General features: G+C 63.7%; 212 protein-coding genes, 3 tRNA genes and 1 other RNA gene (2 of these 216 only partly in view). 102 read left to right on the top strand and 114 right to left on the bottom strand.

All coding sequences use genetic code 11. The features are described 5' to 3' along the window. Positions 1-260 carry the start of a hypothetical protein gene (locus IRL76_RS02195; RefSeq protein ID WP_200982753.1) on the bottom strand. The gene continues 847 nt to the left of window position 1, outside the view, so only the first 260 of its 1,107 coding nucleotides appear in the window; it begins with the start codon at positions 258-260; its stop codon lies beyond the left edge, outside the window. 107 nt (positions 261-367) lie between these two features. Here IRL76_RS02195 and queF point away from each other — a divergent pair, with 107 nt between their 5' ends. Beyond that, positions 368-835: a preQ(1) synthase gene (queF, locus tag IRL76_RS02190; RefSeq protein WP_425504505.1), complete on the top strand. Its 468-nt coding sequence runs from the start codon at positions 368-370 to the stop codon at positions 833-835. Positions 836-857: 22 nt separating this feature from the next. Then, a complete protein-coding gene (locus tag IRL76_RS02185) occupies positions 858-1,652 on the top strand; it encodes a DUF1499 domain-containing protein (RefSeq protein WP_200982750.1) in 795 nt (264 codons plus the stop codon). A gap of 16 nt (positions 1,653-1,668) precedes the next feature. On the opposite strand, the gene IRL76_RS02180 is transcribed toward IRL76_RS02185, so the two are convergent. From IRL76_RS02180 to IRL76_RS02060, 25 genes are all read right to left on the bottom strand, one after another. Next, positions 1,669-1,744 (bottom strand) — tRNA-Ala (locus IRL76_RS02180). A 105-nt stretch (positions 1,745-1,849) separates the two neighbouring features. Further along, positions 1,850-2,752: a hypothetical protein gene (locus IRL76_RS02175; protein WP_200982748.1), complete on the bottom strand. Its 903-nt coding sequence runs from the start codon at positions 2,750-2,752 to the stop codon at positions 1,850-1,852. A gap of 171 nt (positions 2,753-2,923) precedes the next feature. Next, the gene (locus IRL76_RS02170) at positions 2,924-3,667 is read right to left on the bottom strand and encodes a Bax inhibitor-1/YccA family protein (protein ID WP_200982746.1); all 744 of its coding nucleotides are present in this window, start codon (positions 3,665-3,667) and stop codon (positions 2,924-2,926) included. 137 nt (positions 3,668-3,804) lie between these two features. Next, a complete protein-coding gene (locus IRL76_RS02165; RefSeq protein WP_200982744.1) occupies positions 3,805-4,308 on the bottom strand; it encodes a type III secretion system chaperone family protein in 504 nt (167 codons plus the stop codon). Positions 4,309-4,443: 135 nt separating this feature from the next. Continuing rightward, entirely contained in the window at positions 4,444-6,192 is a 1,749-nt protein-coding gene (locus IRL76_RS02160; protein ID WP_200982742.1) for an SPOR domain-containing protein, read from the bottom strand. Positions 6,193-6,252: 60 nt separating this feature from the next. Continuing rightward, entirely contained in the window at positions 6,253-7,941 is a 1,689-nt protein-coding gene (gene ftsZ, locus IRL76_RS02155; protein WP_200982740.1) for a cell division protein FtsZ, read from the bottom strand. A 134-nt stretch (positions 7,942-8,075) separates the two neighbouring features. Next, the gene (gene ftsA, locus IRL76_RS02150; protein WP_200982738.1) at positions 8,076-9,365 is read right to left on the bottom strand and encodes a cell division protein FtsA; all 1,290 of its coding nucleotides are present in this window, start codon (positions 9,363-9,365) and stop codon (positions 8,076-8,078) included. Beyond that, positions 9,365-10,273, bottom strand: coding sequence for a cell division protein FtsQ/DivIB (locus IRL76_RS02145; RefSeq protein WP_200982736.1), 909 nt, complete (start codon positions 10,271-10,273; stop codon positions 9,365-9,367). The genes ftsA and IRL76_RS02145 overlap by 1 nt, the downstream gene beginning before the upstream one ends. Beyond that, on the bottom strand, positions 10,266-11,243 hold the full coding sequence (locus IRL76_RS02140; RefSeq protein WP_200982734.1) for a D-alanine--D-alanine ligase: 978 nt from the start codon (positions 11,241-11,243) through the stop codon (positions 10,266-10,268). The genes IRL76_RS02145 and IRL76_RS02140 overlap by 8 nt, the downstream gene beginning before the upstream one ends. A gap of 12 nt (positions 11,244-11,255) precedes the next feature. Then, positions 11,256-12,182: a UDP-N-acetylmuramate dehydrogenase gene (gene murB, locus IRL76_RS02135; protein ID WP_246450061.1), complete on the bottom strand. Its 927-nt coding sequence runs from the start codon at positions 12,180-12,182 to the stop codon at positions 11,256-11,258. A gap of 41 nt (positions 12,183-12,223) precedes the next feature. Beyond that, a complete protein-coding gene (murC, locus tag IRL76_RS02130) occupies positions 12,224-13,648 on the bottom strand; it encodes a UDP-N-acetylmuramate--L-alanine ligase (RefSeq protein ID WP_200982730.1) in 1,425 nt (474 codons plus the stop codon). Continuing rightward, complete coding sequence (gene murG / locus IRL76_RS02125; RefSeq protein ID WP_200982728.1) at positions 13,645-14,841, bottom strand: undecaprenyldiphospho-muramoylpentapeptide beta-N-acetylglucosaminyltransferase; 1,197 nt, start codon at positions 14,839-14,841, stop codon at positions 13,645-13,647. Before murG ends, murC begins: the two co-directional genes overlap by 4 nt. Next, positions 14,838-16,055, bottom strand: a complete 1,218-nt coding sequence (locus IRL76_RS02120) for an FtsW/RodA/SpoVE family cell cycle protein (RefSeq protein WP_246450060.1) — start codon at positions 16,053-16,055, stop codon at positions 14,838-14,840. The genes murG and IRL76_RS02120 overlap by 4 nt, the downstream gene beginning before the upstream one ends. A 44-nt stretch (positions 16,056-16,099) precedes the next feature. Continuing rightward, positions 16,100-17,395, bottom strand: coding sequence for a UDP-N-acetylmuramoyl-L-alanine--D-glutamate ligase (gene murD / locus IRL76_RS02115; protein WP_200982724.1), 1,296 nt, complete (start codon positions 17,393-17,395; stop codon positions 16,100-16,102). Beyond that, a complete protein-coding gene (gene mraY, locus IRL76_RS02110; RefSeq protein ID WP_200982722.1) occupies positions 17,392-18,462 on the bottom strand; it encodes a phospho-N-acetylmuramoyl-pentapeptide-transferase in 1,071 nt (356 codons plus the stop codon). Before mraY ends, murD begins: the two co-directional genes overlap by 4 nt. Positions 18,463-18,477: 15 nt before the next feature. Beyond that, on the bottom strand, positions 18,478-19,944 hold the full coding sequence (locus tag IRL76_RS02105; RefSeq protein WP_200982720.1) for a UDP-N-acetylmuramoyl-tripeptide--D-alanyl-D-alanine ligase: 1,467 nt from the start codon (positions 19,942-19,944) through the stop codon (positions 18,478-18,480). Continuing rightward, positions 19,941-21,434: a UDP-N-acetylmuramoyl-L-alanyl-D-glutamate--2,6-diaminopimelate ligase gene (locus IRL76_RS02100; RefSeq protein WP_200982718.1), complete on the bottom strand. Its 1,494-nt coding sequence runs from the start codon at positions 21,432-21,434 to the stop codon at positions 19,941-19,943. The genes IRL76_RS02105 and IRL76_RS02100 overlap by 4 nt, the downstream gene beginning before the upstream one ends. Continuing rightward, positions 21,431-23,134 carry a peptidoglycan D,D-transpeptidase FtsI family protein gene (locus IRL76_RS02095; RefSeq protein ID WP_200982716.1) on the bottom strand — a complete coding sequence of 568 codons (1,704 nt, stop codon included), beginning with the start codon at positions 23,132-23,134 and terminating at the stop codon, positions 21,431-21,433. The genes IRL76_RS02100 and IRL76_RS02095 overlap by 4 nt, the downstream gene beginning before the upstream one ends. 62 nt (positions 23,135-23,196) lie before the next feature. Beyond that, positions 23,197-23,715 carry a hypothetical protein gene (locus IRL76_RS02090; RefSeq protein ID WP_200982714.1) on the bottom strand — a complete coding sequence of 173 codons (519 nt, stop codon included), beginning with the start codon at positions 23,713-23,715 and terminating at the stop codon, positions 23,197-23,199. Further along, the gene (gene rsmH / locus IRL76_RS02085; protein ID WP_200982712.1) at positions 23,712-24,650 is read right to left on the bottom strand and encodes a 16S rRNA (cytosine(1402)-N(4))-methyltransferase RsmH; all 939 of its coding nucleotides are present in this window, start codon (positions 24,648-24,650) and stop codon (positions 23,712-23,714) included. Before rsmH ends, IRL76_RS02090 begins: the two co-directional genes overlap by 4 nt. Continuing rightward, positions 24,647-25,144 carry a division/cell wall cluster transcriptional repressor MraZ gene (locus IRL76_RS02080; RefSeq protein ID WP_200982710.1) on the bottom strand — a complete coding sequence of 166 codons (498 nt, stop codon included), beginning with the start codon at positions 25,142-25,144 and terminating at the stop codon, positions 24,647-24,649. The genes rsmH and IRL76_RS02080 overlap by 4 nt, the downstream gene beginning before the upstream one ends. 349 nt (positions 25,145-25,493) lie before the next feature. Continuing rightward, a complete protein-coding gene (locus tag IRL76_RS02075) occupies positions 25,494-26,216 on the bottom strand; it encodes a Gldg family protein (RefSeq protein WP_200982708.1) in 723 nt (240 codons plus the stop codon). A gap of 1 nt (position 26,217) precedes the next feature. Then, the gene (locus IRL76_RS02070) at positions 26,218-26,565 is read right to left on the bottom strand and encodes a hypothetical protein (RefSeq protein WP_200982706.1); all 348 of its coding nucleotides are present in this window, start codon (positions 26,563-26,565) and stop codon (positions 26,218-26,220) included. 33 nt (positions 26,566-26,598) lie between these two features. Then, positions 26,599-27,615: a cysteine synthase A gene (locus IRL76_RS02065; protein WP_200982705.1), complete on the bottom strand. Its 1,017-nt coding sequence runs from the start codon at positions 27,613-27,615 to the stop codon at positions 26,599-26,601. A 42-nt stretch (positions 27,616-27,657) separates the two neighbouring features. Then, on the bottom strand, positions 27,658-27,975 hold the full coding sequence (locus tag IRL76_RS02060; protein WP_200982704.1) for a 2Fe-2S iron-sulfur cluster-binding protein: 318 nt from the start codon (positions 27,973-27,975) through the stop codon (positions 27,658-27,660). A gap of 90 nt (positions 27,976-28,065) precedes the next feature. On the opposite strand from IRL76_RS02060, the gene IRL76_RS02055 reads away from it, so the two are divergent. After that, on the top strand, positions 28,066-28,683 hold the full coding sequence (locus tag IRL76_RS02055; protein ID WP_200982703.1) for a DNA-3-methyladenine glycosylase family protein: 618 nt from the start codon (positions 28,066-28,068) through the stop codon (positions 28,681-28,683). Positions 28,684-28,709: 26 nt separating this feature from the next. After that, positions 28,710-29,516: an SDR family oxidoreductase gene (locus tag IRL76_RS02050; RefSeq protein WP_200982702.1), complete on the top strand. Its 807-nt coding sequence runs from the start codon at positions 28,710-28,712 to the stop codon at positions 29,514-29,516. Here IRL76_RS02050 and IRL76_RS02045 read toward each other — a convergent pair. Next, positions 29,513-29,806, bottom strand: coding sequence for a 4a-hydroxytetrahydrobiopterin dehydratase (locus IRL76_RS02045; RefSeq protein WP_200982701.1), 294 nt, complete (start codon positions 29,804-29,806; stop codon positions 29,513-29,515). The genes IRL76_RS02050 and IRL76_RS02045 overlap by 4 nt on opposite strands. Positions 29,807-29,808: 2 nt before the next feature. Continuing rightward, positions 29,809-31,131 (bottom strand): APC family permease, encoded by a 1,323-nt coding sequence (locus IRL76_RS02040; RefSeq protein ID WP_200982700.1) that lies wholly within the window; start codon positions 31,129-31,131, stop codon positions 29,809-29,811. 125 nt (positions 31,132-31,256) lie between these two features. Here IRL76_RS02040 and ccmA point away from each other — a divergent pair, with 125 nt between their 5' ends. The 3 genes from ccmA to IRL76_RS02025 all read left to right on the top strand — a co-directional run bounded on the left by ccmA (position 31,257) and on the right by IRL76_RS02025 (position 33,242). Continuing rightward, a complete protein-coding gene (gene ccmA / locus IRL76_RS02035; RefSeq protein ID WP_200982699.1) occupies positions 31,257-31,829 on the top strand; it encodes a heme ABC exporter ATP-binding protein CcmA in 573 nt (190 codons plus the stop codon). Next, entirely contained in the window at positions 31,826-32,488 is a 663-nt protein-coding gene (locus IRL76_RS02030; RefSeq protein ID WP_200982698.1) for a heme exporter protein CcmB, read from the top strand. The genes ccmA and IRL76_RS02030 overlap by 4 nt, the downstream gene beginning before the upstream one ends. A gap of 142 nt (positions 32,489-32,630) precedes the next feature. Beyond that, positions 32,631-33,242 (top strand): DnaJ domain-containing protein, encoded by a 612-nt coding sequence (locus tag IRL76_RS02025; RefSeq protein ID WP_200982696.1) that lies wholly within the window; start codon positions 32,631-32,633, stop codon positions 33,240-33,242. On the opposite strand, the gene map is transcribed toward IRL76_RS02025, so the two are convergent. After that, entirely contained in the window at positions 33,236-34,063 is an 828-nt protein-coding gene (map, locus tag IRL76_RS02020; RefSeq protein ID WP_200982694.1) for a type I methionyl aminopeptidase, read from the bottom strand. The two genes, IRL76_RS02025 and map, sit on opposite strands and share 7 nt — an antisense overlap. Before the next feature lie 40 nt (positions 34,064-34,103). Further along, the gene (locus IRL76_RS02015) at positions 34,104-34,916 is read right to left on the bottom strand and encodes a DUF3298 and DUF4163 domain-containing protein (RefSeq protein ID WP_200982692.1); all 813 of its coding nucleotides are present in this window, start codon (positions 34,914-34,916) and stop codon (positions 34,104-34,106) included. A 45-nt stretch (positions 34,917-34,961) separates the two neighbouring features. Between IRL76_RS02015 and IRL76_RS02010 the strand changes: the two genes are divergently transcribed. Next, complete coding sequence (locus IRL76_RS02010) at positions 34,962-36,344, top strand: leucyl aminopeptidase family protein (protein ID WP_200982690.1); 1,383 nt, start codon at positions 34,962-34,964, stop codon at positions 36,342-36,344. Here IRL76_RS02010 and IRL76_RS02005 read toward each other — a convergent pair. Next, positions 36,341-36,691 (bottom strand): diacylglycerol kinase, encoded by a 351-nt coding sequence (locus IRL76_RS02005; protein WP_200982688.1) that lies wholly within the window; start codon positions 36,689-36,691, stop codon positions 36,341-36,343. The genes IRL76_RS02010 and IRL76_RS02005 overlap by 4 nt on opposite strands. After that, positions 36,688-37,653 carry a fatty acid desaturase gene (locus IRL76_RS02000; protein WP_200982687.1) on the bottom strand — a complete coding sequence of 322 codons (966 nt, stop codon included), beginning with the start codon at positions 37,651-37,653 and terminating at the stop codon, positions 36,688-36,690. The genes IRL76_RS02005 and IRL76_RS02000 overlap by 4 nt, the downstream gene beginning before the upstream one ends. 190 nt (positions 37,654-37,843) lie before the next feature. On the opposite strand from IRL76_RS02000, the gene IRL76_RS01995 reads away from it, so the two are divergent. The 5 genes from IRL76_RS01995 to IRL76_RS01975 all read left to right on the top strand — a co-directional run bounded on the left by IRL76_RS01995 (position 37,844) and on the right by IRL76_RS01975 (position 42,529). Further along, complete coding sequence (locus IRL76_RS01995; protein WP_200982685.1) at positions 37,844-38,197, top strand: hypothetical protein; 354 nt, start codon at positions 37,844-37,846, stop codon at positions 38,195-38,197. Continuing rightward, complete coding sequence (gene argC / locus IRL76_RS01990; protein WP_200982683.1) at positions 38,187-39,116, top strand: N-acetyl-gamma-glutamyl-phosphate reductase; 930 nt, start codon at positions 38,187-38,189, stop codon at positions 39,114-39,116. Before IRL76_RS01995 ends, argC begins: the two co-directional genes overlap by 11 nt. 223 nt (positions 39,117-39,339) lie before the next feature. Continuing rightward, positions 39,340-39,678, top strand: a complete 339-nt coding sequence (locus tag IRL76_RS01985) for a P-II family nitrogen regulator (protein WP_200982681.1) — start codon at positions 39,340-39,342, stop codon at positions 39,676-39,678. Positions 39,679-39,732: 54 nt separating this feature from the next. Further along, positions 39,733-41,142 (top strand): type I glutamate--ammonia ligase, encoded by a 1,410-nt coding sequence (gene glnA / locus IRL76_RS01980; RefSeq protein ID WP_200982679.1) that lies wholly within the window; start codon positions 39,733-39,735, stop codon positions 41,140-41,142. Positions 41,143-41,290: 148 nt separating this feature from the next. Further along, positions 41,291-42,529: an aminotransferase class V-fold PLP-dependent enzyme gene (locus IRL76_RS01975; RefSeq protein ID WP_200982677.1), complete on the top strand. Its 1,239-nt coding sequence runs from the start codon at positions 41,291-41,293 to the stop codon at positions 42,527-42,529. Positions 42,530-42,556: 27 nt separating this feature from the next. Here the strand turns inward: IRL76_RS01975 and IRL76_RS01970 are convergent, their stop codons facing one another. Further along, positions 42,557-43,777, bottom strand: a complete 1,221-nt coding sequence (locus IRL76_RS01970) for a hypothetical protein (RefSeq protein WP_200982675.1) — start codon at positions 43,775-43,777, stop codon at positions 42,557-42,559. A gap of 197 nt (positions 43,778-43,974) precedes the next feature. Between IRL76_RS01970 and IRL76_RS01965 the strand changes: the two genes are divergently transcribed. From IRL76_RS01965 to IRL76_RS01955, 3 genes are all read left to right on the top strand, one after another. Next, positions 43,975-44,574, top strand: a complete 600-nt coding sequence (locus IRL76_RS01965; protein WP_200982673.1) for a lysozyme — start codon at positions 43,975-43,977, stop codon at positions 44,572-44,574. An 86-nt stretch (positions 44,575-44,660) separates the two neighbouring features. Further along, on the top strand, positions 44,661-45,683 hold the full coding sequence (locus IRL76_RS01960) for a hypothetical protein (protein WP_200982671.1): 1,023 nt from the start codon (positions 44,661-44,663) through the stop codon (positions 45,681-45,683). Positions 45,684-45,697: 14 nt separating this feature from the next. Continuing rightward, positions 45,698-46,267, top strand: coding sequence for a fasciclin domain-containing protein (locus IRL76_RS01955; RefSeq protein ID WP_200982669.1), 570 nt, complete (start codon positions 45,698-45,700; stop codon positions 46,265-46,267). A 6-nt stretch (positions 46,268-46,273) separates the two neighbouring features. On the opposite strand, the gene IRL76_RS01950 is transcribed toward IRL76_RS01955, so the two are convergent. From IRL76_RS01950 to IRL76_RS01935, 4 genes are all read right to left on the bottom strand, one after another. Beyond that, positions 46,274-50,482, bottom strand: a complete 4,209-nt coding sequence (locus tag IRL76_RS01950; protein WP_200982668.1) for a translocation/assembly module TamB domain-containing protein — start codon at positions 50,480-50,482, stop codon at positions 46,274-46,276. Further along, positions 50,482-52,656 (bottom strand): autotransporter assembly complex protein TamA, encoded by a 2,175-nt coding sequence (locus tag IRL76_RS01945; RefSeq protein WP_246449921.1) that lies wholly within the window; start codon positions 52,654-52,656, stop codon positions 50,482-50,484. Before IRL76_RS01945 ends, IRL76_RS01950 begins: the two co-directional genes overlap by 1 nt. Next, positions 52,622-53,464, bottom strand: a complete 843-nt coding sequence (locus IRL76_RS01940) for an arginyltransferase (RefSeq protein ID WP_200982665.1) — start codon at positions 53,462-53,464, stop codon at positions 52,622-52,624. Before IRL76_RS01940 ends, IRL76_RS01945 begins: the two co-directional genes overlap by 35 nt. Before the next feature lie 158 nt (positions 53,465-53,622). Next, positions 53,623-54,876: a threonine ammonia-lyase gene (locus tag IRL76_RS01935; protein WP_200982663.1), complete on the bottom strand. Its 1,254-nt coding sequence runs from the start codon at positions 54,874-54,876 to the stop codon at positions 53,623-53,625. Positions 54,877-54,987: 111 nt separating this feature from the next. On the opposite strand from IRL76_RS01935, the gene IRL76_RS01930 reads away from it, so the two are divergent. Then, a complete protein-coding gene (locus tag IRL76_RS01930) occupies positions 54,988-56,637 on the top strand; it encodes an amidohydrolase (protein WP_200982661.1) in 1,650 nt (549 codons plus the stop codon). Here IRL76_RS01930 and tatC read toward each other — a convergent pair. The 9 genes from tatC to IRL76_RS01890 all read right to left on the bottom strand — a co-directional run bounded on the left by tatC (position 56,622) and on the right by IRL76_RS01890 (position 63,842). After that, on the bottom strand, positions 56,622-57,419 hold the full coding sequence (gene tatC / locus IRL76_RS01925) for a twin-arginine translocase subunit TatC (RefSeq protein ID WP_200982659.1): 798 nt from the start codon (positions 57,417-57,419) through the stop codon (positions 56,622-56,624). The two genes, IRL76_RS01930 and tatC, sit on opposite strands and share 16 nt — an antisense overlap. 1 nt (position 57,420) lies before the next feature. Then, positions 57,421-57,843 carry a Sec-independent protein translocase protein TatB gene (gene tatB / locus IRL76_RS01920; protein WP_200982657.1) on the bottom strand — a complete coding sequence of 141 codons (423 nt, stop codon included), beginning with the start codon at positions 57,841-57,843 and terminating at the stop codon, positions 57,421-57,423. Between the two features lie 23 nt (positions 57,844-57,866). Beyond that, positions 57,867-58,109, bottom strand: a complete 243-nt coding sequence (locus tag IRL76_RS01915; RefSeq protein WP_200982655.1) for a twin-arginine translocase TatA/TatE family subunit — start codon at positions 58,107-58,109, stop codon at positions 57,867-57,869. A gap of 92 nt (positions 58,110-58,201) precedes the next feature. Beyond that, positions 58,202-58,747: an SMC-Scp complex subunit ScpB gene (gene scpB, locus IRL76_RS01910; RefSeq protein ID WP_246450058.1), complete on the bottom strand. Its 546-nt coding sequence runs from the start codon at positions 58,745-58,747 to the stop codon at positions 58,202-58,204. A 46-nt stretch (positions 58,748-58,793) separates the two neighbouring features. Beyond that, positions 58,794-59,606, bottom strand: a complete 813-nt coding sequence (locus tag IRL76_RS14510) for a segregation and condensation protein A (protein WP_246449920.1) — start codon at positions 59,604-59,606, stop codon at positions 58,794-58,796. After that, entirely contained in the window at positions 59,603-60,622 is a 1,020-nt protein-coding gene (nagZ, locus tag IRL76_RS01905; RefSeq protein ID WP_200982651.1) for a beta-N-acetylhexosaminidase, read from the bottom strand. Before nagZ ends, IRL76_RS14510 begins: the two co-directional genes overlap by 4 nt. 80 nt (positions 60,623-60,702) lie before the next feature. Next, a complete protein-coding gene (locus IRL76_RS01900; RefSeq protein ID WP_200982650.1) occupies positions 60,703-61,398 on the bottom strand; it encodes an SPOR domain-containing protein in 696 nt (231 codons plus the stop codon). Between the two features lie 2 nt (positions 61,399-61,400). Then, positions 61,401-63,140, bottom strand: a complete 1,740-nt coding sequence (argS, locus tag IRL76_RS01895) for an arginine--tRNA ligase (RefSeq protein ID WP_200982649.1) — start codon at positions 63,138-63,140, stop codon at positions 61,401-61,403. Positions 63,141-63,191: 51 nt separating this feature from the next. After that, complete coding sequence (locus IRL76_RS01890; RefSeq protein WP_200982648.1) at positions 63,192-63,842, bottom strand: hypothetical protein; 651 nt, start codon at positions 63,840-63,842, stop codon at positions 63,192-63,194. Positions 63,843-63,938: 96 nt separating this feature from the next. Between IRL76_RS01890 and ispH the strand changes: the two genes are divergently transcribed. From ispH to rnhA, 3 genes are read left to right on the top strand one after another with little or no spacing between them, the layout of a single operon-like run. Continuing rightward, entirely contained in the window at positions 63,939-64,922 is a 984-nt protein-coding gene (gene ispH, locus IRL76_RS01885) for a 4-hydroxy-3-methylbut-2-enyl diphosphate reductase (protein WP_200982647.1), read from the top strand. Beyond that, positions 64,923-65,879, top strand: a complete 957-nt coding sequence (thrB, locus tag IRL76_RS01880) for a homoserine kinase (protein ID WP_200982646.1) — start codon at positions 64,923-64,925, stop codon at positions 65,877-65,879. 29 nt (positions 65,880-65,908) lie between these two features. After that, positions 65,909-66,355, top strand: coding sequence for a ribonuclease HI (rnhA, locus tag IRL76_RS01875; RefSeq protein ID WP_200982645.1), 447 nt, complete (start codon positions 65,909-65,911; stop codon positions 66,353-66,355). Positions 66,356-66,361: 6 nt separating this feature from the next. Here rnhA and IRL76_RS01870 read toward each other — a convergent pair whose 3' ends face one another. The 3 genes from IRL76_RS01870 to IRL76_RS01860 form a co-directional block, all read right to left on the bottom strand. Beyond that, a complete protein-coding gene (locus IRL76_RS01870; protein ID WP_200982644.1) occupies positions 66,362-66,538 on the bottom strand; it encodes a YegP family protein in 177 nt (58 codons plus the stop codon). A 68-nt stretch (positions 66,539-66,606) separates the two neighbouring features. Beyond that, a complete protein-coding gene (locus tag IRL76_RS01865) occupies positions 66,607-67,704 on the bottom strand; it encodes an NAD(P)/FAD-dependent oxidoreductase (protein WP_200982642.1) in 1,098 nt (365 codons plus the stop codon). After that, positions 67,701-68,663 carry an alpha/beta hydrolase gene (locus IRL76_RS01860; protein ID WP_246449917.1) on the bottom strand — a complete coding sequence of 321 codons (963 nt, stop codon included), beginning with the start codon at positions 68,661-68,663 and terminating at the stop codon, positions 67,701-67,703. Before IRL76_RS01860 ends, IRL76_RS01865 begins: the two co-directional genes overlap by 4 nt. Positions 68,664-68,745: 82 nt before the next feature. On the opposite strand from IRL76_RS01860, the gene IRL76_RS01855 reads away from it, so the two are divergent. The 7 genes from IRL76_RS01855 (at position 68,746) to IRL76_RS01825 (ending at position 76,165) form a co-directional block, all read left to right on the top strand. Beyond that, positions 68,746-69,237 carry an A24 family peptidase gene (locus tag IRL76_RS01855; protein ID WP_200982640.1) on the top strand — a complete coding sequence of 164 codons (492 nt, stop codon included), beginning with the start codon at positions 68,746-68,748 and terminating at the stop codon, positions 69,235-69,237. A gap of 94 nt (positions 69,238-69,331) precedes the next feature. Then, positions 69,332-70,486, top strand: coding sequence for a Flp pilus assembly protein CpaB (cpaB, locus tag IRL76_RS01850; RefSeq protein WP_200982638.1), 1,155 nt, complete (start codon positions 69,332-69,334; stop codon positions 70,484-70,486). 41 nt (positions 70,487-70,527) lie between these two features. Then, positions 70,528-72,141 (top strand): type II and III secretion system protein family protein, encoded by a 1,614-nt coding sequence (locus tag IRL76_RS01845; RefSeq protein WP_200982636.1) that lies wholly within the window; start codon positions 70,528-70,530, stop codon positions 72,139-72,141. 17 nt (positions 72,142-72,158) lie between these two features. Then, positions 72,159-72,806, top strand: a complete 648-nt coding sequence (locus tag IRL76_RS01840) for a CpaD family pilus assembly protein (RefSeq protein ID WP_200982634.1) — start codon at positions 72,159-72,161, stop codon at positions 72,804-72,806. Between the two features lie 4 nt (positions 72,807-72,810). Continuing rightward, a complete protein-coding gene (locus IRL76_RS01835) occupies positions 72,811-74,103 on the top strand; it encodes a CpaE/TadZ family protein (RefSeq protein WP_200982632.1) in 1,293 nt (430 codons plus the stop codon). Between the two features lie 72 nt (positions 74,104-74,175). Then, on the top strand, positions 74,176-75,147 hold the full coding sequence (locus IRL76_RS01830) for a type II secretion system F family protein (protein ID WP_200982630.1): 972 nt from the start codon (positions 74,176-74,178) through the stop codon (positions 75,145-75,147). Positions 75,148-75,166: 19 nt separating this feature from the next. Next, positions 75,167-76,165, top strand: a complete 999-nt coding sequence (locus tag IRL76_RS01825; protein ID WP_200982628.1) for a type II secretion system F family protein — start codon at positions 75,167-75,169, stop codon at positions 76,163-76,165. A 47-nt stretch (positions 76,166-76,212) separates the two neighbouring features. Here the strand turns inward: IRL76_RS01825 and IRL76_RS01820 are convergent, their stop codons facing one another. The 4 genes from IRL76_RS01820 to IRL76_RS01805 all read right to left on the bottom strand — a co-directional run bounded on the left by IRL76_RS01820 (position 76,213) and on the right by IRL76_RS01805 (position 79,684). Continuing rightward, on the bottom strand, positions 76,213-76,683 hold the full coding sequence (locus IRL76_RS01820; RefSeq protein ID WP_200982626.1) for a MarR family winged helix-turn-helix transcriptional regulator: 471 nt from the start codon (positions 76,681-76,683) through the stop codon (positions 76,213-76,215). Positions 76,684-76,764: 81 nt separating this feature from the next. Beyond that, positions 76,765-77,637 carry a crotonase/enoyl-CoA hydratase family protein gene (locus IRL76_RS01815; RefSeq protein WP_200982624.1) on the bottom strand — a complete coding sequence of 291 codons (873 nt, stop codon included), beginning with the start codon at positions 77,635-77,637 and terminating at the stop codon, positions 76,765-76,767. A 59-nt stretch (positions 77,638-77,696) separates the two neighbouring features. Then, a complete protein-coding gene (locus IRL76_RS01810; protein WP_200982622.1) occupies positions 77,697-78,482 on the bottom strand; it encodes an SDR family NAD(P)-dependent oxidoreductase in 786 nt (261 codons plus the stop codon). 29 nt (positions 78,483-78,511) lie between these two features. After that, positions 78,512-79,684 (bottom strand): acetyl-CoA C-acetyltransferase, encoded by a 1,173-nt coding sequence (locus tag IRL76_RS01805; protein WP_200982619.1) that lies wholly within the window; start codon positions 79,682-79,684, stop codon positions 78,512-78,514. 382 nt (positions 79,685-80,066) lie between these two features. On the opposite strand from IRL76_RS01805, the gene IRL76_RS01800 reads away from it, so the two are divergent. The 3 genes from IRL76_RS01800 (at position 80,067) to IRL76_RS01790 (ending at position 86,703) form a co-directional block, all read left to right on the top strand. Then, entirely contained in the window at positions 80,067-83,180 is a 3,114-nt protein-coding gene (locus tag IRL76_RS01800; protein ID WP_200982617.1) for a TonB-dependent receptor domain-containing protein, read from the top strand. Between the two features lie 96 nt (positions 83,181-83,276). Next, on the top strand, positions 83,277-84,800 hold the full coding sequence (locus IRL76_RS01795) for a putative 2OG-Fe(II) oxygenase (RefSeq protein WP_200982615.1): 1,524 nt from the start codon (positions 83,277-83,279) through the stop codon (positions 84,798-84,800). Positions 84,801-84,816: 16 nt separating this feature from the next. Next, positions 84,817-86,703, top strand: coding sequence for a tetratricopeptide repeat-containing sulfotransferase family protein (locus IRL76_RS01790; RefSeq protein ID WP_200982613.1), 1,887 nt, complete (start codon positions 84,817-84,819; stop codon positions 86,701-86,703). A 12-nt stretch (positions 86,704-86,715) separates the two neighbouring features. Here IRL76_RS01790 and IRL76_RS01785 read toward each other — a convergent pair whose 3' ends face one another. Together IRL76_RS01785 and IRL76_RS01780 are read right to left on the bottom strand one after the other, a co-directional pair. Next, complete coding sequence (locus tag IRL76_RS01785) at positions 86,716-87,024, bottom strand: hypothetical protein (protein WP_200982611.1); 309 nt, start codon at positions 87,022-87,024, stop codon at positions 86,716-86,718. 65 nt (positions 87,025-87,089) lie between these two features. After that, a complete protein-coding gene (locus tag IRL76_RS01780; protein WP_200982609.1) occupies positions 87,090-87,347 on the bottom strand; it encodes a hypothetical protein in 258 nt (85 codons plus the stop codon). Positions 87,348-87,533: 186 nt separating this feature from the next. Here IRL76_RS01780 and IRL76_RS01775 point away from each other — a divergent pair, with 186 nt between their 5' ends. Beyond that, on the top strand, positions 87,534-88,091 hold the full coding sequence (locus IRL76_RS01775) for a hypothetical protein (protein ID WP_200982607.1): 558 nt from the start codon (positions 87,534-87,536) through the stop codon (positions 88,089-88,091). Between the two features lie 99 nt (positions 88,092-88,190). On the opposite strand, the gene IRL76_RS01770 is transcribed toward IRL76_RS01775, so the two are convergent. From IRL76_RS01770 to clpB, 3 genes are all read right to left on the bottom strand, one after another. Beyond that, on the bottom strand, positions 88,191-90,188 hold the full coding sequence (locus IRL76_RS01770; protein WP_200982605.1) for an alpha/beta hydrolase family protein: 1,998 nt from the start codon (positions 90,186-90,188) through the stop codon (positions 88,191-88,193). A 104-nt stretch (positions 90,189-90,292) separates the two neighbouring features. Then, positions 90,293-93,778 (bottom strand): TonB-dependent receptor domain-containing protein, encoded by a 3,486-nt coding sequence (locus IRL76_RS01765; RefSeq protein ID WP_200982603.1) that lies wholly within the window; start codon positions 93,776-93,778, stop codon positions 90,293-90,295. A gap of 234 nt (positions 93,779-94,012) precedes the next feature. After that, complete coding sequence (gene clpB, locus IRL76_RS01760) at positions 94,013-96,592, bottom strand: ATP-dependent chaperone ClpB (RefSeq protein ID WP_200982601.1); 2,580 nt, start codon at positions 96,590-96,592, stop codon at positions 94,013-94,015. 183 nt (positions 96,593-96,775) lie between these two features. Between clpB and IRL76_RS01755 the strand changes: the two genes are divergently transcribed. Beyond that, the gene (locus IRL76_RS01755; protein WP_200982599.1) at positions 96,776-97,951 is read left to right on the top strand and encodes an acyl-CoA dehydrogenase family protein; all 1,176 of its coding nucleotides are present in this window, start codon (positions 96,776-96,778) and stop codon (positions 97,949-97,951) included. Here IRL76_RS01755 and IRL76_RS01750 read toward each other — a convergent pair. Beyond that, positions 97,931-99,382 carry an ATP-binding protein gene (locus tag IRL76_RS01750; protein ID WP_200982597.1) on the bottom strand — a complete coding sequence of 484 codons (1,452 nt, stop codon included), beginning with the start codon at positions 99,380-99,382 and terminating at the stop codon, positions 97,931-97,933. The two genes, IRL76_RS01755 and IRL76_RS01750, sit on opposite strands and share 21 nt — an antisense overlap. Positions 99,383-99,510: 128 nt before the next feature. Between IRL76_RS01750 and IRL76_RS01745 the strand changes: the two genes are divergently transcribed. The 7 genes from IRL76_RS01745 (at position 99,511) to IRL76_RS01715 (ending at position 107,648) form a co-directional block, all read left to right on the top strand. Then, complete coding sequence (locus IRL76_RS01745) at positions 99,511-101,685, top strand: acylase (protein WP_200982595.1); 2,175 nt, start codon at positions 99,511-99,513, stop codon at positions 101,683-101,685. A gap of 9 nt (positions 101,686-101,694) precedes the next feature. Further along, positions 101,695-104,565: a M16 family metallopeptidase gene (locus tag IRL76_RS01740; RefSeq protein ID WP_200982593.1), complete on the top strand. Its 2,871-nt coding sequence runs from the start codon at positions 101,695-101,697 to the stop codon at positions 104,563-104,565. A 39-nt stretch (positions 104,566-104,604) separates the two neighbouring features. Continuing rightward, complete coding sequence (locus IRL76_RS01735; protein ID WP_200982590.1) at positions 104,605-104,910, top strand: hypothetical protein; 306 nt, start codon at positions 104,605-104,607, stop codon at positions 104,908-104,910. 192 nt (positions 104,911-105,102) lie between these two features. After that, positions 105,103-105,894 carry a hypothetical protein gene (locus tag IRL76_RS01730; protein ID WP_200982588.1) on the top strand — a complete coding sequence of 264 codons (792 nt, stop codon included), beginning with the start codon at positions 105,103-105,105 and terminating at the stop codon, positions 105,892-105,894. A gap of 19 nt (positions 105,895-105,913) precedes the next feature. Next, positions 105,914-106,531 carry a hypothetical protein gene (locus IRL76_RS01725; protein WP_200982586.1) on the top strand — a complete coding sequence of 206 codons (618 nt, stop codon included), beginning with the start codon at positions 105,914-105,916 and terminating at the stop codon, positions 106,529-106,531. 68 nt (positions 106,532-106,599) lie between these two features. Then, positions 106,600-107,094 (top strand): hypothetical protein, encoded by a 495-nt coding sequence (locus IRL76_RS01720; protein WP_200982584.1) that lies wholly within the window; start codon positions 106,600-106,602, stop codon positions 107,092-107,094. Further along, positions 107,091-107,648 carry a hypothetical protein gene (locus tag IRL76_RS01715; RefSeq protein ID WP_200982582.1) on the top strand — a complete coding sequence of 186 codons (558 nt, stop codon included), beginning with the start codon at positions 107,091-107,093 and terminating at the stop codon, positions 107,646-107,648. Before IRL76_RS01720 ends, IRL76_RS01715 begins: the two co-directional genes overlap by 4 nt. A 4-nt stretch (positions 107,649-107,652) precedes the next feature. On the opposite strand, the gene IRL76_RS01710 is transcribed toward IRL76_RS01715, so the two are convergent. The 10 genes from IRL76_RS01710 to rpsU form a co-directional block, all read right to left on the bottom strand. After that, a complete protein-coding gene (locus IRL76_RS01710; RefSeq protein ID WP_200982580.1) occupies positions 107,653-107,889 on the bottom strand; it encodes a hypothetical protein in 237 nt (78 codons plus the stop codon). Between the two features lie 53 nt (positions 107,890-107,942). Beyond that, complete coding sequence (locus IRL76_RS01705) at positions 107,943-108,398, bottom strand: tRNA (cytidine(34)-2'-O)-methyltransferase (RefSeq protein ID WP_200982578.1); 456 nt, start codon at positions 108,396-108,398, stop codon at positions 107,943-107,945. Between the two features lie 27 nt (positions 108,399-108,425). Continuing rightward, positions 108,426-109,304, bottom strand: a complete 879-nt coding sequence (locus IRL76_RS01700) for an AraC family transcriptional regulator (RefSeq protein WP_200982576.1) — start codon at positions 109,302-109,304, stop codon at positions 108,426-108,428. A 65-nt stretch (positions 109,305-109,369) separates the two neighbouring features. Next, positions 109,370-110,872 (bottom strand): Asp-tRNA(Asn)/Glu-tRNA(Gln) amidotransferase subunit GatB, encoded by a 1,503-nt coding sequence (gene gatB, locus IRL76_RS01695; RefSeq protein ID WP_200982574.1) that lies wholly within the window; start codon positions 110,870-110,872, stop codon positions 109,370-109,372. Positions 110,873-110,911: 39 nt separating this feature from the next. Continuing rightward, positions 110,912-112,045: an acyltransferase family protein gene (locus IRL76_RS01690; RefSeq protein WP_216629302.1), complete on the bottom strand. Its 1,134-nt coding sequence runs from the start codon at positions 112,043-112,045 to the stop codon at positions 110,912-110,914. Beyond that, positions 112,039-113,520 (bottom strand): Asp-tRNA(Asn)/Glu-tRNA(Gln) amidotransferase subunit GatA, encoded by a 1,482-nt coding sequence (gene gatA / locus IRL76_RS01685; protein ID WP_200982570.1) that lies wholly within the window; start codon positions 113,518-113,520, stop codon positions 112,039-112,041. The genes IRL76_RS01690 and gatA overlap by 7 nt, the downstream gene beginning before the upstream one ends. Then, a complete protein-coding gene (gene gatC / locus IRL76_RS01680; RefSeq protein ID WP_200982568.1) occupies positions 113,520-113,822 on the bottom strand; it encodes an Asp-tRNA(Asn)/Glu-tRNA(Gln) amidotransferase subunit GatC in 303 nt (100 codons plus the stop codon). The genes gatA and gatC overlap by 1 nt, the downstream gene beginning before the upstream one ends. 57 nt (positions 113,823-113,879) lie before the next feature. Further along, complete coding sequence (locus tag IRL76_RS01675) at positions 113,880-115,580, bottom strand: DUF4153 domain-containing protein (RefSeq protein ID WP_200982566.1); 1,701 nt, start codon at positions 115,578-115,580, stop codon at positions 113,880-113,882. A 28-nt stretch (positions 115,581-115,608) separates the two neighbouring features. Next, positions 115,609-116,178, bottom strand: coding sequence for an FKBP-type peptidyl-prolyl cis-trans isomerase (locus IRL76_RS01670; protein WP_200982564.1), 570 nt, complete (start codon positions 116,176-116,178; stop codon positions 115,609-115,611). 78 nt (positions 116,179-116,256) lie between these two features. Continuing rightward, positions 116,257-116,463 (bottom strand): 30S ribosomal protein S21, encoded by a 207-nt coding sequence (gene rpsU / locus IRL76_RS01665; protein WP_200982562.1) that lies wholly within the window; start codon positions 116,461-116,463, stop codon positions 116,257-116,259. 203 nt (positions 116,464-116,666) lie between these two features. Here rpsU and crcB point away from each other — a divergent pair, with 203 nt between their 5' ends. From crcB to IRL76_RS01635, 6 genes are read left to right on the top strand one after another with little or no spacing between them, the layout of a single operon-like run. Next, positions 116,667-117,077: a fluoride efflux transporter CrcB gene (gene crcB, locus IRL76_RS01660; protein ID WP_200982560.1), complete on the top strand. Its 411-nt coding sequence runs from the start codon at positions 116,667-116,669 to the stop codon at positions 117,075-117,077. Then, the gene (locus IRL76_RS01655; RefSeq protein WP_200982558.1) at positions 117,074-118,219 is read left to right on the top strand and encodes an RluA family pseudouridine synthase; all 1,146 of its coding nucleotides are present in this window, start codon (positions 117,074-117,076) and stop codon (positions 118,217-118,219) included. The genes crcB and IRL76_RS01655 overlap by 4 nt, the downstream gene beginning before the upstream one ends. Then, a complete protein-coding gene (locus IRL76_RS01650; RefSeq protein WP_200982556.1) occupies positions 118,219-118,818 on the top strand; it encodes an FMN-binding negative transcriptional regulator in 600 nt (199 codons plus the stop codon). Before IRL76_RS01655 ends, IRL76_RS01650 begins: the two co-directional genes overlap by 1 nt. Beyond that, positions 118,815-119,474 (top strand): HAD-IA family hydrolase, encoded by a 660-nt coding sequence (locus IRL76_RS01645; RefSeq protein WP_200982554.1) that lies wholly within the window; start codon positions 118,815-118,817, stop codon positions 119,472-119,474. The genes IRL76_RS01650 and IRL76_RS01645 overlap by 4 nt, the downstream gene beginning before the upstream one ends. Next, on the top strand, positions 119,461-119,670 hold the full coding sequence (locus IRL76_RS01640; RefSeq protein WP_200982552.1) for a hypothetical protein: 210 nt from the start codon (positions 119,461-119,463) through the stop codon (positions 119,668-119,670). Before IRL76_RS01645 ends, IRL76_RS01640 begins: the two co-directional genes overlap by 14 nt. Next, positions 119,667-120,371, top strand: a complete 705-nt coding sequence (locus tag IRL76_RS01635; RefSeq protein ID WP_200982550.1) for an ATP12 family chaperone protein — start codon at positions 119,667-119,669, stop codon at positions 120,369-120,371. The genes IRL76_RS01640 and IRL76_RS01635 overlap by 4 nt, the downstream gene beginning before the upstream one ends. Here IRL76_RS01635 and IRL76_RS01630 read toward each other — a convergent pair. Genes IRL76_RS01630 through IRL76_RS01610 form a run of 5 tightly spaced genes read right to left on the bottom strand, consistent with a single transcriptional unit; the run spans position 120,368 to position 124,366 of the window. Continuing rightward, positions 120,368-120,811 (bottom strand): NUDIX domain-containing protein, encoded by a 444-nt coding sequence (locus tag IRL76_RS01630; protein WP_200982548.1) that lies wholly within the window; start codon positions 120,809-120,811, stop codon positions 120,368-120,370. The genes IRL76_RS01635 and IRL76_RS01630 overlap by 4 nt on opposite strands. Then, a complete protein-coding gene (locus IRL76_RS01625) occupies positions 120,799-121,383 on the bottom strand; it encodes an ABC-type transport auxiliary lipoprotein family protein (protein ID WP_200982546.1) in 585 nt (194 codons plus the stop codon). The genes IRL76_RS01630 and IRL76_RS01625 overlap by 13 nt, the downstream gene beginning before the upstream one ends. Positions 121,384-121,394: 11 nt before the next feature. Further along, positions 121,395-122,342, bottom strand: a complete 948-nt coding sequence (locus IRL76_RS01620) for an MlaD family protein (RefSeq protein ID WP_200982544.1) — start codon at positions 122,340-122,342, stop codon at positions 121,395-121,397. A 9-nt stretch (positions 122,343-122,351) separates the two neighbouring features. Further along, on the bottom strand, positions 122,352-123,254 hold the full coding sequence (locus IRL76_RS01615; RefSeq protein ID WP_200982542.1) for an ABC transporter ATP-binding protein: 903 nt from the start codon (positions 123,252-123,254) through the stop codon (positions 122,352-122,354). Next, positions 123,254-124,366 (bottom strand): ABC transporter permease, encoded by a 1,113-nt coding sequence (locus IRL76_RS01610; RefSeq protein ID WP_200982540.1) that lies wholly within the window; start codon positions 124,364-124,366, stop codon positions 123,254-123,256. Before IRL76_RS01610 ends, IRL76_RS01615 begins: the two co-directional genes overlap by 1 nt. 104 nt (positions 124,367-124,470) lie before the next feature. Here IRL76_RS01610 and IRL76_RS01605 point away from each other — a divergent pair, with 104 nt between their 5' ends. Further along, positions 124,471-127,161, top strand: a complete 2,691-nt coding sequence (locus IRL76_RS01605; protein WP_200982538.1) for a valine--tRNA ligase — start codon at positions 124,471-124,473, stop codon at positions 127,159-127,161. Between the two features lies 1 nt (position 127,162). Further along, on the top strand, positions 127,163-127,897 hold the full coding sequence (locus tag IRL76_RS01600; RefSeq protein ID WP_200984134.1) for a 7-carboxy-7-deazaguanine synthase QueE: 735 nt from the start codon (positions 127,163-127,165) through the stop codon (positions 127,895-127,897). Positions 127,898-128,002: 105 nt separating this feature from the next. Here the strand turns inward: IRL76_RS01600 and IRL76_RS01595 are convergent, their stop codons facing one another. From IRL76_RS01595 to IRL76_RS01575, 5 genes are all read right to left on the bottom strand, one after another. Then, positions 128,003-129,946 carry an ATP-binding protein gene (locus tag IRL76_RS01595; RefSeq protein WP_246449914.1) on the bottom strand — a complete coding sequence of 648 codons (1,944 nt, stop codon included), beginning with the start codon at positions 129,944-129,946 and terminating at the stop codon, positions 128,003-128,005. A gap of 101 nt (positions 129,947-130,047) precedes the next feature. Beyond that, on the bottom strand, positions 130,048-130,800 hold the full coding sequence (locus IRL76_RS01590; RefSeq protein ID WP_200982536.1) for a TIGR02186 family protein: 753 nt from the start codon (positions 130,798-130,800) through the stop codon (positions 130,048-130,050). Next, positions 130,797-131,702, bottom strand: a complete 906-nt coding sequence (locus IRL76_RS01585) for a sulfite exporter TauE/SafE family protein (RefSeq protein ID WP_200982534.1) — start codon at positions 131,700-131,702, stop codon at positions 130,797-130,799. Before IRL76_RS01585 ends, IRL76_RS01590 begins: the two co-directional genes overlap by 4 nt. A gap of 47 nt (positions 131,703-131,749) precedes the next feature. Continuing rightward, entirely contained in the window at positions 131,750-132,865 is a 1,116-nt protein-coding gene (locus tag IRL76_RS01580; RefSeq protein ID WP_200982532.1) for a hypothetical protein, read from the bottom strand. Next, positions 132,862-134,256, bottom strand: coding sequence for a glycosyl transferase family protein (locus IRL76_RS01575; RefSeq protein WP_200982530.1), 1,395 nt, complete (start codon positions 134,254-134,256; stop codon positions 132,862-132,864). Before IRL76_RS01575 ends, IRL76_RS01580 begins: the two co-directional genes overlap by 4 nt. A 104-nt stretch (positions 134,257-134,360) precedes the next feature. Here IRL76_RS01575 and nhaA point away from each other — a divergent pair, with 104 nt between their 5' ends. Continuing rightward, complete coding sequence (gene nhaA / locus IRL76_RS01570) at positions 134,361-135,578, top strand: Na+/H+ antiporter NhaA (protein WP_200982528.1); 1,218 nt, start codon at positions 134,361-134,363, stop codon at positions 135,576-135,578. Between the two features lie 3 nt (positions 135,579-135,581). On the opposite strand, the gene IRL76_RS01565 is transcribed toward nhaA, so the two are convergent. Next, the gene (locus IRL76_RS01565) at positions 135,582-136,019 is read right to left on the bottom strand and encodes a VOC family protein (protein WP_200984132.1); all 438 of its coding nucleotides are present in this window, start codon (positions 136,017-136,019) and stop codon (positions 135,582-135,584) included. 212 nt (positions 136,020-136,231) lie between these two features. Further along, complete coding sequence (locus IRL76_RS01560; RefSeq protein WP_200982526.1) at positions 136,232-136,987, bottom strand: TorF family putative porin; 756 nt, start codon at positions 136,985-136,987, stop codon at positions 136,232-136,234. A 260-nt stretch (positions 136,988-137,247) separates the two neighbouring features. On the opposite strand from IRL76_RS01560, the gene IRL76_RS01555 reads away from it, so the two are divergent. Next, positions 137,248-138,051, top strand: a complete 804-nt coding sequence (locus IRL76_RS01555; protein WP_200982524.1) for a metallophosphoesterase family protein — start codon at positions 137,248-137,250, stop codon at positions 138,049-138,051. A 19-nt stretch (positions 138,052-138,070) separates the two neighbouring features. On the opposite strand, the gene rnpB is transcribed toward IRL76_RS01555, so the two are convergent. From rnpB to IRL76_RS01525, 6 genes are all read right to left on the bottom strand, one after another. Beyond that, an RNA gene (gene rnpB / locus IRL76_RS01550) (RNase P RNA component class A) lies at positions 138,071-138,464 on the bottom strand. A gap of 56 nt (positions 138,465-138,520) precedes the next feature. Further along, a complete protein-coding gene (gene aqpZ / locus IRL76_RS01545; protein ID WP_200982522.1) occupies positions 138,521-139,240 on the bottom strand; it encodes an aquaporin Z in 720 nt (239 codons plus the stop codon). A 176-nt stretch (positions 139,241-139,416) separates the two neighbouring features. Continuing rightward, the gene (locus IRL76_RS01540) at positions 139,417-140,304 is read right to left on the bottom strand and encodes an OmpA family protein (RefSeq protein WP_200982520.1); all 888 of its coding nucleotides are present in this window, start codon (positions 140,302-140,304) and stop codon (positions 139,417-139,419) included. A gap of 313 nt (positions 140,305-140,617) precedes the next feature. Continuing rightward, the gene (locus IRL76_RS01535) at positions 140,618-141,253 is read right to left on the bottom strand and encodes an N-acetylmuramoyl-L-alanine amidase (RefSeq protein ID WP_200984131.1); all 636 of its coding nucleotides are present in this window, start codon (positions 141,251-141,253) and stop codon (positions 140,618-140,620) included. Positions 141,254-141,321: 68 nt separating this feature from the next. Continuing rightward, complete coding sequence (locus tag IRL76_RS01530) at positions 141,322-141,981, bottom strand: histidine phosphotransferase family protein (RefSeq protein ID WP_200982518.1); 660 nt, start codon at positions 141,979-141,981, stop codon at positions 141,322-141,324. A gap of 35 nt (positions 141,982-142,016) precedes the next feature. Beyond that, complete coding sequence (locus IRL76_RS01525; RefSeq protein ID WP_200982516.1) at positions 142,017-142,412, bottom strand: M67 family metallopeptidase; 396 nt, start codon at positions 142,410-142,412, stop codon at positions 142,017-142,019. A gap of 16 nt (positions 142,413-142,428) precedes the next feature. On the opposite strand from IRL76_RS01525, the gene IRL76_RS01520 reads away from it, so the two are divergent. From IRL76_RS01520 to IRL76_RS01490, 7 genes are all read left to right on the top strand, one after another. Beyond that, a complete protein-coding gene (locus IRL76_RS01520; RefSeq protein ID WP_200982514.1) occupies positions 142,429-143,373 on the top strand; it encodes an RluA family pseudouridine synthase in 945 nt (314 codons plus the stop codon). Between the two features lie 141 nt (positions 143,374-143,514). Continuing rightward, positions 143,515-144,402 (top strand): RNA polymerase sigma factor RpoH, encoded by an 888-nt coding sequence (gene rpoH, locus IRL76_RS01515; protein WP_200982512.1) that lies wholly within the window; start codon positions 143,515-143,517, stop codon positions 144,400-144,402. Between the two features lie 83 nt (positions 144,403-144,485). After that, positions 144,486-145,997, top strand: coding sequence for a M28 family peptidase (locus IRL76_RS01510; RefSeq protein ID WP_200982510.1), 1,512 nt, complete (start codon positions 144,486-144,488; stop codon positions 145,995-145,997). Between the two features lie 71 nt (positions 145,998-146,068). After that, complete coding sequence (gene mtgA / locus IRL76_RS01505; protein ID WP_200982508.1) at positions 146,069-146,752, top strand: monofunctional biosynthetic peptidoglycan transglycosylase; 684 nt, start codon at positions 146,069-146,071, stop codon at positions 146,750-146,752. Then, on the top strand, positions 146,745-147,629 hold the full coding sequence (locus tag IRL76_RS01500; protein ID WP_200982506.1) for a phosphotransferase: 885 nt from the start codon (positions 146,745-146,747) through the stop codon (positions 147,627-147,629). The genes mtgA and IRL76_RS01500 overlap by 8 nt, the downstream gene beginning before the upstream one ends. 224 nt (positions 147,630-147,853) lie before the next feature. Beyond that, positions 147,854-148,771, top strand: coding sequence for a cation diffusion facilitator family transporter (locus IRL76_RS01495; RefSeq protein ID WP_200982504.1), 918 nt, complete (start codon positions 147,854-147,856; stop codon positions 148,769-148,771). A 10-nt stretch (positions 148,772-148,781) separates the two neighbouring features. Beyond that, positions 148,782-149,267, top strand: a complete 486-nt coding sequence (locus IRL76_RS01490) for a GFA family protein (RefSeq protein WP_246449911.1) — start codon at positions 148,782-148,784, stop codon at positions 149,265-149,267. 8 nt (positions 149,268-149,275) lie between these two features. Here the strand turns inward: IRL76_RS01490 and clpX are convergent, their stop codons facing one another. Together clpX and IRL76_RS01480 are read right to left on the bottom strand one after the other, a co-directional pair. Next, positions 149,276-150,544, bottom strand: coding sequence for an ATP-dependent Clp protease ATP-binding subunit ClpX (clpX, locus tag IRL76_RS01485; RefSeq protein WP_200982502.1), 1,269 nt, complete (start codon positions 150,542-150,544; stop codon positions 149,276-149,278). Positions 150,545-150,723: 179 nt separating this feature from the next. Next, a complete protein-coding gene (locus tag IRL76_RS01480) occupies positions 150,724-151,419 on the bottom strand; it encodes an ATP-dependent Clp protease proteolytic subunit (protein WP_200982500.1) in 696 nt (231 codons plus the stop codon). A gap of 131 nt (positions 151,420-151,550) precedes the next feature. On the opposite strand from IRL76_RS01480, the gene IRL76_RS01475 reads away from it, so the two are divergent. The 3 genes from IRL76_RS01475 (at position 151,551) to IRL76_RS01465 (ending at position 155,988) form a co-directional block, all read left to right on the top strand. Further along, entirely contained in the window at positions 151,551-152,174 is a 624-nt protein-coding gene (locus tag IRL76_RS01475; protein ID WP_200982499.1) for an ATP-dependent Clp protease proteolytic subunit, read from the top strand. 183 nt (positions 152,175-152,357) lie between these two features. Continuing rightward, positions 152,358-154,448 carry a TonB-dependent receptor plug domain-containing protein gene (locus tag IRL76_RS01470; protein ID WP_246449909.1) on the top strand — a complete coding sequence of 697 codons (2,091 nt, stop codon included), beginning with the start codon at positions 152,358-152,360 and terminating at the stop codon, positions 154,446-154,448. Positions 154,449-154,488: 40 nt separating this feature from the next. Next, complete coding sequence (locus IRL76_RS01465; RefSeq protein WP_200982496.1) at positions 154,489-155,988, top strand: amidase; 1,500 nt, start codon at positions 154,489-154,491, stop codon at positions 155,986-155,988. A 72-nt stretch (positions 155,989-156,060) separates the two neighbouring features. On the opposite strand, the gene tig is transcribed toward IRL76_RS01465, so the two are convergent. Together tig and IRL76_RS01455 are read right to left on the bottom strand one after the other, a co-directional pair. Next, positions 156,061-157,602, bottom strand: coding sequence for a trigger factor (gene tig / locus IRL76_RS01460; RefSeq protein ID WP_200982495.1), 1,542 nt, complete (start codon positions 157,600-157,602; stop codon positions 156,061-156,063). Positions 157,603-157,661: 59 nt separating this feature from the next. Then, positions 157,662-157,746 (bottom strand) — tRNA-Leu (locus IRL76_RS01455). Between the two features lie 150 nt (positions 157,747-157,896). Between IRL76_RS01455 and IRL76_RS01450 the strand changes: the two genes are divergently transcribed. From IRL76_RS01450 to IRL76_RS01435, 4 genes are all read left to right on the top strand, one after another. Continuing rightward, positions 157,897-158,181, top strand: a complete 285-nt coding sequence (locus IRL76_RS01450; RefSeq protein ID WP_200982493.1) for a DUF3297 family protein — start codon at positions 157,897-157,899, stop codon at positions 158,179-158,181. A gap of 100 nt (positions 158,182-158,281) precedes the next feature. Continuing rightward, a complete protein-coding gene (gene der / locus IRL76_RS01445; protein ID WP_200982491.1) occupies positions 158,282-159,688 on the top strand; it encodes a ribosome biogenesis GTPase Der in 1,407 nt (468 codons plus the stop codon). Positions 159,689-159,692: 4 nt separating this feature from the next. Continuing rightward, positions 159,693-160,184 carry a DUF2721 domain-containing protein gene (locus IRL76_RS01440; RefSeq protein ID WP_200982489.1) on the top strand — a complete coding sequence of 164 codons (492 nt, stop codon included), beginning with the start codon at positions 159,693-159,695 and terminating at the stop codon, positions 160,182-160,184. Positions 160,185-160,303: 119 nt separating this feature from the next. Continuing rightward, positions 160,304-160,507: a hypothetical protein gene (locus IRL76_RS01435; protein ID WP_200982487.1), complete on the top strand. Its 204-nt coding sequence runs from the start codon at positions 160,304-160,306 to the stop codon at positions 160,505-160,507. 4 nt (positions 160,508-160,511) lie between these two features. On the opposite strand, the gene IRL76_RS01430 is transcribed toward IRL76_RS01435, so the two are convergent. Continuing rightward, entirely contained in the window at positions 160,512-161,807 is a 1,296-nt protein-coding gene (locus IRL76_RS01430; RefSeq protein ID WP_246449906.1) for a DUF418 domain-containing protein, read from the bottom strand. 100 nt (positions 161,808-161,907) lie between these two features. Next, positions 161,908-162,972 (bottom strand): SPOR domain-containing protein, encoded by a 1,065-nt coding sequence (locus IRL76_RS01425; RefSeq protein WP_246449903.1) that lies wholly within the window; start codon positions 162,970-162,972, stop codon positions 161,908-161,910. Between the two features lie 222 nt (positions 162,973-163,194). Between IRL76_RS01425 and IRL76_RS01420 the strand changes: the two genes are divergently transcribed. From IRL76_RS01420 to IRL76_RS01410, 3 genes are read left to right on the top strand one after another with little or no spacing between them, the layout of a single operon-like run. Continuing rightward, complete coding sequence (locus IRL76_RS01420; RefSeq protein WP_200982485.1) at positions 163,195-163,911, top strand: ParA family protein; 717 nt, start codon at positions 163,195-163,197, stop codon at positions 163,909-163,911. Between the two features lie 24 nt (positions 163,912-163,935). Next, entirely contained in the window at positions 163,936-164,436 is a 501-nt protein-coding gene (locus IRL76_RS01415; protein ID WP_200982483.1) for a hypothetical protein, read from the top strand. A 39-nt stretch (positions 164,437-164,475) separates the two neighbouring features. Continuing rightward, positions 164,476-165,810: an SPOR domain-containing protein gene (locus tag IRL76_RS01410; RefSeq protein ID WP_200982481.1), complete on the top strand. Its 1,335-nt coding sequence runs from the start codon at positions 164,476-164,478 to the stop codon at positions 165,808-165,810. 75 nt (positions 165,811-165,885) lie between these two features. Here IRL76_RS01410 and IRL76_RS01405 read toward each other — a convergent pair whose 3' ends face one another. Together IRL76_RS01405 and IRL76_RS01400 are read right to left on the bottom strand one after the other, a co-directional pair. Further along, positions 165,886-167,118, bottom strand: a complete 1,233-nt coding sequence (locus IRL76_RS01405) for a dihydroorotase (RefSeq protein WP_200982479.1) — start codon at positions 167,116-167,118, stop codon at positions 165,886-165,888. Next, a complete protein-coding gene (locus IRL76_RS01400) occupies positions 167,115-168,140 on the bottom strand; it encodes an aspartate carbamoyltransferase catalytic subunit (protein WP_200982477.1) in 1,026 nt (341 codons plus the stop codon). The genes IRL76_RS01405 and IRL76_RS01400 overlap by 4 nt, the downstream gene beginning before the upstream one ends. A 102-nt stretch (positions 168,141-168,242) precedes the next feature. Here IRL76_RS01400 and sppA point away from each other — a divergent pair, with 102 nt between their 5' ends. Together sppA and IRL76_RS01390 are read left to right on the top strand one after the other, a co-directional pair. Beyond that, complete coding sequence (gene sppA / locus IRL76_RS01395; protein WP_200982475.1) at positions 168,243-170,120, top strand: signal peptide peptidase SppA; 1,878 nt, start codon at positions 168,243-168,245, stop codon at positions 170,118-170,120. Positions 170,121-170,202: 82 nt separating this feature from the next. Beyond that, positions 170,203-170,277 (top strand) — tRNA-Val (locus tag IRL76_RS01390). Between the two features lie 45 nt (positions 170,278-170,322). On the opposite strand, the gene IRL76_RS01385 is transcribed toward IRL76_RS01390, so the two are convergent. Together IRL76_RS01385 and IRL76_RS01380 are read right to left on the bottom strand one after the other, a co-directional pair. After that, positions 170,323-170,580 carry a hypothetical protein gene (locus IRL76_RS01385; protein WP_200982473.1) on the bottom strand — a complete coding sequence of 86 codons (258 nt, stop codon included), beginning with the start codon at positions 170,578-170,580 and terminating at the stop codon, positions 170,323-170,325. 57 nt (positions 170,581-170,637) lie between these two features. After that, positions 170,638-171,255, bottom strand: coding sequence for a TetR/AcrR family transcriptional regulator (locus tag IRL76_RS01380; protein WP_425504502.1), 618 nt, complete (start codon positions 171,253-171,255; stop codon positions 170,638-170,640). A 127-nt stretch (positions 171,256-171,382) separates the two neighbouring features. Between IRL76_RS01380 and IRL76_RS01375 the strand changes: the two genes are divergently transcribed. From IRL76_RS01375 to IRL76_RS01360, 4 genes are all read left to right on the top strand, one after another. Then, complete coding sequence (locus tag IRL76_RS01375; RefSeq protein WP_200982469.1) at positions 171,383-173,710, top strand: TonB-dependent receptor; 2,328 nt, start codon at positions 171,383-171,385, stop codon at positions 173,708-173,710. Positions 173,711-173,814: 104 nt separating this feature from the next. Beyond that, positions 173,815-175,230: a serine--tRNA ligase gene (serS, locus tag IRL76_RS01370; protein ID WP_200982467.1), complete on the top strand. Its 1,416-nt coding sequence runs from the start codon at positions 173,815-173,817 to the stop codon at positions 175,228-175,230. Next, a complete protein-coding gene (surE, locus tag IRL76_RS01365) occupies positions 175,230-175,994 on the top strand; it encodes a 5'/3'-nucleotidase SurE (protein WP_200982465.1) in 765 nt (254 codons plus the stop codon). Before serS ends, surE begins: the two co-directional genes overlap by 1 nt. Positions 175,995-176,050: 56 nt before the next feature. Next, positions 176,051-177,172 carry a potassium channel family protein gene (locus IRL76_RS01360; RefSeq protein WP_200982463.1) on the top strand — a complete coding sequence of 374 codons (1,122 nt, stop codon included), beginning with the start codon at positions 176,051-176,053 and terminating at the stop codon, positions 177,170-177,172. Between the two features lie 3 nt (positions 177,173-177,175). On the opposite strand, the gene IRL76_RS01355 is transcribed toward IRL76_RS01360, so the two are convergent. The 3 genes from IRL76_RS01355 to IRL76_RS01345 are packed head-to-tail and all read right to left on the bottom strand — an operon-like array spanning position 177,176 to position 178,520. Then, a complete protein-coding gene (locus IRL76_RS01355; protein WP_246449901.1) occupies positions 177,176-177,562 on the bottom strand; it encodes a DUF1761 domain-containing protein in 387 nt (128 codons plus the stop codon). A gap of 18 nt (positions 177,563-177,580) precedes the next feature. After that, positions 177,581-177,985, bottom strand: coding sequence for a DUF1761 domain-containing protein (locus IRL76_RS01350; protein WP_200982461.1), 405 nt, complete (start codon positions 177,983-177,985; stop codon positions 177,581-177,583). Position 177,986: 1 nt separating this feature from the next. Beyond that, on the bottom strand, positions 177,987-178,520 hold the full coding sequence (locus tag IRL76_RS01345) for a hypothetical protein (RefSeq protein ID WP_216629301.1): 534 nt from the start codon (positions 178,518-178,520) through the stop codon (positions 177,987-177,989). A gap of 45 nt (positions 178,521-178,565) precedes the next feature. On the opposite strand from IRL76_RS01345, the gene rimO reads away from it, so the two are divergent. From rimO to IRL76_RS01305, 8 genes are all read left to right on the top strand, one after another. Beyond that, positions 178,566-179,939 (top strand): 30S ribosomal protein S12 methylthiotransferase RimO, encoded by a 1,374-nt coding sequence (gene rimO / locus IRL76_RS01340; RefSeq protein ID WP_200982457.1) that lies wholly within the window; start codon positions 178,566-178,568, stop codon positions 179,937-179,939. 256 nt (positions 179,940-180,195) lie between these two features. After that, positions 180,196-182,559 carry an EAL domain-containing protein gene (locus IRL76_RS01335; RefSeq protein ID WP_200982455.1) on the top strand — a complete coding sequence of 788 codons (2,364 nt, stop codon included), beginning with the start codon at positions 180,196-180,198 and terminating at the stop codon, positions 182,557-182,559. A 240-nt stretch (positions 182,560-182,799) separates the two neighbouring features. Further along, positions 182,800-183,597 (top strand): transglutaminase-like domain-containing protein, encoded by a 798-nt coding sequence (locus tag IRL76_RS01330; RefSeq protein WP_200982453.1) that lies wholly within the window; start codon positions 182,800-182,802, stop codon positions 183,595-183,597. An 87-nt stretch (positions 183,598-183,684) separates the two neighbouring features. Further along, positions 183,685-185,127: a glucose-6-phosphate dehydrogenase gene (zwf, locus tag IRL76_RS01325; protein ID WP_200982451.1), complete on the top strand. Its 1,443-nt coding sequence runs from the start codon at positions 183,685-183,687 to the stop codon at positions 185,125-185,127. Beyond that, complete coding sequence (gene edd, locus IRL76_RS01320; RefSeq protein WP_200982449.1) at positions 185,120-186,931, top strand: phosphogluconate dehydratase; 1,812 nt, start codon at positions 185,120-185,122, stop codon at positions 186,929-186,931. The genes zwf and edd overlap by 8 nt, the downstream gene beginning before the upstream one ends. 2 nt (positions 186,932-186,933) lie before the next feature. Next, positions 186,934-187,917, top strand: coding sequence for a glucokinase (gene glk / locus IRL76_RS01315; RefSeq protein ID WP_200982448.1), 984 nt, complete (start codon positions 186,934-186,936; stop codon positions 187,915-187,917). Positions 187,918-187,934: 17 nt separating this feature from the next. Further along, positions 187,935-188,528 (top strand): bifunctional 4-hydroxy-2-oxoglutarate aldolase/2-dehydro-3-deoxy-phosphogluconate aldolase, encoded by a 594-nt coding sequence (eda, locus tag IRL76_RS01310; protein ID WP_246450054.1) that lies wholly within the window; start codon positions 187,935-187,937, stop codon positions 188,526-188,528. A 68-nt stretch (positions 188,529-188,596) separates the two neighbouring features. Beyond that, complete coding sequence (locus IRL76_RS01305) at positions 188,597-189,238, top strand: L,D-transpeptidase family protein (protein ID WP_200982446.1); 642 nt, start codon at positions 188,597-188,599, stop codon at positions 189,236-189,238. A gap of 6 nt (positions 189,239-189,244) precedes the next feature. On the opposite strand, the gene tilS is transcribed toward IRL76_RS01305, so the two are convergent. From tilS to IRL76_RS01280, 5 genes are all read right to left on the bottom strand, one after another. Continuing rightward, on the bottom strand, positions 189,245-190,231 hold the full coding sequence (tilS, locus tag IRL76_RS01300; RefSeq protein ID WP_246449898.1) for a tRNA lysidine(34) synthetase TilS: 987 nt from the start codon (positions 190,229-190,231) through the stop codon (positions 189,245-189,247). A gap of 1 nt (position 190,232) precedes the next feature. Continuing rightward, positions 190,233-191,180, bottom strand: a complete 948-nt coding sequence (locus IRL76_RS01295; RefSeq protein WP_200982445.1) for a tetratricopeptide repeat protein — start codon at positions 191,178-191,180, stop codon at positions 190,233-190,235. 95 nt (positions 191,181-191,275) lie between these two features. Further along, complete coding sequence (locus IRL76_RS01290) at positions 191,276-192,124, bottom strand: helix-turn-helix domain-containing protein (RefSeq protein WP_200982444.1); 849 nt, start codon at positions 192,122-192,124, stop codon at positions 191,276-191,278. A 137-nt stretch (positions 192,125-192,261) separates the two neighbouring features. Next, a complete protein-coding gene (ptsP, locus tag IRL76_RS01285) occupies positions 192,262-194,532 on the bottom strand; it encodes a phosphoenolpyruvate--protein phosphotransferase (protein ID WP_200982443.1) in 2,271 nt (756 codons plus the stop codon). Between the two features lie 83 nt (positions 194,533-194,615). Beyond that, positions 194,616-194,771, bottom strand: a complete 156-nt coding sequence (locus tag IRL76_RS01280) for a YdcH family protein (protein WP_200982442.1) — start codon at positions 194,769-194,771, stop codon at positions 194,616-194,618. A 152-nt stretch (positions 194,772-194,923) separates the two neighbouring features. Between IRL76_RS01280 and IRL76_RS01275 the strand changes: the two genes are divergently transcribed. Next, positions 194,924-195,133 (top strand): YdcH family protein, encoded by a 210-nt coding sequence (locus tag IRL76_RS01275; RefSeq protein WP_200982440.1) that lies wholly within the window; start codon positions 194,924-194,926, stop codon positions 195,131-195,133. Between the two features lie 102 nt (positions 195,134-195,235). Beyond that, positions 195,236-195,697: a DUF1465 family protein gene (locus IRL76_RS01270; RefSeq protein ID WP_200982438.1), complete on the top strand. Its 462-nt coding sequence runs from the start codon at positions 195,236-195,238 to the stop codon at positions 195,695-195,697. On the opposite strand, the gene IRL76_RS01265 is transcribed toward IRL76_RS01270, so the two are convergent. Then, positions 195,698-197,161 carry a glycerol kinase gene (locus IRL76_RS01265; protein WP_200982436.1) on the bottom strand — a complete coding sequence of 488 codons (1,464 nt, stop codon included), beginning with the start codon at positions 197,159-197,161 and terminating at the stop codon, positions 195,698-195,700. A 72-nt stretch (positions 197,162-197,233) separates the two neighbouring features. Between IRL76_RS01265 and IRL76_RS01260 the strand changes: the two genes are divergently transcribed. The 6 genes from IRL76_RS01260 (at position 197,234) to IRL76_RS01235 (ending at position 204,240) form a co-directional block, all read left to right on the top strand. Continuing rightward, a complete protein-coding gene (locus tag IRL76_RS01260) occupies positions 197,234-198,106 on the top strand; it encodes an MBL fold metallo-hydrolase (protein WP_200982434.1) in 873 nt (290 codons plus the stop codon). Continuing rightward, the gene (locus IRL76_RS01255; RefSeq protein ID WP_200982432.1) at positions 198,091-198,780 is read left to right on the top strand and encodes a DUF4230 domain-containing protein; all 690 of its coding nucleotides are present in this window, start codon (positions 198,091-198,093) and stop codon (positions 198,778-198,780) included. The genes IRL76_RS01260 and IRL76_RS01255 overlap by 16 nt, the downstream gene beginning before the upstream one ends. An 85-nt stretch (positions 198,781-198,865) precedes the next feature. Then, on the top strand, positions 198,866-199,639 hold the full coding sequence (locus IRL76_RS01250; protein WP_200982430.1) for a hypothetical protein: 774 nt from the start codon (positions 198,866-198,868) through the stop codon (positions 199,637-199,639). A gap of 90 nt (positions 199,640-199,729) precedes the next feature. Then, on the top strand, positions 199,730-200,719 hold the full coding sequence (gene nadA / locus IRL76_RS01245; RefSeq protein WP_200982428.1) for a quinolinate synthase NadA: 990 nt from the start codon (positions 199,730-199,732) through the stop codon (positions 200,717-200,719). Positions 200,720-200,744: 25 nt separating this feature from the next. Continuing rightward, positions 200,745-202,865: a prolyl oligopeptidase family serine peptidase gene (locus IRL76_RS01240; protein ID WP_200982426.1), complete on the top strand. Its 2,121-nt coding sequence runs from the start codon at positions 200,745-200,747 to the stop codon at positions 202,863-202,865. A gap of 61 nt (positions 202,866-202,926) precedes the next feature. After that, entirely contained in the window at positions 202,927-204,240 is a 1,314-nt protein-coding gene (locus IRL76_RS01235) for a DUF2254 domain-containing protein (protein WP_200982424.1), read from the top strand. On the opposite strand, the gene IRL76_RS01230 is transcribed toward IRL76_RS01235, so the two are convergent. Continuing rightward, positions 204,224-205,141, bottom strand: coding sequence for a DMT family transporter (locus IRL76_RS01230; RefSeq protein WP_200982422.1), 918 nt, complete (start codon positions 205,139-205,141; stop codon positions 204,224-204,226). The genes IRL76_RS01235 and IRL76_RS01230 overlap by 17 nt on opposite strands. A 54-nt stretch (positions 205,142-205,195) precedes the next feature. Between IRL76_RS01230 and IRL76_RS01225 the strand changes: the two genes are divergently transcribed. Together IRL76_RS01225 and IRL76_RS01220 are read left to right on the top strand one after the other, a co-directional pair. After that, positions 205,196-206,287 carry an alkene reductase gene (locus tag IRL76_RS01225; RefSeq protein ID WP_200982420.1) on the top strand — a complete coding sequence of 364 codons (1,092 nt, stop codon included), beginning with the start codon at positions 205,196-205,198 and terminating at the stop codon, positions 206,285-206,287. Between the two features lie 52 nt (positions 206,288-206,339). After that, positions 206,340-207,215, top strand: a complete 876-nt coding sequence (locus IRL76_RS01220) for an HpcH/HpaI aldolase/citrate lyase family protein (RefSeq protein WP_200982418.1) — start codon at positions 206,340-206,342, stop codon at positions 207,213-207,215. On the opposite strand, the gene IRL76_RS01215 is transcribed toward IRL76_RS01220, so the two are convergent. Both IRL76_RS01215 and lipB read right to left on the bottom strand, forming a co-directional pair. Further along, positions 207,212-207,520 carry a hypothetical protein gene (locus IRL76_RS01215; protein WP_200982417.1) on the bottom strand — a complete coding sequence of 103 codons (309 nt, stop codon included), beginning with the start codon at positions 207,518-207,520 and terminating at the stop codon, positions 207,212-207,214. The genes IRL76_RS01220 and IRL76_RS01215 overlap by 4 nt on opposite strands. After that, a complete protein-coding gene (gene lipB, locus IRL76_RS01210; protein WP_200982415.1) occupies positions 207,517-208,188 on the bottom strand; it encodes a lipoyl(octanoyl) transferase LipB in 672 nt (223 codons plus the stop codon). The genes IRL76_RS01215 and lipB overlap by 4 nt, the downstream gene beginning before the upstream one ends. Before the next feature lie 57 nt (positions 208,189-208,245). On the opposite strand from lipB, the gene IRL76_RS01205 reads away from it, so the two are divergent. After that, a complete protein-coding gene (locus tag IRL76_RS01205; RefSeq protein ID WP_200982413.1) occupies positions 208,246-209,070 on the top strand; it encodes a glycerophosphoryl diester phosphodiesterase membrane domain-containing protein in 825 nt (274 codons plus the stop codon). On the opposite strand, the gene IRL76_RS01200 is transcribed toward IRL76_RS01205, so the two are convergent. Next, entirely contained in the window at positions 209,071-209,760 is a 690-nt protein-coding gene (locus IRL76_RS01200) for a class I SAM-dependent methyltransferase (RefSeq protein WP_200982411.1), read from the bottom strand. Positions 209,761-209,795: 35 nt separating this feature from the next. Here IRL76_RS01200 and IRL76_RS01195 point away from each other — a divergent pair, with 35 nt between their 5' ends. Then, positions 209,796-211,163: an MFS transporter gene (locus tag IRL76_RS01195; RefSeq protein ID WP_200982409.1), complete on the top strand. Its 1,368-nt coding sequence runs from the start codon at positions 209,796-209,798 to the stop codon at positions 211,161-211,163. Here the strand turns inward: IRL76_RS01195 and IRL76_RS01190 are convergent. Beyond that, entirely contained in the window at positions 211,160-211,504 is a 345-nt protein-coding gene (locus IRL76_RS01190) for an arsenate reductase family protein (RefSeq protein WP_200982407.1), read from the bottom strand. The two genes, IRL76_RS01195 and IRL76_RS01190, sit on opposite strands and share 4 nt — an antisense overlap. A gap of 172 nt (positions 211,505-211,676) precedes the next feature. Here IRL76_RS01190 and IRL76_RS01185 point away from each other — a divergent pair, with 172 nt between their 5' ends. Further along, entirely contained in the window at positions 211,677-213,770 is a 2,094-nt protein-coding gene (locus IRL76_RS01185) for a TonB-dependent receptor (RefSeq protein WP_200982405.1), read from the top strand. Here the strand turns inward: IRL76_RS01185 and IRL76_RS01180 are convergent. Both IRL76_RS01180 and IRL76_RS01175 read right to left on the bottom strand, forming a co-directional pair. Further along, a complete protein-coding gene (locus IRL76_RS01180) occupies positions 213,767-214,321 on the bottom strand; it encodes a (2Fe-2S)-binding protein (protein ID WP_200982403.1) in 555 nt (184 codons plus the stop codon). The genes IRL76_RS01185 and IRL76_RS01180 overlap by 4 nt on opposite strands. A gap of 23 nt (positions 214,322-214,344) precedes the next feature. Beyond that, on the bottom strand, positions 214,345-215,112 hold the full coding sequence (locus IRL76_RS01175) for a class II aldolase/adducin family protein (protein WP_200982400.1): 768 nt from the start codon (positions 215,110-215,112) through the stop codon (positions 214,345-214,347). Between the two features lie 122 nt (positions 215,113-215,234). On the opposite strand from IRL76_RS01175, the gene IRL76_RS01170 reads away from it, so the two are divergent. From IRL76_RS01170 to IRL76_RS01130, 9 genes are all read left to right on the top strand, one after another. Next, complete coding sequence (locus tag IRL76_RS01170; protein ID WP_200982398.1) at positions 215,235-216,602, top strand: MATE family efflux transporter; 1,368 nt, start codon at positions 215,235-215,237, stop codon at positions 216,600-216,602. Between the two features lie 46 nt (positions 216,603-216,648). Further along, positions 216,649-219,075 (top strand): chemotaxis protein CheA, encoded by a 2,427-nt coding sequence (locus IRL76_RS01165; RefSeq protein ID WP_200982396.1) that lies wholly within the window; start codon positions 216,649-216,651, stop codon positions 219,073-219,075. Further along, complete coding sequence (locus IRL76_RS01160) at positions 219,072-219,506, top strand: chemotaxis protein CheW (protein ID WP_200982394.1); 435 nt, start codon at positions 219,072-219,074, stop codon at positions 219,504-219,506. Before IRL76_RS01165 ends, IRL76_RS01160 begins: the two co-directional genes overlap by 4 nt. A 55-nt stretch (positions 219,507-219,561) precedes the next feature. Beyond that, entirely contained in the window at positions 219,562-219,927 is a 366-nt protein-coding gene (locus tag IRL76_RS01155) for a response regulator (protein WP_200982392.1), read from the top strand. A 50-nt stretch (positions 219,928-219,977) separates the two neighbouring features. Beyond that, a complete protein-coding gene (gene cheB / locus IRL76_RS01150) occupies positions 219,978-221,030 on the top strand; it encodes a chemotaxis-specific protein-glutamate methyltransferase CheB (protein ID WP_246449894.1) in 1,053 nt (350 codons plus the stop codon). Next, on the top strand, positions 221,021-221,884 hold the full coding sequence (locus IRL76_RS01145) for a CheR family methyltransferase (RefSeq protein ID WP_200982390.1): 864 nt from the start codon (positions 221,021-221,023) through the stop codon (positions 221,882-221,884). The genes cheB and IRL76_RS01145 overlap by 10 nt, the downstream gene beginning before the upstream one ends. 110 nt (positions 221,885-221,994) lie before the next feature. Then, complete coding sequence (locus IRL76_RS01140) at positions 221,995-223,527, top strand: putative bifunctional diguanylate cyclase/phosphodiesterase (protein ID WP_246449891.1); 1,533 nt, start codon at positions 221,995-221,997, stop codon at positions 223,525-223,527. Beyond that, the gene (locus tag IRL76_RS14505; protein ID WP_246449890.1) at positions 223,524-225,335 is read left to right on the top strand and encodes a methyl-accepting chemotaxis protein; all 1,812 of its coding nucleotides are present in this window, start codon (positions 223,524-223,526) and stop codon (positions 225,333-225,335) included. Before IRL76_RS01140 ends, IRL76_RS14505 begins: the two co-directional genes overlap by 4 nt. A 59-nt stretch (positions 225,336-225,394) precedes the next feature. Then, complete coding sequence (locus tag IRL76_RS01130; protein WP_200982388.1) at positions 225,395-226,738, top strand: methyl-accepting chemotaxis protein; 1,344 nt, start codon at positions 225,395-225,397, stop codon at positions 226,736-226,738. Between the two features lie 9 nt (positions 226,739-226,747). Here IRL76_RS01130 and IRL76_RS01125 read toward each other — a convergent pair whose 3' ends face one another. Then, a protein-coding gene (locus tag IRL76_RS01125) for an amidohydrolase family protein (RefSeq protein WP_200982386.1) crosses the window boundary here: on the bottom strand, positions 226,748-227,115 show its end. The gene runs 2,956 nt beyond the window's last position; only the last 368 of its 3,324 coding nucleotides appear in the window; its start codon lies beyond the right edge, outside the window — the gene reads right to left on this strand; it ends in the stop codon at positions 226,748-226,750.

The raw sequence follows: 227,115 nt of genomic DNA, 5'->3' as shown, positions 1-227,115 counted from the left end.
ACGGGACGTTCAACCCTGCCCTCCTGCGGTGTCGCGGCAGCAGGGGTGGGAGTCGGCGTGGGCGCCGGAGCCGCGGTGCTGATCACCCGTGGGCGAACCGGCAACGCTCCGCTCTCCGTGTCCACCGGTCCTTGCGCACGCTGCGTCGCACTCGGCGCGGGCGCGGGCGGAAGCGAGAAATCCTCGGCCTGCTGCGCCATAACGGGCGCCGAAAGGGTCACGGCAAGGGCGGTCAGGGGAAGGCGGAAACGCGTTTTCATCGGCAGCAATCTGGTGGGAGGCGCGCATATGCGCTGCGGCGGGCTGAATAGGTACTGAAGCGCCCGCTTCCAAGCCTTGCCTTGCGTGGAAGCGACAATCGCGGCAGATGCGCGGCATGAGCGACACACCCAGCCCCAGGTTCCTTGGCGCCAACAGCCCGCTGCCGACCTCACCCGAGGAGGCCGAGCTCGACTACGTGCCCAACCCGCGCAAGGGCGAACTCTACATGGTCCGCTTCGCCGCGCCCGAGTTCACCTCGCTGTGCCCGGTCACCGGACAGCCCGATTTTGCGCATCTCGTCATCGACTATGCGCCCGGCGAAACCATCGTCGAATCGAAGAGCCTCAAGCTCTTCCTCGGATCGTTCCGCAACCATTGCGGCTTCCACGAGGATGTGACGGTCGGCATCGGCAAGCGCCTGTTCGATGAAATGGCACCCCGCTGGTTGCGTATCGGCGGCTATTGGTACCCGCGCGGCGGGATTCCGATCGACGTTTTCTGGCAGAGCGGTGCGCCGCCGGAAGGACTATGGCTTCCCGATCAGGGCGTGGCGTCCTATCGTGGACGCGGATGACATAACGGGAAGGGGAACGGGGATGATTGCAAAGCTGCCCAGGATTTCACTCTGGCTGGCGGTTGCGCTGGTCCTCTGGTTCCTCGTCGCGGTGTTCGGTCCGAAGTTCGGCCTGATCGACTGGAAGATCGGCTTCCTCACGATGGTCGTGGCCATCGGCCCGATCCTAATGGGTATCGTCGGGTTGGTCGCAATCATCGCGCTTGTCATGGCCTTCGTGAAAGGTCCGCGTAGCGAATGGTGGAAGGCAGCCGCAGCGCTTGCGATCCCCGTCACCCTGTTCGCAGGCCTGATGTCGGTCCGCGCGCAGGGCGATAGCGTGCCGCCGATCCACGACGTGGCCACCGACACGGCCAACCCGCCGCAGTTCTCGCCCGAAACCATGGCCATGCGCGAGAAGTTTGGTGCCAACCCGGTCGACGACTACACCACGCCTATCGGCCAGACCGCCCTGTGGGCCGACCGGGTGAAGGGGCAGCCTATCGCGGCGAAAAGCCACGCCGACATCATCGCCGAAAGCTACGCCGATCTCGTTCCCGTGCCCTACGAAGGCAGCGATGCCGAGGCCATGGCCGCGGTCGCCGGGGCGATGGAGGACATCGGCCTCGCCGACGTTCGCCGCGACGATGCGGCCGGGACGGTCGAAGGTACGGCGGAAACCTTTGCCTTCGGTTTCAAGGACGACGTCGTCGCCCGCGTCACCGAGGGCCGGATCGACCTGCGTTCGGTCAGCCGTGTCGGCGTATCCGACCTCGGCTACAACGCGGCGCGCGTGCGCAAGCTCGCAAAGGCGATCGAGGCGCGTCTGGCAAAATAGGCTGGAGCCGGGATCCTGGTGGAGCCGAGGGGGATCGAACCCCTGACCTCGTCATTGCGAACGACGCGCTCTCCCATCTGAGCTACGGCCCCGTTCCAGGTCTGATTGCCGCCGTATGGCAGGGCAAAAGCAGGCGCGACCGTTAGCAACGGGTCAAGCGCCTGCAAAGGGGGTAATTCCCCCGTCCTGCCCTTCCCTTACTTGGGCTTGGACGCGTCGTCGGTCTTCTGGACAATCTCGCCCGAGCGGAAGATCGGGCCGCTGGTCGGCAGGCTCCCGCTGGCGGCCGCCGCTGGCGGCAGGTCGACGGGCGCCTGGCTCTGGCCCGCGACGACGACCGGCTGCGTTGCGGGCATTGTGCCCACGGGCGATGTGCCCGGCGCGACCGGCGTGTTGGGATCGAGCGGGTTGGTATAACCCTGCACCGTCGTGGTCACCGTCGGCGGACCGTACTGCGCGTTCCATGCGGTCAAGTTCACGCGATACTGCTCGTAGGCGCGGAAGAAGTTCTCGAACACACCCTCGATCCGCGGCAGCGCGGTCGACGCGTAGAGGTCGATATCCTCCTTCGAGGTCTTCGGCAGTTCCGTCGCCACGGCCAGCGACGCGGCGCAGAAATCGTCAAGCGCAGGCGGCAGGGCGAAGTAGTTGTAGACCTGCGTCATGTAGGCATCCTGCACGTCACGGTAGGTCGGTCCGTACTTCTGGCGGAATTCGCTCTGCAGTGCCCGATTGGTGGCGGAGAGCTTGCGCGCGTGCGTTTCGAGGAAGCCCTTGTAGGCTGGCAGGATGCCCGCATACTGCGGCTTGAGGCAGTTAAGCGCCGCCACGTTCAGGGCTGAACGCAGGTTCCATGTCGTCTGCGAGGGCGTGAGATTGGCATTGACCGTCTGGCGAATGCCGTTGGCTCCCATGAGCGGGATGGTCATGCTTGCAGTTGCGCCGCCCGGCGGCAGCGGCTTCGGCGGAATGACGACCGCAGGCGGCGGCGGCGGCGGAGGGGGAGGTGGCGGCGGAGCAGGCGGCGTACACGCGGCGATGGCAGCAAGCCCGGCGGCAGTAGCCGCAAGGCGGACGGATTGCGTTGAAACGCGGCTCATGGCGCGCGGACCCTCCTGATATTTGACCCTTGTCCATCCTGACCCGCCGTCCATTGACGGGGGATGAAGCAACAGGGGGTAGACCGCCTAATCGACAAAGAAAATGCCCGGGGTGCGGATAACACCCCGGGCACGATGAGGCGATTCACGCCTGCGACGAATGGAGCGCGATCAGTCGCGGCTGCCCATGAAGCGCAGGAGGAACAGGAACATATTGATGAAGTCGAGGTACAGGCTGAGCGCACCCATGATGATGGCCTTGCCCGCGAACTCGGTACCGCGCAGATACTGGTATTCCTGCTTCAGGCGCTGCGTATCCCAGGCGGTGAGGCCCGCGAAGATCAGCACGCCGATGAAGCTGACGGCCAGCGCCAGAGTGCTCGACTGCAGCCACAGGTTGATCAGCATTGCGATGAACAGTCCGATCACGCCCATGGTGAGGAAGGTGCCGAAGCCCGACAGGTCCTTCTTGGTGGTGTAGCCGAACAGACTGAGGCCAGCGAAGGCGCCCGCCGTTGCGAAGAACGTCGCAGCAATGCTTTCACCCGTGTAGACAAGGAAGATCGTCGAAAGCGACAGACCCATCACCGTGGCGAAGGCCCAGAACATGATGTTGAGCGTCGCTTTGCTGAACTTGTTGATGCCGAAGCTCATCGCGAAGACGAACGCGAGCGGCGAAAGCATGATGATCCAGGTCAGCGGGCCGCCGCCCATGAAGGTCATCGCAAGGCCGCTACGCGCGGTCAGCAGCGCGACGATGCCGGTCAGCAGCACGCCTGAAGCCATGTAGTTGTAGATCGACAGCATGTGCTTGCGCAGGCCCGCGTCGAAAGTGTCCTGCCTGGCAACGGCGTCGCCAGCGCGCGGCACGGTGCCGAAGCCCTGCCTCTGGTCGGTGTCGTTCCAATTGGCCATTATTCCAAACTCCTCGTTGCGGAGAGGGTACGAGCCTCCGCTCCTCAGGGATGGAATATCGGGTGGAATGGCCCGATTTTCAAGCGAAACCGGACCGAAACGAGTTAACCGGAGCTAACCGGAAAAGTTCAGCAAGATCAGGCTTCGCCTGCCGCGTCGACCATGGCGGCATCGAGTGCCTCGACCGGCGTCTTGTCGCCCCACAGGACGAACTGGAAGGCAGGGTAGAAGCGGTCGCATTCGTCGACTGCGATCTCCACCAGTGCCTGCGCTTGGCTGAGGCTGAGGAGACCGTCGTCGCCCAGCATCGTGCCGTTGCGATAGAGCACGACGCCGCCGTTCGACCAGATGTCGAAATGGCCGAGCCACATCTGCTCGTTGACGCGGGCCACCAGCTCCTGCGCCTGCTTGCGCTTGGCATCGGGGACGCGGATCTCGGGCAGGCAGAGGATCTGCAGCACCATGTCGTCCGGACGCCAGATGCCCTTGACCTGGTAGGTGGTCCAGCTTCCCTGGATTTCCCCGCTCATCTCGCCATGGGCACTTTCGCACGGCCAGCCGCGCGCTTCGAACAGCGCCACGAGCATTTCGAGAGGCGCCGCGTCCTCTTCGGCTTCGTAGTTTTCGCCGACTGCTCTCATCGACCCTTTTCCGTGCGCGTCATGCGAATGGGGATGCAGAACGGGGGGGTGATTTGGCAATCCGTGATGCGCGCGGCGCTGGGGAGAACCGATTTCGGCTGTGCAAAGCCTGTGCACAAACCAATCGCACGAACCCTATTTCAGAGGGTCGACCTTCTCGCCCTCGGCACTGGTGAAGGTAAAGCTGTCGATGCCCATCTTCTTGAGATCGTTCATGAAGTTGCGGGCTTCGGTGGCATTGCGGAACGGCCCTGCGAGCAGCCGGTTGGCCTCCACCCACTTGGTTGTGAAGGGCCCCTTCCCATCGAGTTTTCCCTCGGCCTTCTTGGCGATCCGACGCCAGTCGAAGGCGAGTGCCTTGAGGTCCTTGCCCGTCGCCACCTGCACCCAGTTGCGCGAAGGTATGGGCGGCGGAGGGGGAGGTGGCGGAGGCGGCGGCGGTGCGGGCTTCTCGCGCTTGATCTCGATCCGAGTGATGTCGACCGCTCCCGGGGCACGCACGACCTGCGGGGCCGGTTCGAGCGTGAATGCCGCGAAGGCTTCCTCGATGGTCGGCTCGGGCTCGGGTTCCGGAGCGGACTGCTGGACCGGCGCAGGCACCGGCTGGGCAATGATCGTAACCGGCGGCGCGCTCGGCGGCGGCGGCGGAGGAGAATACGCAGGGGTCTGCGATGCGGCTTCGCGCTCCTCCTTGGTCAGCAAATCGATCGGCGGTCCCTGTTGCGCGATCACGACCGGCGGCTGCTCGCGCGGCGGGAGTTCGCGCGGGGGCAGTTCGACGCCGACTGACGGCACGGGCGCGGTGGACACAGCCGGAGGTGGCGGCGGAGGAGGCGGCGGCGGTGCTTGCTTTACCGGCTGCGCGGACGGCTGCGTCGGCTTGGCAGCCGACTGCTGGACAGCGGGAGCGAAGGGATCGCGCCACTGCGTGCTGCCGGTGCGGTCAGGGCGGCGACGTTGTTCGCGGTTGCGCGGATCGGATGCGGCCGGCTTCGGCGCGGGATCCGCCTGCGCCACGCGAACCGCCGGAGCGCTCGGGGTCGGTGCGGGGGACGAAGGAGCCGCCACCGGGGGCAGTTCGGCGGGCGCGCCCGCATATGCAGCGATCTTCGCATCGTCGGTGCCGATCGTCGAGGCGCGCGGGAAGATGCCAAGCGTGCCTGCGGCGGCCTGCTGCGCTTCGGTCAGGCGCGGCATGAATTCGAGATAGGGCTCCATCTTGCGCGCCATGGCAGGCGGCAACATGGCATTGGCGATCTTCACCGCCTCCTTCGTGTCACCGAGGATCGCAAGTCCGAAAGCCCGGGTACGGAAGGATGCAAGGTCCTGTTCGTTGAGGAGCGGGAGAAGCGTCGCCTCGAACTGCTTGCGGTCGCCGGAAATAGCATAGCTCAACGCCAGGCGACGGCTCGTCTCCGCATCCGGCCTTTTCGACAGCGAAAGGCGGTACAGTGCCTGCGCGCTCCGGCTGTCTCCGACAAGGTCGAAGGCCAGCGCACGATCTTCGGCCATGCGCTCCGGCGCCACGCCCGCCTTCTCCGCCTCGGCAAAGAGCCGAAGCGCTTCCACGGGACGGCGCGAGCGCGAATAGGCCGATGCGAGGCCCAGCATCACGCGGCTGTCCGACGGCGAGAGCTCCTTGGCGCGGCCGAAGAAGCCGATCGCCGCGTCGATATCGCCCAATGTCATGGCCGCCTCGCCGGCGTCGACCAGTGCCGACACGTCCTGCGAATTGCGGGCAAGCCGCGTCAGCGCGTCGTTGAGCTTGGCCGAACCTTCCGGCGGGAGCGGCTGGACAATCTCACGCTGGGCAAAAGCCGGCCCGTGCCCCAGGCCGATGGCAAGGAACGCTGCGGCGCCCGCAAATCGGATATTTCGTCGCATGATCCTGTCCCTGCCCGCGCGCGCTTTAACCTGCGCTGACGCGGGCCACCGGGTTACGAGTTACTGGTTGTTCTGGCGCCCGAGGAAACGGGGAATGTTAAGCGAACCGCTGCCGCCTTCATCGTCATCCTCGTCGTCATCTTCGTCATCGGCGGGCTTGTTGGCCCCGCGCGAAAGGTTGGCCATGCGCTCGAACAGCGTGCTGCCACCGGAAGCGCCTTCGTCGCCGCCGCCCGAACCATAGTCGCCGCCGCCACCCAGGATGGGGCGCTTGCGCATCGGCTTGCTGGCGAGCGGGCTTTCGCCGTCGGCATACTGGTCCGAACCGAGCTGGAGTTCATCCTGCCCGCCTTCTTCCATGGTCTCCGACAGGTCGAGCATCGATCCGTCGCCCTCGTCTTCGTTCCAACCGTCGCCCGCACCGTAGTTGCCGGCATCTGCCGGAGGCGGAACGGCGCCGTGACCACCGTCGTACTCGTCGGTTTCCTCGTTGCGCAGCCCGGCGAGGGGGTCGACGATTTCGTCGACGTCGTCGAAATCCTCGTCATCCTCTTCCGAATAACCGAGATCGTCCGAGAGGACGGAATCGTCAGCCGCTCCTGCTTCGGTTGCGAGGCCGTATGCGCCGTCTTCCTCGACCTCGGGCTCGGCGGAAAGGCCTTCATTGAGTTCGAACGGCTCTTCCTCGACCATATCGTCGCTGGGCAGGTCGAGCACGGGCCGCTTGGGCGCGCGGCTCTCGCTCATCGAAAAGCTGCGCGGCGCCGAATTCATTACCGAACCGCTTCCGTCGATACCCGTGGCGACGACCGAAACGCGGATCTTGCCTTCGAGGTCGGGATTGAAGGCCGAACCCCAAATGATGTTCGCGTCCTCGTCCACCAGCTCGCGGATGTGGTTGGCGGCTTCGTCGACTTCGAGGAGCTTCATGTCCTCGCCGCCGATGATCGAGATGATGACGCCCTTGGCACCGGCCATCGACACGCCGTCGAGCAGCGGGTTGGCGATGGCGCGTTCGGCGGCGTCGAGCGCGCGGTTGTCGCCCTCGCCCTCGCCCGTGCCCATCATCGCCTTGCCCATCTCGCTCATCACCGAACGCACGTCGGCGAAGTCGAGGTTGATGAGGCCAGGCATGACCATGAGGTCAGTGATCGAGCGGACGCCCTGCTGCAGCACCTCGTCGGCGAGCATGAAGGCCTCCTTGAAGGTAGTTTCCGCCTTGGCGACCAGGAACAGGTTCTGGTTGGGAATGACAATCAGCGTATCGACGTGCTTCTGCAGTTCCTCGATGCCCGCTTCGGCAGCGCGCATGCGGCGCGTCCCTTCGAACAGGAACGGCTTGGTCACGACGCCGACGGTCAGGACGCCCTTCTTGCGCGCGGCTTCGGCGATGACCGGGGCAGCGCCGGTGCCGGTCCCCCCGCCCATGCCGGCTGCGATGAAGACCATGTTGCAGCCGTCGAGCGCGTCCTCGATTTCGTCGACCGTCTCTTCGGCTGCAGCCTTGCCCACTTCGGGACGGGCGCCAGCGCCGAGGCCACCGGTGATATCAGGACCCAGCTGGATGCGCTTGGCGGCAGGCGAAGTGCTGAGCGCCTGCGCATCGGTGTTGCTGACGATGAAGTCCACGCCTTCGATGCCGGCCTCCATCATGTTGGCGATGGCGTTGCCGCCTGCACCGCCCACGCCGATGACCATGATCTTGGGACGCAGGTCGTCGCTGGAAGCCGGACCGATATTGATGCTCATTGGGTATCCCCCGGGAAGTCGAAATTCGTTCGGATCACTATGTCACACATCTAGCGCAAAGCGAATCGCGAGAGGCACATAGAAACATCCTTATCCACAAGGGCTAATGACCGGTTAGCCCGTGCAAACAAGCGTCAAAAATAGTCACGCACCGCCTGTACGACACGGTTCACCAGACCAAGGCCCGAATAACGGCGTGTCGGCTGGTAACTAGAGCCAACGGAGCGGATGTCGACAGGGTCGTCGGCCGCATAGAGGCAGAGACCTGCCAGCGTCGCGAAACCGGGCGTGGCATGGGCTTCGGGCAGTCCCTGCAGTGCCGGCGGCTTGCCGATGCGGACCGGCTGGCCGAGCGCACCCTGCATGAATTCGGCGATTCCGTGGAGTTCCGCTCCTCCGCCGGTCAGCACGACCTGCCCGCCCTGCGCCCCGCCGAAGCCGAGCGTCTTCAGCGCCTTGCCGATCTCCGCGCTCATGACGCCAAGCCGGTCGGTGACGATCGAGACAAGTTCGGCACGCGGGATGCGGTTCTGTTCGTCTGCCCCGCGCGCAAGGCGCCCTCCCGGTTCTTCACCGGGCGCGTTGACGGCAACCATCTCTCGGTGATCGGTGGGTGTGGCGATGGCAGAGCCGGAAACGCATTTCAGTCGCTCCGCCTGGCTGCGGCGAATGCCGAGCGAGGACGCGATGGCGTCGGTGATGTCGTTCGATCCAACCGGAATGGAACGCAGGCCCAGCAACATGCCCGCCGCGTGGACGGAGACATTGGTGACCTGCGCACCGATCTCGACCAGCGCGACGCCAAGGTCGCGCTCTTCCGCCGACAGGCAGGCATAGGCAGCGGCGAGCGGGCTGGCGACGACACCTTCGACATCGAGATGCGCGCTCTGCACCGCCTCGATCAGGTTACGTACCGGTGCACCTTCGGCGAGGGTGACGTGGACATCGACGCCCAGCGCCTCGGCATGAAGGCCCTTGGGATTGGCGACCCCATGCGCCCCGTCGAGCGTGTAGTGCGCCGGCTGGGCATGCAGCACCATGCGGCCGTCGGGCGCGATATGGTCGCGCGCGGCATAGAGCAGGTGTTCGATATCGTCTTCCTCGATCCGCCGTCCGCCAATCGCGATCTCGACGCTCGAAATCTTGCTCGAAAGCCCGGCACCTGCACATCCGATCCACACGCTGGAGACCGAGGTGTTGGCGTTTGCCTCCGCCTTTTCGACCGCGGTGCGGATGGCATGGCTGGCGGCGCGCATATCGGTGACGTAGCCGCGCTTGATGCCGTCGCTGGCACGGTGGCTCGAACCCAGCACGATCATCTCGCCATTCTCCGCCCGACCCATGATCATGGCCGAAATACGGAACGAACCGATGTTCACTGCCGCATAGACGCTGGTGATGCGGGGTGTGGTGGGTGCGGCCATCAGTTGGCACTTCCGTTGGCCGCAAGGCCGTGCGGGCAAGGGCCATCCTTGCAGCGCAGGTAGGCGCGGTCGGGCACGCGCATGTCGATGGCGATGGGCCTGCCGCCGATCAGGCGGTGCATGCCGTCAAGTCGGGCAAACTTGACCAGCGCGGGCGCTCCCAATTCGCCCTCCGGCAAGGCCAGCAGCTGGCCGGTCTTGAAGGTCAGGTTCCAGCGGCGGTTGCCGACCCATTCGGCCTCGGCGATCTGGGGTTTCAAAGCTGGCGCGGCATCGAGCAGCTTGCCGAGTTCGACTACCTGCTTCTGCGCGCCCGGCCCTCCGATCAGCAGCTTGCCCTTGGCGGCAGCAGCGCTAATCGGTTCGAGTTCATTGCCTTCCGGATCGATGAGGACCAGCCGCCCCGGCTTGCGCAGGACGGCATGTGGAATTCGCTCGACGATATCGACCTTCAACGTGTCGGGAAGCTGGCGCGAGACGCGCGCGTCGGCGACCCATGGCAGCGCAAGGAGGCGCTGGCGCACCTCGCCAAGTTCGACCAGCGGCATGGGCCGGTCCTGCTCCGCCAGCACGCGTTCGTAGACGAGTTCCTCGTTCATCCGGTCGACGCCGGAAACCCGGACCTTGCTGACCTCGAACCCGGCGCGCGAGGCGGACTTGGCCAGCTCCTCGCGGGCAAGCTCGGGAACGCCGGCATAATTCGCGATTGTGGCGACGACTCCCAGCCCCGCCAGCACGATCACGGTCAGGAAGAACTTGTGCCACTGCTCGTCGGTGAACGGCAGCGCCGCCATGGTCCGGTCGAGCAGGCCGCCGGTATGCTTGCGCGCAGCACGCACCTTCTGGTTGCGGCTGCGGGCGGCGGCAGAGCGACGGACACCCTGCGGCTTGCGGCTGACCTTAGCCATCGCCGCCCCCGCCCGATTTCGCGGCGTGATCGCGCAGCGCGGCGGCGACGATCATCTCGCACAGCTCGCCATATTCATAGCCCGCATAGCGCGCCTGTTCGGGGACCAGGCTAAGCGCGGTCATCCCCGGTTGGGTATTGGTTTCGAGCACGAAGAGCCCGTCCTCGCCCTGTTCCTCGTCCCAGCGGAAGTCGGTCCGGCTGGTGCCCTTGCAACCCAACACCTTGTGCGCCTTCAATGCATATTCGAGGCACAGGTCGCGGATGTTGTCGGGAAGGTCGGCGGGGCAGACATGGTCGGTCATGCCGTCGGTGTACTTGGCATCGAAATCGTAGAAGCCGCTCTTGGGCTTCAGTTCGGTAACGGCCAGCGCGCGCGGTCCCTCGGGGAAATCCACGACGGCAGAGGTCATCTCGCGGCCCTTGATATAGGGCTCGGCCAGCAGTTCCCTGAACTCCTGCCACGGGCCCTTGGCATCGCGCGCGATCGGGTTGCCGTAATTGCCTTCGTCGGTGACGATGGCGACGCCGACCGAACTGCCCTCGTTGACCGGCTTCAGCACATAAGGGCGCGGCATCGGGTCGCGGTCGTGCAGGTCTGCACTCTTGACGATGCGGCCGCCGGGCATGGGAATGCCTGCGGGCACCAGCGCCTGCTTGGTCAGCTGCTTGTCGATCGCGATGACCGAGGTGACGAGCCCCGAGTGCGTATAGGGCACCCCCATCAGGTCGAGCATGCCCTGCACCGTCCCGTCCTCGCCCGGAACGCCGTGGAGCGCGTTGAAAACGACGTCGGGAGCGACCTCGGCAATCCGCGCCGCGACCTGCCGGTCCATGTCGATCCGCGTCACGCTATGGCCGCGCTCTTCCAGCGCCTTGGCAACGCCCTCGCCCGACATCAGGCTGACAGGCCGCTCGTTCGCCCAGCCGCCCATGAGGACGGCGATGTGGAGTTTGGGGAGATCGGTCATTTCACTTGCTTCCTACGGTCGCCCCACGCGTTGAATTTCCCATTCCAGCTCGACGCCCGAATTGGCGTAGACCCGTCGTTTCACTTCCTCGCCCAGCCCTTCGATATCGGCGCTGGTCGCGTGCCCCATGTTGATGAGGAAGTTGGTGTGCTTCTCGCTTACCTGCGCGCCGCCCATCTGGAGTCCGCGACATCCGGCGGCATCGACGAGCTCCCACGCCTTCTTTCCCGGCGGGTTCTTGAAGGTCGATCCGCCGGTCTTGGTGCGCAGCGGCTGGCTCGCCTCGCGCGCTTCGGCGATGCGGTCCATCTCCGCGCCGATCACCGCTGGATCGCCCGGCACGCCCTTGAAGCGGGCGCCGACGACCACGGCACCTTCGGGCAGGACCGAGTGGCGATAGGTGTATTGCAGGTCGACGGCGGGCAACGTCACCAGCGATCCGTCGGGCAGGATGACGTCGCAATCGACCAGCACATCGCTGACCTCGCGGCCATAGGCGCCCCCGTTCATGCGGACGAAGCCGCCGACGGTCCCGGGAATGCCGCGCATGAATTCCATGCCCGCTATCCCTGCGTCGCGCGCGGTCGAGGCGACGAGAATGCCATGCGCGCCCGCACCGCAGACGAGAACATTGTCCTCCAGCACCTCGATCTTGGCGAAGGCCTTGCCGAGCTTGATGACCACGCCCGGAACCCCGCCGTCGCGCACGATCAGGTTCGACCCGAGGCCGAGCGCCATGACCGGCAGCGAACCGTCGAGTCGTTCGAGGAACAACACGAGGTCGTCGAGGTCGGCAGGCTCGAACAGCCAGTCGGCATTGCCGCCGCTCTTGAACCAGACGAGCTTCGCCAGTGGCGCATCATGCGTAAGCTTGCCGCGGATCCCGACGGTCGAGATGGGCGCCGCCACAGCGCCATCGACTTCGCAGTCGGGCGCCATGCCGTTGTCCAGGTTCCAGACGTCGTCGGGCTGCTCCATGGTCATGCAGACCGCTCCCGCTCGATACGTCCGGCGAGTTCGGCGGCCCAGCGGGTGATGTCGCCCGCGCCGAGGCAGACGATGAGGTCACCCGCCACGATATCTTCTGCGAGGGCCTTTGCCAGTTCGTCCTCGTTTGCGACGGTCGCGGCCGAGCGATGTCCGCGCGACTTGAGGCCGGCCGCCAGCGCCTCGGCATCGACACCTTCGATGGGCTCCTCGCCCGCGGCATAGACCGGGGTGACGAAAACCTTGTCGGCATCGTTGAAGCACGACTGGAAGTCATCCATCAGGTCGCGCAGGCGGGTATAGCGGTGCGGCTGGACCACGGCGATGACGCGGCCAGCGCCTGCGCTCTCACGCGCGGCGGCGAGCACGGCTTTGATCTCCACCGGGTGGTGGCCATAGTCGTCGATGATCGTTGCGGAGCCGGTCCGCGTCTTGACCTCGCCCACGCGGGTGAAGCGGCGACGCACGCCGCCGAAGCTGGAAAAGCCGTTGACGATGACTTCGTCCGCACAGCCCATCTCGATCGCCACGGCAATCGCGGCGAGCGCGTTCTGGACGTTGTGACGGCCCGGCATAGGGAGGCGAACGCCCTCGATCCGGCGATCCTCCTCGCCCCGTTGGCGGACAATCACGTCGAACTTGTTGCCGCCTGCATCGGGCTGGACGTTGACCCCGCAGATGTCGGCCTGGAGCGAGAAGCCGTAGGTCACCACGCGGCGGTCGCGGACCTTGCCGATCACCGCCTGGACTTCGGGATGGTCGATGCACAGCACCGCCGCGCCGTAGAAGGGGACATTGTGGATGAACTCGACGAAGGCGTCCTTGACGCCCTCGAAATCGCCGTAATGGTCGAGATGTTCGGGATCGATGTTGGTGACGACCGCAATCGTCCCGTCGAGGCGCAGGAAGCTGCCGTCGCTCTCGTCGGCCTCGACCACCATCCAGTCGCTGTCGCCGAGGCGGGCGTTCGAACCATACTGCTCGATGATCCCGCCATTGATGACCGTCGGATCGACATTGCCCGCATCAAGCAGCGCGGCGATCATGCTGGTCGTCGTCGTCTTGCCGTGCGTCCCCGCGACGGCGATGGTCGACTTGAGGCGCATCAGTTCGGCCAGCATTTCCGCCCGACGCACCACGGGAATGCGGTTCTCGAGCGCGTGGGCGACTTCGGGATTGGTGCGCTTCACGGCAGTGGAGGTGACGACGACAGCGGCGCCCTCGACGTTTTCCTTCTCGTGCCCGATCTTCACGGCGATACCCTGCTTGCGCAGCCGCTCGACCGTGGCGCTTTCCTTCATGTCGGAGCCCTGCACGGTATAGCCGAGGTTGTTCATCACCTCGGCAATGCCCGACATGCCGATGCCGCCGATGCCGACGAAATGCACGACGCCGATATCTGTCGGAACGCCTCTCACTTGGCCATCTCCCGCGCTGCGCCCTGTCCTGCCGGCACGCCCTGCGAGGCGCCGCGGGCGTTGTTTCCGCCGACGCGGATGACATCCATCATCTCTGCCCCGCCGAAGCTCTCGACAAGGTCGGCGAGATCCTCGACCGCCTTGGGGCGACCGCAGTTCCACGCCGCGTGCGCTGCGGCAGCCAGACCCTTGGGATTGTCGGCCAGCGCCATGATCTGCTTGGCGAGTTCCTTGCCGTTGAACTTGTCCTGCCGGATCATCCGTGCACCGCCGGCCTTCGCCAGTTCGCGCGCATTGGCGGCCTGGTGATCGTCGGTCGCGATGGGCAGCGGCACGAGAATCGCGGGCCGGCCGACCGCCGTAAGTTCGGCAATGGTTGATGCGCCCGCGCGGCCGATGAACAGGTGTGCGTCGGCCAGCCGTGCGGCCATGTCCTCGAAATAGGTGCCAAGTTCGGCCGGGATGCCGTGGGTGCGATAGCGCTCGCGAACCTTGTCGAGGTCTTCGGCGCGGCACTGCTGGGTAACCTGCAGGCGCTGGCGAACTGCGGGCGGCAGCATCGCAAGGCCGTCGGGCACGACTTCGGACAGGACGCGCGCACCCTGGCTACCGCCGGTCACGAGGACGCGCAGCAGACCGTCCTCGCCATAGGCGGGATATGGGTCGTCGCGCAGGCTGAGAACCCCAGAGCGCACGGGATTGCCGACGAGGTGGGTCTTCTCGAGAAACTTGGGAGCCAGCCGCTCGACCTCGGGATAGGCGGTGGCGATGGCATCGACGCGGCTCGCCAGCAGGCGATTGACCCGGCCCAGCACGGCGTTCTGTTCGTGAACCAGCGTCGGGATGCCGGCCGAAGTCGAGGCGAGGATCGAGGGCAGCGAGGGATAGCCGCCGAAACCGACCACCGCGCTCGGCTCGAAACTGTCGAACAGGCGCAGCGCCATGCGGCGCCCCTCCATCACCGCGGAGACGCCCTTGAACCAGTTGAGCGGGTTCTTGCCGAACCGGCCCGCGGGCAGGACGTGCGCGGGCATGAAGTCGGGCTTGCCGGGAATTTCGGCTCCGCGCGCGTCGGTGATCAGGGCGACATGGTGGCCACGCCGGTCGAGCTCGGTCGCAAGCGCGAAGGCAGGCAGCAGGTGCCCGCCGGTGCCGCCCGCCGCGAGGACATAATGTCGCGTCGCACCGGTCATGGATGGATCTCGCGCTTGGGCCGCGAAGTGGTCTCGTTCATCGGGCCGCCCTGCCCTAATCCGAGCAGATCGCCAAGCCCGCGGGTCCGGCTTTTCAGGAAGGGATTGCGCCGAGTCACCGCGATCAGCAGGCCGACGCCAAGGCATACGGCGATGGTCGATGAACCGCCATAGCTGACCAGCGGCAACGTCATGCCCTTGGACGGGAACAGCTGAAGGTTGACCAGCATGTTGATGAAGGCCTGTCCGCCGAGCAGCGCGGTAAGGCCCGCGCCTGCCAGCAGGGCGAAGAGATCCTCCTCGTCCACCAGCCGCATGAGTACGCGGGTGACGATGGCAAGGTAGAGCAGCACGATCACTGCACAGGCGAGAAGGCCGAACTCCTCGCCGATGACGCTGAAGATATAGTCGGTGTGCGCTTCGGGCAGGCTCATCTTGCGGATGCCGAGGCCATAGCCCGCGCCGGTCCAGCCACCCGCAAGCAGCGTGCGGCTGGCAAGATCGACCTGGTCGAATGCGGTGCCGCCACCAAGGAAGCTGTCGATACGGTGGCGCGCATTGTCGTAGAGGAAGTACGTTGCGGTCAGGCCGACGATGCCCCCGCCGATGACCCCACCGAGCCGCTTCACGTCGATGCCCGACAGGATGATCAGGACAAACCACACGCCTGCGAACAGCAGCGTGTCGCCGAAGTTCGGCTGCATCATCAGCAGGGCGGCGATGAGGCCCATCAGGCCGGTCGCGATGCCCTGGACCGGCAGGTTGGGATCGCGGATGCGCCACGAGAGGATCCATGCCAGCGCGATCGCGAAGGCCGGCTTGAGGAACTCTGACGGCTGGAACTGCATGCCCACGTTGATCCAGCGCCGGGCGCCGTTGATCTCCGGCCCGATGACCGGGACGAGGAACAGCAGGCCCAGCATCGCGCCGGAAATCAGTATGCCAAGCCGCCGCGCGTTCTCGCGACTGAGCATGGACACGCCAATCATGGTGCCGAGGCCGAGCACCTGCCAGGCGATGTGGCGGTAGAAAAAGTAGAGCGGATCGAGCTTCTCGCTCACGGTCGAGAGGCGTGCGGCGCTGGCCGGGCTGGCCGCAGCGACGGCGATGGTACCCAGGCTCATCAGCAGCAGCACAAGCAGCAGCAGGACGCGGTCGATCTCGCGCCACCATATCTTCAGCTCGGTCCAGCGCGAGATCTTGCCCTTGGGGATGTGGGCGGGCTGGCGCTTGCCGGGGACGTAGGGCCGGACGGTGTTCACTTGAGCGCCTCCACCAGCTCGCGGAAGTGGTCCCCGCGCTGTTCGAAGTCGCGATACTGGTCGAAGCTGGCGCAGGCAGGCGAGAGGAGGACAGTGTCTCCCGACGCAGCCTTCGCTGCAGCCGAAGTGACGGCTCGGTCGAGCGTTTCGCACTGCTCCACCGGCACTCGGCCCTCGAGCAGCGCGGCGAAGTCCGGCCCGGCCCTGCCGATGGTGTAGGCGGCCTTCACGTGGCCCAGTTCGGCCTCGCACTCGCCCAGACCCGGCTCCTTGGCCAGCCCGCCGAGGATCCAGTGGATGTTGTCGAACGCCGCCAGCGCAGGGGCTGAGGCAGCGGTGTTGGTGCCCTTGCTGTCGTTGACATAGGCAACGCCGCGCAGTTCGCGAACCCGCTCCATGCGATGCGGCAGTCCACGATAGCTCGCCAGTGCCGCGTTGACGGTGGGGCGGTCCAGTCCGAGGTCGAAAGCGACCGCCCAGGCGGCATAGGCGTTCTGGGCATTGTGCGGTCCCTGCAGCGAAGGCGCAGCGGCGAGGTCGAGAAAACCGCTGTCCTTTGCGTCGGGATTGAGCGTGGTCATCTCGCCCGGCCCATCGACACCCTCCAATGCTTCGCGGATCGCCGGGTCACAGCTGGCATCAACACCGGTGTGGCCAGCGGATTGCATCGCGAAGAGGCGCAGCTTGGAGGCACGATAAGCCTCGAAGCTCTCGTATCGGTCGAGATGGTCGGGCGTCACGTTGAGCAACACCGCCACATCGCAGTCGAGCGAATATGTCAGGTCGATCTGGTAGCTCGACAGTTCCAGCACATAGACCCCGCCCTTGGGCAGCGGGTCCTGCTCGAGGATCGGCAGGCCGATATTGCCGCCCATGGTGGTCGGCACGCCCGCGGTCTTAAGGATGTGGTGGACCAGCGCAGTAGTCGTGGACTTGCCATTGGTGCCGGTGATGCCGACGACCTTGTGCTTCGGCAGACCGCCGCGCGCCTGCGCGAAGAGCTCGATATCGCCGATCACGGGCACGCCGAACTTGTCGGCATGCGGCTTGATCGGGTGTGTATTGAGCGGGACGCCGGGGCTGACCACCACGCCGGCGAAACCGGTCAGGTTCGCTTCGACCGGATCGGCCAGCTCGACCCGCCCGGCAAACTCGGCGCGAGCTTCCTCGCGGCTGTCCCATGCGAGCACTTGAGCCCCGCTCGCCAGCAACGCCTCGACCGTCGCCCGGCCGGAGCGCGCCAGCCCGAGGGCGGCGTATTTCTTTCCAGACCAGGCGGACGAGGTGATCATCGCAGCTTGAGCGTCGCCAGCCCCATGAGTGCGAGGATGATGGCCACGATCCAGAACCGGATCACGACCTTGCTTTCCGACCAGCCGAGTTGTTCGAAATGGTGGTGTATCGGGGCCATGCGGAACACGCGCTTGCCGGTACGCTTGAACCAGAACACCTGGATGATGACCGAAAGCGCCTCGAACACGAACAGCCCGCCGACGATGGCGAGGACGACTTCGTGGTGCGTCGCCACGGCGATGGCGCCGAGAGCGCCGCCAAGCGCGAGAGAGCCCGTGTCACCCATGAACACCGCCGCCGGAGGGGCATTGAACCACAGGAAGGCAAGGCCTGCACCCATGATGGCGGCGCAGAAGATGGCCAGTTCGCCCGCGCCCTCGACATAGGGAATGCCGAGATAGCCCGAATAGTCCACACGACCGACGAGGTAGGCGATGATTGCGAAAGTACCCGCCGCGATGATCACCGGCATCGTCGCAAGGCCATCGAGCCCGTCGGTCAGGTTCACCGCATTGCCTGCACCGACAATGACCACGGCGGCGAAGACGAAATAGAGGAAACCTAGCTCGATCCCGAAGTCGTTGACGAAGGGCACGTAAAGGAAGGTATTGATCTGGCTGACCGTGATGTAGCTGGCAATGCCAGCCACGGTGAATTCCAGCAGCAGGCGGATGCGCGCCGACACGCCCTTGTGGCTGGCCTTGGTGACCTTGTCGTAATCGTCGAGGAAGCCGATGATCCCGAAGCCCAGCGTCACCGCAAGGCAGGCCCAGATGAACGGGTTCCTGAGGTCCATCCAGATGAGGACCGAAACCGTCAGGCTGATGAGGATCATCAGGCCGCCCATGGTCGGCGTGCCGCGCTTGGCGAGGTGGGTCTGCGGTCCGTCTTCACGGATCGGCTGGCCCTTGCCCTGGCGTACGCGCAGCATGTCGATGAAGCGCGGTCCGATAAGCAGGCCGATGATCAGCGCCGTCATCAGCGTCGCCCCGGCGCGGAATGTCTGATAGCGCACGAGGTTGAATATCCCTTCGAAATTCAACCATTCGGCGAGGAGGTAAAGCAATCGAGCCTCTTTGCGTCAGCGGACGCGAGTGAAGTGTTCCACGAGCCGTCCGAGGCCCACCGAATTCGAGCCCTTAACCAGCACGGCATCGCCAGCGACGATGCCGAAATCCTCGAGCAATTCGATCGCCTCGTCTGTGTTACGGCAATGCGCCCAGGCAATGGGCTTGCCAAGCACGCTGCTCTGGGCTTTCCCCAGTTCGCGCGCGAGGGCGCCCATCTCGTCGCCGACAAGCAGAGCATAGTCCACATCGGCTGCGACGACCGGTTCGGCCAGTGCGGCGTGGAACTGCGGACCGAAGTCGCCCAGTTCCTTCATGGCGCCGAGAACGGCAATACGGCGGCCCGATGGCGTCGCACCCAGTTGCGCGAGCGTGGCACGCATGCTGGCGGGATTGGCGTTGTAACTCTCGTCGATCAGCAGCGCCTTGCCGCCCGGAACGTCGATGCCATGGCGCGCGCCGCGACCCTTGAGCCCGCCCATTTCGGCCAGCGCCAGCCCGGCCGCGGCCATGTCGCCACCGGCAGCGCGCACCGCAGCCATGACGGCGAGTGAATTCATCACCCAGTGTTCGCCCGGCTCGGCAACGGTGTAGCACAACCGTCCGCCGGGGAATTCGCAAGTCACCAGGCTACCGCCATTGGCGCTGGGAATGGCATCGAGCAGGCGCATGTCGGCATGGCGGGCCTTGCCGAAGCTGACGATCCTGACACCGAGCTTGCGGGCCGAGGCCTCAAGGCGCTCGAAATAAGGGCTGTCAGCCGGGATGATCGCCACGCCGCCGGGCTCGAGGCCGAGGAAAATCTCGGCCTTGGCGTCGGCGATTGCCTCCATCGAACCAAGGTTCTCGATATGCGCGGGCGCGATGGTGGTGATGACTGCGACATGCGGGCGGACCTGCGTGGTCAGTCTCTCGATCTCGCCGGCATTGTTCATGCCCATTTCGAAAACGCCGAAGCGGCTCCGCGCAGGCATCCGCGCAAGGCTCAAGGGCACGCCGACATGGTTGTTGTAGCTGCGGATAGAGCGGTGTGCGGCCCCGCGGCTGGCACGCTCGAGGCTGGCGAAGATGGCTTCCTTCACGCCCGTCTTGCCGACCGATCCGGTCACACCGATGATCTTTGCCGCAGTCCGTTCGCGTGCTGCGGCAGCGAGCGCCTTCAATGCGGCGGTGGTGTCCTCGACGAGGATGTGCGGCCAGTCCACCGGCCGGTCGACAAGCGCTCCGGCAGCGCCATTGGCAAAGGCCTTGTCGAGAAAGCGGTGGCCGTCCATCGCCTCGCCCTTGAGCGCGACGAAGAGGTCCCCGTTGACGACATCGCGGCTGTCCATCTCGACACCGGCGACCTGGAAATCATGGCTGGCGGTGCCGCCCACAGCTTCGGCGATGTCCTTTGCCGACCACAGGGTCAGCGGCAGGCGGTCGCGTGGGTCCGCAGGCCAGGTTACATAGGCCGGGTGGCGCAGGATCGCAGCGCTCATGCATCACCTCTGGCAATGGCCGCCGCGCATTCGCGTGCGACCTCGACGTCGTCGAAGGGCAGTACCCGCATGGTTTCTCCCGACCCGATTATCTGACCCGTTTCGTGTCCCTTGCCGGCGACGAGGACGATGTCGTCCTCGCGCGCTTCGGCGATGGCTGAACAGATGGCTTCGCGACGGTCGCCCACTTCGCGAACAACTTCCTGTCCCCTACCCGCCCTTGCCCCTGCAAGCACGGCCTTGCGGATTTCCGCAGGATCCTCGCCGCGCGGATTGTCATCCGTCACAATCACGATATCGCTGGCCTTCGCCGCCGCTTCGCCCATCGGTGCGCGCTTGCCATGATCGCGGTCACCGCCTGCACCGAGAACCGTGATGAGCCGCCCGGTGACGTGGGGACGCAGCGCCGCAATGGCTGCCTCGACAGCGTCGGGCGTGTGGGCATAATCGACGTAAACCGGCGCACCCGAGGGCGCGATGACGGCGCGTTCGAGCCGCCCACGGACCGGCTGGAGCCGAGCGACGGCATCCCAGACCAGTCCGGTATCGGTCCCGCTCGCCAGGGCCAGCCCTGCGGCGCAGAGCGCGTTCGAAACCTGGTAGGCACCGATGAGAGGCAGGGTGATCTTGCGCGTCTGTCCGGCGTGATCGACGGTGAGGACCTGGCCAAGCTGGGTTGGCTCGCGGCTGGTCAGGCGAATGTCTTCGCCCGCCTCGCCCACGGTCATGACCTTCAATCCGCGGCGTTTCGCATGGTTGAGGACGCGAAGGTTCCACTCGCTGCCGTCCGCACCCAGCCACACGACCGCCGTTGCGTCATCGGCCACGACCTCGTCGAAGAGTCGCATCTTGGCGGAGAAATAGTCCTCCATGTCGGTGTGGTAGTCGAGGTGGTCGCGGCTGAAATTGGTAAAGGCGGCAGCTTCGACCTTGAGGCCTTCGTTCCGGTATTGGGAAAGGCCGTGGCTCGATGCCTCGTAGGCGACGTGGGTCACACCCTCGCGCGCGAGGCCGCTCATGTTGGAGAGGAATGTCACGATGTCGGGCGTCGTCAGCCCGGTCGAAACGCTGCCGTCCGGCGTGGTCACGCCCAGCGTACCGATGCTGGCCGCCCGCTCGCCCGCCATGCGCCAGATCTGGCGCGTCATCTCGGCGGTCGAGGTCTTGCCGTTGGTGCCGGTCACCGCGACGATATGCTCCGGCACCGGGGTGAAGAAGCGCGCGGCGAGCTGGGCAAAGGTCTGGCGCGGATTGTCGCTGGCAATGTGGACAGCGCCCGTCACCTGCACCCCATGACAGGCGACCACGGCAATGGCCCCGGCATCCACTGCGGCGGGAATGAAGTCCTCGCCATTGACCTGCGTGCCCTGGAACGCGCCGAACACGGTGCCGGGCGCGACTTTGCGGTTGTCGATGGCGAAACCGGTCACCTCGGCATCGCTGTCGATGCCGGCAATCCCTGCCGCTGCGGTCAACCTGGAGAGTTTCATTCCGAAGCCGCCTCCGGAATGAGCGGCTTGATGTCCGAGATATCGACGTCGCGGGTATCGTCGGGGCGCACGCCGATCAGCGGCCCTATGCGCGGGACGAGGCGACCGACGATGGGCGCCGCATTCCACGCCGCAGTGCGCTGGAAGCTGGAAGCGACGGTGCCCTTGGGCTCGTCCAGCATGGCGATGATGACATAGCGCGGCTTGTCCATCGGGAATGCCGCGGCAAAGGTCGAGACGATGGCGGACTTCTTGTACCCGCCCGCTCCCGGTTTCTCGGCCGAACCAGTCTTGCCGCCAACACGATAGCCGGGGGCGTTGGCATTGCGTCCGGTGCCGTAGACCGCAATCGTGCGGAGCAGCTGGCGCATCCGGCTGGAGGTCGACTGCTTGAACACGCGGCGGCCCTTGGGTGCTTCACCGGGCCCAAGCTTGTGGAGCGTCGCCGGACGCCAGATGCCGCCGTTCACCAGCGCCGCATAGGCCGATGCCAGGTGCAGTGGGGTCACCGCGATACTGTGGCCGAAACCGACCGTCATGTTGGTCAGGCGCGGCCAATTCTTGCCCGGCCAGAGGGGAAAGCCGCGTGCCGGAATTTCGATATAGGGCCGCTCGTTCATGCCCAGGTCCATCATCGTACGGCGCATGCGTTCCGGGCCGAGCTGGTCGGCGATGCGCGCGCTGACGGTGTTCGACGAATGGATCAGCGTCTCGATGGGATTGAGCGAGGAACCAAGATTGTGGCTGTCGCTGATGGTGAAGCGACCGACCTTGACCGGCGAGGCGTCGTAGCGCTTGCCGAGATCGCGGATAACCCCTGCATCGAGGGCAGCTGCCACCGTGATCGGCTTGAAGGTCGAACCCAGTTCGTAGACCTGGTTGGTGACGCGGTTGAACATCAGGCTTTGCCCGCGAGCATCGATCTTGTTCGGGTCGAATTCGGGCAGCGAAGCGAGCGCGAGGATTTCGCCCGTATCGACGTCGAGGACGATACCGGCGGCACCCTGCGCCTGGTTGAGCTTCATGCCGCGGGCCAGTTCGTCTTCCAGCGCTCCCTGGACGCGCACATCGATCGACAACGGCACCGGCGTTCCCCGCGTGGCGGGGTTGGAGAGCTTGTCGTCGAGCACCTGCTCCATACCGACGCGACCCTTGCCGTCGGCGGCGACGTAGCCGAGCACGTGCGCTGCCATCGATCCCTGCGGATAATGGCGGTCGTTTTCCATCGGCATTTCGAGCGCCAGCTCGCCGATTTCCTGCACCCGGTTTGCCTCTTCGGGCAGCACGCGACGGCGAATGTATCCCTGCTTGCCGGCCGCGAACTGCGCGGCGAGCTTCCTTTCATCGAGATCGGGGAAGATGGCCTTCAGCTTATTTGCGACTTCTTCAGGGCTCCTGACCAGCGGGTCGCCATCTTCCCCCAAAGCCTTGGGGTTGAACCAGAGTGCATATGCAGGAAACGCGCGCGCCAGCGGCACGCCGTTGCGATCGACGATCTCTCCGCGCGGCGGCAGCAGGGCATCGGCGAATGAAGTGGCGCGCAGCCCTTGGTCGGACGCGCCCAGGTAGAGGATGCGCACGATCGCGAGGAGAGCGATGAAGGCGAACGCCATGGCGATCCACAGCACGCGCCAGCGCGCCATGGTAAGCGTGCGCTGGCGAACGGTGACAAGCTGGACCCGTCCCGAAGCGACCGCCATGCTGACTGCACCGTGCCCGCTCCGACCCGCGGCAATGGCGGGACCGAAGCCGGAAAAGGCATTCACTGCGACACCTCGGCGACCTTGGCGATGGGACCTACGGGGTTGGAAAGCCGTTCGGCAAGGCCAGTTGCCGCCAGCTCACGCTGCGCCGGATGACCGGCCGAAGGCAGGGTCGGCTGCGATGCAGCAATCCAGCCCGACAGCAGGCCTTCATCCTCGGCGCCCTCGCGTTCCGGACGGTTCAGGGCCACGCGAACCGGCGACGGCGCGCCAATGCCGCGCGGACTGCCAAGCGCGGCCAGCTGGGTCTCGCTCTCGAGATACTGGTCGGCGCGCGGCGCGCCATATCCGAATTCGACCGCGTTCCAGTCGGACAGCTGGTGCTGGCTGGCGCGGGTCTGGAATTCGGTTTCCAGCATCAGTCGTTCCTGTTGCGCCGCGATGATTGCACGTTCGGTCAAGCGCACATCACTCTTGACCGCATTGACCTTGAAGGTGAGCGCCAGGAGCATGGCGAAACACGTGCCGAGAACGACAGCCCAGCCGATCTGGCGAATGCGTGAACCCGTGACCATCATGCCGCCTCCCTTGCCGGAGTTGCCGTGCGTGTCGCGTAACGGAGGACCGAAGAGCGGGCGCGCGGATTGCGGGCGATCTCTGCCTCGGTGGGCTTGATCGCCTTGCTGACTCGAAAAAAGACCGGATCGTCCTGCGCCGCCATTGGGACGTGACGCGAGGCGCTCGGGGTTGAGGATGCCTCGCGCAGGAAGCGCTTGACGATCCGGTCTTCGAGGCTGTGGAAGCTGACCACCGCAAGGCGGCCCCCTTCCTTCAGCAGGTGTTCGGCAGCCGACAGTGCTTGGGACAGTTCGTCGAGCTCGCCGTTCACATGGATGCGGATGGCCTGGAAAGTACGGGTGGCCGGGTCTTTCTTGTCGTGCGGCTTGAAGCCGAGCGCCTTGCGAACCACACGCGCCAGTTCGCCGGTGGTCGACAGCGGACGGGCCGCCACAATGGCGCGCGCGACGCGGCGCGACTGGCGCTCCTCGCCGTAGTTGTAGAGGACGTCGGCAATCGCCTTTTCATCGGCGGAATTGAGGAAATCGGCCGCGCTCTCGCCATCCTGGCTCATTCGCATGTCGAGCGGGCCGTCCGCAGAGAAAGCAAAACCGCGATGAGCCTGGTCAAGCTGCATCGACGACACACCGATATCCATTACCACACCGTCGACTCGAGAGACGCCCGCCGACGTCATGACGTCGAGCATTTCCGAGAAACGGTGCGGATGGAGAATAAGGCGCGGCGGGTTTTCCCCCGTCTCGCGCCAATTGCGACCCGACGAAATGGCATCGGGGTCCCTATCGAAGGCATGCACCGTCGCGCCGCGCTCCAAGAGCGCGCGGGTATAGCCGCCGGCACCGAAGGTTGCGTCGATGAGAACGTCGCCCGGCTGCGGGTCGAGCGCCTCGATTACTTCTTCGAGAAGAACGGGGATGTGTGGGGCGTCAGTCATTTGCCCGCACCCTTCGACTTGCCCTTCGCTTCGGCGAGGAAGCTTTCGCAGGCCGCCTTCGCGCCAGCCCAGTCTTCGCCCATCTTGGCGAGTTCTTCGGGGTTCCACAGGGTGAAGAAACGACCGCCGCCCTGGAAGTAGAGCCCTTCGTCGATGTTGGCGAGCGTACGCAGGTGATCGGGCATCACGAAGCGACCGCTGTCATCGAACGGCATTTCCTGGAAACCGAAGAGCTGCATCGCGCGGGTGTCGCGGTCGAATTCATTGCCGAGCCGGGCTGCCAGCTCTTCTTCACGATCGAGCTGGGCGTCGAGTTCCTGCTTGCGGCTGAGGCCGAAGCCAACGAGGCAATTCCACTTGGGGTGCTTCATCAGGCACAGGACGCGACCGTCGCTGCTATCCTTCACGGCCTTGCGGAAGAGGGGCGGAAGCACAAAGCGGCCCTTGTCGCCCGCGGGCGAATAGGCCTGACCGCTGTACCCTCCGAATGACACTTGCCCCAAGTCCCGAATACGAGTTCGAAATAGCTCCCCAACGGACAAGACTTCCCCCCTGCCGCCCGCGCAAACGGGCAAGCTGCGACGCCATTCGACTGTGCGCATCTAGTCGGCTTTGTCCGATGTCCCCTTGATTTATCGCGGGAAGGCCGGGGAAGAAAGGGAAAATTGCGGGATTTCACGGGATAAGCCCGTATATCACTGATTTATATTACTATTTTTTCTCACTACAAGCTCGAACTGCTTACCAAAATCTTACCGAGATATCTGGAAATGCACGGAATTCTGCGGAGTCGCAGGCGCGACTCCGGACGCGATTCCGGCCTGTCCCGTGTTTTCCCGTGGATCAGTAGTCGAGCGAGGCCGCGACCAGCGAGTCGAGCGCGCCGGTGCGCTTGGCCGGAACCTCGCCCTCTCCTTCCCAGTCGAGGACGGCCGCATCGGCGAGCAAGGTCACCCGACCTTTGCCGACCTGGCACTGAGCGAGGAGGCCGGTCTCCGAGACGATACACTCGCCCTCCTCGCCAGCTGATCGCAGGCGGAACTGGCCGGACAGGTTCACCGGGAACTCGCCATCATATGCCTTCACCCAGCGTTCGCCTTCTGCCTGCTCGTCGTCGAAGAAGAGTTCGAGGCCCCAGCGCGTAAGGATCGGGGAGAGCACGACCACGTCTTGCTGGCGGCGCTTGTCCCCGATGGCGAAATTGCTGTGCCGCGTCAGCATGGGGTCGGCGAAGACCAGCAGGCGCCCGCCATCGCGAACCCACTGGTCGAGCGCGAGGTTTTCGGACGGAGCAAGCGGGCGCGGCTGCGCCATGATAAGGCGCTTCGTCCCCGCAAGCGTGTCCGGCTCAAGCGCATCAAGCGGTTGCATGGCGAAGCGACGTTCGATTAGTTTGCGTACCCAGTCGGGCTTACCGCTGCCATCGATGATCGCGCTTATATTGTCGCTCTCGCCCCAGTAGATCGGCAGGCTGGTAAAGAGCCCGACCTCTGGCCGGTCCGCCACGCGCTGGTCCGCCTGTCCCGCGCCGCACGCGGACAGGAACAGCGCGGCAAGGAAAATCAAACTAGTTCGCAACCTGTCCTGCTTTGCCCTGCCCCGACGGCCCTGCGGGGGTCGTCGCTTGCGGTGCTGGAAGGTCCGGTACGACGCCCGCTTCGACGAGCGGGTCGTTCTGCTGTTGCGTGGAAGTCGGTTCGGTGGTCGGCGCCGCTTCTGGAACAGCCGTCGCGTCGATCTGCGAGGCGCTGTTCTCGACCAGGCTGGCAAGGCCGACGAGCACGATCATCAGCACCACCCCCGTTACTCCGATCTGGAGCCGCTGAACGGTTCGCGCACGCTGCGCGCCGCCGGGAGAAATCTCGGGGAGCTCGCCCACCGGGGGCTTGCGGCTCATGTCGAAAAACTGCGCCATTCGCACGAGATTAGGCTCCTGCAGCCCGAAAGGTCAATCTTGCGGCTGCAACCAGTCGAAGACGGGCAGGCCTTTCGACTGCAGCCACTCGGCATTGTAGAGGGTAGACAGGTAGCGGAACCCGGTGTCGCAGAGGATAGTCGCGACCTGCGGATTCTCGCGCCCCTCGGCGACCAGCTGCCTACCCAGCGCAATGGCACCGGCGACATTTATCCCGCTCGACAGGCCGAGGCACAGGCCTTCCTCGCGCAGCAGGCGGGCGACCCAGTTGAGGCCTTCCTCGTCCGAGATGCGGAACTGCGTGTCGATCGGCGCACCTTCGAGATTGCCGGTGATGCGGCCCTGCCCGATGCCCTCGGCAACCGAGGAGCCTTCGGCCTTCAGCTCGCCATTGGCGTAGTAATTGTAAAGCGCCGCGCCGTGCGGGTCGGTAAGCGCGATGACGACGTTCTCGTCGAATTCCTTGAGGCCCATGCCGACGCCGGCAATCGTGCCGCCGGTACCCGCCGCGCAGGTGAAACCGTCGATCCGACCACCCATCTGCTCCCAAATTTCCTTCGCCGTGCCTTCGATATGGGCCTTGCGATTGGCGGTGTTGTCGAACTGCCCGGCCCAGATCGCCCCCTCAATCTCCCCCGCCATGCGGCGCGAGACGTGCTGGAAGTGGTTGCAGTCGGCGTATTTCGTCGGCGGGACAGTGACCAGTTCGGCACCCAGCGCGCGCAGGGTCGCCATCTTCTCCCGGCTCTGGTTGTCCGGCATGACGATGATCGTGCGATAGCCCAGCGCGTTGGCGACCAGCGCTATGCCGATGCCGGTGTTGCCTGCGGTCCCTTCGACCACCGTGCCGCCCGGCTTCAGCTCGCCGCGCGCCTCTGCATCACGGATGATGTAGAGCGCGGCGCGATCCTTGACGGAGGCCCCGGGGTTGGCGAATTCGCACTTGCCGTAGATGTCGCATCCGGCTTCCGCGCTGGGTCCGGCAAGGCGGACGAGCGGCGTATTGCCGATGAGGTCGAGCGTCTGCCCGGTCACTTTGCTTGCAATCATGCCGTGCCAGTTAGGCGTGCCAACCTTAACCGGCAAACAACATCAATCTTCAGGCGCGATAGTAACCTTCATGCCGTCGAGATCGGCGGTGAACGGGATCTGGCACGACAGGCGCGAATTCTCGGTCCGGTGGTCGGTGGATTCGAGCAGGTCGTCCTCGTCCTCGCTCATCGTCGGGAGCTTGTCCTTGAACTCGGGATCGACGTGTACGTGACAGGTCGCACAGGAACAGCAGCCACCGCATAGCGCCAGCAGCTCGTCGAAGCCGTTGTCGCGGATCGCTTCCATCACGGTCAGGCCGTCGGCGACGTCGATTTCCGAAGTCTCGCCTTCGCGGGTGGTGACGATCAGTTTGGGCATTGCATCTTTCCTCGGTTGCAAAGGGCCACTGGCCGACCCTATGCGAGCGGCTGCTATTCAATCACGGGCGGGAAGGCAAGCGCGAGCGGCATGGGACTGACAAACACGCAATTGCGCGACCATCTCGACGCCGTCGCCGCGAACGACAAGGTCGTCGCCGCCGCCATCGAGCGCTGCGGTTATCCCGAGGAGCGCATCCGCCCGACCGGCTACAAGACCCTGTTGCGCACCATCGTCGGCCAGCAGGTCAGTGTCGCTGCCGCAGCATCGGTGTGGAACAAGCTCGAGGCCGAACTGGGCGAGGACATGCACGCCCACGAATTGCTCGCGCGCGACTTCGACACGTTGCGTGCCTGCGGCCTGTCGCGCCAGAAGCAGGGCTATGCCCGGTCCCTGTGCGAACTGGTCGCCAGCGGCGAGCTCGCATTCGACAGCCTGCCCGAGGATGACGAGGAAGCCATCGCCGAGCTCACCCGCATCAAGGGGATCGGACGCTGGTCGGCGGAAATCTACCTGCTCTTCGCCGAGGGGCGGCAGGATATCTGGCCCGCCGGCGACCTCGCCGTGCAAGAGGCGGTGGGCCGGTTGCTCGAACTGCCGGCCAGGCCGAGCGAGAAGGAAACCCGCGCGCTGGGCGACAAATGGCGGCCCTACCGCGGGGCCATGGCCATCTTCACCTGGCACACATATAACAACGCCGCGCTCTGAAGCGGCGCAGGGGTAGGGAGAGAGACATGAGCACGCGCAAGGCAATCTTCATCACCGGCGGCGGTTCGGGCATCGGCCGCGCCATCGCCCGCAAGTTTGCGTCCGAAGGCTGGTTCGTCGGCGTCGGCGATATCGACGAGGCGGGCATGCGCGAGACGCTCTCGCTGATCGGCAACGGCTTCACCTTCATGCACAGGCTCGACGTGCGCGACCGCGGGCAATGGGACGAGGCGCTCGACGGCTTTGCGACGGCCGCGGGCGGCCGCATCGACGTTGTCGTCAACAACGCCGGCATTCCGGTTGGCGGCCCCCTGGCCGACATGTCGATCGAGGATATCGAGAACTGCCTCGACATCAATCTGAAGGGAGTTCTCTTCGGCGCGCAGGCGGCGCATCCCTACCTTGCTAAAACCGCGCCGGGGTCATGCCTGCTCAACATTGCGAGCGCGGCGGGTGTCCACGGCGTCGGCGGCGTGAGCGTTTATTGCGCGTCGAAGGCAGGCGTGCGCAGCATAACCGAAAGCCTCGATGCCGAATGGGCCGAGGAAGGGATCAAGGTCACCGACCTCTGCCCGATTTTCGTCGACACGCCGCTGCTCGACAAGGCCCCCAACCGCGGGTCGAACGAGCTGATCCGGCAGACCGTGGTCGAACAGAAATCCGAAGTCCTGCCGGTTGCCGATGTGGCGCAGGCCGCATGGGATGCGGTGCATTCCGACCGGCTCCACCACCTCATCGGCAAATCGACCCGCCAGCTCGGCTTTGCGCTGCGCTGGATGCCGGGCCGCGTCCGCAAGCAGATGCGCGCCGGCGTCAGCCCGTTGGGCCGCTAGGCCACCAGCGCGTCGATCTTGCGCGCCATCTTTACGTCGCGGAGCGACAATCCGCCCGCGTCGTGCGTGGTCAGCGTGATCTCGACCCGGTTGTAGACGTTGAACCACTCGGGGTGATGGTCGCGCGTTTCGGCGATCATCGCCACGCGGGTCATGAAGGCGAACGCTTCGGAGAAGTCGGCGAACTCGAACTTGCGTTCGATTGCAGCGCCAGCGCGGGACAGCGACCATTGCGGCAGTGCGCTGAGCCAGGTGGCGCGTTCTTCTTCGGTCAGTTGTTCGACGGTCATTGCTATTCCTGAATCGGCTTGCTGCCGGCCATTCGACGGACGAGCCAGTAGCCAGCGGCGAGCGCCGCGACCAGAGCAAATCCGAGCAGCGAATTGGCCGGATCCTGCCATATGAAGACGACCAGCAGGGCGGCGTCGAACAGGATCACAAGCGCCATCACGGGCCTGAAGAAAGGCACGCGGAACGGGCGCGGCAGGTCGGGTTCACGACGATACAGCTGCCATGAGCACAAGGCGAAAAGCAGGATCATGACCTGTGACAAGGCCGTGCTGGTCGACGCCAGCGTCAGGTAACTGCCCGACCAGAGGAATGCGGCTGCGCCCAGCACCACCAAGATCATCGCATTGATCGGCGTGCCGTTCGCGGCGACGCGTTCCAAGGCAGGAGGGAGCAGTCCCACACGCGCCGAGGCATAGGCGATGCGGCTGACGGTCATGGTCATGAGGCTGCAGATGGCCGCGATCGAAACCACGCCGAAGATCGTGAAGACAGTGTCGCCCGCTTGCCCGAAAATCCCGGCGGCGGCGTCTCCTGCAGCGAAGTCGGAAGCTGCCATCTGCTGCGGGGTGAGGACATGGAGTATCGCCATGTTCACGGCGGTGTAGAGCACCGTGATGGCAATGATCCCGCCGAACAGCGCCCGCGGCAGGGCGCGCGCCGGATCCTCGATCTCCTCGCCATAAAAGACGACGTCGCCCCAGCCGTTGTAGGCGCCGATGATGACCAGCATGGCGGTCGCGTAGCCGAGCAGGCCCTGTGGCGCGATACTCGCTTCGCCCGGAACGGGAGGTGCACCGGGCTGCGCAAAGAGGATGACCACGAAGATCGCCAGCACCGCGCCCTTGAAGGCGGAAAACGCGATCTGTGCCCCACCGCTGATGCGCGTGCCCATGGCATTGATGGCGAAGAACACCGCAAGCGTTGCCGTCGCGATCGCTCCCGGTCCGATCTCACCTCCGCCGACGCCCAGCCGGACCAGCAGTTCGCCCGCCACGAAGGCCACATTTGCGAGCGCGGAAATGAGCATGAGCAACATGGAATAGGATGCCAGCACGCTTGCCCCCTTGCCGAAAGCGCGCTCGGTAAAGGTGACGATCCCGCCGGCACTCGGCAGCGCGGCGCCCAGTTCTGCATAAGGTAGTGCGGCGAGAAGAGAGAGTGCTCCACCCAGGAACCAGAGCCCGATCAGGACGGTCCCGCTTTCGCTTGCCTGTGCGGCGATGCCGGGCGCTCGCAAGATGCCTTGGCCGACAACGCTGCCGACCACGGCGGCGAGTCCGAAGACCACCCCCAACACGCGCAAGAGGTGACCCTTGTCGGACATTCCCGTTCCCCTTCCCCCAAGCGGCCGAACCTGGCCATGCCGGCCTTGTCGGTCCGCTTGTCCCGGTTGACAAGCCCAAGCGGATACTTGGCCACCGGCGAACGAGCCCCTAGAGCCTGTTACCCATGACACCCCGCCTATCCGCGACCGATCTCGCCTGCCGCCGCGGCGAGCGCTTGCTGTTCCGAGGCGTCTCGCTGGAGTTGCGGCCGCGCGAGGTCGTCCACGTCACCGGCGCGAACGGGATCGGCAAGTCGAGCCTGCTGCGCATCCTTGCAGGCCTGCTCCGCCCTTTCGCGGGCACGGTCCAGCGCGAAGGCCAGGTCGGGCTGCTCGACGAGCGCTCCGCCCTCGACACCATGCTGCCGCTCGGCAAGTCGCTGGGCTTCTGGCGTGCGCTCGATGCAACCCCGCCCACCAACGTCCCTTCCTACCTAGAGGAATTGCTCGACGTTCCGGTTCGCTATCTCTCGACCGGCCAACGCAAACGCGCCGCGCTCGCCCGGCTGAGCGCGCAAGGTGCCGACATCTGGCTGCTGGACGAACCGCTCAACGGTCTCGACGAGAGAGGCGTGTCGATGGTCGGTGCCATGGTAGAAGGCCATTGCCGCGCCGACGGGATCTGCGTCCTGGCATCGCACCAGCCCTTCCCTCTCGACGGAATGCGTGTCCTCGACCTTTCGGAATATTCCGTATGACGCGCACTTTCGTTGCCCTCGTTCAGCGCGACTTGCGCAACCTCCTGCCCGGGGGTTCGGGTGGCGGGAGCATCCTGCCTTTGCTGTTCTTCCTCGCCGTCGCCATGCTCTACCCCTTCGCCGTCGGTCCCGAACCGCAGATGCTTGCCCGCACCGGCGGCGGCGTGATCTGGGTCGCGGCACTGCTTGCGGCGATCCTCCCTCTCGAGCAGCTGGTCGCGAGCGACCTCGAAGCCGGAGTGTTCGACCAGTTGCACCTGCGCGGCGTTTCGGAAGAGCTGGCGATGTTCGTCCGGCTCCTCGCCCACTGGCTCGCCTTTGCGCCCCTGCTGCTGTTGGCAACCCTGCCCGCAGCCGCCCTGCTGGGCCTTTCGGGAGAGACCACGCGCACGGTCTTGTGGGGCCTGCTGGCAGGCACGCCCGGACTTGCAGCAGTGGGCCTTGCCGTCGCTGCGCTCACCGCCACACTTCGCGGCGGTGCCGCGTTGGCAGGACTGATGGTCATCCCGCTTGCCGTGCCGATCCTGATCTTTGGTGCAGGAGCGCTGGCGCGTCCTGACGACAGTGCCATCATCCTTACTGCAGCAATCAGCCTCGGCCTGTGCGCTCTTGCTCCTTTTGCAGCGGGGGCAGCGATCAGGTCGGCACGGGAGAGCTAATTCCGCCATTTCCTTTGACAATTGCCGCGTTGCCACGAAAACAAAGGCCAATAACAAGGCAAAGGTACTCTCGCCCGATGGCGTCGCAACCGAAAGTGGAAGCATGAACCGGTCGTCCAGCCGGTCACACGGCGAGGCCTTGATGAACGACGAAAGTCACAGCTTTACCGATTTCTATGCGCTGCTGCAGGTGTCGCCGACCTGCGATGCGAAGATGCTCGAAAAGGCCTATCGCTACTTCGCGCAGATGTATCACCCGGACCACACGCAGACTGCGGACGTGGACAAGTTCCAGGAGATCATCGAGGCCTATCGCGTACTACGCGATCCGGACTCCCGCGCCGAATACGACCGCGAATACCGCACACACCACAAGGATGCGGTGTTCGAGGAGGTCGAGGAAGGCGACCTGCGCATCGACGAGCGGACGGCCTCCGAAGACGCTTCCGCGCACGAGAAGATCCTGCAGTTCCTCTACAAGCGGCGGCGCGAGAAGCCGCGCGATCCGGGCGTGATCGGCTTCTATATCCAGGAGCTGATCGACTGTTCGGACGACACGTTCGACTTCCACGCCTGGTATCTGAAGTCGAAGGGCCTCATCCGCGCAACCGAGCACGGGACTTTCGAAATTACCATCGAAGGCGTGGACCACGTCATCGCCATGAGCCGCGAGGCGGAGCGCGGTCGCTTCATCAGCGACCAGTCGTGGGACGACCGGACGATGACGCCCGGGGAACCCGCACCCGATCAGTAAGGCGGCTGGTGCAGCCCCTTGGGGCTCTCGGTGAAGATCTCGACGCCGTTCTCGGTAATGCCGATCGAGTGCTCGAACTGGGCGGAAAGCGACTTGTCGCGCGTCACCGCGGTCCAGCCGTCGCCGAGGATCTTGGCATGCGGACGACCGAGATTGATCATCGGCTCGATGGTGAAGAACATGCCGGGCTTCAATTCCGGACCCGTTCCCGCGCGGGCGGCATGGATGACTTCGGGGGCATCGTGGAACAGGCGACCGAGGCCGTGGCCGCAGAACTCCTGCACCACGCCATAGCGATGCTGGCGGGCATGCGCTTCGATCACGGCGCCAATGTCGCCCAGCCGCGCACCCGGCTTCGATGCCGCTTCGATACCGAGCATGAGGCATTCGTAGGTCACGTCGACCAGCTTGCGCGCCTTGAGCGATACATCGCCGACGAAATACATCCGGCTGGTATCGCCGTGCCAGCCGTCGAGCAGCGGGGTCACGTCGATATTGACGATGTCGCCGTCCTTCAGAGCCTTGTCCGAGGGGATGCCGTGACAGATCACATGGTTGATCGAGGTGCAGCAGCTGTGCGCATAGCCGCGATAGCCCATCGTCGCCGGGACCGCGCCCGCATCGAGCGTCATCGTCCGCACCAGATCGTCGATCTGGCCGGTGGTCACCCCCGGCTGCACGAAAGTGGTCAGCTCGTCGAGGATTTCGGCGGCAAGGCGGCCGGCCTTGCGCATCCCGTCGAAGCCTTCCGGCCCGTGGAGCTTGATGGTGCCGTCGCGGTAGACGGCCGTTTCGTTGTCGATCACCTGGTATTCGGTCATGCGCGCCACATAGCGATTGCAGCGTCGAATTGCGAGGCCGTCAGCGCTTGATGCTGAAACCGCTCGCATATTCGGGCTTCACCGCATCCAGAACCGCGGCGGTCACCGGGAAATCGAGCTCGAAATCGCCTTCCGCATAGGGACCGGCGACATAGGGTCCGAAGTAGATCGTCAGCCGGTCGAGCGTCTTGCCGGTCGAGGAGCCCACCAGCACCGTCGCCTCGTCGAGACCCGGGCAATTGTCGAACGAGTCACCGCTGTTCGGGTCGACCTTGATGCCCCTGCGCTTCTCGCGCTCCTTGTTGAGCTTGGCGCAAAGCTCCGCCCCGAGAGCGGTTTCGAGCCTGATTGGTGACTGGAACAGGACCTTGGCATCCATCCCGTCGTCCGCCTTCTTGTCCCACACGAGCGATTCCACGCCGTACATCCCGTGCGCGCCGCCCGAGTAGGTGGCGAGATGGCCTGAAAGCGACAGGAAGCGCGGCGTGTCGGTGACGACTTTCCATTCCAGCGATGCACTGTGCTGGCGCGGGGTCCAGTCCTGTCCTTCGGCACCCTTCCAGTCCTCTGCCGCTTCCTTGGCCAGTTCTCCCTGCATGTGATCGGCGTCCTCCTGGAGAAATGCGGCCAGCTTGTCGTGTCGCCCGGCTTCTTCAGGCCAGGCGTAGGCGAACTGATACTGCTCCGTTTCCTTGGAGATGGCATTCGCACCGCCAGCGGCGGCCTTCGCCTGGGCTGTCTCCGGAGTCGATACGGCCTCCTTCTTGACCCCTGCGTCTTCGGCAAACTCGGTAGCATCGCTGCAGGCGGCACTCGACAGAGCCAGCGAAATCAGGAACAGGGACGCTCGCATGCCGGTTTCCTCCATGGAAATCGTTGAAAGAGGGACTTCGCCGATATGGCCGACAAGACGCCGCTAATCCAGCCCGACAAGGGCCAGGAAGCGACAGCCATCCACCTCGTTAATCGCGACGGCTTTGCCGATTGGGTCAAGAAACTATCGGCGGGCCAGCGCGCGGCCCTGGCGGCGCAAAAGTTCGATGGCGGTGGCTACCAGGTCGGCATCGTGCCCGATGGCGACGGGTTCTTTGCCGTGGGCGGCGTGGCGAACCCGGAGAGCCTGTCAAGCTGGTGCCTCGCCAAGCTGGCCGAAGTCCTGCCGGAGGGAACCTACCGCCGCGTCGATGGCGAACCCGGTCCGGCCCTCCACGGCTGGCAGACGGCTCAATACGTTTTCGACCGCTACAAGAAGCCCGAGCGTCCGGTCGGACCGCGCGTCCTCCTGACCAAGGAGGCTGGCAGGATCGATGCCGCGATTGCCGAGGCAAAGGCCGTCAGCCTTGTCCGCGACCTCGTCAATACGCCGGCCGAGGATATGGGGCCCGAGGCGCTCGAGGCGCAGTGCGAGAAGCTCGCCAAGGCGCATTCGGCCAAGCTCAGCGTGACGAAGGGCGATGCGCTCGAACGCGAATACCCCATGGTCCACGCAGTCGGGCGTGCCGCGGCCCGCACCCATGCACCGCGGATCATGCACCTGACCTGGGGCAAGGAGGTCGATCCGGTTCTGGCCATCGTCGGCAAGGGCGTCGCATTCGATTCCGGCGGTCTCGACATCAAGCCTGCGAGCGGCATGCTGCTGATGAAAAAGGACATGGGTGGAGCTGCCCACGCCATCGCGCTAGCAGGCCTCGTCATGGGGGCAAAGCTGAAGGTTCGCTTGCACCTGCTCGTCCCGGCGGTCGAGAATGCGATCAGTGGCAATGCCTTCCGCCCTGGCGACGTGCTCAAGACGCGCAAGGGACTGACTGTCGAAATCGGCAATACCGATGCCGAAGGTCGCCTGATCCTCGGCGACGCGCTGCAACGTGCGAGCGAGGAGAAGCCCGAACTGATCATCGACTTCGCCACACTGACCGGCGCGGCGCGCGTGGCACTTGGTCCCGATTATCCGGCGCTGATGACGCGGCGCGACGAAACTGCCGAGGAACTCATCGCGGCGGGCAAGGCGAGCGACGACCAGCCGTGGCGCCTGCCCCTGCCCGAAGCCTATCGGGAATGGCTGTCCTCCGACATCGCCGACCTCAACAATTCGCACACCAACGGCTTTGCCGGGGCAAGCGTGGCGGGCCTGTTCCTCGACAAGTTCGTCGGCGAAGGCATCGACTGGGCGCACTTCGACACCTTTGCGTGGCGTCCGGTAGCCAAGCCCGGCAGGCCCAAGGGCGGCGATGCCTATGGCCTGCGCGCCGCATGGCACATGCTGCAAACGCGCTACGGCTAGAGGCGTTCGGAAAACATCGCCAAGGCCAACAGGCCGGTGGTCACATTGACAACGAAAGCCGCGCCCGAGGCTAGGTCCTTGACTGCGCCAATATCGGGGTGACGATCCGGATGCAGCCGATCGCACAGGCGTTCGACCGCGGCATTCATGAGTTCGAACCCCCAACCGACAGCCACCGCCAGAAGCATTACGGCCCACCACGATCGTCCTACTTCAAGCGCCGCCATCGCGCCGAACAACGAAAGTGAGAGGACGACATGACTGCGCAGGCTTCGTTCCTGCATCAGCGCGATCTGGAGGCCCGCAAGGCTGTAGCCTGCACGCCTTAGGATGCCCGCGTTCTTCATGCGATCTTCTCCCGCTGACGAACCACACGGCTCTCAAGGGTAATCTCCGGGTCGAAAAGAAAACGCACGAGAAGCCCGGACCAGGAACGGTGAGAATGCAGCCCGGCGTAGAGCTCGGGCGCCATGGCGGCCACCTGCGGCAGGCGATTCCATGGGACCCCTATCAAATCGTGGTGCTCGACGTGAAAACCAGCATTGAAGACGAACATGTTGGTCGGGCCGTAGTAGGAATAGGTCTCCTGCCCGTCAGCGAAAGTGAAGTGCTCCTGTATCGTGCGCGCTCCAAGTGGATGGAGTCCAAGCGAGAAACAATTGGCTAGCAAGAGGTATGCAATCGCTCCTCCACCGAGAACCGACGCGACCGCAGCTATGAAAACTGCCTGTAGAATGCAGTTCGCCACGAAGTCCCGGTCGAAAAGGCTGACACCCTTCATCCGCATCGGCCTTACCGCCTGCAGCACTGGACCTAGCGCAAGCCAGAAGGCCTTCGCGACGGGATTGCTACCGACCAACCGACACTCCCACCTGCTGGCAACATCGGCATCTCTTGCCGGATCTCCCTGATGGCGGTGGTGCAGCCGGTGGTACTTTCGAAATGGTGCAGCGACCGGCAGCACCAACGGAGTCGCCGCTGCCAGACCCAGCATCCGGTTGTGCAATCTCCGCCTGAACACGAGGTCGTGAGTGCATTCGTGGAGCAAGGCCCACAGGGCCAGGGCAACGAAGGCACCGAGGAAATAGGCCAGCGGAAGTATGACCCACCACGGCATCGTCGCAGCCGTCGCCGCCAAGCCCATCTGTATCGTCCAGGTCAGCGCAATCCACGCCGCAGTACCTGGATTTCGCCCGATGAGGGTGCGTATTTGGGGGTGACGGGCAAGAATCGCCTTTCCGCGGTCCATGTGCGGATTCGGTGAAATCCCTCCTCCACGATCAACGTCCGTTGCTTCTCTGGTCAGCATGACATGGCTCCCTGTTGAGGGAGAAACACCTGCCGCAGTGCCCGTCTCGCGCGCAGATGCATCGTGCCGCACATCGCAATGCACCCTGATGCATACGTCCTCAGTCGGGACTAACCTTCGGCGCCGTCTTGCGGGAATGCGCCCGTGGGGTTAAGCGCCCGCAACCGCAATTTCAGGGCATCCACAAAGAGTGAGCGAACAGGCCAGCTACCAACTTCCCGAAGGGATCGTCGGACTGAAGGGTCCGGTCGAAAAGCCTGCACCGGGAACGCTGCCGCTTCGCGGGGACCTGGCGCACATTGCGCTCGCCGGGCGCTACCTCGCCGCGCACTACGTGATCCCGCACCTCCGCAAGGTTGCCGCTGGCGGCGCGGTTCTCAAGCTCGCCATGCGCGATGACGCGGGCGACGGGGCATCACTTTCGGGCGGAACGGCGGTCGAACTGCTCGACGTCGCAGGCGACTGGGCCTGGATCGCGTGCGGCCCCGAGGGCCCCAGCGGCTATGTGCACCTCGGTGCACTCGAAGCCGACAGTGACGAATAAGGTCTTCATCGACGGCGCGGCGGGCACGACCGGGCTGGAAATCGCGGAACGGCTCGCGGGCCGCAGCGAGTTCAGCCTCATCACGCTCGACGATGCGCAGAGGAAGGATACCGCCGCCCGGCGCGAGGCGCTGAACGAAGCGGATGTCGCCATTCTCTGCCTGCCCGATGAAGCTGCGATCGAGGCGGTCGCTCTTATCGACCCGGTATCCGGCACCCGCGTGATCGATGCTTCGAGCGCGCACCGCACGACCGAGGGCTGGTGCTATGGCTTCCCCGAGCTGGTCGGCAGCGAGCGGGTAGCAACGGCGCGCCGGGTGAGCAATCCCGGATGTTACCCAACCGGCTTCCTCGCCCTTGTCGCACCGCTGGTGCGCGCAGGCCTGCTGCCTGCCGACTGGCCCTACACCGTCAATGCGGTCAGTGGATATTCGGGCGGCGGCAAGGCGCTGATCGAGCGGTTCGAGGCACCTGGCGCCCCCGCATTCCGCGCCTATGGCTACGACCTCAAGCACAAGCACCTGCCCGAGATGAAGGCCCATGCGGGCCTCGAACATCCGGTCATTTTCGCGCCATCGGTCGTTCCCGCCTACCGCGGCATGATCGTCGAGGTTCCGCTCCACCTGGACGCCATGGCGAATGACCCGCAGGCAGATGCCTTGCGGGATGCCCTTGGCGAATTCTACGCCGGTTCCGCGGTCGTCACGGTCCACGACAAGCAACCCGTCGGCGAATTGCTGCTGGGTCCCGACGATACGCCTTTCGACGGCCTCGAACTTTTTGTGTTCAGCAATGACGGTGGCTGGAACGCACGCCTCGTCGCCCGCCTCGACAACCTCGGGAAGGGTGCGAGCGGGGCCGCGGTGCAGAACCTCAACCTGCTTTGCGGCCTGCCCGAAACTGCGGGCCTGCGGCTCTAGCCTGCCCAAAAATTAGGCACGGCGCGACCAGTCGCTAGGCACCGGTCTGGCATCTCGATCGGGCTGTTGCGCAAGAGCAGCCGGATTCGGCCAAAAAATTGCGCAACACCCCTTCCGAAGGCCCCGATTCTTCGTCTACGGCCCGACGCGACGCTTGGCACGATTCTTGGATTGAATCGCGCGAGGATCGAAATCGCAGCAGCATCCCGAGGACGGAAACCAAGTGAAAAAGATCGAAGCGATCATCAAGCCGTTCAAGCTCGACGAGGTGAAGGAAGCCCTTCACGAAATCGGCGTGTCCGGCATCACCGTGACCGAGGCCAAGGGCTTCGGGCGCCAGAAGGGTCACACCGAGCTCTATCGCGGCGCCGAATACGTCGTCGATTTCCTGCCCAAGGTGAAGCTCGAGGTGGTCGTTGCAGATGACATCGCCGAACGCACCGTGGAGGCCATCGCCGCCGCCGCCCAGACGGGCCGGATCGGTGACGGCAAGATCTTCATCTCGAATATCGAAGGCGCGCTGCGCATCCGAACCGGCGAACGCGACAACGACGCCATCTGATCAATTCCGGGCGCAGAGCCCCAAACCCAACGAGTTCAAACGGAGGCAATACCAATGTCCAGTGCAAAGAAGGTCCTGAAGCAGATCGCCGACGACGGCGTCGAATGGGTCGACCTGCGTTTCACCGACCCCAAGGGCAAGTGGCAGCACCTGACCATGGTCGCCAAGACGCTCGACGAAGACCAGCTCGAAGACGGCCTGATGTTCGACGGTTCGTCGATCGCCGGCTGGAAGGTCATCAATGAATCCGACATGATCCTGAAGCCCGACCTCGAACACGTCTACATGGACCCGTTCAGCGCCGAGCCGATGATGATCCTGTTCTGCGACATCGTCGAACCCTCGACCGGTGAATGGTATTCGCGCGACCCGCGTACCACCGCCAAGCGCGCCGAGGCATTCCTCAAGTCGACCGGTATCGGCGACACCGTCTACGTCGGCCCCGAAGCCGAGTTCTTCATGTTCGACGATGTCCGCTTCGAAGACGGCTATGCCGGCTCGGGCTACGCCATCGACGACATCGAACTGCCGACCAACACCGGAAAGGAATACGAGAGCGGCAACATGGCGCACCGTCCGCGCGCCAAGGGCGGCTACTTCCCCGTCGCCCCGGTCGACAGCGCCGTCGATATCCGTGGCGAGATGGTTTCGACCATGATCGAAATGGGCCTGCCCTGCGACAAGCATCACCACGAAGTCGCAGCGGCACAACACGAGCTTGGCCTGACCTTCGGCACGCTCGTCACGACCGCTGACCGTATGCAGATTTACAAGTACGTCGTGCACCAGGTCGCCCACGCCTATGGCAAGACCGCGACTTTCATGCCCAAGCCGATCAAGGACGATAACGGGTCGGGCATGCACACCCATATTTCCATCTGGGATGGCGGCAAGCCGACCTTCGCGGGCAACCAGTATGGCGGCCTTTCGGAAACCTGCCTCTATTTCATCGGTGGCGTCATCAAGCACGCCAAAGCGCTGAACGCCTTCACCAACCCGACCACCAACAGCTACAAGCGCCTGGTGCCGGGCTTCGAGGCTCCCGTGCTGCTTGCCTATTCGGCACGCAACCGTTCGGCTTCCTGCCGCATCCCCTATGGTTCCGGCGACAAGGCCAAGCGCGTGGAATTCCGCTTCCCCGACGCGATGGCCAACCCCTACCTCGCCTATGCAGCACTGCTGATGGCAGGTCTCGACGGGATCCAGAACAAGATCCACCCGGGCGAAGCCATGGACAAGAACCTCTACGATCTGCCGCCGGCCGAACTCGCCGACGTGCCGACCGTGTGCGGCAGCCTGCGCGAAGCCCTGGAAAGCCTCGAAGCCGACCACGAGTTCCTGCTCAAGGGCGACGTCTTCACCAAGGACCAGATCGACGCCTATGCCGAGCTGAAGTGGGAAGAAGTCATGCGCGTCGAAACTACGCCGTGCCCGGCCGAATTCGACATGTACTATTCCGCTTAACCTTTTGGCGGCATAGCCCCGCAATCACCGAGGAGGGCGTCCGGGAAACCGGGCGCCCTTTTCGTTTGCGGCGGTGTCGAACAAGTGATGCGCTATCGACACGGCAAGCCCCTCTGATAGGCTCGCGACACAACTTCGAGGGGCTGTCATGGAATTCGACCGCAGGACCTTGTTCGGGGCAGCCGCCCTCCCGCTGCTGCCCGCGACGCTGGGCAAGGCTTCGCTCTCCGGGAACTGGGACGAGATCGCCGGCCAGTACGATGTCACGCGCGAAATCATCCAGCTCGAGCATGGCAATTGGGGCATGATGGCCCGCCCGGTACAGCAGGCCTACCTCGCCAATGTCGAACGGGTGAACCGGGATACGAGCTATTACGCCCGCCGGACCATGAACGACGATCTGCAGGAAGTGACGGAGAAGGTAGCGGATTTCTTCGGCGTGGCCTTCGAGGAAATCACCCTCACCCGCAATGCGACCGAGGCGCTGAAGGCCCTGATCCTTCAGTACAATCGCCTGAAGCCTGGCGATGCCGTGCTCTATTCCGACCTCGACTACGACAGTGCGCAGGCGTGCATGGACTCCCTAGGGGAACGCCGGGGCGTGCGCGTCGCGAAGATCGCCCTGCCCGAACCTGCCACGCACGACAATCTGGTCGCAGCCTATGCGGAGGCCTTTGCCGCCAATCCCGATGTCCGGATGGCGCTCCTGACGCATGTAAGCCACCGCACCGGGCTTGTCCTGCCCGTTGCGGAGATCGCGGAACTTGCGCGCGCACGGGGGATCGACTGCATTGTCGACGCAGCGCACAGCGTCGGACAGCTCGATTTCGCCCTGCCCGATCTCAAGGTCGATTTCATCGCCATGAACCTCCACAAGTGGATCGGCGCGCCGCTTGGCGTGGGAGCGCTCTACATCCGCAAGGAGAGGATTGCGGCAATCGATCCGGATCCGGCAGAGCCGCCGGACAGCACCGGAATCTATTCGCGCGCCCATACCGGTACGCCGGACTATGCTGCTCAGCTGACCGTCCCGACCGCGCTTGCCTTCCAGTCGGCGATCGGATCGACCCGGCGTGAAGGCAGGCTCAAGTCACTGCGCGACCGCTGGGTGACGCCTTTGCACGAACTCCCGCAGGTCCAGATACTGACGCCCGACGATCCGCGCTGCTATGGCGCGATCACCTCGTTCCGGTTGCGTGGGCAGGTCACGCGCGAACAGAACTTGGCGCTGGCTGCGAAGCTGCTCGAACGCCACCGCATCTTCACCGTCCACCGCACGGGCCTTGCCTCGGGCGCATGTATCCGCGTGACTCCGGCGCTGGCGACGCGGGAGCGCGAGGTCGACAGGCTGGCCGAGGCCATTCGCGAGATTGCTTCGACGACCTAGCTCAACGCCTCTACGGGCGCGCCCGGTTCATTCGCACAGACCGGCAGCTCTCATCGCAATCCCCTTCAGCCCTTTGCACTTGGGCTTGGAGGCGGGCTTGGGAGCCGCTTCGGAGGCTTCGGAATCGCTCATCTGACCCATGTCGGGCATTTCCATGCCGAGAACGGACATGTTGGTCGAACGATACCGGACCCGCGCGATCCAGTCGGGTTTCCAGCCAGCCGCAGCCTTCGGCGGCCTGGGCGGAAAAGAGAAATTGCGTTCAGGCCCGAAGGCCGAGAGGTTGGCCATCATCATCTCGCCGCCCGCCTTCTGCACTTCGGCCGGAACCGTGCAACTGGTCTGCGACGGCGCCATGACGGTCTTCGCGGCGACCAGCTTGGCGGCTGCCGCAGGCGAGAGCCAGTCCCACATCGGGCCGCCGAAGGCACGGTTTGGGCTCGAGGTCCACCACACCATCTCCGACGCCTCGCGACCCGGCCCCTCCTTTGCTGACATCACCCAGGCATAGTATCCGGTCGCGCCGCCCACCCCCTGCCAGCGCATGTCCCATGCGCCGCTTGGCATCTGGCTGCTCTTAACCTCGACCGGGGCCATGAAGTCCTGGTCGAGGGAGAAGGAGATTTCGGGCGCATAGGTGCTTGCGATCCGATGCGCCCCGATCAGCGAGGACTTCGGCGGGACGGCCTTCGTCTCGAGGCCATTGGGCCATTCGCCGTAGGTGCGGCTGTTGGAGGGCATGATCCGCCACTCTTCGGGAATGTTGACCGCAGCGGCATAGAGGTCGGGCGGAACCTGGCCCTTGGCCAGTTTTGAGAAATCGATGACTACCGGCTGGCCCGGCGGGGCATGTTCGCCGCACCCCCAGAACAGCAAGAGCTTTCCCTTCGGCGTCGCGGTCCCCGCTGGCCCGATCTCCCCCTTGCCCGGAGTATAGGTCAGCGGCACGGACGCCCCGAGACCGGCGCCGCTGGGCATGAAGTGGTCGGCCTTGGCAGTGCCCGTCGGAGCCTGCCCAGAGCCGAGCTTGAGGTGCAGTTCATGCGCCGCGCCGCCGCCCTTGCCCTGCATCATCGCCATGGCGGCCGCCATCCCACCGCCACCGCCCATTGCTGCCATGCCGGACATGGTCCCGGCGTCCATCGTGTAGCGGGCGGGCGAGGCGGCGGACTGGGTCATCGCCGGGATCGCCCATCCGGTCGTCAGCGCGGCGAGCGCAACGCCCGCGACAAAAACGGATCGCTTCATGCATCATCCTCCCAAGAATGCAGACGGCGACCCGGTCGTCCGGACTCGTTATCATTTGGCTGGCATCAATACGCCCGTACCCATTGCCCGGATAGGACAAATGCGCTCACTGCACCGAAGAGTAGTTCATCGACTTTCCTACACCGGGCGATGCCGCCTAATCGCCCTGCCTCCAGCAATTCCAGAGAGGCATTATCATGGATCGCAAGCCGCTATTTGACCTCGTCCGCCGCCTGCTCGGGCGCGGATTTCGCCGTTCCGAGATCGAGGCCCTCGATCGCGCCCTGGACGGGATGGAAGACTTGCCTCAGGACCGTGTTCCATGTGTTCCAGATCGTGGGATCGGGATTGCGGGGCTCCAACTCATCAAGCGCTATGAAGGCTGTGCGCGATTGCGGCGGGACGGACTTGTCGAAGCCTACCCGGATCCCGGCACGGGCGGGGCGCCGTGGACCATAGGCTGGGGCGCGACCGGACCCGATATCGACCACGACACGGTCTGGACCCGCGAGCAATGCGACGACCGGCTCGCGAAGGACATTGCGCGACATGCCAGGGACGTGGCCCGCGCAATCGGCGATGCCCCCACCTCACAAGCGCAGTTCGATGCCCTCGTCAGCTTCCACTACAATACTGGCGCCATCGCCCGGGCGACCCTGACCAAGCTCCATCGGGCCGGGGATTTCGCAGCTGCCGCGAACGAGTTTGGCCGCTGGAACATGGCCGGTGGGCGGGTCCTCAAGGGGCTGGTCCGCCGTCGTCGCGACGAGGCAACGCTTTACCGCTCTGGTAGCTGAACCTCCGATAAACGGCGGAAATAAGGGCTTTTGCGCAGGAACCAAGACCGTGGCGCCCCCGTTGAGCCGGCAAAAGGAGACTTATCATGCGTTACATTCTGGCAGGCGTGGCGGCAGCCGCGCTGGCAGCTGGTGGCGCCTATGCCGAGCCCGGCAAGGGTAACGGAAACGGCAAGGGCAAGCCTGAAGCTGCGACAATGAAGCAGGACCGTGGCGGCGGAAAGGACCGTGGGCCGCAGGCTGTCGAACATCGTTCCGAAAACCGCGGCAATGACCGCAGCCAAGTCAAGGCGGTCGAGCGTCGTGTGGAAAATCGCGGCAAATCCGTCGAACGTCGCGTTGACCGCGCAGTCGAGAACCGTATCGAGCGGCGCGACGAACGCGCCTTCGTCAACCGTGGCCGCGATGACGACCGCGATAACCGCGACCGTGGCTACGACGAACGCCGCGATGGAGACCGTCGCTTCGTCGATCGTGTCGATTACCGTCGCGACCGCGAACTCCTGCTGCGCGACGGGTCGCGTGGCCTGATCAACGGGTGCCCCCCGGGCCTTGCCAAGAAGCACAACGGCTGCCTGCCTCCGGGCCAGGCCAAGGACCGATACGAGCGCAGCCTGTTCGGCTATTCCTATCGTCCCAGCCTGTTCGGCCTGAGCAATTACGGCGACGGTCGTTATTACTACAATGACGGCTATCTGCTGCGCCTGGGCAATGGCGGTGGCATCAGCGGCTACATCCCGCTGCTCGGCGGCGCTCTGGCGATCGGCAACCCGTGGCCAACCTCGTACAACTACTATCCGGTGCCCGACTATTACGTCGACTATTACGATCTCGGCGGAAGCGGTCGCTACCGCTATGCCGATAACGTGATCTACCGGGTCGATCCGGAAGACGCCGCAATCATGTCGGTTGCGGCTCTCCTGACCGGCGACGACATTCGCGTCGGCCAGCCGATGCCGATGGGCTACGACGTCTACAACGTCCCCTACGCCTATCGCGATCGCTACTACGACACGCCCGATGCCTATTACCGTTATTCGGATGGGTACGTGTACCGCGTCGACCCCGAAACGCAGCTTGTCGCCGCTGTAATCGACCTGCTGGTTTGAGGGAGTACAAGACCATGAAAATGATCAAGAACGGTATCGCCGCCATTGCTCTCGCTTCGCTTCCGCTTCTCGGAGCCTGCTCGGAGGCGAAAGACGACGCAACGGCGACCGCCTCGACCAAGGACGACGGCACGTTGACGCTTGCTGCTGCCATCACTGGCGAAGAGGGCATGTCCAAGCTTCGCGACGCCCTGACCAAGAGCGAGCTTTCGGGCCTGCTGGAAGGCCCGGGCAGCTACACCGTCCTCGCCCCGACCGACACCGCCTTTGATGCGCTCGGCGAAGATGGAGAAGCTTTGTTCGCGGATGACCAGAAGCCCATGCTGATCGCGTTGCTGCGCGATCACATGGTACCCGGGCATCTTACGCCCGAAGCCATCGACAAGGCGATCGTCGACAAGGGCGGCCCTGTCACGATGACGACCCTGGGCGAAGGTCAGGTGACCTTTGCCAAGGAAGGTGACGCAATCACCGTGTCGATGCCAGGCGGAGCCAAGGCCAAGTTCGCCGGCACTGCGGTTGCTGCCAATAACGGCGTCATCATCCCGCTCGACGCTGTTCTTCTTCCGAAAAAAGAAGGCTGACCCGGTCTAATAATCGCGGCTGATCTCGGCGACGACGCTCTCGCGTCCGATCGTCGAGACGGCCGCCAGGACCGAGAGCCAGCTGGTCACGCGGAACTCTACCTCGGTCGCGCTGTAGCCGCGTCCGTCGGTGATGATCTCCGCGTAGAACCGGCGGCCGAAATTCTTGCCCAGAGCGACGCCGGTCCCGCGCCCGAGCGCGGGGTCGGCGCTTACCACGCGCAAGCGGTCGAGCCCGATCGCGCTGCGCAACTGATTGATCGGGTCCATGCCGCCACCCCCGCGCAGGCTTGCTACCGCAGCGCCGAGTTGCAGCGCATCGGTCGCGGACAAGGTCGTGATCGAACCACCGAACAACAGTCGCGCCATGATCTCTTCCTCCGGCAACGAGGGATCGGAGGTGAAGGCGATTTCCGGCTGGGTCGCGCTGCCCTTGACTGTGACGACGACGGTCAGGCTGTCGCGCTTGGTCTCGGCACGAATGTCGAGGCGCGGATCGATCGGAACGGTTTCGTCGAACGCGATTTCGCCACGAGTTAGTTCAAACCGCGTCCCTGCAAACGTGTAGTCGCCGCGCACCACGCGGGCACGTCCGCCGATACGCGGATTCTCGGTTGTGCCACGCAGGATGACATCGGCTCCCCATTCGCTGTCGAGACCCATTCCGTCGACGTCGATGCGACTGCTTGCCTTGGCATCGATAAGGTAGCGCCAGGGCCTCGCGGGTGCGACGCGTGGAGCACGGCTCGCGGGGGAATTGATCTCGCGCGTCGGGATCTGCGGGAGCCGCAGGTCGTCCGCGGCCACGCCAAGTTTCCAGCTTGCACGATTAACCTTGACCCGCCCGGCGATCGTGCCGCCAAGCCCGTCCGAGATGATGCGCAGCGGTCCAGTGATCGTTGCATTGAGACCCTTGGCGTTGAGCAGCCTCGCATTCTCCGCCGAAGCACGCAGGTCGATGATCGGGCCGCGGATTTCGAGCACCCGGCCTTCGACCGGCTCGCCGAGGGTGCGCAGGTCGACGATGCCGCTGCCCTTCACCGTCCCGCCATTATCGGTGGTCCCGGCAAACCGCATGAGCTGGAGCCGCGACCCGGTGAACTTGCCGCGCACGGAAACCTTTCGGATGTCGGTGCCTGAAAGTGAGCTCAGCACGCGCAAGTCGTCGCTTGTGACAGAGCCGCGAACGGTCGGGTCGGCAAGCGATCCGGTGGCATCGGCTGCGATCGATACGGGGCCTGTAAGGTCGAATGCCTCGATGGCGGCAAGACGCCAGAGGCTTTCCGCCGCGCCCTGGTAGCGCAGCTGCGCCACCAGGCGTCCCGCACGCAGGCGATCGAGCAGCAGGCCCGCTTGCGGCAGGCCACTTATCCGAGCCTGGACGCGTCCGCGCCTGATGTCCTCGTTGCGCAGCAGGGCGCGGACCTGGAGTTCGCTTTCGGTAAGGCGCGCGACCAGCGACAGGTCTACCGGCCGTGAAGTAAGGACGAGGCCCGAGCGGTTAAGGCCGTCAACCTTGACCTTCGCTTCTCCGACCGGAATTCCGTTCGCGCCGTTGCGGAAATTGACAGTCCCCGAAATCGTCCCGCCAAGCCCGGTGTCCGAGCGCGCGATGTCGATGAGCGACAGGGGCATCCCGGCCAGCTTGAAGTCGAAGGCGAGATTGTCGCCGCCGAACCGGCCGGAGGCTACCATTCCCGCGTCGCCATAGCTGACCTGTGTCGGCGCCAGTTCCCAGCCGCCACCCTCGAGGCTGGTCAGGATGGCGCGGCGCGGCATGGTGATGGCCCGCCCGGCGAATTCACCCTTCGCCGCCACGGCAATCCGCCCCGGCGTGAAACGACCGTTGAGGTCCAGCTCGAAGCGGGCATTCCGGCGACCCGAAATCGAAGCATCGACTGTGCCGCTGCCGTTCTCGATCTTGCCCTGGGCTGCCGCGCGGGCGATGAATAGCGTCCCGTAGGACAGACCCGCTGCCGTGCCCGAGCCGGTGAAGCTCGACTTGCCGTCGCGGATCAGCCCGCTCGCCTTCAGGTCGGCACGCGCGATCCGCATTCTCGGCTCTCCACCAAAGCTCGCATTGCGTGCCTTGAGGTCGATATCGAGACCCTGACCGCCGCCGCGCGGAGCAAGGTCCACCGTTCCGTCGAGGCCGCCGCCGGCAAAGGCCAGCTGGCCTTGTGCACCGCCGTCGACCAGCGTCAGGCCGCCCGTGACGCTTGTTTCGGACACAGTCAGCGTGTCGATATCGATCCGCGTCGGGCCGCCTTTCGGAGCGAACAGCCCGAGTTTGCCTGTGAATGGGCCAAGGACCGATCCGCCGTCAGCGTCGATCGCGAAACCTTCCTTGGTCGGCGCGATGGCAAGGCGGACATTCTCCACACCAGTCGCCGGCTTGGCGAAGACGAGCACCGCGCGGGGGCCCTCCTGGGTCAGCGAGGCCTCGACGGTGAAGTCGCCGTAATCGACGTGGTGTCCCTTGCCCGCGACCCGTGTGGTGCCCTGGCGAATGTCACCGTTGAGCGACGCCGTCAGCTTGCTGGCATTGATCCGTACACCATCGAAGCGAAGCGGGGCATCGCCTCCCACGGCAATTCCCCCGCGTACACGGATCGGCGTTCCCGCGAGATTGGCCAGCGTGGCATTGGTCACCGGCGCGATGCGCGCATCGAGATCGGCCTTGAGCCTCCATGGTGCACCCGGCGAGAGAGTCAGGTCGATGGCCGCCGTGCCTCCTGCCGAGCCCACGTTCTCGAGCGCAAGGCGATCGGCGCGAACCGGCCCGCGAACCTCGTAGCGTCCCTTGGCAACGTCACCTCGCAAGGCAAGGTTCGCGGTCATGCCCTTGAAAACCAGTCTCAGGTCGTCCGATGCGAGCTTGCTGCCTGTGAGGACCAGCCTGCCGCGTGCAGTGCCATTCACGAGGCGTGGGTCGATCCACGTATTTCCGCTCGTTACCCGGTCGACGCCGAGGTCGAGCGGGACGGTCCAACGCGAACCGTCGTAACGGGCAGTTCCGCGCTGGCGGACGCGCGCAAGCTTGGTGCCGCTGACATCGAGTTCCGCCAATTGCAGATCGTGAAGGATCGTCAGGTCCTTGAACGCGCCGTTGATTGTCGCGTTCATCCGGCCGCCGCGCACCGCAATCCCGTTGCCGAAAAGCGATGGGTCACGCACTTGCGCAATCACATCGAGCCCGTCGACGCGGTTTTCCGCGAGGTCGAGCTTGCCATCCGCATCGAGCGAAAGGCCTCGTCCGACGAGGATCGTCCGGCCATCGAATACCCGGTTGTCGATCCTGATGTCCGATCTGATCGCGACATCGCTTCCCATCGCCCTCAGCGGGAGGCCGGAGAGGAAATCGGACGGGTCGACCTTCCCGAGGAGACCGAAGCGACCGGAGCGGTTCGTCACGCGCAGCGCCGCGACCCGCTTGTCTTCGCTCATGACCAGCAGGCCACCCTTCCACGCAGTCCAGGTGCCATCGCCGCGCAATTTCGCAGTGTACGGCTTCTCGACCCCCGCCAGCGCCGCCAGCGGCCCGTTCGCCTGCGCGTCGAGATCCAGGGAAGCATCGAAGTCATCCCCGTCCGGTTCCGCGTCGAGCCTGAAGGCGAGCCTGTCACGCGACCCCAGCGTGCCCTTCGCATCGACCAGCAGGCGGCGATCCTCGACCTGCAGTTCCGCATCGAGATCGATCCTCTGCGCCTTGTCGCCCGCAATTCCGGGGGCGATCGTCAGATTGTCGATTTCCAGATGGTCGATTGAGATGTCGAAGCCAGGAAGGATGGGATTATCGTCTTCGCTGGGCAGGAATTCGGGGATCCGCGACAATGTCGCGCGCCGGGCCACGAAGCTGTCGATGTCCAGCCGGTTGGACAGCCATGCCCCGGGATTCCAGTCGACCTCGGCGCGCGGGATCGTCAGGAACACGCCCTTGGGATCGGAGAGGCGGACGTCATGCAGGATCGCCGCGCCATAGAGGTTGCCCTCGATCCGTCCGATCGAGATGTTGAGGCCATTGGGAAAGGTTCGCTCGGCAATCTTGCTGGCGAGAAAGCGCTCACCCAAAGGCGTATTGAGCAGAACAACTGCGGCGACCACCGCCAGTACGAGCGCACCGAGGATGCCCAGCAGCCATTTGGTTGCCCGCCCAAGGCGGGATCTCCGTCGCGGGGGCGCTACCTCGTCGACGATGGCCACGTCATCGACCATCAGAAGGCCTGACCCAGCGAAACGTAGACGGCGACCGAGGAATCCTCAGGGTCCGGGTTGAGCGGGACGCCCACATCGATGCGGATAGGACCAAAGCCGGTAGCATACCGCAAGCCTAGGCCGGCGCCGTATTTCACATAGCGGAAATCCGGCGTGCGATTGATGGAAACCGCACCAAGATCGAAGAACGGCACGACCGATACCGCCCCGTCGAAGAAACCCGTGCCGATACGGGCCTCGACCGATGCCTCCACCAGGCTGAGCCCACCGGTCACCTCGCCGAGGTCGTTCTTGGGTCCGATGGACTGGTAACCGTAACCGCGCACGGACCCGCCGCCCCCGGCATAGAGCCTGCGAGAGGGAGCTAGCGCATAAAGGGGCGCGCCCTGGATGCTGGCAAACCTCAGCCGTCCTGCAAGCACCGTCTTGTCGGTGATCGACTGGTAGTATGCCGCGTCGACCTGGTTGCGCAGATAGAAGAATTGGTCGCCGGCCGTACGCGACGTCTCGGGTGCGAGGAAACCTGTCAGGCGAAAGCCCCGGGTCGGGTCGAGGAGGGAATCGCTCGTATCGATGGTCGCCCGACCGAAAACCGACGCTATGAAATAGGTCTGTCGTGGACGCGGGATGCCGCCAATTACGCGGTTACGCTCGTCTGAAGCGAGAATTTCAGCACCTACGCCCCAGCTCAGCGGCTTCTGGAACAGCAGGGTCGAGGTGCGCTCATAGCTGCCGGTTAACGCCACCGTGTTGGCATCATAGGCGTCGCTGTCAATGGTCGAGGCATAGGCGTCGAGCGTCAGGACCTTGTCGCGCCCGTGGAAGTTGTTCTTGCGGAAAGTCACGCCGGCAAGCTGCTCGCGCGTGCCCACAATGCCGCGGAGGCGCAGCGACCCTTCCGGCGGGAAGAGGTTGCGGTGTTCCCAGCTCGCCTGGACCCGAATGCCTTCTTCCGAACCGTAACCGATGGCACCGGCGACAGTACGCAGCTTCGCGCGCTCGATACCGACATCCATCTCTACCACGCCAGGCTGGTCGCCCTGCGGTGCGACCACCTCGCGCGGGGTCACGGAGACGGTTGAAACGAGTCCGGTCGCGGTGATGGCGCGCCGCAAGTCCATTTCAAGGCTGCGCTTGTAGACATCGCCCGCATCGAAGCGCGCTATTTCCGCGAGGTGCTTGCTCGAAAGGAAGCGCGGATCGCTGCTGATGACATCGCCGAAGACATACTTGCCCATGGGCCGGACCGGCACGGTCAGGTCACCCTCGACCCTCTCGTGGTCGATCAGGAGTTCCGGCTCGTCGATCTCGGCAAAGGCATAACCGGTCTCGCCCAGCTTGCGGTCGAGATTAAAGCGCTGCTGGACGATGGTGTCGGACTGCAGGTAGTCGCCCGGCTGGATGCCGAAGGATGCGCGCAATTCCTCCGCATCGAGCGCGCTCGCCAGATCGCCGAGATCGATGGCTCCGTATTTGTAGCGGGGTCCGGGAATGATGTCGAAGCGAACTCGGGGAGCGGCCTCTCCACCGTCCTCACCAACCTCGCGCGCGCCGATGGTACGGATGATTTCGCCATCGTAGTAACCGTAGACGCGAAGGAGATTGCCAAGCAATTCCTCATCCTCGCGCGCCCGGGCAGCAAGCTGCGCGACGGTCTCGTCATCCCCGTCCAGTTCCTCGATCGTCGACAGCGCCTGAAAGCGCGAGACGAAATCGCCCCGTTCGCTGAAGGGCGGTTCCTTCTGCGGAAAGCCGAGGACGAGTGAGGCGGAAAGCGCTTCGGTCTCGGCGTCCTCGAGTGCGACCTGCTGGCGATCATCGAGCAATTGGACGAATTCGATGCCTTCCTCGGGCTCGAGCTGCTGCAACGGTTCGAGTTCGATGTCCTCGGGCCATGCGAGATCCATTCCAGGCAGATCGGTTAGCGGCGTATCCGCCTCGACTTCTACCTCAGCATCGATGTCGGTGGCGACGGGCGCATCGGTTCCCTGCTGAGCCCAGCTATCTGGGTCCTCCACTGCGCTGTCGGGAATCAGATCCTCGAGCGAAGGAGGTGCGTCCATGTCCTGGGCGGCCAGATCCAGCGGCGCGAACGCGACCGCGGCGGCAGCACAAAGGATCAGCGAATGGCGGATGTGCTCAGTCAGCGAGCTTGTATTCGGCCTGCGTGCCATCCTTGGCAGGCAGGGCCTCGTCACGGCGGCGAGCACGCGGGGCGGTAGCCGTGGCGATGAGCCGACGCTGTTCGTCGTCGGCCATGCGTTCCCATCCGCCGCGGCCGAGCTTTTCAAGCGGCCGGTAGCGGACCTTGTATTGCATGCGGTCTGCCCCTTCGACCCAGTAACCGAGGTAAACGTAAGGCAATCCGCGTTCCGCCGCGCGGCGGATATGGTCGAGGATGATGTAGTTACCAAGCCCGGCGCGATCCTCATGCTCAGGGTCGTAGAAGCTGTAGATCATCGACAGCCCGTCACCCTGGTAGTCCGTCAGGCAGGCACCCACCAGCCGCCCAGGTTCGGCGCCGATACCCGGCTCCCGATATTCAATTACATAGCTGGATACTGGAGTGTGTTCCACCATATCCGCAAAGTCGTTTTCCTCCATCTGCGTCATGCCGCCACCGGGGTGGCGCACTGCGAGATATTTCTGGAGGAGTTCGAACTGCTCGCCGGTCGCCCAGGGACGACACTCGGTTGCGACGAGATCCTCGTTCGCCTTAAGCGCGCGCTTCTGCGTGGAAGACGGCTTGAATTCGTTGGCCACGACGCGGACCGAGATACAGGCCTGGCAGTCGAGGCAGGAGGGGCGATAGGCAACCGTCTGGCTGCGGCGGAAACCGATCCGGCCGAGCGCTTCATTGAGCTCGTCCGCGCTGGTCCCGCGCAGTTCCGTGAAAACCTTGCGCTCGCTCTTGCCCGGCAGGTACGGACACGGCGCAGGGCTGGTCACGAAGAACCGGGGAAAGCGGATCGGGGCCGTCACTGCGCTTGGCATCCTTTCGTCGAGAGACAGTTAACGTCTCATTGACTCTTTTATGCCGCAGAGGGTCCCGCGTTAAAAGTCCCTTAACCACGAATTCGACGTTTCGTCCGACTAACCACACGGAATGGATGGTTAATCCGCGCGCTGGCGAGTCTTGCTCAGGCCAGTTCGGCCAGCTCCACCGAATATCCCTTCGCCACCAGCGAAGACACAAGGGCGTCTATTTGGTCCGAATCGCGTGCCTCGCACTCGATCTCCGCCGTCAGCCCCTTTGCCGGGAGGGTGGTGAAAATGCGCTGGTGATAGATCTCGATGATGTTGACGTTGTGCGCGTTGAATTCGCGCATCACCTTGAACAGAGCGCCGGGACGGTCCTGCAGCACGATCCGCAGGCGCGCGAGGCGCCCCGACCTCGCAAGGTCGCGCAACAGCACGTTGGCGAGCAGTCGGGTGTCGATGTTGCCGCCGCACAGGACCAGGCCGACTGTCTTGCCGGCGAACTTCTCGGGATAGGAAAGCACGGCCGCAAGCCCGGCAGCACCGGCACCCTCGACGACCGTCTTTTCGATCTGGAGCAGCAGCGAAACCGAGTGTTCGAGTTTGGGCTCGTCCACCAGGAGGATTTCGTCGACCAGCTCGCGAATGACTTCGCGGGTGAATTCGCCCGGCGCCTTCACCGCGATGCCTTCTGCCAGCGTGTCGCCGCCGCAGGGCAGGTCGTTGCCAGTCACTTCCGAATACATCGAGGGGAACAGCTTTGCCTGCACCCCGATCATCTCGATCCCGGGCTTGAGCGCCTTGGCTGCCGTCGCCATGCCGCTCATCAGGCCGCCGCCGCCGATGGGGACGACAAGACAATCGAAGTCGTCCTTGTCCTCGAGCATCTCGAGCGCGACCGTGCCCTGTCCCGCCGCGACCAGCGGGTCGTCGAAGGGATGCACGAAGGTCAGGCCACGTTCCTGCTCGAGCTGGCGGGCGTGGGCGTAAGCCTCATCGAAGGTCTCGCCGAACTGTTCCACCATGCCGCCCACGCTCTCGGTCTGCATAACCTTCACGCTGGGCGTGGTCTGCGGCATCACGATGGTGACCGGTACGCCGAGGCGACGGCCATGATAGCTCAGCCCCTGCGAGTGGTTGCCCGCAGAGGCAGCAATGACACCCCGCGCACGCTGTTCTTCAGTGAGGTGCAGCAGGGCATTGAGCGCACCGCGTTCCTTGTAGGCGGCAGTGAACTGCTGATTCTCGAACTTCAGCCATACATCGGCCCCGGTAATCTCCGACAGGGTCTGCGAACGCATCATCGGCGTGCGCACCACGGCACCCTCGATACGCGCGGCAGCGGCGCGCACGTCGTCGAGCGTCAGGAGATCGGTCGCCTTTTCGGCGGCGCGGGCGGAGGTTGCCTGTGTCATATGCACTCGCCCCTACGGCCCGCCGGGGTCGTGCGCAATCGCGGAAAGGGTTTGCCTGCGCCAAGCTATGCCTTATCGCCGCGCCTCATGCATTTACGGGACCGCACCAAGATGAAGCTCAAGTTGATTGCCGCCCTCCTCGCCGCAACGATGGCCACACCGGCCCTCGCAGACGTGCTGATCGACAATGTCGAAGGTTTGACAATTGACGAAAACGGCAAGGTTTTACGCTTCACGGGCATCGTTGTGGACGACCAGGGCAAGGTCGCCAAGGTCCTGCAGCGCGGCGACAAAAAGCCGCAGACCGACTATCGCGAGGATGGCAAGGGCCGGGTGATGATCCCGGGCCTGATCGACGCACACGCCCATGTCATGGGCGTCGGTATCGCCGCCCTGACGCTCGACCTGTCCGACACCAATTCGCTTGCCGAAGCGCTCGAGAAGATCCGCAAGTTCGCAGCAGATAACGAAGCGCGTCCATGGATTCTCGGCCGCGGCTGGAACCAGGAGAAGTGGGGCCTGGGCCGCTTCCCGACCGCCGCCGAACTGGACAGTGCGGTAGCCGATCGCCCCGTCTATCTCGAACGGGTCGATGGCCATGCAGGCTGGGCGAACTCCATGGCGTTGAAGGCCGCGGGGATCACCACGGCGACGAAAAATCCGGATGGCGGACGCGTCGAGCGCCTGGCCGGATCGCAGGTGCCTTCGGGAGTTTTCGTCGACAACGCCACGCGGCTTATGGAAACCGCCATCCCCGCCCCGCGCCCGAACGAGCGCGACCTCGCCTTCGCCGAGGCGCAGAAGGTCCTCCATCGCCTGGGCATCACTGCCGCAGCAGACATGGGCACTTCAATCGAGGACTGGCAGGCCTATCGCCGCGCGGGCGACAATGGATCGCTGACGCTGCGCATAATGGCCTATGCCGGCGGCCCGCAGAACATGGAGTTGATCGCGGGGTCACGGCCCACTCCCTGGCTCTACGACGACAAGCTGCGGATGAATGGCATCAAGCTCTACTTGGACGGCGCGCTCGGCAGCCGGGGTGCCTGGCTCAAGCAGCCCTATTCCGACGATCCCAAGAACACCGGCCTGCCGCTGACGGCCCCGGCTCAGCTTCGCAACATCCTCGTCCGCGCGGCGCAGGGGAATTTCCAGCCCGCCATCCACGCCATCGGCGACGCCGCAAATGCCGAAGCCCTGAACGCAATTGGCGAGATCGCGGAAAGCTTCCCCGGCGATCGTCGCTGGCGCATCGAGCATGCGCAAATCGTCGACCCTGCCGACCTGCCGAAATTCGCCAAGGACGGCATCATCGCTTCGATGCAGCCTGTCCACCAGACCAGCGACCGCCTGATGGCCGAGGCCCGTCTCGGGCCCAACCGGCTTGATGGCGCCTATGCCTGGAACACGATCCTGCAACTGGGTGGTAAGCTCGCATTCGGCTCGGACGCGCCGGTTGAATCCGCCGACCCCTTCGCCGGCATGGCTGCCGCCAGCACCCGCATGGATGCCGATGGGCAGCCGTTCGGCGGCTGGCGACCGCAGGACCGCGTGACGCGCGAACAGGCATTGGCGGGCTTCACCAGCGATGCTGCCTATGCCGGCTTTGCAGAGGGACGCTTCGGGCGGCTGCTACCTGGAGAACGCGCCGACTTCGTGCTCGTCGATCATGACCCGCTGCTGGCAACCCCGGCAGACCTTCGTGCGACCAAGGTCCTCGAAACCTGGGTCGGCGGGCGCAAGGTCTACGACGCGGACTGAGGTTCTTCGGCTTCGGCGTTGTCGCTGGCAGCTTCGGCGAGACGGCGCTTCTCGGTGAAGCGCATGACCAGCAAGGCGCCCTCGAACAGCAGCAGCAGAGGTATCGCGAGCATCAGCTGGCTGATCACGTCGGGCGGCGTGGCAATCGCCGCGATCACGAACACCAGAACGATCACGTAACGGCGCGCGGCGACAAGCTGCGCCCGGCTCACGATCCCCGCCGTGTTGAGCAAGAGGAGCAGCAAGGGGAGGAGGAAGCTCAGGCCGAATGCGAGAATGAACTGCATCACCAGCCCGAGGTAGTCCTCCGAATTGGGCAGCGCCTCGATCTTGACCCCGCCCGGCGTGCCCTGGAAGCCGAGGAACCAGTGGAACGCGGTGGGCATCACGACGTAATAGGCCAGCGCTCCGCCCGCGGTGAACAGGATCGGCGTGGCCAGCAGGAACGGCAGGAACGCCTTCTTTTCCTTGGCATAGAGCCCCGGCGCGATGAACTGCCACAGCTGGTTTGCGATCACCGGAAAGGCGATGAAGAACGCGGCAAACAGCGCAACCTTCAGCTCGACGAAGAACTGCCCGTAAAGCTTGGTGTAGATAAGCGTCGATTGGCCCGCATCGAGCAGCGGCTGGACGAGGAACGCGAGAATGTCCTTCGCGAAATAGAGGCAAACTGCGAAGGCCACGCCCAAGGCCATGAAGGCCCGCACCAGCCGTGCACGGAGCTCGATCAGGTGATCGAGCAGCGGCGCCTGCGTCTCGTCGATGTCCTTGATCACCGGCATGTCAGGCGTCCTTCGGTCCGGACGGGGGCGCAAGCGGCAGCGGCGGCTCGCTCTCATGCTCGGGCGCCTTGGCCGGCGCAGCACGCGCTATTGCGGCTTCGGCTCGCGCGTCGGCCTCCGCCGAATCGAGCGGTTCCATCTGCGGCGGGAGCAAATCGTCGGGAGCGCCGCCGGCGGGTTCATCGCCGGTCGGGTATTTGGCCATGATTTGCTTGTTCCGCTCGGCCCACTTGGCTTCCATGTCCTCGATCTCGGCCTGGCGGATCATCTCGTCGACCCCGGCGCGAAAGTGGTTCGACATGCGCCGCACCTTGCCGATCCAGCGCCCGGCGCTGCGCAGCGCACGGGGCATGTCCTTCGGGCCAATCACCACGATCGCCACGATGACGATCATGAGCAGCTCACTTGCACCGATGTCGAACATCGCCAGCTATCCGAGGGTGGGGATCAACCCTGACTGTCGCTGCGCGGCGCAGGCTGCGGCTCGGCAGGAGCCGGCTCGGCGGGCTTGGTATCGTGAACCGGACCTTCGATCCGCGGGGCCGCCTTATCGGTTTCGTCCATACCCTGCTTGAAGCTTCTGATGCCCTTGCCGAATTCGCCCATGATGTCGGAAACGCGCCCACGTCCGAACAGCACCAGGACGATTACGAGGACGACCAGCCAGTGCCAGATCGAAAAGGAACCCATGGAAATCTCCGTGCCGCACATCTGCGGCGATTAATTGACTAAGCGCGCTTACCTGTAGGCGCTGCAGCGGATGAATGCCAGTGCGACTACGGTCAATCGCCCGGTTCGGCCTCGACCGGGTCTGCGACCTCGACATCCTCGCCCACTAGCGCATCATAGGCGTCGTCGATCGGATCGAGCAGGCCTGTTGCCTTGAGTTCGGCAAGGCCGGGCAGGTCGCGACGACTTGAAAGGCCGAAATGGTCGAGGAATTCGGGAGTCGTCGCATAGATCGTCGGGCGTCCGGGCACCTCACGCCGACCGGCGATCTTCACCCAGCCCGCCTCCATCAGCACATCAAGCGTGCCACCAGAGGTCTGAACGCCGCGGATCGATTCGATTTCCGCGCGACTGACCGGCTCGTGATAGGCGATGATGGCGAGCACTTCGGTCGCGGCACGGCTGAGGCGGCGGACCTGTTCCTTCTCGCGCCGCAGCAGGTGGGCAAGATCGGGTGCGGTTTCGAAATGCCAGCGCTTGCCCCGCTCGACCAGCTGCACACCGCGGTCGCGGTAATGCGCAGCCACGCTGTCGAGCGCGTCACGAACATCACCGACAGCGGCATCACCCAGGAAATGCGCAAGTTCTTCCGCCGTCATCGGCTCCTCGGCGGCGAACAACGCTGCCTCGACTGCGCGGGTCAGCTCATCCACGGGCGCCCGCCTTCCTGAGATGAAGCGGCCCAAAGGTCTCGTCCTGTTGCAGTTCGGCCCGGCCAAGCCGCGCCAGTTCCAGCGCAGCGACGAAACTTGATGCCAGCGCCGAACGGCGCAGGCGCGGTTCGGCATAGGGCGGAAGGAAATCCTTCAGCTCCATCCAGTCGAGCGACACGCCGAGCATGTGCGACACGCGGTCGAGCGCCGATTCGAGCGTCATCACGGGGCGTTCGCGAACCATGTGGATCGCAGGTGCCGTGCGCGCCTTCACGCGGCCATAGGCCTCGATCAGCGCGAACTGGTCGCATTGCCACAGGTTCTTGCGGGCAATTTCCAGCCCCTCGGGCGCGCCACGCAGGAAAACGTCGCGCCCGATGCGGTTGCCGCCCATGAGCCGCGCCGCCGCGTCGCGCATCGCACCCAGGCGCTGCAGGCGCAGTTGCAGCTTGAGGGCGAGTTCTTCGGGGCTCGGGTCTTCCTGCTCGTCCTTGGGCAGGAGCATGGCCGACTTGAGGTAGGCCAGCCACGCCGCCATCACGAGGTAGTCGGCAGCCAGTTCCAGCCGCAGCGCCTCGGCCCGCTCGATGTAATCGAGGTACTGGTCGACCAGCGCGAGGATCGAAATCGAGCGCAGATCGACCTTCTGCCGCCGCGCGAGGTCGAGCAGCAGGTCCAGCGGCCCTTCCCACCCGTCGAGCTCCAGGTAGAGCGCGTTCTCGTCCACCTTCGCTTCGTTGGCGATGCCGTCCCAATCGTCCTCGACCACGGCGGTTTCGGGAAAAAGCAGGCCCTCGTCGATCATGCCGCAGCCTCCACCAGCGCCAGCAGCGAGTCGCGTTTGGCCAGCAGTTCGGTGGTCTCGATTGCATCGGCAGGCTCGCCCATGGCGGCATGGACGCGGTCGAGGCGAGCCGTGGTCGCTGCGCTCATGGCACCGCACCTTTCGACGATACCGGCCATGTCATCGAGTTTGGCCCAGCAATTGAGGATGATGTCGCAGCCCGCGGCCAGGGCGCGCTCGGCGCGTTCGGGAATGGTCCCGTCGAGCGCCTGCATGTCGATGTCGTCGGTCAGCAGCAACCCGTCGAAGCCGATCTGGCCGCGGATGATTTCGCACACGACCTTGGGCGAAAGCGTGGCGGGATTGTCCGCATCCCAGGCCGTAAAGACGATATGCGCGCTCATGCCCAGCGGATGCGAAGACAGCGTGCGGAAGGGCGCGATGTCTACTTCCAGCTCCTCGACACTCGCTTCGACCCGGGGAAGTTCCTTGTGGCTGTCCACCGTCGCACGGCCATGGCCCGGCATGTGCTTGAGGCAACCGACGACGCCTGCGCGGCCAAGTCCGTCGAGGACTGCGCGACCCAGCGCCGCCACCTGCATCGGGTCGCTGCCCAGCGCGCGGTCGCCGATCACGTTGTCGGTTTCCGGACGGCGCACGTCGAACGGTGCGTGATAGTCGACACTGATGCCGACCAGCGCGAGTTCGCGCCCCATCGCCTCGGCATTGGCGCGCGCCGCCTCGATGGCGGAGGCGGGTGCGATCTCGAACAGCCTGGCGAAGGCTTCACCCGCGGGATAGCGCGGCCACTCGGGCGGCTTCATCCGCACGACACGTCCACCTTCTTGGTCGATCGAGACGACCAGCCGATCGCGCCCATGGATGGAACGCAGGTCATCGGTCAGACGGCGGAGCTGCTCGCGGTTCTCGCAATTGCGGGCGAACAGGATGTAGCCCGCCGGATCGGCGTCGCGGAAGAAGTCGCGCTCCTCGGCCGTCAGTTCGAGGCCGGCAATGCCGAAAATGGCGGGCGTCATGGAGAGGAAACTGCGACTTTCGCCCTGTGCTCGCAAGCGCGCCGCCTGCGGCAAGTGTGGAAATTAAGCCAGTCTGCGCGCTATTTCACGAAACAGGCCAGCCCGTCGGCCTTCAGCGCGTCGCACAGGCGGTTCGCGCCGGCCCGGTCGCCCGCCAGTGCCTGCAAGCGATAGACGCGTCCGATGTCGACGCGCGCCTCGACGACGCGGTGACTGACACCAGACAGGACTTCAGTCTGGCGAATGAGGCGGCCCCATGCTGCCTCCGCCTCTTCCCTGCTCGGGAATGCGCCGACCTGCACCGCGCCGCCCGAAACGGGTTGCGGCTTGGTCTGGCGCGGCTCTTCGCCCACGGTCGAGGCGATCGAAGGCTTGGCAGCAGCCGTCTTGGTATCGATCGGTGAGGTATCGGCCAGCTTGCCCTCACGGCTCTGCCCCTCGCCAACTGCGAAGCTCGTGTCGCCGGTACCGGCAAAAACCTTGCCGCCCTGGTCCTTGGGCCGAGTCTTGTAGGGTTCCGTCGGGGCAGCGATCAGGCTCCCGTCGGGTTCAGGCTCGCCCGAGGTGCTCTTGCCGAGATACCAGATACCTCCGACCACGACTGCCAGCGCCAGGAAGGCAAGCACGCCGAGCAGCACAAGGCGCGAGGTATCGAACCCGCCCGCACCTTCGTCCTCCTCGCCCGACTCCAGCCACGGGAGACGCTCGTTCTCCGCAAGGTCGAGTTGGTCGTTACCGTCCCAGTCGTCGTCGCTGTCGAAAGGCCTCGACCCCATGATCACATCTCCTCGACCGCCTGGACCCCGAGAATGCCGAGGCCGTTGCGGATGACCTGCCCCACCGCGTCGGCGAGGTAGAGCCGGGCCGCGGTCAATTCGGGATCACCTTCCTGAATGATCCGCTTCGAAGGATCGTCATTACCCGCATTCCAGAAGCTGTGGAAGGCAGCGGCCAGATCGCCGAGGAAAAACGCGATGCGGTGCGGCTCGCGCGCTTTGGCTGCGGCCTCGACGACGCGCGGGAACTGCGCGGCCTCGCGAACCAGTGCCAGCTCGTCGGCACCAAGGCGGTCGAGGTGGTCGCCCGAAGGCTCGACCCCCGCCTTGCGCAGCGTCGAACGGATGCGCGCGTGGGCATACTGGAGGTAGAAGACGGGATTGTCCTTCGACGCCTCGACCACCTTGTCGAAGTCGAAGTCCATCTGCGCGTCGGGCTTGCGGGTCAGCATGGTGAAACGCACGACGTCCTTGCCGACCATCTCGACCACATCCGCCAGCGTGACGAAGTTGCCGGCGCGTTTGGACATCTTGAACGGCTGGCCACCCTTCATCAGCTGGACCATCTGGACCAGCTTGACGTCGAAGGGGATCGCCTTGCCCTGCCCTTCGCTGAGTGCTGCGACGGCAGACTTGATGCGCTTGACCGTACCCGCGTGGTCGGCGCCCCAGATGTCGATCAGTTCATCGGCATTCTGCGCCTTCTGCAGGTGATAGGCGAGGTCGGCACCGAAATAGGTCCATGCCCCGTTCGATTTCTTGATCGGGCGATCCTGGTCGTCGCCGAACTGGGTCGAGCGGAAGAGAGGCAGTTGCACCGGCTCCCAGTCCTCGGGCGGGGCCTTGCCCTTGGGCGCTTCGAGCACGCCGTCATAGACATAGCCGTGTTCGCGCAGCCACGCCTCGGCGGCTTCGGGCTTCTTGGCTGCCTGCAATTCGGCTTCGGAAGAAAACAGGTCGTGATGGATGCCGAGCTGGCCGAGGTCGCTGCGGATCATGTCCATCATCGCGGCAACGGCACGCCCGCGGAACAGAACCAGCCACTCGCTCTCGGGCGCGTCCTTGTAGGCCGGGCCGAATTCCTGCGCGAGCTTCTCGCCCACCGGGACGAGATAGTCGCCCGGGTAGAGACCTTCCGGAATCTCGCCGATGTCCTCGCCCAGCGCCTCGCGGTACCGCATGTGCGCGGAGCGGGCGAGCACGTCGACCTGCCCGCCGGCATCGTTGACGTAGTATTCGCGGATGACCTCGTGACCGGCGAACTCGAGGAGGCCAGCCAGCGCATCGCCGACGACCGCACCGCGACAATGGCCCATGTGCATCGGGCCGGTCGGGTTGGCCGAGACGTATTCGACGTTGACCTTGCGCCCTTCGCCCATGGTCGAGCGGCCGTAGTCGCCACCCAGAGCGACGATAGCGGCAAGCTCGCGCCGCCAAGCATCGTCCGACAGTCGCAGGTTGATAAAGCCGGGCCCGGCAATCTCGGTGCCGACGATGTCCGGATCGCGGTCGAGGTGGGCGACGATCTTTTCCGCCAGCGCGCGCGGATTGGTCTGCGCGGGCTTGGCGAGAACCATGGCGGCATTGGTGGCGAGGTCGCCGTGCGAAGGATCGCGCGGCGGTTCGACCGTCACGTTCGCACGCGAGATACCGGAGGGCAGCACGCCTTCCAGTTCCAGTGCATTCAATACCGCGTCGATGCGGGCCGCGAAGGCCGCGTGGAGTGTCTGCATTTCAGCCATGGCGCGCGCCTAGCCCATTGGGCCAGAATCGCAAGAGAGCAGCGCGCCTGCTCAGCGCGTCGCGTTGTAGCGCAGCTGTGCTTCGCTCAGCTGGAAGCCGACCAGCAGCTCGAAGGTTGCGCGCTGGACGGCAGCCTTCACCGCAGGATCGGCCAGCGGGTCGAGCGCGGCATCCGGATCGCCGGCCTTGCGCTTGCGGGTAATTTGTTCGCGAATGTCGGCGGGAAGCGATGCCTCGGCACGGTTGACGAAGGCACCTGCCTTGCCGCTGGCCGAGGCGCGTTCCTGGCCATCGGCGAACTGCAGCGTAACCTGGCCGACGCGCTTGGTCACGACCTGGGTACCGCCGCGCAGAACGGTCGAGAAGAATGGAACGGTGACGGTGCGTGCGCCGCGCGTATCGGCACGGCGAGCAAGGACGTCGAAAGTCGCCTCGGTATAGACGCGCTCGGCGCCTTCGTCGCAGGTCGAACGCAGGTTGGTCATGGTCGCAACCAGATCGAGGTCGGCGAGAGTGGTCGAGCCGGGCGCACGGAAGGTGGTGACGTCGCCGGTATAGTCGGGAATGCCGACAGCCGGACAGGCGGTACGGATCGCGGAGATGCCGACGCCCTGGTCGATAACCAGATCGCCCGTCCTGGCGCAGCCTGCAAGGGCGAGCCCCAGGGCAAGGACGGGGAGAAGGCGGTGGCGACTGGTCATGCGGAGTTCGTCCCTTGTCGAAATTCGAATTCATCCCGCCCGGCGGGCGCGGACACGCCCTAGCTTGGGTCGGGGGAAAGCGCTAGAGGGCGGCACATGAACGCGCCCTTTCCATCCACTGCCGCGGGCCGGAACCCCGATCCGCGCCTTCCCCTCAAGCTCCTCATCGCTGCACCGCGCGGCTTTTGCGCAGGTGTCGACCGGGCAATCGAGATCGTCGAACGGGCGCTGCAGAAGTACGGTGCACCGGTCTATGTGCGGCATGAGATCGTCCACAACCGCTACGTCGTGGACAGCCTCAAGGAGCGTGGGGCAATCTTCGTCGAGGAATTGGACGAGGTCCCGGACGATGCACCGGTAGTGTTCAGCGCACATGGTGTGCCGAAGTCCGTTCCAGCGGAGGCCCAGCGCCGCAACCTGCTCTACGTCGATGCGACTTGCCCCCTGGTCAGCAAGGTACACCGTCAGGCGGAGCGCCAGATCGAGAAGGGGCAACACATCCTCTTCATCGGCCATGCCGGCCATCCCGAGGTGATCGGGACCATGGGCCAGGTTCCGGAGGGCATGATAACCCTGGTCGAGACCGTTGAAGACGTCGCCAACCTGCCGTTTACGCAGGATGACGACTTGTCCTTCCTTACGCAAACGACCCTTTCGGTCGATGACACGCGAGAGATGGTGGAGGCGTTGCAGGCGCGTTACCCGCAAATCGTCGCGCCCAAAGCTGAAGACATCTGCTACGCCACCAGCAATCGCCAGGCTGCTGTCAAGAGCATCGCGCCAAGCTGCGACCTGGTTCTGGTCATCGGCGCTCCCAATTCCTCGAACTCGCTTCGCCTCGTCGAGGTCGCCCAGCGTCTCGGAACCGACGCTCGGTTGATCCAGCGCGCGTCCGAAATCGACCCGAGCTGGCTCGAAGGCGTCGGCACCCTCGGCCTAACGGCAGGCGCGTCGGCGCCGGAGAAACTGGTCCGCGAGGTGGTGGACCGTCTGTCCGACTGGCGTGTGGTCGAAGAAACGCCCGTCGTCACGACCGAGGAAAACATGGTCTTCAAGCTGCCCCGGCAGCTCACCGAGTAGGTGGCGGTCTATACCCATCTCGGCGCAGAGGACCTCGCGCAGCTGATCGCATGCTACGACGTCGGCGATCTCGTCTCGGCGAAGGGGATCGCCGAGGGCGTCTCCAACTCGAACTGGCTGGTGGAGACGACGCGCGGGCGCTTCATCCTGACGATGTACGAACGGCGGATCGATACGGCGGAACTACCATTCTTCCTGGGTCTGCTGGATCACCTTTCGGACCACGCCTGCGCCGTGCCGCGTACCATCCATGACCGCGAAGGATCTGCTTATCGCGAGGTCGCGGGCAAGGCGGTGGCGCTGATCGAATACCTGCCCGGAGTGTCGCCGACCCGTCCCACACCCGCACAGGCGCGGGCCGTAGGCGCGGCTCTTGCCAGCGTGCATGTTGCGGGTCTCAGCTTCGGGCAGGAGCGGATCAACCGCCTCGACGCGAGCTTCAGCTGGAACGAACTCGAACACACGGATCAAGCTGCGCTCGCTGAGATCGACCCGTCCATGCCCGACACTGTCGAGATGGCACAGGCGGTCGCGGAAAACTGGCCCGGTGATCTGCCCCGTTCCGTCATCCATTCCGACCTCTTTCCCGATAACGTCCTCATGCTGGGCGACAGGGTCACCGGGATGATCGATTTCTACTTCGCCTGCACCGATGCGATGGCCTACGACCTCGCCGTGACCCACGCCGCCTGGTGTTTCGACAAGCGCGGAGAGACGTTCGAACCTGCCCTCGGCAAGGCGCTGGTCGAAGGCTACGAGGCAGTTCGTCCGCTCGAGGTCCGCGAACGGCAGGAGCTGCCCTTGCTGGCGCAGGGTGCCTGCCTCCGTTTCGTTGCGAGCCGGACGGAAGACTGGCTCGACACTCCCGCCGATGCGCTGGTGACCCGCAAGGACCCGATGGATTTCGTCCGCCGTTGGCGTTTTTACGTCGAAAACGGTGCGCAGGTCTTCGCGTGACGCATCTTGCGGTCTAGGGCGCGGCTAACATGAAGAAGGTCGAGATTTTCACCGACGGGGCCTGCAAGGGCAACCCGGGCCCGGGCGGCTGGGGTGCGCTGCTGCGCATGGGGCGTCACGAGAAGGAACTTTCGGGCGGCGAGCCGGACACGACCAACAACCGGATGGAAATGACCGCCGCGATCCGCGCACTGTCGGCCCTGATCGAGCCGTGCGAGGTCGACCTCTACACCGACAGCAAGTATCTGGTCGATGGGATCACCAAGTGGGTTTTCGGCTGGCAGAAGCGCGGCTGGGTCAACGCCAGCAAGAAGCCGGTTCGCAATGCCGAGCTATGGCACGAGCTCATCAAGCTCACGAGCCATCACAAGGTCAAATGGCATTGGGTGAAAGGCCACGCGGGTCACGAGGAAAACGAGCGCGTAGACCGGCTGGCCAGCGACGAAGCGGATCGCATCCTCGCCGGCCAGCGGTAGGCGAAATCAGCTTTCGTCGACGGTTTCCGCGCCGGGCCCGTTTTTCTTGATCGATTCGATGGCGTTCTTAGCGCTGGCCTTCGAGCTGTAGCCTTCGGTCCAGAACATCGTTTCGGAATTGTACATGAAATAGGCGACGTATTCGCCCTTCTTGTTTTGTTTGATCTTGAAGTGGTGAGCCATTTGGTTGCGTCTCCCGTCTCTCTCTTCGGATTGGACGGTCGGTACATTAACAAATGAGAACTTCCTGGCTACCCCCGTCTTGCGGGCGAATAGAGCGAAGCGTCGAGACTTGCCGTCATGGCATCGCGCTCAAGTCCCAGCAGCAATTGTGAAGTCAGCCGCGCAGCAGCGGGCGCAGTCTGGATGCCGTAGCCGCCCTGCCCCGCAAACCAGGCGAACCCTTCGCAAAATGGATCATCACCGTAAACCGGGCAACGGTCGGGCGCGAAGCTGCGCAGGCCAGCCCACTTTCGCTCCACCGCAATGATCTTCCAGTCGACCACCTTTTCGAGCCGGTCGATGGCTTCGGCAACGGCCAGTTCTTCCGGGGCCGCATCGCAGGGATCGCTCGGCTCCTCGTCATGCGGACTGAGCCAGAGGCGTCCGGACTCGGGTTTGAAATAGAAGCTCCCTTCCATGTCGAGCACGAGCGGAAGGTCGCTGGGAGGCGCAGGTTCGACGCGCAATTGCACGACGGTCCGGCGCAGCGGCTGGATGCCCATCGGCTTGGCTCCTGCAATTGCCGCAACCTCGTCCGCCCACGCCCCGGCGGCGTTGACGAGCACCTTTGCGCGAAACTGCTCCCCAGCCTCGGTCTGCAAGGTCCAGGTCCCGCCGCGTCGCTCTGCGCTGCCCAGCCGCGCCCGGCACACGAGGTCGACGCCATTCCTCTTCGCCATCGAAAGATAGTGCGCGTGGAGGCCGGCCACATCGATGTCGGCGCAGGCAGGTTCCCAAATGGCGCCTGACCAACCGGGACGGATCCCTTCGATCTGCCGCTCGAGACCCGCTCGACCCAGCCTTTCGATGGTGACACCAGTTTCGCCAAAGGTGTCCATGAACTCATCGAGTCCGCTCTCTTCCCCATCACGCGCGATGTAGAGTGCGCCGCGCGCCGAGAGGAACCCGTGTTCCTTGAGGTAGGGTCCCGAAGCAAGCGTCAGGGGGACGATTTCCGGTCCGCCGTAACACTCCTCCCAGAATGCCGCCGATCGCCCGGTCGAATGATACCCCGGGCGATCCTCTGCCTCCATCACGAGCACGCGTGCACCATGCTCCGAAAGCTCGGCAGCTAGGCTGGCCCCGGCAATCCCGGCACCGACAATGGCAAAGTCGTAGGTAGTCACGTCGTTCGCGGTGCCACCCGGTCGAGGAATTCGGCGATCCCGTTTATGGCGCGATCACGGACCGGATCGACCTCGCGCAGGATCTCGTGATGCGCCTCGGGCCCGAAGGCAATCAGCTCTCCATGCGGCAGGCGTCCGGCAGCGCGGACGGCAGCCTCGTGGCTGACGAGCTTGTCGGCGGAAGTGGAGACGATGAGGATCGGCGTGTCGATACCTTCGAGCGCGCCCTTCGCTTCGATCGCGCGGCTCGATGCGTAGGCGCGCTCGACCCAGCCCCAGCTACCCGGCCCCATGACCAGCTCGGGCCGTTTCTCGCGCCACCAAAGCTCGTCGTCATAACGTTCCCCGTCATGGCTCAGGAGGTCGCGTCGCCGCGCCGGAATCTCGCCCGGCTTCTCGCTCCATTTCCACGCCGGACGGGTGGGCTTGCCGATTCGCGTCATCAGCTTCGCCACCGTGTGAAGCACCGGCAGCGGCAGCGGCGGACCGGCCATGCCGAGCATCGGTGCGATCATGATCACCGCGTCAGGATCGACCGCATGGGCCATCAGCGCGCGCATGACGACATGGCCGCCCATCGAATGCGCCGCGAGAATATGCGGGGCGGGCGTCGATGCCTTCCACTCCGCCCACAGCGACCGCAGGTCCTCGGCCCAATCCGCGAAATCACCGATATGCCCGGTAACCTCGTCGTCGCCCAGGCGACCCGATCCGGCCTGCCCACGCCAGTCGGATGCCGTCACCCGCCAACCGGCGCGGTGCCATTGTTCGAGCGTTTCGAGATACTTTTCGTAGAAATCACCGCGACCTGGCAGGAACAGGATCGATCCGCGCGGCGGATTGCCGGCGGGCCAGTCGATGCGCCGGATGGATTGACCGCCGGGCGCTGCCCAGGTGCTCTCCACCGCATCGGCCGGTATCGCGCGACGATCTATCGATGGGCTGGGTGAACGATCCAAGGCTGTCTGCGCTCCGCTATGGTTACTTTTTGGTAAGCCCTGTCCTGTAGCACCCTGCGGTGAAAGACCTTCAGGGGGCATCATGGCCGGTTTCGATTTCACCTACGTATTGCTCGGCGGATTGGCAATCGCGCTGCTCATCGCGGCATTCACCGATCTAAAGAGCCGCCAGATCGGCAACCAGCTTAACGCGGCCATCGCGATCGGTGCGCCGCTCTGGTGGTGGGACAGCGGCATGGCCCTGTGGCCCGACGTCGCACTCCAGGTAGGTTTCGCGTTCGCCATCTTCGCCCTGTGCTGCATCCTCTTCGCACTGCGCCAGATGGGTGGCGGTGACGTGAAGCTGCTCACTGCGCTCGCGCTGTGGATTGCGCCCTATTCGTTTCTCAAGCTCGTGGTGATCATGGCCGTCGTCGGCGGCCTGCTCACGATCGGTTTCGGCGCAGTACACATCATGCGCCGCCGCCGTGACCGGATCGCCATTCCATACGGCCTCGCAATCGCCGTCGCAGGACTGTGGGTCCTCGGCACCGAACCGCTGGTTGCCGGCTCTGCCGCGATCGCACTGGGCTGAAAACCCGATCTTAACCAATTCGACCGTAGAGGTTGAAACCATACTTGCCCGCAACAGGATTTCACGGCGGGCCATACGAGGGGGCTAGACAGCCATGGACAGGAAGAAGCTGGTTCTGCTGGTGGGTGCGCTGATCGTCGCGATCGGTACCGCACTTATCGCACGGAGCATGTTTGCAGGCGCATCGGCACCGCAGGCCGAGGCCGCGCAGGTCGAGCCGCAGGGACCCAAGGTCCTCGTCGCGCAGCGTGCGCTGCCGGTGGGCACTATCATCACCGCCGACGCCATCGGCTTCCAGCTGTGGCCGGAAGAACTGGTGCAGGATGCCTACTTCCTTGATGGCGAGGCCGACATGACCAAGCTTCTCGGCACGGTTGTCCGCTTCCCGATCACGGCTGGTGAACCCGTTACCCAGGGCGCCCTCGTAGCTCCTGGTGATCGTGGCTTCCTTGCTGCTGCCCTTACTCCGGGCATGCGCGCCATCACGGTTCCCGTTTCCGCCCAGTCGGGTGTTGCCGGCTTCGTCTTCCCGGGCGACCGCGTCGACATGGTCCTGACCCAGACGGTCAACGGCACCGACGGCGGTACGGCGCTGAAAGCGTCCGAAACCATCATTCGTAACCTTCGTGTGCTGGCGACCGACCAGTCGACCGTGCAGGAAAAGGCCGAAGACGGCTCCACCGTCGTCAAACCTTTCCGCGCCGTCACGCTCGAGGTGACCCCGGTCATCGCCGAGAAGATCGCCGTCGCGCAGACCATCGGTACGCTCAGCCTCTCGCTGCGCTCGCTCGCCGACAACCAGTCGGAACTCGAGCGCGCCATCGCAGCAGGCGACGTGAATATTCCGGACAACGCCACGCCCGAAGAGGAAGAGAAGCTGCTGCGCGAAGCAATGGCTCGCCCCGATGACGGCAAGAGCACCTATGTGACCGGCGGTGACGTGTCGCGCTTCCAGCGCCGCAGCATGCCCTCGCAGGCTGCACCGCGCTCCGGCGGCGGCGGCGGCGACTTCAACCCGGCCGACCTCTTCAAGCGCCAGGGCAGTTCGCACCGCGGTCCGGTCGTCCGTGTGACCCGTGGCAAGGAAACGGAAGCTGTTCCGATCGGCGCCAACGGCAACGCAACCGCCAACGCAACCGAACCTTCGGTTTTCGAACAGATGCTCTCCTCGGCCATGAAGGCCCAGGGTCAGGGCATGCAGAATGCCGCCAACACCGTTCCCGCCGCAGGCGCCACGGTGACGCGGTGAGCCGGGTCTTGGACACAGGAAGCCATTCAGGGGGCAATTCCATGAAACGTCGTCTTTCCACCAAACTGCTGCTCGCCAGCCTGGCCATCGCGCCGCTGGCAGCCATCCCGGCGAATGTCGCAACCGCCCAGTCGGTCTCGCGTCCTTCCACGGAAATCGTCCTCTCGATCGGCAAGGGTGAACTCGTCACCGTGCCGGGCACGATGGCCGACGTCTTCATCGCCGACGAAACGGTCGCCGATGTGCAGGTCAAGTCGCAGCGCCAGCTCTATGTGATGGGCAAGGGCGGCGGCGAGACCACGGTCTACGCCAGCAATGCTGCCGGCGACGTCGTGTGGTCGGCCAACGTCCGCGTCGGTTCGAACATCGGCAGCATCGACCAGATGCTGGCACTGGCGATGCCGGAAGCGAAGGTGAACGTGGCCACCATGGGCACCAACACCGTGCTGCTCACCGGCACCGTGGCCGCCCCTGAAGATGCCGCCGAGGCACAGCGCCTCGTCGAAGCCTTCGTTGGCGACGACACCAACGTCATCAGCCGCCTGCGCATGGCGACGCCGCTGCAGGTCAACCTGCAGGTGCGCTTTGCCGAGGTCAGCCGCTCGCTGGTTCGCGACATCCAGGGCAACCTGACCACGCGCGACCAGTCCAACGGCTTCGTCTTCGGCGCGCAGAGTGGCCGGGCGGGCAACATCGTCGGCGCCCAGCCGACCGATAACACCGTGCCGCTCGATCCCTGCGCCGTGTACGACTTCGGCTGCGTCAGCGAGACGCGCCCCTACGACTACATCAACCAGCGCTTCGTGACACCGCGGACGACTTTCGAGCCGATTCGTGGTTCTCGCAACGGCCTGCTTTCGCTGGGCGGCAAGCTGCTCGGCCTCGACCTTCTTGCCACGCTCAACCTGGGCGAGCAGATCGGCCTCGTCACCACCCTGTCGGAACCGAACCTGACTGCCCTTTCGGGTGAAACGGCCGAATTCCTTGCGGGCGGCGAGTTCCCGATCCCGCAGAGCCAGGGCCTCGGCACGACCTCGGTCGAGTACAAGAACTACGGTGTCAGCCTGACCTACACGCCGACCGTGCTGGCCAACGGCCGCATCTCGATCCGCGTGCGTCCGGAGGTCTCCGAGCTCTCGAGCCGCGGTGCGGTCACGCTCAACGGCTTCCAGATCCCGGCACTGACGACCCGTCGTGCGGAAACGACCATCGAACTCGGCTCCGGCCAGAGCTTCATGATCGCGGGCCTGATGCAGAACAACTCGCAGAACCTCCTGGAGAAGACCCCGGGCCTCGGCGATGTTCCGATCATCGGCAACCTGTTCCGTTCGAAGAGCTACCAGAAGGGTGAAACCGAACTGGTGATCGTGGTGACACCTTACCTGGTGAAGCCGATCAACGCCAACGACGTGGTCCTGCCGACCGATGGCTTCAGGGCTCCTAACGAGATCCAGAGCATCATCGGCTACATGGAGAACGCCGGCAAGGACGGCGCACACCGTCCGGTGCCGACCATGCAGGAAAGCACGCAGCCGGCCACTCCCGGCATCTCGCAGGCCCAGCCGGCGGGTGAAACCAAGGCAGCAGCCGCTCCGGTCCAGTCGCGTCGTGCAGAAGCCGACGCGGATGCCAAGCCCGGCTTCAGCTTCAAGTGATCGAGAAGGAACAGAACATGCGTAACGATCTGACCCGCAAGACGGCAGTCGCCCTCGCCCTCTCGCTTTCGCTCGGCCTTGGCGCCTGCGGCGGGATGCCCGAAAACCGCTCGCTTTATTCGACGAAGCAGCCGGTGGTCGAACGGACCAACTACACCTTCGACGTCGCTACCAGCGGCGACAGCCTGCCGGTGTCCGAACAGCGCCGTCTCGACGGCTGGTTCGAAACGATGGACCTGCGCTACGGCGACCGCATCGCGATCGACGATCCGACGAACAGCCCCGGGGTCAAGGCCACCGTGGCCAGCCTCGCCGGTCGCTACGGCATCATCGTAGCCGATGGCGCTCCGCCGACCGAAGGCTATGTCAATCCGGGCCAGGTCCGCGTGGTCATCTCGCGCACCACGGCCAGCGTTCCGGGCTGCCCGGACTGGTCGGCCAAGAGCGACATCAACTACAACAACGGCACCTACCCCAACTACGGTTGCGCGGTGAACTCGAACATGGCGGCCATGGTCGCCAACCCCGAGGACCTCGTGCGCGGCCAGCAGGGTAGCGGCGAGACCGTAATCCTCAGCTCCAACAAAGCCATCGACAGCTACCGCGAAAAGCCCGCCACGGGCAGCCAGGGTCTGTCGAAGGTGTCCTCCACCGAAGGGAATTGATGTCATGAGCGCTTCGTTGAAAACATCCATGCCCGGCAATCGTGACGCATTCGCCGCGTATCTCTGCGACGAGGCCGCGCTCGATGTCCTGCGTCCGGTGGTGATCGAACTCGGCTGGCAGCCGGAAAAGTGCAACAAGGGCGGTCTGCGTAATGCGGTCCAGTCGCTGTCAGTCTCGGCCAGCCCGAACATCCTGATGGTCGACCTGTCGGAAAGCGGCGATCCGCTGAACGACATCAACGCCCTCGCCGAGGTTTGCGAACCCGGCACGGTTGTGATCGCCTGCGGCCAGGTTAACGACGTGCGCCTCTATCGCGACCTGCTCGCCAGCGGCATTCACGACTACCTGCTCAAGCCGCTCTCGGCGAGCATGCTGCGCGATTCGCTCAACAATGCGCAGGCGGTCTTTGCCGCTCCGCGCCTGAGCGACGAGGAAATGGCCAAGCGCCATATCTCGACCGCCATCATCGGCACCCGCGGTGGCGTTGGCGCATCGACGCTGGCGACCTCAATCGCGTGGAACTTTTCGACCGAGCGCAAGCTGTCGACTGCCCTGCTCGACCTCGACGTCCACTTCGGGACCGGCGCCCTGGCGCTCGACCTCGAACCGGGTCGCGGCCTGACCGACGCGATCGACAATCCGAGCCGCATCGACGGGCTGTTCATCGAACGCGCCATGATCCGCGCCAACGACAACCTCGCGATCCTGTCGGCAGAAGCGCCGATCAACCAGCCGCTGATGACCGATGGTTCGGCCTTCATGCAGCTGCAGGACGAATTCCGTCACGCTTTCGAGATGACGGTTGTCGACATGCCGCGCAACATGATGATCAACTTCCCTCACCTCCTCAACGAGGTGAACGTGGCAGTGCTCACGACCGAAATGTCGCTTGCCTCGGCACGCGATTCGATCCGCATCCTGTCCTGGCTCAAGACCAACGCCCCGCATGCGGTGCCGATCATCGTCGCCAACAAGGTGCAGCCGGGCGTCGCCGAAATCAGCAAGGCCGATTTCGAAGCCTCGATCGAACGCAAGATCGATATCGTCATTCCCTTCGACCAGAAGGCTGCAGCCAATGCCGCCAAGCTGGGCAAGACCTTCGTCGAGGCGAACGGCGGCTCCAAGGCCGCTGCCGCGATGAAGCAGCTTGCTGCGCGCATCGTCGGCATCGGCGGTGACGGAGCCGAAGAAGGCGAAGCCTCTGCTGCGAAAAAGTCGCTCCTCGGCGGCATCGACCTCAAGGGCCTGATGCCGAAGAAGAAGGACAAGGCGGTCTTCGCCGAAGCCGCGGAATAAACCGACTAACCGGCGGGCGCTTCCTGATGGGGCGCCCGCCGGACCACTGAATTCGACTTACGGAGTGTGGGCATGGACATCATTCAGGTAGTACTGCTGGCGGTGGGCGTTCTCGCGCTGCTCGCGATCGGCTACACCCTGGTGGCCGGTCCCGACGCGGGCAAGGCCGGCCAACGCCGCCTGCAGCAGTTGCGCTACCGCCACTCCGAAAGCACTGATGCCAAGGTCGAATCCCAGCTGAAGAAGGCAATCGCAGCGCGCAAACCCAAGCGCTACAAGGTTGCCGGCTCGGGCTCGCGCGTGGATGCACTTGCCGTTCGGCTTGACCGTACGGGGAAGAACTGGACGCTGAGCCAGTATGCCTACACGTCTGTCGGCATCGGCCTCGGCGTGGCCATTCTGCTCTTCCTCCGGTCGGGTTCCTTCGCCCTTTCGCTCGGCCTCGGCACACTTGCCGGCGCCGGCCTGCCGCACTTCATCGTGAACCGGCAGATCAAGAAGCGCACGGCGCAGTTCAACACCAAATTCCCCGATGCCATCGAACTACTCGTTCGCGGCCTTCGTTCGGGTCTGCCGGTTACCGAGACGCTTTCGGTCGTGGCGCAGGAACTTCCCGGACCCGTGGGCCAGGAGTTCAAGGGCATCGTCGAGCGCATCAAGATCGGCAAGACCATGGAGGATTCGCTCCAGGACACCGCCGACCGCCTGGGTATCCCGGAATTCAACTTCTTCTGCATCACGCTCGCGATCCAGCGCGAAACCGGCGGTAACCTCGCCGAGACGCTGTCGAACCTCGCCGACGTGCTGCGCAAGCGCGCCCAGATGAAGCTCAAGATCCGTGCCATGAGCTCGGAATCCAAGGCCTCGGCCTATATCGTCGGCTCGCTGCCTTTCATCGTCTTCACGCTGATCTGGTGGATCAATCCCACCTACATTGGCGGGTTCTTCGAAGACGATCGCCTCATCGTGACCGGCCTTGGCGGGCTCGTCTGGATGTCGATCGGCGGCTTCATCATGGCCAAGATGGTCAGTTTCGAAATCTGAGCAGGGAAGAGAAAGACCCATGGACCCCTCCACCGGCCCCAAGCTTCTCGGCTTCGACGTCATCCTCGTCGGCTCGATCCTGGCAGGGATCGCCGCCGTCGCGGTGCTCGTCGCGATCTATTCGGCCGTCACCATCAAGGACCCGATGGCAAAGCGTGTGAAAGCGCTCGAAGGTCGTCGCGAAGAGCTCAAGTCGGGCCTCGTGACTTCGAGCGCGAAGAAGCGCCAGAGCCTCGTCCGCAAGACCGACACGACGGAAAAAATCAAGGACACCCTGGGCAACATGAAAGTGTTGCAGCAGAGCCAGGTCGACATAGTCCAGCAGAAGCTTGCCTGGGCGGGCATCCGCAACAAGGAACTGGCGGTCCTCATCATCGGTCTGCGCATGATCCTGCCGATCGTGCTCGGCGGTACCGCATTCGTCCTGCTCTACCTCGTCGAGATCTATCCCGACTGGCAGATGAAGCGCGTCATGGCTCTCGCTGCTGCCCTGTTCGCAGGGTACAAGGGGCCGGAAATCTACCTGTCGAACATCGCCAAGAAGCGGTCCGACGCAATCCGCAAGGGCCTTCCCGACGCGCTCGACCTCCTGGTCATCTGCGCCGAGGCTGGCCTGACCGTAGACGCTGCCTTCAACCGCGTCGCCAAGGAACTCGGCCGCGCCTATCCGGAACTGGGCGACGAATTCGCCCTGACCGCGATCGAGCTGTCGTTCCTCAACGAACGTAAGAAAGCCTTCGACAACCTCGCCTATCGCGTGAATCTCGAAGCGGTGAAGGGCGTGGTCACGACCATGATCCAGACCGAACGCTATGGTACTCCGCTTGCATCTGCTCTCCGCGTGCTCTCGGCAGAGTTCCGTAACGAGCGTATGATGCGCGCCGAGGAGAAGGCCGCACGCCTGCCCGCGATCATGACCGTGCCGCTGATCATGTTCATCCTGCCGGTGCTGTTCATCGTCATTCTCGGCCCGGCGGCCTGTTCGATCGCCGACGCCTTCAGTGGCGGCATCGGATAACCGAATAACCCTGAGAAAAAGACGGGAAGCGAGAGAGCCTGGTCGACCTAGTCGGCCAGGCTTTCCGCATCGAAGTCGCCCGCTTTTTCGCGTACGCGGACAAGCATGTCGCGCAGGCTCGCCTGTTCGGCGGGTGACAGGACGGCGAAGAGCTCTTCCTCGATCTTGACCGCCAGCGGCATGATGCCCGCGTGCACTGCCCTGCCCTCGGTCGTCAGTTCGAGGAGGTGCGAGCGTCCGTCCGAGGCGTTCGGCGATCGCTGGATCAGGCCGCGATCTTCCAGACGCTTGCATGCGCGGTTGACCGGCACCTTGTCCATCAGGGTCAGCTGCGACATCTCGCGCTGGGTCAACGCGCCGGCATCGCCCAGAACCGCCATGATCCGCCATTCGGTCGTCTTGAGCGCAAAGCGCTTGCGATACTGCTCGGCAATGCGGGTCGAGACTGCGTTCGACGCGACCGAAAGCTGGTAGGGCAGGAAATCGGCAAGGCGCTGGGCGGGCTGGCGTTTCGACATGACGCCAACCTTAGGAATCGCGCCGCGCTTGGCAAGTCAGTTGCGCCTGTAACCGTCACAAGCGCAACTATTGCCCTGCCCTCATTCGTAGCCGGGTTCGTCCCACCAGGGATAGAAGTCGGGCATGTTCTTGCTGACCGTGTCGGGATAGGCCGGGGCACGCTTTTCGAGGAAGCTGGCAATGCCTTCCTTTGCATCGTTGCTGCGGCTGAGGCGGTAGATCGCGCGACTGTCGACCCGATGGCCTTCCATCGGATGCCCGCCACCGCCGATGCGCCAGAGCATGGCGCGGGTCATGGCTACGGAAACCGCCGAGGTGTTGTCGGCAATCTCGCGGGCAATGCCGCGGGCGACATCAAGGAGTTCGCCCTGCGGATGGACCGAGCGGACGAGACCGCGCTCCTTGGCTTCCTGCGCGTCGAAGATCCTGCCCGTCATGCACCATTCGAGCGCGGTCTGCATGCCGACGAGGCGGGGCAAGAACCAGCTCGATGCAGCCTCGGGGGTAATCCCCCGGCGCGCGAATACGAAGCCGAAGCGGGCATTGTCGGAAGCCAGGCGGATGTCGAAAGGCAGCTGCATCGTTATGCCGACGCCCACCGCAACGCCGTTGCAGGCGCCGATAAGCGGCTTCTTCGAATTGAACAGCCGCAAGGTTAGCCGCCCACCACCGTCGCGCACGCGCTCGTCGGAAAGGCTTTCGACCGGGTTCGGGTCGGAAAAGACGTGGCCGCCGCCCTCGGGGGTCAGGTCGGCACCGGCGCAGAAAGCCCGCTCGCCAGCCCCGGTGACGATGACCGCACGCACGCTGTCGTCGGCATCGGTCACGTCCATGGCATCGATCATTTCGTCCATCATCACGCGGGTGAACGCGTTCATCTTCTCCGGCCGGTGAAGCGTTAGCGTGGCAATGCCATCGGCGATATCGAGCTTGATCTGCTTGTATTCGGTCATGTCTCTCTCCCAAACGAAAAGGGCGGCTCAGATGGCCGCCCTTCCCTTGATCGTTTCGCTTAGCGCGGCGCCATCCTGATGGCCCCGTCGAGGCGGACGTCCTCGCCGTTGAAATAGCCGGTCTCGATCATGCACATGGCGAGCTTGGCGTATTCGGTCGGGATGCCGAGGCGCTTTGGGAACGGCACGGATGCGGCCAGTGCGTCGCGCACGTTCTGCGGCGCAGCGGCGAGCAGCGGGGTGTCGAAGATGCCCGGCAGAATCGTGTTCACGCGAATGCCTTCGTTCATCAGGTCGCGCGCGATCGGCAGGGTCATGCCGATGACGCCCGCCTTCGATGCCGAGTACGCGGCCTGGCCGATCTGGCCGTCCTCGCCCGCGACCGAGGCGGTATTGACGATCGCACCGCGCTCGCCGTTCTCATCGAGCGGGTCGAGCGTCAGCATTCCTGCCGCCGACTTGGCAATGCAGCGGAAGGTGCCGATGAGGTTCACCTGGATCACGAAATCGAAGGCGCTGATCGGGAAATGCTTGATCGAGCCGTCTTCCTTCGAACGGCTGGCAGTTTTGATCGCGTTGCCGATACCCGCGCAGTTCACCAGGATACGCTCCTGCCCGTGGGCGGCGCGGGCCTTGGCGAAGGCTGCATCGACTTCCTCGTCGCTGGTCACATTTACCTTGCAGAAGACTCCTCCGAGTTCGGCTGCGAGCGCCTCGCCCTTCTCTTCGTTCATGTCGAAGATGGCGACCTTGGCACCCTTGGCGGCAAGGGCACGGGCAGTTGCCGCGCCAAGGCCGGAGGCGCCGCCGGTGACGACGGCGGGAGTGTTTGCACTGACTTCCATGGAATTATCCTCTCAGGATTTGGGGGTTCTTACATTGCCTCGATGATGGTGACATTGGCGACGCCGCCGCCTTCGCACATCGTCTGCAGGCCATATTTCTTGCCGCGTGCGCGGAGCGCGTGGACGAGCGTTGCCATGAGCTTGGTGCCGCTCGCGCCGAGCGGGTGGCCCAGCGCGATCGCGCCGCCGTTGACGTTGAGCTTGTCCGGGTCTGCGCCCGTGTGCTTGAGCCAGGCGAGCGGCACCGGGGCGAAGGCCTCGTTGACCTCGTAAAGGTCGATGTCCGAGATGTTCATGCCCGCACGCTGCAGCGCGCGATCGGTGGCGAACAGCGGCTCTTCCAGCATGATGACGGGGTCACCGGCGGTGACAGTGAGGTTGTGGATTCGCGCCAGCGGAGTGAGGCCGTATTCCTTCAGCGCCTTCTCGCTGACGACCAGCACGGCGCTCGAACCATCGCAGATCTGGCTGCTGGTTGCGGCAGTGATGGTGCCCTCGGGATTGAGCAGCTTCACGCTCGAGATGCTCTCGAGAGTGGCATCGAAGCGGATGCCTTCATCGACCGTGTGCATCTCGGTGCCTTCCGGCGTCTCGATCTGCACCGGCACGATTTCATCGGTAAAGGCGCCCGACTTGGTTGCCTCGATCGCCTTGAGGTGGCTCGACAGCGCGAAGCGGTCGAGGTCGTCCTTGGTGAAGCCGTGCTTCTTGACGATCATCTCGGCACCCATGAACTGCGACCACTGGATGCCGGGGTATTTCTCCTCGAGGCCGGGCGACTTGTAGTTACCCAGCCCCTCTTTCATGTGGAACATGGCGGTCGAGCCCATCGGCACGCGGCTCATGCTCTCGACACCGGCGGCGATGACCACGTCCTGCGTGCCCGACATGACTGCCTGCGCTGCGAACTGGATCGCCTGCTGGCTGGAACCGCACTGGCGATCGATGGTGACAGCAGGCACGCCCTCGCCGAGGTGCTTGGAGGCGAGAACCGCATTGCGTCCGACCTGCATGGCCTGCTCGCCGCCTTGGCTGACGCAGCCCATCACCACGTCGTCGACGGCCTTGGCTTCAAGCCCGCTGCGCTCCATGACAGCGTCGAGCGACTTGGCGGCGAGGTCCACAGGATGGACACCGGCAAGGCGGCCGCCGCGGCGCCCCCCGGCCGTACGAACGGCTTCGACGATATAGGCGTTGGGCATGGGGGCTCTCCTCACAGGTTTCGATTTGCCACTGGCGTATTTGACGTTGACGTTAAGGTCAAGCGGACCTTGCACTGGATACGCTCAAGCGCCGCCAGGCTGCCGGCAGCTGCGGCCGTTGTTGCATTTTTCCGACCGGGACAGGGGTTTGACATGGTTAAGGTGACAAAAATGACGGAATTCCGTGGGCCGCGGCCATGTTGCAAGCAAGACACATGGCGTGCCGCAATTAACAATTGCAATCACTTTGGCATTGCGGAGAGCCCTCCCGAGCCTCCATCGTGGCCTACAGCTTGAGTAGGCGTGCGCGTGCGCGCGTCTCCTTGGCTTGAATAAGATGAGAGAACCCGCCCCGCGGGTCTTTATAGGGGATTGATATCTCATGAAGAATTCCACCATTTTCAAGGTGAGTGCGGCTCCGCTTGCACTTAGCCTTGCCCTGGCGAGCGCCCCGGCGTTTGCACAGGACGCAGACGACGACGCCGGCATCCAGCCGGCCGAAAGCGTCGACGGGGACGAGCTTGGCACTTCTGCCAATGCCATCCTGGTTACCGGTTCGCGCATCAAGCAGCCGAACCTCGAATCGGCCACTCCGGTTACCGTCGTCGGTTCCGAAGAGTTCGCCCAGACCGGTACCACCCGCGTCGAAGACCTCATCAACTCGCTGCCGCAGGTGTTCGCCGGACAGGGCGCCAACATCTCGAACGGCGCATCGGGTACTGCCACGCTGAACCTTCGCGGTCTCGGCTCGGAGCGTAACCTGGTTCTCGTCAACGGCCGCCGCCTCGTCCCGGGTGACCCGGGCACTTCGGCTGCCGACATCAACGTGATCCCGGCTGCCCTGATCGAACGCGTCGACGTGCTGACCGGTGGTGCTTCGTCGGTGTACGGTGCCGACGCCGTTTCGGGCGTCGTCAACTTCGTGATGGATACCGATTTCGAAGGCTTCAAGCTCGACACGCAGTACTCGGTCTACCAGCACAACAACCGTGCCGGTGACGACATCACCAACGCTCTGGACGCACGCGGCTTCGGCTATCCGAAGGGCATGTCGACCAACGGCGGCACCTTCGATGCCACGCTGGCTTTCGGCACGAGCTTCGATGACGGTCGTGGCCACGCCACTGCCTATGTCGGTTACCGCAAGATCAAGGCTGTCAACCAGTCGTCGCGCGACTACTCGGCTTGCTCGCTTTCGGCGCGCACCACTGCCCAGGTCGCTGCTGGTCAGACTCTCTACACCTGCGGTGGTTCGGCAACTTCGCCGACCGGCACCGTGTTCTACTATGACGACTTCGACAACCTGACCGATACGGACGGTGACGGCATCTATGATTCGTTCACCTCGACGATCGGCCAGTTCGGTCCGAACCGTACCCTCCTGCCGGGCTTCACCGCCTACAACTTCGCCCCGCTGAACTACTTCCAGCGTCCGGACGAACGTTACACGGCAGGCGTCTTCGCCGACTACGAAATCAGCTCGGCGCTGCACCCCTACATGGAGTTCATGTTCATGGACGACCGCACGGTCGCCCAGATCGCTCCGTCGGGTAACTTCTTCGTCACCACTTCGATCAACTGTAACAACCCGCTGCTCGGCGCAAGCCAGCTGGCAGGTCTGTGCGATGACGAAAACCTCCTGGTCAGCAACGACCCGGCCCGCGCTTTTGACGTCGTCGGCAACTCGCCGATCCTCGACGCCAACGGCGACCCGACCGGCACTTTCGCTGCACCGTTCGACTTCGTCGATCCGATCACCGGCACCACCTACAACCGTGGTTTCGCCCAGATCGGCCGTCGTAACGTCGAAGGCGGCCCGCGTCGCGACGACCTCCAGCACACCAGCTACCGCGCCGTGCTGGGTACCCGTGGTGACCTGAGCCCGGCTTGGTCGTACGATGCATACTACCAGTATGGTCGTACCAACTTCGCCGAAACCTACACCAACGACCTTTCGGTGACGCGTATCACCCGCGCACTCGACGTTGTGACCGACGCCAATGGCAATGCGGTCTGCCGTTCGGTGCTCGACGGTACCGATCCGAACTGCGTACCCTGGGACATCTTCAACCCGGGCACTCCGCCGAGCGCGGCAGCGACCAACTATCTGTCGACCCCGGGCTTCCAGCGCGGTGTTGTCAGCGAGCAGATCGTGTCGGGCTACGTCTCGGGCGCTCTGGGTGAATACGGCATCCAGACTCCGTGGGCTTCCGAAGGTGTCGGCATCGTTCTCGGTGCTGAATACCGCAAGGAAAAGCTGGAGTTCATGTCGGACATCGCGTTCCAGACCGGCGATCTCGCTGGCCAGGGCGCCCCGACGCTTCCGGTTTCGGGTTCGTTCAACGTGAAGGAATTCTTCACCGAAGTTCGTCTGCCGATCGTCCAGGACAGCTGGCTGCACGAATTCACGTTGACCGGTGGTTACCGTTATTCGGACTACAGCACCGGTGCCACGACCGACACCTACAAGATCGAGGGTGAACTTGCCCCGACCGCAGACATCCGTCTGCGCGGCGGTTACAACCGTGCGGTGCGTGCGCCGACGGTGCAGGATCTCTTCGCTCCGCAGCGTGTCGCTCTGGACGGTTCGACCGACCTTTGCGCCGGCTTCGTTATCACCGCTGCTGACACGGGCTGTCTTGCCCAGGGTCTGTCGGTTGGTCAGAACGTGCCCCGCAACCCGGCCGAACAGTACAACGGCCTGATCGGTGGTAACCCGAACCTGGTCCCCGAAGTCGCCGACACCTACACCGTGGGTGTGGTTCTGACCCCGACGTTCCTGCCGGGCTTCAGCGCCAGCGTCGACTACTTCAAGATCAAGGTTGAAGGTGCCATCCAGGGCATCGGCGCCGACATCATCATGGAGCAGTGCACCGAGACCGCGGATGACTTCTTCTGCGGCCTTATCAACCGTGACGCTTCGGGCTCGATCTGGCGTACGTCGAACGGCTACATCGAAGATCTCTCGCAGAACATCGGTAGCCTGAAGACCTCGGGTATCGACGTCCTGGCTTCGTACAACCGTCAGATCGGTGACCTTGGTCGACTGAACTTCAGCTTCGTTGGTACGTGGCTTGAAGAACTCAGCTCGAACCCGGGTGTCCCCGGTGTCGACGACATCGACTGCGTCGGCCTTGCCGGCAACGTTTGCGGAACTCCGAACCCTGAGTGGCGCCACCAGGCCCGCGTCGGCTTCGACTTCGCCAACGGCATCGGTGCTTCGGTTCGCTGGCGTTACTTCGACGCCGTCGACCTCGACGGTGGCCGTCCGGGTGCTTCGCACTTCGACGCGGTCAACTACTTCGACCTGGCTCTGACCGCGGAAGTGGGCGACCACTACAACTTCCGCCTGGGTGCCAACAACATCCTCGACAAGACCCCGCCGGTGACCGGCTCGCAGGCTTGCCCTGCCGGCTCGTGTAACGGCAACGTCTTCGCGCAGGTCTACGACGCTCTTGGTCGCTACATCTACGCCGGTGTGACGCTTGAATTCTAAGCTTCACAGTCGCTAGAAAGGGAATGGCGGGCCTTCGGGTCCGCCATTTTCTTTTGTGGCTCAGGCCACGCCAGATTTTCCGGACTACCAAATCCCGTGAACCGCACCGAAGCACGCCAGCGCATCGCCGATTTCCCGCTAGGGGATTTTCAGGCTGCCTTTGCCCGCGGCGTGGAACTCGTTCGCTCGGACCACGCCGAAATCCTCCTCCCGGTGGCTCGGAACCTCGCTGACACGTTTCCGCGGGAAGCCCGTGCACACCAATTGCTGGGCCTCGCCTCACGGACCGCCCAGGAGAGCGCAACAGCGGTAAGCGCATTCTCCAAGGCAGCCCAAATCGCCCCGGGTGATGCGCTCATTGCCCATTCCCATGCGCGTGCCGTGCTTGAAGCGGGTCTGCCTGCAAGCGCCCTGTTCGAGCGTGCGATCGCCCTTGCCCCGCAGGACGGAACCGCGCGCCTCGGCCTCGCCGCGGCATTTCTTCATGAAGGTCGGGCGCAAGACGCCGTGGCGCTGCTCGACGCGCTTCTCTCCGCCAATCCCGAATGGATCGACGGTCACCGCGACGCGGCGCACCTGCGCGGGCAGCTCGGCATCGACCCCTATGCCACCATTGCTGCCGCCATTCGTAGTCGACCCCGCTCGGCGGTGCTCCATGGCCTTCACGTTTCCATCCGATTAGAGGCTCTGGATCTCGAAGGCGCGGCGCGCGCCCTTGATGATGCACAGCGGCTGGATGTGGCTAGCGCCGAACTACAGGGGCTGGCCGCACACACTGCTTCCGAACTGGGAAGGATTGCAGAGGCCGACAGCTTGTTCGCAGCATTCGACCCGTCGCGCTCGGTCGGCGATGCCTCGCTTTTTGCGCGTCACCTGCTACGCGCCGGACGCCCGGAGCTGGTCTCGCCGCTCCTCGATCCCATCCTGCCCCGCGATTTCGACCACCTGCTGTGGCCTTACCAGTCGCTGGCATGGCGCCTGACCGGCGATCCGCGTTATGACTGGCTCGAAGGCGACAGCAGCCTGGTCGGAGTCTACGACATTGCCGATGCAATCGGGGACATGGCGGGGCTGGCCGAACACCTGCGCGGGCTGCACTTTGCCAAGGCACAACCGCTCGACCAGTCGGTGCGTGGTGGTACCCAGACCGATGGAAACCTCCTCCTGCGGACCGATCCGGTCATCCAGCACCTGCGCAGGGTCATACTGGAGACGGTCGCACGGCATGTCGCACAGCTGCCTGCGCCGCGCGAAGGCCATCCGACGTTTCTTGCCGAGCGTGACCCGCTCCGCGTTGCGGGCTCGTGGTCGGTGCGCTTGCGCGACGCCGGCTTCCATTCGGACCATGTGCACGGTCGCGGATGGATCAGCTCCGCGCTCTATATCCACCTACCTGAAACCATGGCGGACACGACGCAACCCGACCGGTCGAGCCATGCAGGATGGCTCTCGATCGGCGAGTGCCGCGATATCCTGCCGGACCTCGATCCCGTGCGGCTCATCGAGCCGGCAATAGGGCGACTGGTACTGTTTCCATCGACCATGTGGCATGGTACGCGCGCCTTTCCTTCGGGCGAGCGAATGACCGTGGCATTCGACATTGCGCGCCCGACACCCTGACCGGATACGACCCAAAATGAATCTCCCACCCCCGCCCCAGGAATTGATGCAGGCCATGCAGATGCTGCGCAGCGGGAACCCCGCGGGCGCTCTGCAGCTGATCGAGCAGGCTTTGCCCTCTGCGCTCGAACGGGGTCCGTTTCTTGCGATAGGAAGCCTTGCTGCCTTGCATATCGAGGCATTCGACAGGGCAATCCCCTACCTGCGCGAACTGGTGCAGCTCAACCCGGCAGACAGGGCCAGCCGGAACAATCTGGCAGCGGCGCTCGTGCAGTCGGGTGATGATGACGGCGCACTGGCCATCGCCGCTGGATCGACCGACGCTCCACTTGCGCGCATCGAGGGCTACATCGAACAGAAGCGTGGCCGGTACCAAGAGGCGTTGGCCGCTTACCGCCGTGCGATCGAAGCGGACCCCAACGATCTCGCTGCGCTCAACAACCTCGGCAACATCTATGCCGAGCTCGGGGAAGTCGAAGAAGCTATCACCGCGTTCGAGCAAGCCATCACGCTCGCGCCCGTCGAAGTGCCGATCTACCTCAACCTAGCCGAAGTGCTGCGCGAGGCTGAACGGGGCCCTCCGCGGGTCAAGGTGCTGGAAGATGCACGGGCAATCGAGCCCGACAATGTCAGGGTCCTGACCGATCTGGGCATGGCTTACGCCCAGGTCGATGATCTGGACAAGTCGATGGAGGTCTACCGCGACGCCATTTCGCGCCTCGACGGCTTCGGCGAAGCGCATATCGAATACGGCATGTTGCTGGAAAAGCTGAACCGGATCGAGGATCTCGATGCTCTCGTTGCAGGCCTCGACAAGGAATCGGCACCTCCCGAAGCATCATTCCTCTTTGCCTGGCAGGCCCGTCGCGCAGGCGATTTCGAAGCTGCCGCCCGCTATGCAGATGCGATTCCCGAAACCGTCCTGCCCATGCGCCGCTGGCAACTGGTCGGTGGTGTGGCGGATCGCCAGAACCTTGCCGACAAGGCGTTCGCTGCCTTTGAAAGGATGAACGAGGCGGCAGTGGCCAAGGCTCGCCCACACGTAGGCAAGACCTACCGCCAGCGGGTTGAGGCCGATTTGGCCCTTTGGACCCCCGAATGGCGAGCGAGCTGGACACCCGATTCACCGGGCAAGGAATATCGTGACCCGGTATTCCTCGTCGGCTTCCCGCGTTCGGGCACAACCCTGCTCGACACCATGCTGATGGGCCATCCTGCACTCAGCGTGCTCGAGGAAAAGCCCATGATCCCGCGCCTGGTCCGTCATACGATGAACGAGGATATCGCCACGCTGACGCCCGAGCGTATCGCCGAACTGCGCGACATGTATTTCGCCATCGCGCGCGACAACGGGTGGGACGACAGCCGCTGGCTGCTCGACAAGCATCCACTCAACATGCAGCGCATCCCGCTGATCAAGCGATTGTTCCCAAGCGCGAAGTTCATCCTTGCCGAACGGCACCCTTACGACGTGGTCTTGAGCTGCTTCATGGCCAATTTCACGCTGAACCTTGGGATGCGCAGCTTCACCGATCTCGACGAGGCGGCAAAGACCTACGATGCCGTGTGGCAGTCGTGGCATCGCGGCCTGGAGCTGTTCGACGTCGACTGGCGAGCGGTGCGTTACGAACGCCTGGTGGTCGACACCGAAAACGAACTCCAGCCGATTGCCGAATGGCTTGGATTGGAAGTGACCGAGCGAATGCTCGATCACACCACAACGGCGAAAAGCCGCGGGCATGTGCGCACGGCCAGCTACTCCCAGATCGGTGAAGAGTTGTACACGCGGGCCAGCTACCGCTGGCGGCGCTATGCCCCCCACCTGCGGGGCGTCATGCCGATATTGCACCCTTGGGCAGAGCGGATGGGCTATCCGGTCGAAGAAGAAGGCGAAGCTGCCTGAGCCTCGCTCAGGTCAATTGCCTTCTTTCATCCGTTCGTTCTGGCCGCGCTCGACCGTGCGGCGCATCTCGATCCGTTCAAGGTTCCAGAGACGGGCGGTCTTGCAGACGCGCTTCGTGGCCACACGGGTACCGGTGGGTTTATCGCGCTTGCAGATCACCTCTTCCTCGTTCGGGCCGGCGATTATCGTTTCTTCGCTGGCGACGTCCGAGGCCTTGGCCACTGCATTGGGCTTCGTCTCTGCGGCCTGAGCGAAGGCAGCGACCGGAGCCACCGACACGATGAGCGGCACGGCCAGCCCAAGCAGGTTGATTCCACGCATCTTTCCAACTCCTCTCAGGCCGGGGGCAATGCCCACAGGACGAACGTACTAGGGCAATATCGCGATCAATTGCTCTTCCAGCGAGAAGACTGGATCTTCTCGAGATCCTGGCGGTTCTGCGCCTTCTCGGCAGTCCATTGACGGCGGCTCTTGCATTCCTTGCCCGTGTTGACGCGCGAACCGATCACCTTGACCGTCTTGCAGACGATCTTGTCCTGCTGCGGGTCTTCCTGCTGACCTTCGACGATAATCGACTTTGCAGTAGCTTCCTCGCCACCGGCACCACTCGTCTGAGCGGCAAGATTGGCGGGGGCAAAAGTCAAAAGAGCAGCTGTCAATGCAAGGCTTCGGAACGACATCGGGTAATCCTTCGAATAAATAGACTATTGATTTTCAACATACGTCATTTGCTGGACGAGGTCGAATCCGTTGGCGACATACCAGCTCGCTATTTCAAATCCGCGACCTGCGGGATATTGTGGAGCCCGAACTTGCGCCGGGAGAGGTGAATGGTCCCTTACGAATTGAACCGCCGGATGAGCTATCTCGTCGCGGCCAGTCTTGTCGCAACATGCCTGCCTGCATCGGCTGTGGCGCAGGAGGCGGATTCTACGAACGTCCACATCCAGTCGATCAAGGCGTGCCAGGGGGAGGCCGATCCAACTGCCCGTCTCGCGTGTTTCGACGCGGCAGCCGCAGCGATCGTGGGTGCGACGGAAAAGGGCGAGTTGAAGATCGTCGATCGGGAAGAGGTACGCAAGACGCGGCGCAAGCTGTTCGGCTTCTCGCTGCCGGACTTCGGCATCTTCGGGAAGAAGGACAAGGAAGGGAAGGACGAAGAGGAAATCCAGGAGCTCGAGACGACCATCGCATCGGTCTCTGGCTCGCATGGCACCGGTTACACCATTCGCACTGCCGAGGGTGCCGTTTGGCGGATCGACCAGGTCCCTCGTCGTCTTCTCGAGCCCAAGTCCGGAGACAAGCTCCTGATCAAGAACGCGGCCCTTTCTTCCTATTTCATCAGGATCAACGACCAGGGCGGGGTCAAGGCCGTCCGCGTGCGCTAGGTCAGCATCAAACGTGGGGCGTTGCCGAAACATCGCCCGGAAAGAAAAGGCCAGCCACGGTAATTTACCGGGCCGGCCTTTCTCGTTCTGGCGATCCGCTTAGAGCCCGCCGGGACCGCAATCCTTGGCCAGGAAGTCACGCATGGTGGTGAACAGCTGCGTCTGGTGATTGTACATCAGCGTATTGTAGAAGTGGTCCGCACCCTTGAGGGTCACGAACTGGGCATTGGTCTTGCCCGCCTTCTCCATCGCCTTCTCGTAGTCCTTGTAGTTGAAGTACAGGACGCGCCGGTCGACGTCGCCGTGGATCATGAGCAAGGGGATGTTGGACTTCGCCACTTCCTTGATCGGGTTGATCCCGATCGTACCGCGACGCTTCTCCCATTCGTCCAGCGCCTTGGGGCTGTAGGGATTGCGGCGCAGGTTGTAGACCTTTTCAGGGTCCGCAACGGCTGCACCGGCAATGGCGCACTGGTAGATCTGCGGATCGCGCGTGGTCGATGCAAGCGCGGCATAGCCGCCGTACGACCAGCCGAACATCGCGATGCGGTTGCGGTCGACCAGACCCTGTGTGACCAGCGCCAGCGCGCCGTCATCGAGGTCATCCTGCATCTTTCCGCCGTGTTCGCCATAGCCGGCATCGAAGTGCGACTTACCCCAGCCGGTCGAGATACGGTACTGCGGCTGCAGCACCATGTATCCCTGGTTGGCGAGGAACTGGCTCCACTCGTCATAGGTAACGATCTCGTTCACGTGCGGCCCGCCATGAGGCAGGACCACCAGCGGGAACGGGCCCTTGCCCTGCGGCACGGTAAGATAGGCCGGGATCGTGCGGCCGTCGCGAGCCTTGTAGTTGATGAACTGGACATCGGCCAACTGTTCGGGGCGGAGCAGCGGATTGGTGCTGCCCAGCTTGCTCATGCGGCCGTTGCGGACGAGCCAGAACGAACCCGGGTCCTTCGGGCCGGCGTTGTTCACGATCATCGTGTTGCCATCGCGCGAACGGCTGGTGATCCAGACCTGCCAGGCCTCGGGGATTTGCTTCGACAAGGCGTCGTAGAGCGCCTGTTCCTTCGGATCGAACCAGTGGCGTTCGAGCATTTCGCCCGGGTAAAGCGCGGCAGTCAGGTGGTTGTCACCCGCCCAGCTCATCGAACTGGTCTGGATGCCGATCACGTCGGAATTGGGGGCTTCGAACAGCTTCTGGCCAATCTTGCCGGTCTTGAAATCGAACTCCCACAGCGCGGCCTTGTCTCCCTCCGCAGTGTCCAGCATGTAGCCGACGGTGGGATCTTCGTCCTTGAAACCGACCAGACCCTGGAAACCGCTCAGCACGCGGTAGAGGTTGTCGTGGGAATCGAGGTCGTAGCTGGTCGAATACTCGGTCCAGCTGCCCTCGCCCGGCAGGCGGTAGTAGAACTTCTGCAGATGGCTACCCGGCTCGACCGACGAGGTGAAACGCGGGTTGCCCTGATTGTCGAAAACCGCCGTGGGGAATTTGTCGTTGCCCTTGTATAGCAGTTCCTTGGCGCCGGTTTCGAGGTTGTAGCGGTAATAGGCGCGCGGGCGGAATGCCTCGAACGGATCGACGGCGTCGCCTGACTGGACCGAGCGGCCCGAGGAAACGAGGATATGGTTGGGTTCGTCTCGCAGCAGGTTCACGACATTGAGATTGCCCTCGCTGCTCGAGAACTTATTGTCGGCCAGCGAATAGGAGAACGACTTGTAACCGCGCACGTCGTCTTCGGGACGAGAGACCGACTTGCGCACCACCTCCCAGGCCGTACCGAAAATGTAATTGTCGTTCACCCACCGCGCGCCGATGATCTCCATCGGGTCGGCATTGAGACGGCGCCACGGCTTGGAGAGGTCGTCCGACTTGTAGATCTCCATGACGTAATCGCCCTCCTTGCTCTCGGTCTTGAGAACGAGGATGTGCTGTCCATCGGGCGACACCGACACGGAAGTCACGACTTCACGAAGGGCCCAGACATCGATGGGAACAGTGGGCGCCTGCGCCTGGACCGCCAGCGGCGCGGTCGACAGGAGGAGGGCTCCGGCCAGCGCGCTGCGCAGGGCCGTACGATACGCTTTCATAATGATAATTCTCCCGAATCCAGTCCCGCAACCATAATGAAAAAGCGGCCCCGGGACAAATGCCCGAGGCCGCTTTTCTTATTCAGACTGGTATATGAACGTCGTCAGAACTTCTTGTTGATCGACATGAAGAACTCACGGCCGTTGTAGTCATAACCAGCACCCAGTGCGGTGTTCGAGATATCGGTGATACCCGAAGCGAAGGGGCTGACCTGCGGCGGAGCGGTATCGAAGATGTTGCTCACGCCCAGGATGACTTCCAGGCTGTCGCTGCGATACGAAACCGAAGCGGTGTGCAGGAACTGCTCCTTGCCGAAGCCGACCGGGCGACAGTAGACGCCGTCGCCTGCGACCACACCATCGGGAACGCCGTTCGCATCGCGCGAACCGCCACCGAGACAGGTGCTGCCGGTCTGACCGATGAACTCGCCGTCCGCGTTGTAGCCGAACACGTCCGAGAACTCGTCGATGACGTCCGGATCCTGGTCGAACGGGCCGATGTAGCGAGTCGTCCAGGACAGGCGGAACTTGTCGATGTCGGCCGCCAGCGTCGCACGACCGGTCCACTTCTGCAGACCGATTTCACCCGCATCGTCGTCATAGGTGCGCTGGCCGTTGTCGTTCACGAACAGCGAGCTACGCTCGATCAGGTGGTTGGCACGCATGGTCAGCGTCCAGTCGACGAGCTTGCCGAACATGTTCACTTCCTTGCGGAAGCGGCTGTTCAGGTCGATGCCGCGGACGCTTTCCTGGTTGAGGTTGATGTAACCGGCGAACACGTCCGAAACCAGTTCGCGGCCCGTCGAGGAAACCGTGATGCGGTCACAGAACGGGCTGCGCTGGCCATCTTCACGCGTGTAGCAGTCGTTCAGAATGAACTGTGCCGACGGCGCGATGATCGAACCCTTCACCTTGATGTCATAGTAGTTGAAGCCGAAGCTGACATCGAAGCCGTCACCGATGGTGTCTTCGAAAGCGAAGCCGGTGGTCAGCGAGCGCGACGTTTCCGGATCGATATCGAGGCTACCGCCGCGGGCGATTTCGACACTCGTATTCTGCGTCGTGTTGAGCGACTGACCGGTGGTCGGGTCGATCAGGAGACCGGCCGTGGTCGGGTCGCGACCTTCACGACGGCAGTTCTCGAGGATACGTGCGTCGCGGGTTTCTCCTGTCGGATCGTACACGCCGTTGACGTCGTCAAACGCAGCATCGGGAACGGCGCAAGGATCGAACAGGGTGCTGAAGCCGGTCTGCGAACCCAGGAAGTTTTCGCGCAGGTTCGGAGCACGGAACGAGGTGCCGTAGCTGAACTTGATCAGCAGCGGGTCGATCGGACGCCAGCCAGCCTTCACCGCGTAGGTGTAGTTGGTGCCGTAATATTCGTCGTCCGTGATACGGCCCGAAAGGTTCAGGTTGAGTTCCTGCACCCAGGGCTTGTCGGCCTGAAGCGGAATGTCGATTTCGCCATAGGCTTCCTTCGTTTCCTTGCTACCGACAGCGCCGCTGTCAGCGAAGAAGCCGAAGAACAGGCCGTCTGCTGCAACCGAGTTCGCGATCGAGTTGATTTCGTCGCGACGGTACTCGACACCGACCACCGCACCGACCGGACCGGCCGGCAGTTCGAAGAGATCGCCGGTGGCGAAAGCGCCCCACACGAGCTGTTCATAGGTGGTCTTGAACGAGCGGTTGCCGAAGACGTAGTCACGCTCGGCCTGCGATGCGAAGTCGCCGATGCCGACACCCAGCACGCTCGGCGCGAACAGGTTCACGGGCACACAACCGTCCAGCAGGTCGGGCATGGCCAGTTCAGGGTTTGCAAGTGCCGAGGCGTCGCATGGCGCGATTGCTGCGGGGTAGCCGAAAATCGACTGCAGCAGGGCGTTGTTAGTGACGATCTGGCCCGAGTTGTAATCGTCAGCGATGCCGTTGCCGTTGTTGTCGGCCACGCCGTCGCCGTCGAAGTCCATCGTCGGGTCGATGCCGAGGGCAAAGGCGAGCTTGTCTTCACGGATACCGCGGACGTTCGACGTGCCGATGGCCTTCGAATAGGTCAGTGCGGTTTCGAAGCTCCAGCTCGGCGAGATGAACGGCAGATCGCCGCGGATACCGAGAACACCGCGATACTGCTCCTGCTTCACGTCGGTGTTGTTGCGGTCGCCGGTGATCGCGAAAACCGGACGAACCGGCTGCGGACCGATACCGCCCTGGCGCGAGCCCGGAATGGTCAGGCTGGAACGGCAGTCGATCCCGGTAACGTTGGTGTTACAGGGGTTGAACTGGTTCGAGTCCGGAACATACGGGAAGACCTGAGCGAAGAACTCGTTGTCGCTGTTGATCTCGGCGCGGGTGTACATCGCTTCGAAGAACGGAGTGATGTTGGCTTCGCCGGGCAGGGTGTATTCACCGTAAGCGAGAATGTTGTAGCGCTTCTGCTTGCTCAGGAAGATCTGGTCGGGGTTGATGCCGTTCAGGTTCTGGCCGAGCAGGAAGTCGACGTCGCGAACGCCGTCGCCGTCGGCGTCGATCGGGCCACCGAAGGCCGATTCACTGAAGCCCGGGATACCCGAGTTACCTATCTGCGAGCCGTACGTGCGTTCGTCATAGTAGACCGAGCCGAGGCGGTTGAACGGAACGATGATACGGCCGTTGAAACCGTCCTGAATGCACTCGCTGGTCGAAGTGGTGATGGTGCCACCCGAGTCAGCAAGAGTGTTGGCCTGGTCGTCGATGGTCAGACGACGGATTTCACCGGTGTTGGTGATGTCGAGGTTGGTCGTACAACCGCGGAAGAAGTCACGATCGCGCAGACGGATCTCGTCGCGGTAGTCGTATTCCGCGCCGATGCCGAAGAAGCCACGGTCGGTGTTGAAACCCCAGGCACCGCCGATGGTGTAGTCATCGCCGCCCCCCTGCGGATTGACGTTGCCGAAAGCGGTCAGTTCGAGGCCGTCGAAGTCCTTGCGAAGAATGACGTTACCGACACCCGCGACTGCGTCCGAACCGTAAACCGACGATGCACCTTCGAGGAGCAGTTCGTAACGGTCGATCAGCGTGCTGGGCAGAAGGTTGATCGAAGGAGCGGTCGGAGCGCCTTCCACACCGGCAGGGGCGAGGCGGCGGCCGTTGATCAGCAGCAGGGTGCGGTCGGCACCGAGGCCACGAAGGTCGAGCGTTGCCGAACCCGGGCCGTTGTCGAGCACGAAGCCCTGGAAGGTCGCGTCGATCTGGACGCCGGCAGCAGCTTCCGAACGCTGCAGGATCTGAGTCGGGTCGAACAGACCGGCTTCGTTTTCGGTATCCGAAGTCAGCACCTGCAGAGGCGAAACGCTGCTGTAGGTGTCGCGCTTGATGCGCGAGCCGGTGACGACGATGCCGCCTTCGACGGGCGCGCCGTCGGCGCCGGTGGTCGACACATCGTCGGTGCCTTCGATGACGACGCAATTGCCGTCCGCATCAAGGGTGCCGTTGACGGTGCCGACGACGCATGCATCGCCTTCTTCCTGCGCCATGGCAGGCGTGGCCACGAGAATGGCCAGGGTCGAAGCGGAAATCGCCAGACCGGCCAAGGTCTTTTCGTTGAACTTTTTCATGTTTACTCCAGTTCGCGACACTGGAACGGGAGTATTCTTGCTGCCCGACACCGAACTATATTTCCCCGCGCCCCAAGGCGCATAGAGTTCGAATCTGTCGAGAGACCCCCAGTCCCTAATGGATTGCTAGTGCAATAGGGGGTCTGGCTTGTCAAAGCCGCCATTACGGGTTTTCAGTATGTGTGGCCGGAATCACACAGGACGTGATTCCGGCCGTTAATGTGGCTTTCGGGATCAGCTGATCTTCATTTCGAGCTGCCCGTCGCCTTCATCGATGTGGACCGTCGAACCGTCCGGAACCTTGCCCGACAGGATCATGTCGGCCAGCGGGTCCTGGACATAGCGCTGGACCGCACGCTTCAGCGGGCGTGCACCGTAGACCGGGTCGTATCCCACGCGGCCGAGCCACTTCTTCGCGCCGTCGGTCAGGTCGAGCACGATCTTGCGATCCTTGAGCAGCTTCTGCACCCGCGCGACCTGGATATCGACGATCGGCGCCATGTGCTCCTGCCCCAGGCGGTGGAAAAGGATGATCTCGTCGAGGCGGTTGAGGAACTCGGGCCGGAAATGCCCGCGCACAACGTCCATCACCTGCGGCTCGACATCCTCGACCTTCTGCCCGTCGTCCATGTTGGCGAGGTACTGGCTGCCGAGATTGGAGGTCAGAATGATCAGCGTGTTCGAGAAGTCGACCACGCGGCCCTGCCCGTCGGTCAGGCGCCCGTCGTCGAGCACCTGCAGCAGCACGTTGAAGACGTCGGTGTGGGCCTTTTCGACCTCGTCGAACAGCACGACCTGGTAGGGGCGCCGACGGACCGCTTCGGTCAGCACGCCACCTTCCTCGTAGCCGACATAGCCCGGAGGCGCACCGATCAGGCGGGCGACCGCGTGCTTCTCCATGAATTCGCTCATGTCGATGCGGACCATCGCGCTGTCGTCGTCGAAGAGGAAGCCGGCGAGTGCCTTGGTCAGTTCGGTCTTGCCGACACCTGTGGGCCCGAGGAAGAGGAACGAGCCGAGCGGACGCCCCGGGTCCTGCAGGCCCGCACGCGCGCGGCGTACGGCCTTGGACACGGCGTCGATCGCCTGCGCCTGCCCGATGACGCGCTTGCCGAGAATCTCCTCCATCTGGAGCAGCTTCTCGCGCTCGCCTTCCATCATCTTGTCGACCGGGATGCCGGTCCAGCGGCTGACGACAGAGGCGATGTCGTCCTCGGTCACTTCCTCGCGCAGCAGGGCATTCTCGTTCTGGCCCGAGGCTTCGTTGAGCTTCTTCTCGAGCTCGGGGATCTTGCCGTATTGCAGCTCGCCGGCCTTGGCGAGATCGCCGGTCCGCTGCGCCTGCTCGAGTTCGAGCCGCGCCGCGTCGAGCTCTTCCTTGATCCGCGCCTCGGCATGGATCTTGTCACGCTCGTTCTGCCAGCGCGTGGTGAGTTCGGAGGACTGCTGCTCGAGCTCGGACAGCTCCTTGCGCAGCGCCTCGAGCCGGTCCTTCGACGCGGTATCGGTTTCCTTCTGGAGTGCCTGCTCCTCGATCCGCAGCTGGATGATGCGGCGGTCGAGGCCCTCGATCTCTTCGGGCTTGCTCTCCACTTCCATGCGGATGCGCGATGCCGCTTCGTCCATCAGGTCGATGGCCTTGTCGGGCAGGAAGCGGTTCTGGATGTAGCGGTTGGAAAGCTGCGCTGCGGCGACGATCGCACCGTCGGTGATGCGCACGCCGTGGTGCAGCTCGTACTTGTCCTTGATGCCGCGCAGGATGCTGATCGTGTCCTCGACGCTCGGTTCGCCGATATAGACCGACTGGAAGCGCCGCTGCAGCGCGGGGTCCTTCTCGACGTACTTCTGGTACTCGTCGAGCGTGGTCGCGCCGATGCAGTGCAGTTCGCCACGGGCCAGCGCGGGCTTCAGCAGGTTGGAGGCATCCATGCTGCCTTCGGAAGCACCGGCGCCGATCAGCGTGTGCATCTCGTCGATGAAGAGGATGATCTGCCCCTCGGCGCCCTTCACCTCGTCGAGCACGGCCTTGAGCCGCTCCTCGAACTCGCCGCGATACTTCGCGCCCGCAATGAGCGAGCCCATGTCGAGCGCCATGAGCGTGCGGCCCTTGAGGCTGTCGGGCACGTCGCCATTGGCGATGCGCAGCGCCAGACCTTCGGCGATCGCGGTCTTGCCGGTGCCGGGCTCGCCGATGAGGGCAGGATTGTTCTTGGTCCGGCGGGCGAGGATCTGCACCGTCCGGCGGATTTCCTCGTCGCGGCCGATCACCGGGTCGAGCTTGCCGTCACGCGCCGCCTGGGTCAGGTCGCGGGCATACTTCTTGAGGGCGTCGTAAGCGTTTTCCGCACCCGCGCTGTCGGCGGTGCGCCCACCGCGCAGTTCGGTGATCGCCTGTTCGAGCTTCTTGGGGTCGAGCCCGGCGTTCTTCAGCGCCTGGCCGGCAGCCGTGGTGCTGGCCAGCGAAAGAGCAAGGAGCAGCCGCTCGACGGTAACGTAGCTGTCACCCGACTTCTCCGCGAGCTGTTCGGCCTGGTCGAGCACGCGCACGGCATCGTTGTCGAGGCCCGGTGTCTGCTGCGCGCCGCCACCGGTAACAGCAGCAACCTTGCCGAGCGCGAGGTCGACTTCGGTCACGGCCGTGCCCGGGTGGGCACCCGCACGCTGCATCAGTCCGGCGGCCATGCCCTCGTTATCCTCGAGCAGAGCCTTGAGGATGTGGGTGGGCGAGATCCGCTGGTGGTTCATGCGGATGGCGACGGTCTGCGCGCTCTGGAGAAAGCCCTTGGCGCGATCGGTGAACTTTTCGAGATTCATTCGAAACCCCTCAATCGAGAATTACCGCTCGAATATGGTGTTGCATTATAGCAACACAAGCCCTCCCCCACCATTTTCGTGAGGTGTGTTAGGCGGATATAGGGGTGACCGCAGGTTTGGCCAGACGGGATGCGAAAATTTTCGCCGATTGACTGTCCGCACCGCGCGCATGAGGATGCCGCCATGACAGCATTCGACGACTGGCGCGCCCGCTCTCCCTTCTACGACGAAAGCCACGAGGCGCTGGCGAGCAGCGTTCGCCGCTTCGTCGAGCGCGAGATCGCGCCCAATATCGACCGCTGGGAAGCCGAAGGCGAACTGCCGCGCGACCTCCATCGCAAGGCCGCCGAGGCGGGCATCCTCGGCCTGCGCTACCCGGAGCAGTACGGCGGGCACGAAGAAGGCTTCGACATCTTCCACGGCCTCGTCCTGACCGAAGGACTGGCCGCCGTCGGCGCGGGCGGGCTCGGTGCATCGCTGATGACGCACGGCATCGGCTTGCCGCCGGTGCTGGCCCTGGGATCGGAGGAACTGAAGCAGCGCGTCGCCCCGCCGGTGCTCGCGGGAGAGAAAATCATCGCGCTCGGCATTACCGAGGCAGGCGGCGGATCGGATGTCGCCAACCTCAAGACCACTGCGGTGAGGGATGGCGACTATTACGTCGTCAACGGCGGCAAGATGTTCATTACCTCCGGCATGCGCGCAGACTGGCTGACGTGCGCCGTGCGCACCGGCGACCCGGGAGCGGGCGGAATATCGCTGCTGCTGATCGACATGGCGAGCGAGGGGGTCGAGCGCACCCGGCTCGACAAGATGGGCTGGCGCTGTTCGGATACCGCTGCGATCCACTTCAGTGAGGTTCGCGTGCCTGCCGAGAACCTGATCGGGACCGAAAACGGCGGCTTCATCGGCATCATGCGCAATTTCAACGGCGAGCGGCTGGGCATGGCCATGGGCTGCTGCGCCTACGCCCGCGTCGCCATGGCCGAGGCCGCCGACTGGGCACAGCAGCGCGAGACCTTCGGCAAGCCGCTGGTCGGCCACCAGTCGATCCGCATCAAGCTGGCCGACATGGAACGCCAGATCGAGGCAACGCAGGCCTGGGTCGACCTGTGCGCTTGGCAGGTCCGCGAAGGACGCGACCGTCCGGCCGATTTCGCCATGCTCAAGGTGCAGGCCACGCGGATGCTTGAAGCGGTCGCGCGCGAAGCTGCGCAGGTCCTCGGCGGGGCGAGCTACATCACCGGCAGCAAGGTCGAGCGCATTTATCGCGAGGTCCGCGTCAACGCGATCGGCGGCGGCAGCGAGGAAATCATGCTCGACCTCGCCGGTCGCCAGCTATTCGGCGGGAGTCGCTGAGGCCTCGAGCCCCGGGACAAGGACCGAGCGCCCTCCCCCGAAATCCTCGCGCACCACGATGAGGCCCTGCCGCTCGAGATGGTCGAGCAGGCGACGGATGCGACCGGTCGAACTGGTGCCGTAGGCGCGCGCCAGTGCATCCTCGTCGACATCTGCCTCCCCCGCGCTGGCAGTCTTGGCGAGAACGAGAAACGGCGCGAGCAAATCGTCCTCGACTGCGTGGGCGAGCTTCATGATGCGCTCACGGGTTTCCTCGTCGACAAGGTCGAGGCCGGCCCCCGCCATGGCGAAGCGGCGACGAAACGTGCCCATGTCGGGCATCGGGCCGATGATCCGTTCGCGCCGGCAGCGCGACAGGAAGGTCTGGTACTGCGCGCTCGCCGACTGGAAGGAGACGCCTTCCTCCCCTGCCATGGCAACGATGATCGCTTCGATCTGTTGCGCGACTGCGGAGGTGTCGGGTGCGGCGCGCGGAGCCTCGACCTGGCGCTCTTCGGCGTGAGCGATATCGGCCTCGACCTCTTCCCAGCGCGGGGCTGGAGGCGGGCCGGGCGGCGGGGCCTTGGCGACCTCGCTCGCGAGGTCGCGGGTCAGCAGCGCTTCCATGTCGGCGGGAGCGGTCTGTGGCATCGCCATCAGCCCCTCGGCGCGCGCCTTGAGGCCCGATTGCACCGGACCGATCTTCACCGCCACCGGCAGGCGCGTGATCGCCGGGCCGAGCGCGAGGAAGTGCCCGCGTTCGAGTTCGCGAATCCGCTCGGCCTGCCGCCGCTCCATGCCGAGGAGGTCGGCGGCGCGGACCATGTCGATGTCGAGGAAGGTGCGGCCCATGAGGAAGTTCGAGGCCTCTGCCGCGACGTTCTTGGCGAGCTTCGCCAGACGCTGGGTCGCGACGATGCCCGCAAGCCCGCGCTTGCGCCCGCGGCACATGAGATTGGTCATGGCCGACAGCGTCATCCGCCTTGTGTCCTCGGCGATCTCGCCCGCCACGGCGGGGGCGAACATCTGTGCCTCGTCGACCACCACCAGCGCGGGAAACCAATGTTCGCGCGGGGCATCGAACATGGCGGTAAGGAACTGCGCGGCGCAGCGGATCTGCTGTTCGACCTCGAGCCCTTCGAGCGCCAGCACCACACTGGCGCGATGTTCGCGGATGCGGCGGGCCAGCGCCTCGATCTCGGCGGGCGAATAGGCGGCGCCATCAATGACGATGTGGCCGAAGGGCTCGGCCAGGGTGACGAAATCGCCCTCCGGGTCGATCACCACCTGCTGCACCATGCGCGCGCTCTCTTCGAGGAGGCGGCGCAGGAGGTGCGACTTGCCGCTGCCCGAATTGCCCTGCACCAGCAGGCGGGTCGCAAGCAGTTCCTCGATGTCGAACTGGACCGGCTTTCCGGAGGCGTCGTGGCCGATGGTGATCTGCGCTGTCACGCTGGCGGGGCTAGCGGGCCGAATCCCATTAACGAAATAGCCTCGCGGCAGTTTTGCCCAACCCAAAGCGTCCCCTTGCCCTTGGCACAAATCCCGCTAGGCCATGGCGCAAGAGAGGAATTGCCTGAATGCGGAAATGGGTTGGGCGCATCGGATTTGCGCTGCTGGTCGTATTGTTCGTTACCTTCGTCGCCTTGGCGACATGGGAGCCGTTCTGGGCGAAGCGCGACAACGTTCGCCTGTCGGACCGGGCCTATTCTGCCGAAATCACCCGCGACGAATTCGGCGTCCCGCACATCTACGGGAAGACCGACGCCGATGTCGCCTATGGTGTCGCCCGCGCCCATGCGGAGGACGACTTCGCAACCTTGCAGGATGTCATCGCCATGGCCCGCGGTCGCTATGGGGCCATTGCCGGCGAGGACGGCGCGGCGGTCGATTACGTCTACCACCTCCTCGATGCGCGCGGCACGGCCGAACGGCACTATCCCGAGTTACCGGAAGATACCCGCGCCCTGTTCGAAGCCTACGCGACGGGCCTCAACGACTACGCCAAGCTGCACAGGGGTGAGGTAAGGCTCGACAACCTCTTCCCTGTCGACGGGGTAGACGTGGCGGCAGGGTTTGCCTTGCGACAACCCTTCTTCTTCGGCCTCAACGGCACGATCGAGCCGCTGGTCAAGGGTACCGACCTGCTACCCGAATTCGGACCTCAAATTGGCAAGCCCAAGCAGGCACGCGCCTTCCCCCTGCCCTGGGCGGAGGATGGGGCGCTGTCGGGATCCAACGCCTTTGCCGTCGCCCCAAAGCGCTCGGGCGATGGGGTCACCCGTCTCGTGTCCAACAGCCACCAGCCCTGGCGCGGCGGGGTCGCCTGGTACGAACTCGTCGTCGAAAGCGGTGAAGGGTGGCACTATGCAGGCGCCAATTTTCCCGGAAGCCCCTACCCTTTCCTCGGTCATAACGAGGATCTCGGCTGGACCAACACTGTCAATCGGCCCGACATGACCGATGTCTACAAGCTCGTGCTCGACGAAAGCGGCAAGAAGTACCGGATGGGCAACAAGTGGCTGTCGCTGAAGGAAACCACCGTCACCCTCCCCGTCCGGTTCGGCCCGCTCGTGCTGCCGATCCAGCGTACGGTCTATCGCAGCATCCACGGTCCGGTGATCATCAACGACCGCGGCGCTTTCGCCATCCGCTATGGCGGCATGGACAATCTCGGCCAGCTCGACGCCTATTACCGCCTCAACAAGGCAAAGAGCCTCGACGAGTGGCAGTCGATCCTCGCGCGGATGGACATCCCGAGCACGAACTTCATCTACGGCGACGCCAAGGGCAACATCGCCTACGTCTACAACGCCGCCATGCCCGATCGGCCGAAGGGCTACGACTGGCGCGGCGTCCTGCCCGGTGATGATCCGAAAGCGATCTGGAAGGGGCCGGTGGCCTACTCGGCGCTCCCCAAATACGTAAACCCGTCGAGCGGGTGGCTCTACAATTCGAATAACTCGCCCTTCACAGCGGCCGGTGCTGCAGACGATATCGCACCAGCGAGCGTCGCACCGGAGATGGGGGTCGAACTCAAGACGACCAATCGCTCGCGCCGCGCGTGGAAGCTGCTTAGCGAGGCAGGGACCATCGACCGCGCGACGCTGGAGAAGATCAAGTACGACACGGGCTACGAACGTGCTGGCTATGTCGGTGATCTTTGGGCGGCGCTGGCGAAACTCAAGCTCGACCCCAAGAGTGATGAGGCCAAGGCGCGTGCACTGTTGATGGATTGGGATTTCACCGCCGACAACGAGGGCCGCGCCGACAGCCTCGCACTGCTCATGATCAAGGATTTCATGTCCGCCGAGTACCAGAACAAGCCCTTGCCCGACGTGGGGGAAAAGCTCGCGTGGGCAGTCGACCATCTCAAGACCCATTTCGGGCGGATCGATCCTCCGATGAGTGACCTGCTGCGCCTGCGCCAGGGTTCGGTCGATCTTCCGCTCGATGGCGGGTCGGACACGCTGCGCGCCTCGACGACCTGGGACGTGCAGGAAGATGGCAGGCTGGCGGTCAAGCACGGTGACAGCTTTGTCCAGTTCGCCGAATGGGCACCGGGAAAGCGCGTGAAGTCGCAGTCGATCCAGCCCTACGGCGCGGCGACCACACGGCCCAAATCCATGCATTACGCCGACCAGGCGACGCTGTTCGTCCAGCACCGCTTGAAGCCGGTCCATTTCTGGCGCGAGGACGTCCTCGCGAATGCGGTTAGCCGCTACACCGTTTCACATGACCCAGGTCGCAACTAAGGGACTGCCATGCGTCGATACCTTCTGAGCGGCATTGCCGCCCTCGCCCTTGCCGGATGCGCGACTGCGCCCGTCGATGCCCCGCTTGCCAGCGCGCCGGCAGCCAGCCAGTCCTCCCTCGCCTCGCTCGTCGAGAAGGTCGACATTCCCTACGAGCAATTCCAGCTCGAAAACGGCCTGACGGTGCTCGTGCACACGGACCGCAAGGCGCCTATCGTGGGGGTCACGACCTACTACCGTGTCGGGTCCAAGAACGAGCCGCGAGGTCGCACCGGCTTCGCCCACCTGTTCGAACACCTGATGTTCGGCGGCAGCGAGAACGTCGAGAATTTCGACATCCCGCTGGAAGCCGCGGGCTCGACCAGCACGAATGGTTCGACCTGGTATGACCGCACCAATTACGTCGAGACGGTGCCGACCGGCGCAGTCGACCTGGCGCTGATGATGGAGAGCGACCGCATGGGTTACCTCCTCGGCGCGGTTACCCAGGAAAAGCTCGACAAGCAGCGGGGCGTGGTCAAGAACGAGAAGAACCAGGGCGACAACCAGCCCTATGGCCTCGTCGAATACGCCATCGGCGAAGGCCTGCTGCCCGTCGGCCACCCTTACCGCCACTCGACCATCGGCTCGATGGCCGATCTCGATGCCGCCAGCCTTGCCGACGTCGCGAAGTGGTTCAAGGACAATTACGCACCCAACAATGTCGTGCTTGTCCTGTCGGGCGACATCGACGCGACGACTGCCAAACCGATGGTCGAGCGCTGGTTCGGCGATATCCCGCGTGGACCCGAGATTAGCCCGGTCAGCGCGCCGCCGGTGACACTCGCAGCACCCGTGACGCGCGAGATGGTCGACCAGGTCCCGCTCGTACGCGTCACGCGCAACTGGACGGGCCCATCGACCAACGATCCCGACGCCATCCCCGTTGCCGTCGGCATGTATGTGCTCGGCGGGCTCGCATCCTCGCGCCTCGACAACACGCTCGTCCGCGACGAGCAGCTGGCCGTTTCGGTCACCGCCTATTCGCAGCAGCACGAAAACCTCTCGTTCCTACAGGCGCAGATGGACGTGAAGCCGGGCGTCGACCGGGCAAAGGCCGAGGCGCGGCTCGACGAGCTGATCACGCAAATCATGACAGAAGGGCCGACCGAAGACGAAATCCGGCGTGCGGCCACTTCCATCCTGTCGAGCAACATCGATGGCCTTGAAAGGGTCGGCGGCTTCGGCGGGAAGGGTGTGACCCTGGCGGAAGGCCTGCTCTACTCGGGCGACCCGGCCCAGTACCGCAAGGACCTCGAACGCCTCGCCACGCTTACCCCGGCAGAAGTCCAGGCAGCCCTCTCCAAGTGGCTCTCGCGCCCCGGCATGAAGCTGGCCGTCGTTCCGGGCGAACGGACCGAGAAGGGCGCCGACATGGGCGGCTGGGGTGACGAGGACAAGGTCGCCCCGCCCCCACCGGACAAGGGCGACGGTCCGGCACTTGCCCGCAGCGGTCCGGAACGCAGCTTGCCGCCGGTAGCCCCGGTCGGCTCGCTGACTTTCCCGACGCTCGAGCGCACCACGCTGTCGAACGGCATCGAGGTGACCCTCGCACGCCGAACCGCCGTACCCAAGGTCGCGGTGTCGATGGAATTCGACGCTGGCTACGCCGCCGACGGCAAGGCCGGCGCGGGCACGCAGTCGCTGATGATGGACCTGCTCGAGGAAGGGACCACCTCGCGCAGCGCAGGCGAGATCGCCGAGGCGCAGGAGCGGCTCGGTGCATCCATCGGTACGGGCAGTTCGCTCGACACGAGTTCAGTGACGATGAATGCCCTCGCGTCGAACCTCAAGCCCTCCCTGGCGCTGATGGCGGACATCGTGCGCAATCCGGCCTTTGCCGATACCGAGGTCCAGCGGGTGCGCGACCAGCGCCTGTCGGAAATCGCGCAGCAGCTTTCCTCGCCAGGTGGCCTCGCCAGCCGGACGCTGCGCCCGCTCGTGTTCGGTGAGAACCATCCCTACGGCACCGTCGGCGGTCTCGGCACTGTCGACGTGGTCAAGGCGATCACCCCTGCCACGCTGCGGACCGAGCACGAGGAATGGATCCGGCCCGAAAAGGCGCGCATCACCGTGGTCGGCTATGTCACCATGGCCGAGCTCAAGCCGCAGCTCGAAGCAGCATTCGGCGACTGGAGCGCAAACGGCACGGCAGCGCCCCAAAAGGTCTTCACCAATTCCGCCCGCGTCGAGGGCACGCGACTGGTGGTCATCGATCGGCCCAACTCGCCGCAATCCGTAATCTATGCGGGCCGCGTCCTGCCGCTCAACGGCCCGACGCAGGGGCTGGAATCACTCGATCTCGCCAATGAGGTGCTGGGCAACGGCTTCCTCAGCCGCATCAACATGATCATCCGCGAGGAAAAGGGCTGGAGCTATGGCGCGCGCAGCGGCGTCGACCAGAACGCTGGCCCCCGCCTGTTCACCATCAGCACGGCGGTCCAGTCGGACAGGACGGCAGACTCGATCCAGCTCATCCTCGATACGGTTGGCGATTTCGCGAATGGCAAACGTGCAGTGGACGACGTGGAATTCACCCGGGTGACTGACGGCAATATCCGCGGCCTCCCCAACCGTTTCGAGACCAATTTCCAGGTCCTCGGCGCGATTACACAGAACGCACGGCTGGGTCGTCCGGACGACTACTACTCCAAGCTGCCCGACACCTATCGGGCGATCGGCAAGAGCGCGATCGATGCCGCGGCCAAGCAGTATCTCGGCCCGGACAATCTCACGATCGTCGTCGTCGGCGACCGCAAGCTGATCGACAGCCAGCTTGCCGGACTAAAGCTTCCGACCACCTATCTCGATGTTGACACGAGTGTCAGCAACGCGGATTAAGCGCCCCAATCCCACCCTCAAGCGAAGAGAGGAATTACCATGTCCGTAGCCGGTACCTATGACACCACCGTCAAGAGCCCCATGGGCGACCAGAAGGGTACGCTGACCGTCACCCCCAACGCTGACGGCACCGGCTTCACCGGCCTGATGGCAGGCGGCATGGGTTCGATGGAAATTGCCGACGGCACGATCGACGGCAACACCATCGGGTGGAAGATGAACATGACCGTTCCCATGCCGATGACCCTGACCTGCACTGCCACCATCGACGGCGACAACCTCACCGGCACCGTGAACGCGGGCGCATTCGGCGACATGCCGCTGTCGGGCACCCGCCAGGGCTAAGAAGCGAAAAAAATGAATTTGGGGGGCGTCGGGAGAAATTCCGGCGCCCCTTTCGCTATGTCCGCCAGAACAGGCAATTGACTTATCCGGGTTGAAGCCTTCGAAGAGTCATGATTTGATGAAAGCATAGCAATCAAGTGGTCGCGTCGATTCTTTGTCCGGAGGGCATCCGGCAAGCAGGGGAGACTGACCATGCCAAAAGCTATCACTCACATCATTGCAGGGACCGCTCTTGTTGCGGCGACAACTACGCCCGCACTTGCAGACAAGGCCAACCAACTCGTCGATATCAATGGCACCAAGGGGCGCGACGCCGAATACCAGTTGCAGCAGCGCGGCTTCTCCCATGTCTCGACCAACAAGAATTCCATGGGTTACGTCTACAGCTACTGGTGGGACGACAAGGACAAGGATTGCGTCCAGGTCGAGGTCTACGACGGCCGGGTCGAAACCATCCAGGACGCGAGCCACAAGGATTGCGGTCATGACAAGGGCGGTGGCGATGCGGCCGCAGCCGTGGGTGTGATTGCCGGCGCCGCGATCCTTGGCGCATTGCTCAGCCACAAGTCCAATCATCACGAGGACAAGCAGCACCTCGCCGATCAGCAGGCCGAACAGCAATACGAACGCGGCTACACCGACGGCCTGCACAATGCCGCCTATCACAATTACGAGAAGTCCGACGCTTACTCCAATGGCTACACCGCTGGCGTGGATCAGCGGAACGCCAACCTGTCGCACCACTCCGGCAAGGGCGGATATTCGCAAGTTGCCCAATACGGCGACTTGCAAGGTGCCCGGGCAGCGGGCGGCATGGACGAAATGTCGAGGCGCGGATTCACCCAGGTCGATAATTTCACCAGCGGCAACACCCGCTATTCGATCCAGTACAAGCGGGACACCAACCAGTGCGTGCAGGTGACGATCGCAGACGGGCACTTCTATGACCTGCGCGACATCGGTCGCCACCCGAAGTGTCGCTAAGGGCTTGAGGAGAGACGACATGCGGGTACGCATCCTGTTGGCGGGCGCTGCGGCGCTCGCCCTCTCCGCTTGCGGCGGATCGTCGGAAGAGGCCCCGGCTGAAGAGGCGACCGCCACTGCGGCCGTAGTAATCCCCGAGACGCTGGCGCCGTTTGGCGACGGCTATCCCAATGCGGGCGATCCGTGCCGCAGGCTTGGCGAGAGTGCCGCGACTTCAAATTACCTCGATGACAGTGCCGACCTCGTCGGGTGCCCGACAGAGGCAGATGCCGAAGCGCTTGGAGGGAAGGTTGTAGGAAATGTCGAGGGCATCCGCCTGGTCAGCATCCCGACGGGCGACGCCAATGCAGGCATGACCTCCCCGGTCGGTGAGAACGGCCCCGTCGACGATGCACCCGCCCCCAATCCGAAAGAGGTCGCAATTCGCGGGCCCAACGGCCTTGAAGGCAAATGCGCGAAGAAGGTTGGCAAGGAAACCGGCGCCCGCGTGATCGGCACCAACCGGATCGAGGAATCCGAGGCTGCCATAGCCATCTACATCAATGTCGAGGGCGGGGAGGCACCATGGCAGTGCCTCGCCTATCGCGACGGGACGATCGGCGACATCATGTATACGGGCAGCGAAGGGGCGCTTTGAAGCCACCGGGGAAGGCCGGGTTCGACATGCGGTCCCGGCCCGGCCTTCGAACGGATGAGGAGGGAAGTATGAGGAATTTCATCCTTGCCGGGCTGGCAATTGCCGGACTTGCAGCGTGTGGAACACAGACCGAAACCGACGTCTCGGACGGCGCGGCCACCGCCACGCCGGCAATTGCGAGTGCTCAGGGTCCGGAAGCGGGCGGAACGGATGATGTGGAGCCGGCCTATGGGCAAGGCGACGCCCTTGTCTCCGGCACGGACTACAACGCCACCACCATTCTCAAATGCGGCTTCGATAACAAGCCTCCGACGCAGGACTGCAACGCGGGCATCAAGCGCAACTGGGGCAAAGAGGGCGAACACCTGGTCGAAGTCGAGAAGCCGGACGGGCGCAAGCGCGCCATCTTCTTCAAGGGCACCGATCCCTATGGTGCAGACAGTGCGCAAGCCGACGGTTCGGCGGGCTGGGACTTCAAGTCCACTCGCAAGGATGACCAGGTAACGGTGCGCTTCGGGCCCGAAACCTATGTCATTGTCGATGCAATGATTACCGGCGGATGAGAGTGGTTTCGGCAGGATTCAAAGCCGCTTCCCGACAAGTCCTTGCTGGCCTTGCCGCGGTTTGGCTGGTTGCCTGCAATCCCGCCCACGCCGGAAACTCAAAAGCGCCCGCAGGGCCGGACTGGGACATCGTTACCTTCGAGGTGAAGAGCTGGGGCGCACCGGTCACATCCTGGCGCATGCTCCCCGATGGCGGAGGGAGCTGGACAGAGGCTGTGAGGAAAGAGGGCGAAGCTTTCAATGCGCCACCTACGCTCGTCTGGCACGAAATCGAACCGGCCGCTGCCAACTACATCGTGCTCGAGAAAATCCTGCGTCGTTTCCCCAGTCCCGTCCCGGATTCGCAGGCTTGCACCAACTTCATGACGGACGCACCGTATGGCCTGCTGCGCATGACAAAAGGTGCGACCACGACCGAAATTTCGTGGAACGATGGCTGCATGGACGACGATTATCGCAAATTCGTCGCCGTGTTACGCGACGCGGACGCACATGTGGCCAATCTGGGCAGGGCGGCGCCAGTTTCCAGAACTGAAGCCCCCGCTTCAAACTAGGCCGTCAGCGCTTCCAGAGGAACCAGAGCACAGCAGCATTGATCGCCGGAGACGCGACTGCGGTCAGCCAGCCACCGAAGCCGAGCTTGTCGGCAACGAGGTTCCACGGCAGGCCGAGGGGCAGGAGGAACACACCGGACAGCGGGTCTTTTTCCTGGCCGAACCATCCGAATGTTCCCACCGCAAGCAGGAACAATGCGATGAGGTAGAGACCCAGGAATATGGAGAATGCCCACTTCATTGGCCAATGCTTACCATGGATCCCTCGAAAGAAAAACCAGCGCCGCCCTTGGCCTATATGTGCCGCCTCACCGCTTGGTAGGCGGCGGCCGCCACGGTGTTCGCGAGGTTTAGCGAACGTACCTTTTCGGAGCGCATGGGGAGACTGACCATCTGCGACCGGTGAGCGATGACGATCTCTTCAGGGATACCCTTGGTCTCACGTCCGAAGACCAGATAGGCATCTTCCGGGTACTCGGGATCGTAGAAGTTGCGCTCGGCATATTCCTCGAAAAGGAACAGCTGGTCATGGCGCGGTTTGCGTTCGGCGAGGAAGGCATCCCAGCTGGCAAATTCAACCAGCCTGATGTGCGGCCAGTAATCTAGTCCCGAGCGCTTCACCCGCTTATCCGAAATCTCGAACCCCAGCGGGTGGATCAGCACCAGTTCCATGTCGAGTGCGACGCAGGTGCGCCCCACCGCACCGGTGTTGCCGGGTATCTCGGGCTGGACAAGGACGATGGAAGTCATCGTCTCCGCCTAGTGCCCATGAACCGGTCATTCCAGAGGGAGGTAGAGCTCCGTCACCATTTCGCTCTCGGGCATGCCAGGGCCGAAATTGCTCCGTTCACAGAACAGGGGGAAGTCGCGCAGCGTTTCGCCGCTCTGCGGCAACCAGTCGCGGTAGAGCCAGGTCGCGGGCACTTCGAGCTCGTCATTGACGCCCGTGAGCTTCAGGCGAGCACAGCGTCCGCCAGCTATGGCAGACCGCTCCATGCCCTCTCCCGGCTCGAGACCCCGTACCGCTTCGCATGCCAGATCGATGCGGAAATCCTCGGGCGCCACATCACGGCCGCCATAGAACATGTTGAAGGTGCGGGCGACCTGCGGCCCGACCCGGTTCGCTTTCCGCCAGTCGATGAACCGCGCAATCGACGGCTGGACTATCGCCGGATCGCCCCGGTGACTGAGCACGATGATCGGCGTTTCGGCGAAATCGACGATCTCGACATCGCCTGGTTGGAAGTTCGAAGCCATGATGTGTTTCCTCGCGTTGTCGTACGGCGTGATTGCCGTTTGCCACGCGGCCCAGTCGGGTGCCTTGCGGAATGCGCTCGGGCTGACACCGAACTCCCCACGAAATGCCTTGGCGAAGGAATCCGGGGACTGGAACCCGGCGGCAAGGGCAATCTCGATGACCGGCAGTTCCGGCCTGCACGCCAATGCGAAAGCTGCACGCTTCATGCGCGAAAGGTTCACGTAGCGCTGGACGGAAATGCCGAAATTGGCACCGAACTGGCGATGGAAATGGAACTTGCTGAAGGCTGCGACCCCGGCCAGTGCCTCCAGCCGCAGGTCGCCGTCGGGGTGCCGGTCGATATGATCCAGCACCCGCGCCATGCGCTTGCGATAGTTGTCGGCAGCCGTCGCGTTCATTCCATCCTCCGTGGCAGGGGATGGTTAGGCGAGGACAAGCCGGCGTGCCCGACCGATCTTGCGGTTCAGCCGAGCTTGTCCTTGAGGATCTGGTTGACCACTGCGGGATTGGCCTTGCCCTGCATCGCCTTCATCGTCTGGCCGACGAAGAAGCCGAAGAGCTTGTCCTTGCCGCTGCGGTATTCCTCGACCTTGTCGCCATTGGCGGCGATTATCGCATCGATCGCCTCCTCGATGGCACCCGTGTCACTGACCTGCTTGAGGCCTTCCGCCTCGGCGATTTCGGCAGGGGAGCGACCGGTCTTGAGGACGATCTCGTAGATTTCCTTGGCCTGGCCGCCCGAGATTTCGCCCTTGGCCTGCATATCGAGGATGGCCGCCTGCGCCTCGGCCGTGGCGTAGGCCGGATTGGCCTCGTCACCCAGTGCGTTCATTACCCCCGGCGCAACCGACAGCGCCCAGTTCGCGACCTGCGTCGCGACGTCCTTCTCCGACTTGCCGATACCCTTGGCGGTGGCGGCAAGAAGCGTTTCGAAGCGGGCGAAAGTCTCGACCTCAGCGGTCAGTTCGCGCGCGTTGTACGGCGTCAGGCCCAGCTCATTCTCGTAGCGCGCGCGCTTGGCATCAGGCAGTTCGGGCAGCGATGCACGGCATTCCTCGAGGAAGCTGTCCTCGAGTTCGAGCGGCAACAGGTCCGGGTCGGGGAAGTAGCGATAGTCGTGCGCGTCTTCCTTCGAACGCATGGTGCGGGTCGTGCCGGTGTTCGGATCGAACAGGCGCGTTTCCTGCTCCACCTTGCCGCCGTTCTCGATCACGTCGACCTGGCGGTTGGCCTCGTATTCGATGACCTGCATTACGAAGCGGACCGAATTGACGTTCTTGGTCTCGGTGCGGGTGCCGAATTCCTCGCCCGGCTTGCGCACGCTGACGTTGACGTCGGCGCGCATCGAGCCTTCTTCCATGTTCCCGTCGCACGATCCGACATAGCGCAGGATCGAACGCAGCTTGCGGACATAGGCCCCGGCTTCGGCGGGCGAACGCATGTCGGGCTTCGACACGATCTCCATCAGCGCCACGCCGCTGCGGTTGAGATCGACATAGGACATGGTCGGGTGCTGGTCGTGCATCAGCTTGCCCGCGTCCTGCTCGACGTGGATGCGTTCGATGCCGATGACCTTGTCTGCGGGGATGCCCGCCTTCTCGTCGGCTTCGATGGTCAGCTGTCCCTCGCCCACGAGCGGGTGGTAGAGCTGGCTGATCTGGTATCCCTGCGGCAGGTCGGCATAGAAGTAGTTCTTGCGGTCGAACCGGCTCCACGCGTTGATCTGCGCCTCGATCGCCATGCCGGTGCGCACCGCCTGACGGATGCACTCGCGGTTTGGCACGGGCAGCATGCCGGGCATCGCCGCATCGACGAGGCTGACTTGCGTATTCGGCTCAGCCCCGAAGGCGGTAGCGGCGCCGGAAAACAGCTTGGACTTGGAGACGACCTGCGCGTGGACTTCGAGGCCGATCACGACCTCCCATTCGCCCGTGGCGCCCTGGATGCGGTAAGTGGATTCAGTCATGTTCTCGCCGATAGTGCAGTGCAGCGTGCGTGAAAAGGCTCACTTGTGCGGATTTGCGAAGCGCCGGCTCCATTCGCGCGCGGGCTCCTCGATATAGCGCCAGGCCAGCCAGGCTGTGCCGATGGCCAGCGCCAGCAGCGCGAGCGAGATTGCCGTGGCGAGCGCGGGCGGTGGAGCGACGCTGAGAAGGCCGAACTTGTCGGGCTTCGTTGCGATCCAGTCTGGATGACCGGTCGCCTCGAACATGTGCGGGAGCAGGCGATTGGGCAGGATCACGTAGAACAGGTGCACCATGTAGAGCGCAAAAGAGAGCGTCCCGAGGGTCACCAGTGGTTGCCACTGAAGCACCCTGCTAACGATCCCTGCGTCCCATGCGAAAACCAGCACCATGACAAGGAACAGCATGTCCATGCACGGTATCCAGTTCGCGTACTTGCCCGGCAGGCAGAGCAACCAGACAAGCAGCGCGAAGAGGGCGATCTCCATGATGCTCGCCAGCAGCGCGCCGGGCTTCCTGCCTTCCATCCGGCGATAGAGCCAGCAGGCCAGCACACCCAGCGGGAATGCCAGCAGTCCCCGCTGCAGCAGGCGACCGAAACCGGTCACGTTGAAGCCCGTCCACAGAGCCCATGCCGAGATCGCGGCTAGGAGAGCCGAGATCGCGATCGCCCAGCGGCCACGTCCGAAAAAGGCCGCGGCGATGAGGTAAAGCACCAGCTCCACCGCCACTGCCCAGCTCACAGGTGCATAAAAATTGCCCGCACCGGTGCGAAAGGCATCGAGGAGGAAGACACCGCGCAACAGTTCGGTGAGTGAATGTGCCTCGTGCAATACCGGGCGGAACAGGGCGAATTCGAGGATCACGAACAGGAGGACGGTCGCGATGTGGAGCGGGTACATGCGCCCCAACCGCACCATTACGAAACCGGTCCGCGGATAGCCCATGGCCAACCGCTCGCCATAGCTCCAGGTGATGACGAAGCCCGACAGGATGAAGAAGAAGTCGACCAGCATCCAGCCGTAGCGGAACGGCGGCAGGCCGGCGACCCAGCCGAAATCACCCATGTGGTAAAACACGATCACCAGCGCGGCGAGCCCGCGCAGGGAATCGAGCGCGATGAAGCGATGCGCTGCGGCAGCCCTTGAAGCGGCCGCGGAAGGCGCCTCTACCACCACTTCTCCGGCTTCGCTGCGAACGCGGCGCGCTGTTCGATGGCGAGGCCGACATTGAGCACGCCCTGCTCGTCGAAGGGCTTGCCGACGATCTGCAGGCCGAGCGGTAGGCCGTCCGAGTTGAGCATTGCGGGCACGCTCATCGCAGGCAGGCCGGCAAGCGACGCAGGAACGGCGAAGACGTCGTTGAGGTACATCGTCAGCGGGTCTTCGTTGAGCGAGCCCAGCGGGAAGCTGGCAGTCGGAGTGGTCGGCGCCAGGATCGCGTCGCACTGGCTCCACGCTTCGGCGAAGTCGCGGGCGACGAGCGCGCGGACCTTCTGTGCCTGCGTGTAATAGGCATCGTAGAAACCCGCGCTCAGCACGTAGGTGCCGATGAGGATGCGGCGCTTGACCTCGTCGCCGAAACCGGCGGCGCGGGTGGCGGCATACATATCCTGCAAGCCTGCCCCGTCCGGCAGGTCGCGCAAGCCGTAACGCACGCCGTCGTAGCGCGCGAGGTTGGACGAGGCCTCGGCTGGAGCGATGATGTAGTAGGCAGGCAGCGCGTACTTCGTATGCGGCAGCGAGATATCGACGATCTCGGCACCCGCATCGCGCAGCCATTCCTTGCCCTGTTCCCAGGACTTGAGGATTTCCTCGTCGGTCCCTTCCATGCGGTATTCGCGCGGGATGCCGATCTTCTTGCCCTTAAGGTCGGCGGACAGGCCCGCTTCCCATGCGGGCACGTCCATCTTCAGGCTGGTCGCGTCCTTGGGATCGAAACCGGCCATGGCCTCGAGCATGATCGCGCAATCCTCGACGCTGCGCGCCATCGGCCCGGCCTGGTCGAGGCTCGATGCGAAAGCGACGACACCCCAGCGGCTGCAGCGGCCGTAAGTCGGCTTGATGCCGCAAATGCCGGTGAAAGCGGCAGGCTGGCGGATCGAGCCCCCGGTGTCGGTGCCGGTCGCAGCAGGCGCAATGCGCGCGGCAACGGAAGAGGACGAGCCGCCCGACGAACCGCCCGGGCTCATCGCGGCATTGCTGCCCGCCTTCTGCCACGGCGAGGTGACATTGCCGAAGTAACTGGTCTCGTTCGACGAACCCATCGCGAACTGGTCGAGATTGAGCTTGCCCAGCATGCCCGCGCCCGCGTCCCACAGCTTCTGCGAAACGGTGCTCTCGTATTCGGGCTTGAAGCCTTCGAGGATGTGGCTCGCGGCAGTGGTCTGGACGCCTCTGGTGGCGAACAGGTCCTTCATGCCGATGGGCACGCCGCCCATCTTGCCGAGGTCTTCGCCCTTGGCGCGCTTCGCGTCGGTCGCATCGGCGGCGGCGAGCGCATGTTCGGGGGTGGTGACAATGAAGGCGTTGAGGCTGGCAGCCTCGGCCACCGCGGCATTGAACGCCTCGGCCACCTCGCGTGCAGTGAATTCGCCGCCGGCAACGCCGTCACGGATGGCCTTGACGCCAAGGTCGGTAAGCGCGCTCATTATTCGATCACCTTGGGAACGCCGAAGAAGCCGTGTTCGGCAGCAGGGGCGTTCGCGAGGACATCCTCGCGGCGGCCACCGGCGGTGAGCGGATCGGCATCGACCACGTCATCGCGCAGGCGCAGGTGGTTTTCAATAACCGCAGTCATCGGCTCGACGCCGGTCACGTCGACCTCGCCCAGCTGTTCGACCCACTTCAGGATGCCGTTCAATTCGGGCACCATGCGTTCGAGTTCCGCATCGCCCATCTTGATGCGGGCGAGCGAGGCGATCTTCGCCACTTCTTCACGTGTTACGGACATGCGAGCGCGTTAGCCGCGCGAAGGCCGCGCTTCAAGCGGTCATGCTGCACTGCAATGCTATTCGAACGGATCGCCTGCAGGCTTGCCGTCAATATAGACCCGCCTGCCCTTCCATTCGCGGATCTCCACCTGAGAATCCGCCTTCTGTTCGGGGTTCTGCGGCCCGGGGACATTGCCGACATCCAGGACGAAGGAATCTTCCCCAGGGGTGCCCTTCTCTCTCAACAGGACACGGCGATTGACTGTGCCGTTCTGCACGTAGGCAACCCACCGGCCGCCACCAGGTCGTGGTCCTGCGTCGATTGCGACGCACGGGGTCATGCAGAGGTACGGATTGGTACGCACATCCTCTCGTATCGCCACTTGCAGGACCGCATCTGCGGCATCGATGCGAAGGTTCGCAATTCGCTCTTCCCGCTTGTCGCGATTTTCATCGAGCCAGCGGTGAGGGCGCGATTCTCGCTGTTCGGCTTCGCGGGCAAGCTTCGCAACCTGAGGGTCTGAATTCTTCGTGAGAGTAGCCAAGACCTCGCGCCCCGAATCCCCGAAATCCCAGCGCAGCGCGTCGTAGTCGAAGTCCTCGACGTTCACTTTCCCTGCATTCAATCGCGCCACCTGGTTGCGCGCCGAGATTGCGCCGAAATCGAGGATCGGCATGGCCAGCAGGAATGCCAGCACACAGGTCGCGACAGCAAGATGCAGATTCGACTGGCGCAGCGTGTCCCAGCCGTGCTTGCGACTGCGGATTGCGGACAGGAAATAGGCGATCCCGTATGCCACAGCGACAATGACGGTGATGAAGGCCCAGATGCGTTGGGGCGTGAGTCCATATTCAGCGATGCGGGTACCCATTGAAATTGCCGCCAGCACGCCCAGAGGTAGAATACCCACGGAAAGCACGAATGCGGCGATGCGCATTACGCGAGATTGGCTTGCCGCTGCATCGGCATCGCGGAGGACCGAGTTCGCGAGTACGAAGCAACCGACGGCGCAGGACAACAGCAGCGGAGTTGCGCTCCTCGTCGCCTCCCAAAGAACGTCGAGGCCGCTGAGCGCCACCGACAGCAGGAACAGCGTCAGTGCAGCCGCCATCGGCACCGCGAGGAGCGAGAACACCAGCAGCACAACGTTCTGCAGCGTACCGATGACCTTGAGCTGGTTTCGCAGAGTGCCGAGCGCGGCGCCAAATGCAACCCCGGAAAAGGTCCAGCCGAACCATTCGCGCCGCATCAGTTCGCGCAGGACATCGATCTTGATCGCGTGAAACAGCTCCGAGAGCAGACCGAGCACCAGCCAAGAGAGACCGACAAACGCCAGCGCCCCGCCTGCGGTGATGGCGTCGGTCCATACGTGGTAGTGTGTTTCGCTGTAGGAAGTTTTCCAGAGCTGCCGGTGGAACCCTGCCTGGAAGAGCGGCAATGCCAGCGCGCTCGCCACCACCCCTGCCGCCAGCCAGAAGGCCGAAGAATCATAATACTGGTCCGCGCTGGCGACGCGCCACGCGATGCCGGCCATGACCAGACCGACAATCGCCGCAAAGATGGCGGGCTCGCGCCACATGTCGCGTTCGAGAACGAAGGCGAGTGCCAGCGGCCCGAAAAAACACAATGCCGTCAGCGCTGCGCGCCATGGCTCCATGTCATGCTTAAAGTCCGCGGAGACGAGCCAGACCAGAAGCCCGGCGATGCCCAGCATCCCTGCCAAAACCCATGGTCGCAGCGGCCATTCGGCGTGCCGGGTCGTTTCCTCTTCGCTCATAGCCTCTCTCCCAAGGCCTGATGCCGGCTTATTGCTGCGGCGGTGCGCCTCCCGGCTGGCCCTGTTGCTGTCCCTGCTGCGCCTGCATCATCTTCTGGATCGCGGCGGCGCGCTGCTGGAAATCGTCGCGGCTCATGAAATCCACTACCTCGACATCGAACACGAGGTCCGAGTTCGGCGGAATAGGCGAGCCCGGGGGCGGTTCGGCGCCATAAGCCTGGTCGGCCGGAATGGTGAGCGTGTACTTGCCGCCCTTCTGCATCTGGGTCAGGCCCTGGATGAAGCCGTCGATAATCGCGCCTTCCTCGAGCAGCAGCGGGTTGCCGTCGGGCAGCAGGCCGGGAGGAATGGGGAGCGGCTGCGACCGATCAAATTCGGTCCCGTCCTTCAGCTTGCCCACGTACTTTACGAAAACCACATCGCCCAGCTTGGGGGAATCGCCCGTGCCGGCAGTGATCGTGTCGACCGACAGCCCCTTGGGGGCGGCTGCCCAGGCAAGGCCTGCGCCGAGCAGGACTGCCACGAGGACGCCCAGCCATAGCTTGGAGAGCGAGCCCTTGGCGATGGGCTGGAGGGGTACGCGGGTAATCTCGGTCATGCGGATATGGTCCTGATACGCAAAGGGCGCGGATTGCTCCGCGCCCTCATGGCTTGTCTGCTTGTCGCAATCAACGGCTTACTTCGAACCGTCGCGCTCCATGCGCTTGCGCTCGAGCTTGCGAGCGCGGCGAACGGCAGCGGCCTTTTCGCGGGCGCGCTTTTCGCTCGGCTTCTCGTAGTGGCGGCGCAGCTTCATTTCGCGATACACGCCTTCACGCTGCAGCTTCTTCTTGAGCGCGCGGAGAGCCTGGTCGACATTGTTATCGCGAACCATAATCTGCATAAAAATCAACACCTCAACTTGCGGGCCAGAGCCCGCCGCAAGCGGGGTTTGCCTCCTTAATACGGGTTCGTCCAGAAAACGAATAACGCGCCGAATCCCAAAGGGGCCGGCTCGAACGGGGGCGCACATACGGATTCGAGAGGGGAAAGGCAAGCGCTTTGGCGGCTTTCATAGGCGAGCCGTTGGCGCTAGGGGCTTGGGCGATGTCCGGTTTCTCCCCATTCATTGCCAGCCTGCACGTCGCCTTGGGCGGCGCGATCGGTGCCGTCATGCGTTACCAGCTGGGCCGGGGCATGACCCACTGGCTGGGCGTCCAGGCGGTCACGATCTTCCCATGGGCGACGCTGGCCGCCAACGCTTTCGGCAGCGTGCTGATGGGCTTTCTGGCCGGATGGCTCGCCCGCCACGGCAGCGGTGAGGGCGAGCAGTTGCGCCTGTTGCTCGGCGTAGGTTTGCTTGGTGGGTTCACCACCTTCAGCGCTTTCAGCCTCGAGATGGTCCTGCTGCTCGAACGCGGGCAATTCACCTTCGCCGCGCTTTATGCCGTGCTGTCCTTTGCGCTCGGGATCAGCGGGCTGATCTTCGGACTGACCGTAATGCGAGCCTACGGATGAAGACTTCCGACGAAGTGCGGCTGTTTACGGTCGATGCCGATGATGACGGCGTGCGTCTCGACCGCTGGTTCAAGCGCCACCTGCCGCAGGTCGGCTTTGGCACGGTGAGCAAGTGGGCCCGGACCGGCCAGTTGCGTGTCGACGGCAAGCGCGTGAAGCCAGAAGACCGGATTGCGGCAGGACAGACCGTCCGTGTGCCGCCGGGCGGCGATGCGCCGCACAAGAAGCCCAAGGTCAAACGCCAGCTCACCGAAGCCGAAATCGAACAGGCCCATGCGATGGTCATCCGTGAGGACAAGGGTGCCATCGTCCTCAACAAGCCCCCCGGACTTGCGACGCAGGGCGGGACCGGCACCACGACACACGTCGACGGCCTGCTCGACGCGTTCGCGCCGGGCGAAGACGAGCCGCGTCCACGCCTCGTCCACCGGCTCGACAAGGATACCTCCGGCGTCCTTCTCATCGCCCGCACTCCGGGAAGTGCAACGTTCTTCTCGAAGCGCTTCTCGGGCCGCAGTGCGAAGAAGGTATACTGGGCGCTGGTGGTCGGAGTGCCCGAAGTGGCGCAGGGCATCATCGAGGCGCCGCTTGCCAAGCAGCCCGGTTCGGGTGGCGAGAAGATGCATGTCGACCACGAAGGCGGGCAGCCCGCCAAGACCAAGTACCGCGTCGTCGACAAGGCCGGACAGAAGGCTGCATGGCTCGAACTGGAACCGCTGACCGGCCGCACGCACCAGCTTCGCGTGCACTGCGCCGCCATGGGCACGCCGATCGTCGGCGATGGCAAATATGGCGGCAAGGACGCCTTCCTGACCGGATCCATCAGTCGCAAGATGCATCTCCACGCACGCCGGCTGATCATCGACAATCCCTCGGGTGGAAAGATCGATGTCACTGCCGACCTGCCCGAGCATTTCGCGGCCAGCCTCGAACAACTGGGCTTCAACGTGAACGCCAGCGACGCGACGCCAATGCGCGACGATCCGCCGCCGAAATCGCGCGAGGAAAAGAAGCAGCAGGCCCGCCAGCACGCGAAGAATTATCGCAAGACACGCAAAGGCGAACGCCGGGGCCGCCGCGATGCCGGACCCAAGGCGAAAATTGGGCCCAAGTCCACCAAACCGCCCAAGGGCAAGCGCTGATGCACCCCAACCCGCTCTTTCGCAGCGATGATGTCGCGCTGCTCGATGGACTGGTGGAGGAAATCGGCTTCGGCATGGTGTTCGTCGCGACGCCCGACGGTCCGCGTGTCGCCCATACCCCCCTGTTGATTTCGGACGGTGGCTGCGTCCGGTTCCACCTGTCGCGCCGCAATGCGCTGGTCCCGCATCTCGACGGGTCGCGCGCGCTCGTCGTCGTGAATGGTGCCGAAGGGTATGTCAGCCCCCGCTGGTACGCCAACCGCGATACCGTACCGACCTGGGATTATGTGACGATCGAGATGGAAGGCACGGTCCGCAAGCTCGACGAGGTCGAGCTCGAAGATTTCCTCTACCGCGCAATCGACCGGCACGAAGGTCGATTGGGCGGCGATCGCTGGTCCGCAGAGGAGACGAGCGCGGACAACTGGGCTCGCCAGCTGCGCGGCATCACCGGCTTCGAGATGGCAATCGATATCAGGCGGCCGACGTTCAAGCTTTCGCAGAAGCAGCCGCAAGAGGTGCGTGAAGCCATCGCCGCAGGACAGGTTGCAGCAGGGAATGCCCCCATCGCGCAGGCCATGGAGCGCTTTGCACCATGACCCGTCTGGTCGTCTTCGATTGCGACGGAACCTTGGTCGATGGCCAGGCCGCAATCTGCGACACCATGGAACAGGCCTTTGCCATGGCGGGCCTGCCCACGCCCGACCGCCACGCCGTACGACGAATGGTCGGGCTCAGCCTGCCCTACGCCCTGCGCGAACTGGCCCCGCACGCCAGCGATGAGGAACGGACCCGCGTCGTTGAGGCGTATAAGGACGGATATCGTTCGCTTCGCGTTTCGGGCGCGCTGCAGGAGCCGCTCTATGAAGGCATCGGCGAACTGGTCGCTCGCCTGGACGCGGCGGGCTGGCTTCTCGGAGTGGCCACGGGGAAGAGCGACCGCGGCCTCAACGCGTGCCTTGAATCGCACGGTATCAGGCAGTTGTTCGTGACCTTGCAGACCGCCGACCGCCATCCTTCCAAGCCGCATCCCTCCATGCTGGAAACCGCGCTCGCCGAAGCGGGTGTCGAGCCCCAGGACGCGATCATGATTGGCGACACCAGTTTCGACATGGAAATGGCAGTAGCTGCAGGCGTGCGGGCAATCGGGGTTTCCTGGGGCTATCATGAAGCACATGAACTCATGGCCACTGGAGCAAGCTGTGTGGCAGACACCATCGAACAATTGGAGGCATTCATCCTTGGCACAGAGTGACCCCGCGAAGGCCCGTTTCTGGGCCATGCAGTGGATCCGGATTTCGGGGGTGATCCTGGCGGTCCTGGGCGCGATGATCCTCGCCCAGATCGTCGACCTGCCTGCAATCGTCGGCTACATTTTCCTCTTCATCGGCGCACTCGACGTGTTCATCATGCCGCTGCTTCTCGCCCGGAAGTGGAAGAGCGACAAGTGAAGCGCTTTTACAAGGATGTGACGGTCGCCGAAGTTAAGGGCGGCTGGCAGGTGCAGCTGGACGGCAGGGGCATCAAGACGCAGGGCGGCCAACAGCAGGTCCTCCCGACGCGCATCCTTGCATCGGCCATGTCGTCGGAATGGTCAAAGCAGGGAGACGAAATCGACCCCGGCAAATTCCTGTTCCGCGATCATGCCGACTTCACCATCGATGTTGTGGCCGCAGATCGCGAAGCAGCAATCACCAAACTGCTGGCCTTCGCCGAGACCGATACGCTCTGCTATCGCGCGGACCCCGACGAGGCGTTGAATGCCCGCCAGCGCGAGGTATGGGACCCACTGCTGGACCATCTCGAAGGCCGGTTGGGCGTCCGCTTCCAGCGCGTAAGCGGGGTGATGCACAGGCCCCAGCCGAAAGAGACGCTGGACCGGCTGCGCGAGCACCTCGCGACCCTCGACGATTTCACCCTTGCAGGCATGACCTCCATGGCCTCGCTCGCCGCATCACTGGCGGTGGCCCTGCTGGCCAATGACGATGCTATCAACGACCCGATGCTCCTCTGGCGTGATGCCAATCTCGAGGAGGAATGGCAGGCCGAACAATGGGGCCGCGAGGAAGAGGCCGAAGCGACGCGCGCGCGTAAGGGAGAGGAATTTTCCGCCGCGCAGGTCTTCGTTACGCTGGCGCAGGCCAGAAGCTAGGCAGCTCCTCCCGGGCCTACCAGCCCTGGTAGCGTCGCCCGGACATGATCCAAGGCAATGTGAAATGCTTCGTGCCAGGTCTCGTCAGGATCTCGGCGCAGGGGATGCCAGAAGAACCGGAAGAGCCGGCCGCCGTCGTCGGGGGTGAGGAAATTCCAGCCATCAGGCAGGCCCAAGGTTGGGAACGCGAAAAAATGCCAGGTGGAGTCCAGAGTAACCGGCACTGGAACTCCCAGATCCAAGCCCCCGTTACCCAGGACTAGTCCGCTCTCCTCCCTAGCCTCACGAATTGCTGCGGACAGAGGATTTTCGCCAGGCTCGATTCCGCCCTTGATCAACTGATTCCCGGCCAGCGGGTGTTCGAACGCCAAGACGTCCAAGCTTCCGTTGACCTGGCGGAATGGCACCGCGCAGGCCTTGCCCTGGATCAGCCGACCCAATCCGCCACCTGGGCAGCAACATCGTTGGCTGCCTGGTTCAGTGCCGGTCCGACTGCTCCCACTTCGGCGGGCACGCCCGAAATGCGCGATTCAAACCGCTTGGTCGTTACGCTGGATCCTTCGCCGCTGCGCGCAGCGTCAAAGACCACAACGACCGACGATGTGCGCGCGTCGTAGCCGAAGGAGCGCAGAGTGCCGCCCACACGGTCTATCGCGAGCGCCCCGGGATCGTCGCCGTCGATGACCATGCGACCCGACTTTGCGCGAATGGTTTCGGCAATGAGACGGCGGAAGAGGCGCGCCGGCCGTTCGACCCAGACCGCGTCCTTGAGATAGGCGAGTTCGGTGTCGCTCACCTGCACCGGCACGCGGGTGACATCGAGCGCCTGCGGTACGTCGAGTTCGACAAGCGCCAGCGAACTGCTGGACGAGCCTTGCGCGACCGTACCGGCCGCAGCCGTCGTCGCCGGAGTCAGGGTCAGGAGGCTTTCGGGCACTTTGCCACCGAGGCTGAGACAGCCGCCGAGCAGCAGCACGGGCGCCATGGCGGCGAGTGCGGTGATCCTGTTCATGCGTCGATCCCTCACGGCTTGTACTCGGGCAATGGCTGGCTGGAGAGCAGCGCACCGGCACCCTTCTCGTCTATCTTTTCGGTAACTTCGCGCAGTGCCTTGCTGGTCGCGCGCAGGTCCTTGAGCGTGGCTTCGGCTGCAGGGAGCGTGCTTTCGGTAAGCTGCTTGGTGGCCGGACGAGCCTCTTCCAGTGTCTGTTCGAGCGCAGCCGCAGCGCCGCTCGCCGATTTCAGCGTCGCGCGAAGCTGCTTGGCGATCTGCTCGCCTTCCTCGTTGAGAATCCGATCGGTCGACGCCGTCACCTTCTCGAACTGGTCGAGCGTTTCGCTCGCTTCGCGCAGGGTGACCTGCAGTTCGGCCATGGTCCTTTCGACCTGGGGGGCCGCATCGGCAAGGCTCGCACTGGCGCGATTTGTATTGGCGAGGATCGCCGAAATCTCGCTCTGGTTCTTGTCGGACAGGAGCATTGTCAGGCGCTCGGTCAGCGTCGCAAGGCGTTCAAGCAGCAGCGGTGCGTTGGCGAGAATCTCGTTGAAGCCACCGGCCGCGGGCGGGATGATGGGCGCGCCCTCGGTGCAGGCGGTGGTCTCGCACGTAATTGGCGGAGCACCCGAACGTGCACCGTCGAGCATGATGGTCGAAACGCCGGTAAAGCTGCCCTGTATCGTGGCAACGGTGCCGACGAGGATCGGGACCTCTTCCTTCACCTTGATCCGGACCCGGACGAATTCGGGGTCCTTTTCCCACAGGACGATTTCGTCGACCTGCCCCACGGGAACGCCCGCGAAGCTGACCTGACTGCCATTGGCGAGGCCTGCCACCGACTGCTTGAAGAAGATGTCGTACTCTTTCTGTGAGCCGTTACCCAGCCGCGCGAGCCAGACGATGAAGAATGCCAGCGCGGCGAGGATCACCAATGTGACCACCCCCACCCAAACGTGATTTGCCCGCGTTTCCATTCCCTTGCCCTATGCCTTGCCCGGTGGCGTCTTGTCCAACGCTTTGACCGCGTGAGCGGCCACCGGCATGTCCATGTGCCGCCGCAATTCGTCGAGCGCCTGCGCGGTGAGCGCCGCCCGGCCGCGGGGGCCGTTGAAGTATTCCTGGATCCACGGATGGTCGAGTTCCATCAGGTTCGGAACCGTGTCGACCGCGATCACGCGCTTGTCCGCCAACACGGCCACCCGGTCGCAGATCTCGTGCAGCGTATCGAGGTCGTGGGTGATCAGGAACACGGTCAGGCCCAGCGTTGCCTTCAATTCCCGCGTCAAATTGTCGAATGCGGCTGCACCGATCGGGTCGAGGCCCGCCGTCGGTTCGTCGAGGAAGAGCAGTTCGGGATCGAGTGCAAGCGCGCGGGCGAGGCCGGCGCGCTTCTTCATGCCGCCCGAAAGCTCGCTGGGATATTTGCTCACCGCCTCTTCCGGAAGGCCCGACAGCATCACCTTGTAACGGGCGATTTCCTCCAGCAACTGGTGGGGGATTTCCGGGTAGAATTGCTTGAGCGGAACCTGCACGTTTTCGCCCACTGTAAGGGTCGAGAACAGCGCGCCGCCTTGGAACAGGACGCCCCAGCGGTTGCGAACGCCGATTTCCTCATCCGGCTCGGCGTCGGTCATCGAACGGCCGAAGACCTTGATCTCGCCCTCGGCCGGAGTCTGCAGCCCGATGATCGAACGCATCAGCACGCTCTTTCCCGTACCCGAACCGCCGACGACGCCAAGGATTTCGCCGCGCTTGACCTTGAGATCCAGATTCTCGTGAACGACCTGTTCCCCGAAGGCGTTCTTGAGGCCTTCGACAACGATGGGGTATTCGCCGCGGTAGCGTTCGTGACGCCCGAGGGTCCGGCCGGTTTCGTCTTCGGCCATCAGCCCCACCCCACTTCGGTGAAGAAGACCGCGAAGAATGCGTCGAGCACGATGACGGCGAAGATAGCCGAGACGACGGCCATCGTCGTGCGCAGGCCCACTTCCTCAGAATTCCCTTCGACCTTCATGCCGTGGTAGCAGCCGGCCAAGCCGACGATGAGGCCGAAGACCGGCGCCTTGACCAGGCCGACCCACAGGTCATGGAGCGGCACAACTTCCTGGATTCGCGAAAGGAAGCTCCAGAACGGAATACCGAGCATCAGGTCGCCGACCACAGCACCGCCGACGATTGCGACGACCGAGCTGTAGAAGCCCAGGATGATCATCATGAAAGTACATGCGAGTATGCGCGGGATGACCAGCGCCTCCATTGGCGCGATGCCGATCGTCCGCATGGCATCGACTTCCTCGGTCAGCTTCATCGTGCCGATCTGCGCGGCAAAGGCGCTGCCCGATCGGCCGGCAACCATGATCGCGGTCATCAGGACGCCGAGTTCACGCAAGGTGATGCGGCCGACGAGGTTCACCGTCAGCGTCTCGGCGCCGAATTGCTGCAGCTGGACCGCGCCCTGCTGCGCGATGACGATACCGATGAGGAAGCTCATCAGCCCGATAATCGGCAGCGCCGCGACGCCAACGAGTTCGAACTGGCGGATGAGTGCGAGCCAGCGGAAGCGGGCCGGATGCCGGATGAGGTTCCCCGCAGCCGTAATCAGCGCGCCGAAGAAACTGAGGACGCCCATGATGCCGGTGCGGGCATTGAACACCTTGTCGCCCATGGCCGTCGGCACGCGTTCCCAGACCGGCAGCCGCGGCGCGGCGACCTCTTCGGTCCCGCGCATGCCCTGGAGGGCGCCGATAAGGCGTTTTGCGCGCTCGCTTGCCCCGACGATTTCGGCATCGTGATCGCTCGAAAGCGTACAGGCAACCCACGCGCCCACCGTGTCGATCTCGCTCACGGAGGACAAATCGACCTTGGCAATGGGGCCCTGAAGCGAGCGCAGTTCTGCATCGACCGCACCGATCGTAGAAACGAGGTATGGCCCCGAAAGCGCCAGTACCGCGCCCTCGCCTCCACCTTGTCCGAGATCGTATTGTGCAAGCCCTGTCATGCGGGCGCGGGTATGCGGGGAAATCCGGCACTTAACAAGCGGCTATGCTCCCAGTGCCACAGCAACGTTGCATCGCAGCATGGGCGCTGGCAAAGGCGCGTCCCATGAGCACCGAACTGCCCAAGACATTCGACCCTGCGGAAATCGAGGCGCGCTGGTACGCGCATTGGGAGGAGAACGGCCTGTTCCGGCCCGATCGCCCGGACGCCGAGCCCTATACCATCGTCAATCCGCCGCCGAACGTCACCGGCAGCCTCCATATCGGCCACGCGCTCGACAACACGCTGCAGGACGTGGTGATCCGTTACGAACGCCTGCGCGGCAAAGATGCGCTGTGGGTCGTCGGGACCGACCATGCCGGCATCGCGACGCAGATGGTGGTCGAACGCCAGCTGGAGGAACGCCAGGACAAGCGCACCAACTACAGCCGCGAGGATTTCGTGGCCAAGGTGTGGGAGTGGAAGGAGGAGAGCGGCGGCGCCATTACTCGCCAGCTGCGCCGGCTCGGCTGTTCGATGGACTGGTCGCGCGAGCAGTTCACGATGGACGAGCACTTCAGCAATGCCGTGCTCAAGACCTTCGTCGACCTCTACAACGACGGCCTCATCTACCGCGACAAGCGGCTGGTGAACTGGGACCCTAAGCTCAAGACCGCGATTTCCGACCTCGAGGTCGAGACGCATGAGGTCAAGGGCGGCTTCTGGCACTTCCGCTATCCGCTGGCGGACGGCGTCACGCTGGACGACGGGCGCGACTATATCGAGGTCGCGACCACACGTCCCGAAACCATGCTCGCCGACATGGCGATTGCGGTCCACCCCGATGACGAGCGTTACATGTCGGTCGTGGGCAAGCACGTGGTCCTGCCAATCACCGGTCGCCGCGTGCCGATCGTCGCCGACGAACACGCCGATCCCGAACTCGGCAGCGGCGCGGTGAAGATCACGCCGGGTCACGACTTCAACGATTTCGATGTCGGCAAACGTGCCGGGTTCAAGCCTGCTGAGATGCTCAACATGTTCGATCAAGAGGCGGCAGTTTGCCAGACCGCTGACGGCTTGATTCCAGAGGTCTATCTTGGTCTCGACCGCTTCGAGGCGAGAGAAATCGTGGTCTCGTGGATGAAGGAGTTTGGCTACCTCGTTCCCGTCAAATCGAAGAATAAGCAAGGCGAAGAGATCGAACTCGACGCCGAGCCCCGCACCATTGCAACGCCCTTCGGCGACCGCGGCGGCGTGGTGATCGAACCCTGGCTGACTGACCAGTGGTACGTCGATGCCGAAACGCTCGCGAAGAAGCCCATCGAGGCAGTGAAGAGTGGCGAAGTCGAGATCGTCCCCAAGAGTTGGGAAAAGACCTACTTCAACTGGATGGACAACATCCAGCCCTGGTGCGTTTCACGCCAGTTGTGGTGGGGACACCGCATTCCGGCGTGGTATGACGAGGAAGGCAACCCCTTCGTCGCCCTCACCGAGGAAGAAGCACAGGCGAAGGCTGGCGCGGGCGTTACGCTGACTCGCGACGAAGACGTCCTCGACACTTGGTTCTCCTCCGCCCTGTGGCCTTTCGCCACGCTTGGCTGGCCGGAAAAGACCGACCTGGTCGAAAAGCACTACCCCAACGACCTGCTCATTTCGGGTTTCGACATCCTGTTCTTCTGGGATGCCCGCATGATGATGATGGGCCAGTACAACACCGGGCAGAACCCCTGGCCGCGACTCTACCTCCACGGTCTCGTGCGCGCGGCGGACGGGCAGAAGATGTCCAAGTCCAAGGGCAACGTCGTCGATCCACTAGGCCTCATTGACCAGTACGGCGCGGATGCGCTGCGCTTCTTCATGGCAGCGATGGAAAGCCAGGGCCGCGACATCAAGATGGATGACAAGCGCATCGAGGGCTATCGCAATTTCGCGACCAAGCTCTGGAATGCGACGCGTTTCTGCCAGTCGAACGGCATCGGCGCGAGCACGTCCATCGCCGCCCCTGCGGCAAACCATGCGGTCAACCGCTGGATCATCGGCGAGGTGGTCGAGACGCAAGGCCAGCTCGAAAGCGCGATGGCCGACCTGCGCTTCGATGCGGCGGCGAACACCATTTACCACTTCGTGTGGGACCGCTTCTGCGACTGGTATCTCGAACTCATTAAGGGCAATATCGATGACGAGACCAAAGCCGTCGCCGGATGGGTCCTCGACCAGATCCTCGTCATGCTGCACCCCTTCATGCCCTTCATCACCGAAGAGCTTTGGTCGAAGCAGGGCGAGCGCGCGCATTACCCGCTCATCACCGCGAAGTGGCCCGAGCCGGGTGCGAGTGTCGATCCGCAGGCCAAGGCCGAGATCGACTGGCTAATCGCACTGACCAGCGCGGTGCGCACCGCCAAGAACGAACTCGGGATTGCTCCGGGTGCGAAGCTGGAAGCCTATGTGGCAAGCCCCTCGGCACTGGGCCAGCGCGTGATCGAGGCCAGCGGACCGGCGATCGAACGGCTCGCCCGACTGACGCCGATCCACATGGCCGACGCTCCGGCCGGTGCAGCCATGCAGGTCTCGGCTGGCGAAGACGCCTTCATCGTCCCGCTCGAAGGCGTGATCGACATCGCAGCGGAAAAGGCTCGGCTCGACAAGGCGCTCGCTGCTTCGGCCAAGGAAGCCAAATCGCTCGAAGGTCGGCTCTCGAACGCGAACTTTGTCGAGCGGGCAGCGCCGGAAGCCGTCGACAAGGCGCGCGCCGACCATGCGCATCACACGGCCGAAGTCGCGCGCCTCGAAGCAGCTCTGGCGCGGCTGGGATGATGTGCCGCTAGTCCTCGCCACGCAGGCTCCCGGCGAGCCGGAGATTTTCGCCAGCGTGCAGGGCGAAGGACCAAGTGCGGGTATGCCCTGCACCTTCGTGCGCCTTTCGCGCTGCAACCTCGCCTGCGTCTGGTGCGACACGGCCTACACCTGGCACTTCGAGGGCGACAACCGCCCGCACCGCGATGGCGTCGACTACAAACGCAAGGCCAACCAGCTGACGCTGGACGAAGACGAGGTTGCAGCGCGCATCACGGCACTCGGTCAGAAACGCCTCGTCATCACGGGCGGCGAACCGCTTCTGCAGGCCCCTGCCCTTGCACGCCTGCTCGACCTCCTGCCCGATATGACGGTCGAGGTGGAGACCAACGGCACCACCAAGGCGCCGACCGCGCTGGACATCCGCATCGACCAGTTCAACGTCAGCCCGAAGCTGGCGCACAGCGGAAATCCCGCCGATCTCGCGCTCCTGCCGGAACGGCTCGACGCTTACGCCACCGACCCGCGCGCATGGTTCAAGTTCGTGATCGCCGAACCTTCGGACATCGACGAGGTCGTGGCGCTGCGGACACGCTATCGCTTCCGGCCAGACCACGTCTTCCTGATGCCCGAGGGCACCGACAGCGCAACCCTGCGCGCACGCGAGAAGTGGCTCGCCCCGCTATGCATCGAGCATGGCTTTCGGATGAGCGACCGCCTGCATATCCACCTGTTCGGGGATACAAGGGGGACGTAGGGGTTTTCGAACCCGCCTCCGCGGGTTCGTCCTCTCTAGACGCGCAGCAAGCTGCGCACGCTGCGGGCGGGCGGTCGCCCTTGCCTCGCCATAGGCTCGGTTTTTTTACCCCTGCGAGCGCCAGCGCTGCACGGTGCGCTGGACGATGTCCTCTTCGCCGCCGGTCTTGTTCCAGAGGTCGACGAAGCTGGGGTCTTCCGACGCCGGACGCTTGGCTTCCTCGAGATTGTCGAAGGCGACGCGGATCGGAATGGCGACACCCTCGCCGCAGATGATGCACTCGCGGTTGCGCAGCGCCGGGATGCTGTCGAGGAAGCCGCGCGCACCTTCGGGCATGGCGGCCTTCACGAAGGCCTGGTCGCGATCGTTGTTCAAACGCATCGAGATGATGGTACCGCACTGCGACAGCACGCCTTCGGCAAGGTCGGACGGGCGCTGCGTGATGAGACCCAGCGAGATACCGTACTTACGGCCTTCCTTGGCGATACGGCTGAGGATTTTCCCGACCGAGTTGCCATCGGCATTCTTCTCGTTCGGAACGTAGCGGTGGGCTTCTTCGCAGACGAGCAGGATCGGGCTGGTGCGTTCCTCGCGGCCCCAGATGGCGAAGTCGAAGACGAGACGGCTGAGCACGGCGACCACGGTCGAGGTGATGTCCGAGGGCACGCCCGACACGTCGATGATCGAGATTGGCTTGCCGTTTGAAGGCATGCGGAAGATCTTGCCGATGAACTCGGCCATGGTGTCCGCCACCAGCATGCCGGAGAACATGAACTGGTAGCGTGGGTCGGCCTTGATCTCGTCGAGCTTGTTCTTGATCCGCATGTAGGGCGCGGAAGTGGTCGACTTGTCGAGCTTGCCCATCTGGTCCTGGATCTCGTTGGAGAGATCGGAGAGCAGGTAAGGGATCGGACTGTCGACAGTGATCTTGCCCATGCTTTCGGCAAGGCGGCTCTTCTGACGCGCCTTGAGGAGGCACTTGGCGAGAATGTCGGCATCGACCTGCCGCTCGTTGCCGTTCGAGGTCAGCAGCACTTCGCAGTGCTCCTCGAAGTTCATGATCCAGTACGGCATCTGCAGGTTGGAGACGTCGAGGATCACGCCGGTCTGGCGGAAAGCGGCGGAGTATTCGCCGTGAGGGTCGATCATCAGGATGTGCCCTTCGGGCGCAGCCTGGCAAATGCGGTGCAGGATTAGCGCTGCACTGGTCGACTTACCTGTACCGGTCGATCCCAGCAGGGCGAAGTGCTTGCCCAGCATGGCATCGATGTAGATGCCGGCACGAATGTCCTTGGTCGGATAGACCTTGCCGATCGTCACGGCGCTGCGGCCGTCGCTGGCATAGACCTGCTTGAGGTCGGCGGTGCTCGCGGCGTAGACCATCGAGCCGGGGACCGGATAACGGGTCACACCACGGCGGAAGCCGTGGAGGCGGCCGGTGAGTTTTTCCTCGATACCCTCGCCGAGGAAGTCGATGTTGGCGAGGATGCTGCCTGCCTTGCGGTCCTGGCGCTGGTTTCGAACGCTGGCGAGCAGCCAGTTATTGCCGACACGGATTTTGATCTGGCTACCGACCTGCCCCGCCATGGCAACCGACGGATCGTCGTCGTCGGCACATTCGTTGAGGCGCTGGAGATCGATGGCGATCATCGAACCCGATCCTGCAATCTCGAGTACGACGCCGATCGGGTCGAGCGTGTTCTGGCTGATTGCCTCCGCCTCGTTGGTCGCGACTGGCGTATCGTCGGGTTGCTCGATCGGGGCAGGCTCGGGCTGTGTTTCCGCAACCGGGGCAGGCGGCACATCTGCAACGGGCTGATTGTAGCTTTGCTGGGTCTGCGGTTCGTAGGCCGGGGGCGCTTCGGGCGCAGGCTCCGGCTCGGGATTGTGCACGTAGCCTGACGGCGAAGCATAGGACTGCGGCGCCGCCGCCTGTTCCGAACGACGGATACGATCGCGCAGCGAATTTCCGCGCGGCTGGGGCGGTTCCGCGCCATCTTCCTTGGATGGATCGAAAGTACGGAAGTTCTGGTTGCCCATATCAGTCATGGTCAGGTTCGGCCCCTCAGTCGCGCGAACTGCCCGCGCATGCCGCACCTACCTGCCCGAAGGCGGTTAAAATCCGGTCAACGATGTTGGACGAGGGAGTATCAGATCATCGCGAAGAGGCGGCCGGCTCCCCAGCCCATCGTTACCGACAGGGCCACTGCCAACAGGCCGTAAATCAGTGACCATTGTTGCGAATAGTAGGTCACCTGCTTTTCGAATCCGACTTTCACAACTTCGACGTCGGCCTGTGCCGACGCGATTACGCGCCCACCGGTTATGGCAAAGGTTTCCGCCGTATAGGTCCCGGTTATGACGCTGGAAGGAAGAGAGATGCGGGCCTGGTAAAGGACCTGCTCACTGATTTTCACACCCTGGAAATCTTCCTTGTAGAGTTCCTGGCGCGTCTTGAGATCGACAAGACCCGAGGCAAAGCGCGACTGCTGTTCGACGTCGATGACACCATTGGGCGACAGCTGGATGTATTGGGTGCCGAATTCGTAGATGGCAGCCGTCTTTTCGTCGACGATGTCCTGGATGGGACGAGACGAGGATACAGCGAAGAACGAGGGGACTGAGCGGAAATCGCTGCTGTCGGCATTGACCCACACGCCCGCAAACCGCGCCTTTTCGCGGATGCGCAGGGGCTGTGAGGGCCCCTTCAACACGACCACGATATCATACTTGTTACCTGCCTGCAGGCCGCGCGGATCAAGGATCGCACCAAACAGGAGCAATTCCGTTCCCGTGAAGCCCTGTCGCACCTGGATTTCGTGCTGGCTTACTTCCGGCACAAGGATCGGGTCACGTTGGCCCATCAGGACGAATGCGAAGAGGAAAAGAAGCAGCGCCCTCATAGCGGTGACAACGTATAGATTTCGTCGGGTCTGTAGAACAGGCCCAGGAACATGCGGAAGGCAATCACGAGAACGATCGCAGCAAGGATCAGGCGCAGCATTTCCGGCTTGGCCTTGACCGCGATCTGCGAGCCTATCTGGGCCCCCGTGACAGATCCGACAAGCAGGAGGAACACCAGCACGATGTCGACCGCCTTGGTCGTCAGCGAGTGCATCATCGTGGTCGCCATGGTCACAAACAGAATGTTGAACAGGCTGGTTCCCACGACGACATTGGCGCTCATGCCCAGGATGTAGAGCATGGCGGGCACCAAGATGAACCCGCCGCCGACACCCATGAGCATGGTGAGGATGCCCACCACCACACCGACAAGCAGCGGGGCCAGAGGCGATATGTAAAGGCCCGACTTGTAGAACCGCCAGCGCATGGGGAGGCTGGCGACCAAAGGATGATGCCGCCGCCGGGCGACCTGCTTGGAGCCGCCGCCGCGCAGCAGCTCGATCGATTCCTTGGCCATGAGCATTCCGATGGAACCGAGAAGCACGACGTAGAGCATGCTGATAACCACGTCGATCTGGCCGATCGACCGGAAGAAGCGGAACAGCAAGGAGCCTATGCCGGATCCGATGACGCCCCCTGCAATCATCACCGCACCCATGCGGTAGTCGACCCCGCCGCGGGCATTATGGGCAATAACCCCGGTTACGCTTGCGCCTGTGACCTGGGTCGAAGCGGATGCGGCTGCGACCGTCGGCGGAACACCAACGAAAATCAGCAGCGGTGTGGTCAGGAAGCCGCCGCCAACCCCGAACAGTCCCGAGAGAATACCGGTCAGGCCACCCAGCGCGACAATCCACAGTCCATTTACGGACATGTTCGCGATGGGGAGGTAGACGTCCATGAGCGGCCTCTACGTCACCAGCGTGCCGGTTGGAAGAGCCGCGTTTATTAGAATCCGCTAATAATCGTCAGGGCAGCGCCTGAACCGGGCTGGGCATCCCCCGCAACCCGCATCCTGTAGTCGGCGGACAAGGTGGTGGGCGCACCACCAAGCTTGAGATTGAGCTGCAATGACGGACCGATATCCAGCCTCGCGGAACCACGCTGCGCGCCGCCCCACGCCCCAAGAGCCACATCTACCTGACGCTCGCCCGAGCGGGTGACCTGCAAGGCGCCGTCGGCGAATGCAGTGCCGAACCGCCCACCGACGACACCAGCCTGGGCATAACCGCTGGCAGCGAGACCCAGCGGCAGGGGGGCGTCATCGACACCACCGGCGACGAAAGCCGCCGGTCTGATTTCGGTGTCATCTCCGCGACGGGTCGCGCGAAGCTCTGCGTGCGCCTTGATCGGCAGGGAACGGAGCGGACGGAACCCGAGACCCGAGGCCAATTCGCTTTCGCCGTCGCGTACCAAAGCCTTGGTGACACGGGCGTAGACTTGCGGTTCGCGGTGACTTCCCGGATCAAGCCGGAATGAAAAAACCGCCCCGGCCTGGCTTCCCCCATAGCTTGAAGGCCTGTCGACTAGGGCCACGTCGGGCGTTGCGCCTTGTCTCAGCAATAGCCACGCATCGGCGTGCCAGCGGCGCTCGGATCGTTGCTGGCCCGGTAACATCGGTTGCGAATTGTTCGTTGCTCTGTCGGAGCGCTCGCGTTGGAGCAGTGCACTCACCTCACGGGGCATGGGCAATCCGGCCATGGCCGACAACCAGAGCAGGTTGTGGCCGGACGCATAAGCACCCGGCACGAAATGTTTCTCGTATTCCGAGGCATCATCGTCGGACCCGTCCCGCAGCATCGCGGACCATTCTGGGGAAGTGATTGGAGCCCGCTCAATCGACGGCAGCCGTTGTGAGCTATCGACCGGATCGGCCAATCGACCACTCGCCCCTTCCGGCAGGCTGGTGGATACCGTGGCGATCATGCGAACCGCCTCTCTCGCCTCATTCAAGGGGATCCAGGGTGTTTGCCAGGTAACGATCCGCAGCAGCACCCAGCTGGCGAGCAGAAGGCCGAGGAAGAGGATAGGTTGCCCCCTCCCGCTTTCTTTCACGTCCATCATGCGACCCGGACCAGTTCGGGCCAGGGCACCATAGCCGGATGATCGCTGTGATCCGTCTTGTCCCAGGTTACCGGGCCACCGCGAAGTGTCTTGATATATGCGCCGAGCGCGCGGCGCCCGGCCATGATCGAAATAATATTGGATACCACGACGCGGGGGATTGCCAGCAAGCCTTGTCGCCACCCAAATTCGCGGGCGGTGAAAACGGCGCGAGACAGAGAACGGGCGGCAAGCCCCAGCACGTTGACGAGGAGGAGAAATCCTAGGAGCGGCGAATATTCGGAGGGGGCAACAAGCCCAAGACCCGACGCAAGCCAACCCGCAGCGGTGATTGCAATCAGCACATAAGCAGACGCAAGGAGTATCGCCGCCAAAGGTCCGCGCCTGTCACGCATCTGCATCCACAGATCTATCCAGGTGCCGCGCCACCCGAGGCGATCCCACCCTTGCAGCGCGATACCGTGCATCCACCGGGTTTTCTGCCGCACCGCGACATCGAGGCGCGAGGGAAAGAAGGCCCTCGTCGCGATGAGGCGACCATCCGAAGCCCGCGCCCTCAGGAAACGGCCCTTGCCGCCCAGCGCGGCGATCTTGAGGCCAAGCTCGTAGTCCTCCGTCAGCGACTGTCGTGCAAAGGGCTCTGGTCCCATGCGCGCCAGAATCTTCCTCGCGACGGCACACCCGACCCCTGCTCCGGGGATTGCGGCTCCCAATGCATCGCGCATGACCAGCGACTTGCCATGTGCTTCGGCAAATTCGTCGGAATAGTGGCTGCCGATGAAGCGCGAATTGCTCTGCGGCAGGGCCAAAACCGGTAATTGTACGAAATCCGCACGCCACAGCGAGAGATCGAGCAAGGCGAGTGCCGCCGGGTCTACCATGTCCTCGGCGTCGTGCAGGACCACCATGCGCGCCTCGCGTCCATACCGCGCCTCGTCATCGCACAAGGCACGGTAGAGGCGGTTGAGGCAGTCGGCCTTGCTGGTCGGGCCGTCTTCGCCGTGGATTACCAGCCTGACGCGATTATCGCCTCGAGCCGATGCGACGACCGAAGCGATGGTCAGCGGATCATTGCGATAGCAACCGACGTAGAGCCGGAGATTGTCGTGCCCCCAGCTCGCCAGCAGGTGAGCAATCGTCGGGCCGATGACAGACGATTCCTGCCAGGCAGGGATGAAGATTGCCGCGTCGCCAGCCAGCAGCCTTTGCGGCAGGCTTTCGGTTCTGATGTGCGGCGTCGAAATCCGCCCCGTGATGCGCATCCAGAGATAGCTGAGATCGAGCGCAAACTCGTCGACTACGCCCACGGCGAAGAAAGCCGCCGTGAACAGCAGAAGCTCTCTGTGGAAGAGCAAATACCATTGCTCTCCAGATATTTGGTAGAAATCCACGACCCTGATCCCCCTGTCCCGGACTTGTAGCGATGCGACAGTTGAGTGGCAACGCCCTGTGTTGGACTTGCAAGTCGAGGCTCTTTCCTCAAAAGCGGGCCGCGATGACCGAACGACCTTCAGCACTCCGCATCGTCTTTGCTCCCGTCCGCGCTCTTTTCGTGAGCGATGCCTCGGCCGGGATACTCCTCATTCTCGTTGCGATGGCGGCTATGCTGGCCGCGAACTCGCCTCTGCGCGAAGCATACCACTCGCTATTCCATGGGGCCCTGTTCGCGCCTGAACTGTTCAAGCTCAACACGCTGCACCTGTGGATTAACGACGCGCTCATGGCGGTTTTCTTCTTCGTCGTCGGGCTCGAGGTGAAGCGCGAATGGATCGAAGGCCAATTGTCGACCAATGCGCAGCGCAAGCTGCCGGTTCTGGCCGCGATCGCCGGAATGGCCGTTCCCGCAGCGATCTACGTCTTCTTCGTCAGCGGCGCGGGTGATGCCGAGCTCATGCGCGGATGGGCGATCCCGGCTGCGACCGATATTGCCTTTGCGATGGGCGTGCTTGGCCTGCTCGGCAATCGGGTCCCCGCATCGCTGCGGCTCTTCCTCCTGACCGTCGCCATTGTCGACGACATCGGCGCAGTCTTGGTGATCGCGGTTTTCTACACCGCCAATCTCAAGCTCGGCTACCTCGCAGCTGCCGCCGCAGTCGTCGCCCTGATGTTCGTGATGAACCGGATGAAGGTAGCGCGCTTCTGGCCTTTCATCGCGATGGCTGTCGTCCTTTGGTATTTCGTCCTCAATTCCGGCGTCCACGCGACAATTGCCGGTGTCTTGGCAGCGCTCACCATCCCGATGGTCGGCAAGGACGACGACACCATGGTCGAGCGGATGGAGCACGCACTTGCACCATGGAGCGCATATCTGATCGTTCCCGTGTTCGGTTTCGCCAATGCGGGCGTGGATTTGGGCGGCATGGGGCTCGAAGGCGTCCTGGCTCCGCTACCTATAGCGATCGCCGCCGGCCTGTTCCTGGGCAAGCAGGTGGGCATCTTCGCCGCAATCTATGCTGCGGAAAAAACCCGCTTCGCGCTTCGCCCGGACCAGTCCACCTGGCCCGAAGTCTGGGGTGTCTCGATCCTGTGCGGGATCGGCTTCACCATGTCGCTCTTCATCGGCGAACTTGCATTCCCCGGTTCGCGTGAGCTGATCGATGAAGCGAAGATCGGCACTCTGCTGGGTTCGTTGGTCTCGGCACTGGTAGGATACGCCATCCTCCGCATGACGACGACGCATCCCGACGATCCGAAGAACCCTTACGTCGACTGATCCCTACCAGCTGCCGGTGTTCTCCATGCTCGCCCAGGGCTCCTGCGGTTCGAGATAGCCTTCCTGCAGCAGTTCGATGGAAATGCCATCTGGGGTCCTTACGAAGGCCATGTGCCCGTCGCGCGGCGGGCGGTTGATGGTCACACCGGCATCCATCAGGCGCTGACAGGTCTCGTAGATATTATCGACCCGATAGGCGAGATGGCCGAAATTGCGTCCGCCCGAATACTGCTCCGCCTCGCCACCATCCTCGGGCGGCCAGTTGTAGGTCAGCTCGACCTCGGCGATCCCTTCCTGACCGGGCGGTGCCAGGAAAATCAGCGTGAACCGCCCTTGCTCGCTATCGAACCGGCGGACCTCCTCCAGACCGATAAGCTTGAAGAAATCCACCGTGGCATCGGGATCTGCCACCCGGATCATCGTGTGGAGGTATTTCGTCACGCGTCGCTTCTCCATATTCGTGCATCAACCGCCCGGCGTCGCCGGTTGCGAGATCTTCGATACATCAATGCACGGTCGACGCGACAGTGCCTGCGCACCAGCAATTGGCAAAAGATCTGGCGCTCGGCGGCAGGGATTTGACCAGGGCGTTCCGCATCCGACATGAAAAAGGGGGCGGGTCGAAGCCCGCCCCCGTCCCCCCACGGGTTAAATCAGAAGCTTGCGGTGAGAGTTGCGACCACGGTGTCGTCGGTAAAGCCGTCGATCGAGGTGCCGTCGACGCCCATGTAGCTGACGCCGAGTTCGAAATTACCTGACGACGCCGAGACACCGAGGGACCAGTCGATCCCGGTATCGTCGGCGTCACCGGCCAGCAACGGCGGAGCAAGCGCACCATCGGTGTAGCCAATGTGGCCGGTCAGGGTCAGCGGAGTGCTCGGAATGCCGACACCGAGGTCGGTGTAGAGATAGAGGTTATCGTCGCCACCGAGCGAATCCTGCTTGGGCGAATAGCCGACCCCGACGGTCGCCTCTGCCGGTCCGAGCGTGAAGCCCAGCGAGCCGAGGAGTTCGTAATAGTCGACATCTGCGCCGATGTCCTCGGTCGGGTAGATGTAATAGACCGCCCCGACATCCACGCTTACCGCATCGGTAAGCTGCCCACTCCAGCCGCCATAGATGTCGAGTTCCATCTGGCCATAAGCATCGCCGCCGTCGATCGACGAAGCCCAGGTCCCGACATAGAAGCCGCTTTCGTGGGCGACGTCGAAACCGCCCTGGATGGCCGGATCTCCGCCTGACAGCGAAACGCCGCGGAAACGATAGTCGGTGGTCAGCGCCGCATTGGCCGAAAGCGTGACGGGGCCGCTGTCCGCAGCCTCTTCGTCCTGCGCCAGAGCCGGCGATGCGAGGAACAGGCCCGCCGAGGCGAGCGATACGGCAAAAAGGCCGCGAAAGGACGTCAGCATATTAAACTCCTGTACGAGTGTCGCTTCGTCCCACCTGCGAATCCGCCGGGACCGGTTTGTTTCGGTTCCTCGTGCAGATACGAGTGTTTTTGTGCACGGCACGCGTGCGCTGCGCAAGATATGGAGCGAAATCTTTTCGCAGTTGCACAAAAGCTGTGATTTTTCCGCAACGCCTTCCACAGGGGCGTTCAGCGCAAGTTGTGGCTTGGAACGATAGCGCCTATCTCCCGTCTCCCCCGAGTACGCCCAATCCAAACCCGATGCTTCGATCACTTCGCCAACTCTTCAAGGAACGCACCCCCGAACGCCGCATATCGCGCGTTCCGGAGGGCGAGCGGTACTATGTGATCGGCGACATCCATGGGCGCCTCGACCTGTTCGATGCGCTCATCGAGGCGATCGAGGCGGACGATGCAGCGCAACCGGTCGCGCAGACCACGGTGGTCCTGCTGGGCGACCTGATCGACCGCGGTCCCGAAAGTGCCGGGGTTATCGAGCGTGCACGCGACTGGGGACTGACCCGCAAATTGCGCTGCATTGCCGGCAATCACGAGGAGATGTTCCTCGAAAGCTTCGAGGATCGCGAAATGCTCCGCCATTTCGTGAAGCATGGTGGGCGCGAAACGATCCTCAGCTACGGCATCAAGCGCAAGCACTACAACGAGCTTACGATCAGGGAATTGCAGGGCCAGCTTCCTGATCTCGTTCCCGACCATCACCGCGAGTTCCTGGCGGGATTCGAGGACATGATCATCGCGGGCGATTATGTGTTCGTCCATGCCGGCCTGAATCCCAAGCGTTCGCTCGAGGACCAGAAGAAGGGAGACTTGCGCTGGATCCGCGAACGCTTCCTCAAGCACACCGAACCCTTCAGCCACGTAGTCGTGCACGGTCACACGATCTTCGAGGAAATCGAACGTACCGACCACCGCATCGGCATCGATACCGGCGCATTTCGCACCGGCCGGCTGACGGCCCTTGTTCTCGAAGGGGAATCGCGTCGGGCGCTGCAAGCTGTCGAAACGGACGGAACGATAACGACGTCTGCAGCCGCACTCGGCTGACGATTTCTCGCGGAATAGTAGTGCCAGGGGGCCTGTAAGCCGGGTTCTGTTCCGCACGCGATCTGCTCAAGGCATCAGCCGCGCGGCGGCAGCCATTCGTCTTGGCCATGGATTGCTCCATGGCTCGAGCAGCCAACCCGGGCGACTGGGGTGAAACACCCCTGCTTTCGCGCGCCGCCCCTATTCGGCCTTGCTCCGGGTGGGGTTTGCCATGCGGGCGCTGTTACCAGAACCCCGGTGCGCTCTTACCGCACCCTTTCACCCTTGCCTGATCCTCCGAAGAGGCCATCGGCGGTATGCTCTCTGTGGCACTTTCCCTGGACTTGCATCCGGCGGGCGTTACCCGCCACCCTCGTTTCGTGGAGCCCGGACTTTCCTCGCGTCCGAAAACGCGCGGCTGCCCGGCCCCCTGGCGTAGCGGCATATAGTCATTCGCGGGACGACTGCCTAGCCGCCCCGCGAATGCGACCTATTCTCCCTCGCCGCCGATGCCTTGCAGCGATTCCTCGGGAGCGATCACGTAACGCCAGATTGCGGCTCCGATCGCCGCACCAAGCAGGGGCGCCACCCAGAACAGCCACAGTTGTGGCACCGCACCCGTCTCTGCATAGAACGCGACACTCGTCGATCGCGCCGGGTTGACCGAGGTATTGGTCACGGGAATCGAGATCAGGTGGATCAGGGTCAGCGCGAGGCCGATAGATATCGGCGCAAAGCCACCCGGTACCTTTGCCGATGTCGAGCCCAGGATGATGATCAGGAACATGCCCGTCAGGACCAACTCGATCAGGAAGGCCGATTGCATCGAGAAGCCTCCGGGCGACAGCTCTGCATAGCCATTCGATGCGAAGGCGCCCGGTGTCCAGTCGGCCACACCTGAGGCGATCACGAAAAGAGTCCCGGCGGCGCAGAACGCCCCGATGACCTGGGCAGCCCAGTACGGGATCAACTCATTCCAGGAGAACCGTCCGCCCACTGCAAGACCCAGTGAAACCGCGGGGTTGAAGTGCCCGCCGGAGATCCCTCCGACGGCATAGGCCATTGTCAGGACCGTCAGGCCAAAGGCCATCGAAACTCCGACGAAGCCGATACCCAATTCGGGAAAACCTGCGGCCAATACCGCCGATCCACAACCACCGAAGACAAGCCAGAACGTACCGAAGAACTCTGCAAACAACTTGCGTGTCATGGCAACTCCCTCCCTTCAGGAAGCAGCGACCCGCCACGAGTTATATTCCCTAGCCCGATTGATTGGCCAGTAGGGCTGGGGATAAGTCCGTGCCCTGTCATCTGTTCGCAAGATGCCAACGAAAACGGGGCGGACGACTTGTGCCGCCCGCCCCGCTTCAACCGGTCAGTCCTGTCTTAGAGGCCGTCGAGGCCCTTGCTGACGAGGATGTTCACCGCGACACGGCGGTTCTGCGCCTTGCCTTCTTCGGTGCTGTTGTCAGCAGCCGGGTCGGCTTCGGCCATGCCGGTCGGGGTCAGCATGCGGTACGGCTTCCAGCCACAGGCCTGCTGGAGGTAGTTCACGACGCGGCTGGCGCGCTTCTCGCTGAGTTCCTGGTTGAACTCGTAGTCGCCGGTCGAGTCGGTGTATCCGACCACCAGCAGCAGGGCATTGTCCATGCCGTTCGCCTGGCTGGCGGCGGCACACAGGTCGTTACGGGCCTGGTCGGACAGGTTGTACTTCGCGGTGTCGAAATAGACGTTGGTCACGCCCTTGACGTTGTATTGGTCGATGTCGGCAACGCGGCTGCGCAGCGCTTCGGTGGCAGCGGTCTGCTCGGCGAAGCCCTGGGCGGTGCCCTGCTTGATCATCTGCGCGGTCTTGAGGTCCTTGCTCTTGAGCGCGACCTTGCTGGCGATCAGGCCGCGACCGCCCCACTGGACGGTGTCGACAGTGACCGGGAGACCGTTGAGCAGGGCATCCTTGCCCAGCTTGTTCTTGTTCATGCCAAGGAAGCCACCCTGGCCGCGAATTTCGGTCGCGTCGCTGATCGTCAGCACGGTGTTGGTGCCGTCGGTCGAGGTGACCTGCATCTTCTCACCCTTGCGGGCGGTGATGATGCCTTCGATCTCGGGACCGGCAGGCATTTCCTTGAGGTCGGTCGGCGTGGCGCCGTAAACGGTGGTCAGGACTTCGCCGTCGGCAGAGGTGTCCATGTCCTGTGCCGAAAGGCTACCGGTCATCGGAAGCGCCATGGCGGCGATTACGAGAAGAGCCTTGTGGCTCTTGGAAACGAAACTCATACTTCTACTCCTTCAATCGTCGCCAGCCGGCGCGCTGCGCCCGGACCGGACTGGCGGGCCACCTCCCCCAGCGAGGTAGACCCGGTGTAAAAACCCCCAAACTAACCTGCGCGAGGCAAGTGGCGGATTGCCGTTTTCTCGGCTCGGCTGGCCGCGTGTTAATCTGAACCTGTCTCATAAATGAACAGTTCCGAATCGCCACATGGCTCGGGATGGCAAGAGTGAGTCCTGCGGCGAACCGTTGATGTCTGTGTGCGTGGCCGACGGTCAACTTGCGCCCAAAGGCGCGATATCACCCGGGCTCGAATCGCGCCTAGCGGTGCGCTCCGCGATCGCGATCGACGAGTAACTGGAACAGGATCGCGCGCACCTCGCCGTCGATTTCACCGTCGATCTTGTGTGGCCGCCAGCGACGCTGGAACGCTTCGACGGCCTTGTGCCCGTCGGTTATGTCGTACCCGAACCGTTCCAAAGCGAGGTAGAAGGCGCCATCGTTGTCGAAGGGATCGCCCAGTTCGATCTTCGGTCGCGGAAGGCAAAGGCCGTATTCCGCCAGTCGCTCCCACGGGAAAAGTTCGCCCGGATCGATCTTGCGCTGCGGCGCTATGTCGGAGTGTCCGATGACGTTGGCACGCGGGATGTCGTGCGTCTTCATGATCCGCGCCAGCAGAGGTACCAGAGACTCGAACTGGGCCTCGCTGAAATCGCGATAGCCGTGAAGATGGCCTGGATGATCGAGTTCGATCCCGATGCTGGCCGAGTTGATGTCCCTCTTCCCGCGCCAGTAGGAGACGCCGGCATGCCAAGCGCGTTTGTCCTCGGGCACGATCCGCGTGACCGTGCCGTCTTCGGCTATCAGGTAATGCGCGGAGACCTTGGCGTCGGGGTCGCACATGCGTTCGAGCGCGGCCTCGGGGCCGAGCATCTCGGTGTAATGAAGAATGACCATATCGACGGGCAGCGCGCGCTCGTCGAAATTTGGCGACAGCCGCTCCTGGTGGACCAGCTCGTCGGTACTCACCCGATCAGGTCTCCGCTTTCGGGCAGGACCGCACCTAGCACCAGCGCATCGTCGGTCTTCGCATACTGCAGTCCGCCACCCGCACCCTCGGCGAGGAGAGAAATCATGTGAGCAGCAGCTGTCCGGCTGGAAAGTTCCGATCGATCGAGCGACCCGTCGAGTGCCTTACCGATGGTCTCGTCGAAGGCGATCTTGGGACCCGAGGCGCGAACCACGATCTCGCACGCACCATTACGCACTTCCGCCCCGATATCGAGCGTACCGCCACGAACGAGTGCATCGATTGCGATCTGGGCAAAGTTCAGCAGCACCTTGACCGCCGGCTTGGCGAGGTTGGGTTGGGCGAGGGCCCAGTGGATCGTGATGCCGTTCTTGTCGGCGGCCAGCGCCTCGATCAGTGACTTGGGCTCTTCGATGTCGACGCGCTCGCCGAAGCCGCCAGCGGCCCCGAAGGCCAGGCGGAAGAACTTCAGCTTGTTGGTGCTGATCTGCGCGCTCTGTTCGAGCAGCTGCATCACATTGGCACGCATGTCAGGGTCGGTTTCGACCGCCAGCAGTTCAAGTCCATTGGATAGCGCCCCGACGGGGCTCAGCATGTCATGGCAAAGGCGCGAACAGAGCATCGCGGCAAGGTCGATCGATTGGCGGTCGTCCATCGTGTTCCTGGGTACTGAAGATTGCGTGGGGTGTCTTAGCGGTGCGTCGCCACATAGGGAAGCGGTTCGAAACCCGCATCCCCCGAACGCCAGAAGCAGACTCGTCCCGCCGCGACGATGGCCCAGATCATCCCGTCGCGTGCCGCCATCTCCCGATCGGTTCGTGACGGCTCTGCCAATCCGTTGGGATGGGAATGATAGAAGCCGGCGACCTGTGGCCCTCCGGCGCGCGCAGCGCGATGCGCGTCGACCAATGCCTGCGGATCGATCTCGAAATGGCTGTCGGGAAGCAAGTGCACGTTTCGCGCCGGTGCGGTTTGAAGGATTCGCCCAGCCGCCCCGAAGAGGATTCCGCAACACTCTTGCGGATGGGCAGATCGCGCCTGTTCCAGCAGGACATGGATCACCGCGCTTGAGACTTCGAGTGCCATCGCGCATGGCCCTAGCATGGCCGAGGCGGAAATCATCACCGGAACTCTGGGAACGGCGGGCAGGCTGGACAAGGCGCTGGCGGAGGCCACCGGCCTGTCGCGTGAACGGGTGAAGGCGCTGATCGCCGATGGAGCGGTCACCGTCGGCAAGCACGTTGCAACGAGCGCGTCGGCCAAGGTCGCCGAGGGCACTCGCTTTTCGATCGCTCTCCCCCCACCCGAGCCGCTTGCCGCCGAACCGCAGGACATTCCGCTCGATATAGTGTTCGAGGACGACCACCTCGTCGTCGTCAACAAGCCAGCCGGGATGGTCGTGCACCCCGCTGCCGGAAATCCCGACGGTACGCTCGTCAACGCCTTGCTCCACCATTGCGCTGGCAGGCTGTCCGGCATCAACGGTGTCGCGCGCCCCGGGATAGTGCACAGGATCGACAAGGATACATCGGGTCTGTTGGTGGTGGCAAAGTCGGACGCGGCACACGAGGGGCTGGCAAAGCAGTTCGCCGACCATTCGATCACCCGCCGGTACCTCGCCGTTTGCGCGGGTCACCCCAATCCGCCCTCGGGCACCATCTCGGGCCGGATCGGCCGCTCCGACAAGGATCGCAAGAAGATGGCGGTCCTCCCGGATGATTCCAGCCGCGGGAAGCGTGCCGTCACCCACTACGAGACCCTGAAACGCCTAGACAATGCCGCGTTGATCGAATGTCGCATCGAAACCGGGCGCACGCACCAGGTGCGCGTTCACTGTGCGTCAATCGGTCATCCGCTATTGGGAGACCCTGTCTATGGACGCACTCCCAAGCCCCTTCGGGCGCTTCTCGAAAGCCTCGATTTCAAGCGCCAGGCCCTTCACGCGGCGAGACTGGGATTCATACATCCTATCAGCGGTGAAAGCTTGGATTTCTGGGCCGAATTGCCCCCGGATATGCGGGAACTTATCGACGAAACCGCTCGTTGAAATCGACGAAACGCAGGTGCATTTTCGGCCGCGTCCAGCTATAAGTAACCGAGTGGCCCGAAAGACCGGATGCCCATCTGGGGTCCGGCAAATGTGGTCGACGAAAGAAAGGTCAGGGTATTAGTGAGCAACGCACGATCAATGAGCGTTCCGGCGCTCGGCGGTGAGCAAAGCCTCAACCGCTATCTCTCAGAAATCAAGAAGTTTCCGGTGCTGACCGCTGAGCAGGAGTACATGCTCGCGAAGCGCTACGAGGAACATGACGACCCCGAAGCTGCGGCGCAGCTTGTCACGTCGCACCTGCGACTCGTGGCCAAGATCGCCATGGGCTATCGCGGCTACGGCCTGCCCGTCTCGGATCTCATTTCCGAAGGCAACGTCGGCCTTATGCAGGGCGTCAAGAAGTTCGAAGCCGACCGCGGCTTCCGTCTCGCCACCTATGCCATGTGGTGGATCAAGGCCTCGATCCAGGAATACATCCTGCGGTCATGGAGCCTTGTGAAGATGGGCACCACCGCGGCTCAGAAGAAGCTCTTCTTCAACCTTCGCCGGATGAAGAAGAACCTCGATGCCTACGAGGATACGGACCTCCATCCGGACGACGTGACCAAGATCGCGACCGACCTCGGCGTGCCCGAGCAGGAAGTCGTGAACATGAACCGTCGCATGATGATGGGCGGTGACGGTTCGCTCAACGTTTCCATGCGCAACGGTGAGGAAGGCTCGGGCGAGTGGCAGGACTGGCTGACCGACGATCGTCCGCTGCAGGACGAGACCGTCGCCGATGCCGAGGAAGCAGAAGTGCGCCACGAAATGCTCGTCGAGGCGATGGAAAGCCTCAACGATCGTGAAAAACACATTCTCACCGAGCGTCGCCTGACGGACAATCCGCAGACGCTCGAGGAACTCTCGCAGGTCTATGACGTCAGCCGCGAACGCATCCGCCAGATCGAAGTTCGTGCCTTCGAGAAGCTCCAGAAGGCAATGCAGCGCATCGCTGGCGAGAGGCTCCTGCCCGGCATGGCGTGAGGCGCCTGCCAAGTCGCTGCGATTGACATAGTCCGCAAACACTTCAGTCTCCCCCGGTCAGGCATGATCGGGGGAGATTTCGTTTGAACAAGGCAAAACTGCTGCTCGCATCGGCGGCCCTGGTCGCCCTCACAGCCAACCATCATGGTGAGGCAGGCGATCCGGCCACGCGGGCCTGGTGGGACCTGGCCAGCGAAATTTCAGGCGACGCCTATGAAGGGCGCGCATCGGGCACGCCCGGGCACGAGAGAGCCGCGGTACTCGTGGCCCACAAGCTGGCCGAGGCTGGCTTCAAGCCGCTCGGGACCGATGGCAGCTGGTATCAACGGGTGCCCCTCGAAGAACTCGCTGTATCGTTCGCGACGCTGAGAGCAGATGGTGGCACATTGTCTCATCTCGACGATTTCGTCGTCCGCCCCCAACCCGGTGTGCCGTCTGACAAGGCATATTCGCTCGTCTACCGCGGCTACTGCGCGGCGCGGGACCTTGGCGATGTCGCTGGCAAGATGGTCATCTGCCACAATGCCAACCGCACCGGCCTGCCGGGCGATGCGGAGCGCGAACAGGCTGTGCGTGCCGCCGGCGCGCAAGGCATCATCCAGATCGCCGACCCGGGCTTCGTGATCGAGCCGCCCCGCTGGCCCTATGCCTACAACAAGGTCGTCGCGCAGCCCGGCGAACTCCCGGTCGCCGACGATTTCGTTTCCATTCTTCTCAATGCGGACGCGCTGGACAAACTTGTTCCCGGACATGATGCCGCGGGCCTAATCACCAAGGGGTCGACAGGTCAGCCGCTCCCGTCCTTCGATGGCGGCATGGCGCGCTTGACCACCGTGTTGCGCAGCAGCCAGTACAGCTCGCCCAACGTCATTGGTTACCTGCCGGGATCCGATCCTGCGCTCGCGGACCAGGCAATCCTGCTGGGCGCACACCTCGACGGCTATGGCTTCGGTCATGCGGTAGATGGCGATCCGCTCTACAACGGCACTCTCGACGATGCGGCCTATGTGGCGCTGCTGATCGAGTTTGCCGAGGCGCATCGTGGCAAGCCCATGCGGCGACCGGTCATCATTGGTGTGTGGACCGGCGAAGAGCTCGGTCTTCACGGTTCGCGCTGGTTTGCCGCCCATCCGACATGGCCGATGGACAGGATCGCAGGTGTGCTCAACCTCGACCAGCTACGGCCGATATTCCCGCTCGAACGGCTGACCACGCATGGCCGGACCGACAGCACACTGGGCGATCAGGCGGCGCTGCTTGCAGCCATGCATGGCTTCGTGTTGCAGGACGATCCCGAGCCGGAAAGGCGCCTTGTCCTGCGGACCGACCACCGTCCGTTCATGGAGGCCGGCATCCCCTTCCTCAATTTCACCTTCGGCTTTGAACCGGGAAGCGAGAGCGAGCGCATCTACCGCAATTGGTATCGCACCGGCTATCACAAGCCGCAGGATGATCCCGCCCAGGTGATGGACTGGAAGGCGGCACAGACCTTCAACGAGTTCTGGCTCGAGCTGGCGGAGAATGTGGCAAACGCGCCCGATGCCCCGAAGTGGCACGAGGGCAGTCCAATCCGCGCCCAATACGCCGGTCGATAGAACAACGACAGCCATCGGAGATCGTCGCCGTCCAGATTGCGTCGATAGTCGCCGGTGGCTAGATGCACGCGATGCGCTGGCTGGTCCGTTTCCTGTTCAAGGCCATGGTGGGTTTCGTCGCCATAAGCCTCGCCCTCGTCCTGCTGTTCAAGTTCGTTCCCGTCCCGATTACCGCCACCATGATACTGGATGGCGAAGTATGGGATCGCGGCGGTGTCACCAAGGACTGGGAATCGCTCAGCAACGTCGACCGCAACATGGTCCGCGCAGTGATTGCGGCCGAAGACGGCAAGTTCTGCAGCCATGACGGGTTCGACACCGAAGCGATTGCCAAGGCGGCGGCAATGAATGCCCAGGGCGGGAGGATCCGCGGGGGCTCTACGATCAGCCAGCAGACCGCCAAGAACGTCTTCCTGTGGCAGGGTGGCGGCTACTTCCGCAAAGGGCTGGAAGCGTGGTTCACCGTGCTGATCGAGCAGATCTGGGGCAAGCGGCGGATCATGGAGGTCTATCTCAACGTCGCCGAAACGGGACTCGCCACCTATGGGGTGGAGGCCGGTGCGCAGCGCTATTTCGGCAAGTCCGCTGCCAGCCTGAGCCCGACCGAGGCCGCGCGCATGGCAGTTGCCCTCCCCCTTCCCAAGGAACGCTCGGTCAAGAACCCGGGAGGCTGGCTCCGCCGCCATGGCAATACCATAGCTGCGCGGGTGGGCGTCGTCCGGCGCGACGGTCTGGACAACTGCATCTATGACTGATTCCTCGCGCGGCCCGATCGTGTACCGCGAGGCTGCGCAGGTAATTTCGGACCAGTTTCCCGAGCTTTCGGCCTTACCCGTCTCCCCAATGGTTCCCGGAGGTTGGGATCACGCGGTCTTTCGTGTCGGCGAACACTTGGTCGCCAAATTTCCCCGAGATGCACGTTACGCTTCCCAGCCACTGCGCGAAGCGAAGGCTCTACGGACTGTGAGGTCCCAATTGCCAATTCCAGTTCCTTGCGTTCACACCGTGGGAACAGCCTGCGAAGTATTTCCCTATCCCTTCCTCATCGTCGAATGGCTCGATGGCGAGACTATGGCGAATCTTTCGCGACTTACCGAGATCCATGTAGTGCAACTGGCTGTTCTCTTGGCAGCACTCTCGACAGTCTCCACCGATGGGTTCGACTACCCGTCTGCCGGGAATTTCTGGCGCGGTGCCGGTCTGGCATCGCTCGACCGCAGCTTTCAAAGTGCATCGGGACGGCTGCAGCCGGCTTTGTGCAATGCTGTCCGTGAGTTCTGGAGCCGGGCAAACAGCGCAGGCGGACCGCCGCGAGGGGCATTTGTGCATGGCGATATCGCGCCGGCAAACCTTATCGTTACCGCCAGCGAGATCGTCGGGGTCATCGACTTCGGGCTTGCAGCGATAGGCGATCCAGCCTGCGACTGGGCCATTGCCTGGCTAGGCTTCGACAAAGAGCTGCGTGAGACATTTCTCAAGGGCATGCCCTTCGGAGATCCCTCATTGGCGATGCGAGCAGCCGCTTGGGCTTTGTGGAAGGCGGTCCTGGTCATGTCCGGGCATTCGGTACTGCCCCCCGGCTATCGCGAACCCCAAGTTGTCGTGGACGAGGTTCTCGGCACCAAATTCTGAGCCCCGGTCGATCCCATGCAGGCTTCCACCCCGCAGTCCGTTTTTCGTCCGAGTTCCGTTTCTTGCCAGCCACCAAATACCTCTGGACCAATTCGCATAATGTTATAACATGCCAAATGATGATATTCTATATCTAATTGTTTTTGCATGTTTTTCTTGTCGGTCATCATCGTTTAGCGCTAGGTCCGACTGCGGGTCGCGCCAAAGGGGAAAAGTCGAACCGGATGGGACAGGGGCATTCACACGACCACGACCACCAACATGGTCATGGCCATGCACATGCACCGGCTGACTTCGGTCGCGCATTCCTGATCGGGATCATACTCAATACCGCCTTTGTCGTGATCGAGGCCGGATACGGCTGGATCGCGGGGTCGATGGCCCTGATCGCGGATGCCGGGCACAATCTCTCCGACGTACTTAGCCTCCTGCTCGCGTGGGGGGCCAGCGTAGCTGCAAAGCGCCCTCCCTCGGAGCGGTTTACCTACGGCTTCAAGAGCTCGACGATACTGGCGGCGCTCGCCAATGCCGGACTGCTGCTGGTCGCCATCGGCGCCATCCTGTTCGAAACCTTGCACCGAATTGCCGAGCCTGCCGTCGTGCAGGGCAAGACCATGGCAATCGTCGCCGGGATTGGTATCCTGATCAATACCGGCACGGCCCTGCTCTTCCTCAAGGGGCGGCACGACGACCTCAATATCCGCGGCGCATTCCTCCACATGGCTGCCGATGCACTGGTGAGCCTTGGCGTGGTCATCGCGGGCATAGCAATCATCATCACCGGCGCGCACTGGATCGACCCACTTGTCAGCCTCTTGATCGTGGCCGTGATCGCATGGGGCACATGGGGACTGCTGAAGGACAGCGTAGCGATGAGCCTGCTCGCTGTCCCGAAGGGAATTTCGGAAAAGCAGGTTCGCGCCTATCTTGCCGGTCTACCGGGAGTAGACGCGGTGCATGATCTGCATATCTGGCCAATGAGCACCACGGAGACCGCTCTGACCGCGCATCTGGTGATGCCCGATGGTCATCCGGGCGACAAATTCCTTCGCGACATCCAGGACGAGTTAGAGCATCATCACCGCATCGGGCATGCCACGGTCCAGGTCGAAACGACGAGGGATTGCGCGCTCGGCTGCTAGGGAGGCGGAAATGGGCGAAGTGGTGCGCGAAGGCGGATGCGGGTGCGGCGCAGTCCGTTATTGCATCAGTGGGTCACCGATCTTCGTCAACAATTGCCATTGCACCCAGTGCCAGCACCAGACCGGATCGACCAGCGTGGTCAATGCCTTCATCGAAAGCGACCGCGTTGAACTGCTACAAGGCCAGCTTACCGAAGACGTGGTGAAGTCCGGAAGCGGCGGTCCGCACATTATCTGCCGCTGTAGCGAATGCGGCGTTGCCGTTTGGAGCTATTACCCCAGGCTTGGCCGACTGGGCGCAGGTGTACGCGTCGGCACGTTGGATGACCCCTCATCCCTGACGCCCGATGCCGTTATCTTCGTTTCGGAAAAGATGCCTTGGGTCGCTTTGCCACCGGACATCCCGAACTTCGAGAAAACCTACGATTATCGCGAGGTGCTGCAGCGCGAACGCGTCGAGCGGATGAACGCCTTGCTCCAGAAGAGCCAGGCCTGAAGAGGTGCTTAGGCCGCCTCTTCCTTTTCACCCTTCTTGCCGCCGTGGACCTGGATCGGCTCTTTCTTGCCGTCCACCACATCCTTGTCGATCACGATCTCCGTCACGCCGTCCATGTCGGGCAGGTCGAACATCGTGTCGAGCAGGATGCCCTCGACAATCGAACGCAGGCCGCGCGCACCGGTTTTGCGCTTGATCGCCTTTTCGGCGATCTCGTTGAGCGCGTCGTCGGTGAAGGTCAGTTCCACGTCCTCGAGCTCGAACAGCTTCTGGTACTGCTTGACCAGCGCATTCTTCGGCTGAGTGAGGATCGTCATGAGCGCTTCGACATCGAGGTCGCGCAGCGTCGCGATGACCGGCAGTCGGCCGACGAACTCGGGAATGAGGCCGAACTTGAGGAGATCCTCCGGCTCCCCCTTCTCCAGCAGTTCGCCGACACGGCGCTTGTCCGGGTCGGCTACATGCGCACCGAAACCGATCGAACGCTTCTGCAGGCGATCGGCAATGATCTTTTCGAGACCTGCAAACGCACCGCCGCAGATGAACAGGATATTCGTCGTATCGACCTGCAGGAATTCCTGCTGCGGATGCTTGCGGCCACCCTGCGGCGGAACCGAGGCAGTGGTACCTTCCATCAGCTTGAGCAGCGCCTGCTGAACGCCCTCGCCCGACACGTCGCGGGTGATTGAGGGGTTTTCCGCCTTGCGCGTGATCTTGTCGATCTCGTCGATATAGACGATGCCGTGCTGCGCCTTCTCGACATTGTAGTCGGACGCCTGGAGCAGCTTGAGGATGATGTTCTCGACGTCTTCGCCGACATAACCGGCTTCGGTCAGCGTCGTCGCATCGGCCATGGTGAAAGGCACATCGAAGGTGCGCGCCAGCGTCTGGGCGAGCAGGGTCTTGCCCGAACCGGTCGGACCGACCAGCAGGATGTTCGACTTCGCCAGTTCGACGTCGCCGGCCTTGCCGCTGTGCTTCAGGCGCTTGTAGTGGTTGTGAACGGCGACCGACAGCACGCGCTTGGCGCGGTCCTGGCCGATGACGTAATCGTTGAGCGTTTCGAAGATTTCCGAAGGCGTGGGAACATCGCCTTCCTTCTTGCCCGCGATCCCGGCCTTGGTTTCTTCGCGAATGATGTCGTTGCAAAGCTCGACGCATTCGTCGCAGATGAACACGGTCGGACCCGCGATGAGTTTCCTCACCTCGTGCTGCGACTTGCCGCAGAAGCTGCAGTACAGCGTGCTCTTGCTATCGGTTCCGCTCAACTTGGTCATTTCCTAATCGTCTGCCCCGCTTCCCCGCCAGCCGGATTCGCCGACTTTAAGGTGCACAGGGTAAGGGTCAATATCATAGGTACTTCAAGCCCCTTGCCACAAGCTGAAGCGGCAGGGTTGCCGAAATCCTACGATGATGTGGCAATGATGCCCGGCAGGAAGGCTTCCCGCCGCCGGAATCACTCGGGCGCGCCGCCCGAGCCATCCGCATCGCTTTCCTCGTTCTCGGGACGGGACTCGAAGACTTTGTCCACGATTCCGAACTTCATCGCCTCTTCGGCTTCGAGGAAAGTGTCGCGGTCCATCGCCTTCTCGATCTCGGTCAGGCTCTGGCCGGTATACTTCACGTAGAGATTGTTCATCCGCTCGCGAATGCGCAGGATCTCGCGCGCCTGGATCTCGATGTCGGATGCCATGCCGCGGGCACCGCCCGAAGGCTGGTGGACCATGATCCTGGCGTTGGGAAGCGCGATCCGCATGCCCGGTTCACCCGCTGCAAGAAGGAAGCTGCCCATCGAGGCGGCCTGACCGATGCAGACGGTCGAAACGCGCGGCTTGATGTATTGCATCGTGTCATGGATCGCCATGCCTGCAGTCACCACGCCACCGGGCGAGTTGATGTACATGCTGATCGGCTTCGATGGGTTCTCGCTCTCGAGAAACAGCAGCTGCGCCGTGATGAGCGAAGCCATGTTGTCCTCGACGGGACCGGTCACGAAGACGATGCGTTCGCGCAGCAAGCGGCTGAAGATGTCGAAGCTGCGTTCGCCCCGGCTCGTCTGTTCCACGACCACAGGCACGAGCGCCCCGGTTACGGGGTCACGGGTGAACTGGCCTTGGGTGGAGTAAGCGTCGGTGCCGAACAGGTCGATCATGAAGGGTCCTTTGTGTTTGCGGCTATATCTGTGCTGCCGCGGCGCGGTTCAAGGCTTGTTTTGCGCGATATCGTTGCGATGTGGTTCACGTAGCGATAACCCCCGCGCCAGATCAACACGAGGTCCCACACATGTCGCCAACTCAGTTCTCCGCCAATTTCCCCATCCGCGCCGACGAAGAGGACGAAGAAACGGAAGGCACCGGCATCCGTGCCGCGATGACCGCCAAGTTCCTCGAAGCGCGCACGGTGATGCTGTTCGGCGGCGTCGACCAGAAACTCGCGGAGCGCGTGTCGATGCAGCTCCTCTATCTCGACCACCTCTCGAACGAGCCGATCAAGCTGATCGTCAACTCTCCTGGTGGGCATGTCGAGTCGGGGGACACGATCCACGACCTCATCGGCTATATCAATTCGCCGGTCGCCATCATCGGCACCGGCTGGGTCGCCAGTATCGCCACGCACATCTTCCTCTCGGTCCCGCACGAACGCCGCTTCTGCCTCCCCAACACTCGCTTCCTTATCCATCAGCCGTCGGGCGGCGCAGGCGGCAAGGCGTCCGATATCGCCATCCAGGCGCAGGAAATCGTCAAGATGCGCGAGCGCATTGCCCGCAAGATCGCCGAGGCGACCGGTCAGGATTACGACAAGGTGATCAAGGACATCGACCGCGACTTCTGGATGAGCACCGATGAGGCGAAAGCCTATGGCATTCTCGGCAACGTCATTTCGCACGCCAGCGAAGTGAAGTTCTGATCCGGCATTCCCGACCGGCGTCTTTGTGCGACGCCGGTCGGTCGCCGATTGCAGTTCAGCGGCCCCAAACCCAGTTTCATCGGCATCGATAGCGCGTCGGTCGAGCACCGATTCAGCCGATTGCCTACATGTGTAATCAGAACTCCCGAGATCGAAGCAGTTTCGATGGGGAGCCAATCATTCATGCCGAATATCCGCGCCGTGTCCGTTGCTGGAATCATTGCAACGCTCATGCTTATTCCGACTGCCGTGAATGCACGCGACAAGGACGATGTCCCGGTCGCCGGCGAGAAGGACTCACCGACTGTCGGCGCACAGGTCTTCCAGCCCGACTATTTCAATCGTTACGCGCCTCGCAGCGCACTCGATATGCTGAGCCAGGTGCCCGGATTCGTCATCGACGACGGCAACAACGGGGCGCGCGGCCTGGGCCAGGCAACAGCCAATGTCCTCGTCAATGGCGAGAGGTTCTCGAGCAAGTCGGACAGCGTGCGCGATCAGTTGCGGCGCATTTCCGCGAAGGACGTGGTGCGCATCGAGATTGCCGATGGTGCCACGCTCGACATCCCGGGCCTCAACGGACAGGTCGCAAATGTCATCGTCAACACGACAGCGACATCCGGACAGTTCCGCTGGAATACGGGTTTCCGGCCCCACAATACCGAAGCGCAGCTCTACGGTGGCGAGATCTCGCTTTCGGGCAAGTCCGGCAAGCTCGACTACACGGTGTCGCTCAACAACGACAACGACCGCTTCGGCGCCGACGGCCCGATCCTGATAACCAATGGCGCCGGTGACCTCATCGAGCGCCAGGACACCACCTTCTCCGGCAAGTTCGACAACCCTCGGCTGTCCACGAACTTCACCTACACCTTTGCCCCGGACACTCTGGCGCACCTCAACCTGAAATATGGCGAGGACTTCTTCTGGCGCCGCGAAACCGAACTCGCAGTGCCCGCCAGCGGACCGGTGCGAGATCGCCTCGTCCTGTCCGATGAAGACGGCCCGGCATACGAGATCGGCGGCGATTTCCAGTTCCCGCTGGGGCCGGGAAAGTTGAAGCTGATCGGCCTCGAACGTTTCAAGCGCGACAATTTCACCAGCACACTCGTCGACAGGTTCGACGATGGCTCACCCGACACCGGGTTCCGTTTCGCCCAGAGAAATGGCTACGGCGAGCGCATCGGGCGCTTCGAATACGACTGGAACATGCTCAAAGCGGATTTCCAGCTGTCGGGCGAAGCCGCATTCAACCGGCTGGACCGGGCATCCGCGCTGTACGAACTTGATGACACGGGCACATTCGTGGCCCTGCCTTTCCCCGCGGGCACCGGCGGAGTGACCGAGGATCGATACGAAGCACTGCTCAGCGTGACCAAGCAGCTGAGTCCGAAGCTGACTCTCCAGGCGACAGGCGGAGCAGAATATTCAAAGATCGAACAGACTGGTTCACTGCCCAACTCGCGCCAGTTCACCCGCCCGAAGGGTTCGGTGTCGCTTGCCTGGAAGCCGAGCGACGACTTCGACGTGTCGGTGGAAGTGCGCCGCAAGGTCGGCCAGCTCGGCTTCGGCGACTTCCTCGCCAGCGTAAACCTCAACGACGACAATGGCAGCGGCGGGAACAACGAGTTGCAGCCCGACCAGAGCTGGAATGTCGAACTCGAGGCAAACAAGAAGTTCGGTCCTTGGGGTTCGGCCAAGCTGCAGGTCCGCCAGGCCTGGTTCGAGGATTTCGTCGATTTCTTCCCGCTCGAGAACGGCGGCGAGGCGCGCGGCAATATCGGCGACGCCAAGCGCCTTCACATCCAGTTCTCCGGCACGATCAAGTTCGATCCGATCGGCTTCAAGGGCGCACAGCTCAGCTTCGATGCGACCAAGCGCTGGATGGACGTGACCGACCCATTCGTGGGCGGGCAGCGCGAATTCTCCTACGATCTCAATTCGCAGCTGGAGCTCGATTTCCGTCACGACATTCCTGACAGCGACTGGGCCTGGGGTGCAGGCCTGTTCACCTTCAACCCCGCCGGATACTCGCGCCGATATGAGATCGGACGTTACTGGGAAGGGCCGAGCTTTGCGTCGGTCTTCCTCGAGAACAAGGACGTCCTGGGGATGACCGCCAAGGTCCAGATCAGCAATGTGCTCGGTGCCCGCAACAAGGGCTGGCGCACGGTCTACGATGCCGAACGGCCCGATGGCGCGGTGCTTTTCAACGAGGTTGTCGACCGTCGCATAGGCCCGATCTTCCGCTTCACGCTCAGTGGGAATTTCTAGTACGCTTGCATTGCATCGTACCCGTGGCAGGGTGATGGGCATGAGAAGGCTTCCACCCACCACTTTCGCCCTCGCCCTTGCCCTCCTGGCTTCGCCCGCAATCGCGACCGAAACCTATGACGCTCCTGCCGAAGCAGAACTACAGATCGCCCGGATTAAGGCGCTCGACGATGCCGGGCCGATGCTCAACGCGGTTATCGTTTATGAACCCGAGGCCGCGAATTATGCCAATGAGGCAAGCGAGGCGGGGATGCCGCTCGACGGGCGGACTGTTCTCGTGAAGGACAACATCGAGACGATGGAATGGCCGACGACTGCCGGTTCACTTGCTCTGAAGGACAACCTCACCGGGCGCGATGCACCGCTGATCGCTCGCCTCCGGGCTGCGGGCGGGGTCGTCCTGGGCAAGACCAACCTCAGCGAGTGGGCCAATATTCGCGACAACAATTCGACCAGCGGGTGGAGCGCGGTGGGCGGACTGACCCGCAATCCGCACGCGATTGACCGCAATGCGTGCGGCTCATCCTCCGGCAGCGGCGCTGCCGTCGCTGCGGGCTTTGCCTGGGCTGCGATTGGCACCGAAACGGATGGCTCGATCACCTGCCCGGCAAGCATCAACGGCATCGTCGGCTTCAAGCCTACCGTCGGAATGGTCAGCCGGACCCACGTCGTTCCGATCAGCAGTTCGCAGGACACTGCGGGGCCCATGGCTTCTACCGTCTTTGACGCCGCGCTCCTGCTGGGAGCCATTGCAGGCAGCGATCCACTGGACGCGGCCACCGCGGAAGCGGATGCTCGCAAGACCGACTTCACGCAGGGGCTGGCCGGGGCGTCACTCGCGGGCAAGCGGATAGGGGTGCTGCGAAAGCAGGTCGGTTCGCGCGACGATATCCGCGTCCTGTTCGACAAGGCCATCGATGACATGCGCAGGGCCGGTGCGGAAATCGTCGAGATCGAAGCCGATGAACCGGGCGAACTGGGGGCGGCCGAATTCACCGTCCTGCTCTACGAATTGCGAGTGACGATGGACGCCTACCTTGCGTCGCTCCCAGACGAGGGCCTGCCAAGGACGCTGGCGGAATTGGTTGAGTTCAACAAGGCGCATGCGGACGAGGAAATGCGCTGGTTCGGCCAGTCACTGTTCGAAATGGCTCTTCAGACGACCGACGAGGCTGCCTATCGCGAGGCGCGGGCAACCTCGCTTCGGCTGGCGGGGGAGGATGGCATCGACAGGCTGCTGCGCGATTATCGCGTCGATGTGTTGGTGGCTCCGACAGCAGGCCCGAGCTGGACCACCGATCTTGTCCTGGGCGATCATTATCCCGGCGGGATCGGTGCAGGCTCGCTCGCGGCTGTCGCGGGATACCCTCACCTGACCGTACCCATGGGCGCGGTGGAGCGTCTGCCGATTGGTCTGAGCTTCATGGGCGCCAAATGGTCCGACCACGAAATACTCAAGCTGGGCGCCGCCTACGAGCGCGCCCGCTCGGCCGAACTGGCAACTCCGTCATTCGGGGCATGGAGTCCCTCGGACCAATAACACTACGGCCAAACGCGAAGGGGCGGCGAACCGAAGTCCACCGCCCCTCGCAATTGCTTTCCAGCCAGAAGCTTACTTCTTCGCAGCGGCCTTCTTGGCCGGAGCCTTCTTGGCGGCCGGCTTCTTCTCGGCAGCTTCCTTCTTCGGAGCGTCCTTCTTGGCCGGGGCCTTCTTGGCGGCAGGCTTCTTCTCGTCCGCGGCCTTGGCTTCCTTCTTCGGCGCTTCCTTCTTGGCAGCAGCCTTCTTGGCCGGAGCCTTCTTCTTCGGCGCTTCGTCGGTTGCGTCTTCCTCGGCCTCGATCGCGGCTTCGAGTTCCTCGCGCGTCACTTCGCGGTCGGTGATCTCGGCCTTGTCGAAGAGGAAGTCGACGACCTTGTCCTCATAGAGCGGGGCACGCAGCTGGGCGGCAGCCATCGGCTCGTTGCGGACGTATTCGATGAAGCGTTCGCGGTCTTCGGCGCGGTACTGCTGGGCAGCCTGCTGGATGAGCATGCTCATCTCGTTGTTGGTGACCTCGACGCCGTTGGCCTGGCCGATTTCCGACAGCAGCAGGCCCAGGCGCACGCGACGCTCGGCGATGCGACGATATTCGTCCTTCTCGGCTTCCATTTCCTTCAGCGAGGCTTCCGGATCGTCGGAACGGGCCGCTTCCTGCTGGAGCTGCGCCCAGATCTGCTGGAATTCGGCTTCGACCATGCCTTCCGGCACGGCAAAATCATGACCGGCAGCAAGCTTGTCGAGCAACTGGCGCTTCATCTGCGTCCGGGTGAGACCGGCAGTTTCCTGCTCCAGCTGGCCGCGCAGGAGTTCCTTCAGCTTGTCGATGCTGTCGAGGCCGAGGTTCTTGGCGAACTCGTCGTCAGCCTTGGTTTCGGTCGGGACCTTCACCTGCTGGACCTTGATCGCGAACTGTGCGTCCTTGCCGGCGAGGTGCTCGGCCGGGTAGTCGGCGGGGAATGTGACGGTGATGGTCTTCTCGTCGCCGGTCTTCACACCGGTCAGCTGTTCCTCGAAGCCGGGAATGAACTGGCCCGAGCCGATGGTCAGCGGGGTGTTTTCCGCTGCACCACCTTCGAATTCGACACCGTCAATGCTGCCGACGAAGTCGATGATCAGCTGGTCGCCATCGGCAGCCCTCTTGGTCTTCGGCGCGTCCTTGTAGCTCTTGTTCTGGTCGGCGATGCGCTGGACGGCTTCGTCCACGGCCTCGTCCTTCACCGGAACAGTCAGGCGCTCGATCTTCAGGCCCTCGATTTCGGGGGCCTTGATTTCGGGCAGCACTTCCACCTCGACGGTCAGCGAGGCGTCCTTGCCTTCTTCGTAACCGTCACCGAATTCGACCTTGGGCTGCATCGCGGGGCGCAGCTTGTTGTCGACCATCACTTTGTCGACCGATTCGCGGATCATGTCGTTGACGGTCTGAGCATGAAGCTGTTCGCCGTGCATCTTGCGCACGAGGTTGGCGGGTACCTTGCCGGGGCGGAAGCCGGGCATGCGCACCTGCGGGGCGATCTTCTTCACTTCGCTCGAAACGCGCTCGTCGATTTCCTTGGCCGGAATGGTGACGGTGTAGGCGCGCTTGAGGCCCTCGTTGGTGGTCTCTTTGATCTGCATGGGTGAACTCGTGACTTTCCAATACCGAAATTTGCGAAGGGCTCACATGGCGGCGGCATTGGTGCGGGCGAAGGGACTCGAACCCCCACATCTTTCGATACTGGTACCTAAAACCAGCGCGTCTACCAATTCCGCCACGCCCGCAAACCCGAACGAAGCTGCGCGAGAGGCGCCAGTCCTTCGCGTATAGGCGCGTGCCTCTAGTCGGATGCGACGCCAAGCGCAAGCATGGCGCGCCGGTGTTCGTCCAATTGAACTTGCGATGCGGCGACAGGCCGATTACGGGCGCCCTCCATGACCGAAGAGACCAAGACCGACACCCCGCCCGCACGCCTTTCGGTAAACCCGAAGAGCGAGCATTTCGACGTCGAAGTGCTGAAGCGCGGCGTCGGCATTCGCTTCAAGGGCAAGCAGCGCACGGATATCGAGGAATACTCGATTCCCGAAGGCTGGGTTCGCGTGCAGGCCGGCAAGACCATGGACCGCCATGGCAACCCGCTGACGCTCAAGCTCAGCGGCCCTGTCGAAGCCTGGTTCGAAGACCTCGGCGACGACGCGCCGGTCGCCAAGAAGGACTGACCGCGTCGCAAGTGACCTGGCCTTGCGCCCTGCCTGAGTAGGGCGCGAACGTTCGTGCCGCTTGCAAAGAGAGCGGCGAGCCGCCACTTGGCGCCCCATCATGTTCGCCTCCTCATCCTCCAAGCCCACGGTGATCATCATCGGCAGGCCGAATGTCGGCAAGTCGACGCTGTTCAACCGCCTGATCGGCAAGCGGCTCGCCCTGGTCGACGACCAGCCCGGCGTCACGCGTGACCGCCGTATCGGGGATGCGGAGATCGCGGGCCTCGAATTCCAGGTGGTCGATACCGCGGGCTGGGAGGACGAGGATCCCGATACCCTGCCCGGCCGCATGCGCAAGCAGACCGAGGTCAGCCTCGAAGGCGCCGACGCCGCGATGTTCGTCTTCGATTCGCGCGTGGGCATCACGCCTCTCGATGAAGAGATCGCTCGCTGGCTCCGCGGACAGGAAGTCCCGGTGGTACTGGTCGCCAACAAGGCCGAGGGAACCCAGGGCGATGCGGGTATCTACGAAAGTTTCTCGCTCGGCTTCGGCGAGCCCGTCGCGCTTTCCGCAGAACATGGCGAGGGCGTGGCCGATCTGTTCGATCATCTTTGGCCCATCATCGGCGCCAAGGCCGAAGCTGCCGAGGCGGAAGCCGAAGCTGCTGACGCCGAGGACGGCGAGGATGCACCCGCAGGCCCGCTCAAGCTCGCCATCGTCGGACGACCCAATGCGGGCAAGTCCACGCTGATCAACCGCCTGCTGGGCGAGGATCGCCTCCTTACCGGCCCCGAGGCCGGGATCACCCGTGATTCGATCGCGGTCGACTGGGAATGGACCGACCCGCGATCCGGCGAAACGCGCGAGATCCGCCTCATCGACACCGCCGGAATGCGCAAGAAGGCGCAGGTCGTCGAGAAACTGGAGAAGCTGTCGGTCGCCGATGCCCGCCGCGCGATCGATTTCGCCGAGGTCGTCGTGCTGCTGCTCGACGCCACGCGAGGGCTCGAACACCAGGACCTCAAGATTGCCAGCATGGTTCTCGAAGAGGGCCGCGCCCTGATGATCGCCATCAACAAATGGGACGTGGCAGAGGATGCCTCGGCTCTCTTCAATGGTGTACGCGCTGCGCTCGATGAAGGCCTCGCGCAGGTTCGCGGCCTTCCGCTGATCGCCGTCAGTGCCAAGACCGGCAAGGGCCTCGACCAATTGCTTTGCGCGGCTTTCGACCTGCGCGAAGCATGGAGCCGCCGCGTACCGACCGCTGCGCTCAACCGCTGGTTCGACGATGCGCTGGAAGCCAATCCCCCGCCCGCGCCAAAGGGCAAGCGGATCAAGCTGCGCTACATCACCCAGGCCAGCACGCGCCCGCCGCGCTTCGTGGTATTCGGCACCCGCCTCGACATGCTCCCCAAGAGCTACGAGCGCTATCTCGTGAACGGCATCCGCTCGAAACTCGGGTTCGAGGCTGTGCCTGTGCGGGTGGTCCTCAAGAGTCCGAAAAACCCGTACCAGAAGGACTGAGCCGATGTTGCTCGACCTTTTGGCGTCTACCCCGGCCAGTGCGATCCTCGAACGAACGAGTTCGACGGCTCAGGTACAGCATGTCGTCCAGCTGAGCCTTGCACCCGCCTTCCTTCTTGCCGCCATCGGCGCGGTGATGAACGTGATGACCAATCGCCTGATCTGGGTCGCAAACAAGATCGAGAAGATCATGGCTGCCGACGAGGAAGGCCGTGCGGGCATCCTGCTGGAGGAACTGCCCGCCCTTGAGAAGCGGCGCATCTATGCCCAGCGCGCGGTCATGCTCAGCACAGCGGCAGCACTCACCATCAGCATCGTCATCGTACTGCTGTTCGTCAGCGCCTTTGTCCGTACCCCGCTCGGTACGCTCGTGGCCTTGAGCTGGATCGTGACCATGGCATTTCTCGTTGCAGGTCTCGCGTCCTTCCTGATGGAGACGAGAACTGCCGCAAAACGCAACCGCGAGCGAATGAAGCGTGTGATGCACAACGGCTGAGCGCATTCCACGCGCATTTCCCCGCTCAATTGACGTTACGGAAAGGCCGGGAGGAAAGCTGTTATACAGGGTTCACATTGATCGTCTCATCTGCGCTCAGGCAGAGAAGGAGATGCTTCATGGGCCGCATCCTATTGTCCATCACGGGCGAGCGTGAAGAAACGCTCGAACTCGAAGTGCTCGACGAAGCCACGGCACTACTCGTGGCGGATATCAACGTCGTGCATGGCAATGCCGAATTGTGGGACGGTGACCGACGGATCGCGCGGCTGACCAAGCACGGCGGCACACATGGCACCTTTTGGGAAATCGCAGGACCCTAGCGGGCTACCGGCGCAAGGGGAAAATCCGCCAGTAGGTCAGGCAGCGCCACAGCCACTCTAGCGGTCCATAGCGGTACCTCTCGAGCCAAGGCTTCGACCAGCCGAGCATGGCAACCCAGACTGCCAGGACCATCGCGAAAAGGGCCAGACGGTGGATCGAACCGAACAGGCCGAGACCCCAGGCCGGGAAAATCGCCAGCATGATGATCGAAGTCCCGAGGTAATTGCTGAACGCCATCCGTCCTGCTGCCACGAAACGCTGCCCCAGCCATCCCTGCGTAGCCTTGGGAGACCAGACGACAAGCAGTGCCGCAAGGCCGAGCGTGAACAGGAGGCGCGGAATCATGAACAGGCCCTGGAACACGAAGAAGGTCAGGAAGAAGGGGAAACCGGAAGCATAGGCCCATATGCCGAGCCCCGCCGAGATGGCGGCACCTGAACCCAGCCCCACCCAACCCCAAAGCCGCATTTCCGACCGATCGAGTTCGCCGCTGAAAAAGCCGAAGCGGTAAAGCCCCATTCCCATAAGGATCAGGCCAATGGTTTCGAAGAGGCCGAAACCGATGCCGACGAGGTTCTGGCCCGTTTCTTCGACAATTTGGTGGCGGACTGCCGCGGGATAGTCGCTCTTCCTGACCCGCGTAATATCCTCGGACACCTCCTTGCGGATTTCGGGAACGGCGTTGCGCATTCTCTCCTGCTGTTTCTCCGAAAGGCGCTTTTCCGCCACTGCCGGATGGGTGGCGAGATAGTATTGCGAACCGATCATCCCGAACATGGCGAGAGTGCCGAGCCCATAGAGCGACAGGCCGACGAGGAACTGCGTCTTCGCCCGCCACTTCATGCACAACAGTGCGACCATGCCCCATACCGCGTAGGTCTGCAGGATGTCGCCGAACCAGATCAGGTAATAATGGATCATGCCGAAGAGCAGCAGCCAGACGAGGCGCCGGAACTGGAGCCAGCGCCCGGAACCCTTCGCCCAGGCCTTCTCGACGAAGAGCATCATCCCCGCCCCGAACAGTAGAGTGAATAGTCCGCGCATCTTGTGGTCGATGAGGACGTACTGGATGACCCAGACGATGCGGTCCCCCTCTGTCGGTCCGCCCGGCATGGCACCTGGCCAGACATAGACCATGAACGGGTGCGCGAAGGCTGTAATATTGGCAAAAAGGATGCCCAGGACGGCGATGCCACGGATGAAGTCGAGGCTTACCAGCCGGTCATCACCCAGCGTTGCACTCGGCTGAACTGGCACAGTCGCGACATCTGCCGTCATCTGGTCGATCGATTCTGCCATTACCCATCCCCACCGTGTTCTATCCCACTAACGCACGGCATTGGATTGCCAAGTCAGGAACCGACCAACGGTCGAAGGATGCGGACAAACTGCGCGCAGTCTACTGCGTTACAAGGCAGTCCTGACCGCTACGCTTGAGCGACGCGCACGCGGCTGCGGCTTCATCGCGTGTTGCATATCCGCCTGCGAGCAACTTCGTCAGGCGTCCGGCGGGTTCCTTGACCTTCTGGCGTCCGGCGACTTCGCTGCGAGACGCAAGTTTGTCCCACAGTTTGTCGGCATTCCCCGGAACGCCGAAGGCACCCAACTGGATCTTCCAGCTGCCCGATGCTCGCGTTGGGGTTTGGGCGATCGCGGCGGGTGGCGGTGAAACTTTCGGCGGTGTCGCGACCGCTTCTGGAGCTGTCCTTGCCGGAGCCGGAGGTTCTGCCCGTGCTACAATTGTCGCCTTGGGATCGCTTGGCGATCGTGTCGGATAATCGACACCTGGCTTGCTCGAAGAGGGAGGCGTCGGCAGGTTGCGAGGTGCGGCCGTTTCGCTTGCCAGAGCAAGGTCGACGGCAGCCAGCTCTCTGGCTCGCGTCGCCTCCGCCTTGGCTTTGATCTCGGCAGCAAGCGTCTGTGCTGCCTGTCGATCCGCGAGCGGAATGAAATCGTCCATTTGCGCCAGGGCACCGCGCGCCTGGGGGAGGCCGGTGGAATTGGCGAGCGAAGTCAATGCATAGGCTCGGCGCCAGTCCTTCTCTACCAGATCGCCGTTGAAATAGGCGATGCCGAGGAGATACTGCGCCCGCGGGTCACCGCGCATCGCAGCGCCTTCGATATAGGGCATCGCCTTCTCGCGCTCGCCCTTCTGGAACAATATCAGTCCATAATTGTCCGCCGCCTTGATATGGCCCTGCGCGGCCGCGCGAGCGTACAGCGCCTCCGCCTGGGCCTGGTCGGCATCGACACCGCGGCCCAGGCGGTAGGCCTGGGCAAGGTTGAACTGCGCGTCAGGGTCGCCCTGTTCGGCAGGACCGACCCATTCGCGCACTGCCATGGCGTAGTCACCACGACTCCAGGCATCGACACCCGCCTTGACGTCGGCCAATGCGGGTGCAGCCATGACGATGGTCGCCACTCCCGCCACCAGCACAAATGCCTGTTTCATCACGCGAACCATCGACCCAGTCCCTCCTATCGGCGCTTCCAACCGGCGCCCGGTGACGCATCCTATAGTAAACTCGCGGTTAGCAAAGCCTTGCGCCGCCAGCGGCCGGACCCCGGCGATGCAAAGTGTCGGCAAGTTAACTCTAAATTAGGGGTAGTCTGCGATTTCCCATCGGGAGAGCCGCAAATGGTCGCGGCAGACGTATGACACAGGCGCAAACCAGGGGGACAAGCCTTGCGTGTACTGGCACTGGCATCACAGAAGGGCGGATCGGGTAAAACCACGCTCTCCGGACATCTAGCCGTTCAGGCCCAGCGCGCAGGCGCCGGCCCGGTCGTGCTCATCGACATCGACCCCCAGGGTTCGCTGGCCGACTGGTGGAACGAGCGTGAGGCGGAATACCCTGCCTTCGCCCAGACCACGGTGGCCCGCCTGGCCAACGACCTCAACGTCCTGCGCCAGCAGGGCTTCAAGCTGGCCGTAATCGACACGCCGCCGGCGATCACCATGGCGATCCAGTCGGTGATTTCGGTCGCCGAACTGATCGTGGTTCCGACTCGTCCCAGCCCGCACGACCTGCGCGCCGTCGGTGCCACTGTCGACCTGTGCGAACGCGCCGGCAAACCGCTGGTTTTCGTGGTCAATGCCGCGACGCCCAAGGCGAAGATCACTTCGGAAGCCGCCGTCGCACTGTCGCAACATGGCACGGTCGCCCCGATCACCCTGCACCACCGCACCGATTTCGCAGCCTCGATGATCGATGGCCGCACGGTGATGGAAGTCGACCCCGAAAGCCGCTCGGCCGCCGAGGTTACGGCGCTGTGGAAGTACATCGCCGACCGCCTGGAAAAGAACTTCCGTCGCACGGTTTTCGCCGCGCCGAACTCGCAGTCGGCGCTTCCCGGTGCTCATCGCCCCTCGGGTGGCTTCGGCCGCCGGGTGGCACAGTAAGAACGGAAAGGCGGAGACTGCCGGATGTCTGACGCCAATTTCGCCTCGCTCTCTCCCACTCTCCTTGCCCGCAAGGGTGGCGCCAAGCCAGCCATGCGCCCGCAGTCGGGAATTCCCGGCCCGGTCGATGGCGCCGCAGCGGCTGCCAACCTTGAAGACCTCGGCTGGAACGACATGGGAGATGATGCAGGTCACGACGGCAAGGTCGTGCAGCTAGCTCCGCAGGCCGCGAACGAAAGCGGTGCGCCCAACCAGGTGCGCCAGTCGCTCGATCGCATCGCTGCGCATATGGAACGCCCCGTCGCGGAAGAGCGCCCGGTCGTTCGCCAGGCCGCATCGAGCCGCGGCAAGCGCGCAGCCTTCACGCTACGCCTCGACCACCAACGCCACCTCCAGTTGCGCCTTGCCTGCACCGTTCGCGGTCGCAGCGCCCAGCAACTGGTCACCGACGCACTTGATGCCCTGCTCGCGGAAATGCCGGAAATCGCCAGCCTCGCCGCGCAGGTCCAGGGCAAAGAGAAGTAAACCGAAGACGATGTGGGATCGCCTCCAGGGGGATTTGAAATGAGCACCGAGACGAATGCCAAGACCCGCCGGCTCGTACAGCTTGCCGTTACCACGGCACTGGCGACGACCGCGCTGAGCGCTTGCACCGGCAAGGTCGCGCCGTCGCACAATTATTCGGCCGCGCAGGCCGAAACTGCTCTGGCCAAAGGCAAGACGAGCAAGGCGATTACCCACGCCGAAGCCGCCGTTCTCGCCAGCCCGCGCGACGCCTATACCCGCACCCTGCTGGCAAACGCCTATCTGGAAGCAGGCCGCTTCCAGTCGGCAGCCACGACCTTTGCTGAAGCAATCGAACTCGGTGACAACGCGCCGCGCACCATCATCAGCTATACGTTGGCCCTCACGGCCATCGGTGACCAGGCAGGCGCTCTCGAAACACTTCGTGTCCACCAGTCGGAAATCGATCCGGCGGACTTCGGGCTCGCGCTCGCACTTGCCGGTGAACCGGGCCAGGGTGTGCACATCCTCCTCAACACGCTTCGTGGCGGCCAGAACACGGTCAAGGTTCGCCAGAACCTCGCCTATGCCTACGCCCTGTCGGGTTCGTGGACCGAAGCGCGCCTGATCGCCGCCAACGACGTTCCGGGCGACGAGCTCAACAAGCGCATGGCCAGCTGGGCATCGATGGCCAGCCCCGAGTTCTACACGGCTCGTGTCGCGAGCCTCCTCGGCGTGGAAGCCAAGGAAGATCCGGGCCAGCCTGCGATGCTCGCGCTTTCGAACCACCAGAGCGTCGAGCAGCTGGCACAGGAATCGGCTGATACGGTCGATACCGCTCCGCAGAGCGATTTCGCCCTTGCTTCCGAACTGCCCGCAGTCGACCAGCAGGCGAGCGTCGACGACAGCGCTGACGCAGCCCTCGCCGAAGCAGGCATCTCGAACGACTTCGACCACAGCTTTGCGCAAGCCGAGACGGTCCAGCCGCTCCCGGCAACCTACACCCCGGCGGCCAAAAAGACCGACGTTTCGCTGGTAGCTGCACCGCCCAAGGCGCAAGAGCCTGCTCCCTTCGCCTCGCATGCGTTGGCCTCGGGCGATTACAATATCCAGCTCGGCTCGTATTTCTCGATGTCCGATGCGCAGGCAGCGTGGAAGGTATTCCAGAAGCGCTATCCCGAACTGTCGGGTGCCGAAAAGGTCATCACCAAGGCCCGCGTCAACGGCAAGATCTACTACCGCGTCGCAGCCGCCGGCTACGCCAAGGCTTCGGCACAGTCGATGTGCCGCACGGTCAAGAGCAAGGGTGAAGGCTGCATTGCCTACGCCGCAACCAATCCGCTTCCCGGCGCACTTGCAGTGGTCCGGGACGAAGTGCGGGTCGCAGCGCGGTAACATTCGCGCACTCCATCCAGCCTTCGTAGCCCCGTCCGGAGCAATCCGGGCGGGGCTTTTTCAATGGCTGTGAAGTCACAGGGTAATCGGCACGCCACCCTTGTAGAGCGCGCTGACGCGGCCTTGCGTAGGCTGACCATCGAACGGCGTATTACCGGCGGTAGCCTCCATCCTCGCGCTCTGGATGATCCACGGCTTGTCCGGGTCGATGATGGCGATGTCTGCCTCGTGTCCCCCGGCAATGGCTCCTGCCTGCACTCCCAGGAGTGCAGCGGGATTGCGCGCGAGCAGGTCAAACGCCCTGCCAATGTCGATGACACCGTCGCGGACCAGCGAGAGCGTCATTGCCAGCAACGTCTCGGCTCCCGCCATGCCCGGCTCCGCATCGGCGAAAGGCAGGCGCTTGTCCTCGGGCCCGCGCGGGTCGTGACCGCTGGCGATGACGTCGATCGTCCCATCCGCAATGGCCTCTCGCACTGCCTGCCGGTCGGCTTCGCTGCGTAGCGGCGGCGAGAGACGGGCAAAGGTGCGGAAGTCGACCGTCGCGAGGTCGGAGAGCATGAAGTGTGCCGGAGTGACGCCGCAAGTAACGCGCTGGCCAGCGTCCTTGGCCTGCCGCACCAGGTCGAGCCCCGCTCGCGTCGTGACCTGCCGGAAATGCAGCTTGGTACCTGCCATTCGGGCAAGAGAAATATCGCGTGCGATGGCGATCGCTTCGGCTTCGGCCGGCGCGCTCGGCAAACCGCGGCGGGTAGCAACCTCCCCGGCAGTCGCGACGGCGCTACCCACCAAAGCGGCATCCTCGGCATGCGAAACGACGATCATGTCGAGCATCGCCGCATACTGCAGCAAGCGCAGCATTGCGCCCGAGTCCGCGATCCACTGGCGTCCCGTTGCGATCCCGCGAGCCCCGGCCTCGCGCATGAGGGCGAATTCGGCGATTTCGCGCCCCTCGAGCCCGCGTGTCGCCGCGGCGAGAGGGTGGATCCAGAAGTCGGGCTTGCCGCTCTTGGCGATGTAGGAGACCCGGCTCGGAAGGTCGAGCGGCGGCGACTGGTCGGGCATCAACGCCGCGCGGGTAATCCCGCCGAAGTGGAAGGCAGGCTTGTCGATTGCGAAGACACCGAAGTCGATCAGTCCCGGGGCGACAAGCTTGCCGCCCACTTCGACTATCTTGTCCCCGTCCCGAGGCGCGTCAGCGCCTGTTGAAGCGATTATTCCATCGGCAAGGCGGAGCGTGCCGTCGATGATGCCCTCCGGCGTGACAATCCGGCCGTTGGTAATCGCGATGGGGCGCTGTTGCTTCATGCCGCATCTCCCCATCCTGCAACGCCTCTCGCGCGGCGCGTCAGCACGTCGAGTGCGGCCATGCGGATTGCGACGCCCATCTCGACCTGGCGAGTGATGATCGACCGATCGATCAGATCGGCAACCTCGCTGTCAATCTCGACCCCGCGGTTCATCGGCCCAGGGTGCATGACCAGCGCATCGGGCTTCGCATTGGCGAGTCGCTTCTTAGTCAGGCCGTAAAGGTGATGATATTCGCGCGCCGAGGGGATGAACTGGCCGCTCATCCGCTCGGTCTGCAGGCGCAACATCATTGCAACGTCGGCGTCATCGAGCGCAGCCTCGAAGTCATGGTAGACCTCCGCTCCCATCGCCTCGATCCCCGATGGCATCAGCGCTGGCGGTGCACAGAGCCGGACCGTCGCCCCGAGCGCCTGCAGGCACAGCAGGTTGGAACGCGCGACGCGGCTGTGCAGGATGTCGCCGCAAATCACGATCGTGAGGCCGGTGAAGTCGTCGGCTGCTTCTCCCCTGTCACGCAGGGCATGGCGCAGGGCCAGCGCATCGAGCAGCGCCTGTGTCGGGTGTTCGTGCTGCCCGTCGCCCGCGTTGAGGACCGGGCAATCGACCTTGTCGGCTATCAGCTGTGTCGCCCCGCTCGACCCATGCCGGATGACGATGGCGTCGGCGCGCATGGCGTTGAGCGTGATCGCGGTGTCGATCAGGGTTTCGCCCTTTTTCACGCTCGATTGCGCAGCGTGCATGTTGACGACGTCCGCCCCCAAGCGCTTGCCCGCGATCTCGAAGCTCAGCAGCGTGCGGGTCGAATTCTCGAAGAAGGCATTGATGATGGTGAGGCCCGCCAGAAGGTCCTCATGCTTGGTCGCTTGCCGATTAAGCGTAACCCATTGTTCTGCCTCGTCGAGCAGGAACAGGATTTCGTGCCGTTCCAACTGGCCGATGCCAATCAGGTCGCGGTGCGGGAATGCCAGCGCGCCCGCAGGATAGCGGGCCGCATGCGGCGAAGTTTCCATCGATGCCATTGAAGCCACGCCCTTAGTCGAGCCTGATTGGTCTCTCAAGCGCTTTCCGGTGGCGAAGTTTCTTCGCCTTCCCTAGCTAGGGCGCAACAGGAGAAATTCTCGATGCATTTTGCGGGTCGTGTCTGGCGTTTGCTGGTCGGCATCAAGGACGCGCTGGTCCTCGTCTTCATGCTGCTGTTCTTCGGGTTGCTGTTCGCGATTCTTGCCGCACGCCCCAGCCCGGCAGCGGTTCGTGACGGCGCGCTATTGCTTGAACTCGACGGCCTCGTTGTGGAGGAACGGGCAGAAATCGATCCGATCGCTGCCCTGCTGGCATCGCAAGCCCCGACCGCCGAATACCAGGCTCGCGACCTGGTGCGGGCGCTCGACGCCGCTGCGAAGGACGAACGCATTTCTGCTGTCGTGCTCGATCTCGACCGCTTCCTTGGAGGGGGCCAGGTACACCTGCAAGAAATCGGCGAGGCGCTCGACCGGGTACGTGCAGCGGACAAGCCTGTCCTCGCCTTCGCTACAGCCTATGCCGACGATGCCATGCTGCTGGCGGCGCATGCGTCGGAAATCTGGGTCGACCCGCTTGGCGGTGCGGTCATCGCCGGGCCTGGAGGCCAGCGGCAGTACTACGCCGGCCTTCTCGAGAAGTTGAAGGTCAAGGCGCGTGTCTACAAGGTCGGCGAATACAAGAGCGCGGTCGAGCCCTACACCCGCTCGGACATGTCGGATGCGGCGCGCGAGAACTACAGCGCACTTTATGGGGCGCTGTGGGAAGAGTATCAGGCGGCGATCAAGAAGGCGCGGCCGGCAGCCAATATAGCGAAGGTCACCACCGATCCCGTCGGGTGGGTTGCAGCGGCCAAGGGCGATCTTGCCACAGCAGCGCTGCAGGCCGGCCTCGTCGACAAACTTGGCACGCGCGCCGATTTCGAGAAGCGCGTGGTCGAACTGGTCGGTGAAGACGACTGGAGCGATCTGCCGGGTGCCTATCCGGCCACCCCGCTCGACGCCTGGATCGAAGACAATCCAGCCCCTGCCAAGGGCAAGCCAATCGGGGTCGTGACCATCGCAGGTGAGATCGTCGATGGAGACGCCGGTCCCGGCACGGCAGGTGGCGAACGCATTGCCGAATTGCTCGACGATGCGCTGTCGCAGGATCTAGCGGGCCTCGTCGTACGCGTGGATTCACCGGGTGGTTCGGTCCTGGCATCCGAACAGATCCGCAATGCCATCCTGCGCCACAAGGCCAAGGGCATCCCGGTGGCGGTTTCAATGGCCAATCTCGCTGCAAGCGGCGGCTATTGGGTGTCGACCCCGGCAGACCGCATTTTCGCCGAGCCGGAGACCATCACCGGCTCGATCGGTATCTTTGCGGTCATTCCAACTTTCGAGGAAACTGCTGCCAGCCTGGGCGTAAATTCAGATGGGGTGCGCACCACTCCGCTCTCCGGCCAGCCTGACATCGTGGGTGGATTGACCCCTGAAGTGGACGCCCTGCTGCAGGCCACTATCGAAAACGGCTACGAGGATTTCCTCGAGCGGGTTGGCAGGTCGCGGAAACTGACCCGCGACCAGGTCGACCGGATCGGGCAGGGCCGTGTCTGGGATGGCGGTACAGCCCGCCAGATCAACCTCGTGGACCAATATGGCGGCATCGACGATGCGTTGGAGTGGGTCGCGAAACAGGCCAAACTGGGCAGCACCTGGCACGCCGAATACCTCGGCAGCGCGCTTCCGAACTACGACAGCCTCTTGCGGCGTTGGCTCATCGACGATGCGGGCACGGGCAGCCGACAGGATGTTGTCGCGCTTTTCGCACGGCGGGAGAATGCTCTCGTTTCGAGAATGCAGGGCGATCTCGATCGCCTTCTCAAGGTGCAGGGGATGCAGGCCTATTGCCTCGAGTGCGAACCCGTCTCGCAGGCGAGGACTTCCGCCAAGCTGGAGGTCAATTGGCTCGCCAGGTTTGCGGCAGCACTACTCGACTAGGCAGGCGCTTGCCTTGGCGCGATTCGCCGCGTAAAGGCCCGCCCCTGCCCCGATGGCACGGCTATCGAAGCATCGAATGGGCGGGCGCGTAGCTCAGCGGTAGAGCACACCCTTCACACGGGTGGGGTCACAGGTTCAATCCCTGTCGCGCCCACCATCCGACCCGCCGAGGCGGGTGGATGGGACCTCGCGAACTATCGGCTCATGCGGCTTGGCGCGGCGAAATGTCCGGGTCTGCGGTCGTGGTCGCGGACTTGGCCGCCTTCTCGCGCTCGTTCTTCTCAATGAGCTTCTTGGCGACATAGCCGCCAGCCCCCAGTGCGATCATCGCGGGAAGGCTCATACGGCGCAGGACGGTTGCCGCGACGACGCCAAGTGCTGCGCCGCCGGCTCCACCGACTGCGCTGGTCTGCTTGGCGAGTTTGTCGCCGACGAATGCTCCGATAATCTTGCCGAACATTTGAAAGTCTCCTTTGGAGATCAAACCGTTTCGGGCTGCCGGGGTTCCGGGAAAGGCTCAGGCGATTGGGGCTATTCCCGACTGCAAAAGGCGATTTGCTGCTGCAGCAACCTCGGCCGCGTCCGGATCGCCCTCGCGCGCCCAGATCGCATAACGAAGGCCGAGGAAGACATTCATGCCCATCAGCGCCCAAGCCTCGGGTGTTCCGAGGCCCTCGCGCAGTTCGCCACCCTTGCCGCCAGCCCGAAGGCGATCCTCGATGCGCGAGCCGATGGTCTCATAGTGAGCGCGATAGCTTTCGGCATCGACGAATTCTGCCTCGTCGATGATCCGGTAAAGCGCCTTGTTTTCGGCAGCGAAGCGCAGGAATGCCTCCAGGGCCGCTCGCTCCACTTCCAGTGCGTCCATGCCAGGCACCAGCGCGTTTCGCGCCGCGGCACCAACCGCCTCGCTCATGTCCTTCACCAGCGCGCGGAAGATCGCATCCTTGCTGTCGTAATAGGTGTAGAAGCTTCCCAGTGCGACGCCTGCCCGCCGCGTGATCCCGCTGATCGAGGCTTCGTGAAAGCCGTGATCGGCAAATTCGCGGGCCGCAGCATCCAGCAGCTTGCGCAAGGTCTTGCGACCGCGCTCGGTGCGCGGGGCCTTGTCCGCAATGCTCGTTTCAGCCGCCATCGACATCCCCCGTTACCGGAGCGTTCGTAAGCCGGAACTTGGATCCTCGCAAGATGAACTTGAAAGGTGGTTCAGGTTTCATTATTGGCTGGCGGATAAGACAATCCGGGAGGGAGAATTCCGAATCATGCTTACGCAACGAAACCTCATCGCCTGCCTTCTCGCGGGCGCCGCCACTGCCGCTTTCACCTCGACCCCGGCCAGCGCGCAAGACGTCGACGGCGCAGCTGCGACCACCGCGAGCGAGGACGACGCGGGGAACGTAATTGTCGTGACCGCGCGCCGGCGTGAGGAAAGCATCATCGATGTGCCCCTGTCGGTCACTGCGCTTTCGGGCGAGGATATGGAGCTCAAGGGCACGACCGACCTGACCCAGATCGGCCAGGAGGTGCCCAACCTGACACTCGAAGTCAGCCGTGGCACCAATACGACCCTTACCGCCTTCATTCGCGGCGTCGGACAGCAGGACCCTGTCGCAGGGTTCGAAGCCGGCGTGGGTCTCTATGTCGATGACGTTTATCTCAACCGTCCCCAGGCAGCCGTGCTCGACGTGTACGATGTTGAACGCATCGAGGTGCTGCGCGGCCCGCAGGGTACACTTTACGGCCGCAACACTATCGGGGGTGCGATCAAATACGTCACCGCCGCCCTGCCCGACGAGACCCAGGTCAAGGTCAAGGCAACCTACGGTTCCTACAATCAGGCCGATCTCATCCTGACGGCCTCGACACCCGTCAGCGACAGCTTCAAGATTGGCGCGTCGGTGGCACGCCTTTCGCGCGGAGGGTTCGGCGACAACCTCACCCAACCCGGAGTCGAGAACTACAACAAGGACGTCTGGGCAGGTCGCGGCACGATCGAGTTCGACAATGGCCCGCTCTTCATCCGCCTGTCGGGCGATTATGTGAAGGACAACTCCGACCCCCGACAGGGCCACCGCCTGCTGCGTGGTGCCTTCACCGGCGCTCCCGTCCTCGACAATGTCTACGACACACGCGCCGGACTCAATGTCGTCGAACAGGAAGTCGAGGCCTATGGCGGGGGCCTGACCGTCGCCTATGATCTGAGCGACACGCTGACGCTCAAATCCATCACGGGATATCGCAAGGACAAGTCCACGACGCCGATCGACTTCGACAGCCTTCCGGCTGCGGACCTCGACGTTCCGGCGATCTACCGTAACAAGCAGTTCAGCGAGGAACTCCAGCTTCTTGTCGAAGGTGACAGGTTGTCGGGCGTACTCGGCGCATATTACCTCGACGCCAATGCCTTCACTGCCTTCGACGTGGCGCTGTTCACCACCGGCGCATTGCCCGCGGTGGGGCTTCCCGGCCTGAATGCCCAGACGCTCGGCGATGTCGACACCAAGACCTGGTCGATCTTCGGCGATTTCACCTACGATCTAACCGACCAGTTGAGCCTCTCGCTCGGTGGTCGCTACACCTGGGACAAGCGTAGCAGCCGCATTCTGCGCACCACCTTCATCGGCGGCTTTTCCGACCTGTTCCCGCCATCGACCGCGATTCCGATTGCCGTCACCAGCGACTTTGAAGGCAGTGCGACGTTCAAGGAATTTACCCCGCGCGCATCGCTGGCCTTCAAGCCGGACGACAACAACACGCTCTATTTCACCTATTCCAAGGGCTTCAAGGGCGGCGGTTTCGACCCGCGCGGCCAGTCGACTGCGGCTCCAGATCTCGATGGCGATGGCGATCGCGATTATGCGGACCGGTACGAATTCCTGAGCTTCGCCCCCGAAAAGGTCGACAGCTTCGAACTCGGTTGGAAGGCGTCGTTGCTCGACAACCGACTCTACATCAGCATGGCCGCCTTCAAGGGCGACTACACTGATGTCCAGATTCCCGGCTCGGTGGGCTTCGACACCAACAATGACGGCGTCAACGACAGCTTCATCGGCATCACCTCGAACGCGGGCGATGCCGACGTCAACGGCTTCGAGTTCGAGGGCCGTGCTTTGGTAGGCAAGGATTTCGCGGGTCCAGGGAGCCGCTTCGCCTTCAACTGGGCCCTCGGCTACCTCGATGCCAAGTACAACACCTTCATCGATGCCTTCGGTAATGATGTCGCTGACCAGCGGGTGTTCCAGAACACTCCGGACATTACCGTGAACGCCGGTTTCGACCTCGGCCTGCCCGTCGCCAACGGGATTGTCGACTTCATTGGATCGGTCTCCATGCGCTCGGATTCGAGCCAGTTCGAAGTGCCCGGCCCACTCGACCAGGATGGCTTCGAACTGGTCGATGCCAGCATCGTCTACACCGACGACAGCGACCGCTGGTCGATCGGCGTTCACGGCAAGAACCTCTTCGACCAGCGCTACATCGTCGCAGGGTACGACTTCGTGACTGCTACGCGTCTCGGCCTCGAAGGGAACCTTACCGGCTTCTACGGCGATCCCCGCCGGTTTTACGTCACGGGCCAGTTCAAGTTCTGATCTCTCCCCAGGGCTTGATATGCGAGGGCCGGGCTTCGACCCGGCCCTCTTCGCATCTGCTACCCTCTGGCCATTCGCGTGACGGCAGGGCATAGCGCGCCGCCATGCACGACATCGCCTTTATCCGCACGAATCCCGAAGCCTTCGACGCTGCCCTCGCACGCCGTGGGGCCGAGCCCGTGGCCGCGAAAATCCTCGAGCTCGACTCTGCGAGGAGGGAAGCTGCAACCAAGGTCCAACAGGCGCAGGGCCGTCGCAACGACGCGTCCAAGGCGATCGGTCAGGCGATGGGCCAGGGCGACAAGGACAAGGCCGAGGCGCTGAAGGCAGAAGTGGCCGAGATCAAGGCGGCCATGCCCGAATGGGAAGAGGCCGAGCGCACCTCAAGCAAGGAACTCGACGCGCTTCTCGCCATCCTGCCCAATCTGCCGGCAGCAGACGTGCCCGATGGCGCGGACGAGAGCGACAATGCCGAAGTCCATCAGTGGGGCACGAAGCGCGAGTTCAACTTCGAGCCGAAGGAACACGCCGACCTCGGCCCGGCGCTGGGCATGGAATTCGAAACCGGTGCCAAGCTGTCGGGCGCACGCTTCACTTTCCTGCGCGGCGACATGGCGCGCCTTCATCGCGCGCTCGCCCAGTTCATGCTCGACAAGCAGACGCGCGAGAATGGCTACACCGAATGCAACCCGCCAGTACTGGTCAATGACGACGCGATGTACGGCACCGACAAACTGCCCAAGTTTGCGGAAGATAGCTTCAAAACGTCGGTTAAATCTCTGAGTCCCCAAGCTTTCATGAGCAGTCTCCAAGCTTGGGCATCGGCTCACGGCACCGAGAGCATCGACCTGACCCAGACGGACACAGCCTTTTATCAACCATTCTTTGATGCGATTGAGTGCGAAACTCGCCGCTGGCTGATCCCGACTTCGGAAGTCCCCCTCACCGCTTCGGTCGCGGGCGAAATCCTTCCGGACCTTGCCGAACCGATCCGCATGACCGCGCACACGCTGTGCTTCCGCTCCGAAGCGGGCGCGGCGGGACGCGATACGCGGGGCTTCATCCGTCAGCACCAGTTCGAGAAGGTTGAGCTGGTCAGCGTATGCCGTCCGGAAGACAGCGAGGCCGAACACGAACGCATGACCAAATGCGCCGAGAGCATCCTCGAAGCGCTCGACCTGCCCTATCGCCGCGTACTGCTGTGCACCGGCGACATGGGCTTCGGCGCGCGCAAGACCTACGACCTCGAAGTGTGGCTGCCCGGACAGGGCGCATGGCGCGAGATCTCTTCGTGTTCGAACACGGGCGATTTCCAGGCGCGCCGAATGAACGCGCGCTACCGCCCCGAAGGCGAGAAGAAGACCGCCTTCGTCCATACGCTTAACGGCTCGGGTCTCGCTGTGGGACGCACGCTGGTCGCGGTGATGGAGAACTATCAGCAGGCCGACGGCAGCGTCAGCGTACCCGACGTACTCGCCCCCTACATGGGCGGCGTCACCACACTGGAGCCCAAGGCCTGATGCGCATCCTCCTCACCAATGACGACGGCATCCGCGCTTCCGGCCTTACGGTCCTGGAGGGCATCGCGCGCCAGTTCAGCGACGACATCTGGATCTGCGCCCCGGACGAGGAACAGTCGGGCATGGGCCACGCCCTCACGCTGACCAAACCTGTCCGGTTGCGCCAGCATGACGAGCGGCGCTTTTCGGTCACCGGCACACCGACCGATGCGGTGACCATGGGTCTGCGTAAGGTCGTCCCCGGACCGCCCGACCTGATCCTGTCCGGCGTCAATCGCGGCGCGAACCTCGCCGACGACATCACCTATTCGGGCACCGTCTCCGCCGCGATCGAAGGCGCGCTGGCAGGGGTTCGCTCGATTGCACTGAGCCAGGTCTATGCCCGCGAGGGCATGGGCGAGGACGTGCCTTTCGGCGCGGCCATCGAGTGGGGCGCGAAGGTTCTGGCTCCGCTACTCACCACGCCGCTTCCCAAGCGCACACTCGTCAACGTGAACTTCCCGCCGCTTCCCGCGTCGGAGGTGAAGGGCATTCGCGCCGTGCGGCAGGGCTTCCACGACTATTCGCGCGGCACCGTGGTCGAAGGCCGCGATCCGCGCGGCTTCAAGTATTACTGGTTCGGGCTCGATTCCATCGAGCACACTCTTGACCATGGCACCGACCTCGAAGCCATCGATGAAGGCTACATCTCGGTGACCCCGCTCCAGCTCGATCTCACCCACCACGCCTCGCTCGGCGCGCTAGCGGACCGCTACGAGCCCTAGCGCCATTCGCCCAAGGGCGTTGACCCTGCGGCAGTTTCTGTCGAAAGAGGCGCCGGATGAGCGGAGAGAGCAGGAAACTTTCGGTCAAGCAGACCGCATCGCCGCGCAACCCGCGAGGGCCGCGATTCCAGCCGCTTCGCCGGGCTGTTCGCATTCCGGTTTGGGGCGATCTCGGCATCAGGCTAGGCCTTGCGCTGCTGCTCATCTTCGCGGTGATCATGATCCACTGGTGGGACCGCGAGGGGCTGGTCGACAATCTCGACGGCGAGGTCAGCTTCCTCGACGTCGTCTATTTCACCATGATCTCGATCACCACGACAGGGTTCGGCGACATCGCGCCCATTTCCGACCGCGCGCGGCTGGTCGAGGCGGTTATCGTGACGCCCGTCCGCTTCGCCGTGCTCTTCATCTTCGTCGGCACGGCCTATAACTTCATCATCAAACGCACATGGGAGCAGTGGCGCATGGCCCGCATCCAGGAACAGTTGCGCGACCATATCGTCGTGCTGGGCTTCGGCATTTCGGGCTCGGAAGCGGTTGCCGAACTCATCGAACGTGGCACCGATCCCAACCGTATCGTCGTCATCGACCCGAGCGAGGAACGACTGGCCGAGGCAGAGGCGCTTGGTTGCAACGTCATGGCTGCAGACGCGACGCGGGACGAGACGCTGAAGGCGGTGCGCATTTCCGAAGCGTCGAACGTTCTCATCTCGGCGGGCCGCGACGACACTACCATCCTGATCACACTGACCGCCCGCTCACTCGCCCCCGATGTGCCCATCAGCACCGTCGTGCGTGCCGACGACAACGAATCGCTCGCCCGCCAGGCAGGGGCAAACAATGTCATCAATCCGGTGCGCTTTACCGGCCTGCTGCTGGCGGGAAGCGCGAAGGGCGAGCACATTGCGGACTACCTCGCCGACCTCGCGTCGGTTTCTGGACGGGTCCAGCTGATCGAGCGCAAGGTCCTGCCCGAAGAGTGCGGCTGTTCGATTTCGCAGCTGTCCTCCGGCGGACGGGGCCTGAGGGTCTATCGCGATGGCAAGGCGCTCGGCTTCTGGGAGGATGCGTGCCAGAATCTGCAGGCGGGCGACATCATCGTCGAGATCGTCCCGACGGAGAACGGCGCCGCCAAGGGTGACGGCCACTTCCACAATGACCGCCTCGATGTCGGCTAGGGCTCAGCGCAAGGAGAGCAACACCGCGCCTGCCAAGGCCATGCCGACCACGAAATGGCCGGCGTCGATAAGGAACAGCGTCAGCGACTTCCTCTGGTGGAGGTAGTTGATCCCGATGGCAGGCGTCATGATCGACAGTCCGAAACCTATGGCGATCATCATGATCGCCCGGTCTGACGCGCCCGTCCGGGCAATCGTGTGTTCGAGCATCAGCACGACCAGCATTTCGAAGGCCAGCGTCAGCACCATGATCTTGCCGACCTGGGCCCCGTGCGGCGCTTCCGTGATGCCGGTTTCGCGCTGCCATGCCTTGCCGAACAGCACGCCGTACCAGATCGCACCGACCGCAAAGAAGGCGATTGATGCCATCGCGACGGCGAAGATGTTCACATCACCCAAGGCGCGCGCTCAGGTCAGGTAGGCGTGCACCACGCCCATCGCCGTATAGAACAGCAACCAGTAGGCTGCGTCGATGAAGAACAGCGTCCGCGACTTCTGCGAAAACAAGTAGTTGGTGCCGATGGCCGGCACGATGAAGCCCAGCGCTACGCCGAAGGCAGTGAGGATCTTCACCCCCACCGACAGATCCTGCGCATAGGTCGCAAAAGTATGTGCCAGCGTCCAGCTGGCGAGCAGCGAGAAGGCGAAGGCCCCGCCATAGATCGCTCCCATGTTGCCCTGCTTGATCTGCTCTTCGGTAAGGCCGACGGCGCCCATCCACTTCTTGCCCATGACCGGGCCGTACCAGATCCCGCCGACCACGAAGCCGGCCAGAGCCGCCACGACGACGGCAATCCAATTGACTGACAGCATGCTACCTCTCCCCTGGTTGCATCCACTCCAAGGATAGCGAATCGCCGGGTTTCGCCAAGTCCCATTGCTCGGAGAAGCCGCGGATGCCTTCGCGGATCGCGCCAAGTCGGTCACGGACGCCGTCGGGTACCGGGACGTGCGAAGCTGCCCAACCCGGCTCGGCCATTGCCATGATCCCCTCGTCGTCGCTGCCGCCACTCCAACTCTCCGCCTCGAAGCACTCGACGAGGCGTTCGGCCTGAAGCAGTTCCACAATGTGGTCGTGCGGCACCTGGGCCCGCTTGGCGCTGGCATGGCCCGCTTCGGCTGCCATGGCGCCGACCGCTTCGGGGTCCATGCCCGACGCAACGAGGCCCCAGAAGCCGTGCGCCATGCCCAGTTCGTGTTCGACGAAGAAATGGAACGCGTCGTGTGGAACCGGGCCTTTCTTGGGAAAGTCGAAGCCTGCACGTGACCCGTCGTCGCGCTCGATGGCGACGTTATCGGACGTGCTCCCCTTGGTCAGGACGATGCGCATCGCTTCGCGGTAGCGCAAAGCGTCAATCGCGTGTAGGGGGCCGCGCGAAATCCGGATAATCGCATGACCACTTCCCCCGCCTCGATCCCCGACCAGAAGAAGGTCGGGATGGTTTCCCTCGGCTGCCCCAAGGCGCTGGTGGATTCCGAACGCATCCTCACACGCCTGCGTGCGGACGGCTATGCCATGAGCCCCGACTACGCCGGTGCCGACGTGGTGCTGGTCAACACCTGCGGCTTCCTCGACAGTGCCAAGGAAGAAAGCCTGGAAGCGATCGGTGAGGCGATTGCCGAGAACGGCCGCGTCATCGTCACCGGTTGCATGGGCGAAGAGGCGGATGTCATCCGCGCCCGCTTCCCCCAAGTGCTCGCCGTCACCGGCGCCCACCAGTACGAGGACGTGGTCGAGGCAGTCCATGAAGTCGCCCCGCCATCGCAGGGACCGTTCGTGGACCTGATCCCGCAGCCCGACGTCAAGCTCACCCCGCGCCACTACAGCTACCTGAAGATTTCCGAGGGCTGCAATCACTCATGCGCCTTCTGCATCATCCCGCAGCTTCGCGGAAAGCTCGCCAGCCGTCGCGTCGATGCCGTGCTGCGCGAAGCGGAAAAGCTGGTGGCCGCTGGGACCAGGGAACTGCTCGTCATCAGCCAGGATACCTCGGCCTACGGCGTCGATACCCGGCACGAGGAGCGGATGTGGAAGGACCGTCCCGTCCGCGCGCACATGACCGATCTAGCCCGCGAACTGGGCCAGTTGCGCACGCCCGAGGGTACTCCGCCCTGGGCGCGGCTGCACTACGTCTATCCCTACCCCCATGTCGACGCGGTGATCCCGCTGATGGCCGAGGGGCTGCTGACGCCGTATCTCGACATCCCCTTCCAGCATGCCAGCCCGTCCGTGTTGCGCGCCATGAAGCGCCCGGCCAACGAGGCCAAGGTGCTCGAACGGCTCAAGAGCTGGCGCGAAATCTGCCCTGACATCGCCATCCGCTCGAGCTTCGTGGTCGGTTTCCCGGGCGAGACCGAGAATGATTTCCAGTATCTTCTCGACTGGCTGGAAGAGGCCCAGCTGGACCGCGTCGGTGCCTTCCGTTTCGAGCCGGTCGAGGGTGCCCAGGCCAATGCCCTGCCCGACCCGGTCCCCGAAGCGGTGAAGGAAGAGCGCTACGCCCGCGTCATGGAAGTGACCGAGCGGATCAGCGCCGCCAAGCTCGCCGCCAAGGTCGGCAAGGTCATTCCGGTGATCATCGACGAGATCGGCGAACCCGACGAAGATGGCGACATCGGTGCGACCGGTCGCAGTCAGGCCGATGCTCCCGAGATCGACGGCGCGGTGTATCTGCGCAACGTCCCGGCTTCGCTTTCGCAGGGCGATATCGTGCCAGTTTCGATCGAAGAAAGCGACGCACACGATCTTTTTGGCGTTCCGGCCTGATTCTTGTACGCGGGCGACAACCGGATTTACCCGTTAACCTTATTCGTAAGCCGCGCGAAACCTGCCCTAAAGTGGCGGAAATTCGAGGTTTTGGTGAGTAGCTTGGGAGCGTTCCCGAGGGTTCGGGCCGAATTTCCTTAGCCTAATTTCCTAAACCGCATTTAACCATCGCAACCCGCAGTCTGCGGTGGCTTGCGACCTTTTGCGCAGCCCGCATCAAAACTTTCTTAAACTTAAGGGCCCCATAAGGGGCGCAATGAGCCAGAAGAGCGCCCTTTCTGCCCTCGATAGGGCTGCCGTCCCGTCAGACGGCCGCTTCGGCGCGCGCGTGAAGGAACGGCTGCGCCACGTCCTCTGGGCTGTGGGCATCACCTTGGTGATGACCGCGGTTTTCCTCCTCGAACCGGTCGACCAGTTCATCTGGCTGTTCCAGTCCAAGATCGCGGGTCACAAACCTTCGGGCGACATTGTCTTCGTCAGCGTCGACGAGCCAATCAATGATCCGGTCTTCGGTCATCGCCGCGTGCGATTGGCCAACGCCTTGCGCGAACTCGACCGGCGCGGTGTCGGCAAGGTCTATATCGACATCGCCTTCGAAGAAGAGTCGTCACCCGCATTCGACGAACCTCTTTCCGAGGCCATTGGCCTGCTGGGCCCACGAGTAGTCGTGGTGGACCAGCTGTTCCATGATGCGCAAGGCAAGCAGAAGATCGAGCGGACGGTCCCGGAACTTGCCCGACAGGCCACGCGGGTAATTTCGGACAAGCAGAACTCCGACCTCTTCGACGTCAGGTGGGTGTCCGACTTTGCCATCGTCATCGGTGGCAAAAAGATGACCACGCTGGGCGCGGCACTCGGCGGTGCGCGCAATGCGGCAGCTTCACGATTCCAGATCGACTATGGCTTCGGCAGCAAGGAAATCGATTCCCTGCCGATGAGCGATCTCGTGACACTCGGCGGGAAGTTGCGCGATGATATCGATCTGGCAGGCAAGAGCGTTGTCATCGGCTATGACCGTCAGAATGCCGGATCGAGCCTGCGCATTCCCAACAGCAGCAATGCGCCGGCCAGCTATGTCGAAATCTATGCCGCAGAATCCCTAAAGGCGAACCGCCTGAGTTATCTGGGGCCGGTTCCATCAATGCTATTTTGTGCCCTCGCGCTTGCACTTGTCATCTTGCTGGGTCGGACGCGCAAGCGCAGGTGGATCGGCTATACGGCGCTGGTCGTCACCTTCTTTGCCAGCCTGATCGTCGCGGCCCGCATCGGCATCCGCATGGAATCTTCCTATGCACTCGGCTTGCTGGGTGTGTACGCATCCTATCGCCTGTGGACCCGCTGGAAGCGCCGCGTGGCACACTTCAACCAGGATACCGGCCTGCCCACCCTCAAGGCGCTGGAAGCACGTCTGATTCGTCTTGGGACCAGCAGTGGCTTCGTGGTCGTGGCCAAGGTCCACAATTACGAGCACATCCTGAAGACGCTGAAGGTCGAGGACCGGAGCAAATACCTGCTCAAGCTAGTCGATCGATTTCGTGCTGCAGATCCCAACCTCGCCATCTTCAGTGACAGCCATTACCTCGCATGGCATTCCCCTATCGAGAACGCGGACGCGCTCCAAGAGCACCTGTCCGGACTGCGCGCCATCTTCGCCTCACCGGTGAATGTCGGCGGCAACTCGGTCGACGTTGGCATCACGTTCGGCGCAGTCGCTATCGAAGGCGATCCGATCAATCGGGTGCCGGCTGCCACCGCAGCCGTGGAAGAGACCAACGAAGCGCTGGAGCCCATCCGTATCGCCGAAAGCGCATCGCATTCGGACATGCTGTGGGACATCTCGCTGCGCGCCCGCATCGATGCCGCGATGGAAGCGGGCGAGATCTATTGCCTCTACCAGCCTAAGATCGACCGTGCGAGCGGATCGATCGCCGGGGTCGAGGCCCTGGTCCGCTGGCACGACCCTGCTCGCGGCTTCATCGAACCGCTTCACTTCGTCCAACAGTGCGAGAAGGCCGGGCGCATGGAGCACCTGACCCGCTACGTCCTCCAGTCGGCGTGCTCGGCAGGACAGCTGCTCCATTTCCGCGGGACGATGATCAAGATGTCGGTCAACATCTCCGCGACATTGCTTGGCGACATGCGCATCGTCGGTATCGTCCGCAACATCCTCCAGGCGACGCGCTTCGATCCGCGATTCCTTGTCCTGGAAGTTACCGAAACCTCCCGCATCGCCGATCTTTCGACCGCTGCGGCCATTCTATCCGAACTCCGGGCATTGGGCCTCAACGTGTCGATCGACGATTTCGGGATGGGTGCAGCGAACTTCGAGACCTTCTTCGCCCTGCCCTTCGACGAGCTCAAGATCGACCGCCTGTTCGTCAGCAACATGCTGAAGGACCCCAAGGCGCGGGCCATCGTCTCGAGCCTCGTCGCCATGGGCCGTGAAGCGCGAATCACCATCGTTGCGGAAGGCGTCGAAACGCCCGAAGAGGTGGAAATCCTTAACGAAATCGGCTGTGACGAGCTTCAGGGTTATGTTTTCAGTCGCCCGATTTCCCTGTCTAAGTTGCTGGAATTCAACGAGAACCGAGAAGAAGCGCGAAAAGCGAACATGGTTTAGACTTTACAAACAACCATGGTTAATGGAATTAACCCTCCTGTATCAAACAGGAGGTACATATGTTCCGTATTTGGCGTTGGTTCTTCAGCGACGACTAGGATCGTCGATCTTCAACCAGTTTTCGATAGGGCCCCTCACGGGGCCCTTTCTCGTTTCGGGGTTCGACTTGCTTTTCCCGATCGGAGATGAAGTCGGGAAATTCGACGAAACAAGCGCGCAGTTCCTGCGTTCCAAGGTCATATGTCGCTCCTCATCGAAGCCAGCTTTTCCTTTTCGCTCGACCAGCCGACCGATGTGTTGCTGCAGTTCGAGGCCGCCTCGCTTCCAGAACAGAAGATCATCAACCCCAAAACCACGCTCTCCGCTTCGGAACATTGCGCACGCGTTCCGGCACAGGACGATATCGGCGAGCGAATCTGGATCAGGGCGGAAGGCGACTTCGATGTAAGCTACAGCGCCCGGGCTGAAGTGCAGCGGATGATCGCTCCGCTCCCGTCGCTGGAAATGCTCGCTCCGCACGACATGCCCGGAGAGGCGGTGCAGTATCTGTTCGACAGCCGCTATTGCCCGGCAGACCAGTTCCAGCCCTTCGTCGAGGCCGAGTTCGGCGACACTCAGGGCGGTGCACGGATCGCCGCGATCCGCGACTGGATCGCGCAGAACCTCTCCTACGTCCCCGGAAGCTCCGGCCCGGACACCGGCGCGGTCGACAGCTTTGTCCAGCGACAGGGCATCTGCCGCGACTATGCCCACGTGCTCATTTCTCTCGCCCGCGCCAGCACCATCCCGGCACGTTACGTCGCCTGTTATTCGCCCGGCGTTACCCCGCCCGATTTCCACGCCGTGGCCGAAGTCTTCCTCGAAGACCCGAACACCAGGGATGGCGGCACCTGGCAGCTGGTTGACGCAACGGGCATGGCCACGCCGGAAGATATCGTGAAGATCGGCGTGGGACGCGACGCGGCCGACGTCAGCTTCCTCACCAGCTTCGGGCCAAGCAATTTCCGGTCGAGCCGGGTGTCGGTGGTGCAAGAATAGGAATGCAGCCCACTGGCATGGTGTCGCCTGCGCTGGTAACCGCCTGACGCAGGAGAGAGGGAGAACCATGACTGCAGGGCATTTCGCATGAGCTTCACCGCGGACCGACTGCTGCTCTTCGGCGCGACCGGCGACCTGGCGCAGCGTATGCTGCTGCCATCGCTCTGTGCACTCGACGCCGACGGCCTCCTTGCCGAAGATCTGAAGATCGTCGGCACCGCCCGATCGGACCTTTCGACCCAGGCCTATCGCAACTTCGCGCGCGAAGCGCTGGAGAAATATCTCCCCGAAAACCGCCGGACGGGCGTCGATCACTTCCTCGGCCGCCTGCACTACGTGCCCGTCGATGCAACGACCGTCGAAGGGTATGACGAGCTGGCGAAGGAAATCGGCGACTATGGCAACGGCCTCGCCATATTCCTTTCGACCGCACCGAGCCTCTTCGAAGCAACGATTTCCGGATTGCAGCACGCGGGGCTGACCGAAGGCAACGTCCGCATCGGGCTCGAAAAGCCGCTCGGCACCGACCTAGGCAGCAGCTGCGAGATCAACGACGCGGTCGCCCGCGCCTTCCCCGAGGACCGGATCTTCCGGATCGATCACTATCTCGGGAAGGAAACGGTTCAGAACCTCCTCGCCCTACGCTTTGCCAACCTCCTGTTCGAGCCGGTGTGGAACGCGCGTTACATCGACCACGTCCAGATCACCGTCGCCGAGACCGTGGGCCTCGAAAGCCGCGTCGCCTATTACGACGACAGCGGCGCGCTGCGTGACATGGTCCAGAACCACATGCTTCAGCTGCTCGCGCTCGTCGCGATGGAGCCGCCGACAAGCTTCGATGCAACGGCCGTGCGCGACGAGAAGGTCAAGGTGCTGCGCGCCTTGCGCCCGGTCGGACGCGACGAGACCGTCACCGGCCAGTATCGAGCAGGCGCGGTCAACGGCGCCGCCGTACCGGGCTACGACGAGGAACTGGGCAAGGACAGCGACACCGAAACCTTCGTCGCGATCAAGGCGCATGTCGACAACTGGCGCTGGAAGGGCGTTCCCTTCTACATGCGCACCGGCAAGCGCCTGCCCGAACGCGTGACCGAGATCGTGGTCCAGTTCCGCTGCATCCCGCACTCGATCTTCGAAGGTCGCGGGGCGACCACCCAGCCGAACCGCCTCGTCATCGGAATCCAGCCCGAAGAGAACATCCAGCTGACCATGATGGCCAAGGTGCCAGGCCTCGATCGCGAGGGCCTGCGCCTGCGCCCGGTGCCGCTCGACATCGCCATGGACGATGCGTTTTCGGGCGCGGTCCGCCGCATTGCCTACGAACGCCTGCTGCTCGACCTTGTAGAAGGCGACCAGACGCTGTTCGTCCGCCGTGACGAGGTGGAGGCGCAGTGGGAATGGATCGACGCCATTCGCAAGCTGTGGGTCGATGCCGACATCAAGCCGAAGACCTATGGCGCAGGCAGCTGGGGACCAAGCGCGGCGATCGCTCTCGCAGAGCGTGACGGGGTGAGCTGGCACGATGAGTAAGCCACTGAACGATACTGTCCATCGCGTCACCCAGCGGGTGATCGAGAACTCGCGCAAGTCGCGCGGCGACTATCTGGAACTGATGGAGCGCGAGGCCGGCAACCAGGTCAACCGCCACTCGCTGTCCTGCTCGAACCTCGCCCATGCCTTTGCCGGGGCCGAGGAAGACCAGGAAGCAATCCGCGCGGCGCGCGGTCCCAACCTTGGCGTCGTGACCGCCTACAACGACATGCTTTCGGCCCACCAGCCGTATTACCGCTATCCCGAGCGGATGAAGATCTGGGCGCGCGAAGTCGGCGCGACGGTGCAGGTCGCTGGCGGCACTCCGGCCATGTGTGACGGCGTGACGCAGGGGCAGGACGGCATGGAGCTGTCGCTGTTCAGCCGCGATGCCATTGCGCTCTCGACCGTGGTTGCGCTGAGTCATGCCATGTTCGACGGGATCGCCCTGCTCGGCATTTGCGACAAGATCGTCCCGGGCCTCCTCATGGGCGCGCTGCGCTTCGGCCACCTGCCGGCGATCTTCGTGCCTTCGGGGCCCATGGGCACAGGCATCTCGAACAAGGAAAAGCAGCGCGTCCGCCAGCTTTATGCCGAGGGCAAGGCGAGCCGCGAGGAGCTGCTGGCGAGCGAGATGGGCAGCTACCACTCGCCCGGCACCTGCACCTTCTACGGCACGGCAAACTCCAACCAGATGATGATGGAGATGATGGGTCTTCACGTTCCCGGTGCGGCCTTCGTGCCGCCGGGCGCAAAGCTGCGGCAGGAACTGAGCCGCAAGGCCACCCATCGCCTCGCCGAGATGGGCAAGGATGGCGACTTCCGTCCCCTCGGTCGCGTGGTCGACGAGAAGGCGATCGTGAACGCCGCCATTGGCCTCCTCGCTACCGGCGGGTCGACCAACCATGCGATCCACATTCCCGCCATGGCACGCGCGGCGGGCATCGCCTTCGACTGGACCGACCTCGCCGAGCTTTCCAGCGCGGTCCCGCTGGTCGCGCGGGTCTATCCCAACGGATCGGGCGACGTGAACCATTTCCACGATGCGGGCGGCATGGGCTATGTCATCGGCACGCTCCTCGACGAAGGATTGGCACATGCCGACATCCTGACGATCTGGGGGGGCGGGTTCGAGGCCTATTCCAGGGAACCCGGCATGGACGGCGAAGCGCTGACCTGGCGCGATCCCGGCCCCAGCGGCGATGCGGAAATGCTCCGTCCGGCCTCCGACCCCTTCCAGCCGGATGGCGGCATGCGCCTAGTCGAAGGCAATCTCGGTCGCGCCTGCTTCAAGTCCTCTGCTGTCGATCGCGAACGCTGGACCATCGAGGCGCCGTGTCGCGTGTTCGAGGACCAGCATTCGGTCAACGAGGCCTTCAGGCGCGGCGAACTCGACCGCGACGTGGTCGTCGTCGTCCGCTTCCAGGGACCCCGCGCCAACGGCATGCCCGAACTGCACAAGCTGACCCCTGCACTCGGCGTGCTGCAGGATCGCGGCTACCGCGTTGCGCTCGTTACCGACGGGCGCATGTCGGGCGCGTCAGGCAAGGTTCCGGCAGCGATCCACTGCACGCCCGAAGCACTCGGTGGCGGGCCACTCAGCAAGCTGCGCGACGGCGATATGGTGCGGCTGTGCGCCGTCACCGGCACGCTTTCGACCGATGCCGACCTCGACGCGCGCGAAGCGGCGAGCGAACCGGCACCCGACACCGGCATGGGCCGCGAACTCTTTGCCATGTTCCGCCTCGGCGCGGACGGGGCCGAGCGGGGGGCGTCGGCCATGCTGGCCATGGCAGGACTGTGAGCATGGACGTTGTCAGCGTAGATATCGGCGGGACGCATGCCCGCTTCGCCATCGCAACGATCCATGACGACGGGTCGATCACCCTCGGCCAGCCCGAAACGCTTCACACCGTCGACCATGCGAGTTTCCAGACCGCGTGGGAGGACTTCCGCGACCGCATGGGCGGCAGCCTGCCCCCGCGCGTGTCGATGGCCATTGCCGGACCGGTTGGCGGCGAAGTCATTCGCTTCACCAACAATCCGTGGATCATCCGTCCGGCGCTGGTGAAGGAGAAGCTCGGCGTCGAGCAGTTCACCATCGTCAATGATTTCGAGGCGGTCGCCCATGCCGTCGCGCGGGCGAGCGAGGACCAGTTCATCCATTTGACGGGTCCCGACAAGCCGCTCGCACCAACCGGTCGCCTCAGCGTGCTCGGTCCCGGCACGGGGCTCGGCGTCGCACATCTCTATCGCGAGCCCGATGGCACCTATCGCGTCTCGGCGACCGAGGGCGGGCATATCGACTTCGCCCCGCTCGACCAGATCGATGACGCCATTCTCGCCCGCCTGCGCAAGCGTCACACTCGTGTCTCGGTCGAGCGCGTTGTTGCGGGCCCGGCGATTTCGGACATCTATCAGGCGCTCGCCGCGATGGAGGGCAAGCCGGTCGCCGAGGAAGACGACATCGCCATCTGGACGCGCGGGCAGGACGGCAGCGACAGCCTGGCTGCCGCGGCAGTCGACCGCTTCTGTATGTCGCTTGGCAGTGTCGCAGGTGACATTGCGCTGGCGCAGGGCGGTTTCGGCGGTGTCGTGATCGCGGGCGGCCTCGGCTATCGCATCCGCGAGACGTTGCTGAAGTCGGGCTTCGCCGAGCGTTTCAAGGCGAAGGGCCGCTTCCAGGAGCTGATGGCCTCGATCCCGGTCAAGCTCATCATCCATCCGCAGCCGGGCCTTTTCGGTGCCGCTGCGGCATTCGCCTCCGAACACGGAAAGGCCGCCAAGTGACCCATATCGCCGACATCATGCAGACCGCGCCGGTTATTCCGGTGATCGTGGTGGACGAGGTCGAACATGCAGTCCCGCTCGCCCGCGCGCTGGTCGCCGGCGGCCTGCGCGTGCTCGAAGTTACCCTGCGCACTCCTGCGGCACTCGATGCAATCCGCGCAATGAAGAGCGTCGAAGGTGCCATCGTTGGAGCGGGCACGGTGACCAACGAAGCCGAGCTGATGAAGGCAATCGATGCGGGCAGCGAGTTCATCGTTTCGCCCGGCCTGACCGAACCGCTCGGCAAGGCGGCAATCCGCGAACGCATCCCGTTCCTGCCCGGCATCGCCAGTGCGGGCGACATCATGCGCGGACTCGATCTTGGCCTGACGCATTTCAAGTTCTTCCCGGCAGTGACTTCGGGCGGACTTCCTGCACTCAAGGCCCTCGCTGCGCCGTTCGGCCAGTGCCGCTTCTGCCCCACCGGTGGGATCACGCTGCAAAATGCCCCCGAATGGCTGGCCTTCGACCCCGTGCTCTGCGTCGGCGGAAGCTGGGTTTCGCCGCGCGGCCCGGTCGACGAGGCGAATGTCGAGAAGCTCGCGCGCGAGGCGTTTACCCTCGGAAGCTAGGGTTTCTCCTGCCCCGCCCGCAGGGGCGATACTGGAAAATTCACCTTTTGCTGCGCATAATGGAGCGCATGGATGCGAATCTGAAATGGATCGGTGGGGCGACACTGGTTGTTGCCGCCGTGCTGGGAGCCGTTGCGCTGACCGGTGCGGGCGATCCTGCCGATGCGACGCCGTCCGCTGCCGCCAACCAGCCGAAGCTTGAGCCGATGGGCGCAATCGCTGCGAAGGCGCAGGCCGATTACGACCGCCTCTACACCGTGCGCCGCATCCTCCCGATCGAAGGACCGATCAAGTACGGCGAGTGGTACTGGGACGACAACGACGTGCCGCCCGGTCCCTTGCTGGTCACCGTGGACCTGCAGGCGCGGGTCATCTCGGTCTTCCAGGGCGGGTACGAGATCGGCGCGGCTGCGGTCATGCTGGGGACCGACGACCATCCGACGCCTACGGGACACTTCCCGATCCTCTACAAGGACCGGCACAACGTGTCCGAGAAGTACGGCAACGCACCCATGCCCTGGAGCCTGTTCCTTACCAATGACGGGGTTGCCATCCACGGCGGCCACCTGGTCGAGAACGGCTATGCCAGCCACGGCTGCGTAGGCGTCCCGGACGAGATCGCCAGCCGCCTGTTCGCCATCGCCAAGAAGGGCGACATGGTGGTGATTACCGACGGCAAGACCATGGGCCTCGGCGACAGCATCATCTGATATGAGCTAGCCGGTGCGGCGCGGATTTTCCGGCCGGAATTGCCACAGCCGCTCGCCTGCAACATCGATGGCCTCTGCATGGATGCCCGCAACGTTGCCTGCCTTGCCGCTTTCGAGATTGCCGACCAGCGCACCAGCTGCCGACAAATCCAGCGTTGCGCCGAGGACCCTGAAAATCCGGACCAGCAGCGCGGGGCGAATGACCCGGTCGCCGCCAAGCCCGGTCTTGAGCGCGCGGTAGGTGATGGACCCGTCGCCTTGCGAGACGCATTCCATCCATTCGCGCGACACTACCCAGTCGAGCGAAGCATCGGCATGTGCAAGCAGTTCGGCGCTTCTGGCGATTGCGGGGATGTCCAGCCAGTCCGCCGAGGCCAGCGCCTTGCGCATCCTGACACGGTCGAACTGGTCGTCCTCGTTCGAAGGGTCGGTGACCGCTTCGATCCCCGCCGCTTCCACCACCGCCTGCAACTCGCTCCGTCGCCAGCCGAGCACCGGCCGGATGAGGCGCAGGTATTCGTGGCCGGGAACGCCGGTCAGCTTACGGATCCCCGCGAGGCCTCCCAGCCCGCTGCCACGGTTGAGGCGCATGAGGAACGTCTCTGCCTGGTCGTCGAGCTGGTGACCGGTGGCCATGGTGGAGATTTCGCGCTCTTCCATCCAGCCCGCCAGAGCGTCGTAGCGTGCCGATCGCGCCTCCGCCTGGATGTTGCCCTCGGCGACATCGACCTCAAGCACCTTGTGACGAACCCCCAGCCGCTCGCAAATGCCAGCGACGTAGGCCGCCTCCTTTGCGGCGGCGGCGCGCAGGCGATGGTTGACCGTGGCTGCCTCGACCTGCCCGGGGATTGCCGCGTGGGCCAGCAACAGCATGGCGAGGCTGTCGGGCCCGCCGGACACCGCCAACAGCAGTTTCTCACCGGTGCCGGAAAACGGCCAGACCGCCTCGAGGTCTTCGCGAAACCGCTCGACCAGAAGCGGGTCCAGGGTCACGTCAGCCGCACTTCACCTTGTCGCGCCGCGCAGCATAGTCGCTCGCGAGACGGCCGGTGGCGAGAGCCGGATAGGTTTCCGAGAACTCGGCCAGGGCGATGCAGGCGCGCTTGGTGTCCTTCAGCTGGATCATCGCTTCGGCAAGGTACAGCAGGCTGTCGCCCGCGCGCGCACCCTGCTTGTCCGACTGGTAGTTCTTCAGGAACCACGGCGCCGCCTCGCGCGCCTTGCCATCGTCGAGATACGCGCGGCCGAGCAGGTTGCGGCCATAGGAAATCCGGCTGTGCTTGGGATATTTCTCGACGAACATCGTCAGCTGCTGGGCCGCCTCGGGGAAGAAGCCGGCATTCCACAGACGGAAGCCATAGGAATATTCGTCGTCGCCGGCATCGTCGGTCTGCGGCTTGGCGATCGCCTGCACTGCGGCAAGACGTTCGGCGCTGGGTCCGGTCGCAGGCTTGGCCGGCGGGGCGTTGCCGGTCATCTTGTCGACATTGGTGTTCACCGCATTGTTCGACGGCGAGACGATCGTCTCGGTCGCCGGGGCCGTGTTCGTGGCTACTGCGGGCTTTACCGCGCCACCTTCGAGGACGGCGATGCGTTCGCCAAGGACCCGAAGCGTGTTGGCATTCTCTTCGTTCTGCGCGGTCTGGCGCTGCAACTGCGCCTCGAGTGCGTCGAGGCGGGCGAGGATATCGGTCACGGCCGTGGTCGAGTTCGTCGGCGCGGTCGTCGTGCCGGTATTCGGCGTCGCGCTGATCTCGGGCTCGAAATAGCGTCCGTCTGCACCCGGGAAGACCTTGCGCTGCAGCGCCTTCACTTCCTGTTCGAGGCGGCGGATGCGCATTTCCTCGCCATTGTCCTGCGCAAGGGCGGGCACCGAGGTGGCGAGCAGGGCGACGGCGACGCTGCCGAGGCTCCAGGTGCGTGCAATTCGTCCGATGTTCATCGGGTGGGCTCCTGATGGAAATCCGTTGGTCTGGAAAACTGCCCTAGGGGCGCAAAGCTGTCGAGGTCATGAAGGGGCTTTTCCCCTCCCCTCGATCAGGGCGTTGCGACCGGAGCAGGCGTCGCGGGTGCAGAGAGTGTCGTCGAGACAGACGGAGAAGGCACGGGCCGGGCTATCAAGGCCGCGGCATCGACCGGGACGTTGCTGACCACCTCGTCCACTTCGGACAGCTTGGGCACGGCCCTGCCACCCACGGTAATCGTGAAGGCATAGGGTCGTCCGGTGCGGATTTGCGGGTTCGCGGCATCGGCAGGGATGGTGAACTTGTCCCCCTTGGCCATGATGCCTTCGAAGAGGGTCTTGCCGGTCCCGTCGTAGAACCGCACCCAGGTGCCATCCATCTCGTTGGTGAAGACCACCGGACCGCCGGTCGGTGCCGCGGCAGGTGCGGCAGCAGGGGCGGCGGCTGCCGTAGCGGGCTTCTCTTCGGCGGGATCGCGCAGGGGTGCAGGACCGAGGCCGGGCGCGAAATAGGTGCTGTAGAAGGCGTAAATCCCCGCCACGAGGATGATGCCCGCAAGGACAGCGAACCAGGCAAGGCCGCGCCCCGGCACGCGTGCCGGGTCACCCGGCTCGAAACGGGCCGGCGAAGTGCGTGGATCGAGATCGCCCTCGGCCAGCTCCGCGCGGACCTGGTCGATAATCTCGCGCTCGTCGAGACCCACGGTGCGGGCATAGGTACGGCTGAACCCGACCGCATAGGTGCGCGAAGGCAGCGCACCGAACTGGCCTGCCTCGATCGACTGGAGATGCCTGATCGGGATGCGCGTTTCGGCGGCTACCTGTTCGAGGTCGAACCCGGCCTTCTCGCGCGCGGCGCGCAGGCGGTCCCCCACCCTTCCGGTATGGGCAAATTGTTCCTCGACGCTTGTGTCCTGTTCCATGCGGTCCCCGAAATGCGATCCCGCGGCTTGTGCCGCCTTTTTCAGCGCCCGTGAAAGCGGTGCGGCGCGCAGGCGTCAAGCGCAGCTTGTAGCACGATTCCGGCAAACCGACGAAGCGCGCCGGACGCACGACGAAATCAGTCGACCTCGATATCGCGCTGCTCGGCCCAGCGCTTCAGCTCGGCGCGCAGGTCCGCTGGCGGCGACAGCAGCCACTGGTTCATCTGTGCGCCGATTTCGCCCAGGTCCACCTTGCGAACCAGTTCCTTGATCGGACCGACGGCCGCCGGTGTGATCGACAGGCGGCGATAGCCGATACCGAGCAGCGCCAGGGCTTCCAGCCTGCGCCCGCCCATCTCGCCGCATACGCCGAGCCGCACCGGATGGCCGACCGTCGCCTGCGACACGCGCTGCAGGAAACGCAGGATGGCGGGGCTGAGCCAGTCGTAACGCTCCGCCAGCAACGGGTTGGCGCGATCGGCGGCGAAGAGGAACTGGGTCAGGTCGTTGGTGCCGACGGAAATGAACGAAATGCGCGGGATCAGCAGGTCGAGCACTTCTGCCAGCGAAGGCACTTCGAGCATGCAGCCGTATTCGACCGCTTCGGGCAGGAGCTTGCGGCGGGCGCGCAGGAATTCGAGCTGGTCTTCGAACACCTTCTTCGCCGCGTCGAACTCCCACGGCTCGGACACCATGGGGAACATTACCGAAAGGGAACGGCCCGCGGCCGCTTCCAACAGGGCGCGTGCCTGCGCCTTGAGCAGGCCTTCGCGGTCGAGCGAGAGGCGCAGGGCTCGCCAGCCCATCGCCGGGTTCTCGTCACGCTCCGCGACCTGCGAATTGAGATAGGGCACCGCCTTGTCGCCGCCGATGTCGACCGTGCGGAAGATGACCGGCTTGTCGCCTGCGGCATCGAGCACGTCGCGGTAGAGACGCAACTGGCGGTCACGGGCGGGCAGCGTGGCGGAGACTAGGAACTGAAACTCGGTACGGAACAGGCCGACGCCATCCGCCCCGGTCAGCTGCAGCATGCTCATGTCGTCGCGCAGGCCCGCGTTGATCATCACCGTGATCCGCGTGCCATCGCGGGTGAAGGGTTCGACATCTCGCAGCTCGGCATAGGTCGCCTGCCGCTCGCGGTTCTTGGCGAAGCGGGTTTCGAAAGCGTCGAGCAGCTGCTGGCCGGGGCGCAGCGTAACTGTGCCGCGGTCCGCGTCGAGCAGGATCTCGTCCCCCTCGCTCACACGCGCACGTACCCCGCTGGCGCGACCGAGGACGGGAATTCCCATCGCCCGGGCGACGATCACCACGTGTGCCGTCAACGAGCCTTCCTCCAGCACCACGCCCTTGAGCCTGCGCCGGTCGTATTCGAGCAGTTCGGCCGGTCCGAGATTGCGCGCAATCAGGATCGAATCCCGGCGCAGCCCCTGCGTTGCAGCCGTGCCGAGCTGGCCCGAGACGATGCGCAGCAGCCTGTTCGACAGGTCTTCCAGGTCGTGCATGCGGTCTTGCAGCAGCGGATCGTCGATCTCGCGCATGCGCATGCGGGTGCGCTGCTGGACCCGTTCGATGGCGGCCTCCGCAGTCAGGCCGGAATCGATCGCCTCGTTGATGCGGCGGCTCCAGCCCTCGTCGTAGGCGAACATCTTGTAGGTTTCGAGCACCTCGACGTGCTCGCCGCCCTTGCCGAACTCGGGTTCCTTGCCGAGCGCGTCGATCTGTTCGCGCATCTTGTCGAAGGCGCGATAGACGCGCTGGCGCTCAGCCTCGATATCCTCGGCGACGACCTGGTCGATCTCGATGCGCGGCTGGTGGAACACCGCCTGCCCTGCCGCGAGGCCTTTGACGAGAGTGAGGCCTTCGATCACCTCGGTCTCCGTATGCGCCTCGCCAAAGGTTATCGTCTCTTCGTCGTCGACCAGTTCCTTGTGCGCGATAAGCTCTGACAGGATCATGGCGGTGGTCTGCAGCGCCTCGATCTCGACTTCCTCGTATCGGCGCGGCTCGACGTGCTGGACGCACAGAACTCCCACGGCACGCTCGCGATAGACGATGGGGACACCGGCGAAGGAATGGAATTTCTCTTCGCCGGTCTCGGGCCGGTAGAGGAAGTCCGGATGCGCCTTGGCCTCGGCCAGGTTCAGCGTCTCGATATTCTTGGCGATGGTACCGGTCAGCCCTTCGCCCACCGCCATGCGGGTGACGTGGACGGCGGCAGGGTTGAGGCCCTGGGTGGCAAACAGCTCGAGCGCGCCCTCGCGCAGCAGGTAAATCGAGCAGACCTCGCTATCGAGGCTGTCGGCGATGACTTCGACCACGCGGTCGAGCTTGTGCTGGGCGTGTGTGCGCCCGGCCATGATCTCGTGCAGGCGGGTCAGGATCTGGCGGGCGGAGGCTGCAGCTGACATGGCCACGGCCTATGGCAAAAAATGGCGGGTTGCGAAAGCGGGACGCGGACCGCCGCGCCCCGCATTTCGCTATGCGATGATGCTCAGCAGCTCGCGAGTTCTTCCTTGATGCGTAGCTTCTGCTTCTTGAGTTGCTGGATCATCACGACGTCGGGCGCAGGACGGGTCTGTTCCTCGTGCAGGCGGGCTTCGAGACCGGCGTGCTTGGCTTTGAGCGCATCGACGTGGGATGATTGCATCGGGTTGTCTCCTTCGGGTTTATTGCGACCCCAGAAGCGACTCGTGCCGGCGCGGCACGGGCCGCAGACCGACTATAGAACCACACTATTGTCGATTTACAAACACCCTGCTTCGAGGGCATGCGGCGAAGCGAGATTCGGGAAGGACGAGCGTGAACGAACAGGAGCTGCGCAAGCGATTGGAAACGCTGCGAAGCGAGCACCGCGACCTCGATGCGGCAATTGCCGCGCTGAGCGAGGCGGGCGAGCGCAGCGGTTTCGTCGACCAGCTGCAAATCGCGCGACTCAAGAAGCGCAAGCTCCAGTTGAAGGACCGGATCGCGCTGATCGAGGATACTCTCGTCCCCGACATAATCGCCTGATTATCTCCGCTTTAGAGCAGCTTGGACGTGCCATCGTTCCAGCGCGGGACAGGCACATTAACGCGCTGGCCTGAAGCCTCCTTCGGGCGTAATCTTTCTGTCATGCAATCGCGCGACATCAGCGAGGAAATCGTCGAGGACCTCTATGCAGAGGCCCTTGTCCTGGCGGACGACGTCCGTGCGGTTTTCGACCTGCGCCTGGGCGCGGAAAGCACCGGTTCGGACGACCTCCTGCGTGTCGCGCTCTCGATCGAGGGGCTGCGCACGACGACCCGCGTCATGCACGTGCTGGCCTGGCTGCTGAACCAGCGGGCCTATTACTCGGGCGAGCTTACCGAGACCCAGCTTCGCCGTCATGGCGCGCTGCCCGAAGAGCGGACTTCGGATCCCGACAATATCGCCATGCTCGAGCCCGAAACACAGGCGCTGATCCGCGAGAGCGAGGAACTCCATGCCCGCGTGGCGCGGCTCGATCGCGCTTGGCGCAATCGCGACAGCGATCACGACGCCCCGGTTCAGGCGCTCCAGGGAATGATTGCCAAGGCTTTCGCCAGCGGCAGCTGATCAGGCAGCCGACAGCGCCCGCGCATAGCGAGCCAGCCGGTCGCGGCGCACATCCTCGTCCATCTTCGCCACAAAGCAGGTGCTCGACCCACGCATCGCCTGCGCCGCAGCAGCCAGCGAGGGATGGATCCCCGCACCGACCGAAGCGAGGATCGCTGCACCGAGCGCCGTGGTTTCCACGAAGTCCGGGCGTTCCACCTCGATGTCGAGGATGTCGGCCAGGTCCTGCGCCATCCAGTTGTTGGCGCTCATCCCGCCATCGATCCTGAGGCGCGACCACGGCGCACCATCGGCGGCAAAGGCGCTCGCGAGGTCGTGCGTCTGGTGCGCCATCGCCTCGAGCGCGGCGCGCGCCAGCTGCGCCTTGCCGCTGGCAAAGCTCAGGCCCGAGATCACCCCGCGGGCGTCGGGCCGCCAGTGCGGCGCACCCAGTCCGGCGAGTGCGGGCACGATAACTACCTCGCCACTGTCGGGGATCGAACGTGCCAGCGCTTCTGTCTCTGCGGCATTGCCGATGAGGCCGAGCTGGTCGCGCAGGTACTGGACGAGGCTCCCGGCGACGAAGCAGGCGCCTTCGATGGCATAGGTGCGCACGCCCTTCTCTTGGTACAGCACCGTCCCCAGCAGCCGGTTCGCGGAGCGGGGAATCTCCTGCCCCTTGTTGGTCAGCACGAATGCCCCTGTGCCGTATGTCGCCTTGGTCTCGCCGAACGAGAGGCAGCCTTGTCCGATCGTGGCCGATTGCTGGTCACCGACGAGACCGCAGATCGGGATCTCGCGGCCGAAGCAATCCGGGCGGGCAACGGCTATGCGGCCATGCGTATCGACCACATCGGGCAGCGTCGCACGCGGGACCCCTATGATCTCGCACAGCCCCTCGTCGAACTGCTCGCCGTCGAGCGCCAGCAGCAGCGTGCGGCTGGCGTTGCTCGCATCGGTCACATGGGTTCCGTCCGACAGCTTGTAGACCAGCCAGCTCTCGACCGTACCGAAGGCCAGCGTCCCGGCCTGCTCGGCTTCGCGCACAGCATCGCAATGGTCGAGCATCCAGCGCATCTTGGTGCCCGAGAAATAGGGATCGAGCAGCAGGCCGGTGCGCTTCTGGACGGTTTCCTCGTAGCCGTAGTCCTTCAGCCCGGCACAGAAATCGGCCGTGCGCCGATCTTGCCAGACGATGGCGCGGGCCAGAGGTTCGCCCGTTGTCTTGTCCCAGGCGATCACGGTCTCGCGCTGGTTGGTGATGCCGATCGCGGCAATCCGTCCTGCGTCGCCACCGACTACTTCGCAGGCGCAGGCCAGCGTCTTGTCCCAGATTTCCGATGCATCGTGCTCGACCCAGCCTGGCTCGGGATAGTGCTGGGTGATCTCCTGCTGCGCCACGCCTTCGAGCGTCCCGTCGGGCGCGAATACCATCGCGCGGGTCGATGTGGTCCCGGCATCGAGAACGAGAATGCGGTCGGCCATGATCTCTCCCTGTCCTGCGCTGTCATACGCATGGGCGTGACATGGGCCAAGCGGTGCCCCATATGCAAGCCCATGGCTGGACCTCCTCCCAAACCCTGGCCCACGGGCGAAGCGATGCAACTCGAGCCGCTGGTGCGCCGCGTGCTCGCCCCCAACCCCTCGCCCTATACCTATACAGGTACGCAGACCTATATCGTGGGTCTGGGCGACGGCTGCGCGGTGATCGACCCGGGTCCGGACGAGAAGGAGCACCTGCTCGCCCTCGATGCCGCGATCGGCGATGAGCATGTCTGCGCAATCATGTGCACCCACACGCACCGCGACCATTCACCAGCAGCAAAGACGCTGGCTGCGCGAACCGGCGCTCCCATTGTCGGTTGCGCACCGCTTGTCCTCGACGACAGCGGCCCGCGTGCGGACGCCTCCTTCGACCGCACCTATGACCCCGACCGGGTGATGGAAGACGGCGAACAGATGACCGGCCCGGGCTGGACCCTGACCGCCGTCGCGACACCGGGCCATGTCTCGAACCACCTGTGCTTCGCGCTGGAGGAGAGCGGTGCACTGTTTACCGGCGACCACGTCATGGGCTGGTCGACCAGCGTCGTGATCCCGCCCGACGGCGACATGAGCGCCTATATGGCGAGCCTCGAAAAGCTCTACGCGCGCGAGGATACGGTCTACTACCCGGCCCATGGCGAAGCGGTCGAAAAGCCGCGCCAGCTCGTGCGCGGGATGATCGGTCACCGCCGCCAGCGCGAGAACCAGATCGTCCGCCTGCTCGGCGAAGGGCCCCACCGCGCCAGCGAATTCGTCCCCAAGATGTACAAGGGCCTCGATCCTAGGCTGGACAAGGCCGCCGAGATGTCGGTCACGGCGCACCTGATCGATCTGGAACGCCGGGGCCTCGTCGCCCGTTCTGACGATATATGGAAAACGATCTGACGACCCGCGAGACCGACCTGCAACCGACGGTAGTGCGCGAGCAACCGCTTGCCCGTACGCAGGCGGTTCCGTGGCTGATCGTCATCCTCCTGCTCGCTGCGGTCGCTTGGCTGGGCTGGCGCGCATTCTTCTACAAGGAAGAGGGCGATCCGGTGGGCAGTGCCATGCTTGCCTTCGAGAAGCAAAACTCGCTTACCGTCTTTTCCAGCCGCTTTGAGGTCGTCGCCGAGAGCGAGGACACGCGCGGCGTGCTGGGCGTCGACCTTCTCAAGAGCCGCCAGGCCGCGATCATCCCCGCGACCGTCGAATATCGCCTCGACCTTTCCACCATGGACCGCGACCGGTTCGAGTGGGACGCGGACAAGGAGCGGCTCGATGTCGTCCTGCCTGCCCTGCGCATCTCGCGCCCCAATCTCGACGAGGCGCAGCAGAAGGTCTTCACCGAGGGCAGCTGGGTCACCCGCGATGCCAGCAGCGACCTTGCCCGCAACAACTCGCTGCAGGCCGAACGCAAGGCGGCGGCCTTCGCAAAGAACCCGCAGGTCCTCTCGATGGCAAAGTCGGCTGCCAAGGAGGCGGTGCGCCAGAACCTCGCCATTCCCCTGCAGATTGCCGGCTATGGCGACGTGAAGGTCGAGGTGCGTTTCGACGGAGAGCCGAAACCGGCCGGTTGAACGACACTTCAAATAGGCATATTCTCGGAGTATTAGGCGCATAACACACTAACAACGCCCGGTCGCAGAACAAGGGAGGGTTCTCATGGCCACAGCCGCCGCACCGCAGCACACGTCCGTTCCGGGCACGCGCTTCTTCACCATCATGGCATTCGTCATGTCCGCGATCATTCTCGCGGGCTTCTCGCTCAATCTGGCGATGGGACGTTCGACCTTTGCCGTTCCGTGGCAGTTCCATGTCCACGGCCTGATCTTCATGAGCTGGATCGGTCTCTACCTCGCCCAGCACGTCACCATAAACTCGGGCAACATTGCCCTGCACGTCCGGTTGGGGAAGCTGGCCTACTTGTGGATTCCGCTGATGGTGGCGGCCGGGGTGACGATCATCGTGACCTCGGCACGGCGAAACGGCGGGCCGTTCTTCTTCGACATGAACGAGTTCTTCGTCAGCAATCTCTCGCTGCTGCTGTGCTTCGGCGGGCTCGCGTTCTGGGCGCTGAAGCAGCGCCGTTATACCGGCTGGCATCGCAGGCTGATGCTGTGTGCCATGGCGATCCTCACCGGCCCCGGGCTTGGTCGCCTGCTTCCTCTGCCCCTGATGATTCCGTATTCCTGGACGGTCACCTTCCTCGTGACACTAATCTTCCCCATCATCGGAATGATTGCCGACAAGCGCCGCGACGGTGTCGTCCACCCGGCCTACAAGTGGGGTTTCGGCATCTACGTTGGTACGTTCATCGCCTCGATGCTGCTTGCATATTCACCGATCGGGTATGCGGTGACCGAGTGGCTTGTAGCCGGAACGCCCGGCGCCGAGCGGCCGATGCAGGCGTTCCTGCCGCCCGGTTTTTCCATGTGAGAAGCGAGCAATAGGGCTTGCCCGGAACGCACTCGCCTTCGCGCCCGTTGAGGCTATAAGCGCCTCAAACGCAAGAAGACGGGAAAGAGAATGACCGACCAGACGAAGCCGCTCACCGGGCAGGATTTGCTCGAAGAGATCAACCGCCTGCGGAAGGAAAAGAACGCGGTCATCCTGGCGCATTACTACCAGTCGCCCGACATTCAGGATATTGCCGACTTCGTCGGGGACTCACTCCAGCTCTCGCAAATGGCTGCGGACACCGATGCCGACGTGATCGTCTTCTGCGGCGTCAAGTTCATGGCCGACACGGCAAAGATCCTCTCGCCCGAGAAGATCGTGGTCCTGCCCGACATGGACGCCGGCTGCAGCCTCGAGGACAGCTGCCCGCCAGAGAAGTTCAAGGCCTTCCGCGAGGCCCATCCGGATCATATCGCACTCACCTACATCAACTGTTCAACCGAGGTGAAGGCGCTATCCGACGTGATCGTCACCAGCTCGAGCGCCGAGACCATCCTCCAGCAAATCCCCAAGGAACAGAAGATCATCTTCGGCCCCGACCGTCACCTCGGCGGCTATCTCAGCCGCAAGTTCGGGCGCGAGATGCTGCTGTGGCCGGGCGTTTGCATCGTCCACGAAGCTTTCAGCGAGACAGAGCTGCTCAAGCTCAAGCAGCAGTACCCCGATGCGCCCATCGCCGCGCACCCGGAATGCCCGCCAACAATCATCGACCACGCCGATTACGTGGGTTCGACCAGCGGCATCCTGCAGTTTGCAGAGACCTTCAGCGGCGACACGCTGATCGTCGCAACCGAACCGCATATCATCCACCAGATGGAAAAGGCGCTGCCGAACAAGACGTTCATCGGTGCGCCAGGCGCGGATGGTAACTGCAGCTGCAACATCTGCCCCTACATGGCCTTGAACACGATGGAGAAGCTCTACGCCTGCCTGCGCGACCTCGAGCCGCGCATCGAGATCGAGGAAGGCCTGCGCATCCAGGCCAAGCGCAGCCTCGACCGCATGCTCGAAATGGCAAGCGGCACCATCGGCATGGGCGATCTCGGTCGCCCGCAATAAATACCAGAACCGGAGAGACAGAATAATGGTCGCACGACTGGCGCTTGCCGCCGCACTCGCTTTTGCCGCCGCGCCGCTGGCGGCGCAGGATACCGATGCCGATGATCCCTACATCTGGCTGGAAGAGATCAAGGGCGAGAAGGCGCTGGAGCAGGTCGACCGCTGGAATGCCGACACCGAAGCGCTGCTGACCGTTTCGCCCGAGTATCCCATTGCCAAGGCCTGGGCGAAGCAGATCCTGGACGATGATCGCCAGATCGCCATGCCCACCGCGATCCAGGGCGACCGCGTCATCAATCTGTGGCGCGACGCGAACAATCCGCGCGGCCTGTGGCGAACCGCAAGCCTTGCGAGCTACATGTCCGGCAAGCCCGACTGGCGCGTGCTGATCGACGTCGACAAGCTGGGGAAGGACGAGGGCAAGAGCTGGGTCTGGCACGGCGCCGACTGCCTTGCCCCCGAATACACGCGCTGCCTCGTCTCGATCAGTGACGGCGGCACCGACGCCGATGTCGTGCGCGAATTCGATACCGTGACCGGCAAGTTCGTGGACGGCGGCTTTACCCTGCCCGAGGCGAAGTCGAACGTCGCCTGGTTCGACAAGGACACGGTGTTCGTCGGCACCGACGAGGGAGCGAGCACGCTCACCGATTCTGGCTATCCGCGCCTCGTGAAGCTCTGGAAACGCGGCAGCGATTTCGCTTCCGCCAAGATGGTGGCCGAAGGTCAGCAGGCCGACGTCAGCATCAGCGGGCTTTCGGTGCTCGACGGCGAGACTCGCTGGCGCTTCATCAACCGGAGCCCGAGCTTCTGGACCAACAATTACGAGCTGGTGAAGGACGACGGGAGCACGATCCCGCTGCCCATGCCCGCCGACGCGGAATTCCGCGCCGTGCTCGACGGGTTCCTGATCGCCAAGCTCAATTCACCGCTGGCGATCAAGGGCGGCACTGCTGGCGTCGGTTCGCTTGTCGCCTTCTCGCTCGAGGACGTGGTCAAGGGTTACGACGTGACCCCCTTCACCGTCTTCGTTCCCAGCGCATCGCAGGCGGTCGAGGAAGTCTCCGCGTCCGAGCACAAGCTGTGGATCAAGGTGCTCGATGACGTCTCGGGCAAGCTGATCGAACTGTCCCCCGCCAACCCTGGCTGGATCAGCCGCGAAATGAACCTGCCCGCCAACAGCACCATCCAGATCGCCGAGACCAGCGGCAAGGGAGACATGGCCTTCGTCACGGTCGAGAACATGCTCACCCCGCCCACGCTCTACGCCGTGCCGAGCGAGGGCGAACCGGTCGCGATTGCCAGCGAACCCGCACAGTTCGATGCCTCGAAGTTCACAGTCGAGCAGAAGTTCGCGATCTCCAAGGATGGCACGCGCGTGCCCTATTACCTCGTGCGCCCGAAGGGCGTCGAAGGCCCGCTGCCGACGCTGATCCACGCCTATGGCGGCTTCCGCAATGCGCAGACGCCCAAGTATCTCACCGCCGAACCCTATCGCAGCGGGCCGCTCGGCCTGTTCTGGCTGGAGAGCGGCAATGCCTATGTGCTCGCCAACATTCGTGGCGGCGGCGAATACGGCCCGCGCTGGCACGAGGACGCGCTGCGCGACAAGCGCCAGAACAGTTTCGACGACTTCCACGCGGTCGCCGACGATCTCGTCGCCAACCGCCTTGCGACGCCCAAGCGCATCGCTGCATCGGGCCGCTCGAACGGTGGCGTGCTGGTCGGCGCAGTGGCGAACCAGCGCCCCGACCTCTACGGCGCGATCATTTCGGGCAGCCCGCTGATCGACATGCGGCGCTACAACAAGCTGCTCGCCGGTGCCTCGTGGATGGCCGAGTACGGCAACCCCGACGTGGCGGAGGACTGGGCCTTCATGAAGGCATGGTCGCCGTACCAGAACATGAAGCCGGGTGCCGATGCGCCGGTCGCCTTCTACTACCTCTCGACCCTCGACGACCGCGTCCACCCGGGGCACGCCCGCAAGGCGGCCGCCAAGCACGAGGCGTTCGGCCAGACCTTCTACTATCACGAGTACAAGGAAGGCGGCCATTCGGTCGGCGCGGATCACGAGGAAGATGCCAAGCGGGCGGCGCTGCTTCTGACATTCCTCAACCGCGAAATCGGCTCGGGCAAGGACGACTGAGGCACCCAAAGCGGGTTCGAGCGTATTGCCCCTGACTGCGATCGCATCAGGGGAAACGCGCTTGCCTGCCGAATTACGCTGGTTCTGGACCCGGCTGAACTCGAATTACTGGTTTTATCCTGCGCTCTTCTCCATCGTGGGTGGTGCGATGGCGTTCGCCCTGGTGTGGGTCGACCGCAACGGCTTTGCCAAGTTCCTGAGCACCGGCGGATGGCTGGTCCCCGCACGACCCGACGGCGCGTCGAACATGCTCACGGTCATCGCCGGGTCGATGATCGGGGTCGCATCGACGGTATTTTCGATCACCATTGCCGCGGTCGCCTATGCCAGCGGCACCTACGGCCCCCGGCTCCTGACCAATTTCATGGAGGACAAGGGCAACCAGTTGAGCCTTGCGACCTTCATCGGCACTTTCGTCTACGCGATCACAGTCCTGCGCACCGTGCGCGCGGAGGACGAGGCAACGGCGAGCATAGAGGAAGCCGTCCACAGCACCCTGCCGGGCTTCGTCCCGCAGCTCTCGCTGCTGGTCGCCTACGGGCTGATGGCCCTGTCGGTTGCGGTGCTGGTCTACTTTCTCAATCACGTGCCCTCGAGCATCCGCATCAACACGGTCCTCAAGGGTATCGGCCACCGCCTCCTTTCCGACATCCGCGACAACTACCCGCGCGATGACAGCGGCGAGGAACTGCCACCTGCGCCCGACGGAACGGAGGTCCTGACAGAGCGGACCGGATACGTGCAGATCATCGATTTCGAAGAGCTGCGTGACCTTGCCGAGTCGATCGACCAGAAGATCGCGCTCGAGGTTCGTACCGGTGACTTCGTCCATCCCGGCATGGCGCTGGTGCGGGTGACCGGAGACGTCACCGACACCCTGCCCTCCCGGGTCGAACATGCCTTCACGATCGGTTCGACCCGCACCCCGACACAGGACCCCCAGTTCCTGATCGACGAGCTGGTCGAGATCGGACTGCGCGCACTCAGTCCGGGCATCAACGATCCCTTCACTGCAATCACCGCAATCCACTGGCTCGGTGCGGCGACTGCCGAACTGGGACGGCGCGACCTGCGGCGGCGGTGCGAGGACCACCCGCAGGACGACAGCGTCCACCCCCTGCCCGACACCTTCGCCCATTTCCTCCAGCGCGGCTTCGGCGCATTGCGCAGCGCGGTCGCCACGAGCGTGCAGGCGTCGCTGGTGATGTTTGACAGCCTGCGCACCGCCGCCGCCCCTGTGAGCGATGAAGGCCGGGCCGGCCTGATCCGGATGCAGGGCGACAAGCTGGTCGAGCAGGCCCGGCTGGCGCTCGCCGGACCCGACCTTGCCGAGGTCGAGCAGCGCTACCTGCTGTTCCTCAAGGCGTTCCGGTAGGTGCGCGCTGGCGTGGCGTCGTCCGTGCGACCAGCAGCGCCGCGGCGACCAGCGCCATGCCGAGGAAGTCGAGCGGCATGAGCACTTCCCCGAAGGCAAGGAAACCGACCAGCGCAGCGAGCGCGGGCTGGGTGAGCAGGGCGAAGCCGATGATCAACGGCGGGAAGTTCTTCAGCGAATAGACGATCAGCGCCTGCCCGATCAGTTGGCCGGTTATCGCCATGGCAACGACGGGTGCCCATCCGACGGGTCCGGGGAGGATCGGCTCGCCAACCCTGTATGCGATCACGAACAGGACCGGTGCCGCTGCCATGCTGACCAGTGAGAGCACGGTCCACTGTCCCAGCCCCTCGCGCGCCTTCTGCGCGGGGATCAGGTAGAAGACATAAAAGAACCCCGCGGCAAGGCACAGCACGTCCCCCAAAAGCGTCCGGGGCGAAATCTCGAAGCTGCGCCCGAGCAGGATTGCGACCCCCGCCAGCGCTGCGAAAATCGCCACGGACTCGTTGCGATGCGGCATGCGGCGCAGCTGGACGAGGCCCCAGACCATCAGGAACAGGCTGCCCGAATTTGCCAGCAGCACCGAATTGCCCAGACGCGTACGCTCGATGCCGAGATGCCAGGCGGCAAGATCGAGCGCGAAGGCGATCCCGGCGAAGACGATCCAGCCTGCACGCTTCATGTCGAGCGGCGCTTCCGGCCGCTCCCTGCGAGCAAGGAGCAGCAGGATCGGCAGCGGCAGGAGCATGCGCCAAAAGCCGACCGAGACAGGCCCGGTGTCGGCCAGCCGTACGAACCATGGCCCTATCGCCAGCGCGGCATTGCCGGCAAGCAGCGCGACAAAGTGCCACGCGCTGGCCTGATAGCCATTCTTGTCCGCCGTGCTGGTTGCGCCGCTCATGTCTCGCCCCTAGCTCAATCGCCGACACGAGCTAGCAAAAAGGATTTGTCCGCGATGCATGAAACGCTTTTCCAGCCGCTGAAAATGGGCGCCCTCGATGCGAAGAACCGGGTGTTCATGGCGCCGCTGACGCGCGGACGTTCGAGCCAGCCGGGTTCGGTGCCGAACGAGATGATGGCGACCTATTACCGCCAGCGCGCCGGGGCGGGCCTCATCATCAGCGAAGCGACCGGTATCACCGTGGAAGGTTCGGGCTGGCCCGCAGCTCCGGGTATCTGGAGCGAAGAGCAGGTCGAGGGCTGGAAGCTGACCACCGATGCGGTGCACGAGGAAGGCGGCTTGATCGTCCTGCAGCTGTGGCACATGGGTCGCCTCGTCCACCCGCTGTTCCTCGGTGGCAATCCGCCGGTCTCGGCCAGCGCGACCACTGCGCCCGGCCATGCGCACACTTTCGAGGGACGCAAGGACTACGAGCAGGCGCGCGAAGCGACCGTCGATGACATCAAGCGCATCGTCGAGGATTACCGCCACGCTGCCGAAAACGCCAAGAAGGCCGGCTTCGATGGCGTGCAACTGCACGGCGCGAATGGCTATCTCGTCGACCAGTTCCTGCGCGACAGCACCAATTTGCGTACCGACGAATACGGCGGCAGCCCGGAAAACCGCACCCGCTTCCTGCGCGAGGTCCTGACCGCGCTGGTCGATGTATGGGGTGCCGATCGCGTCGGCGTTCGCCTCTCGCCCAACGGAGAGACGCAGGGTTGCGACGACAGCGATCCGCCGGCAACCTTCGGCGCAGCGACGAAGGTCGTGGAAGACCTCGGTCTCGCCTTCCTCGAACTGCGCGAACCGGGACCGAACGGCACTTTCGGGGCCACCGAAGTACCCAAGCAGAGCCCGCTGATCCGCCAGATCTATTCGGGCGCGCTGGTGCTAAACAGCGATTATTCGCCAGAGGGTGCAGTTGCCGACATCGATGCGGGCCGCGCCGATGCGATCAGCTGGGGACGCGACTACATCTCCAACCCCGACCTTGCCGAACGCTTCCGCCTGGGAGCCGAAATCGCTCCCAACGTCAACGTACCGCATTCCTGGTACGGCTCGGGGCCGGAAGGGTACATCGATTACCCCATGCTAACCATTTGAGAGGAGGCTGCCCTCCAGTGATTCGCCGCATGGCGAGCAACTGGAGGGTAGCATGCGCTCGTGGATTCTGGTCCCGGCCGACAATGACAAGGCGCTCGCATCGGTAGCCAATGCCGGGGCGGACGTGGTGGTGGTGGATCTCGTACGCGGGGGCCATGCCGAAAAGCAGGCCAAGACACGGCTGCAGGCGCGAGACTGGTTGATCTCGCACCGCGAACAGGTGGTCGCCGCGAGGCGCTTTGCGCGCTGGGCGCGCATAGTGCCGGGCGACAGTCCCCACTGGCGCGACGACCTGGAGGCCGTGATGGAAGCGGCTCCTGAAGGCATCGTCGTCGGCGGGTGCGGCACGCAGGACGATATTCAGCAGTTCGCAGGTCTCCTCTACGAAATCGAACAGCGTTGCGGTGTCAGGAGCAATTCGACGCGCATCATCCCTCAGATCGGCAGGTCGCCGCGCGCGGCGCTCCAGGTGCCGAAACTGCTCGAGGATATGCATCCGCGCGTATCGGCGCTGGCGTGGGACGCGGACGGCCTCGCCCATTCGCTGTCCGCCCGGCGCAAGCGCGGTCCCGGGGGTGCGTGGAGCGATCCGCTTGCCTACTTGCGCGCGCAGGTATTGCTGGTGGCGCAGGCACTCGGTCTAGAAGCGATCGAGGCGGCATACTCGGGCCCGCGCGAGCCGGAACCCATGGCTCGTGCCGCCGAGGGCGCACGGGCAGACGGATTCACCGGCATGTTCGCAACCCATCCGGCGCATGTCGCAGCGATCAACGCCGCCTTCGCGCCCACCGCTGAGGAGCGTGGCGAGGCGCAGCTCGTGATCTCGGCCTTCGCCGTCAGCCCGCATGCCGACAGTTTGATGCACAAGGGCCGGCGCATCGGCCAGCCCGAGCTGCGTCGCGCCAGGGCGGTCCTCGGCGAGGCCTAGTTCTCGGGCAGTTCGGGAGTCGTATCCTCCGCAGGCTTAGTCTCTGCCTCTGCACCGGCATCTTCTCCCGCAGCCTCCTCCGCCGGCGCTACGGCACTGCCGGTCGAGGCGGAGGTCGGAGTGGCCTTCATCGGGGCCGCGCGCGATTTCAACTCGTCGAGCGGGATCATCCCGTCGCTGATCGAGCCGCCCAGCACTTCGCCGCGCGCGCCTGCATTCGCGTCGGTTGTCTCTCCGCTGTCCTTGTCTCCGCAAGCGCCCAATGCAGCCGAGAGGGTCAAGGCGATAAGAGTCTTGCGGATCATGGCAGTGCGCAGGCCTTTCCTTCGAGTGCGGCGAGGAAATCGCCGAAGCGGGCATGCAATGCCTCATCGAATGCCTCGGGCGCAAGGTCGATACCAAGCCGCGCAAGGCTGGTGACGCCGAATTCCTCGATTCCGCAGGGCACGATACCGGTGAAGTGGGTCAGGTCGGGCGCGAGATTGACCGAGAAGCCGTGCATCGTCACCCAGCGCCGCACGCGCACGCCGATGGCACCGATCTTCGCCTCGCCCCCGTCGACATCGCGCGTCCAGATGCCGATGCGTCCGTCCGAGCGCCAGCACTCGACGCCGATATCCGCCAGCGTCGCGATGACCCAGCCTTCGAGCGAGTGGACGAAGCAGCGCACATCGCGCCCGCGTTCCTTGAGGTCGAGCATGACGTAACCCACCCGCTGCCCCGGGCCATGGTAGGTATAGCGCCCGCCCCGCCCGGCCTCGACCACTTCGAAACGCGGGTCGAGCAGTTCGGCACCATCGGCGCTGGTCCCGGCGGTGTAGACCGGCGGATGTTCCAGCAGCCAGACCATCTCCGACGTGCTCCCCTCGCTGATCGCGCGGTTGCGTTTCTCCATCGCGGCCAGCGCGTCGCGATAGGCGATCTGCCCGCTTTCGCTGCGCCATTCGATATTTGCGGGGTGTTGTGCCGACATCGGCGATTGCGTGGCGACTGGGCAGGCGCTTATCAAGGGGGAAATGGAGGTTGCGGGATGAAGTTCGACCTGGACAAGGCGTGGCGCGATGCGATGTCGCTGCTGAAGGCCAATCTCGGCTTGCTGGTGACGATCGCCGGGGTCTTCTATTTCCTGCCATACGCTGCGGCGACCAGCTTCATCCCCGAAATGTCGCAACTCGCCAATCCGGGTGCCGGCATGAATGCCGACGCCATGATGGCAGTGATGCAGTCGATGGTTGCCAAATACTGGTGGCTGTTCCTCGCGCTGATGATCGTCGGCGGTATCGGTAACCTCGCCATGCTTGCCCTGATGCGCCAACGCGCAAAGCCGACGGTTGCGGAGGCTCTCGAAACCGGGGTCAAGTCAATCGCGACCTATCTCGGCGCACAGGTCATTCAGGCAGGACTGATCGTCCTCGTCATCTTCTTCCTCGTTGGCCTTCCGGGTGTTGTCGGCGGACGGGCCTTGGCTGCGCTCGGCATGGTGCTCGCCTTCGTGGTGACGCTCTATATCATCATCAAGCTGACGCTGGTCTCGCCCGTGATTGCCATGGATGGCGAAATGAACCCGGTCGCAGCGATCCGTAAATCCTGGACCTTGACCAAGGGCAACAGCTTGCGGCTTTTCCTGTTCTTCGCGCTGCTGGTGATCGCTTTTCTCGTGATTTCGAGCGTCGTTTCGCTGGTCGCCACGCTCTTGCTCGCTTTCGCCAGCGCCGAGATAGCCAGCTTCGGGATGGCCGTGGTCGAGGCGGCGACGAATGCGATCGCCGTTGTCGTCGGCGCCTGCATACTCGCCGCCATCCACGCCCAGCTTGCGCGCCTGCACAGCCGGGACGAGATCACGATCGAAATTTGATCAGTCCTTCCAACCCCAGAAAAGCTGGCAGGGCAGGACGTTCCAGAATTCGAAGCCGCTGTCGATCCGGCGAAAATGCTTCGCCATGAAGTCGCGCGCCTTGGCCGAAAACTGGTAGACGAGGAACGCGCCGCCGGGGCGGATGACCCGGTGGGTCGCCGCAGCAATGGCCGGGCCCACGCCATCGGGCAGGGTCGAAAACGGCAGACCCGACAGCACGTAATCTGCGTGGTCATAGCCATGCGCCCTTACGATGGCCTCGACATCCTCGGCACTGCCGAGCACCGCATGGAAGCGGCTGTCCCGAAAATGCTTCTTGAGATAGTCGATGTAGAGCGGGTTGGTGTCGATCACGATCAGGGCACCGTCGCGGCGCAACCGGTCGAGTACGGGCTGGCAGAAGGTGCCGACACCCGGGCCGTATTCGACGAACAATTCGCACTCTTCCCATTTCACCGGGGCGAGCATCTTCTCGATGGTGAAGCGCGAAGACGGGATGATCGAACCCACCATCCTCGGGTGTTCCAGGAAACCGCGGAAGAAGACCCCCCACTGTCCGAAGAACCGCGCCGCCTTATGCTTGAAACTGGGGCGTTCGATTACGCCAACACCTTGTTCGGAAGCCAATTCCAATTCCTCACGGCGACCTGAAAAAAGAATTCGCGCGGTGTGACAGCACCCTGCTGGCATTGCAAGCGCGCTTCGGCGGGCGTAGCGCACGTTTCATGGGCGACGCCGATCCGGACAAGACACTGACCCCCGCGGGCGTTGCTCCGCAAAGCAAGCCTATCTCGCGTGAGCGGATGGTTCTGCTTTTCGCCGTCATGCTGACGACCGCAGCGGGCAATACCGCAATGCAGTCGGTGATGCCGTCCATTGGCACTGCGCTGAAGGTCGACGACGTCTGGATCAGCCTTGCCTACAGCTGGTCGGCGTTGCTGTGGGTGTTCTGTGCCCCGATTTGGGCCGACCGTTCCGACCGGCGGGGACGCAAGGCGATGATGGCGCTTGGCCTCGTCGGCTTCATCGCCAGCTTCTCGCTGTGCGGCCTGATGTTGTGGTTCGGTCTTTCGGGCTATCTCACTGCCTTTTGGGCCTTGGTCCTGTTTGCGGCGGCGCGCAGCCTCTATGGCGGCTTCGGCAGTGCGGCCCCGCCTGCCGTCCAGGCCTATGTCGCCAGCCGCACGCCGCGCTCGGAACGCACGCAGGCGCTTTCACTAATCGCGTCGAGCTTCGGCCTTGGTACCGTCATCGGCCCCGCCTTGGCACCATTAATGGTCCTCCCGGGCGTCGGCCTGACCGGCCCGTTCGTCATTTTCGCGCTCATCGGAGTCCTTACGCTGGTCGCGCTGAGATGGCGCCTGCCCAACGACGAGCCGCAGTTTCCAGCGCGGGGTAAGGCCTACGACCCGTCCTATTCGGGTAGCCCGACGGCGGATCTTTCCGGCACCCAGTCCGAAGACGACGACGAAGGCGGAGAGCAGGTGGAGCCGCACAAGCTGCGCTGGTTCGAGCCGCGCCTGCGCCCGTGGGTAATCGTGAATTTGCTGGGGGGGCACGCCCAGGCAATGATGCTCGGGATCGCCGGGTTCCTCGTGCTCGACAGGCTCGGGCTACGGGACAACCCCACCGAGGGCACGGGTCCTGTCGGACTGGTCCTGATGGCGGGTGCGATTGCCACGCTTCTCGCTCAGTGGGGATTGATCCCCCGCTTCAACCTCGGCCCGCGTGCGGCGACGCTATCGGGCATCCTCATATCGGCATTCGGGGTGGCGGTACTCGGCATTGCAGACGACCTGCACCTTATCGCCCTCAGTTTCGCGATCGCCTCGCTCGGCTTCGGTCTTTTCCGGCCGGGCGCGACGTCCGGAACGTCGCTCGCGGTCACCCGGTCCGAACAAGGGCAGGCGTCAGGCATCACCGCTTCGGTGGCGGGGGCGAGCTATATCTACGCCCCGGCGCTGGGCGTCTGGCTTTATGGCCATTCCGACTGGCTCGGCTTCGGATTGATCGTCGCGATCTGCCTGATCGTCTTCGCCTATGGCTGGGTGTCGCTCCAGGCCGACAGCGACCTCACCCGCGACCGCCGCTAGAGAATCTCCAGGACCCGGTCCTGCGGACGGCAAAGGCGGACGCCCTTGTCGGTCTCGACCAGAGGCCTCTCGATAAGAATCGGATCGGTCGCCATGGCGTCGAGCACCGTGGCCGCGTCGGCGTTCGGCAGACCGCGCTCCTCAGCATCGGTACCGCGAATGCGCAGGCCCTCGTTCGGAGTGATCCCCGCATCCTTGTAGAGCTGAGCGAGCTTTTCGGCGCTTGGCGGTTCCTTGAGATATTCGACCACGGTCAGCTCGACCCCTGAAAGGCTCTCGAGGATGGCGAGAGTTTTGCGCGAGGTGCCGCACTTCGGATTGTGCCAGATGGTCGCCTTCATGGCTCTTGTCTCCTTTTCCGGGAGCAAGCTCTAGGCGGCAGTTGCGCTCGGCGAAAGCGGGGCTTGCAGTTTTTTCACGCGCAAAACTCAAGTTTTCTGTTGCGAATGCGAATGGTTCGCAATAGCAGGCGGGCAGGATTTGAGAATCATTCGCAAGAAAAGAAAGTTTTCCATGAGGCCCCTTCCCTTCACGCGCGCCCTTCTGCTCGGCACTGCCATGCTGGCTACGCCTGCGATGGCCGACGACGCCCAGCCCGAGCGCGACTACCTGCCCACCGACATCATCGTGACGGGTGCGCGCGACGGCTATGACGTCGACGACGGGTCGACGGCCACCAAGACGCCTACCGCGCTGATCGACGTGCCGCAGGCGGTCACGATGATCACCGAAGACCAGCTCGACGACATGGGCATAACCCAGCTCAACGACGCGCTGCGCTATGTCCCGGGCGTTTCTCTCGATACCGGCGAGGGTCATCGCGACCAGATCTACATCCGCGGCCAGTCGAGCACTGCCGACTTCTACCTCGACGGCCTGCGGGACGATGCGCAGTACTACCGCTCGCTCTACAACGTCGATCGCGTCGAAGTGCTCAAGGGTTCGAACGCTCTCATCTTCGGGCGCGGCGGCGGCGGCGGGATCGTCAACCGCGTAAGCAAGGTCGCCGAGTTTACCGGAACCGAATTGGGCTTCGATGCCTCGGTCGACAGTTTCGGCACCTTCGCCCTCGCGGCGGACCTCAACGTCCCCGCCTCGGAAACGATCGCCGCCCGTCTCAACGCGACCTACGAAGAATTCGGCAATCACCGCGATTTCTACGAAGGCCGCTTCATCGGCATCTCGCCGACCGTCACCGCCCGTCTCGGCGAACGCACCCGACTGACCGCACATTACACCTATGACGACGACGAGCGCGTGACCGACCGCGGTTTGCCGTCGGTCGGGACCGGACCGCTTGAAGGTTATGATCGGACCTTCTTCGGCAGCCGCGAATTTAATACCTCGACCAATGTCGCGCATATTGCCCGGCTACGGATCGATCATGAGTTGACCGACACGGTGAGCATCAACGCTACCGGCCAGTACGCGAACTACGACAAGTACTACGCCAACGTCGTTCCCTCGAACAGCGACGGCACCACGGTGAACCTCGGCGGCTACACCAGCGCGACCGATCGCGAGAACTGGATCGGCCAGGCGAACCTCGTCTGGGATACCGATTTCGGCGGGATCGGTTCGACTTTCCTCGCAGGCGTCGAAGTAGGCGACCAGGAGACGATTGCCTCGCGCACCGAGATCGATTTCGGCGGCGGGGTCGAGGATATCAACCGCCCGCTCGCCCGCATCATCGACGTCCCTGCGGTCGGGATCGGTCGCCTCACCAATCGCAGCGCATCGCAGCTCGATACTTTCTCCGCCTATGTCCAGGAGCAGCTCGATTTCGGCATCGTGCAGCTGGTCGGCGGTGTCCGCTTCGACCGCTTCGACCTCAAGGCCACCAACCTCTTCAATCCTGCAGTCCCGGTCCAGACTGCCCGGGTCGACGAGAAGTGGAGCCCGCGTTTCGGCGTGATCCTCAAGCCGCAGCAGGACCTGTCGCTCTACGCCAGCTATTCGACCAGCTTCCTGCCGCAGTCGGGCGACCAGTTCTCGACCCTCGGCGCGGATGATGCGGCGCTCGAGCCGGAGAAGTTCGAGAACCTCGAACTTGGCGTCAAGTGGGCGGTCCGTCCCGACCTGTTCGCGACGGCTGCAGTGTTCCAGCTCGACCGCACCAACACGACGGCCCCCGATCCGTCGGGTTCAGGCCTTCCCGTCCTCACCGGATCGAGCCGCGTCAAGGGTTTCGAGGCAAGCCTCGTCGGCAAGATCCTGCCCATGTGGCAGGCGAGCCTCGGCTACACCTATCTCGACGGCGAAATCCGCAACGACACCGATCGGGCCGTTGCCGGTACGGTGCTGCAGCAGCTGCCGAAGCACCAGATCGCGCTATGGAACCGCATCGACCTGAGCGAGCAGTTCGGGCTCGGTGCAGGCCTGGTCTACCAGGACGAACAGTATGCCAGCATCAGCAACACCGTCGTCCTGCCGGACTACGTTCGCGTCGATGCAGCGGCTTACTACACGCTCAACGATCGCATCGGCATCCAGCTCAACGTCGAGAACCTGTTCGACGAGAACTATTACCCGTCGGCCCATGGCGACAACAACATCCAGCCGGGCAAGCCGCTCACTGCCAGGATCGGCGTGAAGGTGAAAATCTAGTCGGAAGGTGCAGTTTCGGGGGCGCTGATCGCGGGGACTTCGCGAGCAGCGTCCTCGGCGCTGATACCGGGCGCGGGCGCGGCGCTGATGGTCTCGGCTCGGCGGGTCACCCTGCCGGCGCGCAATATTGCTTCGACCAGCCGCGGGTAAACACCGCAGCGGCACAGGTTCGTGATAGCGGCCTTGATCTCGGCCTCGCTGGGTGAGGGATTCTTCCTCAGCAAGGCAGAGGCCGCCATGACGATGCCCGGTGTGCAGAAGCCGCACTGGATCGCCTGTTCGGCGACCATGGCCTGCTGGACCGGATGCGAGCGATCACGACTGAGGCCTTCGATCGTGGTGATGAAGCGGCCCTCCGCTTCGGAAATCGTGATCAGGCAGGATCGCAGCGCTTCGCCATCGACATGGACCATGCAGGCCCCGCAATCACCCTCGCCGCAACCGTACTTCGTACCCGTGAGGTTCGCCGCATCGCGCAACGCCCACAGGAGCGGGGTGTCGGGATCCATCAGGAAGCGCACGGGCTTCCCGTTGACGGTCATGCTGGTCATGCGAAGCGGATACCGTCAGCCGGTCAGTATTTCCAGCTATCGTCGATCTTCGACACCCGGCGTTTCCATGCTTCGAAGTCCAGCACGCCTGCCCCGCCCTGCGAGGCCATGACGGACAGGTCGCGCTGGTGAACGTCGACCACCTCCTGCGAGATGACATTGGCCGCGCCCTGGCTGAGTGTGGCGACCTGAATCTCGCAGGCGCGCTGGAGCGACCACATCTTCACGAACATGCCCTGGATCGTCCGATCCATGACCACCGGGCCGTGGTTGCGCAGCATCAGGATCGAGTTGTTTCCGAGGTTCTCGACCAGGCGCTCGCCTTCTTCCGGACGAACGGTGACGCCTTCGAAGTCGTGGTAGCCGATGCGTCCCTGGAAATTGCAGGCGTAGAAATTGGTCGGGAGCAGTCCGTCCTTGTGGCTGCACACTGCCATCGTCGCTGTCGTGTGGACGTGGCAGATGGCATTGGCCTTCGCGCCGAGGTGCTTGTGGAAGTAGGCATGCTGGGTGAAGCCGGCCTTGTTCACCATGTATTGCGAATGGCCGACATTGTTGCCTTCGACGTCGATCTTCACGAGGTTCGACGCTGTAACCTCGTCATAGAGCAGGCCGAAGGGATTGATGAGGAAAGTATCGTCCTCTCCCGGAACGGCGACTGAAATGTGGTTGTAGATGCTCTCGCCCCAGCCGAGGTGGTCGAAGATGCGATAGCACACGGCAAGGTCCTGGCGCGCCTGCCATTCGGCATCGCTGCATTCGAAATCGCGCTGCCTGATCTGGGTCGCCATGGTCTCGTTCCTCGCCGGTTTCGTTTCTCCGCCAGTATCGCATGCGGCGCTGCGAGTGCGCAAGCGGTCTGGGGTGATTGGGCGCTAGGCAAGCCGGTCCCTTGTCGCTAGGCGCAAAGGCGATGAGCGCGACGGCCAAACTGACGAGCGGGAGTATCCGCGGCCACCTCCTCACCCAGACCCTTCCGATGATCCTCGGCGTGGCGGCAATCATGTCGGTTGGCCTCATCGACGCCTATTTCATCGGGCGGCTTGGCTCGACCGAACTGGCGGCGGTAAGCTTCATCTTCCCGATCACGATCGCAATCTCGAGCCTCGGCGTCGGGGTGATGGTCGGTATCAATTCCGTCATCGCGCGGGCGCTGGGCGAAGGCGACCGCGACCGTGCGGAACGCAGGGCGAATTTCGGCGCGATCTTCGCGCTCGTCATGGGGCTCGTCTTCGCTCTTGTGCTTTACCTCCTGCTCGATCCCCTCTTCCGCCTGATGCAGGCACCGCCGCAACTGCTGGCACTGATCCGCGAATACATGGTGCCTTATGCGATCGGCATGCCGTTCCTGCTGCTGCAGATGGGCCTCAACGGTATCCTTCGGGGACAAGGCGAGGCGAAGGCTACGAGTTATGTCTCCCTGACCTTCTCGATCGCGAACTGGATACTCGACCCGCTGCTCATAACCGGTGGCTTCGGCTTCGAAGGTTTCGGGGTCGCCGGCGCAGCCTGGGCAACGTTGATCGGCTGGGTTCTGGCGATCGTGGTGGCCCTGGTGTTGATCGACCGCTCGGCGCTCAAGATACACCCGACCCTCATCCGCAAGTGCCGCATGGGGGAATCGGCCAAGGCTATCCTGTCCGTTGCAGGTCCTGCAGCCTTCTCCAACGCGATCAATCCCATAGGCCTGTCGGTCCTCACCGCCCTCCTTGCCAGCCAGGGCGAAGCAGCGGTCGCCGGCTTCGGTGCAGCAGGGCGTTTGCAGAGTTTCGCCGTGGTTCCATTGCTTGCCCTGTCAGGTTCGATCGGGGCCATCGTGGGACAAAACTGGGGCGCAGGAATGCCTGACCGCTCACGCGAGGCCATGCGCGAGGCGGCAGTCTTCTGCATCGCCTACGGGCTCATCATCGCGGTTCTGCTGTTTGCCCTTGGCCAATGGTTTGCCCGCTTCTTTACGGATGATCCCGCGGTCATCGCCGAGTTCGCACGATATCTGGAGATCTCGGTCTGGGGCTATGCCGGTTTCGGCGTCCTTATCGTCGCCAATGGCGCGCTCAATGCCGTGGACAAGGCCCGCTTCGCGCTGGGCCAGAGCTTTGCCCGCGTCTTTCTGGTCATGCTGCCCTTCGCCTGGCTGCTTCGCCCGGTCTGGGGTGCGGAGGCTGTCTATGCAGCGGAACTCGCGGCCAACGTTATTGGCGGATCATTCGCCGCGTTTGTCGTCTGGAAAATCCTCCGGAGTCCTCAGCAGGGAGCTGTGCCGGCCCAAACCAATCGTTAACCATCTTCGTCCATAGCTCGACCCGATCGTATCAGGGGCGAACACCATGGATGAGTTGCTGGCGGACTTTATCGCCGAGACCAGGGAGATGCTTGACGCCAGCAGCGGCGAAATCGTCGCGTGGGAAGCAAACCCTTCCGATACCGAACGTCTCGATACCATTTTCCGCTTCGTCCACACGGTGAAGGGCAATTGCGGCTTCTTCGACTTCCCCCGCCTCGAGAAGTTGAGCCACGCAGCCGAAGACGCCCTGTCGGAATGCCGCGCCGGGCGTCGCACGCCCGACAGCGCTCTGGTTTCGGCGGTGCTCGCGATCATCGATCGCATCAGCGCAATGACCGATGCGATCGAAGCGGGCGAGGAATTTCCCGAAGGCGGCGACGAGCCGCTGATCGCGGCACTCAATCCGCAGGAACCGGACGAATTCGTACATCGCCGAGCGGACAGCGAGCAGGAAGATACCGCAGCGTCGGGTGCGATCTCGGTAGAAATCGCCGATACGTCAGATGACACGACCAAAAGCAGCCGGGCCAACGCGGTCCAGCGATCGATCCGCCTGCCGGTCGACCTTCTCGACGAGGTCATGAAGGGTGTCTCCGACATGGTGCTGGCGCGCAACGACCTTGCCCGCCGCCTGCGTGATGCTGGCGAACAGCCGACCATCGACGGCCCTTTCGAACGCCTCTCGACCATCCTGGCCGATGTCCGTTCGTCGATCACACGCATGCGAATGCAGCGGCTCGAACACCTGTTCAGCTCGCTTCCCCGCCTCGTTCGCGATCTGTCGAACGAACTGGGCAAGCAGGTCATGGTCGATTTCGAAGGCGGTGAAGTCGAACTCGACCGCGAGATGATCGAGATGGTCCGCGATCCGCTGACCCACATCATCCGCAATGCCATCGACCACGGGATCGAGAGCCCGGGCGACCGGCTGCACAAGGGCAAGCGCGAGATCGGCCTGATGCGCTTCTCGGCACGCCAGGCCGGCAACCAGATCAGCCTTGTGGTGACCGATGACGGTCGCGGGCTCGACATCGAACGGATCGCGGCGAAGGCCGTCTCTGCCGGGATCCATACCAAGGCGGAGGTCGACGCCATGTCGGACCGTCGCAAGCAGCACCTCATCTTCGCGCCGGGCCTGTCTACTGCGGATCAGGTCAGTTCGGTATCCGGACGCGGCGTCGGCATGGACGTGGTGCGCGCCAATATCGAGAAGGTCGGCGGTTCCATCGACCTCACCAGCAAGCCTGGCCAGGGCACCAGCTTCCACATCAAGTTGCCGCTGACCCTGTCGATCATTGCCGCGCTGACCGTTGGCGCAGGGCGTCAGCGTTATGCTATTCCGCGCAGCTACGTCGAAGAGATCGTCTTCGGCTCTAACGCCAATGTCGACTTCGCCGAAGCCGGCGAACGTCGCCTCGTCACCTTCCGCGGCAAGCGAGTACCCTGCCTCTCCCTCGGAGCGATCCTCGGCATCGAGGACAACGCCGATGTCATCTGGGAAGAGAGGACGCTGGTGCTGATCCGCCTTGCCAGCGACGATGTTTTCGCACTCGCCGTCGACCGGGTCTATGACCACGAGGACGTGGTGGTGAAGCCGATCGCGCCCGCCGTCATGGAGACACGCCTTTACGCCGGCACCACCCTGCTTGACGATGGCCGACCAATGATGCTGCTAGACATGCCGAGCATCGCGGCGACCCACCAGTTGGTTTCCGAACGAGGAACAACAAACGTCGTCGAGGAAGAAAAGGTCGAACATCGCCGCAGGACAGTTCCGATCATGCTCTTCGCAGGGCTCGACGGACGTCGCCGGGCTGCCCGCCTCGACCTTGTTCGCCGCATTGACACCATTTCGCGCGAAGCCATCGACATCGAAGGCAATCGCGCGCAGGCCGTTATCGACGGAGCCATCTTCTCGCTCGTAGGCCTCGAGTTCGGTGAACTTCCCCAAGATCGCTGCCGACTGCTGCGCCTGTCGGATGGAGAAAGCGAGCTTGTGTATGCCGTCTCGGAAGTCCTCGACGCGTCGGAAATGGAAGGCGACATTGTCACGGTCGAAGGCGACCCTCTCATCGAGGGTGTGACTCTCATCGAGGGCCAGACGGTGCCAGTCATTGATGGCCACGCACTCTTCGCCCGCCATCGGGCCCCGCAACGACTCGATCACCCGATGTCGTGCCGAATTCCCGAAGCCAGCGAATGGGCCCGCACCATCCTGGGTCCGCTGGTTGAGGCTGCTGGCTATCGCATCGCTGGCGAAAGAGATGACAGCGCCGATGTCGCGATCGTATTCGAACGGCACGAAGAGACCGAACAATTACCGGCTGCGCGAAACGTCATTCGACTACGCCAAGAACCGGAAGCCGGGCCCGAGATGCCCGACACCATTTACCGCTACGACCGCGACAGCCTCCTGGCGGCCCTCAAGCAGGTTCGCCTTGGCAAGATGGCAGGGGGGAAGACCGCATGAACGAGCTCCTGTTGATGTGCATGATTGCAGGCCGCCGTGCTGCTATCCCTGCCAGCCAGGTCCAGTCGGTGATCGAGATCGACGAGATCACGCCTATTCCGGGCACTCCCGGCTTCGTCCGTGGCCTGACTGCACTGCGTAGCCAGGCGCTGACCGTCATCGATTGCCCGGTTGCCCTCGGACTGGAGAGCTCTGGCGAAGTATCCGATCAGCGTGCTGCGGTCGTCGACGTAGGCGGGCATCTGTACGCCCTGCTGGTCGACGAGGCCTATGACGTGGGCGAAGCACGAAGCGAGGCGACGGCCGTTCCCGGCGGCTTCGGGAGCGGTTGGCAACATGCATCCCTGGGAATGGTCGAAACCGATGGGGGACCTGCGCTCGTGATTGATGTGGTCACGCTGGTCGCGGGACCGGTCGCAGAGGCAGCTTAAGCGAATAGTTACCTGCGGCGGTTACTACCGTTGCGAACACCAGAGGTCCTACGAAATGAAAACCTGCCTGATCGTCGACGATTCGCGCGTTATCCGCAAAGTTTCCCGTCATATCCTCGAGACCCTCGGTTTCGCGGTGGAAGAGGCGGAAAACGGCCAGGAAGGCCTCAACAAGTGCCTCGAATCAATGCCCGATGTGGTCCTCCTCGACTGGAACATGCCGGTCATGACCGGCATCGAATTCATCGTTCAGCTGCGCCAACGTGATGGCGGAGACAAACCGAAAGTCGTTTTCTGCACTACCGAAAACGATGTTGCGCACATCCGTGAAGCGATCAGCGCGGGTGCCGACGAATATGTGATGAAGCCGTTCGATCACGAGACCCTGCAGATCAAGCTCCAGCTTGTCGGCATGGCCTGAAGGGGGCCGGGCAGATGGTTGCGGCACTTCGCACTGAACGGATAGTTTCCGTGACACCGCAGAAGCGCGTCGTCCGGATCATGATCGTGGACGATTCCCTCACCGTCCGCACGGTCTTCACGCGCATGCTCCAGAACGAAGAGGACATGCGCCTCGTCACCACCGCGAACACCGCCGAACGCGGGATCGAGGCGCTTGCGAGCCACGAGATCGACGTGATCATGCTCGACCTTGAGATGCCCGGAATGGGCGGCATCGAGGCGCTACCCAAGCTCCAGCAAGCTGCACCCAAGGCGCAGATCCTCGTGATCTCCTCTCTGACCGCCGACGGGGCCGAACATACTGTGAAAGCGCTTTCGCTTGGCGCCGCAGACACCATGCTCAAGCCGCGTCCCGGCGGCTTCAACGATGATTATCGCAATACCCTGCTTGGCAAGATCAGGGCATTGGCGGGGGTCGACCCGACGACGGCAAAGCCATCAGTTCCTGTCGCTCGTGCACCGAAAACGCTTGGCAAAAAACCTCAGGTGGTCGCGATAGGTGCGTCGACCGGCGGCATCCACGCACTGAATCTGTTCCTGCGCAAAGTGCCGGAGAACTTCGAGCTCCCCATCCTGATTACTCAGCACCTGCCCGACAGCTTTATTCCGGTCTTCGCGAAGCAGATGGAAATGGCTGCGCGCCGTCCGGCCGTCCTTGCGGACGAAGGCGTAGAGATTCGCAGCGGTCACATCGTCATCGCTCCAGGCCATGGCCACATGATTGTCCGCAAAAGCGCCGGGCGTCTGGTTACCGGTCTGGCCTACCATCCGGTCAAGAGCGGCTGCATGCCATCAGTCGACCCGATGTTCGAAACGCTTGCCGAGGCCTGCGACGGGCACGTCGCTGCCGTCCTGCTTTCCGGGATGGGACGCGACGGAACCGAGGGTGCACAGGTTATCGCCACCGCCGGTGGGTCGATCTTCGCGCAGAACGCGGAAAGCTGCGCGGTTTGGGGCATGCCGCGCGCAGTGACCGAGATGGGTCTCGCTTCAGCAGTACTCCCGCCAGAAGAACTGGCCGAGAAGGTCCTTTCAAGCGCAGGAGCGGACGCATGGGCGTGAATGACGCCTCACACGCAATTATTGCCGACCTACTTGCCCAGAAGACCGGACAGCAACTCACTGAGAACCGCCGTTGGCGTGTGTCGACGGCGCTTGCCGGCCTGTTTCGCGAATTCGGCATCGACAATATCGACCAGCTCGCCTGCATGCTTGAACGACCGGGCGAACAGCACCTTGCTACCAAGGTCGTCGAGGCACTGCTCAATAACGAAACCTACTTTTTCCGCGACCACGTCTATTTCATGACGCTCGCCAACCAGGTCCTGCCCGACCTGGCTCGCAAGCGTGCGAGCACCCGAAAGCTGTCGATCTGGTCGGCAGGATGTTCGACCGGGCAGGAAGCGCTCAGCCTGGCGATGATCTTCGCCGAGCAACCGGGCCGTTGGCAGGACTGGGATATCGACATTGTGGGAACCGATGTCTCGGGCAAGGCAATAACCACAGCCAAGACCGGCTGCTATTCGCAGTTTGAAATTCAGCGCGGGATCAGTGTCGCGCAAATGCTCAACTTCTTTTCCGAGACGCCACGCGGCTGGCAGGCGAGTGATCGCATCTGCTCGATGACCCGGTTCCAACAGCAGAGCATTCTCGATTATCCGCCCGCGCCCGGTCGGTTCGACCTCGTACTGTGTCGCAATGTCCTGCTCTATTTCGACCGTCCTACCCGGGCATCGGCCTTCGATCGCGTCGCTGGTGCGCTCGCCCAAGACGGCTGGCTCATGCTTGGCGCCGGGGAATCGGTGGTTGGACAGACCGAACGCTTCGAATCCTCCGAATGGGGTTCGGCAATCTACAAGCCGACGTCGGTAGCATCGCGCGTCGCGCACTCGCCGCGGATCGCCGTCGCGCGATAAGGCAAACCGCCTGCCAATCAAGGTAAACCCCGGGTTTACGCTTCCTTAGCGATTCCTAGGTAATTCGCAGGGTACACAAGTTCGTGGGGTCGCACCGCGGGGGGAAATTCGTGAGTTTCAAGGACGATAGCGCGGGTGCCGACAGCAGAGCGTTTGTGCTCGGCCCCATCCTTGTCCTATCGACCATCTTCCTGCTCACGATGTCGCTGGCGATGGTCAGCCACAAGATCGGACTTTCATCGCCCGCACCCGTCCTGGCAGCCGGATCCATCATCTTTTGCTGTGCGGTTGCCGTCCTGGCGATACTCGGCCTGCGCCATATCGGTCGATACGAAAAGCTCGGTTTTACAGACAGCCTCACTGCGCTTCCCAACAGGCGCTCCCTGCATGTCGACTTCCAGAAGCACGACCGGGCAGGTCAGGAAATCGCACTTGCACTGATCGACCTCGACGGGTTCAAGCTGGTCAATGATCACTATGGCCATTTTGTTGGCGATGCCGCGATCCGCGAATGCGCGACGATCCTGAAGGATCTCGCGGGGGACGAAGCTTCGGTCTATCGCCTTGGCGGCGACGAGTATGCACTGCTGATCGGTGGTCCCGTGGCCGGCACGGTGTTGGAGGGGCTTTGCCGCCGCTTGATCGAACGCCTCGCCAAGCCGGTCAGCGTTGACGACCGGCGCCTGACTCTGGGCGCAAGCATCGGCTTGTCGCGCAAGGTGCCGGGCGAAAAGCTCAGTTCATCCGAACTGCTGCGTCGCTCGGATGTCGCCATGTATGCGTCCAAGCGCGGTGGCAAGATGCGCTGCACCTGGTTCAGCGCCGCGTTCGATCAGAGTCGCGAACAGCTGAAAGAAATGGACGACGAGCTTCGCGCAGGACTCGCCAACAGGGAATTCCGCCTTAACTACCAGCCGCTCGTCGACAGTCGCACCCGCAAGGTCGTGGCGGTCGAGTGTCTGCTGCGCTGGGAGCGTGCCGACGGCAAGCGCGTGGGTCCGAACATTTTCATCCCCGTCGCTGAGGAAAGCGGCCTCATCAATGCGATTGGCCTGTGGGTCCTGCGTCAGGCCTGCTGCGATGCACTCGAATGGGATGACATTACCCTATCGGTGAATATCTCCGCCGCTCAGCTGCGCAATCCGGAGTTCCCGATCCAGCTCGGCCATATCCTCGAAGAGACTGGCTTCGATCCGGAGCGCCTCGAACTCGAGATTACGGAAACCTGCCTCGTGCTCGACCCGGTGGTTGCCGAGCGCAGCCTTGCTGTCATCCGCGGTTTCGGGGTCAAAATCTCGCTCGACGATTTCGGCACCGGATATGCCTCGATCGGCTTCCTGCGTCAGTTCCGCTTCGAAAAGCTCAAGCTTGACCGCAGCCTCGTCGTCCAGGCAGGCGAAGACGAGGGCAGCCGCGCCATGATGCTGTCCAGCATCACTGTGGCGCGTGCCATGAAGATGGGCGTGACGGCCGAGGGCGTCGAGACACAGGACCAGGCCGACATGGTCCGCGCCGCCGGCTGCGACCAGATCCAGGGTTGGCTCTATTTCAAGGCCCTTCCCGCCGAGGAAATCGCCCAGCATCTGGGCAAGCCGGTCGGAACGGCAACACCTACAGAACAGAGGGATTCCAAGGTCGCATGAGCGCACTTTCGGACATGGTGAACGGCGTTGTCGCCGAACAGGAAGTCGTGGGCGAAATCCACGTGCCGGAACTGGGCGGACAGCCGCTCTTCGCGGGAATTTCCGAGGCCGCAGAGGCGGTCGACATCGATCGTCCCAACGGGTTGAAGGGCTTTCTCTTCAACAAGTCAGTCGGCGAGAAATTACGCGCCATAGCAATGGCCAACATTGCAGCGGTGGTGCTCGGCCTGCTGGCGACGCTTGTCGGCGGTTACATCGCCTTGCAACTGAAGGCGGAGCGGATGGCCTTGTCGCAGGCGAATGTCGAAGCTGCGCGCATGATCGGCGACATCGGCGATGCCCGTCTGTTCGTACAGCACTACGCCGCCGTGGGTGACAAATCGGATCTCGTCGCGGCGCACGATGCGCTTCGCAATGCCGACCGCAAGCTCAGCGACATCAAGGCACTTGCCGTAGACGTTGCGCCTGTAACCTTGCCGGCCATCGACAAGCTCAACGGTGATCTTGCTTCACTCACAACTCGGGTTGAGGCTGCACAGCGGTCGCGCGGCTCGGGCCAGCAATGGCAGGAGTTCTCCGACAGCGTCTACCTCGATGGTGAACAGTTCGTCGATGAGGCACATGGACTGCGTAGCGAGTTCGAAGCGATCGCCAAGGCTGCCGACGAGCACTCGACCTTCATCGTTTCCCTGCTCTTCGTCGCCTTCATCGTGGTCGCTGTCATCGGCATTTCGATGGTGACGCTGAGCGCACGCTACCTCGCCCGCGACATTTCACACACCTTGCGCCGGATGACCGATGTCGCCGGTCGCCTCGCCAAGGGCGAAAAGGACATGCACATCCCCGCTCTCGACCGGCAGGACGAAATCGGCGATCTTGCCCGCGCGTTCGAGGTCTTCCTTCAGGCCGCTTGGGAATTCGAACGCATGTCGCAGGAACGCGCCTCGCTTCGCGCCGAACGGGGCAAGGAAATGCAACTCATCGCCGAGCGTTTCGAACGCACAGTAGGTGAAGTTGTCAGCGGCGTCGCCGCAGCGTCTTCACAGCTCAAGACCACTGCGTCCTCGATGGCAGGGGCAGCAGAAGAAGCCAGCGACCAGACAGCCATCGTATCGCGCTCCATCGAGCAGGCGTCGGTGGGCGCAACCGCGGCAGCATCCGCATCAGACGAATTTGCCATGTCGATCGGGGAGATCAGCCGCCAAGCTTCGCACTCGGCGGAACTCGCCCGCAAGGCGACCGAAACCGCAACCGGTGCCGATACGACTATTTCGGCACTTGCGTCGTCGGCCGATCAGGTCGGCCAGATCGTGGAACTGATCCAGTCGATCGCCAAGCGCACCAACCTTCTTGCGCTCAACGCATCGATCGAAGCGGCGCGCGGCGGCGAGGCAGGTCGCGGCTTCGCTGTCGTAGCGAGCGAAGTGAAAGAACTTGCCGCGCAGACGAGCCGCGCGACCGAGGAAATTGCCGGACAAATCCGGGCAATGCAGGATTCAACCGGTGCCAGCGTCGGCGCGCTCCGTTCGATCGCCAGCCAGATTCGCGAACTCGAAAGCACTGCCGTCTCGATCGCCAGCGCCGTCGACCAGCAGTCGGTCGCCGGACAGGATCTGGCCCGAAGCATCGACCTTGCCGCACGTTCGACCGACGAAGTTTCGGGAAGCATCCTCAAGGTGCGCGAGACGTCCCTCACAGCCGGCGCAGCCGCGAGCCAGGTGCTGACCTCTGCCACTTCACTCGAAGAACAGGCCGGCACGCTCCAGACGCAGGTCCACGACTTCCTGAGGCACGTGAAGGCCGCTTAACGCGATCTCAAGCATTTCCCGCTTATGGTTGACAGGAAGTTTAGCGGGGATGGGCAGCGATGAACGCGCAGACGAAAATCCTTACGGATGAAATGGTTGAGGAGATTGCGGCGGTCGACATCGCCGTAAGTGCCGGAAAGGGCGAGCAAGGGGGAATTTCTGCCTGGTTCATGTCGCGCTCGCTCGATCACAAGGCCATGATCGCTTCCGTGTTCACGATGGGCGGGCTGGTGTCGGTAACGCTCCTCGCCCTGTGGGGCTTTTCCGACCCCGCCAACATCGCTTCGGCCAAGATCGGCATCATCGCGATCACTGCAATCGCGCTCATCCTCGGTGTGGCCAGCCTCCAGTTCATCCGCAGCCAGATCATCGTACCCTTCGTGGACATCTCGCGCGAGATGGGCCGCCTTGCCGCAGGCGCTCGAGACATCGAGGTTTCGGGTACCGACCGGGTCGACGAAATCGGCGACCTCGCCCGATCGCTCGCGGTGTTCCTGAAGTCGGGGCACAAGCTCGACGAGCTCTTCGTCGCCCGCAAGGCAGCCGCAGAGGCGCGCAAGGCGGAAGTCCTGCGATTCGCCGGAGAATTCGACACCAGCATTGGTGAAGTCGTGGGCAGCGTCGCATCCGCTGCCAGCCAGCTCAAGACGACGGCTGCGAGCATGGCCGCGACTGCCGACCAGGCCACCGGCAAGTCGGAACAGGTCATCCGCGCCATGGAAGGCGCTGCAGAAGGTGCCACCGCTGCCGCCTCCGCATCGGACGAGTTCGCCATGTCGATCGGCGAGATCAGCCGCCAGGCGTCGCACTCGGCCGAGCTGGCCCGCCGCGCGACAGAAACCGCGACCGGTGCCGATGCGACCATTTCCGCCCTCGCCAATTCAGCGGACCAAGTTGGCCAGATCGTCGAACTGATCCAGTCGATTGCACAGCGTACGAACCTGCTCGCACTGAATGCCTCCATCGAGGCTGCTCGTGGCGGGGAAGCAGGACGTGGCTTTGCCGTCGTCGCCAGCGAGGTGAAGGAACTCGCCGCGCAGACCAGCCGCGCGACCGAAGAAGTCGCCGAGCAAATCCGCACAATGCAGGATTCGACTGGCGCAAGCGTCGGCGCACTGCGCTCGATTGCCGACCAGATTCGCGAACTCGAACGCACTGCGGTCTCGATCGCCAGTGCTGTCGACCAGCAGTCAGTTGCAGGTCAGGACCTCGCACGCAGCATCGACCTGGCCGCTCGCTCGACCGATGAGGTCTCGGGCAGCATTGAGGAGGTTCGCGAAACCTCGCTCGCCACGGGGGCTGCCGCCGCACAGGTGCTCAGTTCGGCCGAGAGCCTCGAAGGGCAGGCGGATGTCCTGCGCCGCAAGGTGCAGGACTTCCTGGGCCACATTCGCGCCGCCTAGGCGCCGAGGTCACTCCCACCAATAGGGAAGGCGCTTCGCCGTCCCTGTTTCGACCTCGTTCATGGTGCGGGCATCGTAGAGCCGCCCGCCGAGCATCACGCGATCGATCTTGTCCGAATTGCGGATGTCGGTGCTGGGGTCCGCCGACAGCACCAGCAGGTCGGCGAGCTTGCCGACCTCAAGGCTGCCGATATCGCGCGACATGCCCAGCGATTGTGCCGAAACGATCGTCCCTGCCCGCAGCGCTTCGACCGGCGTCATGCCGCCGCGCACGAAGCTCCACAGTTCCCAGTGCGAGCCGATACCTGCCTGCTGGCCATGCGCGCCGATACTGATCTTGACGCCGCGTTCGCTGAGCTTCTTCGCCTCGCGCGCGG

This window comes from Qipengyuania soli (assembly GCF_015529805.1).
GTDB lineage: Bacteria > Pseudomonadota > Alphaproteobacteria > Sphingomonadales > Sphingomonadaceae > Qipengyuania > Qipengyuania soli.
The sequence above is the reverse complement of the archived record's forward strand: the minus strand, read 5'-3'. Positions and strand labels throughout refer to the sequence as shown.

Coding starts and splice junctions, on each gene's coding strand:
- queF (WP_425504505.1), top strand. CDS start 368: ATGCGCGGCATGAGCGACACACCCAGCCCCAGGTTCCTTGGCGCCAAC.
- IRL76_RS02185 (WP_200982750.1), top strand. CDS start 858: ATGATTGCAAAGCTGCCCAGGATTTCACTCTGGCTGGCGGTTGCGCTG.
- IRL76_RS02175 (WP_200982748.1), bottom strand. CDS start 2,752: ATGAGCCGCGTTTCAACGCAATCCGTCCGCCTTGCGGCTACTGCCGCC.
- IRL76_RS02170 (WP_200982746.1), bottom strand. CDS start 3,667: ATGGCCAATTGGAACGACACCGACCAGAGGCAGGGCTTCGGCACCGTG.
- IRL76_RS02165 (WP_200982744.1), bottom strand. CDS start 4,308: ATGAGAGCAGTCGGCGAAAACTACGAAGCCGAAGAGGACGCGGCGCCT.
- IRL76_RS02160 (WP_200982742.1), bottom strand. CDS start 6,192: ATGCGACGAAATATCCGATTTGCGGGCGCCGCAGCGTTCCTTGCCATC.
- ftsZ (WP_200982740.1), bottom strand. CDS start 7,941: ATGAGCATCAATATCGGTCCGGCTTCCAGCGACGACCTGCGTCCCAAG.
- ftsA (WP_200982738.1), bottom strand. CDS start 9,365: ATGGCCGCACCCACCACACCCCGCATCACCAGCGTCTATGCGGCAGTG.
- IRL76_RS02145 (WP_200982736.1), bottom strand. CDS start 10,273: ATGGCTAAGGTCAGCCGCAAGCCGCAGGGTGTCCGTCGCTCTGCCGCC.
- IRL76_RS02140 (WP_200982734.1), bottom strand. CDS start 11,243: ATGACCGATCTCCCCAAACTCCACATCGCCGTCCTCATGGGCGGCTGG.
- murB (WP_246450061.1), bottom strand. CDS start 12,182: ATGGCGCCCGACTGCGAAGTCGATGGCGCTGTGGCGGCGCCCATCTCG.
- murG (WP_200982728.1), bottom strand. CDS start 14,841: ATGACCGGTGCGACGCGACATTATGTCCTCGCGGCGGGCGGCACCGGC.
- murD (WP_200982724.1), bottom strand. CDS start 17,395: ATGATCACCTCGTCCGCCTGGTCTGGAAAGAAATACGCCGCCCTCGGG.
- IRL76_RS02105 (WP_200982720.1), bottom strand. CDS start 19,944: ATGAGCGCTGCGATCCTGCGCCACCCGGCCTATGTAACCTGGCCTGCG.
- IRL76_RS02100 (WP_200982718.1), bottom strand. CDS start 21,434: ATGAAACTCTCCAGGTTGACCGCAGCGGCAGGGATTGCCGGCATCGAC.
- IRL76_RS02095 (WP_200982716.1), bottom strand. CDS start 23,134: ATGGCGGTCGCTTCGGGACGGGTCCAGCTTGTCACCGTTCGCCAGCGC.
- IRL76_RS02090 (WP_200982714.1), bottom strand. CDS start 23,715: ATGATGGTCACGGGTTCACGCATTCGCCAGATCGGCTGGGCTGTCGTT.
- rsmH (WP_200982712.1), bottom strand. CDS start 24,650: ATGACTGACGCCCCACACATCCCCGTTCTTCTCGAAGAAGTAATCGAG.
- IRL76_RS02070 (WP_200982706.1), bottom strand. CDS start 26,565: ATGGCGCAGTTTTTCGACATGAGCCGCAAGCCCCCGGTGGGCGAGCTC.
- IRL76_RS02065 (WP_200982705.1), bottom strand. CDS start 27,615: ATGATTGCAAGCAAAGTGACCGGGCAGACGCTCGACCTCATCGGCAAT.
- IRL76_RS02060 (WP_200982704.1), bottom strand. CDS start 27,975: ATGCCCAAACTGATCGTCACCACCCGCGAAGGCGAGACTTCGGAAATC.
- IRL76_RS02055 (WP_200982703.1), top strand. CDS start 28,066: ATGGGACTGACAAACACGCAATTGCGCGACCATCTCGACGCCGTCGCC.
- IRL76_RS02050 (WP_200982702.1), top strand. CDS start 28,710: ATGAGCACGCGCAAGGCAATCTTCATCACCGGCGGCGGTTCGGGCATC.
- IRL76_RS02045 (WP_200982701.1), bottom strand. CDS start 29,806: ATGACCGTCGAACAACTGACCGAAGAAGAACGCGCCACCTGGCTCAGC.
- IRL76_RS02040 (WP_200982700.1), bottom strand. CDS start 31,131: ATGTCCGACAAGGGTCACCTCTTGCGCGTGTTGGGGGTGGTCTTCGGA.
- ccmA (WP_200982699.1), top strand. CDS start 31,257: ATGACACCCCGCCTATCCGCGACCGATCTCGCCTGCCGCCGCGGCGAG.
- IRL76_RS02030 (WP_200982698.1), top strand. CDS start 31,826: ATGACGCGCACTTTCGTTGCCCTCGTTCAGCGCGACTTGCGCAACCTC.
- IRL76_RS02025 (WP_200982696.1), top strand. CDS start 32,631: ATGAACGACGAAAGTCACAGCTTTACCGATTTCTATGCGCTGCTGCAG.
- map (WP_200982694.1), bottom strand. CDS start 34,063: ATGACCGAATACCAGGTGATCGACAACGAAACGGCCGTCTACCGCGAC.
- IRL76_RS02015 (WP_200982692.1), bottom strand. CDS start 34,916: ATGCGAGCGTCCCTGTTCCTGATTTCGCTGGCTCTGTCGAGTGCCGCC.
- IRL76_RS02010 (WP_200982690.1), top strand. CDS start 34,962: ATGGCCGACAAGACGCCGCTAATCCAGCCCGACAAGGGCCAGGAAGCG.
- IRL76_RS02005 (WP_200982688.1), bottom strand. CDS start 36,691: ATGAAGAACGCGGGCATCCTAAGGCGTGCAGGCTACAGCCTTGCGGGC.
- IRL76_RS02000 (WP_200982687.1), bottom strand. CDS start 37,653: ATGCTGACCAGAGAAGCAACGGACGTTGATCGTGGAGGAGGGATTTCA.
- glnA (WP_200982679.1), top strand. CDS start 39,733: ATGTCCAGTGCAAAGAAGGTCCTGAAGCAGATCGCCGACGACGGCGTC.
- IRL76_RS01975 (WP_200982677.1), top strand. CDS start 41,291: ATGGAATTCGACCGCAGGACCTTGTTCGGGGCAGCCGCCCTCCCGCTG.
- IRL76_RS01970 (WP_200982675.1), bottom strand. CDS start 43,777: ATGAAGCGATCCGTTTTTGTCGCGGGCGTTGCGCTCGCCGCGCTGACG.
- IRL76_RS01965 (WP_200982673.1), top strand. CDS start 43,975: ATGGATCGCAAGCCGCTATTTGACCTCGTCCGCCGCCTGCTCGGGCGC.
- IRL76_RS01960 (WP_200982671.1), top strand. CDS start 44,661: ATGCGTTACATTCTGGCAGGCGTGGCGGCAGCCGCGCTGGCAGCTGGT.
- IRL76_RS01955 (WP_200982669.1), top strand. CDS start 45,698: ATGAAAATGATCAAGAACGGTATCGCCGCCATTGCTCTCGCTTCGCTT.
- IRL76_RS01950 (WP_200982668.1), bottom strand. CDS start 50,482: ATGGTCGATGACGTGGCCATCGTCGACGAGGTAGCGCCCCCGCGACGG.
- IRL76_RS01945 (WP_246449921.1), bottom strand. CDS start 52,656: ATGGCACGCAGGCCGAATACAAGCTCGCTGACTGAGCACATCCGCCAT.
- IRL76_RS01935 (WP_200982663.1), bottom strand. CDS start 54,876: ATGACACAGGCAACCTCCGCCCGCGCCGCCGAAAAGGCGACCGATCTC.
- IRL76_RS01930 (WP_200982661.1), top strand. CDS start 54,988: ATGAAGCTCAAGTTGATTGCCGCCCTCCTCGCCGCAACGATGGCCACA.
- tatC (WP_200982659.1), bottom strand. CDS start 57,419: ATGCCGGTGATCAAGGACATCGACGAGACGCAGGCGCCGCTGCTCGAT.
- tatB (WP_200982657.1), bottom strand. CDS start 57,843: ATGTTCGACATCGGTGCAAGTGAGCTGCTCATGATCGTCATCGTGGCG.
- IRL76_RS01915 (WP_200982655.1), bottom strand. CDS start 58,109: ATGGGTTCCTTTTCGATCTGGCACTGGCTGGTCGTCCTCGTAATCGTC.
- scpB (WP_246450058.1), bottom strand. CDS start 58,747: ATGACGGCGGAAGAACTTGCGCATTTCCTGGGTGATGCCGCTGTCGGT.
- IRL76_RS14510 (WP_246449920.1), bottom strand. CDS start 59,606: ATGATCGACGAGGGCCTGCTTTTTCCCGAAACCGCCGTGGTCGAGGAC.
- nagZ (WP_200982651.1), bottom strand. CDS start 60,622: ATGACGCCCGCCATTTTCGGCATTGCCGGCCTCGAACTGACGGCCGAG.
- IRL76_RS01900 (WP_200982650.1), bottom strand. CDS start 61,398: ATGGGGTCGAGGCCTTTCGACAGCGACGACGACTGGGACGGTAACGAC.
- argS (WP_200982649.1), bottom strand. CDS start 63,140: ATGGCTGAAATGCAGACACTCCACGCGGCCTTCGCGGCCCGCATCGAC.
- IRL76_RS01890 (WP_200982648.1), bottom strand. CDS start 63,842: ATGACCAGTCGCCACCGCCTTCTCCCCGTCCTTGCCCTGGGGCTCGCC.
- ispH (WP_200982647.1), top strand. CDS start 63,939: ATGAACGCGCCCTTTCCATCCACTGCCGCGGGCCGGAACCCCGATCCG.
- rnhA (WP_200982645.1), top strand. CDS start 65,909: ATGAAGAAGGTCGAGATTTTCACCGACGGGGCCTGCAAGGGCAACCCG.
- IRL76_RS01870 (WP_200982644.1), bottom strand. CDS start 66,538: ATGGCTCACCACTTCAAGATCAAACAAAACAAGAAGGGCGAATACGTC.
- IRL76_RS01855 (WP_200982640.1), top strand. CDS start 68,746: ATGGCCGGTTTCGATTTCACCTACGTATTGCTCGGCGGATTGGCAATC.
- cpaB (WP_200982638.1), top strand. CDS start 69,332: ATGGACAGGAAGAAGCTGGTTCTGCTGGTGGGTGCGCTGATCGTCGCG.
- IRL76_RS01845 (WP_200982636.1), top strand. CDS start 70,528: ATGAAACGTCGTCTTTCCACCAAACTGCTGCTCGCCAGCCTGGCCATC.
- IRL76_RS01840 (WP_200982634.1), top strand. CDS start 72,159: ATGCGTAACGATCTGACCCGCAAGACGGCAGTCGCCCTCGCCCTCTCG.
- IRL76_RS01835 (WP_200982632.1), top strand. CDS start 72,811: ATGAGCGCTTCGTTGAAAACATCCATGCCCGGCAATCGTGACGCATTC.
- IRL76_RS01830 (WP_200982630.1), top strand. CDS start 74,176: ATGGACATCATTCAGGTAGTACTGCTGGCGGTGGGCGTTCTCGCGCTG.
- IRL76_RS01825 (WP_200982628.1), top strand. CDS start 75,167: ATGGACCCCTCCACCGGCCCCAAGCTTCTCGGCTTCGACGTCATCCTC.
- IRL76_RS01820 (WP_200982626.1), bottom strand. CDS start 76,683: ATGTCGAAACGCCAGCCCGCCCAGCGCCTTGCCGATTTCCTGCCCTAC.
- IRL76_RS01815 (WP_200982624.1), bottom strand. CDS start 77,637: ATGACCGAATACAAGCAGATCAAGCTCGATATCGCCGATGGCATTGCC.
- IRL76_RS01810 (WP_200982622.1), bottom strand. CDS start 78,482: ATGGAAGTCAGTGCAAACACTCCCGCCGTCGTCACCGGCGGCGCCTCC.
- IRL76_RS01805 (WP_200982619.1), bottom strand. CDS start 79,684: ATGCCCAACGCCTATATCGTCGAAGCCGTTCGTACGGCCGGGGGGCGC.
- IRL76_RS01800 (WP_200982617.1), top strand. CDS start 80,067: ATGAAGAATTCCACCATTTTCAAGGTGAGTGCGGCTCCGCTTGCACTT.
- IRL76_RS01790 (WP_200982613.1), top strand. CDS start 84,817: ATGAATCTCCCACCCCCGCCCCAGGAATTGATGCAGGCCATGCAGATG.
- IRL76_RS01785 (WP_200982611.1), bottom strand. CDS start 87,024: ATGCGTGGAATCAACCTGCTTGGGCTGGCCGTGCCGCTCATCGTGTCG.
- IRL76_RS01775 (WP_200982607.1), top strand. CDS start 87,534: ATGGTCCCTTACGAATTGAACCGCCGGATGAGCTATCTCGTCGCGGCC.
- IRL76_RS01770 (WP_200982605.1), bottom strand. CDS start 90,188: ATGAAAGCGTATCGTACGGCCCTGCGCAGCGCGCTGGCCGGAGCCCTC.
- IRL76_RS01765 (WP_200982603.1), bottom strand. CDS start 93,778: ATGAAAAAGTTCAACGAAAAGACCTTGGCCGGTCTGGCGATTTCCGCT.
- clpB (WP_200982601.1), bottom strand. CDS start 96,592: ATGAATCTCGAAAAGTTCACCGATCGCGCCAAGGGCTTTCTCCAGAGC.
- IRL76_RS01755 (WP_200982599.1), top strand. CDS start 96,776: ATGACAGCATTCGACGACTGGCGCGCCCGCTCTCCCTTCTACGACGAA.
- IRL76_RS01745 (WP_200982595.1), top strand. CDS start 99,511: ATGCGGAAATGGGTTGGGCGCATCGGATTTGCGCTGCTGGTCGTATTG.
- IRL76_RS01740 (WP_200982593.1), top strand. CDS start 101,695: ATGCGTCGATACCTTCTGAGCGGCATTGCCGCCCTCGCCCTTGCCGGA.
- IRL76_RS01735 (WP_200982590.1), top strand. CDS start 104,605: ATGTCCGTAGCCGGTACCTATGACACCACCGTCAAGAGCCCCATGGGC.
- IRL76_RS01730 (WP_200982588.1), top strand. CDS start 105,103: ATGCCAAAAGCTATCACTCACATCATTGCAGGGACCGCTCTTGTTGCG.
- IRL76_RS01725 (WP_200982586.1), top strand. CDS start 105,914: ATGCGGGTACGCATCCTGTTGGCGGGCGCTGCGGCGCTCGCCCTCTCC.
- IRL76_RS01720 (WP_200982584.1), top strand. CDS start 106,600: ATGAGGAATTTCATCCTTGCCGGGCTGGCAATTGCCGGACTTGCAGCG.
- IRL76_RS01715 (WP_200982582.1), top strand. CDS start 107,091: ATGAGAGTGGTTTCGGCAGGATTCAAAGCCGCTTCCCGACAAGTCCTT.
- IRL76_RS01710 (WP_200982580.1), bottom strand. CDS start 107,889: ATGAAGTGGGCATTCTCCATATTCCTGGGTCTCTACCTCATCGCATTG.
- IRL76_RS01705 (WP_200982578.1), bottom strand. CDS start 108,398: ATGACTTCCATCGTCCTTGTCCAGCCCGAGATACCCGGCAACACCGGT.
- IRL76_RS01700 (WP_200982576.1), bottom strand. CDS start 109,304: ATGAACGCGACGGCTGCCGACAACTATCGCAAGCGCATGGCGCGGGTG.
- gatB (WP_200982574.1), bottom strand. CDS start 110,872: ATGACTGAATCCACTTACCGCATCCAGGGCGCCACGGGCGAATGGGAG.
- gatA (WP_200982570.1), bottom strand. CDS start 113,520: ATGAGCGCGCTTACCGACCTTGGCGTCAAGGCCATCCGTGACGGCGTT.
- gatC (WP_200982568.1), bottom strand. CDS start 113,822: ATGTCCGTAACACGTGAAGAAGTGGCGAAGATCGCCTCGCTCGCCCGC.
- IRL76_RS01675 (WP_200982566.1), bottom strand. CDS start 115,580: ATGAGCGAAGAGGAAACGACCCGGCACGCCGAATGGCCGCTGCGACCA.
- IRL76_RS01670 (WP_200982564.1), bottom strand. CDS start 116,178: ATGACCGAGATTACCCGCGTACCCCTCCAGCCCATCGCCAAGGGCTCG.
- rpsU (WP_200982562.1), bottom strand. CDS start 116,463: ATGCAGATTATGGTTCGCGATAACAATGTCGACCAGGCTCTCCGCGCG.
- crcB (WP_200982560.1), top strand. CDS start 116,667: ATGTCCGGTTTCTCCCCATTCATTGCCAGCCTGCACGTCGCCTTGGGC.
- IRL76_RS01655 (WP_200982558.1), top strand. CDS start 117,074: ATGAAGACTTCCGACGAAGTGCGGCTGTTTACGGTCGATGCCGATGAT.
- IRL76_RS01650 (WP_200982556.1), top strand. CDS start 118,219: ATGCACCCCAACCCGCTCTTTCGCAGCGATGATGTCGCGCTGCTCGAT.
- IRL76_RS01645 (WP_200982554.1), top strand. CDS start 118,815: ATGACCCGTCTGGTCGTCTTCGATTGCGACGGAACCTTGGTCGATGGC.
- IRL76_RS01625 (WP_200982546.1), bottom strand. CDS start 121,383: ATGAACAGGATCACCGCACTCGCCGCCATGGCGCCCGTGCTGCTGCTC.
- IRL76_RS01620 (WP_200982544.1), bottom strand. CDS start 122,342: ATGGAAACGCGGGCAAATCACGTTTGGGTGGGGGTGGTCACATTGGTG.
- IRL76_RS01615 (WP_200982542.1), bottom strand. CDS start 123,254: ATGGCCGAAGACGAAACCGGCCGGACCCTCGGGCGTCACGAACGCTAC.
- IRL76_RS01610 (WP_200982540.1), bottom strand. CDS start 124,366: ATGACAGGGCTTGCACAATACGATCTCGGACAAGGTGGAGGCGAGGGC.
- IRL76_RS01605 (WP_200982538.1), top strand. CDS start 124,471: ATGAGCACCGAACTGCCCAAGACATTCGACCCTGCGGAAATCGAGGCG.
- IRL76_RS01595 (WP_246449914.1), bottom strand. CDS start 129,946: ATGACTGATATGGGCAACCAGAACTTCCGTACTTTCGATCCATCCAAG.
- IRL76_RS01590 (WP_200982536.1), bottom strand. CDS start 130,800: ATGAGGGCGCTGCTTCTTTTCCTCTTCGCATTCGTCCTGATGGGCCAA.
- IRL76_RS01585 (WP_200982534.1), bottom strand. CDS start 131,702: ATGGACGTCTACCTCCCCATCGCGAACATGTCCGTAAATGGACTGTGG.
- IRL76_RS01580 (WP_200982532.1), bottom strand. CDS start 132,865: ATGATGGACGTGAAAGAAAGCGGGAGGGGGCAACCTATCCTCTTCCTC.
- nhaA (WP_200982528.1), top strand. CDS start 134,361: ATGACCGAACGACCTTCAGCACTCCGCATCGTCTTTGCTCCCGTCCGC.
- IRL76_RS01560 (WP_200982526.1), bottom strand. CDS start 136,987: ATGCTGACGTCCTTTCGCGGCCTTTTTGCCGTATCGCTCGCCTCGGCG.
- IRL76_RS01555 (WP_200982524.1), top strand. CDS start 137,248: ATGCTTCGATCACTTCGCCAACTCTTCAAGGAACGCACCCCCGAACGC.
- aqpZ (WP_200982522.1), bottom strand. CDS start 139,240: ATGACACGCAAGTTGTTTGCAGAGTTCTTCGGTACGTTCTGGCTTGTC.
- IRL76_RS01540 (WP_200982520.1), bottom strand. CDS start 140,304: ATGAGTTTCGTTTCCAAGAGCCACAAGGCTCTTCTCGTAATCGCCGCC.
- IRL76_RS01535 (WP_200984131.1), bottom strand. CDS start 141,253: ATGGTCATTCTTCATTACACCGAGATGCTCGGCCCCGAGGCCGCGCTC.
- IRL76_RS01530 (WP_200982518.1), bottom strand. CDS start 141,981: ATGGACGACCGCCAATCGATCGACCTTGCCGCGATGCTCTGTTCGCGC.
- IRL76_RS01525 (WP_200982516.1), bottom strand. CDS start 142,412: ATGGCACTCGAAGTCTCAAGCGCGGTGATCCATGTCCTGCTGGAACAG.
- IRL76_RS01520 (WP_200982514.1), top strand. CDS start 142,429: ATGGCCGAGGCGGAAATCATCACCGGAACTCTGGGAACGGCGGGCAGG.
- rpoH (WP_200982512.1), top strand. CDS start 143,515: ATGAGCGTTCCGGCGCTCGGCGGTGAGCAAAGCCTCAACCGCTATCTC.
- mtgA (WP_200982508.1), top strand. CDS start 146,069: ATGCGCTGGCTGGTCCGTTTCCTGTTCAAGGCCATGGTGGGTTTCGTC.
- IRL76_RS01500 (WP_200982506.1), top strand. CDS start 146,745: ATGACTGATTCCTCGCGCGGCCCGATCGTGTACCGCGAGGCTGCGCAG.
- IRL76_RS01495 (WP_200982504.1), top strand. CDS start 147,854: ATGGGACAGGGGCATTCACACGACCACGACCACCAACATGGTCATGGC.
- IRL76_RS01490 (WP_246449911.1), top strand. CDS start 148,782: ATGGGCGAAGTGGTGCGCGAAGGCGGATGCGGGTGCGGCGCAGTCCGT.
- clpX (WP_200982502.1), bottom strand. CDS start 150,544: ATGACCAAGTTGAGCGGAACCGATAGCAAGAGCACGCTGTACTGCAGC.
- IRL76_RS01480 (WP_200982500.1), bottom strand. CDS start 151,419: ATGATCGACCTGTTCGGCACCGACGCTTACTCCACCCAAGGCCAGTTC.
- IRL76_RS01475 (WP_200982499.1), top strand. CDS start 151,551: ATGTCGCCAACTCAGTTCTCCGCCAATTTCCCCATCCGCGCCGACGAA.
- IRL76_RS01470 (WP_246449909.1), top strand. CDS start 152,358: ATGCCGAATATCCGCGCCGTGTCCGTTGCTGGAATCATTGCAACGCTC.
- IRL76_RS01465 (WP_200982496.1), top strand. CDS start 154,489: ATGAGAAGGCTTCCACCCACCACTTTCGCCCTCGCCCTTGCCCTCCTG.
- tig (WP_200982495.1), bottom strand. CDS start 157,602: ATGCAGATCAAAGAGACCACCAACGAGGGCCTCAAGCGCGCCTACACC.
- IRL76_RS01450 (WP_200982493.1), top strand. CDS start 157,897: ATGACCGAAGAGACCAAGACCGACACCCCGCCCGCACGCCTTTCGGTA.
- der (WP_200982491.1), top strand. CDS start 158,282: ATGTTCGCCTCCTCATCCTCCAAGCCCACGGTGATCATCATCGGCAGG.
- IRL76_RS01440 (WP_200982489.1), top strand. CDS start 159,693: ATGTTGCTCGACCTTTTGGCGTCTACCCCGGCCAGTGCGATCCTCGAA.
- IRL76_RS01435 (WP_200982487.1), top strand. CDS start 160,304: ATGGGCCGCATCCTATTGTCCATCACGGGCGAGCGTGAAGAAACGCTC.
- IRL76_RS01430 (WP_246449906.1), bottom strand. CDS start 161,807: ATGGCAGAATCGATCGACCAGATGACGGCAGATGTCGCGACTGTGCCA.
- IRL76_RS01425 (WP_246449903.1), bottom strand. CDS start 162,972: ATGGTTCGCGTGATGAAACAGGCATTTGTGCTGGTGGCGGGAGTGGCG.
- IRL76_RS01415 (WP_200982483.1), top strand. CDS start 163,936: ATGTCTGACGCCAATTTCGCCTCGCTCTCTCCCACTCTCCTTGCCCGC.
- IRL76_RS01410 (WP_200982481.1), top strand. CDS start 164,476: ATGAGCACCGAGACGAATGCCAAGACCCGCCGGCTCGTACAGCTTGCC.
- IRL76_RS01405 (WP_200982479.1), bottom strand. CDS start 167,118: ATGAAGCAACAGCGCCCCATCGCGATTACCAACGGCCGGATTGTCACG.
- IRL76_RS01400 (WP_200982477.1), bottom strand. CDS start 168,140: ATGGCATCGATGGAAACTTCGCCGCATGCGGCCCGCTATCCTGCGGGC.
- sppA (WP_200982475.1), top strand. CDS start 168,243: ATGCATTTTGCGGGTCGTGTCTGGCGTTTGCTGGTCGGCATCAAGGAC.
- IRL76_RS01385 (WP_200982473.1), bottom strand. CDS start 170,580: ATGTTCGGCAAGATTATCGGAGCATTCGTCGGCGACAAACTCGCCAAG.
- IRL76_RS01380 (WP_425504502.1), bottom strand. CDS start 171,255: ATGGCGGCTGAAACGAGCATTGCGGACAAGGCCCCGCGCACCGAGCGC.
- IRL76_RS01375 (WP_200982469.1), top strand. CDS start 171,383: ATGCTTACGCAACGAAACCTCATCGCCTGCCTTCTCGCGGGCGCCGCC.
- serS (WP_200982467.1), top strand. CDS start 173,815: ATGCACGACATCGCCTTTATCCGCACGAATCCCGAAGCCTTCGACGCT.
- surE (WP_200982465.1), top strand. CDS start 175,230: ATGCGCATCCTCCTCACCAATGACGACGGCATCCGCGCTTCCGGCCTT.
- IRL76_RS01360 (WP_200982463.1), top strand. CDS start 176,051: ATGAGCGGAGAGAGCAGGAAACTTTCGGTCAAGCAGACCGCATCGCCG.
- IRL76_RS01350 (WP_200982461.1), bottom strand. CDS start 177,985: ATGCTGTCAGTCAATTGGATTGCCGTCGTCGTGGCGGCTCTGGCCGGC.
- rimO (WP_200982457.1), top strand. CDS start 178,566: ATGACCACTTCCCCCGCCTCGATCCCCGACCAGAAGAAGGTCGGGATG.
- IRL76_RS01335 (WP_200982455.1), top strand. CDS start 180,196: ATGAGCCAGAAGAGCGCCCTTTCTGCCCTCGATAGGGCTGCCGTCCCG.
- IRL76_RS01330 (WP_200982453.1), top strand. CDS start 182,800: ATGTCGCTCCTCATCGAAGCCAGCTTTTCCTTTTCGCTCGACCAGCCG.
- zwf (WP_200982451.1), top strand. CDS start 183,685: ATGAGCTTCACCGCGGACCGACTGCTGCTCTTCGGCGCGACCGGCGAC.
- edd (WP_200982449.1), top strand. CDS start 185,120: ATGAGTAAGCCACTGAACGATACTGTCCATCGCGTCACCCAGCGGGTG.
- glk (WP_200982448.1), top strand. CDS start 186,934: ATGGACGTTGTCAGCGTAGATATCGGCGGGACGCATGCCCGCTTCGCC.
- eda (WP_246450054.1), top strand. CDS start 187,935: ATGCAGACCGCGCCGGTTATTCCGGTGATCGTGGTGGACGAGGTCGAA.
- IRL76_RS01305 (WP_200982446.1), top strand. CDS start 188,597: ATGGATGCGAATCTGAAATGGATCGGTGGGGCGACACTGGTTGTTGCC.
- IRL76_RS01295 (WP_200982445.1), bottom strand. CDS start 191,180: ATGAACATCGGACGAATTGCACGCACCTGGAGCCTCGGCAGCGTCGCC.
- IRL76_RS01290 (WP_200982444.1), bottom strand. CDS start 192,124: ATGGAACAGGACACAAGCGTCGAGGAACAATTTGCCCATACCGGAAGG.
- ptsP (WP_200982443.1), bottom strand. CDS start 194,532: ATGTCAGCTGCAGCCTCCGCCCGCCAGATCCTGACCCGCCTGCACGAG.
- IRL76_RS01280 (WP_200982442.1), bottom strand. CDS start 194,771: ATGCAATCATCCCACGTCGATGCGCTCAAAGCCAAGCACGCCGGTCTC.
- IRL76_RS01270 (WP_200982438.1), top strand. CDS start 195,236: ATGCAATCGCGCGACATCAGCGAGGAAATCGTCGAGGACCTCTATGCA.
- IRL76_RS01265 (WP_200982436.1), bottom strand. CDS start 197,161: ATGGCCGACCGCATTCTCGTTCTCGATGCCGGGACCACATCGACCCGC.
- IRL76_RS01260 (WP_200982434.1), top strand. CDS start 197,234: ATGGCTGGACCTCCTCCCAAACCCTGGCCCACGGGCGAAGCGATGCAA.
- IRL76_RS01255 (WP_200982432.1), top strand. CDS start 198,091: ATGGAAAACGATCTGACGACCCGCGAGACCGACCTGCAACCGACGGTA.
- IRL76_RS01250 (WP_200982430.1), top strand. CDS start 198,866: ATGGCCACAGCCGCCGCACCGCAGCACACGTCCGTTCCGGGCACGCGC.
- nadA (WP_200982428.1), top strand. CDS start 199,730: ATGACCGACCAGACGAAGCCGCTCACCGGGCAGGATTTGCTCGAAGAG.
- IRL76_RS01240 (WP_200982426.1), top strand. CDS start 200,745: ATGGTCGCACGACTGGCGCTTGCCGCCGCACTCGCTTTTGCCGCCGCG.
- IRL76_RS01230 (WP_200982422.1), bottom strand. CDS start 205,141: ATGAGCGGCGCAACCAGCACGGCGGACAAGAATGGCTATCAGGCCAGC.
- IRL76_RS01225 (WP_200982420.1), top strand. CDS start 205,196: ATGCATGAAACGCTTTTCCAGCCGCTGAAAATGGGCGCCCTCGATGCG.
- IRL76_RS01220 (WP_200982418.1), top strand. CDS start 206,340: ATGCGCTCGTGGATTCTGGTCCCGGCCGACAATGACAAGGCGCTCGCA.
- IRL76_RS01215 (WP_200982417.1), bottom strand. CDS start 207,520: ATGATCCGCAAGACTCTTATCGCCTTGACCCTCTCGGCTGCATTGGGC.
- lipB (WP_200982415.1), bottom strand. CDS start 208,188: ATGTCGGCACAACACCCCGCAAATATCGAATGGCGCAGCGAAAGCGGG.
- IRL76_RS01205 (WP_200982413.1), top strand. CDS start 208,246: ATGAAGTTCGACCTGGACAAGGCGTGGCGCGATGCGATGTCGCTGCTG.
- IRL76_RS01200 (WP_200982411.1), bottom strand. CDS start 209,760: ATGCCAGCAGGGTGCTGTCACACCGCGCGAATTCTTTTTTCAGGTCGC.
- IRL76_RS01195 (WP_200982409.1), top strand. CDS start 209,796: ATGGGCGACGCCGATCCGGACAAGACACTGACCCCCGCGGGCGTTGCT.
- IRL76_RS01190 (WP_200982407.1), bottom strand. CDS start 211,504: ATGAAGGCGACCATCTGGCACAATCCGAAGTGCGGCACCTCGCGCAAA.
- IRL76_RS01185 (WP_200982405.1), top strand. CDS start 211,677: ATGAGGCCCCTTCCCTTCACGCGCGCCCTTCTGCTCGGCACTGCCATG.
- IRL76_RS01180 (WP_200982403.1), bottom strand. CDS start 214,321: ATGACCAGCATGACCGTCAACGGGAAGCCCGTGCGCTTCCTGATGGAT.
- IRL76_RS01175 (WP_200982400.1), bottom strand. CDS start 215,112: ATGGCGACCCAGATCAGGCAGCGCGATTTCGAATGCAGCGATGCCGAA.
- IRL76_RS01170 (WP_200982398.1), top strand. CDS start 215,235: ATGAGCGCGACGGCCAAACTGACGAGCGGGAGTATCCGCGGCCACCTC.
- IRL76_RS01165 (WP_200982396.1), top strand. CDS start 216,649: ATGGATGAGTTGCTGGCGGACTTTATCGCCGAGACCAGGGAGATGCTT.
- IRL76_RS01160 (WP_200982394.1), top strand. CDS start 219,072: ATGAACGAGCTCCTGTTGATGTGCATGATTGCAGGCCGCCGTGCTGCT.
- IRL76_RS01155 (WP_200982392.1), top strand. CDS start 219,562: ATGAAAACCTGCCTGATCGTCGACGATTCGCGCGTTATCCGCAAAGTT.
- IRL76_RS01145 (WP_200982390.1), top strand. CDS start 221,021: ATGGGCGTGAATGACGCCTCACACGCAATTATTGCCGACCTACTTGCC.
- IRL76_RS14505 (WP_246449890.1), top strand. CDS start 223,524: ATGAGCGCACTTTCGGACATGGTGAACGGCGTTGTCGCCGAACAGGAA.
- IRL76_RS01130 (WP_200982388.1), top strand. CDS start 225,395: ATGAACGCGCAGACGAAAATCCTTACGGATGAAATGGTTGAGGAGATT.